The organism is Candidatus Binatia bacterium (assembly GCA_026415395.1).
Taxonomy (GTDB): Bacteria; Desulfobacterota; Binatia; order HRBIN30; family HRBIN30; genus HRBIN30.
Window position 1 is genome coordinate 287,343 of the sequence record JAOAHD010000002.1, and the last position, 230,686, is coordinate 518,028.

A 230,686-nucleotide genomic window follows, 5' to 3' on the forward strand; every position below is an offset into this window, starting at 1 on the left:
CGCCCGCGGAGACCACCGAGGCGGTGATCACGAACGAACCACGATCGCGGCCAAAGCAATCGGAGACCTCGATCTCGACATCCTCGTTGCGTCGCGCCTGAACGATGGCGGACCCAGTGCAAGTTGTTCCGCGGCCCACTTGCAGCTTGAGCAGGTCCAAGGTTCCGGAAACATCGACCGCATCGACCACCACCACGCTGTCGGCAGCTTGGGGCAAGAGAACGTAAGAGCGTTCCTTGCCGCTGTCCCGGTCCAACGTGCCGACCACGGGCTGCCCGCAGGCGAGGGGAATGGCATCGTCAGCAACCGCTGCCGAGGCCAAGGCAAACGCGGCCGTCCCGGCAGCCACGAAGCATAGAGCGACGCGTTGGCCGAGGCGCGCAATCCTCCCCTTCGGAAGTAAAGGTCGGTTTAACGAAAGGCGTCCTGTTCCACCCATCCTTCGGTGCCATCAGGCAGCGACACCCGATACCATTCTCGCTCCTCGCTTCCAACCGTAACGGCATCACCGCGTCGCAACGTGGCCACCACTTCGGCCTGTGGATGCGGCTCGCGGCGTACCAGCGCGGTGGCCGCGGATACTCTGATTGGTTGCTCGACGACCACCGCGCGGGTCCTCCGCTCGGGTGCGCGCGTCACCTGCCAGCTCCCGATTTGCACGCCCACCACCAGCAGAACGCCCGCGGCCAGCGCCCAAGACAACACTGGTCGCGGGGGGAGCGGTAGGCGGACACGCCGAGCAAGGGTTGCTGCAGGCGCGTCCGCCACCGCTGTGGCAGCCGCACGGTGGGGGGTGGCTGCCACCTGCTCCACGATGTGCGGCGGCACCGCGATGCCGCCGGCACTCTCGAGTTGCCGCAACCGCTGGCGTGCGAGGGCCAAGGCACTCAAACAGGCATCGCAGTGCTCGAGGTGATGTTCGACCGAGCCCGCGGTTTCCTCATCGGCCAAGCCCAAGCCGTAAGCCAGCAAGCTTTCTTCCTCAGGGCAGCTTTGCTCTCGTTCAAGCTCCATCGTTCACACTCCTCGCTCGCGATCTTTCGGCAGGGGTTCGAGTGCGCCGAGGTGGCGGGCCAGTTCTTTGCGCACGCGCAAAATTTGCGAGGCTACGTTGCCAATCGTCGTGCCGAGCAACCGGGCGATTTCCTTGTACGGTGTGGTCACTTTGCGGCGCTGGAGTTGTTGCACGAGACGTTGCCTTTGTTGTTCGCGCCATTTGAGTTTGCGTTCGAGCTCGCAACGCTCGGCGGCAATTTTTTGCGCGGCTGGTGAGCCCGGGGCCGCGCCTGCGGCATCGGCCTCGAGACGGGCCAAGCGACGCCGATACAAACGCATCCAGCCTTGGATCGATTCCAACTGATCGTCCAACCGGCGGAGCATGGTTTCACGTTCGCGCACGATCGCCCGCAGCCGTTCGATCTCGTCGATCACCCCGCGCAGCGTCTGGCCGCTCGCCTTCGCCAAGTAACGCAGCTCCTCCGGTACGAATTCTGCGTCCTCCACGTGCAACAGCTTCAGCACAATGGCTCTTTGCAGCGGTAGTTTGGCGAGCGCCTCTTCCCACGATGGCCGTGCACCGTCCTCAGCCGGTGCATCGGCAGCGAGTTCGGCAGCGAAACCGCGATCTTGCTCTGCCAGCGAATCCAGCGAAACCGTTTCCAGCGTGCGCTCTCGCCGCTTCCATTCCAGTACCAAGTGGTCGAGCACGAAGCCAGCCAGGTAACTGCGCAAGGGCACCTTGCCAGCATACGTGCGCAGGCGCCGGAACAAACGCCCGTCTTCAAATGCGAAGAGGTAAAAATCGCCCGCTTCTTCCGCCGGCACGCGATAGGCGCGTATGGGAAACGCATAAATGAGTTCGCCGAACAGCTCTTGGAATTGCCGCACAGCGGCGCCGTCCCCGGCGATGCAGCGTTGTACAAGCGCTCGGTCCTCCTCCCAGGTTGTTTGCCGCGGCATGTTCTCCCCACCGTGTAGCCACCGACAACTTAGTGGCAAAGAGAGGCCGCGCCGCCGCGCACCTTGGCCTGCCCGGCCCTCTTCGCGTTGCATCCGTACTGCCTGCGTGCTTAGCACTCCCACTCCCTCGCTGGCCTCTCGAGTATTGGCAAGACAGTAGGATGCGGGAAAATCTTCTTTTATTGCCCCGACCCTCACCGCCGGTGCAATTTTCTCTCGACTTTTCTCGCCTTGGAGCGTGGTTCTCTTCCTTCCTTTCCTCGTACCGATCGCGGTGCTCGGCGGGCTGCTCCGCCAGGGGCCGCGGGTGGCGGCGTGGTCGCTTGCCATTGAGCACGTTGCTGGTTTGGTTCGTTTGTCACGCATTGCCTGGCATCGGTTGGCTCCTGCTGGCTGGGGCGCAAACTCCGACCGGGGGCAGAGGGGCGCAGCTCTGGGTGCTTGCCGTTGGAGTCGGGCAATATGCACAGCCCGAGTTGCGCCTGCGATTTGCGGCGGGCGACGCGCGTGCGGTGGCGTCGGCGTTGGAAAAACAAGCCGGGGGCCCGTTGTACGAGGCGGTCCATACGCGGGTGCTCGTGGATGAGCAGGTTACGCGCGAGTCGATCCTCGAAGGCATGGTGCGCTTTCTTGGGCAAGCACGCCCGAACGATGTGGCAGTGCTGTTCCTCGCTGGCCACGGCGTCCAGGATCGCTCCACTGGCAGCTACTACTTCCTGCCCGCGCCTGCCACACCCGCGAACTATGTGAGCACGGGTTTGCGCATGACCGACCTCGACGAAATGCTCCGCCTGGTGCGGCGCAGTGCGCGTGGCGTCGTGGTTATGCTCGACACCTGCCATGCGGGCGCACTGCGCGTAGCCGCCCCGCAACTCCAAGCGCTCGACGATCCGGCCGCTCGCTTGAACGCGGGCGAGGGCTTTTTCCTGCTCGCGGCCAGCAAACCAGGCGAAGAATCCGAGGAGCGGTCCGACCTCGGCCACGGCGCGTTCACTTACGGGATTTTGCGGGGACTCGCGGGCGCCGCCGACGCTGACCACAACGGCGAAATCACGGTAACGGAGCTGTTCGGCTACGTCACCCGCACGGTGGCAGCGATCACTGCGGAACGGCAACACCCGTACTACAAAGTCGAGGGCACTGACTTCAGCTTTGTTGCCGTGCGCCCGGGCATGGCGTCGCTGCCCACACCCGCATCGGTGGGTCATGCGGATCGCCCGGCCTCTACCGGGCAAGCCGAGGCCAACTCAGTGGCAGTGATGACGTTCCAAAATTTACGGTCAGACCCGGAGCACGACTGGGTGGGAATTGCGCTGCGCACGGCGTTCAACACCGAGCTCAGCAAGGTCAAAGCGTTGCAAGTCTATGCTCCGGAGTTAGTCGATCGGGCGCTCGCTCAGCGCGGGGGGGATTTGCTGGCGGTGGCGCGTCAGCTCGGCATTGAGCGCTTGATCACCGGCTCGTTCAGCATCGTCGGCGGTGAAATCCGCATCGACGCTCACATCGTTTACAGCCGCACCGGGTTGCAAGAGGGCTCCGACAGCGTGCAGGGTTCGCTCGACGACTTTTTCACGTTGCAAAAGCACCTCGTTTACAGCTTGCTTCGCCGCATGCACGTGGCGGCACCGAGCGATACGAGTGGCGGCGAGAAAACCAGCCTCGATGCCTTGCGACTGCTGCTGGAAAGCGAAGGAGAAATCGAAGTTCCTCCGGAACGGGTCCCTCGGCCATCGCCGACGCGCCCGCGCCCCGCGCGCAAAACGAGTTGGTTCGACCTCTGGCCACCGGTGTCGCTGGTCTCTTTGGCATGGGCCGAGGAGCCAGGGTCGGCCGAGCAGGAAGCGGTGGCCCTCATCGAGCGCTACCGGCAGGCGCTCGTGAGCAAGGATGTCGAAGCCTTTGCCCGCTTGTACGTCGACTTCCCGACGCAGCGTCGCGCCACGTTGGCGCGCTACTTCGAGAACGCCGTGGACTTGCGGGTGGAGATTGACGACGTGCGTGTGGACAAGCAGGGCGAGGACGTGGTGGTTTCCTTCCTCCGGCGCGATCGTTTTGTGGACCGCGAGAGCGGCAAACCGATTACCCTGGAGGTGCGGCTCACCCGCCGGCTCGTGCGCACACCGCGCGGCTGGCTCATTGCCGGCAAGCCGTAGGAGCAGCCGATGCGGCAGCGTTGTGGCAGCCAGCCCCGCCCGCGAGCGCGGCGAGCAATCGCAGCGAGCGCTCGGCTTACGAGCGTGGTGGTCCTGGCGCTGTGCGCGGGCTTGTCCTTGAGTGCGTGGGCTCAGCCGCTCAACGAGCGCATCCCCTCGCTCTTCGGCGGCGCGTTTCGCACCTCGATTACTCCCCTCGCCTTTAACGACGTGCAACAGCCGCGCGTGGCCGATCAATTTCGCGCCCTCTCGGCTGCACTCGCCACAGCCCGTGCCCAAGTGCCCCCGCCGTCAGCCACCGGCGCCTTCCGCTTCGAGTTCGACGACGCTTCCGAAAGCTATGTGCGGCGAGCGCAAAGCTTAGGGCCGAGCTTGGCGGAGCGCGCCACCACGCTCGGTGCGCGCACCATCTCGCTGGGCTTTTCCTACACCCGCATCGACTTCGACACCCTCGAGGGATCCTCGCTCCGCCACCTGCGCAGCGTGCAACCGGCGCTGTCCGCCGGCTTTCTCGAACAATTGCCGGAAGAGGATCGCCTCCGGGCCGCGGACAACTTGTTGGAGACCAATCTCGACTTCCGGCTCGGGTTCGACTTGTGGTTTCTCACCGCTGCCTACGGACTGACGGATTCGATCGACGTCAGCATCAGCCTCTCGCTGGCGCGCGCGCGGATGAAAGCGGATGCGCGCGCCGTGATCCGCGACCCCAACGGCGACGGCGGAGTGTTTTTCACCGTCGATCAGCGTGGCGTGGTGGTGGACAACCTCGGCACTTGTCCGGGGGAATTTTTGTGCGCTGTCGACCACTTCGATGCCAACGCCTTCGGTACCGGCGACATTTACTTGCGCAGCAAATGGCATGTCGGGGAATTTCGTTGGGCCGACGTGGCGCTGGCGCAAGTGACGACCTTGCCCACCGGCCGCGCGTCCGACCTGCTCGGCTTTCGCGACCCCACTTTTACGCCCTGGTTGATTCTCTCCAAGCAAGTCGGCGATTGGGAGCCCCACCTGAACTTGGGCTACGCATTGCGCAGCCGGAAGGATGTAAGTCAGGCACAATGGATTGCCGGGGCCGACTGGCGTGCCGCCCCCTGGCTCACCTTGGCTGTGGACTTCCTCGGCTTCCACGACGACTGGCGCGATGGCGTCAATGACAACGTGTTCCAGAGCGCGCTCGGTTTCAAAGCCAATCCGTTCGGCCAGTGGGTCGTCGGGGGCAACGTGCAGCTTCCCCTCAATCGCGATGGCCTACGCGCCGATGTGATTTACTCCGTCCAGTTAGAGTACGCCTGGTAACTGCGCTTGCGCCCGCTAGGTGCCCCTCGCTAACCGTAGTGAGGATTCGTTCTGGAGGAACGGGCAGAAGTATGATCATCGTGATGAAAGCCGACGTCGACCCGGACTCGGCCGCGGTGCGGGAAGTCGTCAAAGTGGCCGAGCGTTACCCCGAAGTGCGTGCGGTGGTGCGCAAGATCCAGGGTGCAACGCGCGTGCTCACCGAAGTCTACTTGCTTGGCCCCACAACCTCGATTCCGGTCGAACCCTTCGAGGAAATGGAAGCCGTGGAAAAGGTGATCCGCATTCACGAAAAATACCGCGCCATCGGGCGGCACGAGGGCCAAGCCGAGGTGGTGGGTTTCGAATACAACGGGTTGCAGTTTACCCAGGACACATTCCATGTGTTCGCCGGCCTATGTGCGGTGGACACGCGGGAAAATGTGGAGCTCATGTTTCGGGCGCTGCGCGATGTCGGACTCACGACCACGCGGGCGGGCGCATACAAACCGCGGACGAGTCCTTATGACTTCCAAGGCCACGGCAAGAACTGCCTACCCTACGTATTCGAATTGGCGGGCAAATACGGCATCAAGATTATCGCGATGGAGGTTACGCACGAGTCGCACGTCGACGAAATCCGCAACGCCCTCGCTGCGGCTGGCAACCCCACCGGAGTGATGTTGCAAATCGGTACCCGGAATGCGCAAAACTTCGAGCTACTCAAAGCGGTGGGCCAGCAACAGGATTTCCCCATCCTGTTTAAGCGCGGCATGGGAATTACACTCGATGAATCGCTCAATGCGTGCGAATATCTGGCCACTGGCGGCAACCACCGGATCGTGTTTTGCCTGCGTGGGATGAAAACGCATCTTGGCGACCCGCACCGGAACTTTGTCGACTTCGCGCACGTGCCGGTGGTCAAACGCCTGACGCGGCTCCCCGTGTGCATCGACCCCTCGCACTCCGTAGGCAAGAAGGCCATGGCGCCGGACGGAATTTTGGACATCGCGCACGTGACCGCGCAGGGGATCATCGCTGGCGCGAATATGGTCTTGGTGGATTTCCACCCACGGCCCGAGGAGGCACTGTGCGACGGGCCGCAAGCGCTCTTGCTCTCGGAACTTGAGCCGTTTTTGCGCGACGTCGAACTGGTGCGCAAAACCTACCTCGAACGGCTGCGCATTTACGCCCACGCGGAAGTTGCCCCGCGCGCCACGGGAACCGCGTAAGCATCAACACCCAAAGGCGTTCTGCATTTGCCCGCCGGGAGCGGGAATTTCCGCACCCCCATGGGTTCCCCAACATTCACCCGACGGGTAAAGGCAGGCCTTGCACCAGCTCCGCGTGGGGTAGCGCGGGCTCACGGCCACATGAGAAGTCGCGATACTGTGTCCGGCGAAAACCGGGGATCAAGGGTTGCCCCTACAACCCGACGGGGGCGTCGCTGGCGACGTAACGCTGGGATGTCTTGGGACCATTCGTATGGCAGTGAAAGGCTGACCCGATCGATGGGAGCCCAACCGGCACCGAAACTGCGTCCGCTATTCGCCATTCCGTATTCGCCCCCGCACCGGTACACCCCTCACGGGGCAGCGCCGGAATGGCACTCGTGGCAGGGCGATTCTTTCCAATCCGAGCCGACATCGGCCGGGTGCTCGAACTCGAGGCCCGCGGCTGTGGTGGCGTACTGCTTTTTCTCGGGAGGCCCTTGTGCCCGAACGATGTGGCACAAGTTGCACTCACTGCGGATGATTCGGCCATCGTCGGCCGCGTGCTTTCCGGCATGGCAGCGAAAGCAGCCTGGCGAAAATAAATGGCTGGCGTGAGAGGGGTAGGCATCCCACCGCACCTTCATCTCCGGGAAGAAATTTTCTGCATAAATCCGCTGCAGCTCGCGGACTGCCCGACCGATAGCATCGGTCTCTCGCTCGGCGACCTCGGGAAAGTTCGCACGGTAGTACGCTGGCAAACCATCCGCGATTGCGGCCAGCGCCGTCGCTCGATCAGGGTAATCCTCGGTTAGCAGCTCGATCGCTTCTTGTTTCAGCGAGGGCAGCCGCGGATCGAGCACACCCGCGGCCAAGGCCTCGTTTACAGTATCGCGAGGCGAACGGAATACGTGGGCGGGACGGTTGTGACAGTCGATGCAGTCCATCGTACGCCACTTCGCATCCGGCGGCGGATCCCCCTCAGCCTCGGCGGAACGGTAGAGTACGCGCTCACCGGTCGAGCGGTTCGTCGCCCGCACCCACAAGATCGTCGAACGGCTTTCATCCCCGGCGACGTATTCCACCACGTTCTCAACCTGCATGTGCCAGTGAATACCACTAGCGGCCGGTGTACCCGGCCGTCCGCCGCCGACCAGCAATTCCAGGTCAGTTTCCCAGCGGCTGTTTTGCTCGTCGGCTAAGAAGTACACGTAACGGCGCCCGACGACGCCGTACGATTTTTCCGGCCAGTGGCAGGTTTGGCATGTCTCCGTAGCGGGGCGCAAGTTGTGAATCGGCACGGGAATGGGGCGCGCGTAGCGATGGGTGAGGTAGGCATACAGTTGCCGCACCCCGGAGACTTTCGACCGAATGTACCAGTCGGCCCCCGAGCCGACATGGCACTCCACGCACGCGACCCGCGCGTGCGGCGAAATCTGATAGGCAGCGTACTCCGGCCCCATTACATGGTGGCACAACGCCCCGCAAAACGTCACCGACTCAGTGGCCTCGTACGCTTGGAAGGCACCGAACGCCGACAAGAACAAAAATCCGGTGCCCGCAGCGGCTGCGCCAGCCACCGCCCGACGGGTCGCGGCGCGATTCAAGTCGATCACCGGCCACTCTAACACCCAAGGCGCCCCGGTGCGCTTCCAGCGCCGCCAGCTCCACCACCAGCCTACCGGCACCAGCGCCAAACCGAAGAGCAAAAAAGCCGGGGTTACGATGAAGATGACAATGCCCGCATACGGCGCTGAAGGACCGGGGGCTAGAGTGTCGTACAGCCACAGGAACACGAAGGCGACCAGGGCGAGAGCAGCAATGGCCCAGCCGGCCGTCGACAGGGGATTTCGCCACAAGGACGGACGCTCGCTCATGGTCGCACCGAAAACCCCAAAGCATGCGGGTGGCAAGTGAAACAAGGGAACGTGAAGTGCGGCTCTCCGCCGCCGTCGCTGCGGAAGAAACGCGTGGCTGTGTGGCACACTTCGCAAAGCCCGGATCCGGGCTCGGACACGCTGGTGAAGCCCGCATCGTCTTGTCCGCGCAGGTTTTCGAGGCGGAGCGGGCGCTCGCCGCCAGCGGGGGACACGATCCGATCACGAATCAGGAACAAGTTCGGGCTCCCGTGCGGTTGGTGGCAGTTGGCACACTCGGAGTCAGTGCCAGAAGCGGGGTCGTGGTGGGTCTTGCGCTCGCTGCCATGACACTCGACGCACGCCACGATGGACTGATGTCCCTCGCCATAGCGAGCGCCCGTGTTCGCCATGTGACACTTCTCGCACTCAATTACCAGCGTGCCATGAGTGAACTGCCAGGCGCGGTCGGCCGTGCTGCTATGACAAAACGTACAAGTCCCGAACACGCGCCGCGCACCGCTGTCGTGCGCTACACCGACAAAGCTCGGCACCAACTCCGCTGTTGGCAACGACCGATGTGCCGGACCGAAATCGCCGAGCCGCTGATCATGGCAAACGACACAGCCCAGCTCGGCCGCATTGCTGGCAGCCACGCGCTCAGACAAGTCGCGATGGCAGTACGCACACGTCCCGAAGGGCTGCCAAATCCCAAGCGCGTGGTCCGCACCGACGAACGCCGGCACCAGGGTGGCGTCAGGCATCCGTCGATGCCCCGGCCCGTAGACACCCGCCGTCACTTCTCGATGGCACACGGTGCAAGACAATTCCGCCGTCACCGGCGCGAGATTCGTCGCCAGTTGGGCGTGGCAATAGGCACAACTTCCCGAGCGCGCCACCGCAGCGCTCGGCCGATGGGGATCCGCAGGTGGATTGGGCACCAGCGCCGACGACGGCCGGCGGCGATGTCCCGGCGCGAACATGCCCGGGAGGGCATCGGCATGGCACGTGTCGCAACGAACGTCCGACGGCGGCCCAAGCACACTTTCCAGCGCGCGCGTCTGTTCGTTGTGGCACAAGGCGCAAGCGCCCCAAACCCGCTCGGGCCCCGGGGCGTGGGGGTCGGCGGCCGGCACGGGCACGAGATCCGGTCGGGGTAAATCGAAGTGTCCGGGACCGAACTGCCCGGGAATTTGCTCACGGTGGCAGGTGCTGCAAGCGAGCCCCTCTGCCGCCCCACCCAAGGCGTGCATTTGTTGTGCAACCTTGTTGTGACACAGGGCGCACGTTCCCCAGGTGCGCTCTGCATCAGGTCGATGCGGCTCGCTCGGTGGGTTCGGCACAACGGTGGCCGGGGGGAGGGTATAATGGCCGGGACCGAAGCGGCCGGGCGTTTGCTCGCTGTGGCACGTGCTGCAGGAGAGCTCGAACTGCGAGCCGAATGCCTCTTGCAGATCGCGCGCGACCTGGTTGTGGCAAAGTGAGCACGAGCCCCAGGCGCGTTCGTCACCGAGAGCGTGCGGGTGTGTTGCAGGTTCGGGTACGACCTCGTCTCCGGGCAAAGTGAAATGGCCGCGACCAAACTGACCTGGGGTTTGCTCACGATGGCAGGTGCTGCACGCGAGCTCACGGGCGACCGGGCCGAGGGCCTGCATTTGTCGCGCGACCTCGTTGTGGCACAAGGAACAAGAACCCCAGGCCCGTTCCGCCCCAGGAGCATGGGGATCCGCTGCCGCTTGCGGAACGATGCTGGTGTTCGGAAGGCTGCGGTGTCGGGGGCCGAACGCGGCGGTGATTGCAGTCGGGTGGCAGGTTTCGCAGCGCACCGTGTCGGCAAACGCGAGCATCGCTCCACCGGTGGCATTGTGGCAAAAGGCGCAGGCGCCGAACACGGCTTCTGCTCGCAGGCGGTGGCCAGCCGGGGGGAAGGAAGGAACGAGCACCGTGGAGGGAATTGCGCGGTGTCCAGGACCGGCAACCCCCGGGCGCGCATCGGCGTGACAGGTGGTACACGCGAGCACGTTGGCCACCGGTAACACGCCGTTGGCCTCGTCGGCATGGCAAAATGCGCAAGTGCCGAAAGCGGTCGCGACCGGCGGCGGGCTGCCGGAATACTGCGGAGCGCCCGGGTCGCCGCAACTCGTGGCCAGCCAGGCGATCCCGGCAATCGTGAGGGAACGCACGCGAATCACCGCCCGCCTCCCTCCTTTTCGTGGCAAGCCACGCAAAGTTCGTTGCCGCCAATCGGCAGCCGCAAAAAGCCAGTGGATTTGGGCGCGAACGACCACTCGACGTCTCCGGCTTCTGCTCGGGTGGCGAGCAATGCGTGAATCTTCTCCTCAAGCGCCTGGCGGATTTCCATTGCCAGGCCCTCGCTCGGGAGCGTGCGTGGGGCGGCCAAAGTCACCTCGTCAACGCGCGGGTCGTGAAACAAGTGACAAGTCCCACAGTACATGCGGCCGTCCTCAGCGAGCGGGAACTCCAGCCGTACCTTTTCCTTAGGTGGCAGCAAGCGCTCCACTTGCGCTGCGGTGGCACGCAAATGCTCAGCCGAGCCACTGTGCAACGTGCGGTCGTGGCAGCTCAGGCAGGTCTCTTCTTTCGAGGAGAGCAAGTTTTTGTCCTCGTCGTGGCAAATGGCGCACTTCTCCTCGTCAGCCTCCCCATCGGGCTTGAGCATCCAGTGGGGGTTGTCCTCGTTGCTCGCTGCCCGCGCGGGCGTGCTCAGCAGGAACAGCAACCATAGCCATACGACGCGTTTCATCGCCCGACTCCATTGTCGCCGTGGCACGCGCTGCAGCTTGCCTCGCCCTGGTTTGCAACGACCTGGCGGATAAACGTGAGGTCCAGGTCGGGGATGCCGGTGCGATTCACCAGGTGTAGCTTGTGTGGCGGGTGGCAAGCAAAACAGTCGGCACGGCCCCAGCCTGAGGGATGTTCCTCCGCAACCAAAATCAACCCCGCAGGCGACTCCAACAAATTTCCGTAGTTCTCGCTGGTCGGAGGCGCATCTTCCCCGCAGGCTGCCAGCCAGCAGACAAACACGACTCCCCATAGCCGTCGCATCATCCGCCCCCTCCGATGCCGCTCATGCGATGGCACTGAATACAGAAATCCGCCCGGTGACAACTGCTGCATTGCATCGGGTTGGCCCACGCTTCGATGGAGTGAAAGAAGCGAAAACCACGCTCGTGGACACGGGTATCGATGGTGTCGCGGCGCGCGTGGCAGTCCGCGCACTCTTGCTCGTGGTGGCAATCTTGGCAGCGCTGGTTGTCGGCCTGGCTTACCGTGGCGTGTGCCGTTTGCCAGCCGGCACGATGATCGTCGGGAAGCAAAGGCCACAAGTTGCCGTGACAAGCGAGACACCGCCGCGGTGCCGCCAGCATTTTGTATTCGCCCGATAAATGGCACGAATGGCAGGCCGTGCTGCCGGGGTGGAATGCGTAGGCGGACAAAGTTTTCGCCAGCTCTTCATCGTCGGTTTCGATCCGCAAGGCAAAGGAGTGGCAGTCCACGCACACCACGCCGCGCTCCTGCAGGGCACGGCGATGCGCGGCGTGATCGAAGCGCTGCCGCGCATCGCGGGTGCTCATCCGCCTCGCTGCTTCGGTTCGCGGTTGCAGATAAGCAGTCGTCGGTAGCCATTGCCGGCAACCGCTAACTAAAGGGATTGCCACGGCGGCCACGAAAGCGACCAGGACCAGCCGACGCGTCACCCAGCCCACCCTCCTGGATAACGTAACACTGGACGTTCGATCGTAGGCGTCTGCCAGCCGTTGCGGTAACGGAGATTGTACGTGAGGAACAATCCGAGCCGGAATTCCCGATCGAAGCGCGGTGAGCGGTTGCCCTCGAAATTCACTTCCATCAACAAGCCCGGGGACAGCTCGTAGCCGACGCCTAAGCGACCACTCACTACCGTGTCCTGTTCATGAGTTCGCTTATCGAAGCGAGCAATCTCGATCTTGGTGCGAAACAAAATCTTCTGGTAAACGCGGTTCTCGTAATAGGCCCGCAGCGCAGCCAAGCTTCCGCCGCGGCTGTCGGTAACCGCAAACTCAGCGCGAACGACTTCCAGCCCGTCGCCTTCTGGAAGCCAGAGCAAACCCACGCTGCCCTGGTTGCCTTCCACCCCCTGTCCCGGAGATGTTTCGAACGATTGAAAGCCATAGTCGAGCGAGCACGACAAGTTTGCACGCAGTTGATACTGCAAGCCTGCCCGCGCTTGACGCAAGGCACTTACGGAAAAGAGCGAGAATAGCGGATCCGCGAAGCGGTCGAGTCCAGGCAAAATCGCGCCCGAGCGTTGCTCTGGTTTGTAATACGTTCCCTCGAGGCGAGCGAAAACGCGCGGATGCAGCACCAGCCCCGCACCGGCTGTGGCTTGTTGGAAATTCCGTTCCGCGGTGTCGTAAGCGGCCAAAGCGTAAGTCTGCGGACGCAGTGGCAACTGCGCAAATGATTGTGCCCAAGTAAGACCGGCAAGCTGGCTCACGCGCTGCTGCTCGCGTTGGACCTGGGCGAAACTCGCGACCAACTGCCCCAGCGGGCGCGATCGCCAACGCGCCGAACCACCGAACACTTGCTCGTCTTGCGAAACCAACTCAGGTCCGCGCAGCGGCTCGAAATAGCGCGGTTGTCCCCCGAATACGGAGACAGCAAGCGGACCGCCACGGTCGATGCGCAACCTCCCGGCATCGGCAACGGTGATCGCGCCAGGCACTTCGTCAATCAGTTGTCGGCCCAAGGAAAGCTCGATGCCGCGGATTGGCACACGGGCAAAGCCAAGGTAAAAGTCGGACGCACTGTCCGCCCGGCTCCAATCGCGCGCCAAGCGGAAATAGGTCTCTCCACCGACGCCGTGGTGCAGATCAGGAGCCAAGATTGCACCGTACAAGTTGGTCGGCGCTTCTGTGGAGTCGCGGGCAAAGCCCTCGCGCAGTTGGCTGTTTCCGGTCATACCCGCCGAGAAATCCGCAGCGCTCGCTCCGGCTGCCCACAGCCCTGCTACCGCAGCCCACCCGAGCACCACCCGAAACGGCCACCGCATTGGATTACCCGGCACTGCCGATTGCTCACGCGCCCGGCGACATGGTCTGCCTCGATCCGCTGGAACCCCTGCTTCGCTCGTGCACCAGCTTGCTTAAGCCATCTTCAGAACGCCCGTGCATGCGCACCCGAAACCGGGAACGAGCGTCCCTCCGCGTGGCAGACTGCACAGGCTTCGTGTCCGGCGCTTGTCGTTTGCGTGGCAGCATGGGCTTTGGCCACTGCACCATCGTGGCACGAGGTGCATGCCGATGTGATCGGTCCTTCGCGTCCGTCGACGACCTCGTTGCCAGTAACCGGATCGAGATGGGTGAGCAGCGAGCCCTTGGCAGGTCCGGGGAACGGCGGGATCAAATACGTGCTGGCCAGGTGGCAGGTGCGGCAATTGCGCCGATCGCCAGGGAACAGAACCTCGGAGAAATCGAAGCGCGTGAAGTTAACCGGTGGCGGGCCGAAGCCATACACGATGTAAGGCTTTTGCTCCAACTCTTCGCCGGTGTGGATTTTGTGAATCAGCACTTTGAAATCGATGGTGGCCGTAGCATCGCCGGCCGCTACCGCTGCTGAATCCCGCCGGCGGCGCGCCACGTCGGTTTGATCGGGATTGTGGCACATGACGCAGTACTCCATGGAGTTGCGGAGATTCCCGTGCACGCTGAAATCGACGGAAAAGTCGCCGTGGCACTGCGCGCAAAGCTGATCATCCACGACTGCCCGACGCACCACTGGCGCAGAGCCGTCGACGCTAAAGGTCACCACCGGGTTCGATGCCGCTTCCTGAAACGTCTTCGGGCCAATCGGATCGATCCCCGCCAAGGTGACCTGCCGCCGCGCCTCAGCGCCGATCGCCCAGGTGCCGCTTGCACTCGCAGGGATGGGGAACGGGAAGCGGTAAGTAAAGAGGCCGCTCTCGTCGGGGCCGGCCAACGTGCCTGACGCCCCTGCCCCGGCGGCTACCGCCACGAGCATGCTTGCGTACTCTGTCGTGGGTCCACTCAAGGTAAAGGCCAATCGGTTAAGGCGGGAGAGATCGGTCAAAGCAGTGCCATTGCGGTCGGTCACCCGGAACGACACCGTCGGCCTTTGTCCAGCACCGTGATCGCGAAGGCCGACGATGTTCACTGCCAAGCCAGCAAGCTGGCGCGAGCGACCCGGGACCACGTGCGCACCAGCAACGGAGACATCGAATTCTCGCCCGGAGTCGGCCTCGTGGCAAAAAGCACAGTCGCCATCCTCGAACCCACGTCCTTGGAAGTGATTGGTTCCCGGCTCGCCCGCTGCAGTCGGTTGCGTGGATGGATTCACATCGTCGTGGCATGACGTGCAAGCTGCAGTGCTCGGGCGGGTAAGGTGGTATGAAGCCGTGGCGCCGTCGCTGTGGCATACAGCGCAGTACTCGATGGCACGCGGGAAGCCGACACCAGTGACCGTTCCGTCCGCATGCTTTTCGGCAAACACGATATCCTGGCGCTGAAAGCTGCTGTAGATGGCGTACTTGGTTCCCGGCGGCCCGGAAACAACCGAGGGCAGCTCCTTGCCGCGGTGAATTTTATGCACCATCACGCCCATATCCACGCTGCGCCCGCGTTCATCCACGGCCTCCTGGGTGTGGCACAGCGTGCACAGGCGGAGTTCGCGCCGATTGCCGTGGGCAACGAGAGGATCGTGGCAACTATTGCATTGTGCCGTGGTGCTGCCGGCGCGAATTTGCGGAGTGCCACCCCCCGGCACGAAGTCGAACACCGGGTTGGCGCTACGCTGCACGCCCTCGAGGAGTCGGTCGACTTGCAGTCCGACGGTGTAGGTGGCACCGGCAACCACATTTTCGAGTGTCCGCCGGAAGGTGTAGCGGTAGAGACCGCGGGTGGCGTCCACCGTTTCCAGCGTGCCGCCCGAGTCGTACGCCGGCCGCGTGCGGTTGATGTCGTTCACATACCGGTCAAAGGAGCGGTTGAACTCCCCGCCGCCGGCGTACTCTTCGATGTGCGCTAGCGTAAAACGCACCCGTGCCTGCGCCGGGTTTTGCGTCGCAGTCAAGACTGGAGTGAGAGGCGTGCCATCGTCCGCCGTCAAGGTAAACAGCACGCGCAAGCGGCGGCTGTCATCGAAACTTGCGTCGACAATCGCGGATTTCACCCCTTGGCCCACGGGTGTGGGGAGAACGATCGGGGTGGCCGTCCGCGATGCAGTGGGAGAAGGAGTTTCCGGTGGCGATGGAGTCGGCGTCGCCGTGAACGCTGCAGCCGTGGGCGTCGGTGTCGGCTCGGCCACGGTAGGACTGGGAGAAAAAGGCGCGATCGTGGGCGTGGGCGTTGGCTCCGCGGCAGTAGGGGTCGCGGTTGGCGACGCCTGCGGGCATCCCTGCAACACGGCGATCACTGCTTGCAGGATCTCCTCGATGGAGACCGTTTGATCCCCATTGCTGTCGGCTGCCGGGCAGGCGGCGATGGCAGCCGAGCCGAGCGCGATGTTCACAGCAGTCACAACTTCGTCCACCGTCACCTCGCCATCGCCATTGCAATCGCTGACGCAGATCGCCCCTGCTGGTCGAGAGGATGCACCCAGGGCAAAAGCTACCACGGCCGCAATCACGAGCCCTTCGAACCACCGCATAGCCGATCCACTCATGCACGTTCCCCCTTTCCTCAGATGAAGTGCTACCCCACGCCAGCGATGCGGCTGCGGGCAGCAAAGATCCCGCAACGCGCCCCAAATGAATCGCGAGACCTGACCCGGGAGTGCTGCCTTCATAGCATCTAGCTGCCATATCCAGGCCAAGTCGTGAAGGGGTTTTCCTATTTTTCTTGCTGGCAATTGGTTTGTGTCGAGCGGTGATTTAGTGGTACGAGAGCAGCGCTATGCCAGGGTTTGGTCGTGCGGCGTCGGCGCTGTTCTTGGGTTGCGCATTTTTCGCGGCTGGAGCGCGGGCGCTCTGTCCGGGGGATTGCAACCGCAACGGTGAGGTCACCGTGGATGAAGTGATCCTCAGCGTGCGCTTGGTCCTACAGGAAGAGAGCCTTGGAGCGTGCGCGGCGGCGGACGCCAACGGCAACGGTGAGGTTACGGTAGACGAAATTGTGCGCGCGGTGCGCGCGGTGCTGGAGGGCTGTCCCGGGTCGGTGGTCTACTACGACCGCGAAGACCTGCGCCGCACGAATCCGTTCCCGGATGACTACTGGCTCGCGGACGATGCGAATCAGCCGACGGGGGTGCGGTTGAACATTGCGCCCCCGGTTGCCACCAGCGATGTAAACGGCATCTTCCGCATTTTGCTCCGCGAGGTAAACCGCCTCGATGGCTTTAGCCCCATTGCCCATTTTGTCATCGAGCTGAGCGACGCGCCCGATCTCCAATCCCTGCCGCTTACGCCCGCGGAATCTTTGGAAAGCGGGCAGAGCATCGGCTTGTTCGATCTCACCCCTGGATCGCCCACGTTCGGCCAGCGCGTGCCGTTTCGGATCATGGTGCGCGATGAAGCCAGCGTGCTCGGCGTGCGCAGCCACAGTCTCTTGCTCTTCCCTTCCATCTCGTTAACGCCGGGGGGACGGTACGGCTTGGTGGTGGCTGCGCCGCTGCGGAATGTCGCGGGAGAGCCGTTTCGCCCCACGCCGTTTTTCCGGCGCGTGCTCGGAGCCGAGCAAGCGGGCGACAGCGCTGCGGTACGCAAGGTGCGAGCGCTCAGCCGTGAGGTGCTCAGTGTGGTCGCAGAGCGAGAACCGGCGCTTGCGAGCTCTGCCTTGCTAGCCGTTCGCTTGTCGGTGCGCAGCATGCGCAGCATTGCTGACGACTTGCTGGCCATCAAAGAGCAGGTGGACAACGCCCCGCCGCCTCGATTCGAGGTCTCTCTGGTCACGCCGGAAAGTTCACCGACGAGTGCTGTGGCTGCCATTGTGCGAGGCACCTGGGAGGCGCCGGATTGGCGCGACGGCTTGTACTTGGCGCGCGACGCCAATGGGCGCCCGCGGCAAACCAAGACCAATCGCGTCGGCTTCGTTCTGGCGTTGCCCAAAGCCAGCCTGGAGCGGCCTGCGCCCATTACCATGTACCAGCATGGCAACCCGGGAAGCGCGGAGCGTGAGGTGCCCATCGAGGCGCGCGATTATCTGGCAAGCGCGGGATTTGCGGTGGCAGGGTTTACCGACAATTTGAATCGCGAAGTCAGCGCCGGCGCAACCAACCAGGAAGAGGCCATTGTGCGGCAGGTGACCGCAGTGTTCTTCGCTCTCGTGCAAGATCGCCGCATCCCCGATTACTGGACGGAGCTCAACGCCGAACAACTGGCTTTCGTGCGCTTGCTCAAAAGCCTCGGCTCGTTGGACGTGCTGCCGGTGGGGGCGCCGGACGGAGTGCCGGATCTCGATCCTTCGCTGCCCCTTACCTACGTAGGCATCAGTCAGGGTGCAAATTATGCCCCGGGCTTGTTGCCGTACGCACCCGAAATTGGCGCGGCTGCGTTGGTAGTTGGCGGGGCGCGTCTCACGGAAACGTTGATCCACCAGCGGCCCGATGACTTCGTGCGTCTGCTCGGCCAAGTGTTCCCCAACATGACGCCGGCCGATATTTGGACCGCCATGTCGCTCTTCCAGCACGGCTTCGATCGGCAAGACGAACACAATCACGGCCGTTTTTTGTATCGCGAACCGTTGGAAGTGGCCGGCACACGCAAAAAAGCGAGCGTGTTGCTCACCGAGGGCTTGGAAGATTCGCTAGTTCCCAACCACACCACCGAAGCCTTGGCCTGGCTCATGGGACCCATTCCCCACCTTGCCCCGGTGCAACGCCCGGTGCCGTTTTTGTCAGTCGTCAGCGGACCCTTGCAGGGCAACATCGATGCCCAGACCACCGCTGCCTTTTTCCAGTTCGTCCCCACCGGAATTCCTAATCTACCCCCGACACCCGGCTGCGCGGCACTCTCGCCGGCCATCGGCAGTGAAGGCCATTACTGTGCGCAAGACGCAGCCGAAGCCCGCCGCCAACGCATCGAATTCCTGCGCTCCGCCCTAGAAGGAGCGGCCCCGCGCATCATCGACCCGTTCGCTCCGTAGGGAGTTTTGCAGCCGGCCGCTACCGAACATCCATTGAATCGAGGCGATGCATGCCGGCGCGATGCTCAATCCCGCATGCCCGGCAAACCTCCGGGCGACACGCACCGTGATCGGCCAAGGTGGCGGCAACGCAGGCGTCGCCCGAACGGTCCGATGCGCTGCATGCGGGCGGCGGGGCGAACATGTTGGAGGCGAGGGCCGTGCGCCCGGAGAGGGCCGAGGTGGCGGTTCTCAGCGGCACACTGATTTGTAGAGAGCGTCTAGGCGGGCGCGGAGCTCGTGGTCACTGAGGCCAGGCATGGCTGGCTTGAGCTCTTGTAAGCGGGCACACGCAGCTTTCGTGGCGCCATTTTCCTGATCCAAGCGGGCGAGTTGGTATTGACCTTCGTACCAGGGGGCATCCCCCGGCCGGGCCGCTTCGGTGTAGCGCTTCCACAATTGCACGGCCTCTTCGCGGCGGCCGCGCGCTTCTACCAGGCGCGCCAGTGCACGCAGCAACGGCAGCGAATTCGGTTTGGCTTCCAACGCTCGACGATAAAGCTGCTCGGCGCGTTCGAGGTCTCCAGTGTTTTCGTAAAGGCGCGTCAAGGTCAGTTCGCCGCTTTCGTTCAATGCGCCCGCTTCCGCCAGCGCACGGTACAACTGCAGCGCCACCCTCTGAGCAGCCACGTCGGCACTGGCATCGCCGGCATTGCGCAGGGCGGTGCCCTTGCGGATGAACTTGATTGCTAACTGTTCCACTTCCTCTTTTCCGTACTGCTGCAGGAGCTTGGCCCCGTTGCGGCCGGCTTCCTGTTCCGCGGCCGGGAACTGCGCCAGTTCAGCCAATGCCAACAAGCGCAGCCGCACCACCGCGGGTACAAGCTCCGCCTGCTGCGGGTAACGTTGCTCGAAGCCATCCAACATTTGGGCAATCGCCTGCCAATTGGGTTCCGGCTGCCAACTTTCCCACGCGGCTTGCAGCAACACGAGCTTCGCCCGCATGCTGCTCAGCGCCTGTTTGTCCATGGTCTTGCCTTCCTCCGCGCGTGCCAGCTCAGCACTCAAGGCCCGCAGTTCCTCGCCAACCTCTTGCATAGCCGACTCGCTCGGACGCCCTCTCGTTCCGAGCAAAGCCACGCGACACTGCAACGCACCGAAGCGAGCGCGGAGCTTGAATTCGGCATCGCCGGTAACGTTGCGGTAGTACTCGAGCGCCTCGGCGCACTGCTGCCGGCGCTGCAGGAGCTCGCCAAGGCGAAAATACGCTTCGTAAGCAAATCGGTGCTGGGGGAAGCGTTCTACGTAATCGCGCAGCGCCCGTTCGTATTCGGGCGTGTCCGCCGCTTCGGGTTTGTCGGCGGCAAGCTTCTCGCGGGCTTTAAAGCGCAAGTAGGCAGCTTCGGCCGCGTCTTCTTTCCGTTGCAGGGTGAGGGCTTGCTCGAGCTCGCGAGCCGCTGCCTCCCACGAACCGAGCTGAAAATAGGCCAAGCCCAGCAAATACCTCCGCTCGGCGTCGAGAGCAGGCGAAAGTTGCGTCCCTTTGGCCATGTCCTCCAGAGTGCGCACGGCCTGCGTGAACTCTTTTCGCTGCAACATCATCTTCACTAGCTCCAAACGCGCCCGCGGGCTGGTGGCATCTTGCGCGTACTTGGTGGGATCGTCCACCGATGCGAGCAGCAACTGCTGCGCTCGCTCTTCCCACGCCCCACCGGCACGCCGCACGCGTTCCAGCAAGGCCACGGCTTCCTTGCGCTGGCGTTCGCCGTCCGGGCCCGCGCTTTTCTTCGCCAGCTCGAGCAATGCACGAGCCCGCAAAAATAAAGCGCGGGGATCTCCGCTATCGGGTCCAGCGAGTGCGGCGGACACCTTCACCGCTTCGGCGTAGCGTCCGTTGCGCACTAAGCCATCGAGGAGCGCAAGCCGTGCCTTCAGGCGGCGGTCGGGCGGGTTTTGCGGGTCATCGGCAACTGCTTGCAAGTCCTCGATCGCAGCGTCGAACTCGCCAAGCTCGAGGGCACACAACCCGCGGCCGAGCAAGCTTTCTCGTTGTAAGTCGGTGGTCTTCTCCCCGCCGAGAAAGCTCGCGAAACCGCTCGCCGCCTTTTCGAGCAGCGCCTTGCGCTGCGCCCCGTCGAACAGGCGAGCGCCGTAAAACCGCACCCAGTTCAAGTAATACAACGCCTGCGCGCCGATCGCTTGCCCTTGGCGATACTCCGGGGAATCGTAAAGCGCCTCGAGGTCGCCATCTTCCTCGATGACCCTTTTCACCATCCGTTCGAGCTGGCCGCCGGTTTTTTCGTAAATCGCTTCCAACGGCTGGCTCACGGTACGGTACGCTTCGAGCAATGTGGCGCGATCCTTTCCTTCGGTGCCGCTTTGTATCCCGCGGTCCATCAACGCGATGAACTGGAGCGCCGCAGGGCCGAGACGTTCCACTGCGGCCTGCAAGGCTGCCGGCTCCGCCGGTGGCTGACCAGCAGGCCAGTGGGCAATCGCGCGCCGAACCTCGGCTTGGATCTCGCTCGCGCTTTGGGCGTACACCGCGGCGCCCCCGAAACCTGCAAGGAGCGCGCAGGCAAGGGCAGCCGCGCAGCGTGGGACCACGAAACTCACAGAAGCTCCTTCACGTACTTTGCCATTTCAGTTTTCCAACGAGAGCCGAACGTCAGCTCGAGGATGGTCCGCATCAGCACCTTGTTGTTTCCGAGCTGGACCATCTCCCCGCCGCCGAGTTTGCTCAGTTCGCCGAACACGCGCGCCACCTCTTTGTAATGCTCGGGCATGGGTGACGGCTTGTACGGCTCGCTGCCGTGCAAAGAGCGCCACATGAAACGATCGAAGATTTCGTGCGATGGTTGGGTCACGTCAATGGCGCTGAAGTACCCGCCTTGTTGGCGAAACTCGCGCACGATCCGTTTCACTTCGTCGACCTCCCACGAATGCGGCGGAGCATCGCCGACCAAAATGATCACCTTCTTTGCTTGCTTGCGCCACTTGAGCTCGTGCACCGCGGTATCGAGTGCATCTTTGACGGCTTCCTCCCAATCGCCCCCACCGCCGGCTTGGATGGTGGAAAGAAAGTCGACCAACTTTTGGGTGTTGAAACTCAGGTCGGTCCATTTGACCACGTAGTCGTCGCCCTTGTCCCGAAAGACGACGATGCCCACGCGTGTGGTCGGCACCAATCTTTGCAGGGTGGCAACGAACTCCTTCAAACGTCCGCGAACTTCGTCGATCACGAACTGCATGCTGTGGGTGGTATCGATGACCAAAACCACATCGAGCCCCACCTTGCGCAATCCGCCCACGTACTCGCCAAAGCGCCCGCCGAGGCCGCCAATGCCACCTCCGCCCGCGCCAAACGACACCGGCACCGCCATGTCGACTACCGGTCCACCAATTTTCGGCCCGAAGCCCCCGATGCTGGGCAGTTCCGGTGCACGCACCCCTTGCACCGCGGGGCTTCCCGCCTGCGCCTTTTGCGGGAGTGCAGTCTCGGGCTTGAGCGCCCCAGCCACATCCCGCAGGGAATCGGCACCTTCGAAGACCTCCTCACCGGGAACCGCTTCCTCCTCCACTTTTACGCGGATTTGTTCGATCTTTTGAATGACCGTCAGCGTGACCGTCGCGAATACGAACAAGAGCCCCACGTGCACCAATCCCGACACCACGAACCAACGGGCGGTGCGCCCCGGGCGCGGCGCCCACGGATCGAAAGGTTTTTGCGGCGAAGCAGGTGCAGCGGGCATAGAGAGCAGGCGAGCTTAGTTCAGACGCCGTCGCTCAGCGGCAATGGCAATTTGCGTGGCCCCGGCTTTTTGGGCAAGCGACAGGATTTTCACCGCTTGACCAAAGAGCACATCGCGATCGCCCTCGAGGACCACGGGCACGTCAGGCCGCGCTTGGATGAGCTGGCGCAGCGTGTCTTCGAGCTGCTCGTAGGGAGTGAGTTGTGCGTTCACGTAAATGTCGTTCTGAGGTGTCACCGTGATCGTGATTTCCCGCGGTTGCGCGGCGGTGGCATCCACTTCCGGTAGGCTGATCTTGGCTCCGGACTCGACCATAGCCGCGCTGGTGACCATGAAGATAATCAGCAACACGAGGAAAATATCGGTGAGCGGCGTGATGTTGATTTCCGAGACAATGCCCTTGAGGCCACGATGCCGAGTACTAAACGCCACGGGCCTTCCTCCCTAGGTGGATGGCATCGAGAACACGATTGCACGCAATCGTGAGCGCAGCTTCGATGCGTTCAATCTGGGTTTGGAAAAAGTTGTAAAACACGAGTGCAACGATGGCGACGCCTAGGCCCAAGGCCGTGGCCACGAGCGCTTCGGAAATCCCGGCGGCGACTACAGAAAAGCCGCCGCTGCCCATCACCGCCATGCTGTGAAACGCTTTGATAATGCCCACCACTGTGCCGAACAGACCAATAAACGGCGCGGAGCTGCTCACCGTGCCAAGCACCCAAAGCGGCCCCTTAAGAGCTTCGATCTCTTCAAAGCGCTTGTCCTCGGTCAAATCCGACAAGTACTCGAGCGAGTCGGTGGCGTGCCGCGCAATCACGTCGGAAAAGATTCGCCCGGCTGGCGTACTCGCTTGAGCTTGTGTCGCTTGGAGTGCGGTTTGGAAGTCGCCGCTTTCCAGCGGCGAGCGGATGGCCTCAGCCAATTGCAAGGTTTGCGGAATGATTCCGCGCAGCGACCACGCGCGTTCTAGGATAATCGTTACCGTTGCCACGGAAAACGCGAGCAAGGGGTAGGTGGCAATCCACCCTTGCTGAATCATGTCGAGTACACTTAGACCCTCCACAGTGCTTCCTCCTGACAAACGCTATCTTGTGCGAGCCATGCGAGTTTCATCGGGGCAAATTAGCGAGGGGAACTAGGTAGCGCGATACGGGCAAGGATCGGCGCAACACGATCGGGCAAGACGCCGCCATTACCTGGGCCTCGCTCCTCAGCGCAGGCCGCTACTGAAAGGCACCGCCGGTGGCAAGCATAAAGCGGCGGACCTGCTCCAACGGCCACCTGTGCGGTTTGCCGATGGGTGCCAACTGCACCGCGATCCGCGAACGGCGCCGATCGAGTCGGCCAGTGGCCAAGCCGATCGATGAACAGGTGAGGCTGGATGCTTTGGCAGAATTCGCTTGCACGGGGCCAACACTGTTGTTACGCGGCTGCATAAACGCATGGGGTCGGATGTTGAGCGGAGCGCGCAGCTCAAGCTGCGTTTTTGGGGAGTGCGGGGAAGCTATCCGACTCCGGGGGCCAGCACTGCTCGTATCGGCGGCAATTCGGTGTGCATGGAGGTCGAGGCGGGCGGGGTTTCGCTCGCGTTCGACGCTGGCACTGGCCTCATTGCCCTGGGGCAGCGGCTCGTCAAGGAGCGCACGCGTGGCACGGTGCACGTGTTTCTCAGCCACTACCATCACGATCACATCGAGGGACTGAGGTTTTTTCAACCAGCGTACCACCCCAACTGGCGCACGGTGGTTTACGGCCCGGCCTTGCCCGGTGCGCGGGTCGAGCAGGCATTGTCGTTAAGCATGGCGCCGCCATTTTTTCCTGTGGCCCTTCACGAGTTATCCGGCGTCGTCAAACTGCACTCGCTGCATCACGGGCAAGAGGTACGCCTCGGCACCAAGCCTGCGGTGAAAGTGCGCCTATTTGTGAGCCGAGCGCACCCAAAACTGGGCGTCGGCCTCTATCGCGTGGAGTGCGCGGGGAATAGAGTCGTATACGCCACCGACATCGAAAGCGCACGGGGCGGACTGGAAGACGTGGTCACGCTCGCCCGTGGTGCCGATGTTCTCGTACACGACGCCCAGTACACCGACGAGGAATACCGCGACGCCCTGCGCAGCCGTGTGGGCTGGGGTCACAGTACGGTGGCCATGGCTTGTGAGGCGGCGCGCTTAGCCGGCGTGCGGCGGCTCGTTCTGTACCATCACGACCCGAGTCACGACGATGCCACAATGCGCGCCCTCGATCGTGATGCCCGCCGTTTGTTCCGCGCTAGCGTGATTGCGCGGGAGGGCATGGAAATAGAGGTGAAGTAGCCTTGTCTGCGCTCCGGTCCGCATCGCGCGTGCAACCGTCAGCCCTCTACCGCTGCGCCGCCGGTCGGCGACGCCCGAACGCGCAGGTCTCGCTGGCAAGCGTCGCTGGCACTCGATTGGCATTTAGAAAGGTCGCCATGCATTCCTTCCGGCTCACAACGCTCTTCGCTGATCGACAGCAGGGGAACGCTGCAATCTCTGCGAGCGAATGGGGGAGTTTGCCTTCCCGTGCAATCCTGGGTCTGCAGTGGGTCTGTTTCGGAATTTGCCTGCCGGCCTTGGCCATTTTCGCCGCGAGTCCAAGGTTACTCCTGGCCGACCCTGGCCTACCTTCTGCAGCACCCGTGGTCGCTTCACCCGCACCCCCAGCGGTGCTGCTGGGTACTGGCGACGAGGACGGTGACGGCACTTGGGAGGAACGCCTGCTCCGCACCCTGGCTGAGTACTCGCTCCACGCTGGCACGGCTGCGGGCACGCTGCATCGCTGCCCAGAGGGTGGCGCGCTGCGGCCGGCGTGTCGCCCCGGTGAGCACCGCACCGTGGTGCGAACCGAGTTCCAAGGTTGCCGCGTTAAAGTGGAAGGCGGGGCGGTACTCGGTGCCACTGGGGAATTGATCCTGGCTCTTCCGGTTGAGGATGCATGCAACGGCCACGGGCGACAAGCCTGCGGTACACTCACGGTGGAGACCTTGCGTGCGGTCGGTACTGTGGCTGATGAGACTGGTCAAGTGCTCCGGGTCATCGATTTCTCGACTCTGCCGCTGCCGCGAACGGTCGTGGTGCCCTGTGCAGGCGGAAATACCGCTCGTGCTCCGTAGCGACACAGCAAGAGGACCCGACTGGATGCCGCGGCTTCGCCGTGATCCTTCGAAGTGTTCAAGCACTCCGGGGTCGACCGTCGCCCGGCCCAATTGACCAAAACGCGGACGAGGTCTTTAGCCGCGCTTGTTGCCAGGGTCGCGCCGCTGCGGAGGCGATTGCAGCGAGGGCCCGGCTGGCTTGGGCTTGAACGGCTAACCGCCGACTAGCGCAGGCGGCGGCCTAGATCGTCGAGCAAGCGCTCCGCGCCCAAGCGAGCGAGTTCCTCAGCACTGAACCAACGCGGACCAGCACGCCAAAACATCCACCAGTTGAACAAGTTCGCTGTCAGCGGCTGTTGGGTTTGATCGAAGCGGCTTTGCCACAGCACCTGGCCCGATTTCACGGAGACCAGCGCTAGTCCGAACGACACACTGGCGGGCTTCTTCGCACCGTACGGTCCGCCCTCCCGTTCGACGAAGCGCTCCACCGTGCCGTACAGCACCGCATCGGCGCCCACCGCTCGCCCTAAGGCGACGGCGCGTTGCTCGACGGGAAGTTTCCGGTCCACCTTGCGCAGCGCCTCGATCACGGCGAGGTCCGGGACAAAACGAAAGCGGGGATTTTCCGCGAGCACGGCGTAAATCTGCGCGGTGACTGTTTGCTCCGCACCTTCGGGGAGGCGCACATGGTCCGCCTCGGCGCGTTCCAACGGCAGCACGGCAATCAGCTCTACCGGCTCCTCCAGGGGCGGAGCCGAACGCAACCTCGCGCATCCCCCGAAGAAGGCTATGCACACTGCGGCGGTGCAGATGGTTCTCACAGAGCGGCGCCGGCGGCCATCCATACGCTCAAACCGTCAGTTTGATGCCCAGTTCCCGCAACTGCTTGGGCTCGACTTCGCTCGGGGCATCGGTCAGCAGGCACACGGCCTTTTGTGTCTTAGGAAAGGCAATCACATCGCGGAGTGACTGCGCACCAGAAAGCAACATCACCAGGCGGTCGAATCCCAGGGCAATGCCGCCGTGAGGCGGCGCACCGTAAGCCAACGCGTCGAGCAAGAAGCCGAACTTCTGCCGGGCTTCTTCCTCGCTGATGCCGAGCAAACGGAACACGCGTTGCTGGATGTCCGGCCGGTGAATTCGAATGCTGCCGCCCCCAAGTTCCGTACCGTTGAGCACGATGTCGTACGCCAGCGCTTTCACGCTCGCCGGGTCCGACTCCAAGCGCTCCCAGTCCTGCTCGCGGGGCGACGTAAATGGATGGTGCACGGCCACGTAACGCCTCTCCTCCTCGTCCCACTCGACGAGCGGAAAGTCGGTCACCCAAACAAACTCCCAGCGATTGGCGGGGATCAAGTCGAGCTGATGGGCAAGGTGCAAGCGCAAGTGCGCCAGAGAATCGTTGACCACTTTGGGGTGGTCGGCCACGAACAGCAGCAAATCCCCAACGCTCGCACCGCAGGCTTGCTCGATGGCTGCTTTCTCTGCGGCGGACAGGAACTTGGCGATGGGAGATTGCCAGCCGTCGCTTTGCAGGCGCACCCACGCGACGCCTTTGGCACCAAACGGGGCGACGATTTCCGGCAAGCCATAGAGTTCGCGCCGCGACAACCGGTCCCCGTCGGGCAAGCGCAGCACCTTGACGATCCCGCCCGCTTCCAACGCGGCGCGGAACACCTTGAATTCGCTGGTGCGCAGTGCCGCCGAGACATCGGTGAGCTCCAGGCCGAAGCGCAAGTCAGGGCGATCGATGCCATAGCGCGCTACAGCTTCGTCGTAAGTGAGCCGGCGCACCCTGGCAGGAAAATCCACGCCCGCCAGGCTGCACGCGGTGCCCAAAATCCCTTCGGTGATGCGCATCACATCTTCGGGCCGCACGAACGACATTTCCAAGTCGATTTGCGTAAACTCCGGCTGGCGATCGGCACGCAAGTCTTCGTCGCGAAAACAGCGGACAATCTGAAAATACCGGTCGAACCCTGAAACCATGAACAGTTGCTTGAAGAGCTGGGGAGACTGCGGCAAAGCGTAAAACTTTCCGGGGTTCACCCGGCTCGGCACCAAGTAGTCGCGCGCGCCCTCCGGCGTGCTGCGGGTGAGGAACGGCGTCTCGAGTTCGACGAAGCCTTCGCTGTCCAGGTAATCCCGTACGGCTTTCGCTAAGCGGTGGCGAAACAGGAAGCGCTGCTGCATCTCCGGCCGGCGCAAATCGAGGTAACGGTATTTGAGCCGGGTCGCCTCCGCGACCTCGCCCGCGGCATCCAACGCAAACGGCAAAGGGCGGGAGCGGTTCAACAACCGAGCTTCACTAGCTACGAGTTCCACTTCTCCTGTGGCAATGTTGGGGTTGGCGGTTTCCGCCGTGCGTTTGGCCAGCACTCCCCGCACCGCGACGACCGACTCGGTGCGCAGCGCCTCGGCAATGGCAAATGCTTGCGGGCCGCGTGCGGGGTCGAACACCACCTGCACCACGCCGGTGCGGTCGCGCAAGTCGACGAACACCAGCCCTCCATGATCGCGCCGCGCATCCACCCAGCCCATCAACGTCAGGGTTTGCCCGGCGTGCTCGGCGCGCAGGGTCCCGCAGTAGTGCGACCGGGTCCAGTCGCCCAACCCGGCCAGGCCTATCTCAGTGAGCTGTTCCTGTTCGTGCATGAGGTCACCGTACCAATTCTCGCGTTTCAGCCTTGGGCGGGCGCCGTGGGCTGCTCGCCCAGCGAAGCCAAGTAAGCACGCACCTCCGGCACCGTCCACCCGAAGCTCACGGCGTGGCGATAGTCACGTTTGCGCAACATATCGCGCACCGTGGCTGCCCCGGCTTCGAGTTCCGTTCCTCCCACGATGAGCACAAACGGCGCACCACACTTGTCCGCTTGCCGCATTTGGCTCTTCAGGCTCCGCGCCGCCGACCCCACTTCAGCCTTGAGCCCTTGCGAGCGCCAGCGATGTGCCAGTGCGAGCACGTGTTGTTCCGCCTCGGCGTCGAGCGGTGCCAAGAAAACTTCCAGCGGTGCGGCCAGTTGCTCGTCGATGGCCAAAGCCGAGGCCAGCAGCACCCGCTCGAGGCCAAGCGCAAAGCCGATGCCAGGCACGTCGGGCCCATCGAGGCTTTTGACCAAGCCATCGTACCGGCCCCCGCCGCCCACGGCATTTTGCGCACCTAGGCCCTCGGCTTTGACCTCGAAAGCTGTTCGCACGTAGTAGTCCAGCCCGCGTACGATCTGGGGGGCGAGCTCGTAAGGAATGTGCAACCGATCGAGGTAACGACGTACTGCTTCGAAGTGCTCCCGGCAGCCCGGGCACCAAAAATCCTCCATCACCGGCGCCTGCGCCATCAGCGCGGCGCAAGTGGCGACCTTACAGTCCAAGAGGCGTAGCGGGTTGCGCTCGAGGCGGCGCTGACAGTTCTCGCATAGCTCGCTGCGGTGCGCCTCGCCGAAGGCTCGCACAGCTTCGCGGTAAGCGGGCCGGCAAGCGGCGTCGCCGAGCGAGTTCACCTCGATGGTAAAGCGCCGGAGTTCGCAAGCCGCGAGCAGGTCGTGGAGCAGGGCAAGCACTTCGGCGTCGATGGCAGGATCTTCACGGCCAAGCACCTCCACGCCCACTTGGTGGAACTGTCGCAACCGGCCTTTTTGCGGCCGCTCGCGGCGGAACATCGGCCCAAAGTAGTAGAGCTTCGACACCGGCTCTTGCTGCCATAGCGCGTGCTCCACGTAAGCGCGCACCACACCGGCCGTGCCTTCCGGCCGCAAGGTCAGTGAGGTGCCGTCCCGATCCACGAACGTGTACATCTCTTTTTCAACAATGTCCGTGGTGTCGCCGATGGAACGCGTAAAGAGCTCCGTGCGCTCCAGGATCGGGATGCGGATTTCGCGAAAGTGGTAGCGGGCAAACACGTCGCGGGCACGATCTTCCACCCATGACCAGCGCGCGCTCTCTCCCGGCAGGATGTCGTGGAACCCCTTGACGGAAGCGATTTTCATTTTGGGACCTTGCGCTGCAGGGTGCCGCTCGGTAACAGAGGGTTTTCTGCAAGTCAACGAACGGTCCACGCCCGTGGAGCACAACGGCAAGCTCACACGTCGGTTTTGGCACCGCACCGTATCCGGTGCCGCGTTTCGTTGGCTGTGGATGGTGTGGATCGCGCTTCTCGTGGGAGCGCACGCGGCAGGGGCAGAGCCCGTGTGTTGCCTCTGTGTGTTCACCAACGAGAACAACGAAGTGTTTTCCTTTTGTGGAATGTCCGATCCGCAAGGGAACTGTGGGCTCGGATGCGACCCGGTGCCGAACGCCGACTGTGTGCAAGGCACCTGCGTCCTGTTCACTGCCACCCCGACGCCCACGTTTACATCGACGTCCACGCCCACGCCGACACCGAGCGCCACGCCGTCGTTTACTCCGACGAACACTCCGGTGCCGACGGCCACCCCCACGCTGACGCCTACGGCAACCGTGACCCAAACCCCTACGCGCACGCCCACGCGCACGCCCACGGCGACGAACACCCTCACACCTACACGGACGCTGACCCCGACCGTCACCCAAACACCCACGGTTACGGCCACGCCGACGATTACGCCGACGCCTACGATGACCCCCGGGGAGCGTGATTGCTGCCAGGTTGTGCTGGTGGGTCAACTCGCTTGTGCGGCACCGCAAAACAACGACTGCGGCCCGGGCGTGATTGTTTACGGCGCCACCTGCCTCGACAGTGGCGCTTGCGCCACGTTTACGCCGACGTTCACTCCTACCGAAACCCCGACCACGACCGCTACGCCGACCCTGACCCGGACGCCAACGCTGACCCCCACATCCACGCCCACGCTCGGAGCCAACGACTGCTGCCAGCTTGTTTCCTCGGGCTCGCAACTGTTTTGCGGTGTGCCCGTGAGCGCAGCCTGCCCGCCAGGCGCCACGCCGATTTACGGCGCGCAGTGTGTCGGGGGCGCGTGTGTCACCTTCACCCCCACAATTACGCCGACGCCGACGATTACGCCGACGCCCACGAACACACCGGTGGCATTCCCCACATCCGGTCCCAACTGCCTCGCCCTGGCTCCGAGTGGGCCGGCTGAAGCCCCGGCAAACTTCGCCTTCAACTGCAGCCAAAATTGGCAATGCGTGGGCGGCAATGATGGCGATGCCACGTATGTGTTCTTCAATCAGGACACGGCGGCGCTCGGCCCGCGGATCGACATGTACAACATCGAAGATGTCACGCCGCGCAGCGAACGCATTGTTTCTGTCGACGTACACGTGGTCTCCCGCTCGCTGAATGGCAGCCCTCGCAGTACCACCGCTCCTTTGTTGCGCGGTGGCACGAGCACCATCTTCGAAGGGCCGGCACGTGTGCTCACTACCCAGTACACCGACTACTCGAATCGTTTTTGTCAGCGCATCGCCCCGACGCCGGGGCCGCCCCCATGCTTGAACCCTGCCTTTGGCGCGGAGTGGACCTGGGCAGATATCAACCGCATGCAAGCAGGAGTAGCGCACCAGGTGGGTAGCAACGATGTGGTGCGCACAACCAGCGTTTGGGTGGAGGTTTGCTGGGAGGTGCCCAGCCCGACACCAACGAGTACGCCGACTCCTTCGGCCTCACCCACCTTCACACTAACCTTTACACCTTCGCCGACCCTGAGTTTTACCACCGCGCCGACATTCACGCTCACACCCACGATCACGCCGACTTGGTCGCCAACGCCCACCCCCTCGGTGACGCCGACCGAAACCCCCAGCCCGACGGCTACGGTGACGCCGACGTTTACGGTGACCTACACACCTTCGTCGTCTCCAACCCCCAGCTTCACAGCGACGGCAACGCCCAGCCGGACGGTAACCGCCACGCCTTCGCGCACGACAACGCTCACGGCCACCACCACGCCCTCGGCGACGTTTACGGCAAGCGCCACCAGCACTCCAGTTCCTTCATCGACGCCAACGTACACACGTACTGCCACTCGCACTCCCACCATCACGAGTAGCCCGCTTCCCAGCAACACGCCGACGCTCAGCGCGACACCTTCGTCCACGGCAACAAACACAGCCTCGCCGACAGTCACGGGCTCACCACCGACAGCGACGCCAACCCCGGAGCCGCGCATCCCCTTCTTGTTCGGCTCGGGGAACAATCAGTTCTCCTGCATCTTCGACCTGGCCACCGCGCTTGGTTTTGATTCTGCGGTCACGAGTCTTGCCCAAATCGAGACGATGGACCCACTCTTCCAGCGGCAGCTCTTCCAAACGATCTACGTGGCGCCCGACCTCAGCCTCGACGACTACGCCGTGCTGCAACGTTTGGTCGCACCTGGTGGAATGATCGAGCGTTTCGTTGCTGATGGCGGTGTGGCGGTTATTCACGTGGCCGGCCGCTTTAACGACCAGAACAACGTTGCCCCGGGAGGCGTTGGGTTTCAGCGCACATTCCCCCACGACGCTGAAACCATTGTTTCACCGACTCATCCGTATTTCGTCGGGCAGGGCTTCGGGGGCGTGGCCCTCAGCGAGAGCGACTTTCAAGGCTGGGGCAGCACAGACGAAGGCGTGCTGACCAACCTACCGGCAAACGCAACCGTGCTGCTGCAAAACGCTGACGGACCAAGCCTGGCCGAATACGTTTATGGGAACGGCCGAGTGATTGTCAGCAGTGTGGCGTTTTGTTGGGACGGGCGGCCACGCTCCGCCGGAGCAGCGATGACCAATTTGCTTCGTTACGCGCCGTTCTTCCAAGGTAGCGCACTCACGCCCGCACCCACGGTTACCCCCACCGGCACCCCTACACCGACCTTCACGCGCCCCGCCACGCGAACACCGACACCCACTCGCACCCGCACCCCTACGCGAACGCCAAGCTCCACGCCAACCGCGCTTTACCTCGTCGGCGACACCGATGGGAATGGCGTGGTGAATGCAGACGATCTTTTGTACCTGCTGGCGGTGTTGTTCGGCGAGGTTCCCGAAGTGCCTGAGGCTGACGTGAACCGTGACGGGCGAGTGACGGCAGCGGACGTCACCGGGCTGCTGCAACTGCTGGACGCTCTTGGCCGACGCTAAGCGCTCAGCAAATCCAGCTCAGCGCGGGCGCGTCCCGCCGCCAGAGATCGGCGCACGCGGTTTTGGCGGACCCGATTTCTCCACGAACTCCAATAAATCCCCTTCGAGCGCGCGCAGTTGCTCGAGAATCTTGAGCGCGAGCGGACGCAACTCAGGCTTCTCTTCCGCTTCGGCGAGCGAGTATTGCTTCGAGGCCAAGGTGCGAACCTTGCCGTCTTTATCCTCGGCCACCTCGGTTGCCTCGAAGGTTACCACCGTGTCCCCGGCTGCGCTGTTTTGCAGCGTGAGCGTGGTAATCAGCCGCTTTTTCTGCGCGGGCGCAGGGGTGGGTGCAGGCGTAGGCTCGAACGGCCCAAGGTTCCACACCACCGGGGGAGGGCCGAGGCGCGTGCCCGCCACTGCTGTCGCCACCACGACCACACCCGACAACCAGCCAATCGCTAGGAGAAGTTTCCGCTGCATGTCCGCCGACTCCGTGCGGGGCTTGTATCAGCACGGCATTGCCTGAACAACGCACTTGCTGTCGCTGCCACGGCCCCACCCAGCCCTAAGGGCAACGCATGCGTCGCCCCTACGCACGCGTTGGTGCCGCTTACCAAGACGGTCAGGCGCGGGGCACTGGTGGCAACAGCATCCGCCAATCGGCGTATTGTCCATTCGCTGTTCGCCATTCTCCGGCCCACATCACTCGCTACTCGCCACTTGCGCCCCCTCACCCGCGGCTAACGCCGCACCCTCTCCCCCTGCGGCGGGCGAGGGTGTCTGCTTATCGCTGCGCGAGTGCCATTTGGTGACGATGTCTGTGGCTAACAAAAATCCTTCCTCTCCCGCGGTACGGGAAAGGGAAGCGGGGTGACGGGGCGCCATCCACCCGAACGAGTACGCTCCTGCGCCGTGGCACCGTGGGCACGTGCTTGCTTCAACGGAGTGGTGGCTGCATGTAAGGGAGCAGCACGGCTGCCAAATGCCAAAGTTTCGTGTGCAAAGGAGCAACGATGGACTTCTCGTTTTCGCCCAAAGTACAGGAGCTACAGCGCAAGCTCCAACAGTTCATGGAGGACTACGTTTACCCAGCCGAGCCCATTTACCACCAGCAGTTGCAAGAGAACCGGTGGGCACAGCCGCCGATCATGGAGGAACTCAAGGCTAAGGCACGAGCGGCTGGTTTGTGGAATTTGTTTCTGTCGCATAGCCCTCGTGGGGCGGGGCTGACCAATCTCGAATACGCGCCCTTGTGTGAAATCATGGGGCGCTCACACATCGCCCCCGAGGTTTTCAACTGTGCTGCACCGGACACCGGCAACATGGAAATCCTCGACCGGTACGGTACGCCCGAGCAGCAACAGCAGTGGCTCGAGCTGCTGCTGGCGGGCGAGATCCGCTCAGCCTTTGCCATGACCGAGCCGGACGTGGCTTCGTCGGACGCCACGAACATTCAGTGCAGCATTCGGCGCGATGGTGATTTTTACGTCATCAACGGACGCAAGTGGTGGACATCGGGCATTCTCCACCCCCACTGCAAGCTCATCATCGTGATGGGAAAAACCAATCCCGATGCGCCTCGCCATCAGCAACAATCGCAAATTTTGGTGCCGCGCGACACACCGGGGGTGAAGATCGTGCGCCACTTGCCGGTGTTCGGCTACGACGATGCCCCGCACGGCCACGGGGAAGTGCTCTTCGAGGATGTGCGCGTGCCGGTGAGCAATATTTTACTCGGCGAGGGCCGCGGCTTCGAAATCGCCCAAGGGCGGTTGGGCCCCGGTCGCATCCACCACTGCATGCGGCTCATTGGCCTGGCAGAGCGGGCACTCGATGCCATGTGCAAACGAGTCAAGCGCCGGGTGGCCTTCGGCAAACCCTTAGCGGAGCAAACCGTCACGCTGGAACGGATTGCTGAAGCCCGCATTCGCATCGAGCAGGCACGTTTGTTGGTGTTCAAAGCGGCTTATATGATGGATACTGTGGGCAATAAGGCCGCACGGAAGGAAATTGCCATGATCAAAGTGGCGGCGCCGAACATGGCCTTGCGGGTAATCGACTGGGCCATTCAAGCGCACGGGGCAGCCGGTGTGTGCGACGACTTTGGTCTAGCTTACGCTTACGCGGGCGCCCGCACCTTGCGGATTGCCGACGGTCCCGACGAAGTGCACCGCAATCAAATTGCCAAGCTCGAACTGGCGGAGCACGAGTGAGTTCATGAAACAGCTCCATCGCGACGACTTGTTTTGCTGGTCCCAGTTCAACGAAGAGCGCGACCTCGACTTCCATTCCGTCCTGTGGGTGCGTGCGGGAGGGAATGTTGCCATCGATCCCTTACCGCTCAGTGCTCATGATCGAGCCCACCTCGCGCGGCTGGGTGGTGTTGCCTGGGTGGTCGTGACGAATTCCGACCATGTGCGCGCAACCGCTGAACTCGTCGCTTTGACCGGTGCGCAGGTTGCCGGCCCGCGAGCGGAGCGTGACACGTTTCCGATTTCCTGCCAGCGCTGGCTTGGCGACGGCGACGAGGTCGTACCTGGCTTGCGCGTGCTCGAGTTGCACGGCTCGAAGACGCCGGGCGAACTCGCCTTGTTACTCGACCCGGAAACCCTAATTACCGGTGACCTGTTGCGCTGCCACCGCGCTGGGTGGTTGTGCTTGCTGCCTGAGACCAAGCTTGCCGACCGAGTAGCGGCGCGCGCCTCAGTGGAGCGGCTCGTCGCGCTTCCCGGAATCGAGGCCGTGCTCGTGGGCGACGGCTGGCCCGTGTTCCGCGATGGGCACGCCCGTTTGCGAGAGCTATGGGAGAGCTTGCAGTGGTAACGTGGCAACGGATTGCGGTAGTGCGCAGGCCAGCGGATTACGCCAGGCGATAGAGCGTAGCGGCATTACCACCCCGCACCGCGCGCGCCGCTGCCGGTGGAAGCTGTGCGCACAGTTCCGCAAGCTCTTCCATGTAGTCACCGGCGTGATCGCTGTGTGGGAAATCGCTCGCCCACAAAAACCGGTCGGCACCCACGGCGGCAACTGCTGCCGGCAAAAAGCTCTCGTCAGGGTCCGCCGCAATCCAACACTGCCGCCGAACATAGTTGCTCGGTAGGTCCTGCAGCGGCATGGTGATTCGCAGCGACCCGCTGTACAGAGCGTCCATCCGCTCCATCCAATACGGTAGCCAACCGGCGCCCGACTCGAGCACGACAATCTTGAGTTGTGGAAAGCGGTCGAAGGTGGCGAACTGGAAAAACGTGGAAAATGCCTGCTGCACTGCTTGCGGGAACAGCATCTGCAAGTACCAGATTTGCGCCGGAATGGCCTCGGGCCACGACACGTGGTCGAAGCGGTGGTGCAAGCTTCGCGCTGGCGGATCCACTCCGGTGTGAATGGCAATCGGCACGTCAAGCTCCTGAGCCGCTTGCCAAAGCGGGTCGTGGTCGGGATGCCCGTGGGGAAGGCCATCCAAGGTGAACGGCAAAAGGAAACCGCCGCGAGCGCCGTTGGCCACCGCACGGCGGAGTTCCGCCGCGGCTGCATGGGCGTCGCCGAGGCTCAAATGGGCAATCGGAATCAACCGCCCGCCGGAGTCGGCGCAAAAGTCTTCGATCCAACGGTTGTACGCCCGGCAGTGCGCCAACGCGTACATGGGGTCGGCCACCTCCGCTTCCCACTGCAGACCGAGCGTGGGATAGAGAACCGCATGCGTGACCCCCTGCGCATCGAGCAAGGCAAGGCGTGCTTTGGCATCGTAAGCGGCCGCGGGGGCGTACGCGAGGTAGCGGCCCGAGGTTGCTGCTTCGGCGAGCTCGGCGAGCGAGAGTCCCATGCCGCCGATACCGCCGAGCATCTCCGGAGTCGTCAGCCGAGCCGGGCGACCGTCGATTTCGAGGAGGTCTCTGCCGTCTTCTCCGCGCCGGATACGAATTGCCCGGTCACGGAAGGGAGGATCGATATAGCGCGGCCACAGGTCAGGCGGCTCGAGCACATGGCCGTCAGCATCCACGACGAACTCCATGGCACTTCGCCTACCGCAAAGCAGAGAACCGCGTCAAACCTCGCTGACACTGGAACCGGCGAGTAGCGAGCAGCGAGTGGCGAGTGGTGGCTGGCGTGAACCGGGAATGGTGAATCCTGAATGGCCAATGAATCGTAGGGGCGACGCATGCGTCGTCGGTGCCACGACAGCGCACGAGCGTGCTCGTTTGGTGCGGCAGCGTCCCCTCCGCGGGGAAAGGTCTTGTTAGCGACCAACTCGTGGCTGGTGCGAGTTAGCGAGGAAGCGGTGGGCCTGGGCGCAGCTCGAAGCCCTGCGGCACTTCGAACTCGGTTTCTGGCGGCGCCGTGGTGTCCACCTTGGTCACTACAGCGCGAACGCCACCCATTTCGGTCTCCAAAGGAAACCCAGGAATTTCCCCGTAAGTCTCTTGCAGGTTTCGGCCACCAAACGGATTCAGTTTCCCCAGCCGCTGTTGAGCCGTCAGCCAGTCCTTCCGCAGCTCGCGAAAGGCGGGAATTTGATCGGTCGTGCAAGCCGTGAGCAACGTTTTGCCCTCCGCTTCGGCGACGTATTCGCTGCATCGGTAGCCGGCTATGGTTTTTGTTTTCCCGGTCTTGCGTACCTTGGCTTTGGTTGCGGCTGCTTGGCGTTCGCCCACCATGTGTTCGAGCAATCGGCGCTGCTCTGGCGGAAGCGACTCTAACTCCTTTTGCATGTGCTTCAGTGCCAACTGCATGTGCTCCCGCGCATTTGCGGCGGCGCGCTCCAGTTCCGTTAACTGCACTTTCTGGTAGGTGCGCTTTTTGGCATCGATGAAATACACTTCGCCACGATCGAGGCGCACGAGGTATTCCGTGCCGCCGTCACGCGGTTGGATCTTGAAGCGCTGCGGGGCAGTCAGGACGCGCACGACCTGGGGTTCGCTGCCGGCGGTCGTCATTTCCGCCTCCCAAGCCATACCCGACCCCAGCGCGATGCCAGTGATCGAACACGTTGCTGCCACACTGAGTGCAGCGATGGCGCAGGTGCGCCAAGCCTGTGCTGCCATCGGTTGGTCTCCTCTCGGTTTCACACGGTTTTGGGCAAACCCAAGATTTGGATGGAAGTGAGCGCCTTGTAGCGGCGGTTGAGATTCATGAGCAGCGTCGTGATGCTCTCCAGGTGATGGGCGTTGGCAAGCATGCCGGCGTCGACCGCGCGAAGCTCGGGGATGCGGCGTACCAATTGCGCAACCCAGGCATTCGCCTCGGGCACGTTGCCACACAACAAGATGTCGCCATGCAACACCTCGTTCAAATCCATCAGTTCCTTGGCACTCGAATTTTTAAAGCAGGCCACGACACGCGAGGCAGGCAAGAGCTCTTGAATGCGCTCCCCTGCGGAACCTGCAGGTACGCGCATTAAGTGAAACACTCCGTCGCGGAGTTCCATGGGATTGATGGTGTCCATCACGATTTTCCCCGCCAATGCTGGCTGTAACGGCGGGAGCAAGGTTTCCACGCCCTCGTAAGGGAAGGTGAGTACGGCCGCTTCGCACCAGTCCGCCACTTCGCCGTTTTCCCCGCCGGTAATCGTGCCATCGAGCTGGTGGCTGCGCAGCTTCTCTTGCAGCTTGGCAGCAACTTCTTGAGCCCGTTCCTTCTGGCGGGAACCTACGCGCACCTCTTCACCAATTGCGGCGAACCGCAGCGCGAGACCCTTTCCTTCCGGTCCTGTACCACCGAGCAACCCAATTCGTGCCATCGCAAACCCTTTCTGCCGCAAGTGCGGCCTACCACAGCGTGCTGGCAAGGCAAACCACGCTGTGCTTGCCGCCCACCGACTTCCTTTGTACACAGCTTAGTATGGATCCTGGGAAACCGATTCGACCCGCCGAGGGCAATCTCGGCGTTTTCTTAGTGGGGCTCGGTGCGGTTAGCAGCACCTTCATCGCCGGTGTGGAGCTTGTACGGCGCGGGCTTGCCAAACCGATTGGGTCGTTGACGCAAATGGGCACGATTCGGCTCGGCAAGCGCACGGAGCACCGCGTGCCGCTAATTCGGGACTTTGTGCCGCTGGCGAGTCTCGACGACTTGCGGTTTGTGGCGTGGGACATTTTCCCCGACAACGCCTACCAGGCGGCGAAGCGCGCTGGCGTGCTTGCCGAGCATCACCTTGAAGCCGTGCGCTCCACGTTAGAACAAGTCGAGCCCTTGCCCGGTGTGTTCCAGCAAGAGTACGTGCGCCGGCTGCGGGGCACGCACGTGAAATCAGGTCGCAACAAGCGGGAGTTGGCCGAGCAGGTGAAGGCGGACATCCTTGCTGCGTTTCGCCGTTGCGAGCTCAAGCGAGCGGTGATGGTGTGGTGCGGGAGCACGGAAAGCTACCTGCGTCCCGGAGCCGTACACGCTTCCTTGGCGGCATTCGAAGCAGGTCTCGAGCAAAACGATCCGGACATCTCGCCGAGCATGATCTATGCGTATGCTGCGCTCAGTTGCGGGGTTCCCTTTGCCAACGGTGCTCCCAACCTCACCGTGGACATTCCTGCGCTGGTAGAACTTGCGCAACTGAAGAAAGTGCCGATTTGCGGCAAGGACTTCAAAACCGGCCAAACGTTGATGAAGACGATCCTAGCGCCAGGCCTTAAAGCGCGCCTCCTCGGTCTGACCGGCTGGTTTTCCACCAACATCCTCGGCAACCGCGACGGGGAGGTGCTCGACGAGCCGTCGGCATTCAAGACCAAGGAAGAGAGCAAGCTTTCGGTGCTCGACGTGATTCTGCGCAAGGACCTGTATCCGGATCTCTACGGCGACTACGTGCACCAAGTGCACATCCATTACTACCCGCCGCGCGGCGACAACAAGGAGGGTTGGGACAACATCGATATCTTCGGCTGGCTCGGCTATCCGATGCAGATCAAGATCAATTTCTTGTGCCGCGACTCGATCCTCGCTGCCCCGCTCGTGCTCGACTTGGCGCTGTTCCTCGATTTGGCGCAACGTGCGGGCATGCGTGGAATTCAGGAGTGGCTCTCGTTTTACTTTAAGAGCCCGCAAACAGCCGAGGGGCTTTATCCGGAGCACGACCTGTTCATTCAGTTGATGAAGCTCAAAAACACGCTGCGCTACCTGCGCGGCGAGGAACTCATCACCCACCTTGGGCTCGAGTACTACGACTGACCTGGCAGAGCCCACACGGGTTCTGCCAGCACGCACTCGCAGCGGCTTGCACGCGCGGCGGGGTCTGGGCCAGCGCTTCCTCTGGGGTCGATCCATCTAGCGCTGCGCCGCGGGGGGAGAGAGTTTTCTGCCGAAAAAAGACAAAAAGTCGCCCCGGTTTCTTGACTTGACGCGGCTTTCCGTTGCACAAAGGCAGGCGTTATTTTGTCTCGCCGGTTGTGCGCGAGGTTCGGAAGCAGACACTTTGAACGTGGGGAGAGGAGAGTGAGAGTATGACCAAATCGCAACTGGTGCAGAAACTCGCAGATGCCGCTGGGATCACCAAGAAGCAGGCCGACACGGTGTTGCAAACGTTGGTGGATGTGACGGTGAACACAGTCAAGAAGGGCGACCCGGTCAAGATCCCAGGGCTCGGGACCTTCCGCAAGGTGCAAACCAAAGCGCGGACCGGACGGAACCCGCAAACCGGGGAGCCGATCAAAATTCCGGCTCGCAAAAAGGTTCGCTTCTCCGTCGCAAAGAGCTTCAAAGAGTCTGTTCTCGGTGCCAAGCCGAAAAAGTAAACGCCAGGATTTGGTTGTTTTTGTGCGCACAACCAGCGGGGACAAGTCGTCGAATCCCAGGGGGGCGTCGCTTCGAGCGAGAGGGGGCGCTCCCGTCTTTTAAGACAACGCGGTTTGTGGCAGAGGAGCCACGCACGACGTAACGCGGAGGGGGATCGCATTATGGAGCGAGTTCAGGGTCCTTTCGAACCAGATGCACTTGTGCCGGTGCAGTTCTACGCCAACTTCCGGCAAGGCAGCGCAGCGTACCCGGAGCGGCGACTGATGCTGGCCGTGCTACAAGATGCTCTGGAGTGTTACCGGAAGTACGCCTTTGCTCGCGACAACCGCGGTCGGCAAATGTTTTTGGAAGCGCGCGATTGGATCTTCAACCAAGATCGGCAGTGGTGGTACTCGTTCGAAAACATTTGTGAGATCCTCGGGTTCGATCCCGCTTACTTGCGCCGACAAGTGGAGGAATGGCACGCCCGGGCTCTTGCGGACCCGCAGTCTTGGGCGCAAAGCCAAAAGCTCCCTCGTCGCCGCGTGCGTGCGCGCTAGCCGGCGCGCGCCTGAGCGCTTCCACGCGCTCGTTCGTTGCACCCTTGCTCCACTCGGTCTCCACACCGGTGCAGACACGGGTGCCGTGCTTGGTCGGGCTCGGTCGCTCCTTTTAATGGCGAGCTAGTAGCATGAAGGTCATCGGTCTTACCGGCGGCATCGGGAGTGGCAAGTCCACGGCTGCGGCGATTTTGCAGCAGCTGGGCGCGGCAGTGATCGATGCCGACAAGGTTGCCCATGAGTTGTACGCTCCCGGCACCCCAGGGTGGCAGGCGGTGGTGGCTGCATTTGGTCGCGAAATCGTCGGTGCCGATGAACAGATCGACCGCAAAAAGCTCGCCGCTATTGTTTTTGCCGATCCCAATGCGCGCCAACGACTGGAGCGCATCATGCACCCGCTGGTCACGGAAGAAATCCGCCGCCGTCTTGCAGCATTGCGGGCGCGTGGAGAGAAACCACTCGTTGTGCTGGAAGCGGCGTTGCTGCTCGAGGCCGGCTGGCACGAGCTCGTAGATCAAGTCTGGCTTGTCACCGCTCCGGCAAATGTGGTTGTGGAACGGTTGCAGCAGCAGCGGGCCATGGCACCCGACGATATCGAGGCGCGTCGCCGCGCACAAATGAGCGACGACGTCCGGCGCGCATACGCCCACGTGGTCGTCGAGAACTCCGGGTCGCTCGACGAGCTGCGAAGACAGCTCGAGGTTGCCCTGGCGCGCGATTGCTGAACGCCTTAGGGGTTGCGCATGCAATGCCGAGTTACGCCGCTCGGCGTAACGACCTCGGCCCCTTGCCCCGCAACGGCCGGCGCGGTCGATTTTTCAGTGCTTGGCGTACTGCCGACGGCGACAAATTGAAGTAGCGGCACACCGAGTCGAAGCTGAAAATGCTGTAGTCCGGGTCGTAGGAAAAAATGTAGGCGTCGGCATCCGCGCGGATTGCGGGGCAAGGATGGTCGAGGTCAGCTACAGCCTGCTCCAACACCGCCAACATCAACAACTCCTCCGCAGCAAGAGCCCGCCGTTTGGGCTCGACTGGCTGCAACGGACCTCGCGCCATCGTCCACCTCCTCATCCACTCCTCGCGCAGCAACCCCGATGCCACTGCTGCGCCAACAACCAGTGCCCGCCTCCATTGCACAAGTCGACCTCGTTTGTACAGAGGTCTGGTCTTGAATTGCACAAAAATGTCCAGCGGTGGCTGGCGAGCGGCGAGTGGTGGCGGAGGGGCGACGCATGCGTCGCCCGTGGTGCCTGATCGCGGTAGTGTGCCCAGTGGAGCGGCGGCGCCCTTCACCCTGTTTCCCTGTCCCCCGGTGGCGGAGAGGGAGATTCTCTCGCTGGTCTCTGCATGCCTGCCGCACAGGCACGCGCGCCGCGACGGAACGCGCCCGCGCCCCACTGGCGGCCCCCACGCGCTTCGGGTACATCGCGCGGCCATGCATTACAGACGACGCGAGTGGAGGCAGTGCTGGTTCAATTGGATCGCTCATTGTGCGGTGGTGGCTGCAGTCGTCAGCTTCGTTGCGTCGGGTTGCGGCTCGGATGGCGAGCCCGCGGCCGCCGGCAGCGGTGACCTCGGCTTTCCCTTCACCGCACCTCCGGCGTGCAACCCGGTGGCAGCAGAGTTCGATTGCCTCCTCCCGTTCCCCTCGAACGTGTTCACTGTCCAGGACAGCTCTCTCCCCTCCGGTCGCCGAGTGGACATCCCCGACTCCGCACTGCCGCACGACATTCACGATCGCCCCTTCAACCCAGCACGAGTGCATGTGGCCGATGGCTTCTCGATGGGGACGCAAATTTTGGCCCTGTTGGGGAACGCAGTGGACACCACTGGCCTCGCCGTGTACGACCCCGCGAACCCGCAGCTGCTTTTGCGCTCGTTGGCGAGCGATAGCCCGACCTTGATTCTCGACGCGGCCACAGGGGAGCGCATTTTACACTTGGTCGACCTGGATGCTCGCGCGCACAGCGACGCGCGCCGTGCGCTTGTGTTGCGCCCCCTTGTTCGCCTCGAGCCGGAACATCGCTACGTGGTCGCGCTGCGGCGCTTGGTCGGACCGAACGGGCAGTTGCTGCCGGCACCAAACGGTTTTCGCCAAATCCGCGATCGCCGGGTGAGCGAGGCAACGCTGGCGCAGTTAGCACGCTACTATGAGCAAGCCATCTTCCCGGTTCTGGCCGCTGCCGGGATCGATCGGGGGGAGTTGCAACTGGCGTGGGATTTTACCGTCGAGTCGGAAACGCACGTGACCGCCGATCTGCTGGCCATGCGCGAGGATGCTTTGCAGCGCTTCCGCGAGCAACCGCCTGAGGTCACAGTGACGAAAGTAGGGACCTCGGAAAGGGATGAGATCTCGCGCCGCATCGAGGCCACCGTCGAAGTGCCGCTGTACATGGAAAGCTCTCGGCCGGGGGCTCGTATCCGCCGCGACCTGAGTGGGAAGCCCGTGGCGCAGGGAACCGTACGGGTGCCGTTTTTGATTCTCGTGCCGCGGCGTGCCGACGAGGCCAGTGCTCCGCTGCGTTTGTTGCAATTCGGGCACGGCTTTTTCGGCTCGGTGGCTGAGATGGAGTTTGGTTATTTGCCGCAGTTTCTTCAGGACTACGGCTTTGTGGCCATCGGCACGGAGTGGTGGGGGATGTCGCAAGCCGACCTGACCACGGTGGCGGCCGACCTGTTGAACGACCCGAGCCTGGCGATTCGCTTTACCGACCGCGTGCATCAGGCGATGGTGAATTTCCTCGCGCTGGCGGCAGCGCGCGAGCGCATCTTTGCCCTCCCAGAGTTGCAAGGCAGGGCCGGGCCGGTGGCCGATCCAGGCGCACTTTACTTTGTCGGCCTAAGCCAGGGTCATATTTTGGGATCTACGTACCTCGCGCTCTCGCCCGACATCGAGCGCGCTCTCGTGGGCGTGGGTGGGGCGGACTTTACCTTCATTATGTTCCGCTCGCGGGCTTTTGGCTTGTTCCTCGGGATCATTGAGGGCATGTTTCCGGATCCGTTGGATCAGCAGAAGATGACCACGCTCCTGCAAACCATTTTCGACCGCATCGACCCGCTCACCTACGCCCCGCATTTGGTCCGCAATCCGTACCCGCAGGCGCGACCCAAACGGGTGTTGATGCACATGGGGACGGGAGATGCGGAGGTGCCAAATCTGGCCACCGAGCTGCATGCCCGTGCCGCCGGGATCCCGCTCGCCGTGCCGAGTGCGCATACAGTGCCGCTGTTGCCTACCGTGCCCTTTCCGGTGGACGGCTCGGCGTTGGTCGTGTTCCGCTACGATGTGAAGCCATTTCCCGGAATTCTGCCGATCCCGCCCGCAGATCCCAACGAGGTCCACGAAGGACAGCGCGAGCTCCGCAGCGCTCAACAGCAGGTGGATGCCTTTTTTCGGCCCGGCGGACTCATTGAAAATTTTTGCACGGGAGCGTGCGACCCGGAGTAATGCCCACCACCGTTGTGTGGTTTCACAACGACTTGCGCGTCCGCGACCACGCGGCGTTGTCGGCCGCGTGTGAGCGCGGCGCCGTGGTGGGTTTGTTCGTGTGGGCCCCGGGGGAGCAAGGGGAACGGGCACCAGGGGCAGCGCGACGTTGGTGGCTGCACCATGCGTTGGTGAGCTTGCGCGCCGAGCTTGCGCAGTGCGGTGTGCCGCTCGTCTTGCGGCGGGCGGAGCGGGCTGCGGTGGCGGTGGAAGAGGTTGTACGGGCAAGCTCCGCGGACGCCGTGTTTTGGAATCGCCGTTACGATCCAGCGGTCGCGGAGCGGGATACAGCCGTGGCAAGCCAGCTTCGCTGCCATGGCATTTGGGTTGAGGAGCATGCCGGCGGCTGGTGGCAGGACGCGGTGGGACTCGCCGGGGGGTTGCAGCGCCGGTACCAAGTCTTTACCCCGTTCTGGCGCTGGCTCGCGAACTATGTTCCAGCATCGCCGCTGCCCGCTCCACGGGCTCGGGCGACGCCGACGAGCGTGCCCGCCAGTGATGACCTTGCTGCGTGGCACTTTTTGCCCCGCATTCCTTGGGATCGCGGTTTTTACGAGGTGTGGCAGCCCTCGGAAGCCGGGGCGCACCGAGTGCTCGAACGGTTCGTGCACGAGCAATTGGGAGAGTATGCTCTGCGCCGCGACCTCCTCGCTGCTGAAGGCACCTCGCGTCTCTCGCCATATTTGGCGCACGGCCAGCTTTCGCCCGCGCAGGTGTGGCACGCGGTGCGGCAGGCAACGGTCGACGCTGCCGCCAAAGCTGCGTTTTTGCGACAACTCGCGTGGCGGGAGTTTGCGTACCAGTTGCTCGTCGAACACCCAGATTTGCACGTCCGGCCCCTGCGGGCGCAGTTCGAGACCTTTCCCTGGCGGGAAGAGACCAATGATGAGATGGTGCAGCGTTGGCGGCAGGGCAACACCGGCATTCCTCTGGTGGATGCCGGCATGCGCGAGCTTTGGGCCACGGGTTGGATGCACAATCGCGCCCGGATGGTGGTTGCATCGTGGCTGACCAAAAACCTGCTGTGCCATTGGCGTTTGGGGGAGCGTTGGTTTTGGGACACGTTGGTCGATGCCGACCCTGCGAACAACCCGTTCGGCTGGCAGTGGGTGGCTGGTTGCGGGGCAGACGCGGCGCCTTATTGGCGGGTGTTTCAGCCAGTGCGGCAGGGCGAAACGTACGACCGCGAGGGTGCATACGTACGGCATTGGGTGCCGGAGCTTCGCCACCTTCCGGATCGTTGGATTCACCGGCCTTGGCAGGCGCCGGGGGATGTGCTCGCGCGAGCCGGGGTGGTTCTTGGGAAAACCTACCCGCAGCCGCTTGTGGACCCGGACGAAAGCCGGAAGCGCGCTCTCGCCACGTTCGAAGAGTGGCGCCGCAGCCATACCGCAGGGCACTCTACTTGAGCGGGTGGCTGAGGCTCAGCCCGCCGGGCGAGTTGCAAAAAGCTGGCGGGGAGAGTCGAACTCCCGACCTACTGATTACGAATCAGTTGCTCTGCCGACTGAGCTACGCCAGCTTGCCACGATACAGCCCAGCCCTGCTAGTGAATTTGCGCGGCTGTGTCCAGTCGCTCTTGCGCGTGTGGCGCCGAAGGTTGGTAGGCATCCAGCACCAAATACCTGCGAGTCCGGGTGGAGTGTTGCCCTGGTCTTGCCGTCCATGCGGCTAGCCATCTGGCGCGTTCGTTAGTGGTCAGCTCGGATTCAGCGCGTGAAGTGCTGGGTTTTCCCGTGAAGCACCCTTGTCGCTTTGGGTCCGTTGTGGTCTCTTGCCGGTCGGAAACGGAGGGAACGATTCATGCCTCAGGTGGACGTGGGTGACGGCATTGCCCTGTATTACGAACTGTACGACTTCACACCGCCGTGGAAACCGGGTCCACCCCCGGTGGTGTTCTTACATGGATTGGGGGGCGACCGTCGGCTGTGGCTGTTCCAAATTCCGGTTTTTAGTGCGAAGTATCCGACGGTCGTTGTGGATTTGCGCGGCCATGGCTTGTCGACGCCAGCGCGGGGTGACTTTACGACCGCCGACATGGCGCGCGACGTCATCCGTCTCACGCGCCACCTAGGCATTGAGCGGGCGCATTTTGTCGGGCTGTCCATGGGTGGGGTGGTCGCTCAACAGGTGGCCTTCGACTTCCCGTTGGTAGTTGCCTCGTTGGTACTGGCCGATACCTTCGGGAGCTTGCCCGAGCCGGCGCGTGAAATGGCAAAGGCAGCATTGCAGCGCATGGAGGAGCAATCCATGGCGGATATCGCCCGGGAGCGCATCACCGCTGCGTTTTCCGACGCCGTCGATCCGGCCATGCGTGAATATTTCATCGAACAAGTGGCCAAGAACGATCGCGAAGCGTACTTGCGTGCAGCGCGGGCAACGTTCCGCTTCGATCCTGGCGAGCGGCTGTCTACCTTGCGGAGCCCGACGCTCGTGGTGGTGGGGAAGGAGGATCGGGTGACACCGTTGCCACTGGCGGAGCTCTTGGCGAAGGCGATCCCTGGGGCAAAACTTGCGGTCATCGAGCGCGCAGGCCACATCGCCAGCGCGGAGAACCCACAGGGATTCAATCGCGCGGTCTTGGATTTTCTAGCGACCCTGTAACGCGTTCCGCCGCTCTCACACCACTCGCCATTCACCGCTGCCGCTCCCAGCCTCAGGGGCGAACCATGCGTCGCCCCCACGGTGACTCATCGCAACTCGGCATCCACTGGCCCCTTGCCGCGGTGCACGCCGCTGGTGTTGCTGGGGCGACGGCGATAGGATGGGCCGGAGGCAGGATGCGATGACGCAAGGGCAGGAAGGCATGGCGCGTGTTCCCCACTTGGTATTGCACCGCAGCAATCGGCTGGAGTGTTTAGTGGATGCCTTGTGCGAAAGCTTGCAAGCTACCGACCTGCACCCGCTACGTCCGCGCACCATCGTGATCCCCGGGGCCGGGATGGATCATTGGCTGAGTCTCGAACTCGCGCGTCGGTTCGGGATTTGGGGACACTCGCGCTTTTTGTATCCCCGAGATTTTTTTGAGCAACTATTCGTGGCCACGGGGGTGGGAACCGGCGGAGTGGTCGACCCGTACAGTGTCGAGTGTCTCACCTGGGCGATCGCTCGCTGCTTGCCGGCAGTCGTGGAGCAAAAGGAATTTGCTGAGGTGCGGCACTACCTCGAAAACTTTGGCGAGGGGCAGTTGGATTGGTCGGACCTTGCCACTGCCACCGGCCGCTTCGCGCTCGCGAGCCGGCTTGCCGAAGTGTTTGCCGATTACATCGTGTATCGCCCGCAATGGTTGCACGAATGGCAGCGTGCGTTCGGCCGGGGGCAGGCGCCGCGCGACTGGCAAGGTCATTTGTGGCGGGTTCTCGTGCAAGAATTTGGCGACACGCACTTTGCCGCCCGCGCCTACCGGTGGACGGAGCAGCTCAAAACCGGTGCTGTGGCCACCCTGCCGGAGCGCGCATTTTGGTTTGGCTTTACCCGCTTGGCGCCACTTTACCTGGAGCTTCTCGGTGCGCTCGCAGGTTGTTGCGAAGTGCATTTGTTTGTTCCCAGCCCCTCACCGGAGTATTGGGCGGAAATTCGGAGCCGGCGAGAGATTTTGCGCGAAGCTTGGGCCCGCTCCGGTGGCCTGCCGGACGTCGAGGCGGAACTCGGTGCGGCCGAGGGTCACCCTTTGCTTGCCTCGCTCGGCCAAGCGGGCCGGGAATTCCAAGCAGCCGTGGAGAGTATTCTCACGTACCGAGAAGACGATCGTTACAAGCCTCCAAAGGGCGATTCGCTGTTACACATTTTGCAGCGCGACATTTTCGAACTCGTGCAGCGCGGACACTTGCCTGGAAGTGTCCCAGCGGTGGAAGTCCCCTGCGAGGACCGCTCCATCCAAGTCCACGCCTGCCACAGCCCGATGCGGGAAATCGAGGTGCTCGCTGATGTCCTGCGCGACTTTTTGGAACGAGACCCCACCCTGGCCCCCGAGGATATTTTGGTGCTGTGCTCCGACATCGAGCTGTACGCTCCGCTCATTGCCGCAGTGTTCGAACGGGAGCTCGATCCTCAGCGGCGCATCCCGTACTGCATTGGCGACCGCCCTCAGCGCGCGCTGGACCAGGTGGTCGATGCGTTTATCGCCGCCGTCGAGGGGCTCACTGGCCGCGTCGCCTTGAGCGATGGTGTGGCGTTGCTGCACGCCGCACCGGTGCGCGCACAGCTTGGCTTGAGCGAAGCGGAGTGGGAGCTGGCTCGTTCGTGGCTGCGCGATGCTGGTGCTCGTTGGGGCATCGACGAACGCCACCGCGAGGAAGTTGGCCTGCCGCCGTTTCGCGAGTACACGTGGAGCTTTGCTCTCGATCGCATCCTGCTCGGTCTGGCGCTTCCCCCAGAGGACACCGCTCTGTTTCGGAACGTCGCTCCGTACGGGGAAATCGAAGGCGAGGCCGCCATCGTGGCGGGGAAGATTGCTTCGTTTTGCTCGCGTTGGTTTTCCTACCGTCCTCCAGAAGGGGCGCGGAAAACGCCGCTCGAGTGGATCGAGTCGCTCGACCGACTGCGAGCGGACTTGCTCTCGCAAGCCGATCCGTTCGTTGATGGCCACGCCCGCCTCGAGCGCGTGCTCAAACAAGTGCGCCAAGCCGTGGAGCAAGCCAACTTTACCGAACCGGTGCCGTTTGCCGTTGTGTGGGCGCAAGTGCAAGCGCTGCTGCAGCAAGAAGGCAGCGCATTTGGGGTGTTTCGCGGCGGAGTGAACTTCGCCGCCATGCGCCCGACGCGTTGCGTGCCGGCAAGGGTGGTGTGTTTGGTCGGCATGAGCGACGGGGTGTTCCCGCGTCCGGGCGCCGCCGACACCTTGAGCCGAGCGCACCAGCGCCGCTGCACGGGCGATCCCGATCGCCGCAGCTCGGATCGTTACCTCTTTCTCGAGGCGTTGCTCAGCGCCCGCGATGCGTTGGTCATCACCTACCAAGGGCGCGACATCCGCAACAACACCGAGCGGCCTCCTTCGGTGGTCGTCACTGAACTCCTCGATTGCTTGGACCAGACGTTCGCTCCCGCCGGTGGCCTACCCACGCGCAAGCACCTGGTTGTTCAGCACCCGTTGCAGCCGTTCAGCCCTCGTTACTTTGAGGGCGAGCCGCAGCTGTTCAGCTTCGCTGCGGACCAGTGCGAGGGCGCACGCGCTTTGACGGAGCGGCGAGATTCACCAGCGCCGCTCGTGCGGGCCCTGCTCCCCGAGCCCGAGCCGATGATGGTATCGCTCGAGCAGCTCATCGCCATGCTGGAGCGGCCGCACGTGTCGTTTTTAACGCAGCGGCTCGGAATCGTGCCGCAAAGCGACCTGGAAGTGGCCAGCGACGATGTGCCGTTGGAGCTGAGCGGGCTGGGTGCTTGGCAAGCGGGGGACCTGGCAGTGCGTTTGCTGATGCAAGGCGTGCCGCTCGAGCAGGCAGAGACCTTGTGCCGCGCGCGCGGACTCTTGCCCCCGGGGCGTCTCGGGGAACTCGCATGGCGAAGCATCGCCCCGGCGGTTGCCCAGCTCGTTGGCCAGGCTCGCGGGCTCACCCAGCGCAAGAAGCCATTTCCAGCGCCGGTGGAGTTCGTGCTGGACTTCGCACCCGACCGCTTGATCGGCTTTCTGCGCAACCTCTGGCCACACGCGCAAGTGGTGGTGACATATTCCAAACTGTCGCCACGCCTGTATTTGGCAACCTGGATTCGTCACTTGGCGTTGAACGCGTGGGCGGACAGCAGGCTGCCGCGCACAACATTTCTCGTCGCGCGGGAAGAGAAAAGTCCGCACGACCCGCGAGTGGTCACCTTCCCGCCGGAGACCCAAGCCCGCACTTACCTGGAGGGACTGATGCGTTTATATCGCTGGGGGATGCGATTCCCGCTGCCGTTCGAGCCGCGCGCGGGGGCAGCTTACGTCAAAGCTCTGCAGAAGAAACAAGCGCAGGAGGCGCTGCTCGCCGCGGCAAATGAGCTCAGACTGAATCCTTACGGTGGGCCAGCAATTCCGGAATCGTACCGGCTAGCATGGCTGCTCCTGTACCGAACGCCGGCGCCGGGAATTTCCGACTGGGAGCAGGGCATGGCAAACGCGAGCCTCAACTTCGCTGAACTTGCCGTGCGCTTGCAGCGATTCTTGCAACCTCCGGCGGAAAACAAAGTGGTGTAAGCGATGGCGCGCGCTGCCGGTGAGGAGAGGAAACGTGCGATGTTTCAACGGCTCCATCCGTTGCAGTGCCCGTTAACGGGGACCGTACTTATCGAAGCGAGTGCAGGCACCGGTAAAACGTACACGATCGCCAACCTTTATCTCCGCTTGTTGCTGGAGCGGAACTTGACTGTGGAGCAAATCCTCGTGGTGACCTTCACGAATGCCGCGACTGCGGAATTGCGCGATCGCTTGCGTGCGCGCGTGGCGGCATTGCGGGAGTGTTTGCGGGGTGGTCAGCCGCCGGACCCAGATCTCGCTGCGCTCGCCGCTCAGCGGATGGCTGCGGGAACGCAGCTCGACGATGAGCGCCGCTTGCAAGCGGCACTCTACGGCTTCGATCTCGCGGCCATCCACACCATTCACTCCTTTTGCCAGCGCATGTTGGAGCGACACGCCTTCGAAGGAGGATTGCCGTTCGAGGCCGAACTCGTGGGCACGGCCGCAAATACCGTTTCTCGGCTGGTCCGGGACTTTTGGGTGCGGCAACTCGAGAGCGCCCCTGCCGAGTTCTTGTGGGACGATGAAGGAAACCCCGGGCCTTTGCAGCGCAGTTTGCCACTTCTCGAACATGCGGTCGGCTTGGCCCTGCGGTACCCGGACTTGCGCCTGCTCCGCAGGCCGGAGGCGACGGGTGGCTGGCCAGCCTACCGTGCTGCGTTGATTGCTGACGCCATTGCGTGGGTGCGGCGAGAGCTGGCCCGTGGCAGCCGCTTGCGCCGCGAACGCCGGTTTGACGATTTGTTGCAAGAATTGCGCGATGCATTGCGCTCGCCCGTTCGAGGCTTGGAATTAGCGGCGGGCATCCGAGAGCAATTCCGTGCTGCCTTGATCGATGAATTCCAAGACACCGACTCGCTGCAGTACGACATTTTCCGCACCGTTTATGCGGGCCGCAGCGATACCGCGTTGTTCCTGATTGGCGATCCCAAGCAGGCCATTTACGCCTTTCGTGGTGCCGACGTGTTTGCCTATCTCAGCGGCAAGCAGGATGCCGACCACCACTTTACGCTGGAGCAAAACTGGCGCTCCGTGCCGCAACTCGTCGAGGCAGTGAACCTACTTTTTTCCGAAGAGCGAACCGAGCGTCCGTTTCTCCTCGCTGGGATCGAGTACCACCCCATCCAACCTGCGCTGCCAGCGATAAGCGATGCGCATGCCGGCTTGGAAATCCTCTTTGTTCCGGCTGAAGACGGCAAGGCCATCACGAAAGCTTGGGCGGAGAAGGAGCTTTGCCACATCGTGGCGCAGGACATCTGCAAGTTTGTGCGCAGGGTGCCGGCCATCGGTCCGCACACCGTGTCGTTCGCCAGTATCGCGGTGCTGTGTCGAACCAACGATCAGGCAGCAGCGATGCAACGCGCGCTCGCCAAGTTGGGCATCCCGTCGGCTCTCGAGGGTGAGCTCAGCGTATTCGAGACGTCCGAAGCGATGGAACTCGAGTGCTTGTTGCGCGCCTTGGTGGACCCGGGCGACGGTGCGGCAGTGCGGGCGGCGCTGGCAACGTCGTTTTTTGGCCTCGATGCCGCCGCCCTGGCGCATTTGCAAACCGCCGATGCGGATTGGGATTCGTGGGTGCAATTGTTTTTCGACTGGCACCGAACGTGGCGGGAGCAGGGGTTCATGTCCGCCTTGCAGCAGGTGTTTACGCACGGACAAGCGGCGCGCCGCTTCTTAAAGCTCGTCGATGGCGAGCGGCGTATGACCAACGTGCGCCATTTGGCGGAATTGCTGCACACGGCCTCCGTGGAGCAACGGCTCTCCCCGGAGCGCGTCCTCGAATGGCTGGCGCTCATGCGGCGCGACCCCAGTGCGCGCAGTTCCGATATCGGTCTTGGCGAGGCGGCACAGTTGCGTTTGGAGAGCGACGAGCATGCGGTGAAGCTGGTCACCATCCACAAGGCCAAGGGGCTGCAATACCCCGTGGTGTATTGCCCGTTTTTGTGGGACTTTCCCAAGCTGCGAGACGAGGAGGCAAAGCTCCCATGCTTTCACGATCCGAAGACCTTCGAACTGTGCTTGGATTTGCGCGAGCCACCCGACACCAACTCGCTATGGCAGGCTTGGCAGGAACGCAAGGCCGAAGATGCGCGCTTGCTTTACGTGGCGCTCACACGGGCGCAATACCGCTGCGTGGTTGTGTGGGGCCATTTTGCAGCCGCTCCGGAATCCCCCTTGGCTCGCTTGCTGCACCCCGGGCGGTTGGCGATGGAGAAAAAGGGGAGCGGAATCCCCAAGATGCAGTGGGCGCCGCAGTTCAAAGACGGAGTGGAAGATTGGATGCTCGCTGACCTCCAGAAATTAGCGCGTGCGGCGAACGGGAGCATTCGCGTTCGGCGGTGGCGTGGTTCCCGCTTACAGTCCAGCGCGAAGCCGCAAGCAAGCGCAGCAGCAGGACTCAAGCCGCGTGTAAGTCGGCGCGCCTTCACAGTGCGCTGGCAAATCGCCAGTTTCTCGGCGCTAACGGAAAAAGCAAAAGGGCAGAGCTCGGCGGCCGAAGGATTCGATTTTGATGCGGCCTTGGCACCCCGGCCGGTGCCGCTTGCCAAGGTGCCTGACGCTCCACTCTTGCTACGGCTTGCCGCCGGCGGCCGGATCGGCGAGGCCTTGCACCGGCTGTTTGAAGTGTTGGACTTTGCCAGCCCGCTCGCGGGGCAGATCGACAAGCATGCAGATCTCCTGCGTCCGCTGGGCGAAGAAGTAGAGCCGGTCACGCTGGCGCAGGCATTGGAGGAGGTGGTGCACACGCCACTGGATCCCTTGGACTTTCGCTTGTGCGACGTTGCGCGCAGAAAGCGGTTGAACGAGTTGGACTTTTGGTTGCCTGTGTGTACTTCCGGCCAGGCTACGCCGAGTTCGCAACCGGCGGTTGTGCCGCAAAAGCTCGGGGACGCGTTTGCGCAACACGCTGCCGATCCCTTGCTCCGCGCGTACGGAGAACAGCTCGCCGAGCTCGATTTCCTTCCGTGGGTGGGGTTCCTCAAGGGTTACATGGATCTCGTGTTCGAGCACGAGGGGCGCTGGTTTGTGGCAGACTACAAATCGAATTTTCTGGGTCCGACTGCTGCCGATTACTCCCGCGATGCGCTCGTTCGCGAAATGCGCGCGCAGCATTACGTGCTCCAGTACCACCTGTACGCCGTCGCCTTGCACCGGATGTTGCAAACCTCCGTGCCCAACTACAGCTACGAGCGCGACTTTGGCGGAGTGTTTTACTTATTTGTGCGCGGCATGTCGCCGGCGTATCCACGGGGGAACGGCGTGTACTTCGACCGGCCGCCGCTTCCCCTCATGGAAAGTTTGCTGCGCGTGTTCACCGGTGAGGACGGAGTGTGAATCGCCGTACGCTCCAAGAGCAAGGCTTGGTGAACGATTTCGATCTCCACTTGGCGGCCACCCTGGGGCGCGTGGGCGGGGAAGAGCGAGAGGCTGTTCTTGCGACGGTGGCGTTGCTTAGTCGCTCCTTGCGCGACGGACATGTGTGCTTGAACGTCGCCTCCGCGGGTGCGGCCCTCGGCGTCGGTGCCGGGGATGATGACAGCTTGGCTGCACTCCAGTGGCCGCCTGGTTTGCTCGATGCACTGGCAGCAAGCCCGCTGGTGGGCTCCGGCAGCGGCGACACTCCGTTGGTGCTCGACCGCGCCGGCCGTTTATATCTTCGCCGCTATTGGTGGTTCGAGCAAAATGTGATTGCGGCACTGCGGCAGCGCGCGCAGGTGCCGCCCAAGGAGGTACCGATCGAATTTCTCAAGAACACCCTGCCAGCGTTGTTCGCTGGTTCTGACACGAAGCCCCCGGCGATCGACTGGCAGCAAGTGGCCACCTTGGTCGCCTTCTTGCGCCCATTGTGCATCGTGTCGGGTGGGCCCGGTACCGGGAAAACCTTCATCGTGGCCAACATTTTGAGCTTATTGCTGGCGTGGGCAAGTGCCTGCGGGCAGCGTTTGCCGCGGATTATGTTGCTCGCGCCCACGGGCAAGGCTGCGGCACGGTTGAGTGAGTCGTTGCAGCGCGCACGCTCTCGCCTGCCTGTGGGCTCGGAGCTCCTGCAAGCCATTCCCACAGAGGCCAGCACGATTCATCGCGCGCTGGTGCCGCTCGGTGGCTCGCGCACGCGGTTTCGGTACCACCGGGACAACCCACTCGGGGCGGATGTGGTGGTCGTGGACGAGTGCTCCATGGTGGATCTTGCCCTCATGGCCCGCTTGCTGGACGCCTTGCCCGCCACCGCGCGGCTTGTGTTGTTGGGCGACGAGTATCAACTGGCGAGTGTGCAGGCAGGATCGGTACTCGGCGACCTTTGCAACCGGGGCGAGCCGGCGCGGTTTTCACGCCAGCAGTGGCAGTGGATCGAAGCGGTGCTCGGGGTGCCGCCGCCGAAACCAGGGGAGTTGCCCGCTCGAAGTGGCATTCATGATTGCCTGGTGCGGCTGACGCGCAGTTACCGCTTTCGCGAAGACGGCGGCATCGGCGCGGTGGCTGCGGCGGTGAAGCGGGGTGACGCTGAGCTTGCGTGGGAGGTGCTCATGGCGGGTAAGGACCAGGCGGCGACAGACGTGGCCAGCTTGGGCGAGGCGCCGCTGCCGTGGAGGCTGTCCGCTGCTCTCGGCCGTGCCGTGCAAAGTGGATTTCAGCAGTACTTTCGCGCGTCCGACCCGGAGGCACGTCTTGCCGCGTTCGAGCGCTTTCGCGTTTTATGCGCTAACCGCTACGGTCCGTTCGGCATCCATGCCCTGAACACCGCGATCGAGCGCCTGTTGGAGAGCTGTGGGTTAATCGAGTGCGACAGCCCCTGGTATCTAGGGCGCCCCATTTTGGTGACGGAGAACGACTACCAGATTCGACTGTTCAACGGCGATTGGGGAAGCATCGTGCGCACGGCCGGAGAGCGCGGGCACCAGCGTATGGCTGCGTTTCGCGATGGACAAGGAAAGTTGCGCTTGATCGCACCCGGGCGCTTGCCGCCGCACGAGACCGCCTTTGCCATGACCATCCACAAAAGCCAGGGATCAGAGTTCGATGAGGTGGAAGTGGTGCTGCCTCCAAGCGCCTCGCCGTTACTCACCCGAGAACTCGTGTACACGGCGCTCACCCGCGCCAGGCACCGCGTGCGTGTACACGCCACGCGCGAGGCATTTGCGCACGCGGTGCGCAGCCGCATCGAGCGGTCTTCGGGGCTCCGCGACGGCTTGTGGGGGTGAGTCCTGACGAGTCACGGGAGGCCCTCGGGAGATGAGCAAGTGCCTCCTCAATTGGCCGAACGGGCGTCGTGGCTTCGCCAGGCACCTGGCGGGGCATTTGAAAAGGTAGGTCTCTTGTGGCGAAAACTCTCTCGAAATCCTCTGGGTTACCTGGGGAGCCCTACGATAGTAGAGCAAGCATCGCGCTTTACCGTAATCGCTATGGTTTCATGGCCTTACTGGAAAAGCGCAGCCCTAGGAAAACTTGATTGCGCTCCGAAGGGGATGAGCTGGCAAGTAAGACTCGTTCGTCGTGCCTGCTGCGTGGCGCTCACAGCCCGATAACGCTGAGATAACCGCAGAAATAATCTCCTCGATGCTGACCGCTCTGTCGCGATTCTGATCTACTCCGTTGCACAGGTCTACAGAGGAGAGGCCGAGCGCGATCGTGACTGCCGTCACAATCTTATCTATCGTCACTTCGCCGTTACTGTTGCAGTCGCCGTTACAGAGAACGGAGGTGGTAGTTGGCGTGTGTGTGGCTGTAGGTCTTGGGGGCGCCCTCGGAGACGCTGTCGGTGTGGCCTCTTCGGGCGGGGGCGGGGTTGCTGTGGGCAAAGATTCCCGCGCGAGTGTCGGAGAGAACTGACGCGGTTCCGTCGGAGTAAAAAAGGGCTCGGTGTAGGAAGATTCGGCGCAACAGTTGCTGTCGGGCTCGGGCTGTTTGATGGCTTGGCGGTCGCGGTTGGACTGTGCGGCGGAGGAGAGGGAAGAGCAACCAAAAGGACCACACTGTAAGTGTCTGATGCAGCGTAGGCGCCTAGGGTGTCGACCAAACGAAATTGTAACGGTAGACTGCCGGATTGTCCGGCTGGCAGTTGTGCTTGCCAACTTGGGTGAGAGTGAAGGTTTGGTTCGGTGCCTAGAAGGGCGCGGTCTCCTGAAAGAGTGAGAATCCGACCATTAACGTTGATCGACACCCCAGGGCAGCGGAAACCAGCTCAAGGTAAACGGGGGGTCCCGGGACGAAGTGGGAACGATCCTGCAACGGCCAGATCTGCGGACAGACCGATGAAGCCCGGGCTGATGGCTGAGTACAGGCAAAGGGACGGGGTACATAGGGTACGAGAGAGGCGAATTTCGGCTTGCTGTTGGAAGTTGGCAATCTGAAGCTTTCCACCGGCAACTTCGGTCCCAGCAACGAGAAAATCCCCCTCGTGGAGCTGAGCGGAAACGATTCCAGCCACGAAAAGTAACAAAGGCATGAACGCTCGGATCGAGCGCAGAGACTATCCTCCGGTTTGTAGAAGCACGGTCCAGCGAGACAGGCAGTAAGGGGGGCACGCGAAGCCCCCTTACACACGGCGACGGTTAATGTCGCTCGGCGATGGTTCTCAGGCAAGGTGAGTACTCGGGCAGAGGGTTCCCGCCTTTACTGGGCCTCGCTTGGAATTGCTCGAGATTACACAGAATCCCTGGGAACGCGGCGCTGAGGGCGGTCTCTGCTTGACAACGGATCAACGCGATGTGGGCTTGCAGCGTTTCAGGGGTTGGGAAGTCGTTCGACGCGGAGTTTGGAATCACTCGGCCATCTAAAGTGTTCGGGCCGGGAGTGCCGCATTTTAGCTGGAGCTCTGACACCGTCTAGCGTTCCAGATCTTCGAGCCGACCGAGCATAGTCTTGCTGTCGGGGGCGCTGCCGCTGAGGTTTGTGCACATTCGCTCTGCTGTGGCCAAGGCTGACGACGCTGACGGATCACCGACGTGATCCTTGGCTTTCCACACAGCAACGCGGTCGAAACACCTGCGCAACTCGCGGCTGACTCGCGCATAGTATCGAGGCACGGTCGCGCTCAACGCGCGTTGGCAGCGCAGGCTGATGCTATCGACTCCAGAGGTGGAGCTGTAGTCCAGTTCGGGTAAGAAGGCGTTGCTCAAGCGCAGCACGTAGGGTTCTGAGGGTTGGTAACCGTTGGAGCTGGTTCCCTCGATGATGCGAAACACAACTAAACCTTCACCCAGCAGGCTTGTCGGGACCGTGCTAAGCAAGATGCGGAAAGGTGCATGCTGATGCAAATCAGACCCGGCTCCCGGTACATCGTGGGTTCCGATTAGATAAGACCCTGGTGCAGTGATAGGCACGCAGCGTAGTTCAAGGGCGACGCCCGGGCTCACGTACAACACCTCGAGCCCGACTTCCGTGTTTAATAGGAGTTCGTAAATTTCAGGCGCTTCCGTGTCGGACGGTGCGAAGCCTAGGTCGGTTGCCTCGAACAGATAAGGAAACCCAGTGTATCGTAATCCGACAACGTGACGTTCGAAGTCGAAATCAACATTGAGGACCCCGCCGTTCGAGGCAGCTGAACCGATAAGAAGGTCGCCGGTGTGGGCCTGCGCTCGACTGACGTCGATGAGAGCGAGAGCAGCGAGGCCCGCCACAGGCAGAATTTTAGCATTCCATTTCAGATGGTTATCTCCTCTGTCCATTCTTCTTGTGGAAGCCGTGGTAGGCCTTGATGCGCCAATTGGAGTTCCGCCTCAGGTCCTGGTCCGCTGGGCGGAGCTCGGCCAAAGCGCCGCTTCCGTCGGGTCGGAAGCTTGGCCCGTAGGATGCGACCCTCGACGCGTCTGCGCCTTGGGAGTAGGATGGGCACGACCATCGCGGGCTTCCCCTGAGGAGTTGCAGCGGGAAAACTCAAGCACTTCCAGCAGGCGCCGACGTGGTCGGCGATGTGCGCTGCGCGGTGGTGGATTCCTCCAACGAAAGACGCCAGTAGGGCCAGACCAGAAAGAAGCACCAGAGCCTGGATCAGACGCTTGCTGAGCCTTCAAAGTGGGTTTCGCGGTAACCCGCGCAAGTCGGTGGCCCTCCTCTACTGTAAGCGGAAGGTGAGTGTGTACGGTGGCGAAGGTTCGTGTGAAGGATTTTCTGCCAACTCGACCAACCGAAAACTGATGGTCAGGGTGGAAGCGCGCTCGGTGCCAACGAAAAACCACTCGACGTGCGCGTGGAGACTGCCCGACTCGCCGAGCGGGATTCGATCTCCCGGAGCCGCGGCGACCGCCTCGTCAGATTTAACTTGTATGCCTTGATCATTGGAGACAATTTCCAAGGCGAGAGGGACCGGCTTTGTCAGTGGCTCGTATCCCCCGCTGCGCAGTTCAAGGTCGGCGAAGCCTGGTTCGGAAGCAGTACACAAGTGGAAGTCGCCAAGTTGCTGGCACGGTAAGGAAATTTCAACGTCGAAGTTAAACCAGGCCGCGAGCTGTTTGGCGTTGACTTGGCTTGACCCAACAAGAATATCGACGTGGGGAGCGGGTTCCTTAAAGCCCGGCGGCTCTTCTGGTCCACAACCGCATATCGTCAACAGCCAGAACGACACCGCGGTGAGTGCGACCAAAGACTTTGACAAACCTTTGTGATTTTGCAGTGTTTGAACCATTGTAGCGTTCTCCCCCGTCCCCAGAGGGACGTCTCGATGTTTGAGCCCTGATCCGAACCCTTTCAGGGCAGCCGCGGCTGGAGGAACGGAGCCTCCAGCAAACCGCGTGAGCGGCATACGCGATGTTTGCTCAGCGGCGTAGGCGACGTTTGCGGGGATGCGGGTGCGCCGCTGAAAAACGGCGTACCCGCTGAGGCCGGATCGTCTCTAAACGTCGCGCGAACGCTAGATCACTGGTGGGCTCCACCCGGAGACGGACGCAACGCCACGAGCCGGAACCGGATAGGACTTGGCCGGCAGTAAGCGGTCGATCGGTACCGTAGTAGGGGCCCCGCAATCGCTACTTTGCTCCAACAAGGGAACAGCGGCGGCCACACTACAGGCAATGCACGCATCGGGGTCGGCGGAGAGTCCGGTGGAGTGATGCGCGTGCCCCCTTACGAGCCCTGCGAGCAACGCAGCGCAAATCACCACCGGCGCTACCCAGCGAACGCAACAAGGCTTTGCTCGCATAAGATGCACAGCGGTAGCTGCCACTAATGAGGGCGCGAGCACGTGTCAAGAAGCAAAGCGCAGTTCAGCACTGGAACACGCTTTTGGGGACTGAGGTGCTCGCACCCTCGACTGCCTGTCCTGCTGATAGCCAGGTAACAGCGAGGGCAGTCTACGTTCTCTTGCCGTAAGTTGATGCAGAGGAGCAGCCTCATGAACGAGAGCACAGAACAGAGGCTTGTCTGGCTTGGATGGCCTTCGGTGAGAGCGAACGAAGTCCCAGCACAAAATTTCGGGTACGAGGTGACGGAACTTTGGGCCAGAGATTAGTTGCTTGGCCCCGCCCGGTTGACACTGGCGTGCGGCCGGTGCGAGCTTGCCGGAACTTGCGTGGCAACTTGAACCACAGAAGGAGAAGCAGGATGTTGACGATTCCAGCACGGGGACGGTCGAAGGAGGAAATTTTGCGCGACCTCGAGCGGTTTCGCGCGCACGATGTGGATTGGCGAAGCGGGCGCACGTGGGCCTACGTGTACGATCCCGGCCCCGAGGCGGAAGAGGTCATCAAAGAAGCGTACATGATGTATTTGTCGGAAAACGGGCTCGACCCCACCGCCTTTCCCAGTGCATTGCAACTGGAGCGTGAGCTCATTGCCATGGCGGCGTCGCACCTGCGCGGCGACGAGAACGTGGTGGGCAACTTTACGTCCGGCGGCACCGAAAGTATCTTGCTGGCAGTGAAAACCGCGCGCGACTGGGCACGGGCGCATCGTCCCCACGTCCGCGAGCCCGAGATTGTACTGCCGGTCACAGCTCATGCGGCGTTTCAAAAGGCGGCGCATTACTTCTGCCTGAAACCGGTGCTCGTGCCCGTGGACCCGCGTACCTTCAAGGCCGATCCGGAGCTGATGGCTCGGGCAATCACCGAAAACACCATTCTCCTCGTCGGCTCGGCCGTGTCGTATGCCCATGGCGTGGTCGACCCCATTCGGGAGCTCGGTGAGTTGGCGCAGCACCATGGCCTGCTGTTGCACGTGGATGCGTGCATGGGTGGATTTTTGTTGCCGTACTTTCGCCGGCTCGGTGCGCCGGTGCCGGACTTCGAGTTTCACGTACCCGGGGTGACGTCGATCTCCATGGATTTTCACAAGTATGCCTTTGCCGCCAAAGGCGCCTCGGTAATTCTCTACCGGAGTGCAGAACTGCGGCAGTATCAGATCTTCACCTGTGCAACGTGGACGGGCTACACGATGATCAACCCCACGGTGCAGAGCACGAAGTCGGCGGGTCCGATGGCCGCCGCATGGGCGGTGCTGAATTTCTTTGGCGACGAGGGTTACCTGGAGCTCGCGCGCAAAGTCTTGGAAGCGACGCGCTATCTCGCACGCGAGATCGAGCGTATCCCCGGCTTGCGGCTTCTCGGTCAGCCGGAGATGAACCTCATCGCGTTCACCTCGGACGAGGTGAATGTTTTCCAAATCGTCGATGAAATGAAGGCGCGTGGTTGGTACGTGCAACCGCAACTGGGCTTTGGCGGTTCGAAAGAGAACATCCACCTGTCGGTGAACCCAGCGAACGTCAAATGGATGGATGCGCTGCTGGCCGACTTGCGGCAGAGCGTGGAAGCGGCACGCCAAGCGCAGTTGGAGGAGATTTCCCAATTGCGCGACATGCTTGCGGGAATCGATTGGAATCAGCTCTCTCCCGAGATGCTGCGCAACATGTTGGCGATGGCAGGGGCAGGCGGCGGGTTGCCTCAGCGTATGGCGGCGATCAGTTCGTTGCTTAACCAGTTGCCGCCGGAAGCGGCGGAGCGTCTGTTGACCGCATATTTCAACGACTTGTATCGTCCGGCGGAGGAGCGCCCTCGTGCGTGAGCGACGGCGCCGGCGCGGGTGGATCGGCCGGGCGGCAGCCACGGTGTTGGCTGCCGGGCTCGGATTGTGTGCTGTTCTGCTCGTGCGGGTGGCGACACTCCCCTCGCTGCAACCGCACGTGCAGCCAGCGCAGTCGTTGGGGATCGATGCCCACGCGGCTGCTGAGCGCCTAGCCGGTGCGGTGCGCATCGCCACGATTTCCGAAGGGGAGACGGCACCGGTTCGTGCTGCGGAGTTTGCCGAGCTGCGAGCCTACTTGGAGTCGTCGTTTCCGCGCGTGCACCGTGTTCTGCAGCGCGAGATCATCAACGGCCAGTCGCTGCTGTACACATGGACGGGCCGCAACCCTAGCGCTGCACCGGCAGTGCTGATCGGCCACTTGGATGTAGTGCCGGTGGAACCGGGAACGGAAGGGAAGTGGCAACATCCGCCTTTTTCCGGGGCTATTGCTGGCGGGTTTATCTGGGGTCGGGGTACACTCGACGACAAGTTCACCGTCATCGGCGTGCTCGAAGCCGCTGAGCGTTTGCTCGCGGAAAATTTCCAGCCTGAGCGCACCGTGTTTTTTGGTTTTGGCCACGACGAGGAGATCGGCGGCGACCAGGGGGCTGCTCAGATTGCCGCTGAGCTCGAACGCCGTGGCGTGCGCGCGGAGTTTGTACTCGATGAGGGCGGAGCGCTGATGCGCGACGTGGTGCCGGGCCTGAGGGCGCCTTTGGCGTGTGTGGGAATCGCTGAGAAAGGAAGCGTGGGGGTACGTTTGGAGGCTCGTGCAGCGGGCGGACACTCCTCCGCACCGCCCCGCCAGACAGCGATTGGAAAACTCGCCGCGGCCGTGGCCGCACTCGAACGGCAACCGATGCCGCCACGGTTTTCGCCCCCGGTCCGCGCGATGTTCCGCTACGTTGCTCCCGAACTGTCCCTGTTTCCCTACCGCTTGGTGATGGCTAATCTTTGGCTGTTCGAGCCGTTCGTAATCCGAGCCCTCACGGCCGAGCCGGCAACCAACGCTACGGTGCGGACCACGAACGCCGCCACCATGGTGGGCGGAGGGGTGAAAGAAAACGTCTTGCCGGCGTCAGCCTGGGCGGTGGTGAACTACCGCATTTTACCGGGGGACAGCGTGGCCAGCGTGCTGGAGCACGTGCGCAAGGTGGTGACCGATCCCGAAATCGAAGTCCAGGCGCTGCGTGGCAGCCGCGAACCGACCGTGGTATCGCCTACCGATACCGCGGCATTTGGCCTGCTAGCAAAAACCATCCGCAGCGTGTTTCCAGAGGCCGTGGTGGCGCCGTACTTGACCATCGGCGGAACGGATGTGCGGCATTACCAGCGGGTGAGCCGCAACCTGTATCGCTTCATGCCGCTTGTGGGCGACCGTGGGGACTTGGCCCGAATGCATGGCAGCAACGAAAGGGTCAGCGTCGAGGGCTTCGCAAAGGGTGTGGAGTTTTACGCGCGTTTGCTCGCCAGCTTGTAGCTTCAGGTAGGGCACGCCGCGGGCGCCGCAAACTGCAGGAGTCCGCGGCCACCGTCCGCTGAATGATTGCCGCGGCGACGCAATGCAGGAGGAGTGCGTGCGTAAACGCCGCCCGCGCCCTGCGAGGATGCACGTTGCCAGCCAAGCCTGGCTTACCGCGGGGCTGTTGGGTCGGCCTGGTGGTCGCCCATAAGATTGTCCCCACTCACCCGTCGCCACGGATACGCTCCCCATTCATCCGCTGGGGCGCAGGCTTGCAACTGTCCACACAATATGGATAACGGGCTGCGAGCCTGGAGGGAGGGGCTTCGGGAATGCGTTGGATCCGCTTGTGGTTGTTGAGTGGGTGGGTGTTTGCGTGCAGCGTGCCGTGGCCGAGCTTTGCGCAGGAGTGCGGCTGGGCTTGTGCCGAGGGCGACTTTTGGCGGCTGCACGGGCGCGCGCAGTATCAAACTCGCCTCGAAGGTGTGAGCACCTTTCCGATCGATCGTTATGGCACGACGCTGGAGTCGAACTTCTTCTTTCTCCCCGTGCTGCGCGTGGGGATGACGGCCGAAACTAAGGAGCGTGCACGGCGCCCGTATTCGCTGCAGTTGGATTACGAGCACGATTTGATCACGGGTGTGGAAGACGGGGCCCCTTCTGACCGCCTGGGCGCGGAGCTTCCCTTTGGCCGCAAGAGTCACGCAGAGCTGCGCCGCCTGTTCCTGCGCGCCACGGTGCCGTCCGCCTTCTTGGTCGTGGGGGGTGGGTATACGATGAGCCATTGGGGGCTCGGCTTGTTGGCGAACGACGGAGCGCATGGGTGGACGAAAAACAACGCGTACTTCGGCGACCCGCGCAGTGGCGATCGGGTGATCCGCGCCACCATCGGAACCACACCGCTGACGAGCGCCAATGTGGTCCTGCGCTTGGCCTACGATGAGGTGGAGGGCGACGATGCCCTTCTCCGCCGCGACGATGCCCAGCAGTACATCGGTAGCGTGTTGGTCGGGTCTGGCCTCAAGCACTCTGCTGGCTTGTACGTCGTCTACCGCACCCAAGATGCCAAAGTGCGGCGCGGCTTCGACGTGGTGGTGTACGACATTTTTGCCCGGACAGCGCGAGACCTCGGCTTTTTGGGGGAACTCACCTTGGCGGGTGAGGCGGCGGTGATCGATGGTAGCACCACGTTAGGGCCCACCGTCGATTTCCCTAAGCATGACATCCTGCAAGTGGGGGCCACGGTGCAGGCACGTTTGGACCGGCAGACGCACGGCCTTGCGCTGGACTTCTTGTTTGCCAGCGGTGATGAAAACTTCGATGACCGCGATCAAAACGCCTTCAAGGTCGACCCCAACTACGAGTTCGGGTTACTGCTCTACCGAGTGGTCTTGGCGGCACAAAGTGGTCGCACGGTGGTGACGGCTGCCGACCCCACGCTGGTCGGTCGCCCAGTTCCCGACCTTGAGCGCATCCCCACCCGTGGTGCACCAACGAATACCATCGCCATCTTTCCGCGCGCGTGGTGGCAGGTCATGGAACCCTTGGTCCTGTACGGCGGGCCGCTGTTTGCGTGGAGCGATGTCGACTACGCGGATGCCTTCAACACTCGGCTGTTCGGCGGCGAACCGCATAATGCCTTGGGTGGCCGGCCAAACCGATTTTACGGCACGGAGCTCGATCTCGGTTGGCGCTACGTGCGCAACGTGCGGGGATTTGATTTTCAGCTCGGTGCGGAAGGGGCGGTGCTGTTTCCTGGCCCTGCGTTCCGGAAGCTCAACGGCAGCACGATGGGTGAAGTGTTCTTGGGCAGGGCAATGCTGGAGGTCCGGTTGTGAGGAGCAAAGCCATGAATTCGCTAACCGTTGCAGGGCGAGTGCGTACTGATTGTTGGGTGTTTGCGCTGATCGTAGCCACCGCGTTCGTGGCCGGTGGTTGCTCGCTCTCCGAATCGAAAGGAGTCGCCACCTCTCAGCCGGCGCGCACCACTGTGAAAATGGATTTCTTCCACAAGCCACTGCCGGAAATTCCGTTGCCGAACGATGTGGCGACGGTGGTGGACCCGACGTCGGCAACGGGGCGGCGCATCAACGCCTCGATGGTGGCGCCGACGGGGTTTGAACGCCTGACCCGCGAAAAGATCGACGAGCTCGACGGCTGGGGTGTATTCCAACCCATCACGATTCCGTTTACCGGCCCGATCGACGTCGAATCGCTCCTCGTGGGGCACCGCGACCCGCTGTACGAGACAGACAACGATGTTATTTACCTCATCAACATCGATCGCCGGTCGCCCGAGTTTGGCCGCATTCATCATTTGGACGTCGGCAATGGCAATTACCCGATCGTGCTCGAACGGCGTGACAATTACTGGGATAACGATCCGCGCGCCGGCACGGTGTCGATTTTGTTCGAAGAGGCGGACGAAGACGTGAATGGCAACGGCCTGCTAGATCCCGGTGAGGATACCGATGCCGACGGCGTGCTTGACAGGCCTAACTATCTCCCCGGAAGCCATCCACCGGCCGACGACATCAAAGCGCGGGTCGACAACTTCATGACCTTCTACGAGCGGGAAACCAACACGGTGATCGTGCGCCCGCTCGTGCCGCTGCGCGAGCGCACGACTTACGCGGTGGTGGTCACCCGCCGTTTACGCGACATCCACGGAGAGCCCGTAGGCTCGCCGTATCCGACGATCAACCATACGTCGCAAACCGAGGCCTTGCGGGCGCTGCCCGAGGTGTTGCCTCACGGGTTGACTTTGGCCGACGTGGCCTTTGCCTTCACGTTCACCACCCAATCGGTGGAGAGCCATTGGCGCGCGGTACGCGAAGGATTGTACGGCTATGGACCGCAGCGCCACTTGGCCCACGAGTACCCCGCCAAAATCGAAGCGCTTTTGCCGCTGCGTGACGCCGAGCGCTTCCCCAACAGCAAGCGCCGCTACTTGCTTTACGGAGAAAACTGGTTGCAAGCGGCGCGCCCGTTAGTGACCACCTTTCTCGGCCTCGACGCCAACTCGGAAGAGTACCGCCAGCTCGCAACTTCGCTCGAGTACGTGGACTACTTTGTCATCGGCACTTACCGCTCGCCGCAATTGTTCCCCCGCACCGACGAGGCGGGCAATTTCCTCGATTTGAACCGCCAGGCGTGGCCCCCGGATCTCGATCGCCTTCCGGCCCCGGCGCGAGAGGAAATCGTCTATTTCACGTTGGCCGTGCCGCGCAAAGAGGTTTCGGCACGGAAAGACGGCCGCCCGGCGCCCGTGGCCATTTTGAGCCACGGGTACACCGGCAACCGTTTCCCGATCATGCAGTTCGCGGGTTACTTCGCCCGGCACGGCTTGGCCACGATCGCGATCGATGGGCCGTCGCACGGTATTGGTCTCACCCCTGAGCAGGAGGCGCTCGCGCGTCAGCTCATGGGAGCCATGGGCTATCGTGCGGCCGTTGATGCAACGTTGTCCGACCGCGCCTTCGATCAAAACGGGGACGGCATCAAAGACTCAGGAGCTGATTTTTGGACCGCGTATTTGTTCCACACCCGCGACATCGTGCGGCAATTCATGCTGGATTACTCACAGCTCGTGCGCATCTTGCGGAGTTGGAATGGGCGCCGGTTGTGGGACTTCGATCTGGGCGAAGATGGCGTGCCGGACATCGCCGGGGACTTCGATGGTGACGGCTACGTCGATGTCGGCGGCGATGCGCCGATTGTCATGACGGGGGCGTCACTTGGCGGCATCATGTCGATGGTGATGGGCGGAGCCGAGCCGCAAATCACTGCCGTCGCCCCGATTGCGGGCGGGGGCGGCTACGTCGACATCGGGATGCGAACGGTGCAAGGCGGCGCTTTGGAGGCGTTCGTGCTGCGCATGATGGGCCCACTGTACGTGGGCAACCTCGATCCAGAAACCGGGCAGATGCAACTGCAAACCGTGGTGGTCAACCTCAACGACTTGGCGCGGCGGCCGCTGGGATCTGTCGAGGGTGTGCGTGTCGGCGACACGCTGGTTGCCGAAAATCTCACCAACGGTGCGCGCGGGTGCGGCGTCGTGTTGCCTCCGGGGCGGGTGCGCGCCTCGCTCGAGAGCGACCGTGGGGATCGAATCCGCTTGGTCTTTTACGCCGGATCGGTGCTGGTGCCGGGAACGAAGTGCGAGGTGCAGCCCGGAAGCAGCGTGCGTGCGGTGCTCGATCGGTTGGGTGTTGACTTTTCATACCAGGCGCAAGAGTTCCGCGCTGGAGAACCGCTGCGGGCTTTGGAAGACGGCTTGGGCCGCCCCCGCAACACGCCGGAGGTGCGCCGCTTGGGCACCATTGGCCAACTCGTGGTGGACCCGGCTGACCCGGCCGTGTTCGCTCCTCACTTGCTGCTCGAGCCGCTGGAGTTTCCGTTTACCCGCGAGCGCACCGGCAGCCACGCGCTGGTGGTGACCTCTCAAGGCGACATGAACGTGCCGACGAGCTCCGGTGTCACCTTTGCGCGCGCCGCCGGGCTCGTTTCCTACTTGGAAATCGATCCCCGTTTTGGCCGCTCGGCAAACCAAGTGTTGATCGACACGTACACGGTAGAGGCGGTGGATAACCTAGCGCGCTTCACCGATGCCACGGGCAAAGGGGTGCACTTGGACGTGGAGAACTTCAGCGGCGGGGACGACATTTGGGGCCCACAGTATCCGCGGCTCGATCCGCCGTTGCGGCTGGGCTTCGACCGGTGGGATCGGCTTGGAGGCCGCTCGGCAGCGATTTTCCCGTTGGCCCGCGACACGGGGGAGCACGGCTTCAGTTTGCCAGGGGCCATGACCGATGACTTCCGTGCGAAGTGTGCACGTGAGTGCCCGATTGCCGGTAGTGGCGATCCGTGCGGTTGCCGCACGCGAACGACATACGACATCGGGAATTTCTTGATCAACATGATTTCGCGGTTCTTGGTAACGAACGGCATGGAGCTGAGCGCGGATTTGTGCCAGTCGCGCAACGACTGCCCTGGCTACCTCCCTCCACCCCCGCGGCGTGAGATCAGTGCATTGCCTTGAGAGGGAACCCTTCGGTGTTCCCTGCTTTTGGTCATTAGGAGGTGGGTTCGCACCGTCGGGGCGCGCGTAAGATTGTGAATGCGGGAGAGAGGTCATCGGTTGTCCAGGCACGATGCCACTCGCGCCTCGGGGAAGACCACAAAGGCCCAACTCGTAGCGGGCAGCGTTACCGTAGGTCCGTTAAGGACGAGGGGTGTCGGCTCTGGTGGTGCGCCGTCGGTTGCGACCGATAGGGGTTCTCCGTTGAGGTGGAGCTCGTGGCTGGCCAGATCCGTAGAGCTTGCCAGGTAAACGTTTGCAGGGGGCTGCAACCCGAGGTCAGCAACGCGAAGAGTTAGAGGCCCTTCTCGACTAAGGTTGAGAACGAGGAGTGTAACCCCACCGGCTGGCCCGTTGTGCTGACAGTGTGCGTAAATCCGCGCTGGAACTGCAGCAGAAATCAACGGAGGCTCCAAGACTCGTGTGCCCATTAGCCGACGCCATAAGAACGTGGCCCAGTAATCGGGTCGAGGACGAAGGGAGACATCGTCGATTAAGCCGTACGTACTACCAGAGAGCGTTTGCCGCACCACGACGAAGTGCCCTCTGCGGGCAAGCCGGGCAAGGGTGTTGAGATACCAGAAGGTGTTCGCGAAGCGATCTGCAACACCAACTTGTCCGCCGCAAGACTGCCCGCCAGTCTCGGTTAACCACACGGGCCGCCCGGGAGAGTATTGATCGCGCAAAGCATCCACCGCTGCGGCCGCCTCGTCGATGCCGTCGAGGTAATCGGGGTCCAGTGCCGACTCGATGGTTACGCGCGGTCCCGACGGGGGGCAGCGCGTGGAGACGGCGCCATAATAATGATAATTGACGCCTTCGATCGAGCCTCCAACGAGCGGTAGGATCTCAGTCATGCGCGGGCCAAAAACGAAGTTGCCGAACACGTTCTCGCCTTGCGTCCGCATATATACGTTGCCGGCTGCAAGAATGGGGATCCCAGGGGCGACGCGGTCCCGCAGCTCGCCAAAGATGGTAAGATCGCGCGCATACTCTTGGGCAGAGTAACCGGCGATTCCCGCCCTGACGGCGAATAGGTTTGGTTCGTTGCCGAACTCCAAGGCCGCGAAGGGGTATCCGCGCGAAAGAGCATAGCTCAACAGTTCTTCGGCGTTTCTGGGGTCCCATCGTCCAGTGCCGTCGCGGGGACCGGGCCCTGCGTTGATCGTGAAAATTAGCCCCAGACCGAGCTCTGTGGCGAACTGGCTGGCGGCGTCGAATTGAGCCTTTGTCAACACCAAAGAGAACCGTTGCGGAGGTTCAGCGGGCGCCTCGGAAAGATCGTAAAAAATTCGGTCGGCTGCGCTGCCTCCGAGCCGAAGGTAGGCCGGAGCGAGGGCAGCCGTGAGCGCCCGGAGCCGTGGTCGCGAAAAATCGTAGGGTTCCACAGGAACTTGCTCCGTTCCGCCCGTGGGGTCCCAAAACGTGCCGCCGACAACTTGATCGAGGTCGACAGCGAACGACAAGAATCGCTCACTCACAACGGCCACGACTGGAAATCGGTTGGGGTTCGCCGTGGGTGTGGGGGAAGGAGCGCTGGTTACCATCCGGTCGGGGGTTGAGGGTGAGTGAGCCTCGCCTGCTCCCTCGCTCCCGCATCCTGTGACGAGTGCGGTCATTAGGACGGTGAGTGCGAACGGGTATGGAGCCGGCCGGTGCGCACAGCGCAGCAGGGGATCGACGATCCTTTGAAGCAGCTTGCCCACGATGACCGCAAACGGGTGCGACATAGTTCAGCGCACGCCATGCCGAACGCGATGATGAATTACGGGAGTGTCAGGCACGTGGCAATAGCATCGCTGGGGACGCGCTGGCCGCGGAATGCCGATTCGAAGGAGTTCGCGCGGTTGGGGTCAGTGGGTGTCACCGAGAGATTGTCGGAAGAAAGCCACCAAAGCCTCCGCCACGCGGCGGTGCCCTTTTTCGGTTGGGTGTTGGTCAGGGAAAAGTTCGTCGCAGCTCCATTCCGGGCAAGTCTGCGCGAAGTCGTCAGTGACGTCGACCAACGGAGTGCCGGTCGACCGGGCGACCTTGCGCACGACGTCGTTGGCGGCCCCGTAGATGAAGGACCCCGAAGGGTAGGTCATGAGGATCAGCGGGATGTTCCACCACCGGGCTGCTGCGATAATGGCTCGGAGGTTCGCCTCCACTCTCTTCATCCAGTCTGGCACACCTGCTGGTGCCATCTTGTGGCCGAGTTCAAACTCATGCTCACCAAAGCGTGCCACGCCCGAGCCGGAAGCGACGTTGGCGGGATCCGAGACCATCGTCACCTCGAGCCGGGAGTTTTCCCGTGCACGCCAGAGCATGTAAAGCAGCCGATAGAGCCGGGAGTGCGCCCAAAGCCACCGTTGAAGGTGGCGGGAGATGGCGTGCTCTCCCGTCGCCGTAGATGTCACCGGCAGGGTCCAGGCGTCGTTGGCGCCGATCATGAGAGTGACGAAGTCGGGTTTGAATGCGGCCATGTAGTGGTCAAAGGCGGCGAGCACTTGCGACGAATTTGTTCCCGGATACCCAAGGTTGAATACTTCGATGCGCGACTGCCCTGCTCGTTCGTTCCAAAGCGTTTCCGTGAGTTTCGGGTAGGCAGCTTCCCGTTCGATCCACAGCCCGAAGGTATTCGAATCGCCGAGGGCAAGAATGCGCACCCTGCGAGTGTGCATCAGCGGTGCATGGATCGGTCGCCGGGAATTTGCTTGGAGATGCGCTCCGAGTTGCAGGACTGCTTCCGCGGCGCCGAGTCCGAGCGCCATCCCCAGCAGGAGCAGGCCGGCGCGGGTTAGCCAAGTACGATTGTTACCTTGCTGTGCTACCGCCATGTCGCGGAATCGAACTACATTTCCTCCTGCGTTTTCCCGCGCAACCGCGTGGGCCGCTCGCGCAGGGTGCTACGAGGGGCACAATCCGAGCTGTTGTGCCAGGGCTTCGAGGGCAGCCTCGGCCTCACGGTCGTGGCGCCAAGGCAAAACGACCAAGCGAGTGACGCCAACAGCAGCGAAGAGATCCGCTTCTTTCCGATCGATCGGGCCGGCACTGACCGTGATCTCAAAATTCTCAATACTGCGGCCTCGTTTTGCCAGCAGTGCGCGCAGCCGTTCGACCTGGGTGCGTGCACTTTCCGGAGTGTGCCGCACGCCGTACCAGCCGTCGCCTAGTTCGGCAGCCCGTTCGAGAGCAGCTTCCGTTTCCCCACCGAAGAGAATGGGCGGACCAGGGCGCTGCATCGGCTTCGGCTCAAACATGACCGGCCCAAAAGAAAAAAACCGGCCGGAGAACGACGGCGTTTTCTCCTGCCACAACACGCGCCAGGCGCGCACACATTCGCGCAAGCGCGCGCCGCGCGAGGCAAAGTCGACTCCCAACGCGGTGAACTCTTCCTCGAGCCATCCGGCACCGACCCCGAGTGAGAGGCGCCCGCGGGAGAGCACATCTAAAGTGACAATCATCCGTGCACTGACGATTGGGTGGCGCAACGCGGGCAAGTACACGTTGGTGCCCAGGCGAATGCGCTCGGTTTTGGCCGCCACATGGGCGAGCAATACCAGCGGATCCAACAGCGGCATGTCGGTTCGCACCGGTGCCCCAGTTTCCGAGTACGGATAGCGGCTGCGGATCTCAGGAGGAAAAACAACGTGCTCGGGCAGCCATACCGACTCGAACCCTAGCGCCTCTGCGTGCGCGGCAATGGTGGCCATTCGTTGTGGCCGCAGTAAAAAAAGCGGAACCCCAATGTGCACCGGCAATCCTCCTTCTCGTCCGCCAGCTTATGCCATAGTGCGGCTTGCGGCGCGAGGGAGTGGATCGAGTCTCCGGCTGGGCGGTTGGCAATGTGGACTTTGCCAGGGCGGGTTTTCAGTCGTTCTCAGAATGCTTAGTAAGCAAAAGTGCCGCTGTTGGCGGCGGATTGAATAAGAGGAGAGGACACGATGGGATCGACGAAGGGACTAATTCGGGCCATGAACAAGAAGGGGAGCCGGAAAACGAAGAAGCCGCCCGTGGCGGTGAAGCTTCCGCCCCCTCCGGATCCATCCTGCTGCGAGCGCTGCGGCGCGTTGTATACCAAGCAAGCCTGGCGCCGCGCTGGGGAGCGCTCGCACACTCTGTTGCAGAAAGTCAACTGGACGGTGTGTCCCGCTTGCAAACAAGCGGAGCGGGGGGAGTACTTTGGCCGGGTGGTGATTCGCGGTAAGTTTGCCGCCGAACACGAAGAGGAAATCCGCCGTCGCATCCGCAACATCGAAGAACGGGCGCGGTTTACGCAGCCGCTGCGCCGGTTGGTTTCCGCTGATCGGGAGGGCAATGTTATCGAGGTTCTGACCACCTCGCAAAAACTCGCGCACCGGATCGTGCACGAACTGAAGAAGCTGTACAAAGGAAAGGCCTCGTACCACTGGTCGCCTGACGATGGGTGCTTGTACGCGGTGTGGGAACGTAACGAATAGCCTGCATTTGATCGGCCCCCTTTGACTTTTTGCGACCGGCAAAAAATAAGAAAGACCATGGGTGAGGTCATTGACTTCCGCTCGTACCGGCAAAAGAAGCAAGGCGGTGCCAAGTTCGTGCACTGTGCTTACTGCGGGGAACGGCACCCGGTCGTGCGTTTGGTGAACGGATCGGAAACCTGTCCCACCGCCTTCTGTGACGGGGGCTTGTGGTTTTGCCGCAATCGCGGCTGCCGCTCTGCGTACTTTTCGCAAGGCAAGCCCCGCCGGTGACTGAGCGGCGTCTCTCGCAGTGCGCTGTGCGGCCCGCTTTGGCCACGAGGCGAGGAGTGCCGTCTGCGAAGCCTGCCGCGCGCGAGGATGCCCGGTATGGGGGCGGCTAAGCAGAGCAAGGCGGGCACGGCGCCTCGCTCGGCTGCGCATTGCGCCGTGTTTGCATTGGCACCCTCGTGGCCTCTGGCCCGTGCGCTTGCCAGCGCCAAAGGGGTGCCTGCGCATGTGATTGCTTGTCATCGCTTTCCGGATGGGGAAACGTTGGTGCAGGTCCCTGCTCGCGTCGCGGAACAAGCCATCGTGGTGCAGCGGCTCCACGATCCGGACGCCAAGCTGTTTCCTCTGCTGCTCGTTGCCGATGCGTTGCGCCGCGCTGGAGCGCAACGGGTGGTGTTGGTGGCTCCGTATCTACCGTACATGCGTCAGGATGCGGCGTTCCGTCCCGGCGAGCCGATCTCGCAACGGGTGCTCGGGCGGCTGCTCCGCTTGGGGTTCGATCGCGTGCTGACCGTTGAGCCACACTTGCATCGGGTGCAGGGGCTCAAGCAGGTGGTGCCAGGTGGGGAGGCAATTTCGGCGGCCCCGGCCATCAGCGAGTATTTGCTTCGCCGGGGTTGGCGCGGGGTTTTGGTGGGGCCGGATGCGGAATCTGCGCGGTGGGTCAAAGCGATCGCGTGTGCCAGTGGGTTACCCTGGATGGTCGGGGAGAAACAGCGGCTCGGCGATCGGCGGGTGCGGATTTCGTTTCGGCAAGAGTTGCCCTCTACGGCGGTGATGTTGGTGGACGACATTGCCAGCAGTGGGGCTACTTTAGCGCGGGCCGCCCGCGGGCTCCGACGCATGGGAGCGGAGCGGGTGGAGGCGATTGTCGTCCACGCCATTTTTGCCCCGGGCGCGGCGGAGCGCATGCAAGCTGCTGGGATTGCGCGCGTAGTATCCTGCGATACCGTGCCGCACCGCACCAATCGCATCGCTTGTGCTCCCTTGATTGCCCAGGCATTGTAGAGGGTGATGGCTACCCGCTCGCGGCCACGAGGTCCAAGCGTCCCGGTGTTGCGCTTTCTTGGCGCAACGGAAACCGTAACCGGTAGCCGCTTCTTGATAGACACGCCGCGGGCGCGGGTGCTGGTGGACTGCGGCTTGTATCAAGGGCTCAAACAATTGCGCTTACGCAATTGGGAGGGACTGCCCGTTCCGCCGGAAACCATTGATGCGGTGGTGCTGACTCACGCCCACCTCGACCACTCTGGGTATTTGCCGGCCATTGTTCGCGACGGTTTTCGCGGACCCATCTACTGCACCCTGGGCACGAAGACTCTTTGCGGCATCGTTTTGCCTGACAGCGGGCGCGTGCAGGAGGAGGATGCCGCGTATGCCAACCGCAAGGGGTTCTCCAAACATACCCCCGCCTTGCCGTTGTACACCGAGGAAGATGCGAACCGGGTGTTACCGCAATTGCGCTCCATGGACTTTGACTCGCTCACGGAAGTGGCTCCCGAGGTAGGGGTGATCTTCCACCGCGCGGGCCACATCTTGGGCTCCGCCTTCGTGGAATTACGGATTGGGGGCATGGTGTCGCGCGTGGTGGTGTTCAGTGGTGATCTCGGCCGTCCCCGCCACCCCATCCTTCGCCCGCCAGTGCCGCGTGCGACCTGCGATGTGCTGCTCGTCGAATCCACTTACGGCGATCGTTTGCACGAAGACGTGGCTTCGCTTGAGCGGTTCCGGGAGGCCATTCAGCGCACAGCCGCGCGACAAGGGATGGTGCTCATTCCCTCGTTTGCCGTCGATCGCACAGAAGTGATCTTGTACCACCTGCGGTCGATGATGCAGGCCGGAGAGGTGCCACAACTTCCGGTTTGGGTGGATAGTCCGATGGCGATCGAAACGCTGCGGGTCTATCGCGCGGCGTTGGCACAACAAAATGACGAGATCCAGCCAGAGCTGATCGGAAACGATCCGTTCGATCCTGGTCAGCTCATCGAGGCGCGAACCCCCGAGCAGTCGAGAGCGATTAACGTGGAGCGCGGCCCCGGCATTATCATTTCTGCCTCCGGGATGGCGACCGGTGGGCGGGTGCTGCACCATTTGCTGCAACGCTTGCCCGACCCGCGGAACACCGTGGTGCTGGTTGGGTTTCAAGCCGAGGGCACGCGCGGGCGGGCGTTACTCGAAGGAGCGCGGGAGATCAAATTGCTCGGGAGATATGTCGCCGTCCGCGCCGAAGTTGTCGATGTACCGGCGTTTTCCGTGCATGCCGATCGCAACGAGCTGCTTGCCTGGATGCGTTCGAACCGCCGCGCTCCGGAGATGACTTACATCGTGCACGGCGAGCCGGTGGCGTCGCAAGCGCTGCGCAGCGCCATAGCCGGGGAACTCGGCTGGCCCGCGGTGGTCCCTCGCTACCAGGAAACCGTCCGGCTGGATTGAATCGCTGCTCGCTTCTGGCAGCGAGCGTCGCATAGCGCGGCATTCTCTGCCCAGGAAACCTCGTCCTGCTGGGGAAAACGGGAACGACAGATCAGGGAGATGCTCTCGGTCCGCGAACCGCGAGCGAAAACGTGCAGCACTGCAGCGGGTAAGCTCCGTGGTGCCTCACGCTGCGGTGGCTTCGGGTTCAAAGCAGCGCAAGCCGCGAGCAGTGCGGAAGGCGCGAGCTTAGCGTTTGTCCGCCTTTAGAGGAGATAAGCTAAGCCGAGGCCAATGCCCCAGTCTGGCGACGCAAGGCGACCGATCATCCCCGTCGGCCGTACCAGGAGACGATCGGAGAAATGCAAATCAACTCCCGGCCATACCGTGAGGTCGACATTGCGGAAGCCGCCCTGATGGAAGACGCGAATGACGGTCTCCCCACGCAGTGTGTAAAAGTCGTTGCCCTTGAGGAACAAAGTCCAACTATTGTTGAACACGTCGGGCACGTCACCGGTGAACATCTCGTACCCAACCTGACCGCCGAGTCCGATTCGCTTCCAAGTGACCCGTCCGGCGACGAACGGATTGAGGCCCACTTCGTCCGTGCCAAACTCTTTGCGTTTGGAGCCCGACGGCACGGACACTTGCACACCGGCGGTCCAGCGGATGAGGTCACCGAGCGGCTGCGTGAACTTGCCGTACAGTTGCACGTCGCCCATGTCTTCTCGAGTTTGTTTCTCGCCGGCTACGGTGCGGCTTTCGATGTAGCCGGGCAGCAAAAAACCAATTTCCGCATTTTTCGCGAGGCCATACGACCCGATGAGGTTGAACACCCCGCCATCGCTGCCGATGGCTTCACGCCGGACTTGTGGAGGCTTGGGAATCCGAAAGCCAATGAGATTAAGGCGTGCGCCTTCCGGGTCCTCAATTTTGATTCCTTGCACCTCGAGGCGAAAGCGCCCTTCGTCCACCGTCACGGGGTCCACAATAAAGCTGCGGAACGACCGCTCCTTCCCAGAGAGCTCCATTCCGCGAGACTGCGCGCCGATCACTCCAGCCAGTAGGATTACCGCGATCCCAACCCACCGCCGAACTGCGTCACCCATCGCTTCCCCTCCTTAAAAACCAGCCGGCCCGCCACCTGGCGCCGCGCAAGGCTTCCCAGACTGTACGGCCGTGCAATTTGGTGGCCGATGCTATGCCGTTGCACGCGAAGTTGTCAAGCGTTGGCGCCGATTCGGCCGGCGGCCTTCTCGTCGCCTCACGACTCCAGTTTGGCAAGAAGTTCGCGGACGTAGCGCTCCGACTCCGCCGTTGGGCTTCCCAACATGCGCGCCAACTCACGGACTCGTTCTTCACCGGAAATGGCGCGCGCGGTCGTGAACGTGCGCCCCCCACGGACGAGTTTTTCCAGCGCGAGATGGTGGTCGGCAAAGGCGGCGATTTGCGGCAGGTGGGTGATGCAGAGTACTTGCTGTTGGCGCGCGAGGGCGCGCAGCCGCTTTCCGACGGCAGTCGCCGTCGTGCCACCGATGCCGGCATCGACTTCGTCGAAAATCCACAGCGCCCCAGGACTGCCCCCGCCACCGAGCACCTTGAGGGCCAGCATCACGCGGGAGAGTTCCCCACCAGAAGCAACCCGGGCCAGCGGCCGGGGCTCTTCGCCAGGGTTGGCCGACAAGTAAAATTCCGCTTCGTCGGCACCGCTCGCCGTGAGTTCCGCTACTTTCAGAGGGTCGGACGCGCCGCCATTGGTCGTTGCCGCTTGCCGCTGGAAGCGCACCTCGAACACGGCTTTGCCCATACCGAGCGCTTGTAGCTCTTTGCGGATTTTCTCGGCGAGCCGCCGGGCAGCTTCGGCCCGTTCACGCGAAAGCTCGCCAGCGACGCGCTCTGCCTCGGCGAGAGCACGGACAGCCTCGCGCTCGAGGGTTTCCGTGTTTTCCGTGCCCTGCTCGAGCAAAGCCGCTTCTGCTCGAATGCGCTGCAAAACCTGGGGAAGATCATCGGCCGTACAGGCGTACTTGCGCTTGAGGCGGGCAATTAGGGCGAGGCGGTCTTCGATGAATGCCAGCCGCTCGGGGTCGAATTCAAGCCGATCGAGGTAGCGGCGCACTTGAAAGGCGGCCTCGCGCAGCAGCGTCGAGGCTTGGGCCACGAGTTGTGCGCTATCGCTGAGTTGCGGATCGATTGCGCTCGCCTCTTCTAAAGCATGGGTGATGCGGGCAGCGAGGCTGAGCACGGGTTGTTCGCCGGAGTCCAGCGCAGCCTCGCTCTCGACACACAGCCGCTGCAACTTTTCCACATGGCGGAGCTTTTCCCGCTCTTGCTGCAACGCCGCCTCCTCGCCCTCGGTCACACCAGCTTGTTCGAGTTCCGCCACCTGAAACCGGAGCAGCTCGAGACGCTCGCGCCCAATGTCTGCCATGCGACGCACTTCGGCAAGGCGCTGCGCCAGAGCGCGCCACGCATGGTATGCTTGATTCATCCGCGCACGTAGCGGCGCGAGCGCACCAAAGGCGTCGAGGATGTCGAGGTGGGTTTCGTTGCGCAGCAGCGAAGTCTGCTCATGTTGCCCGTAAATGCGCACGAGTGCGCTGCCTAAGTTGGCCAATTGCGCGGCCGACACTGCCGCGCCGTTGACCCACGCACGGGTGCGACCGTTGCGGTAGAGTACCCGTCGCACGACAATGTCGGGTGCGCTTGGAAGGCCGACGGTGTCGAGGATCTCGCTGGGAACTTCCTCGAACAGGCCTTCGACACTTCCTTCCTCGGCCGCGGTGCGAACGAGGTCAGCATTGGCCCTTTCGCCGCAGAGCAACGACAAGGCACGAATGACGATGCTCTTCCCAGCCCCAGTCTCGCCGGTCAGGACGTTGAAGCCCGGCTCGAACTCCAGGGTGAGTTCGTCGACCACTGCCAATTGTCGAATCGTTAGGGATCGCAGCATGCGCCCGACTGTCGTTTACGTCTGGCCACTTAACGTTCGCCCCAGCGCAACTTACTGCGCAGCACTTCAAAGTAGCTGCGTTGCGGCGACTGCACGAGCGGCGCTCGCACCGGTGCTTTACGGATTTCGACGATATCGCCGGTAAGCAGCGGGAACGCTTCTTGCCCGTCGATGGTGAGGACCACGTCCTCACCCGGGGTTTCCACGGCCACCTGCACCACGGCGCGGTCGGGAAGCACGATCGGCCGATTTGTCAGCGTGTGCGGGCAAATGGGGCTGAGCAGGAGCACCTCGACTGCGGGGTGCACAATCGGGCCGCCAGCCGAGAGCGAGTAGGCAGTGGAGCCGGTGGGAGTCGTGACGATGAGCCCGTCGGCCTTGTACACGCACAACTCTTGGCCATCAACCAACGTGCGCAGGTCGATCATGCGAGCGAGCACGCCTTTGTTAATCACGGCGTCGTTCAACGCCAAACGCTCGGTCTGTATTTGTTCGCCGCGTTGCCAACGCACGGAGAGCATCATGCGGCGGTCGATCAGCATGTGCCCGCCTAAAAGGGCCTCCATGAAGGGGAACAGTTCGTCCACCGTGGTTGCGGTAAGGAACCCGAGTCCGCCGAGGTTGACTCCCAAAATGGGCACTTCTCGTGTCTTGAGCAGTCGCGCCACACTCAGAATGGAACCGTCGCCGCCGAGCACGACGACAAGGTCGACCATGTTGATGAGCTGCTCACGTTCGGCAGCAGCGGCGTCGGGCACGTCTGAGCGAAGAGCCCGCTCCACGACCACGTTCACTTGTCGGGTGCGCAACCACGCGCTGAGCTCTCGCGCAACGGCCGCTGCTCGGGGTTGGCCCCGCTTGGCGACGATTCCAATTGAGTTCATGGCGGCACGCTACCATAGCATGGGAGCGGCCAGCTACGGCCTGTCGGAAACGGCGCCCTTAGGGCCGGTAGCGCTTGCTCTGTCGCACAGCGTTGCTAGCAAGCGCACATCGGGTCACGGGCAACTGGCGCGAGGCGGTTGAGGGTGGATAGAAACGAGAAGGAGCGAGGCAGGAGGCGCGCCACCGCACTTTTGCTCGTTACTGCTTGCGCAGGTTTCGCAGCATTCACAGGGGGGCGTGCTCTCCACGGCCAGCCCGTGGCAGGAACAGTGGGCGCGAGCTCTGCGCAAGAGCTCTTGGAGCAATGCCCGATCGGAGAGGTGCGTACTGATGTCATCGTGCCCGCCCCGCCCGAGTTGGTGCGGGCGCCACGGAAGGAAGCCTGGGAGCGCCGCTTTCCGAGCAAAGACGCCTTACTCGTTGCGCTGCAGGAGCGGTTGGCTGGTTGGCCGGAGCGGCTGCCGGCGGCCATGCCGGAACTACCGGAGGAGCCGACGCAGTTTTTGCAGCAGGTGGCGCGCGACACGTGGCGCGGATTGCGGTCGTTGCGCGACCGGGAGCACGGGCTGCCGATTGACCACGTGCGCTGGCTGGGTTTCGACTTCGATCCTCGCCGAGCCCAAATTGGTGACTACACAAGCAGCTCGAACCTTGGCTTATTTCTTCTGGCCGCAGTGGCCGCGCGCGAGTTGGGCTTGGAAACCCACGAGAGCACCGTGGCCCTGGTCCGCGACGTGTTCGATACCATGGAGCGGCTCGAGCGCTACGAGGGGTTTTTCTTTAATTACTACGACACGACCTCGCTCGAGCGCACGAGCCATTTTGTCTCGTTTGTCGATTCCTCCTGGCTGACCGCGGCGTTGGTCGTGGTGCGCAATGCGCTACCGGAACTCGCCCCGCGCGCCACGCGGTTTTTGTCGCGCGAAGACTATGGATTCTTTTACGATCGCGCACGCGGGCAAATGCGCCACGGCTACTACGTGAAGCCGGGGCTCATTTCTCCTTTTCATTACGGGATGTTGTTCACCGAGGCTCGCTTGGGGAGCTTGCTCGCCATTGGCAAAGGCGATGTCCCGCGGGCGCACTGGTACGGGATGGTGCGCACCTATCCTCCTGGTTGCCGGTGGCAGCGGCAGTTGCCGCTCCAGCCTGCGGCCGAGCGGAAAAATGGCTTCGTCGTGTATCGGGGGTACTATCAGTGGAACGGGGTGTCTTATGTCCCTTCGTGGGGCGGTAGCATGTTCGAGGCGCTCATGCCGCTCCTTGTGATCGACGAAGCACGCCATGCTCCCCACGGTTGGGGGGCGAATGCCCGAGCACATGCCGTAGTCCAACGCCGCTGGAGCGAAGAAGAGTTGCACCAGGTGGTGTGGGGGCAATCGCCGTGTATGAATCCGCACGGGCTCGACTACCGGGAGTTTGGAGTTCCGCCGCTCGGTGCTCGTGGCTACCCAAGTGGAGCCGTAACCCCTCATGCCGCCGCGCTCGCACTCGCCGTCACCCCGGCGGACGCCATTGCGAACTTGCAGCGATTAGCTCGAGAATACCCTTTGTACGCTGACTTTGGATTTTTCGATGCCGTGGATCCTGCCACCGGGGTGGTGGCTCGTGGCTACTTGAACCTGGATCAAGCCATGATCGTCGTTGCCATTGCCAACCACCTCGTTCCGGGTGGGGTGCGCCAGTACTTTGAACGGGATCCGTGGGTCCGCCGGGCGTTACCGTTGCTGGCGGAGGAAAATCTCTTCGGCGCTCTTGACCCAGCGGTGGCCCGCCAGTAAGTGAACGATCGTTCACTTGGGAAGGAGGACCCAGTATGCGTACGCCAATCTGCGACCGCCTCAAGATCGAGCTGCCAATTTTTGCCTTTAGTCACTGTCGCGACGTGGTCGCCGAGGTCAGCAAGGCAGGCGGTTTCGGCGTTTTAGGGGCGGTCGGGTTCACACCCGAACAGCTCGAAGTCGAACTCCAGTGGATTGATGAACACGTAGGCGACCATCCGTACGGAGTCGATATTGTGATCCCGGGCAAGTACGAAGGCATGGGTGAGCTCGACCCGGTGAAGTTGGAAGAGCAACTCCGCGCGATGATTCCGCCTGAGCACATTGCGTTCGCGGAGAAGATTTTGGAAGAACACGGTGTGCCAAAGCTGCCACCGGGAGAGCGCCCTGTGGGCCAACTGTTAGGTTGGACCGCGGCCACCGCCACTCCGCAAGTGGAGGTGGCGCTTAAGCATGAGAAGGTACGTCTGATCGCCAATGCGTTGGGGACCCCGCCGAAGGACGTGATCGACGAGATCCATGCCACCGGTCGCTTGGTTGCGGCACTGTGTGGTTCGGCGAAGCACGCGCTGTCACACAAAGAAGCGGGCGTGGATATCGTGGTGGCCCAAGGTACGGAAGGCGGCGGCCACACCGGCGAAATCGGTAGCATCGTGCTGTGGCCGGAGGTGATCGATGCGGTGGCCCCATTGCCGGTGCTTGCTGCGGGAGGAATCGGCACCGGGAGGCAAATCGCCGCTGCACTCGCCATGGGTGCGCAAGGGGTGTGGACCGGTTCGTTGTGGCTCACGGTGCGCGAGGCGGATGTGCCGCCGGCACAGATGGAATGCTATTTGCGGGCCACGAGCCGTGATACCGTGCGCTCGCGTTCGTTCACGGGGAAGCCATGCCGCATGCTGCGCAACGCTTGGACCGAAGCATGGGAGCGCCCCGATGCACCGAAACCTTTGGGGATGCCGCTGCAATTCATGGTGACGGCCGATGCCGTTGCCCGCGGCCACCGCTACGCCGAAAAAGCGAAGGATGTCTTGTTCAACCCGGTAGGGCAGATTGTCGGCCGCTTGAACACCGTGCGGAGCGTGAAGGAAGTCATCTACGACTTGGTGCAAGAGTACCTCGAGGCAGTGGAGCGTTTGCAGCGCCTAACGAACCTTGAAAGCCAAGCGGCTTGATGGAGCACGGGACAAACGACTGACAGAAAAAGTCGCGCCCGGTGCGCGTCCCGCCAATCGTGCTCCGACGTGCCATCAGGCGGATGTGCAGGCGAGGCCCACTTGTTGTCGGGCTTTGGGCTGCGTAGAGCTGCAGCGAGCGAACTCCGCACATGGCCAGTGTCACGTTGAAGCACGTATCGAAGATATTTCCCAACGGCGCCGTGGCTCTGGACGGCATCGATCTCGAAGTGGGAGATGGCGAGCTGCTCGTCGTGGTGGGGCCCTCGGGCTGCGGCAAGTCGACGCTGCTCCGCATCGTGGCAGGCTTGGAAGAGGTCAGCCAGGGAGAGGTGTGGATCGGGTCGACGTTGGTCAATGGTTTGTCCCCGCAACGGCGCAATGTCGCCATGGTCTTTCAAGACTATGCGCTGTACCCCCACCTCACGGTGGCGGACAACCTAGCGTTCCCGCTGCGCATGCGGGGAATGCCGCGCGCAGAGCGCCGCGAGCGCATTCAGCGGGTGGCCCGCCTGCTGGAAATTGAGTCGTTGCTCGACCGTTATCCGGCGGAACTTTCCGGCGGGCAGCGCCAGCGCGTGGCCATGGGGCGCGCGCTGGTGCGTGAGCCCACGGTGTCGCTGTTCGACGAGCCGCTTTCCAACCTGGATGCCAAGCTGCGCGTGAGTGTGCGGGCGGAAATTGCGGCCATTCAGGAACGCACCGGGACGACGATGATTTACGTCACCCATGACCAGACGGAGGCGATGACGCTCGGTCACCGTGTTGCCGTGCTCGATCGTGGGCGCCTGCAACAAGTTGCGCCACCGCGCACGCTGTACGACGAGCCCGCAAATGCCTTTGTCGCCGGGTTTATCGGCAACCCGCCGATGAATTTGTTTGCTGCCCGAGTAGGGGCGGCGGCCGGGCGGTGGTGGTTGGAAGCTGGCGACGGCCGTTTCCCTCTGCTGGCAGAACGGATCCGTTTTCCGGTGGAGAGCAGCGACCCGGTCATAGCCGGAGTTCGTCCGGAAGCCATCGCCTGCAGCCGCACAGCCCAGGAATGCGCGCTGCCCGCGCAGGTCGAACACGTGGAGCAGCTCGGACACGAAACCCTGCTCTATCTTCGCTTGGCCGGTGCCCCGGCCATTCGCTGGGTGGCACGCCTTCCCGGCATGCAAGCGATCAAAAAGGGAGACCGCGTATTCGTGCAGGTTCCGCCTGAGCGCTGGTATGTGTTTCCCGCGTCTGCAGACGAAGGCCAACTTCAAGGGCAAGCGCCTCCGCCCCAAAGTCGCAACACAGCCAAGTAGGGCACGCAGGTGCGTCGCTCCTGCACCCAAGTTCGCGCCGCTTCCAAGCTGAGCTTGCGGCTCGCCTGCAAGTAGGCGATGGCCACAGTGGGAGCTCGGTTGATGCCGGCGTTGCAGTGCAAATACACCCGGCAGCCTTCAGCCGCACGTTGGGAGATCCATTCGACAGCCGGCGTCAGTGCTCGAAGGAGCTCTTGGTTGGCACCGTCCGCCACTGGAATGCGGTGGAACATGATGCCGTGGGATGAGAACGCCTGGGCGAGGGCGGTAAGCGAGAGATTTTTTGCCACGAGGTCGGAATCGTGCTGCAAGCTCAGGACAGCGTTGATGCGAAGGTCTCTGGCGAGCCACGGAGCGTCGCTCGGGAGTAGGTATTCTCCGATCACGAGCTCGGGAACAATTTCGTTACACGAGGGTTGAGGAGTGGGTCGCCCGGGAGGGCCCCAAGCGCGCAACCAGTAGCTCATTGGGCTCCGCTTGTATGCGAGTTGCCACCCGCGCACAAGTTGCACGCAGCCACTAATCGGTGGCGTGCGCGATTGGAGGCCAGGCCAACCGCAGCGCGCGTAGGGGTTGCTGGGACGCGCAAGCTGCGCTGCGTAAGTTGGATGCGGCGGCGAGCGAAGATGGGGATGGCTTTTGACTTTTCTCTGGTGTGCCACATAAATAGTGTGCGTTCGTGGAAGGAGGACGGATGGCAAACACTGCTCGCGTGTTGGTGGGAATCCTTGCTGGGCTGTGCTTGTGGAATGTGCTGCAGGGGCCGGGCTGGGCGCAGCGGGGCCGCGTAACCAATCCACAAGAAATTGCTGCGGTGCTGACTGTGCGCGACGTCCGCGTTGATGGTGATGTGGTGCGGGCCACGCTGGTCAACCAGTCGCCGCGCCGCTTGGCGGATGTGCGGCTGTTGATTCGCCATTCATGGCTGTGGAACAACGAGCGGAATCCGGGCTCGGACAACCCTGGGCGGACCGACACCTATACGATTCCCGATGAAATCCCGGCTGGGGGCACCTACAACCTTGTGTACAAGATTGTTCCTCCCTTGCCGCGTCGCCACGACGGGCGATTTGTGACCACGGTCGAGTTAATTGGTTTTACTGAAGTTGGCTTCTAGTCGACCCGAGCACAGAGAACACCCCCCTCCGTGGTTTACTGCCGAGCGGCCGCGGATCGGCATTTCTGCCTGCTTGCTCGGGAAGCCGGTGCGGTACGACGGTGGGCACAAGCGTGATCCGTTTCTGACGGAAACGTTTGGGCAGTTCGTGGAATGGGTGCCGGTTTGTCCGGAGGTGGAACTCGGGCTCGGCGTACCGCGGCCGACCCTTCGCCTGGAAGCCGACGAAACTGGTGTCCGCCTGCGCGTGCCTAGCACCGGCGCAGACCTTACCGCTGCGATGCAACGTTGGGCGGATAAAAAGCTCCGCGCACTCGCCGGAGAGCAGTTGAGCGGCTTCGTGGTAAAAAAAGATTCGCCGAGTTGCGGCATGGAGCGAGTACGCGTCTATCAAGGGAGTGGGGCGCCGCGGCGCGGCGGCACGGGGCTGTTTACTGCTGCATTGCGCGCGGCGTGGCCGCTGTTGCCTGTGGAAGAAGAGGGGCGGCTGCACGACCCGCGGTTGCGGGAAAATTTCGTTGAACGAGTGTTTGCCTACCAGCGGCTGCAACGGATGTTTCGCGGCCGTTGGAGCGTAGGGCAGGTGGTGGCGTTCCATACCGCTCACAAACTACAGTTGCTCGCGCACTCGCCGCGACTCTACCGTGAATTGGGCCAATTGGTCGCACATGTTCGCGAGTTCAGCCGCGAGGAGTTCCGTGCGCGCTACGCGGAGCAATTCATGCGCGCGTTGCAAACCTTGGCCACGCCTGCCCGGCACACGAACGTGTTGCAGCACATGATGGGGTATTTGCGCGAGCACATTGATGGCGAAGCGCGCGCAGAGCTTGTACAGCTGATCGGCGAATATCGGCGTGGTTTGGTTCCTCTAGTCGTGCCGCTTACCCTCCTCAATCATTTCGTTCGCCGGCATCGAATCGCTTACCTGCTCGGGCAAACGTACCTCGAGCCGCACCCACGCGAGCTGATGCTGCGCAATCACGTGTAGGCGCGGCGCCGGCCAGAGCCGCGGACGGCTCTTTGGCAATGTGGGGGATCACCCGGCTTATTTGGGAGCGTCCGTATTGACCCAGCGGATGTAGGCGATGAGCGCATCCACCTGCTCGTCGGTGAGGAAGTCGTAGGCTGGCATGTACACACGCTGCCGTTCCAAAAAGAAGCGAGCGATCGGGTGGGTGCGCAACCGCTCGATGCTGCCCTCGCGAATCCACTGGCGCAGCTCGGCATCGCTGCGCACAAGGTCGCGAAAGTCGTGACCCCACCACCCGGGGATGTAGCCTTTGAAGGAGCCAGGATTGGCGGGTCCGCCACTGCCCATGGGGCCGTGGCAGTGAAAGCAGCCGAGTTGCACTGCCAGTTCGTGGCCCTGGGCGGCAACCGGATCGGAGGGAACGACCAAGTCCGAGCGGGCGCGAATGTAGGCAACCAGGTCGTCCACTTCGCGCTCGCTCAACATGCCTCGGTACGCCGGCATAACCAGCAGCCACTTGCGCGTCTTCTCACGGTATTCGGGGTCCTGCCGCTTGCGGGCAGGGGCACCATCTAAAATGTACTCCCGCAGTTCGTGGTCGTCCTTCGCCCACATCATCGGCACGCCGCCGGCAAAACCTGGCACTTCTTCGTCTTCGCTGCCGGGGTTCTTCACGCCGCCGATGCCGTCCGGACCGTGGCAGGTAAAGCAGCCAGAGCGCAGCGCCACCTCATAGCCGCGACGAGGGGCCGTGACCTCCACATTCAGCACCAGCGCGCGCCCGTAAGGATACAAGAGCGCACCCAGGGTGAGGGAAAAGGCAATCGCCCAACCTCGTTTCCGTAACGATTCCACCAACCGCTGCACCTGCCCACCTCGTCGATTCGTTCAGAGATCCACCACCACCGTGGCAACCCACCGCCCGTCCTCTTGGTGCACCGACAGGCGGTGCAAGGTGACCGCTTTCACGTCGGCACTCAACAGATGCCGCTCGCGATCTGCCCGTTCGCCCGCGAGTTCAGCCGAGGCTCGCCGCGGGATGGCGTCAGCAGCGACGGCGCAGCGGACGACCCTCAGGAGCAACTGCTCGGCATCTTTGTAGTACAGAATCTCTTCGAGGAAGCGGACGAGCAACAAATCCAGGTCGTCGTGCTCGACGGTGAATGCGCGCGTTTCCCGAGGCTCGACCGCCTCCGGGTTTGCCACCATTAGGGCGAGTAACGCGTCAGCGGCGCTGTGGAAGCATTCGTCTAGCGTCGTACCCCACGCCTCAAAACCGGCGTCGGAGATGGGCGCGTCTTCCAGCCAACGAAAGGGCACAAACGACCTCTCAGCCCTTCACGTTGCCGACCGGCGTGAACCGCACCACGGGCAAGCTCAGCCCCGCCTCCGTTGTCGCCGCGACCACCGCATCGATGTTCTTGTACGCCGCACCCGCTTCTTCGGCTAAGCCGCCGTAAGACACACTGCGGACGTAAATGCCGCGCGCGGCTAACTGCTGTTCCAGTTCTTTGCCGCGAAACTGCTTCTTGGCGGCATGGCGGCTCATCGTACGGCCACTACCGTGCGCGGTGGTGAAAAACGCTTGCTTCCCGGTGGGCACGCCGCGCAGCAGGTAGGATCCGGTTTCCATACTGCCGCCAATGATCACTGGCTGGCCGATCTCGCGATACATTGCCGGTACGTCAGGCATGCCGGGAGCGAAGGCACGTGTGGCTCCTTTGCGGTGCACCAGGAGCTTGCGGCGCTGACCGCCGACTTCGTGTTCCTCGAGTTTGGCCGTGTTGTGACACACGTCGTACACCATCTCGAGTCCGAGTTCACGAGCGTCGCGATGCAGCACCTCGGAAAACACCTCACGCACCCGATGCAGGATCATTTGCCGGTTGGCGAAGGACATGTTGATTCCGCACTTCATCGCGGCGAAGTACGCTTGGCCCTCCGGCGAGCGGAAGGGAGCGCAGGCCAAATCGCGGTCGGGCAAGACGATGCCCCATTTCTTCTCCATGAGTGGGGCGAACTGCTGGACGTAGTCGCTCGCAATTTGGTGGCCGAAGCCGCGGCTGCCGCAGTGAAACATGATGACCACTTGGTAAGGCTTGGTGATACCCATGACTGCTGCAGCGTGTGGATCGAAGATGTGCTCGGGCTTGACAATTTGGATTTCCAGGTAGTGGTTACCCGATCCTAACGTGCCCACTTGAGTGCGGCCGCGTTCCAGCGCGCGGCGGCTCACCTTGCTCGGATCGGCGCCGGCAATCGCGCCGCCTTCTTCGGTGCGCTCGAGATCCTCTGGCCAGCCGTAACCGCGGGCAACGCACCAGCGCGCCCCTTGTACCGCGACTTCGGCGAATTCATCGTCGCTCAGCTTCAAAAAGCCGTGCGCACCGACGCCAGCGGGAACTCGCCGATACAAAGCGTCGACCAAGTCGCGAATGTGCTCGCGAATCTCGTCGTATACCAAATTGGTTCGCACCAAGCGCATCCCGCAGTTGATGTCGAAACCTATGCCACCTGGCGAAATCACCCCGTGATCGGGGTCCATCGCCGCCATGCCGCCGATGGGAAAGCCGTAACCCCAATGGCCATCGGGCATACAGAAAGCGCGATCGACGATGCCCGGGAGCATGGCGACATTCGTCACCTGTTCGAACACGCCATCATCCATTTGCGCGAGCAAGTCGGGGGTGGCGTAAATCCGTGCGGGCACGCGCATGCCCGGTTTCGCATCGGGAGGGATCTCCCAGGTTGCCGGACCAACTTGGACGCACTTCTTGCGCAGCTCGGAGCCCTTCGTCGCTGGAACGGCCATGGGTCCTAAACTACTCGCACGGGGCCTTCCTGGCAACGGTGCGCGGCGATCCACAGTGCTTGCAAGCACGGCCAGAGAGGGCGAATAGGAGGCGGCGCATGCGGTATGTCCTGGAGCAATGCGTGTCGCACGCACAGGTCGATTTTATCGGGGAGCAAAAGCTGTCCGACTTGCTCAGCTGGTTCGAGCAGGCGGCGGTGGAGGCTTCGCAGGCATGCGGGTGGGGTCCCGCGGAGTACAGCCTCGCTGGGTGCGTATGGATCATCCGGCGCACCCGAGTGTGGCGCTTTGCCCCGGTGGGCGGGTTGGATCACCTGCGGGTAGAAACCCGCGTGGCCGATGTGCGGCGGGCGCGCTCGCTGCGCGAGTACTGCGTGTGGCGCGGGACAACGAAAGTGGCTGAAGGCGTCAGCGACTGGGTGTATTACGATCTCGAGCGCCGCCGGCCGGCGCGGGTGCCAGCCGAACTCAGCAGCGCTTTGTACGGATCGGAGCCGGTGCCCAGCTTGGAGCGCAGCCCACATCCGTGGTCGGAGCGGCCGGAGCCCGCGGATCGGCTGCGAGTTGCCGTGCGGCCGTCGGATCTCGACCACTTGCAGCACGTGAACAATGCCACCTACGCAGACCTGCTCGACGACGCCGTCCTGGCCTGGTGTGCGGCGCACGGTTGGCCGCTGCCGCGCATGCTGGCCCACGGAGGAGCCCTGCGCCCTGTGGGCCTCGACGTGGAGTACCTGGACGATGCGGGCAGCGGCACCGAACTGTTGATTGACACCTGGGGCTCATGGTCCGACGGCCCCGGCAGCGCGCCCGAGCAGGCAGAGTTTGTGCAGTCCGTGCGGGCGAATTCGGGGGTGGTGGTAGCCCGCGCCGTTAGCCACTACGTATGGCGGACTTGCGCCCCAGTGCTCGGTCGGCCACCACGCTAGCCTGAGGTTGGCGGTGTCGCTGGGCTTCGCAGTTTCGACCCCTCCCAGAACTCAATCGGCCACTGCGCCCCCAAGTGAATCGCCAGTGGGCGGGGAACAGCTTGCGCTGATCCCCGCCCACGCAGCGTTACTGGGGAAGTTGGGGTTGCGCAATATACGCTTGATCGATGCGGCCAGTGAGCGAGTCAAGAAAGGCGATGATCTCGTCGACGTCTTGGTCGCTCAACGTGCGTCCGAGTTGGTATTCCGCCATGATGCGCACCATCTCGGGCAAGGTGGCTACGCTACCGTCGTGCAAGTACGGCGCTGTTTTGGTGACGTTGCGTAACGAGGGTACCTTGAAAAACCCGCGCTCCAGTTCGTTACCGGTCACTTTCGCCCTCCCGGGGTCCTGGGTGGGATACAGCTTCACGAGGCCGAGTTTTTGGAACATCGTGCCCCCCACCAGCGCACCGTTGTGGCAGGTAATGCAGCCGGTATCCATGAACTTGGCTAAGCCCTTCCGCTCTTTTTCGTTCAGGGCATTGTCGTTCCCCGCCAGGAAGTCATCGAAGCGCGACGGAGTCACGAGCTTGCGCTCGAACGCGCCGATCGCGCGCGCGATGTTATCGTAAGTGATCGGCTGATCCTGGCCTGGGAATGCCGCGCGGAACAACGGGAGATAGCCTGGAATGCTCGTGAGCTTGCGCACCACTGCCTCCTCCGAGGGCATGCCCATTTCGACAGGATTGAGGATCGGCCCTTTGGCTTGCTCCTCTACGTTCGGGGCGCGCCCGTCCCAGAACTGCGCAATCTGAAACGCGGCGTTGTATACCGTGGGCGAGTTACGATCTCCGCGACGGCCGTCGTGCCCCGGGGAGGTTTTTTCGTTGTCCACTCCGAAGCGGTCGAGCTGGTGGCAACTGTTGCAGGAGATCCGGTCGTTTACGGACAGTCGCGCATCGTAGTACAGTATGCGCCCGAGCCGCACTTTTTCTTCGGTGAGGGGATTATCTTTGCTCTCGGCTACCGGCGGTAGGGGAGCAAAAAGCGCTAAAGCACGTTGGCGCAGCTCTCCAGCCGATTGCGCTTGCGCCGCAGAGGCTCCGAGCAGGCCAAGAATGGCAAGGAAAGAACCCAGAGAACGCCTCATACGCACCAACAACCTCCTTGAACTGATGAAGTCGTGCCCGCCAGGACGATTCGCAGGCGACAACGTTTCATAACGCAGCGCGTTGTTGAGTCCAGCCCCCATTGCGTGGCTTGGTTGCAAACCTATACGTGCGGCGCATGCAGCGTTCGTGGTTCGACTTGGAGGGACGGGTCGCACTGGTCACGGGTGCCAGCCGTGGCTTGGGGCGCACCATGGCCTTGGCACTCGCGCGTGCGGGGGCGGACGTCGTTGTGGTTGCCCGGACCGAACCCGCTCTGCACGAGGTGGCCCACGAAATTCAAGCGCTAGGCCGGCGGGCGCTGCCTGTGGTGGTGGACGTGACGGCGGAGGACGATGTGCGCCGCATGGTGCGCGAGAGTGTGGCCACGTTTGGGCGCCTCGACATCCTCGTGAACAATGCGGGCGTCGGGGAGAGCCGCTCCCTTGTGGAGATGGAGGCCAGCGAGTGGGACCGCACCATGGCAGTCAATGTGCGCGGCCCCATGTTGTGCTGCAAACACGTAGGACCGGTGATGATCGAGCAGCGCCGCGGCAAAATCATCAACGTTGCTTCTGTTCTGGCCACCCGCGTCGCCCGCTACATGTCGCTCTACTGTGCGAGTAAGGCTGCCTTGGTGCAGTTCACCCGTGCTCTGGCCTTGGAATGGGTGCGGTACAACATTCAAATTAACGCCTTGTGTCCGGGCTATTTTCTTACAGACATCAATCGCGACTTCTTTGCGAGCGAGCGGGGCCAGCAGTTTATCCGCGAGCTGCCCATGAAGCGCTTGGGCGAGGCGCAGGAACTCGAGGGAGCCGTCGTATTCCTCGCCTCGGACGCGACCAGTTACATCACCGGCACCTGCCTGTACGTAGACGGTGGTCATAGCCTCCTTTGAGGCAGTGGCACGCCAGTGACGGCATGGTCAAAAGTGACCGCGCTGGATCGCCGCGCCTGTCGGCCGCGTGGGGCTGCTTGCACGTGTGCCGAGTGCGTTTCCCGGCACGGCATTTGCGGAAGCGGCTTCAATGATGCCTCGTGATGGTGTGGCCCAAGAAGCCGACGCGGCAGTCAACAGTGCCCGAGTCCGCGAGCGGTTGAGCGAATGGATCGCGCAGCGCATTGAGGTCGCAGCGCCGATTGCTGCGGTTGCCTTGTTGGTCGTCAATGGCCTGGGATTCCTCTGGGGAACCGGTAAAAGCACGGTCTTCTCGGCGGCGTCGATGGTCTGGCAGAGCGTCTTGCTTCTGATCGAAGCCTGGATCATGCGGCGCCCGAGCATCCGCCGCTATGCCCGGGAGGTTGGGCTGATCGTTGCGAGCTTGGTCTTCGCTAGCATGGTTTTGGATGGCTGGGTCCAAGGGGAGCCAACCACGAGTGCCCTGTTGCTTGCAGCTTTTGTCTTGGTCACTCCTGCCGTGCTGCCATGGGGCTGGAAGAGCCAACTCGCTTTTGCGGCTATGGGGACGGTCGCGTTCTTAGCGACGCTTGCGCTCACCGTGGGTGTCAGTACCGGCCTGAGCACTCCTTGGGGCTCGGCAATCATCGTGGCAGCGGTGGCATCGCTCGGGATCGCAATGCAACTGGAGGCGGTGCACACCGCGGCGATTGAGCATGCGCTGAGGCAAGAACGAGAACGTGCATTGTACCAGGAACTGGTCGATCGGGCGGTCGAGGCCATTTTGCGCACGGATATCAATGGATCCATCCAATTCGCAAACGACGCCGCTGCCCGGTTGTTTGCTGTAGATCGGCAGGAGCTATTAGGGCAGCGGTTCTTTGATTTTGTTGCCATCCCCACGCGGGAGGAGGTCGTGCGCTTCTTCGCGGAGCAGTACCGGGGCAATGACGATCGCGCGCTGCGGGAGACGCCAATTGTGGACGCGAAGGGCAACCGGAAATGGGCTAGCTTGACCGTTCGGACTCTTCGTCGTGGCAGCCAGCGCGACGGCTTCCACATCGTTGCCCGAGACATTACCGAGCGTGTACGGATCGTGGAGCAACTGCGGCAAAGCGAAGTGCGCTTCCGGAGCACCTTCGAGCGGGCGCCGATTGGCATCGCACTGGTGGCCACCGATGGGCGATTCCTCCAGGTGAACGGCGCCCTTTGCCAGATGTTGGGCTATTCGGCGCAGGAGTTGTGCCAGCGGGATTTCCAATCGATCACCTTTCCCGCGGATTTGGCCGCCGACCTGGCTCTGGTGGGCGAATGTCTGCAAGGGTTGCGGGACACGTATGAGATGGAAAAGCGTTATGTCCGGCGCGACGGCAAGCTTGTGACGGCACGTTTGCTGGTAGGGCTCGTGCGCGACTCGCACGGGATTCCCGTGTACTTTGTGTCCCTGATCGAAGACATCACCGAGCGTCGCCGGCTAGAACGCGAATTGGCACAGGCAAAAGAGGCCGCCGAGGCGGCAAACCGGGCAAAAACCATGTTCCTCGCACGCATGAGCCATGAGATCCGCACTCCGCTGACCGGGGTGCTCGGCATGTTGGATCTCTTGCGCTCTAGTGCGCTCACGGCGGAACAGTTGGAGTATGTGGAAACCGCCAAAAGCTCCGGGGAAACCTTGCTGGCGTTGCTGAACGACTTGTTGGAACTCTCGCGTATCGAGTCAGGCAGGATCGACTTTCAGGTGGACACGGTGGACAGCCACCGGCTGATTCACGATGTTTGTCGAGCGTTCCGAGCACAAGCCGAAACGAAGGGGCTCGGCTTCGAGCTGGCAGTTGCCGCCAATGTGCCGCAATTTGTCCGCATCGATCCCAAAGTGCTCCGCCAAATCCTCGTCAATCTCGTTGGCAACGCGGTGAAATTCACCACGCAGGGATGTGTGGGTGTGGAAGTCCAATGGCAGGCCAGCGACGACGAACATGCGGGCACGCTCTGCCTTGTGGTCAGGGACACCGGCCCAGGAATCGCGCCTGGGGAGTTCGAGCATCTGTTTGAACCATTCGCGCAAGGCAGCGCCGGGCGTCGCACTGGGGGCAGCGGGCTCGGGCTCGCGATTGTCCGCCGTTTTGCGGAAGCGTGCGGCGGTGGAGCCTGGGTGGAAAGCGAGTGGGGAGTGGGGAGTACCTTTCACGTTCGGCTGCCGTTGGAAGTCGCGGCTCCCAGGCAACCGAGCCAGCAGACGTCAGCAGCCGTGGCTGAAGAGCCCGTACCAGCAGGGGCGCGGAAACGCAGGAGTCGGCGCGTGCTGGTGGCGGAAGATCATCCCGTGAACCAAATGCTCCTGCGCCGGCTCTTGGAGAAAGGAGGTTATGAGGTGCGCCTCGCCGGCGACGGGAATGCCGCGTTGGCGTGCTTGGAGGTTGAGCGTTTCGATGCGCTGCTGCTCGACGTGCAAATGCCCGGCGTGGACGGACTGGAGCTGACAAAAATCGTGCGAGAGCGTGAGGCCCGTGGGGAGTGCTTTTCGCGCAGCGGCGGTACGGTGCCCATCGTCGTGCTCACCGCGCACGCTTGGGCGGAAGATCGCGAGCGCTGCCTGCAAGCGGGGGCCAATGCTTACCTGGCCAAGCCCGTGCATGCCGCCGTGCTGTATGCCAGCTTGAATCAGTGCTTGCCTGCCGAACAAGAGATGGAAGGGGAGCCGGCACGAGTGGCGTAGGGATGCTGATGGGAAGGCCGTTAGGGCGGCGCGCGCTCGATGCCGCGCCAGAGTCTCGACCGCGTTTGCCCCTGCGGTCGCGATACACAACGGATAATGGTCTGCGCTTGCAACCGGTGTGACCACCGTGGCAAGGTGACTTCATGGCGCATCCTGGCGACGGCGCGCTCGACCTAGCCGCCCCCGCAGCAGGGCGGCGGCTGCGCGTCGTGCTTCTAACCTTTTACAACTACGAGTCGCACGCGCTGCGGATTTTTCACCCGTTGCTCCAACAGCGCGGGCACGACGTGCATTCCATCTTCTTTAAGAACTACTTCACGTACGTGCGGCCCACCCCTGAGGAAGAAGACATGGTGGTGGATCTGGTGGCTCGCCTCCGCCCCGACTTAGTCGCCGTTAGTGTTTGGTCAACGTACTACCGGCTCGCTGCGCGTTTGAGCGAGCGCATTAAGGCTCAAGTCAACCCAGTGATCATTTGGGGCGGGATTCACGCGCAAACTCGCAGCGAGGAGTGCTTGCAGCATGCGGACATCGTTTGCCGGGGTGAAGGCGAGTATGTGCTTGCCGAGCTGACGGACCGCTTGGGGCTCGGTGAAGACTACACCGACCTTGCGGGATGCTGGGTACGGCGTGGAAACACGATTGTCCGCAACCCGCCGCGGCCGCTGATTGCCGATCTCGATGTACTACCGCTGCCCGATTTGTCGCCGGAGAATAAGTACTATCTCGGCAACGGTCGCTGGCGTGACGTCGCACGTTGGGACCGTGCGGCAGTCAGTTACGATGTCATGGCCGTGCGCGGCTGTCCGTTTCAGTGCACGTTTTGCATCCATAATTTCACGCGCCCGGCCACGCGTGGGTTGGGAACCTACATTCGGCGCCGCAGCGTGGAGCATGTGCTTGCCGAGCTGCGCATGGTGAAGGCGAGTCGCCCGCGCCTGGAGGCGATTGCCTTCAGCGACGACATCTTTGCTCCGCCGCGGCCGTGGCTGGAAGAATTTTGTGCTCGTTACAAACAAGAAATTGGTCTTCCCTTTGTGATCTTTTCCTTCCCGGGGATGGTGGACGAGGCGAAGGTACGCCTCATGCGCGACGCCGGTTTGTGGTGCACGACGATCGGAGTGCAGTCTGGCTCCGAGCGGATCCGGCGGGAATGCTACGAGCGTGCGACCCCGAACGAGACTATCATCGAAGCCTGTCGCATTTTGGCTAAGCACGGGGTGGTACGAAATCTCGATTTCATCCTCGATAACCCGTACGAAACGGACGAGGATCGGCGCGAGACCATCGATTTGCTGTGCCGCTTGCCGAAGCCCTTCTACGCGAACTTCTTCTCGCTCACTTACTTCCCTGGTGTGGATTTGACCGAACGCGCTTTGCATGACGGCTTCATCACTCCGGATGACGTCGAGGACCGTGCGGAGAAGGGATACCACTTGTGGGGCGGTGCCTTGATGGAAGCGCGCGGGCCGGAAGCTTTGTATTGGGACGTGTTATACGCCATGGCAGTGCACGGGGTGCCGCGGTGGGTGATCCTTCGCTTGATGAAAGGAAGCTTGATCCGCCGCCATCTCCGTCAGTTTGTCCGCTTGGCGCGCTGGGCGGGCTCCCTCGCACAGTGGAAGAAACGGCACGTGGATCGCTGGGTCGGTAGGCCCAATCTCCTCGATCATTTCTTCATCAACACAAACCGTGAGGATGTCCCAGCGGAGCCCGTGGTGCATCCGAACTTTGGGCAGACGCCGTTCAGTGTTCCGCAGCAAGTAACCCCGGCGGCGAAGATGCCTCTCCACCCGGTGTCGTCTGCGCGCGACGTTGCCGCGGTGGATTCGCCCTAGCCACCTGAGCTCGGGCTTCTCCCTGCAGTGTCTGGCAAGAAGGAGCCACTCCGAGAGTTGCCGGGAGAAACGGCGAGGGCACGGTTTCCCGCCGGCCGCAGGCAGAAGCGTTCTGCCGACAGTTACGTGCGCGCGACGGTAGGACTCGCACCTGGCTCCGGCAAACGGAGAGGGAGGGATTCGAACCCTCGGTAGAGTTTTAGCCCTACACACGCTTAGCAGGCGTGCGCCTTCGACCTCTCGGCCACCTCTCCAAGCGTCGGATTCCGGCTTTGCTTACCTTTCCTCGGCTTTATCTGCAACACTGCGCGTCCGCAGCACCAGTTTCCGCAGGTACAGTGCATCGAAAACCGCAGCAGCTTCCACGTCGTTGTTGAAGTACGCAAAGCAGCGCTTGCCGCGCCGCGCTTGGCTGCGGAGCCACCGCGCCCAACGCCGCAGCCGCACTCGGCTGTAGCGACCGGCGTAGCCGGTGAGCGGGCCGTGGAAGCGCAGATATACCGCAGGACCGACACTCACGCGTGGCACCCGAAGCCCCGGGAAGTCGTGCACTACAAAGGTTGCTCCAACTTCCGCGAGCAGCTGTTGCACCGCAGGGATGAACCAACTGGGATGGCGGAATTCGAAAGCGTGAATATAGCCTGCGGGCAACTCGGCCAAGAAAGCGGAGAGACGCTCTAGGTCGCAGCTCCAGCGTGGTGGTAGTTGGTACAAAATCGGCCCGAGATGGTCGCCCAATTCCGCGAGCGTGTGGCAAAACTGCTCTAGGGTGCGGCTGACTTCACGCAGCTTCTTCCGATGGGTGAAAAAACGGTTGGCCTTGACGGCAAACAAGAAACCTGGCGGCGCCATTTCTCGCCAGCGGGCCACGACCTCGGGAGTGGGCATTCGGTAAAAAGTGTTGTTGATCTCGACGGTGTCGAAGGTGCGCGCATAAAAGGAGAACCATTCCGTGGTGGGTAGGGTCTGAGGATAAAAAATCCCTCGCCAACCCGTATACTGCCAACCCGAACAACCGATTCGTATCGGAGCTAGGGCGCCGGTTGCCATATCCCTGGAATGGCCGTGCCACAATCAGGGCAGCGCCCGGCAGCGATCCGATTGACGAGCAGGGTGAAGCCGTATCGCCCCACGAGGAGTGCTTTGCACTGGTGGCAGTAAGTGTTTTCGCCTCCTTCCCCTGGCACGTTGCCTTCGTACACGTAATTGAGGCCTGCCGCGAGGCCGATTTCCCGTGCCCGGCGGAGTGTGGCCACTGGAGTGCGCGGGCGATCGAGCAGCCGATAGGTGGGGTAAAACTGCGTGACGTGCCAGGGCATGTTCGGATCGATGCTCGCCAAAAACTCGGCAATCTCGCGCAGCTCGTCATCGCTATCGTTGTGCTGCGGGATCACCAGGGTGGTCACTTCCACCCAGACGCCGAGCTCTTTGTAGCGGCGAATGTTATCGAGCACGGGAGTAAGCCGGGCACCGGTCATTTGCTTGTGCGCGCTGTCGCGGAAGCTTTTCAGGTCGATGTTGGCGGCATCGAGATAAGGGGCGATCGTTTGTAACGCTTCCTTGCCGATGTACCCATTGGTGACGAAGATGTTGCGGAGCCCGCGGCTGCGCGCGAGCCGGGCGGTATCCAGAGCAAATTCGTAGAAAATCGTCGGCTCGGTGTAGGTGTAAGCGATGCTCGTGCAGCCGCTACGCAAGGCGGCGGTGGCGACCTCTTCTGGACTGACGTCTTCCCCTGGAATCCGCGCGCCAGCTTCGCGCAAACTCAGGCAAAGCACCTCGGGGTCATGCCCATCGCCGTTGCCATGATTGGGGACGATCACTCCCTTCTCCTTTGGCTGTTGCGAGATTTCGTAATTCTGGCAGTGCAAACAGCGGAAATTGCATCCGACTGTGGCGATAGAATACGAGAGCGAGCCCGGCAGAAAATGGAATAACGGCTTCTTCTCGATGGGATCGATGTGCCGCGCCACCAATCGGCCGTACACCAGCGTGAACAGCTTGCCCTCGACGTTGACACGCACCCCGCAAGCGCCGCGCCGGCCGCCGGAGATTTTGCAATTCAAGGCGCACAAGGTGCATTCGACTTTGCCGTCCGGAAGGGGGTGCCAAAACAACGCTTCGCGCACCGAGCTCATCGTGACTGCATTATACGGCGCATTCGCGGCACTCGGCTAGAGCGGCGTCGTCGACTAGCGAAAGCACCTGGCCGGGGCGGCTACCGTATCGGTAAACGGTGATGCCTTTGAGGCGGTATTCGCGGGCCATGAGGTAGATGTCCCGCACCTGCTCCGCCGTGGCATCGGCTGGGAGGTTGATCGTTTTCGATACCGCCGCATCGATGTAAGCTTGGAACTGGGACTGCATCCGCAAGTGCCATTCGGGCGCGATGTCGAGCGCGGTGGGAAAACGCTGGCGAATTTCTTCCGGCAAGGTGGCGAGGTCACGGATGGTTCCGTGCTGCAAAATGTGTTCGCGCACCGCTGCCACTTGGTCTCCCAAGGTTGCCAGCACTTGCTCCACTGCGGGGTGGATTTCCGTGAAGTGGCGGCCATCGAGCAGGCGGCGGCAAACTGCCAGAGCAAACAGCGGTTCGATACCGCTGGACACGCCGGCAATCAGGCTGATCGTGCCTGTTGGGGCAATGCAGGTGACAGTAGCGTTGCGCAGCGTTTTGTATCCGATTCCGGGCCAGATGCTCTCCGGAAAAGCAGGAAAGGAGCCGCGGCGTTTGCCGAGCTCGAGCGAGGCAATCCGGGCTTCAATGCTGAGGAAGGTGACGATGTCTCCGGCCAGGGACACAGCCTCGATGGAGTCGTAGGGGATGCCGAGCGCAATCAAGAGGTCGGCAAAGCCCATCACTCCGAGTCCGATTTTCCGCGTGCGCCGAGTTGCTGCGGCAATTTCTGGCGATGGATGGGTGGTCGCTTCAATCACGTTATCGAGAAAGACCACAGCGTCTTGAATTGCTTCGCGCAGTGCCGGCCAGTCGATATCGTTCGCCCGCAGGAAGCGGGGCAGGCTCAAGGAGCCGAGCACGCACGACTCGTTGGGCAGCAGTGGCTGCTCCCCACACGGGTTGGTGGCCTCGATGTTGCCAAGGCTCGGCACCGTGTGGTGGCGATTGATTTCGTCGAGAAAGATGAGACCGGGGTCGCCGGACTTGCAGGCAGCATCGGCAATGCGGTCGAGCAGCTCACGTGGGTCGACGTGCCGAACGATTTGGCCGTTGCGCGGGTTCACCAGCGGAAACGGTTCGCGGCGATCGTAGGCATCGAAGAATCTCTCCGTCATGCCCACACTAATGTTGAAGTTCTCCAATCGACCGGGAGCGAGTTTCGCTTGGATGAAATCCTCGATGTCCGGATGAGACACCCGCAGCACCCCCATGTTTGCACCGCGTCGACGTCCGCCTTCGCGAATCACAGCCGTGGTGTGGTCGAAAAGCTCCATGAACGAGACTGGTCCCGACGTGACCCCGCCAGTGGAACGCACCCGGTCGCCCCGCGGGCGCAGCGCGCTAAACGAGAAGCCCGTACCGCCGCCGGTCTGATGGATGCGGGCCATGCGCCACAAGGCGGTAAAAATGGAATCGAGGTTGTCCTCAATCGGCAAGACAAAGCAGGCGGCCAATTGCGCTTGAGGTAAGCCGGCGTTCATTAACGTGGGTGAGTTCGGCAAGAACTCAAGTTCGATTAACCGGTGGTAAAAACGTTCTTCCCACTCTTCTGGGGATTCGCCGAAGTCCTTTGCCGGAGCAGCCACCGCGCGGGCGACCCGCCGGAGCATGGCTGGGGGGTCTTCGATCAAGTTGCCCTGCTCGTCGCGCAAGAGATAGCGTTCCTCCAATACGGCCAGTGCGGCAGGGGAGAGATGCAGTGCCATCGTGTGCGCCTCGCGACGAACGACCTTGCCACCGTGAGCTACGGGATTTGTGCGCCCTCTGCAAGACGCCGAAAGGTGCTCGGGCCGTAAGTGTAACCGCCGCGAATGGTGAGGGTCGCTGGCGACCGCAAGTCGGCGTCGCGGGCCACGCGCAGAGAAGCCGTTGAAGCCGACGGTGTCGATCAAAGAGGCGAGGAGACGGGTTGGCGGAATCGCCGATGCACACCCCATGCGGGCATGGGCCCGGACCACTGCGAACCACCGTTATGGAGCTGGGGGCAACGGGGGATCGGGACGGTGCAGCAGCCGACACTCAGGCGCTTCTGGAACGGTGCTGATGATCGGGCTCGAGGACCGCAGAGAATTGCATCGTGGATCACTCCGGCGTACTGTCGCTGGCGTCATGGTTGCTGCTGCGAGGGCGAGCCGCTCGGTTGTGGCCATCCGACACGTGCCGTTCGAGGATCTGGGAATTTGCGAGGCGATTCTCCGGCAGCGCGGTTATGCCGTTTCCTACCGGGATGCGGGGGTGGACGCGCTCACGGACGAAACGGTACGCAAGGCCGACCTCCTCGTCGTGTTGGGCGGACCCATCGGCGCTTACGAGGAAGATCGTTATCCCTTCCTTCGTGACGAGCTACGCTTATTGGAAGAGCGTTGTGCACGCGACCGGCCAACGTTGGGGGTGTGTCTCGGCGCACAGTTGCTCGCGCGGAGTTTGGGCGGCCGCGTGTTTCCCCTGGGAGCAAAAGAGATCGGTTTTGGGGCGCTGGAACTGACAAGCGAGGGTGAGCGTTCGCCACTGCGTTACTTGAAAGATCAGCCAGTTCTGCACTGGCATGGCGACACCTACACGTTACCCACCGGTGCCCGACGGCTGGCGTCGACCCGGCTCTGCCGCGAACAAGCCTTCGACTGGGGCAAGAACCTCCTTGCCCTCCAATTTCATCTGGAGTGGGATTGGCCGCGTTTCGAACAATGGCTCATCGGGCATGCGGTGGAACTGGCCGCCGCGCAACTGGATTTGCGCGGGCTGCGTGCGCAAGCCCGCGACTACGCTGCCTCCACCATTGCCGCGCGCCGGCGTTGCGTCGAAGGGTGGCTCCACTCGGTCGAAGAGGCTATGGGGCATGGGAGTAAGGAAGATGGCCGGCACGCTTCGGGTGAAGAGAGTGTATGACCCCGTGGAACAAAGCGACGGCTTTCGCGTGCTCGTGGATCGGCTGTGGCCCCGCGGGCTGAAGAAGGAGACGGCTCGCATCGATTTGTGGCTCAAGGATATCGGCCCGAGCGACGCCCTGCGGAAGTGGTTTGGACACAACCCGGAGCGGTTTGCAACATTTAACGAGCGCTACCGAAAGGAGTTAAAGGTGAACCCTGCCACGTTGGGGCAGTTGCTCGAGGTGGTGCGTCAGCATTCGGTGGTCACGCTGGTGTACGGCGCTCGGGATCGAGAGTGCAATCACGCTGTGGTGTTGCGAGAGTTTGTGGAAGCACTGCTGCGCGCGCAGATGCCTACCACCCGTCGAAAACACTTGCATCCATAGTGTGGGCTTCGGCGATCGCTGTTGTGGCGTCGATTCGGGTGCCTGGGGCATACCCTTCAGGCAAAAAAAATGACCGTTTGCGCGGCGACCGTGTGCCCTGGCGGTAAAATTTTCACGCCCCCACTTCCTTGTTTGAAAAGCCAGTGCGATGCAGGTAAGACAAATTGTCGCTGCTCGAAGCAGCCGTGAGAGGGACAGGAGACGCTATGCGGAGGGAAGGAGTCGGTCGATTAGGCATCGCTCTCGTTGTCTGCTCCCTTCTTGTGTTGGGAGCAAGGCAAATCCGCGCCGAGGAGTGCTCGAATAGCTTTTCGAGCACGTTTGAGCTGATTCAGCGGGCGATCTTCGAAAACAAGGGATGCACGAATCAGGTTTGTCACGGAGAGGCTCGCGCCGGCGGATTGGACTTACGAGCCGAGGCGGCGTACCAGAATTTGATCGACGTATCCTCGCCTATCTTGCCAGGGTGGAAACGGGTGGTCCCCGGGCGGCGGGATTTGAGCCTGCTCTTTATCAACCTCGCCGCGAAAACGTTGCCGGGACAGTACCAGGCGCCACTGCGTGCCATGCCGCTCGACCCACTTCCTGCGCTGAGCCGGGATGAGTTGGAGGCCATTCGCCGTTGGGTGGAAGCGGGGGCACCGAAGGATGGCGTGGTGGCAGGCACGGGGGAGCTCCTCGACGCTTGCTTGCCGCCGCCGGAGCCTATTGCCATCAAGCCGCTCGATCCGCCGCCGCCTGGCACGGGTGTACAGATTCGCATGCCCCCATACACCCTGGCCCCACATTCTGAGCGCGAAACTTGTTTCGTGAGTTACTACGATGTCAGTGATCAGGTTCCCGAGGAATTCCGCGGGCCGGACGGGAAGACGTTCCGCTACAAGCGCAATGAAATTCGGCAAGATCCGCTGAGCCACCACTTGATCGTTAGCTTGTACACGGGCAACACGCCGCCCAACGATCCTGCTTGGGGGGAATTTTCTTGCCACGGTGGGGACAAAGAGGGTACGCCCTGCGACCCCACGGATTTGACGTTTTGCGGTGAGGGGCTTTGCTCGACGACTCCGGTGAACAGCATCGCCTGTATTGGGTTTGGCCCGCAGGACTTGAATTTGGGGTTGGCCTCCTCGGGTTTCACGGGAACTCAGGAGACCGCTTCGGAATTTAACTTTCCACCGGGGGTTTATCGCGAGGTGCCCATCCGGGGCATGATCATTTGGAACTCACACGCCTTTAATTTGACAGACAAGCCGGGCTTACTGCGTGCCTGGCTCAATTTCGAGTTTGCCCCGCGCGAAGAGCAGATCACCCCCTCGCTGCAGATCTTCGATACGCGGACGATCTTCAAGATGACCCCAGTTCCCCCCTTCCAAACCAAGGAAGTGTGCAGCCACTACACGATCCCGCGCTTTGCTCGTCTCTTTGAGTTGAGCTCGCACGCGCACAAGCGTATGAAACGATGGCGCACGTTCGAAGGCGAATTCGCTTGTCAAGGTGGCCCGGCAAGCGGGCAAGCCTGCAGCCCCCTGGGCTACGACTTCTCTAGCCCCGACGTTTGCCAAGGCTACCCATGCAAGGCATTCAAGCGCCAACGGGCGGGTGACTGCGATGAAGATGGTCAGGTGGTTGTAAGCGAGCTGGTCAAAGCAGTGCGGATTGCTCTGGGGGACGACAGCGTGCGCGCCTGCGTGGATGCTGACGTGAACGACGATGCGCAAATCACCGTAGAGGAAATCTTGCGCGGCGTGAACTCCGTGCTTACGGGCGTTCCCGCGCCAGTGGAGCGCGACCCCAACGAAAGTCTCCTGTATGTGAGCCTGATTTACAACGACCCCGTTGTCCTACCCTTCAATCCGCCGCGGAAGTACGACGCGGTCTCCGACAGCGAGCGTACGTTTACCTATTGCGCACTGTACGACAACGGATTCATCGATCCTGAGGAGGTCAAGCGGAAGTCGACCTCCCCTGTGCCGCCCGTCCCCATTCCCGGGGTTGGCGGCCCCTGTCAGCAGCCGACCCACTGTGTGGCGGGTAAAGTTGGGGCGCCCTGCTCTGGGAACAATCAGCGGCAGCGGAACGCCTCCTGCGACAGTTCGCCGGGAGCGGGCGACGGGCTTTGTGATGCCTGCCCCCTCACTGGCGGTGTCACCACCGAAGACGAGATGTTCATCTTGATGGGTCAGTACTACATCGCCCCGTAGCCCAAAAGGTACAGGCACCAGGTTCAGCAATGGGGAGCCGCGATCCCGCCGGATCGTGGCTCCCTTTACTTTAAGCGGGCGCTCGCGCCAATTGTTGGCGGCAATGTTGCCCCGGTTCGGTAGCTTCCGTCAACCCCTTGCTTCCAAGCGCGGCTCCGGGATAGCCTTGCGACGATGACAATGGTAAGGCGGAAAGCGTTTCGAGTGAAACGGCGTAAGGACCTGAAGGTGTGTCGCCTTTGTGGTCAACGCGCGGCAAAGTATCGGTACCGTGGTCGGGTGCGGTGGGATTCGCGCCACGACCTGTGCTGGGCATGCTGGCGGGCTTGGCAAGACCGGTGCCGACCCTTGGCGCCGCGGCGTGATCGCGAGATCGCCGTCAGTGCCTTAGTCGTCGCGTAAAGGGCTCGGGGAGGATCTGTTTTCGCCTGAGATAACGCCGGGTAAGCTCGACGAGCGCGGTGCCACGGAGGTGAACGCGTGGCACCGCGCGTTTTTTTGCTCGAACGCGAACGACAGGCGGGGCCGCAACCCAGTGCGGACCGGGCTTACATGTGGTCGATGACCGCTTGCCCAAACTCAGAGCACTTGACCAGCTTGGCGCCCTCCATCAGGCGGTGGAAGTCGTACGTCACTGTTTTAGCCGCAATCGCTCCCTCCATTCCTCGAATGATAAGGTCGGCCGCTTCGTTCCACCCTAAATGGCGGAACATCATTTCACCGGAGAGAATCACGGAACCGGGGTTGACCTTATCGAGATTCGCGTACTTGGGAGCGGTGCCGTGGGTAGCCTCGAAGATGGCGTGACCGGTGACATAGTTGATGTTGCCTCCGGGCGCGATGCCAATGCCTCCGACCTGCGCGGCCAGAGCATCCGACAGGTAATCGCCGTTGAGGTTGAGGGTGGCGATGATGTCGAAGTCGCGCGGCCGGGTGAGCACCTGTTGCAGGGTAATGTCCGCAATCGTGTCGCGAATTAGGAGCTTCTTCTTCCACTGGCCGTTTCCGTGCGTATCCCATAGGGCCAAGCCGGCTTCCACCTCGGCGCGAATCTTGGCTTGTTGTTCGGCCGTCATCATGTCATATCCGGGCTCAATCAAGCGCGCGTTTTCCTCCACCGAGAGGGCGGGGTTCTCTTCTTTGTTCCCTAGGATCCAGCTTTCGCGCTCAGTGACCACCTGTTGGCGGAACTCCCGCTTTGCCAGCGCGTAGCCCCAGTCGCGGAAGCCGCCCTCGGTGAACTTCATAATGTTGCCTTTGTGCACCAAGGTGACGCTACGCCGCCGGTAACGGAGTGCATACTCGATGGCCGCACGGACGAGCCGCTCTGTCCCTTGGACGGACACGGGCTTCACCCCGATAGCGCTCGTTTCCGGGAAGCGGATCTTTTTGACCCCCATTTCGTTTTGCAGAAAGGCGATGACCTTGCGCACCTCGGGGGAGCCAGCCGGCCACTCAATGCCCGCGTAGATGTCCTCGGTGTTTTCGCGGAAGATGACCATGTCCACGAGTTCGGGTTGCTTCACCGGGCTGGGCACTCCGGGGAAGTAACGAACAGGTCGAAGGCAGACGTACAAGTCGAGCAACTGGCGGAGCGCCACGTTCAGGGAGCGGATCCCACCCCCCACGGGCGTGGTGAGCGGCCCTTTGATGCCGACGATGTACTCTTGAAACGCCCCCACAGTTTCATCCGGCAGCCACGTGCCGAGCCGGTTGAAAGATTTCTCCCCGGCCAGCACCTCCATCCATGCAATTCTTCGTTTGCCTCCGTAAGCCTTTGCGACGGCTGCATCGAACACCCGTTGGGCCGCCCGCCAGATGTCGGGGCCAGTGCCGTCGCCCTCGATGAAGGGGATAATGGGCTGATCAGGAACTTCGAGCTTGCCGTCGACACAGCGAATCTTTTCTCCGGGCGGAACTACGAGCCAGCTAGCCATGCACAATCACCTCTCCGAGTTCGAAATGGTTGAGCGTGCGGCCGGTATATCAACGGTCACCGTAGCTGTCGACCGATTGCTTGGTCCCCCGGACACCTCAGCGCCCAGCCACCACGAAGTCGTCCCTCCGGGCACGAGCACTGAGCGCGTGCCATACTCGATCAGCGGCTTGATGGCCGGAGTGGATGCAATCCGGGAGGCCAACGCCGCGGTACGAGTTGCCCGCCAGTGCGAGCGTGGGCTCGCGGGCAATCAACTCCTCGATCGCTCGAACCTTTTCCAGATGGCCCACCTCGTACAACGGCATCGTTTCCGGGTACCGGTGGATTCTCGCCAGCAGCGGCGGCGCGTCGATGCCCAACAGCGGTTCAAGTTCTTGCCGCACGCAACGCACGAGCTGCTCATCTTCCCAATCCATGAGCGGGCGCTCCTCGCTACCACCCAAGAATGCGCGGATGAGGATCGTGCCGTCCGGCGCACGATACGGGTACTTGAGGTGACTCAACGTGCACGCCCAGGTGTGCAACCTTTCGGTGCGCGGAATCACGACGCCAAAACCGCTGACAGCCGTTTGCAACGCTCCCGCAGGGTAGGCCAGGTTCACGGTGAGGGAGGGAATGGTTTCGATGCGGGAGAGCCGCTGCGCCAAGGCGGGAGCGGCTGTGTCGAGAAGGGCCGCCGCCCGGGGCGCAGGCACGGCGAGAATGACGGCGTCCGCCTCGAGCACTTCACCGTCGCGAGTAAGGACACGCCACAGCTCTCGTTGGCGCTCAATGCGCGCCACTGTGGTGGAGCACCGCACCTCCGCCTTGCTCAGGCGCTGCGCCAGGGTGTCGACGAAAAGCTGCAGCCCTTGATCAAAGGAGGCAAACAAACTCCATCGAGCACCGGAACCCGTGGTGCGCCCCGCGCGTGCTTGGGCGCGCATGGCGAGAATGACACTCCGCTGCTGTTCCTCCATGGCGAGAAACCGGGGCATGGTTGCCCGCAAACTGAGCCGGCGAGCATCGGCGAGGTAAATGCCTCCAACCAGCGGTTGGGCAATCCGCTCCACTGCTTCGCGCCCAAAACGCCGCTCAACAAACGAAGCCAAGCTCTCGTCCGCACCAGATCCTCCGCGTGGCAACAACACCTCTGCCGCCATTCGCAACTTGCCCCACCAGGAGAACAACCCTGAGGTCGCAAATGGCCAGAACTTGGTGGGGGCGAGAAGCAAAAATCCGTCGGGCAGCGGGTGAAGCTTGCCTCCCCGAGCCACGTAGGTGCGGCGGAATGCGTCGTTGGTTCCCACGAGGTGCCGCTCGAGTCCCAGGGCGCGCGCGAGCTCCAACGCCCACGGCTTCTCGGTCAGAAAAGAGTCCGGCCCACCTTCGAGGAGAAACCCCTGCACATGTTCGGTGCGAATCGCACCGCCGAGCCGCGGCGTAGCCTCTAACAAGGTCACACCCGGACGTACGCCTCCCTTCTCTGCGCAAACAAGCAGGCGGTGCGCGGCGGCCAGCCCTGCAATGCCTCCCCCGATCACGACAATCCGGGGTGTCATGTCGATCCTGCCTCCACGTGCTCGCAGACGATATCCGCGAGCATCCGGATGAATGCTGAATGCTCGCCTACCGTGCGCGCACGGATAAAGCGCAGCCCGCTAGATTCGGCAGTTTTCCGGGCCACCATGTCTAGGTCATACAGGACCTCGACATGGTCGCATACAAAGCCCAGGGGCGCAACCACAACGGCCTGGGTGCCCTCACGGGCAAGACGCAGCAGGCATTCAGAAATATCCGGCTCGAGCCAAGGTTCCGTCGGCGGCCCACTGCGGCTTTGGAAAGCAAGCTCCCATCTGTCGTGCGCCAGCCGTCGACAAACCGCTGCGGCGGTCTCCTCGAGCTGGGCAACGTAAGGGGAACCGGCTGCCATCCGTTGCGGCAGGCTGTGAGCGGTAAACACCACGGGTACCGTCGGCCGTTGCGGTTCGGGAAACTCTCCGAGTGCTTGGGCGACATTACACGCCACTGCTTCCCGGAAGCCAGGGCGATCATACCAGCAGGGGCCGATGTCCACTTGCGGTGCCGTCTCGCCAAGTTCGGCACGGGCATCGGCGACGTCGGCGACGTAACGATCCCATCCTGCCTCGGACCTTTGCGGCGACAAGATGATGCCTACGGCACGTTTGTGCCCCCGCTTGTACATCGCAGCCAAAGTTTCGCTCAGAAATGGATGCCAATTCCGCATGCCGATGTAGACCGGCAACTCCAAGCCGCGGAACCACAACTCGGCCTGCAAGCGTTTGGCTTGGCGCTCGGTGATTTCCGGTAGCGGCGAGCGCCCGCCCACCGCGAGGTAGTTGTTGCGGACCTCGGCGAGCCGATGCGCGGGCACGTTGCGGCCGCGGACGACGCGGGCAAGAAACGGGTCGATTTCTTCCGGGGCACGAGGGCCGCCAAACGCGATCAACAGGACTGCATCGTACATAGTGCCGAGCGTACCTGTGTTTGTGTGGGAGTCTAGGCGTGGCTGCGTGTTGCGCGGCTGTACTCGTGCACGAAGTCCACCAGCGCCCGCACGTTGTCCACTGGGGTTGGCGGCAAGACGCCGTGACCAAGGTTGAAGATGTGTCCCGGCCGGGTGCCCACGCGATCGAGGATGTGGCGGGCTTGGCTGAGCAACGCCTCCCGTGGCCCCAGCAAAGCGACCGGGTCGAGGTTGCCCTGCACCGCCCGATCGAAGCCCACGCGCTGCCACCCGTCGGCAAGGTCGACGCGCCAGTCGAGCCCGATCACGGTGCCCCCCGCCTCGCGGAGGAGCTCGAGGAGGCCCGCGGTGCCCGTGCCGAAATGAATGACAGGAACTTCCGCAGGCAGTGCCGCAAATAGTCTTTGCATGTGCGGTAGAACGAAGCGGCGATAATCCTGCGGCGACAGGCAGCCCACCCAACTGTCGAACACCTGCACAGCATCTGCTCCGGCAGCGATTTGCCGCCGCAAGTACGAAGCCACATTGTCCACCAGCAACTCCATTAACGTCTGCCACGCCTTGGGTGCCCGGTACATCAGAGTTTTCGTGTGCGCGTAGTGTCGCGAGCCACCACCCTCGATGAGATACGATGCGAGTGTGAACGGTGCGCCGGAGAAGCCAATCAACGGTACCCGAAGGCTGGCCCGCGCTAGTCGCACCGCTTCGTACACGTAAGGGAGTTCCGCTGCCGCATCGATGCGGGGAAGCCTTTGGACATCTTCTGGGCTGCGCACCGGGCGGTGGATGATCGGCCCATCGTTGCGGGAGTATTCCAAACTGATTCCGAGCGGATCTAACAGCAGCAGGATGTCGGCAAAGAGGATGGCTGCATCCACCCCGAGCTGGTGGACGGCGGTAACCGTCACTTCAGCCGCAGCAGCGGGAGTTCGGCAGAGTTCCAGAAAGCTGTAGCGCCCACGTATCTGCCGGTACTCCGGCATGTAACGGCCGGCTTGCCGCATAAGCCAAATTGGGGTGTAGGCTACGGGCAAACGCCGGCAGGCGGCGAGGAATGTCGAATTGCTCACAGTGCGGGTTGTGTAGAGCGAAATGCTGCCTAGGTAAAGCAAGCCGCGCGCGTTGCTGTCGGGGATGGCCGCAAGCTGGTAGACTGCAGGTTTGCGTGTAGCGCCGCCGCCTTACGCCGCCCGTTTGTGGGCGAGGCAGGCCCGCGCCCGGCGCGCCAGTAGATGCGCGAGCACGCCCATTTTCGGCGGTGCAGCCTCTAAATCAGGCTCGACGCCATGATGCCGCAAAGCTTGCGAGCAAACCGGACCGACAGATGCCACCACCATGCGCCGCAATTGCTCCTGCCAGCGTTGGAGCTCGGGTTCGAACTCGCCTTCTACGAACGCCCACACGTTGTGCACTTGGTTCGCGCTGGTGAACACCGCCACCGCGGCCTTGCCCTCGAGGATCGTGCGAATGCCTTGGCGGAGCGGCAATAGATCTTGCGGGTACTCCCAGCGGTAAATGGCAATGCTGTGTACTGCGGCGCCGCGTCGTCCCAGCTCCCGAAGCAGCTCGTCGTTCGGCAACCCGTATTCGTGCACGGCCACCGTTTTGCCGGCAACGGGCAGCTCGCGGTCAACCAGCGCCAAGATTTCGCGCCAGGTGTACGGTTCCGGCACGACCTTGTCCGGTAGAAGGCCGAGCTCGCGCAGCGCAGCCACGGGCTTCGGCCCGCGGGCGAGCAGCGTGGCTCGGCGCAGGGCCTCAGCCACCTCTGGCGCAGAAAGCTGGTCGCTCACTTGTCGCACCAGCGTTCGCAACCCCACCCCCGTGAGTAAGATGACAACGTCGAAATGGCCTTGCCGGAGCTGCTCCACGTAAGCAATCAATTCGTCGCGATTGTCCCGAGGGAGCTCGCGCATCGCCGGAGCCGAAACGGGGATGCCGCCGTGGCGGCGAATCATCTCAGCCAGTTCTGCCGCACGGCGGCTCTCGAATGCGACCACCACGAGCTCGTGCAAACCGCCAGTGCTTGGATTGCCGTCGTGCAAATTTTCAACGGACATCGACTTAACCGTTACTCCGCAAGTGTTTCCATCACCCGGCCGCTGTCGCTGTCCACCACATCAAAGCGCACCGCTCGGGCGATTTGAAACCGCCCCTTTTGCTCGCGTATGCGGCTGAGCATGCGCTCGCGGAAGAGGTTGCGCATTTCGGAACCCATTTGCTCCATGGGGAAGTCACGCACGTAAACTTTGGCCGCCCCGTCACTCACCCACTCAATACGGTCCACTTTCGGGCCCATGACGGGATTTTGCCGAAAGAGATTCTCTGCCGCGGTGCGAAACGTGGTCTCTCCCTCGGCGCCTGCGGGCCCTTGCGTTGCGGAAGTACCGGGTGCCTCTTCGCCACTCAGCCGAGCGATGAGCTGATCGACCTGCGCGCGAATGCCCTCGTCCGGGGCGGTCTCGCGGGCGCGCGCAAAAGCAGCTTTGGCCTCTTCTTCCTTGCCGAGGCCGTGGTATGCGACTCCAAGATTAAAGTGCGCCTGAAAGAAGTTCGGGTTCTCGCGGAGCACGGCGCGGTACGTTTCCAGCGCCTTCTCCGATTGGCCGAGGGCGAGCAACATCGTGCCCAGATCGGTACGAACTTCGAGATCGTCGGGTTTTTTGGCGAGGTATTGTTCGTAGTAATTCACCGCCACGCTGGGTTGGCGTTGCTCGTACGCAATATTGCCGAGGGCGCGGAGAGCCTCGAGATCGCCGGGGACTCGCTCGGCGATGTGTTCATACGCGTTGCGGGCTTCCGGCAAGTAGGTGGGGTCGAACATGGCGGCTCGATACTGCGCTTGTGCCGCTTGTCGCCACAATTCCAGGTCGTCCGGTGCAGCCTTGGCGCGTTCTACCAATTCGCGGATTGCGTCTTTGACTTGCTGTGGAAGCTCGATCGGCGGATGGTCGGCGGGAAGATCCGCCTTAGCGCTCGCCTCCCCGCGTTTGATCCCTCCTTTTGGGGCGGGAAACAGGAGCCCGTGCACAATGCCCACGGAAGAAATGGCCAGTACCGAACCGAGTACGAACAGCGGTGCCCAGCGTGCCGGGATCTTGAAGCGGAGCCGTTTTGACTCGTGGAACGGCCGCCCGCAGTGGGTACAATAACGGCCGCCAGGATGCCGAGCGGCCCCGCAAAATGCGCAGAAGCGAGCTTCCATGCGGGAAAACGCTAACGACTCTGAGTAACTGCCGCAATGACGCGCGGCTCATGGTCAGGGTTACGCGGCGGCGAGGCTCCGCTATATTGGCCGCCGCCAACGACGACGAGGAGGAGTGCCGCGATGAGACGGATGCAGCGATGGGTGGTGTTTGGATTGGCGCTAGGGATGGCGATGTCGTCGTGTACTTGCGAGAGGGCCCTACCCCCGGCTCCGCAGCCCCCAGCGGCAGGCTTCTCCGAGCGCGCGGCGAGCCTTTCGACGCCGAGTCCTTCTCCTCAACTCGCTAAGGCAACCCCGACCCCCAAAGCCGAGCAAGCAGCCGAGCTCCCCACCCCCGCGGCGGTGAGCCTCCCTGAGGACTTTCCTGCCGACGTGCCGATTTACGCCGGCGCACAGCTCGAACAAGTGCACGACCTTCCGAACAATGCCCACAACGTGATCTTTCGGGCGGAGGGAAGTGTGGAGGACATCAACCGCTTTTACCACGAAAAGCTCGCCGCGGCCGGTTGGAACGTGACCCAACAGTTTGCGCGTCCGAACCACGCGTTCATGACCTACAAGAAGGGCAACTTGATCGCCAACGTCACGATTGCTGAGGATGCGAGGGATCCGAGCAAGCGCGTCATTGCGATTATGTACGAAGAAGAACAGCCGCTACCGTTCGAGGAGTTCTAGGGCACGGAAGCGCGTGCCCGATTACCTCGCTCCTGGTTCGGCTGCGCAGACTTCGGGAGAGGGCTGGTCCGCTGGCTGATCACGCACAGGGCCACTGAGGCAGTAGAGGTGGGCGGGTTCTTGGGTGTGGCGAGCGTGTCGCTGCGACCGGCCTGGGCGCCATGGAGCGCCCGGTTTGGCACAGGTCAGTGAATTGCATTTCCGGTCGTGTTAGCCGGCGACCGTTGGCACCTAGCTCGCGGCATTGGTCTTGGGTGACGAGGCTCTCGGTTGTTTTTCGGTTGCGCACGAGACAGGCAACTTGGTTGCAGGTCTCGCCGTAGGAGCGCTGTCTGGATTGCGAGGTGGCTAGGTTACCGTGGGCGGCGAAAACGCGGGCACCGGCTGTGGCGTCTCCGCGGGCAAGGTCAGCGCACTCTTACATTGCCCGTGCGCGGTTTGGCCCGTATAATCGAGGGAACCACTGCAAGTGGTGGCCGGAGCAAAGGCATTTTTATGGAGAACATTCGAACCTTAGGGGAACTGCGCGCGAGTGGCTACGAGGTCGTATCGGTGCGCGAGGAGATGCGCCGCAACCTGGTGGCGATTTTGGAACGTGGCGAGCCGCTATTGCCGGGAATAATCGGTTTCAAAGACACAGTGATCCCGGAGATCGAAAACGCGATTCTCGCTGGGCACCACATGGTGTTTCTTGGCGAGCGTGGCCAGGCAAAATCGCGCATTATTCGCTCGCTGGTGCGCCTTCTCGATCCACTCGTGCCAGCAGTGGCCGGGTGCCCCATCCACGACAACCCTTACGCTCCGATTTGTAAGCGTTGCCGCGAGGCGTACGCCGAGTTGGGCGATGCCCTGCCGATTGTGTGGATTGCGCGAGAACAGCGTTACGGCGAGAAGCTGGCAACGCCCGATGTTTCCATTGCGGACCTCATTGGAGAAATCGATCCGGTCAAGGTGGCGGAGGGACGTTATCTCGCGGATGAGGACACTATCCACTTCGGCATCATTCCGCGCACCAACCGGGGAATCTTTGCGATTAACGAGCTTCCCGACCTGACCGAGAAGGTCCAGGTGGGGTTGTTCAATTTGATGGAGGAAAAAGACGTACAGATCAAAGGCTACAAAATCCGCCTCCCGCTCGACATCGTCATTGTCGCCAGCGCGAACCCGGAGGACTACACCAATCGCGGCCGGATCATCACGCCGTTGAAAGATCGCTTTGACGTGCAAATTCGCACCCACTATCCGCGGCGGCTGGAGGACGAAATTGCCATTATGGAGCAAGAAGCCACGCTGCCCCGCTCGGTAAGTCGGCCACTCCTGGTGCCACAGTTCATGAAAGAAATCGTAGCGCAGTTCACGTTCGAGGCGCGTGCCAGCAACGAAATCAACCAAGCTTCCGGGGTGAGCGTGCGCACCACCATCAACAACTACGAGAGTTTGCTGAGCAACGCGGAAAAGCGTGCGATTCGCAATCAAGAACCGGAAATCGTTCCTCGCATTAGCGACCTGCACGCCATGCTCGCATCGACGGCGGGCAAGCTCGAAATCGAGTATTTGGGCGAGGAAAAGACGCCGGTCGATCTCTTCGATCGGTTACTCGATCGGGCGGTACTCAAGGTGTTCGACCGTTGGTGCAAGCTGGAAGATTTGCGCCCTATTTTGACCTACTTCGAAGGTGGTGGCGGTGTGGAGGTGTCGGATATGATGCCCTCGGAGGAGTATCTCGAGGGCGTGCACGCCATCCCTGGGCTCGAGCGTGCGGTACGCAGTTTCGGCAGCATCGAGAGCCCAGCGTTCATTGCCTCGGTCACTGAGTTCCTTTTCGAAGGCCTCCACCAGCACCAAAAGCTGAATAAGGAGCGGCAAGGCGGCCGGCTGACCTACCGACAGTAGGAGGGCACGCTCAGAGATCGTGGCCAGGTAGAGGGTGCAATGTTGGTCACTCGGTACACCGCTTGGGATGGTCGCCAGCGCAAGCCACTGGAGCCGGACCGAGTGTTTCAAGAGTTGCGCCGGTATCTCGAACACACAGACAACTTAGTTCAAGCACTCGACTGGCTTTTGCGTCACGGCATCGAATGGGAAGACGTGCGCGTGATGGGGGTGGACGAGCTTCTCGAGGAGGCCCGTCGCAAGATCCAAGAGCAGTTCGAGCGCTACAACCTCGATCGCGCCCTCGATCGCTTGCGCGAGCGCCTGGAGGAAATCCTCGAACTCGAGCGCGACACCCTGCGCGATCGGCTTTCCGGAAACCCCGCCTTACAACAGAAGTTGGACTTTCTCGACCAGCTCCCGCCCAGCCCAGGGCGCCGCATGCGCGCGTTGCGAGACTATGAGTTTGCCGATCCTGACGCGGCTCGCGAGTTTGCGCACGCGGCCGATGAATTCGAAGATGCCGAGGAACTCGACGCCTTTATCGCTCAGTACGGGCGGCTGTTTCGCGGGCAGGAATCGCTGGATTACGAAGATGCCGTCGAGGTGATGCATTTGCTCGAGCGGCTCAAGCGGTTGGAACGAGCGCTCGCCGAACAAGACCTCGACGACATCGATCTCGACGACCTCGAGGAACTGTTGGGCGTCGAGGCCGTGGTTTCCGTCGAGCAACTGCGTGCAATCACGACGATGCTGGAAGATGCAGGTTATCTCGTGCGGAGCGGTGATCGCCTACGGCTTTCGCCCAAAGGGGTGCGTCGTCTGGGCCAACTTGCCTTGCAAGACATTTATCGCGGGTTGCTGCGCGACCGGTTTGGCGGACACGCCACGGACCATCGTGGCCTGACGCAAGTGCGCTTTGAAGGAAGTAAACCGCTGCGCTTTGGCGAGCCCATCCATCTGGACCTGGTGCAAACCCTGAAAAATGCGCTGTGGCGAGGCAGCGGTACCCCCATCGAGTTGGAGCCTAGCGACTTTGTCGTATACGAGACCGATCACTCCACCACGACCTCGACGGTCTTGCTCCTGGACATGAGTTGGTCGATGAGTTGGGAGGGGCGCTTCCCAGCAGCAAAGCGGGTTGCGCTCGCATTGGAAACGCTCATTCGGAGCCGTTTTCCCCGCGACTACTTTGGTCTGGTGGGCTTTTACACCCGGGCGCGCGAACTGCGGGTGCAAGACTTGCCAGAGGTGACCTGGAACATGGGTGATCCGTTTACGAACTTGCAAGAGGGACTGCGCTTGGCCAGCGAGCTGCTCGATCGCCACCCGGCCAGCAACCGGCACATCATCGTGATTACCGATGGTCAACCCACAGCGTACTTCTCTCGCGGCCGCTTGTACTGTGAGTGGCCCCTCTCGTTTGGCGGCATCAGTATGCGCGCAGCGCAAGAGACCTTGCGCGAGGTCGAGCGCATCACCCGTAAAGGCATCGTGATCAATACCTTCATGCTCGACGATAGCCCTGCCTTGCGTGCGTTCGTGGAAAAGATGACGCGCATCAACAAAGGCCGCGCCTTGTACACCGACCCGCAAGATCTCGGCCGCTACTTGCTGGTCGACTATTTGGGCCGAAAGCGCACGGTGCGCGCTCGCCGATGAGCGGCGTGCTCCGTGCACAGGTCTGGACGACTCTTGGGACAGAGCCGCCTTCGCGGCGGATTTGGTACCGGGGGCTACGTGCGCGGGCGGCAAGAAAACTCGCGACGCGGCTCGCTACCCACATTGCCGCGTCGTAGAGAAGGGGAACGCCCGCACCGGTGCCCATGCGTTGGCTCTGATCTGCGTCGGCCAACACCCGGTGTCTACTGGGCAGGGCGGTCGACGTACAGCGATAGCAGCTTGTTTGCAGACTGATGGAGCAGCTGAGGGCGCGCAGCGTCTCTCGGCCCAGTGAGGCTGTGGGCACACAGCCGGAAGGAGTGTTGTCTGTGATTGCGAACCCGGAGTCCGGCACCAACGTCGAGGAAATTGCTGTAGGAATCTACCGAATCAGCACGCCAGTTGCTCTAAGCGGCGTACCGCAAGGCTTTTCGTTCAATCAGTTTTTGATTGTCGACGAGCGATCGTTGTTGTTTCATTCCGGACCACGCGGTTTGTTTCCGTTGGTGTACGAGGCCGTAGCGGCGGTCCTGCCGCCGCAGCGGCTGCGCTTCGTTGGACTTTCCCACGTAGAAGCGGACGAGTGCGGTGCGCTCAACCACTGGCTCGCTGCCGCGCCTGAGGCCGTCCCTTTGTGCGGAGTGGTTGCGGCTGAGGTTTCCATTCTGGACCTGGCCGATCGGCCTCCGCGCGCTCTTGCTGATGGTGAAAGCTTGACTCTCGGCGCCCATACGGTCCGGTGGCTCGACGCGCCCCATCTGCCTCACGCTTGGGAGTGTGGTTTTTGTTCGAGGAGCAGACACGAACGTTACTCTGTGGCGATTTGTTTACGCAGGCGGGACCGGGGCTTCCAGCGCTGACACAAGCCGACATTTTGGCTCCGAGCGAGAGCTTTCGTGCGGCGTTTGACTACTTTTCTCACACGCGGCGGGCACGGGCGCTCCTCGATCGGCTGGCGGCCGTGAACCCTACCACACTAGCCTGTGTGCACGGGAGTGCGTGGTCGGGAAACGGCGCCGAGCTTTTGCGTAGCTTGGCGGATCTTTTGGAGGCCGGCTGAGCGCGCCGCCCGTACTGTGAGCGGAGATTGACGGCACACTCATCCCACGAGGACACTCTTGGTGAACGCGCGAGAAGCCACATTGCGCACACGCCGCCTCCTGTTGCAGCCAATGACGGCTTCCGACGCGACTGTCGTTCATTGCATCTGGACGACGCCGGGTGTTCGGCGGTTCTTGTTCGATGGAGAAGTGCTGACCTGGGCGAAGACCACGGCCATGCTCGAGCTCAGCATGGACCTGTTTTGCCGCGAAGGGACGGGTTTGTGGCTCGGGCGCGGCAACGATGGCGAGGCGATTGCGTTTTGCGGCTACTGGTATTTCCACCAGCCCCCTCAATTGGAGCTGGTGTACGGGGTGGCCGAGGAGTACTGGGGTAATGGCTATGCCACCGAGGCAGCGCGGGCTTTGGCGGAATACGGCCAGCGGCGGCTCGGGTTACGCACCATCCGCGCAAGCACCGACGCCGCAAATGCGCCCTCGCTGTGGGTCATGGACAAGCTCGGGATGCGCTTGGCTAGGGCCGGCCCGAAGGGGAAACAAATCGTTTGCGCGGTACTCGCACCGTCTTGTGACTCTTTCCACGCGAAAGGGCGTCGTCCCGATTCCGTTCCGTTGACGCAATTTCGTTCAGCGACGGTGGCACTAGACGCGGCTTCAGGGAGGCGGCGCACGGTCTGCCGTTGGCACGGCGCACGGGTCCATGCGGCTCGAACGGTGGCAAAGCGCTGACGGGGTGGACCGAGGTGATCCGCGACTCCACCCGACACAATTCGCTGAGGCGAAGACCTGCCATGCGTAAGTGTGCCCACAAGGCCTCTTGATAACGTCTGCCGGAGGGGGGTGTAGGCGTAAGAAACGCTTAGTGGAGTATTAGCCATGATACCCACAGGCTGCCGGCGCAAGGAAGCTTGCTCTGTCCCACCATGCTCGCTTGTGCGAGCCCTTTCGGCGCGCGGTGTCCGACAAAGCCGAGCGGCGCTCTGGCATTCAGGACGTGTTTCTGCAGAACAAGCGGCGCATCCCGCCTTGCGGCCAGGGAAAAGTCGCCTAACGTGGAAAGAGTGCGCGCGTTCGCGGCCCGTGGAATTTTGCTCGTACGGACACTCGACGGGAGAGCGACGTGGGCTTCCGACCCACATGCCGCGGTCCGGAGTTGTCCTCGTCGCGTTCTTCATTAGGGGCGCGTCGGCCATTGGCCGCAGGCGGCCGCCTCCACGAAACCACGGTCCGCCGTGGGCTGGGGGTGTCATCCTTCTTGGCTTGGAGCACACCGTCCCGTTTCAGCGGGGCGGACATGACTCTCTAAGCGGGGTTTTTGGGGGCGGGAGAGGTGGCAAAGATGAAGTGACACAAAGAGGCGAACTTTAGGAGGCGTTCATGAAAGCAGACAGCGAGGGAATCAAGCGTGAGAGTACGAGCGTTGAGTCGAGGGAGGCACGTGGTGTGATGCTTGGGGGGTAGACACGTTCTACTTCTGCGACTAGGAGTGCGAATTCTGCTGGCGGCTGCGCTTGTGTCCAACGGGCGGGGGCTTACGTTGCGCTGCTCGGGCGAACCCGGGGAAGGCAGCTGGGGTAAGGGAACCTAGGAGGGCACCTTCGAAGTAGACGTAGGCGCGCGGCGGTGGCACGGCAACGTTCTGCTGAAGGAGGGACGCACCGATGGGCTGGCAGAGCTTAGCATGGAAGGTGCATTGCACGGCCCGCAACTCAGTGGGACTGTCAAGAGCGGTTCTGGGGATCAGCCGCCACTCGAGGTTGCCGCTTGGTGGAGCGGGGACCGAATGCGGGGCACGCTTGCCACGCCTGGCGGCAAGCAGCCACTGTGGGCGAAGTGTGAAGCTGCGGGAGATAGCACCACGGGGGCATTGGGTACCTTCTCGGGCGAGCTGCCACCCGAGGAGCCATGGCCGGAGAAGTATCGGCAACCGAGCGCAAAGGCGCCCTCGGATGACAGCGTGAAAGATCCGCGGGCGTTTTACTGCGCCCTGCGTCACTCGCGAGCCGCAGAGGTTGGGAGCTTGGGTCTGCTGCAAGCCATCGAGGCGAATTGCCCGAACGATTTCTCGGTGGCGGGTGGGGGCGGCAGCGGCGCATGCCATGTCGGGCCTCCAGAATTCAACCCCCCGGGTACCGGCTACGGTGGCGGGCGCTTTGGTCAATGTCGTTTCGCGAACCTTGCAGCACTGGCCGCACATAACGTAGAGTGAACCCAGCGTTGCCGTGCGGCCCGCGACGGGCGGGGACTCGGGGGTCGTGGTCCTGGGATTCAACGATCTCACAACTTTTTTTCTCCACTCCTGCCGGGGGAACTCCGAGGTGGTGTGGGCTTTGGCTGGTCCACGGAGGGCGCGCAAAGTTTCCAGCAAAATCCTGAACAGCTTGCGCTGACCCTTCCGCAAGTTAGTGCACCACCCCCTATAGTGGTGGCGGAAACCTGGAGGCTTGCCGACGTCAGTTTCGACCGAAACGCGCAACCGGACCGTTCCGAAGGAGCAGCGATGAACCTGACGGCCTTCGTTATTCCCCCTGGCGTCGTGTTCTTCGGCCACGGATTAATGGTTGCCAGGGAGGAGCAGCGGCCCGGGGCCCCCGGTGTTCTTCCAGGGTGGAGGGATCGCGCGCAGCGCTCGTTACGACAAACCGTGGTTCGCGGCTCGCAAATTTGCGCGCGTGCCGGGAGAGGATCGGGCATTTGTTTGCGCCACGCAAATTCAGTGTGACCCACCGGCAACTTATGAGATACAGCTCCTCGAGGTGCGCACGGACTGGGTCCAGCAAGAGGAAATTTCTACGCTGACTCGCGTTGTGGCGTCGGGTACGTTGACGGACCTCGACATTGTGCAGGGTTGCCAAGTGAAGCAGGCGCCCGACGGTGGGGTGTGGGTGAGTTGGTGGGAAGGAGTCGGTGGGGTGAGTCGGATCAAGGCAAGGCGCTACGACCTCACCAGCAGAGACTTCGGGCCGGTGACCGACGCCAGCGGACCTTTTGTCGCCCCGAAGGACGCCGTCGCTTCGGCCGACTGTGGCCGCAGAGCGCTGAAGGGGCACATCCGATACTCGCCATTCCCCAGTATGGACCTCGATCCTGTCGACGGGCGCATTTACATCGCTTACGCAGCGGCCGACACCGTCTCTCCATATCGGTCGCGATCGGTCGCGCATTTACGTTGCCCGCTCCACGGATGGCGGAGCGACCTGAACCCGATGGCTGGTAGACGATTAAGGCCCGGGCGACCGTTTCATGCCGGCACTGGCCGTCAGCGCTTTCCGCACCGTGCGGGTGATGTGGTACGATCGGCGTAACGACCCGAACAACTTGAACATCGACGTGTACTACGACACGGGAGTAGGCTGGAGTACCGATCAAAGGTTGACCACGGCGCCGTTCGGCGTTCCCAGAACACTGCCAAACTTTGATTGTTCGAGCAGGTCTATCTTCGCCGTGCCGAACTGCTAGATGGGCGATTACAACGCGATGAGCGCGGGCCCCTTCGATTCGACGTCCGCGCATGATTTCGTTCAGGCCTGGGGTGACAACTCGCTCAAGTTCTATGATCCGGACATGCAGTTAGATGTCCCGGATCCGGACGTTCGGGCGACGCGAACTGCTGGGTGTCAAATACACGCGGGCCCCGCCGGGCGCCTGAGCTTGCTTCCACTCATCGCAGGGGTTGTTCTGGTACGGTTGGCCAGGAGGGGGTTACGGAAGAGCCGGCCAAGGCTCGCATGGCGCGGAGGGCGGCTGTGGGCTGCCGCCGCACTGGCCACTCGGTCTGCCATCGACCATCTTCGCCAGTGAGGTTTCACATGGTCTCGAACGCGCGGGGACTTCGTGGTTCTTTGGTCGTGTGCTTTGCGCTTTGCTTTGTTTTCTGGGCTAGCCTGGTGCGGCCAGCGACCGCTGGCCGCACCAGGGCTTTCCCTTACACAGCAGGGATTCTGGTTCCCGTAGCTGAGCATCGAAGAGACGCCGTGGATTTGGGTGACTTTGATGGAGATGGCAACCTCGATATGGCTTTTGGTGAGGTAGCCGTGGGTCTGGTCTGGCGCCCTGGGCTCGGCGATGGCAACTCGGGCCTCTACGGTACGTCGAAAGGGGTGTACATCCGGCGTGGCTTCAGACGATTGACTGGGCCGCGATGGAAACATGGACCCGCTGGCTAGTTACTACGAGGTAGGTAAGGTGGCGGTTTTCGCAGGCGATGGAAGATGGGGGTTTTCGAAACTTGAAGAATACTCGCCTGGCGGTGGGGTTCATGGAATGGCCGTGGCGGACTTCGACCACGATGGGGGATTGGATATTGCCGTACTTTATCAGCGCGGGGTTCGCTACTTTGCGAGGGTTCTTTGGTCCCGCGGTGCCGGTGCCGAGCGTGAGGTGGGCAGCGAGTTCGAGGGGCTCGGAGCAGTCGGGGGCATATCGGCAGGGGATTTCGACGGCGACGGCTGGTTCGACTTAGCCGTGAGCCACTCGTTCGATCCCTCCGGCAACCCCTGGTCCACCGTGTCTTTTTATTGCAATGACGGGGGTGTCCTAAAAATTGACGAGCCTTACAACCTCGTGGCGGATTATCCTGGGAACCCGCTGTGGTTCAGTGATGGTTTCGCGCAAATCCTACCGCGCGCTAACGGCGACTTCGACGGCGACGGGATTGACGACCTCGCGGTCGGCGCGACTTGCTTTTTTCCCCGCGCGACCGCGACTTGGATCCCATGCAATTGGGAGCGGATCATGCAGGTGCCCGAAGGCCTCGGATGCGGATAGAGGGAGCGGCCGTTGACGAGGCGGGCTTGAATTTAGCCGCATTACCGCCTGCTCTCGTTTGGTCCGAGAGAAGTTCGATTGATATATGCGGTTATGTCATGATCGTCCGACGAGCGCGCGACCGGATCTTGGCGGAGAAGTACCGGGTGCCAAGCGGTCAGTACCCCCGCTCTGTGCACGTGTGCGACCTGGACGGAGATGGGCGACTGGACATTGCGGTGGGAGGGATTAACGCGTTGGGTGTTCTCTATGGGCAGGGCGGTTTTCTGTTTGAACCGCACTTTTATCCACGCGTGGGGAACTTGCCCAACGCTCCGGTGGTGAACGGCGACGTGAACCGTGACGGGTTGATCGACCTAGTTCAAGGGGCGACCACGTAATGCTGGTGTTACCCGCCATTGCACCGCGCCGGTATCCTTCCCGTTCGAACCTACGAGTGGTTTCGGGGGCCCGGGAAACGTCTACATTTCAACATTTGGTTTGCGACGTGGATCGGGATGGCAATAACGATGTGATAGTGACCGACGGTTTCGACCGTGTCTTCACGTTTTTCAATCGGCCATCGCAGAGGAATTTTGTCGGCCCGGTCGTTTCGCAGTTGGCTCTTCCCGCGTGGCATACCGGTTTTCAGGCTCTTCTGGCGATGGATGCGGATCGCGATGGCGATTGCGACATCGTGGTTCAGTCGGACTTTCCTGATGAATCCGGATATAACTTTTCACCGGGGCCGCTGGGGGGTATTCTTCGGTGACACCACCGGCTCGTTTACGCAGCGTGAGCCCGTTTGCGGCGAGGTTCCGGAGGACAGTGAAGGCGAGCGCCCGGTGCCACTCAGGCAGTCGACTTTGATCCCAATCGCGTTGGGGAACGAGAACGTGTTCCTCAGTACTGTGGACACCATCCGCGCGAATTGGCGGTTTGGCGAGGACTTTTCTCCTCAGCTTGCTCAGATTTTTGATATATCGGCGTCGGATGATTCCGGCCCTTGGTTTCGCGGGGTCGGGCTGAGGGACAATACCCTTTGGGATATTGATCATGATGGCGACTTAGACATCGTTTCCTTTTTTGCCCAGTATACTCAGCAATTCGGCCCCGCGGCCTTCCGTGTGGGCGTTTACCTTCGTGAGGGTGATAGCTTTGACTTCAAGCCGCTCCTCACCCCCACACAGATAGCGAGCAATATAACGGTCGATGGGAACACAAGGGCGAAACTTGTGCCTCTCGGATTGGCCGATGTCGACGAGGATGGGCTGCTGGATATCGTTTGGAGTATGAGCGGCCGGTCCGACGAGGGCTGTATTGGGTGGTCGCGCGGTCTACCTGGCTTGCACTTTGGCGAGCCAGTTGCGTTTGCACCGCCCTGGTCGGCCGGTCTGTCCCAGAATCCTTTTACCTAGGTGCAGGTTCGCGATATGACTGGGGATGGAGTCGCTGACTTGGTTCTTTTTCGCCAGACGACCGGACTTGCGGTCATGGAGGGTCTCGGAAACGCGCAATTCGGTTATCGAACCCTCTATACTCTGGTCGATGCCGACGCCGACGTCATCTGCTGCTCAGAATTGCTTGACCTTGACTCCGATGGCCGGCCAGACGCGTTGACCTCGTATGACCTGGAAGCCTTTGATACAGCGGCTGCGATCTTTGATGACAAAGGAAACGTCGTGCAAGGGACTGCAACTGGAGGGGTCGTTATCTTGTACAACCAGGCGGAGGCGCCACCGTTGTTCACCCCCACGCCCACTCGCACCCCGGGGGTAACCTCTACATGGACTCCATACCGGATCGTAGCGCCCACCCCACGCCTCATTGCCGCGGTGACTGCAACGGTGATGGCCCCGTGACCGTGGACGAGGTGGTGGTAGCGGTTCGTCTCCTGCTGGGAACCAAGCGGCCCGGCTACGAGTTGACGCAGGACTACTGTGGCCTAGACCGCAATCTGGACAAGCGTGTCACGGTGGACGAGGTGGTGGAAGCAGTGAACTCGTTGATCTCGGGCTGCAGGTAAGTTCGATGGTTGGTGGTCGGTCACGCAGCGAGGCGCCTGCCAACCTGGTTCGGGGCGGCTACCTTGCTCGACACTGTGCCTGGTCGAGGGTACGCACATGGGCGGCAGTCCCCCAGTTGTCGCTCAGCGAGATCGAAGCAGCGAGAGCGGCGTCGTAGCATCGTTGGATGCGAGGGGAGTTCCGTCACCTTACTTGGAAGGGCGCCATGTACGCAGGTGCTGCATCTGATGCTGGGGCTCGGGGGAATGCGGACCGGTGCTTGGCGAACCCAGGGGCCCAAGTTGCGAGGGTGGATATCGCCTCGTTCGTCGCAGGGGCGCCTAGTGTTATCGAGGGCGGTTTTCCACCTCTCGACCTCTCGAGCTTGTGTCACTCGGAGCGAGCTGCGCTTGCGGTTAGCCCCGTATTTTCTGCTTCGCGCTTGAGCGTCCTCGCTGCCGAGGAGCCGCATCCCTGTCGGAGAATCTCCAACCCGCCGTATGCCTCGGGCGCAATGAACGCCGTGAGCCGCATCCCTGCCGCGAGGCGGGTATCCGCCCGAGGTACCCACTCATGTTTGCCATCGACGCAACGCACAAGAATGCAACCCGTCGGAAGCCCCAGGTTGCGCACCTGTTGGCCGACGAATGGCTCATTGGGTTCGACGACGAACTCGACAATTGGGTTCTCGGGAGCGCGCGCCGGCGCGTCCAGTCGAAGATCGCGCTCGAGTAAAGCTTCGTAAATTGGGAGATCTTGGAAGAACTCCATGACAACGTACGCGCAAAAGCAGCTTACCAGCAGCGGGAGCTTTTGGTCGTAGTTGCCCGTCATCTCCACAATCAGCATGATGCCCGTGAGCGGTGCCCGGACAATAGCGGAAAGGTACGCAGCCATTCCTACCACGGCAAAGGCCTCCGCAGTCGGCACCGCAGCCGGGAAGACAATTCGGAAACACTCCTCGTGTGTCCGCCCCAGTAGGGCTCCGAGAACGAGCAAAGGGGCGAAAATGCCCCCGGGAACCCCCTTTCCATAGCTGGCCATGGTGAGTGCAAAGCGGAGGGCAAACAGCCCGACGAGGCTGGGCAGCGAAAAGCCCCCGCGCAGCACCGCTTCGGCAAGCGCATGCCCGTTACCTGGGACGTGTGGGAGATGATAGCCAATGAGGCCAACGGCGGATCCCACTAGGGCTGCGGCCAGTATTGCAAACGAAGGGGGAACGCGCCCGAAGAGCTCGAGCGTTTTCAGAAGCCCGCGGTTGAAGGCTCTTCCAAGCAAGCCGGCGGCAAGTCCGAGCACTGCAAAAAGAGGAAGTGACGCCAGCGGTGGCGTTGCATATGCGGGAATCTCGAACACTGGGTGCGACCCGAACGCAATCCGGGCATAACGTCGGCGATTACGCACGCGATAAAGGCTGCACCGAACACGATGGGTTGAAAGTCGCGACGCACCTCTTCGAGCACAAAAACAAGACCAGCCAGCCGCGCATTGAATGCTGCAGCCAGCCTTGCACCGGCTCCGGCCGTAATCAGAGTAAGACGCTTTGTCTCGGACACCTTCAGCCAATGCGCTACGGCAGCTCCCGTTGCCCCTCCCATTTGCACCGTTGGCCCCTCGCGTCCGAGCACCAAGCCGCTTCCGATTGCCAGCACACCGCCAAAAAACTTCACCGGCAGCAGTCGCTGCCAGCAAAGGTTACGATAGCGGCGCAAGACAGCCTCGAGGTGAGGAATGCCACTGCCCGCGGCCTCGGGCGCAAAGCGGCGGGTGAGGTCTGCCGTAAGGGCCGCGCCGCAAGTAGACCCGAACACGGGTGCCATCCATCCCCACGTCGGAACCGAGTGGCTCCATGCAGTAAGTGCCAGGCGCACCGTGTCCGCTCCCATCAGCACGCTACGGAAAAGCACGGCGACGGCCCCGGCCAAAAGGCCAACAAGTGCAGCGCGCGGAAAAATCCAGCGGCGCTGTTGCCGCACAGAGAGGTACGCTTCGAGCTCCGACTCGGCTGAGACCGCTTGCGCGGCAGCGCTGGAGGAGTTGAGCGGCAGACCCATATGCGTGCCGTATCGATTCTCTTCCGTCGAGACCAGGGGATCGCCAGGAGCCAAGCAGCTCGCGACGGACTGATTTGAACGCTGACAGCTCAACGAGCAAGGCAGGAAAAACACTGGCCAACAGACGGCCCATTGATCCAGAGGAAGAGTGCACCTGGTTCCAGCCGGCTTCGAACTTGCACAGGAAGGAACGTTGGGCAAACGCGCGGGCTCGATCTGCCGGGGTCGTCGGGGAAGCGGCGCAACCAGCGCCGGAGCGGCTGTGTTTTCACGCCTCGCAATCCACGATCGGCTCCGCATGCGCTCCTGCGCATTCTCATGTGGGAGGAAAGACAACAGGCGTGCTATGCAACGCCAACATGAACGCTCCAGCACCGGAAATCCGGATCCGCCGAGCACGTTGGCGTGATTTCCAAGCCGTGGCCGACTTGGTTGCGCAGTGTGCAGCTGGGGAGCTCCAGGCCGAGCGGCGGACCATTCGGCGGTTTCGTCACATTGTGCATGACCTCGGAAACGACCTTTACCTCGCGTTTGTCGAGGACGTGCTGGCCGGGTTAATTCACCTCGTCTATGTGCGCGAGCTCGTCGCGCCGCGAAGGGCAGAGATCTGCACGATCCTGGTGTCGCCCATCGTCGAAGCCGGTGGCATCGCCGACTCCTTGCTCGCACTCGCCTGCAAACGGGCGCAAAAACGGGATTGCGGTTTGATTGTCATTCGTAGCAGTGCAGCACCCCCAAACCTTTCCCCTTCGCTGGCTGCCGCTGGATTCCGCTCTGCCGGGGAGTGGTATAAAGCCGCCGTACCGCCCCTACACGCTGGCAGCGCGAAACAGGAGGATTGAGCCGTGGCGGAACTGTCCAAAGCCATCGCACGGTTGATGGCTGAGCGGGTCCAACAGCAAAAAGAAGTGCAGGCACCGGCTGGTGAGCCCCAGTCCCCGGTGGATACCGAGTCTTCCAAACTCAAGCGGGTGATCGAGTTATTGCGCAACCGCGTCGCGCCCGGAGAACGGATATTAGTGGAAGGGTTGGCGCGACAGTGGCTGGAACGCGCGGGCGCTGATTTGCTGATGGAAGGCGAGGCGGAGGAGCTGGCCGAGCTGGTGCACGATGTTTTCCGCTTTCTTCACGGACCAGCCAAGGCAGAACCGCGTGTGGAGGCACGTCCGGATCCGCAGCGGTTACGTGCCTTCGTGGTGTACACCTGGCTACGGGATCGACCGTTTATTGTCGATACCGTGCAGGAGACCCTGCGCGCGACCGGGGTACGCATCCGCCGGCTGCTGCACCCGATCTTCGTTGTCGAGCGGGATGAATCGGGGGACCTCCGCGCGATCACTGCCCGCGGTGAATTTGGCCAGCGAGAGTCGGTTTTGCGGATCGAAATCGATAACGTGGCCGATCCCGTGCAATTGGTTGCCGTACTGCGCGAGCGACTGACTGCAGTTGTGTGGGCTACAGGAGACTATCCTGCCATGCGCAATAAGGCCGCTGAAATTGCCGACGAGCTGCGCACACATACCCTGCCGCGCCCGTGGTCGGCCGATACTGACGAGTTCGCAGCCTTTTTAGACTGGCTTGCCGAGAAAAACTTTGTATTCCTCGGTTACCGGGAGTACGAATTTCAGGGTCACGGACGCGAGCGTTTCGCCCAGGTGCGGCGCGGGTCAGGGCTGGGCATTTTGCGCGACGAGCAACGCTCGCAGTACTTCCAGGCGCAACCTCTGCCCGATGGGTTGCGCCGCCGACTGAACGAGCCGCCCTTGTGGCTGATCTCCAAAACGAACGCGCAAAGTCCTGTCCATCGCTCCGGGCACATGGACTACATCGGCGTGAAACAAGTAGATGCCGCGGGCGTGGTGGTGGGCGAACGCCGCTTTCTCGGTTTGTTTACCGCAAGGGCCTACGCCGAGGAGCCGATGCGCGTGCCGCTCCTGCGCCTAAAGCTCGCTTACATTCTCGAAGCCGAGGGGGCAGAGGAGGGCACGCACTCGTACAAGGAAATTGTCGCTTTGTTCAACAGCCTCTCGCGTACGCAGTTGTTAGCATTATCGCCCGAACAGCTTCGCGAAACGATCAAAGCGCTGCGAGCTGCTGAAGAAACAGACGACGTTGACATGATTGCCCACTTGGACCCGATCGAGCGGGGTGTGTTCGTCACGGTGTCGATTCCGCAGAATCGGTTTTCGCACGATTTAGAGCAGCGAGTGGAGGAGGGGTTGCTCACGCAGTTCGAGAACAGCGCAATTTTGGAAAGCCGGGTGGCGTTGGACGAACGGCGGCACGTGCGTTTGCACTTCTACATCGCCCCGCGAACGGGAACTGTGAAAAGAGTCCCCGTTGAGGAACTCAAGCGCAGTGTCCGCTCGCTTCTGCAAACTTGGGAGGATCGCTTTCGCGCCGCGCTGGAGGAACAGTACTCGCGCGAGATTGCCCACACCCTCGCGCAACGATACGCGTCGATTTTCGACGACGCATATCGTGCGGTTACCGATGTGCGCACTGCCGTCGTCGACGTGGCCAACTTGGAGACCGTGTTGGCGTCCAAAGCGCCGCAGGTGGATTTGTTACCGGCCGGACTCGTGCGGGCTTACCCCGGTGAGGTGGTCCTTAAGTTGTACCTTCCCGGCGCACCGCTGGTGCTGAGTGATTTTCTGCCTTTCCTCGAAGACCTTGGCTTTCAAGTCATCGCTCAAGACGTCCACGAGCTGCAAATCGCGGGTCTTGGCCGCGTGGGCATTCACTCGTTTCCCGTGCGCGATCGGCGCGGGTTGCCCATCGACACCGAGCAGGTGGGAAGGGCGGTGTGCGAGGCGCTAGGCTTGCTGCAAGCGGGTAAGCTCGAAAGCGATCCTTTGAACAGTCTGATCCTCCGTGCGGGCTTGAGGTGGCGCGAAGTGCAATTGCTGCGGGCGTATGCCCACTACGCGCTGCAACTGCGCTTGGCGCCAAGCCGCGAAACCGTGGTGCGTACGCTCGCCGAGTCCCCAGCCTGCGCACGGGCGCTGTGGAATTACTTTGCCGCAAAGTTCGACCCTGAGCGCAAGGAGTCTGCTCGAGACCGCGAGGAGCGGGTTTTGCCAACCTTACAGCGCGAGTTCGAAGCTGCCCTCGAGGGAGTGGGCTCGATCGAAGAGGATCGGCTGCTCCGCGCCCTGTTTGCACTGGTGCAAGCGACGGTACGCACCTCGTATTTTTGCCCAGGGGAGGATCCGCGCGAGCCAGTGACGATGGCGTTGAAGTTCGATGGCACAGCCTTACCAGGCTCGGGTCCCAAGCCTCTGCTCGAAACTTACGTTCACGGCCCCTCGGTAGAAGGTGTGCACTTGCGCGCCGCGCGGGTGGCGCGGGGAGGCGTGCGACAAACTGATCGCTCGGATTTCCGCAGCGAGGTGCTGGCACTGATGCTCACGCAAGACGTGAAGAACGTGGTCATCGTGCCTGGTGGGGCCAAGGGTGGCTTCGTGGTGCGCCGGGCGAGAACCTACCCGGTGCCCGTGACAGAAGCGGCCGCCGCGTACCGGGCGTACATCAGCGCGCTGCTCGACGTGACAGACAATGTGGTCCGGGGGCGCGTCGACACGCCGCCTCGAGTGCTCGCCTACGATCAGCCGGACCCGTATCTGGTCGTGGCCGCCGACAAGGGCACGGCGACGTTCTCCGACCTGGCGAATGACATCTCCGTGCAACGGGGCTTTTGGCTCGGCGATGCGTTCGCTTCTGGCGGAAAACACGGGTACGACCACAAAAAGCAAGGCATTACCGCCAAGGGCGTGTGGGAGTGCGTGCGGCGACATTTTTACGATCGCGGACGCAACATCGATGAGGAAATCCTCGACGTCGTCGGCATCGGCGACATGAGCGGCGATGTGTTTGGCAATGGGATGTTGTGGTCGCGCCGGTTACGCTTGCGGGCTGCCTTTGACCACCGGCACGTCTTCATTGATCCAGAGCCGGACCCGCTGCGCTCTTACAACGAGCGGGAGCGCCTGTTTCGGCTGCCGCAATCGAGCTGGGCGGACTACAACCCAGAGCTCCTGAGCAAGGGCGGAGGGGTGTACCCGCGCCAGGCCAAGCGCGTGCAATTAACGCCCGAGGCCAGGGCATTACTCAGGCTCGAGCCGGGCGAATATTCGGGCGAGGAACTGGTGCGCGCAGTGTTGCGCATGCCAGCGGACTTGTTGTGGAACGGTGGCGTGGGCACCTACGTGAAAGCGAGCGACGAGTCGCATGCCGAGGCGAATGACCCGCCGAATGATCCTGTGCGGGTGGATGCACGCGAGCTGCGCGTGCAGGTTGTGGCCGAGGGGGGCAATCTCGGGTTTACCCAGCGGGCGAGGGTGGAATATGCCGTTCATGGCGGTAGCATTGACACGGACGCCATCGACAACTCCGCGGGTGTCGACATGTCCGACCACGAAGTGAACCTCAAAATTTGCTTGGCGGCAGCGATGGAAGCTGGGCAACTCACGTGGGAGGAGCGCAATCGTTTGTTGGCCGCCGTGGAGCCGGAAGTCATCCAACGCGTGCTCGATCATAACCGCCGACAGGCCCGTGTGCTGACGCTCGATCATTGGCGCAGCCGCACCCGTTTGCACGAGTTTCGCGAGCTCATGACGGAATTGGAAGGGCAAGGCCTGCTCGATCGCCGTGCGGAGCACTTGCCCGACCGTGATCAATTGCGCGCGCGGCGACCAGTATTTTTGGGGCTGACGCGGCCGGAGTTGGCGCTCGTTTTGGCTCATACGAAGCGCTGGTTGCAACGCGAATTGTTGGCGAGCGGCTTGCCGGACGACGGCTTTTTTGAATCGTTCCTCCGTGGCTACTTTCCTCAAGAAATTTGTCAACGCTTCGGGTTGGCGGTGCGCAGCCATCCGCTGCGGCGCGAGATCATTGCAGTGGAGGTAGCCAACCTGGTCATCGATCGCCTCGGTATGGGCTTTGTGGCTCGTTTATGTCGCGACACCGGTGCAAAGCCTGCCGAGGTCGTGCGCGCCACCTGCCTCATTGGGGCGGTGTTCCAGTGGGATGGCATTTGGAGTGACCTTGATGCCCTTGGCACTGCGCTTTCGCCCGAAGGGGAGCGGGAGGCGTTGCTACTGATCGAGCGTGGGCTCGGGCGAGCAGTGGCGTGGTACTTGGAAACGCAGCCGCGGGAGGTCTCGGCGGCGGCCATGTACGAGGCCCTACAGCGTGCTACCCATGACCTGTGGGGTGCAATTCCTGAGGCCTTGGAGGGTGAAGTACGTCGTGAGTGGGACGGCGTGGTGGAACGCCTTGCCGGTTTCGGCTTCCCCAGGGAACTTGCGGGACGCATCGCATTGCTTCTGCAAGCGGCCGAGTTGTTGGAAGTGGCGGAAATCGCGGCCGGAATCGAGAAAAGTCCCGCTCAGGTCCTGCATGTTTACTTTGGGCTTGCCGACTTGCTGTCGTTGGCTTGGTTGCGGCGCAGTGTGGAGGAGATGGATAGTGACGACCGCTGGGAGCAGCGGGCCTTGAACGAGGTCGTCCACGATCTCACGACGGCACACCGCAAGTTGACCGAGCGGGTGTTGGCCTGCGGGCAACGCGGGAAGGACCTTGAACAGTGCTTGTTGCACGAGGCGAAGTGGCAAGAGGGGCAACTCGAAGCGCTTCGAGCCTTGGTACGCGACGCTCAGTCAGGGCGGCAGTTAACTTTGGCCCAAGCATTGGTGGTTGCCCGCGAGCTCCTGCGGTTTGCAGAGCGGCCCCAGGGATCGTAGCCGTAGCTTTTGAGAGGCGGATGAACATGGGCGTCGTGGAAGTCTTGTTTCTCGGGGCCGGTGATGCCTTTTGTTCGGGCGGCCAACATCAGGCCGGCTACTTGGTGACCAGTCGCAGGGGCGTGCTCCTGCTCGACTGTGGCGCCACCACCCTTGCGTCCTTGAAGCGCCACGAGGCGAACATTGCCGCAATTGATGACGTGTTCCTTAGTCATTTGCACGGCGATCACTTTGGTGGCCTCCCGTTTCTCTTCTTGGAGTGGATTTACCAGAGCCCTCGCCAGCGGCCATTGAACGTGGTTGGGCCGCCAGGAACGGCCGAGCGCGTTACCACGTTGTTTCGAATGCTCTACCGCGATGTCGGGAGCCGCCCTCTTCCCTTTGAACTGTGCTTCCGCGAGGTGCAACCTGGAGAAGAGGTCACGCTAAGTAGCGGCACGCTCCTGCCGTTCCGCGTGCCGCACCAGCAGGAAGAAGTTTCGTTAGGGGTACAGGTCACTGTCGAGGGAAGACGCGTTGTCTACTCGGGCGACACGGGTTGGACGGACGACCTCATCCACCACTCCAGCGGTGCTGACCTCTTTATTTGCGAGTGTTCGTTTTTCGATACGCTGGTGTCGAATCACTTGGCTTATCGTACGCTGGAGCAGGCGCGAGGGCGCTTTCGTTGCCAGCGATTGGTTCTCACGCACCTCGGACGCGAGGTGCTGGCACGGCGCAACGAGGTGACGCTCGAGTTGGCCTACGACGGTCTCCTTGTGCAAATGTGAGGGCGCGCAGCTGGCAGCCTTGGTTCCAGCCGGGCCTAACCGCGCGCCCATGGAGATTTGCCTTTCGCCACGCTCAAGGTACGCAAGGAAAGTCGGCGGTTGGATTGATGCCGGCTTTTATAAGCCATTCCTTGAGTCGCGGGTCACGCGTGCCACTGGCGATCTCTGCAAGACACCGCAGGTCCGGAAGCGCGCAGTAGGCCAGAGTGTTGAGGTCGGAAGCGAAGTGGCAACCGCCAAACGCGTTACTGAACCCGAGCCCGCCAACAAAAGAGCGCACCTGGTTAAAGTCGAGCAGCGTGCACGGCGTCAGTGGAGTGGTGATTTTCGTCACCCCAGTGGCGACCTTATTGTCGATTGCAGCATCGATGGTAGAGCAGGGAGTTGAGTACGAAGGAGTGCAAGTCCCGGCGCCGTCGATTTCGTTCGCAAGCTCGCACTTGGCGACTTTGCCTCCGCAGGCGTCCAACTTGTTCGGAGCGAATACCGCCAGCGCCTTACCCGCTCCGGTGATCCGCTTGCTGCACGCGAGCACTTTGCTCACCGGTTGCACCGTGGGCGGCGGGGTACCGTCGGGGGTTACATCGATGTTGCCGAACACCGAGGAACCTTGGCCGGTCGTACACCCCCCGCCGCCTGGATCTTTCCAGGTGATGCAGTATTGCAGGTCCTGATCGAACGGACCGAGGGCACTGAAGTCGAGGTATTGCTCGTTTAGCGTGAGCGTTTGGCTGGCGATCAAGTCATTGCAACTGGTTCCGGTACCGACCCGGATGTCCACCTTCCCGTTGTTGGGGTTGGACCCGCAGGCCAGCGCCGACGCATCGAAGTGGAGACGGTTTTGGAGCGGCAGCGTAATCGTGCCGGGGTTGGCCAAAACGCCGGGCGACGCCTGGGTTAACGTGACGGTTGTGTGGCTCGGTCGCGGCAATGCGCCGAAGAATGTTCCTAATGGCTGCGCGTTATCGAACAACGTCCCTACGCGGGGAGCAACGCGGACGATGTCGGTGTCAACGACGTTCTCGATCACGCCGCGGATGCATACGACCAAGTCTTGTAAGTTCGTGCCGCCACAACCGTTGGGATTCCACGTACCGCAAGCTCCGGAGCTGCCGAAGTTCAAACCTCCGGGGGGGTTGGAGCACATGGCGGTGATCCCCATTGGTGTACAGGCGGTGACCACGTCCGTCACAAACTTGTCCTGCGCTTTTTTGAGCCCTTTGCCCACGGTAATGAGTTTAGCGGTGCAAGACGCGATGGCAGTGTCGCGACAGGTCTTCACGTCCTGCTGCTGGAGTTCTTCTAGCAAGGCGCACTTCAGCAACTTGTTGTAGCAAGAGAGAATGAGGTTCCTGCGCGTCTTCGCATACGCTTTTCCCTTGGCTGTAAGCTTCGTGTGGCAAAGGCGCGCGGCCTCCGCCTGCGGCGACAATGCATACGCCCCCGGGGTCGCGACCAGTGCGATTCCGAGAGCAAGTGCAACACTGAGCTTGAGCTGACGCACGGTACACCTCCCACTCACGAACTTCGAGATAATTTTCTTCCTGAGACAGCCGCTGCAGTCAAGATAAAGTGAGTTAGACGGTGCTTCGGCCGTGAATCGCTGAGTTGACGAGCTCGCGTTGTCGTTGAGAGGCGTCGCTCGGGTCAGCGACGAAAGAGGTACAGGATCAAGGTTAGGATGATGCTGATAAGCAGGCTCGTCATGATGGGGAAGTAGATCGTTACATGGTCCGTCTTGTAAAAGATGTCGCCTGGGAGCCGGCCGAGCCACGGTACCTTCCCGGCCAGGGTGAGCACAAGCCCCAAAAGCACGAGCATCACACCAACGAGAATGAAAAATCGACCAAGTTCCGGCACGGTTCCACCTCTGGTCTCGACTACCGCTTCGGTAATTTAGCGAACAGATCCGCTTGGCGTGTGTGCGAGGGTGGGGTGCGGCCTAGGGCTTCGTAAGCGAGGCGTGTCGCCACACGGCCACGCGGGGTGCGAGCCAGGTAGCCCTGTTGGATGAGGAACGGCTCGTACACGTCTTCGATGGTCCCCTGCTCTTCACCGACTGCTGCGGAAAGCGTGCCCAAGCCGACTGGGCCGCCATCGAACTTGTCGATGATCGTGGCGAGCAGGGTGCGATCCATGGCGTCAAAGCCGAACTCGTCAACCCCCAGGAGCCGCAAGGCTTCGTCGGCCACCGTGCCCGTGATCTTGCCGCCGGCCCGCACCTGGGCGAAGTCGCGCACGCGGCGAAGCAAGCGGTTGGCGATGCGCGGCGTACCGCGGGAGCGGCGTGCGATTTCCTCTGCTCCCGATGGATCGATGGGAACGGCGAGAATGTGGGCGGCACGGTAAACGATTTCGCAAAGCTCCTGGGGGGTGTAAAAGTCGAGGCGTAAGCTCACGCCAAAGCGGTCGCGCAGCGGTGAGGTGAGCAAGCCTGCGCGCGTGGTAGCGCCAATGAGCGTGAAGCGTTGCAAGTCGAGGCGGAGGGAGCGCGCGCTCGGCCCCTGTCCGATCAGCACATCGATTTTGTAGTCCTCCATTGCCGGGTACAAAATTTCCTCGACCACTCGACTCAGACGGTGGATCTCGTCGATGAACAACACGTCGCCCGCTTGCAAGTTCGTCAGGATGGCCGCGAGATCTCCGGGGCGTTCGATCACCGGGCCTGAGGTTGTGTGGATGTTCACCCCCATCTCGCGGGCAACAATATGGGCAAGGGAAGTTTTCCCTAACCCCGGGGGCCCCGAAAGCAGCACATGTTCTAGGCTCTCGCCTCGTTGCTTGGCCGCCTCGATCGCGACCCGCAGATTTGCCTTCACCGCCTCTTGGCCAATGTATTCGCTAAGCCGCTGGGGACGCAGGTTGGCCTCGAGGAGCAAGTCATCATCGCCCGGAGTAGCTTGCAAAACCGGCGCGCGAGTGCCGGGAGCCGTGTCTTTCGGCACGGTCGGGCGTGCGGAGGCGTGAAACTCGCTCATGCCGCCGCCCTCCGCAGGGCGTCACGAATGAGCGCTTCGAGCTCATGGTTGCCTGCCGAGCGAGCCTGCCGCACCGCTTCCGCCGCAACCGCCGGTTTGAAACCAAAGTTGACCAGCGCTGAGATCGCTTGCTCTTCAATTGGTGCGGGGAGTTCAGGGGCGGAGTTCGTCGTAGCGAAGTCGGCGTCCGGGGGAGTGACGCGCTCCCGCAACTCGACCACGAGCCGGGCAGCCATTTTCTTTCCCACACCCGGGATTGCCACCAGGCGGGCGACGTCCCCACTCGCGAGCGCGGCGCGTAGCTCGCTCAACGAGCAGCCCGACAAAATCGTCAGCGCCAAACGTGGACCGATGCCCGACACATTCAGCAGCTCGAGAAACAAATCGCGCTCCTCGGCGTCGACAAAGCCATACAGTTGTAGAGAATCTGCACGGACGTGGGTATGTATGTGGAGTCGCACGGGTGCGCCGACGTCGGGAAGAGCGCAAAAGCCATTCAACGAGAGGAACACTTGGTAGCCGACGCCGTGGACGTCGACGATGCACTGTGCAGGCGATTTGAATGCTAACCTACCCGCCAACCACGCGATCATGACGCCCGCCTTTTACCGTAGCCTCGGCTGCAGGGGAAGATCGCAGCCGCCAAGTCGCGGTAATGCTCGCTCCACTCGAGCAGCAATTTTATCGGCGGGAGGAGCACAGTCCTTGTTACGGGCCCCCTTATGCGGCCGCCGCGCTTACCTCTTGTGTCGGGTACGCACGAGGCTGCGGCTTGGCTGGATTTGCAAATGGCACACAGCGGCAGCGAGGGCATCGGCGGCGTCTTCCGCCGGCGGTTCTGGCAAGCCGAGAAGGCGCTGGATCATAAACTGCACTTGCGCCTTCGTTGCCCGGCCGTCGCCCGTGACTGCCAGCTTAATCGTGGCAGGCGCATATTCGGCGACAGGAATTCCGAAGCCACCGGCCGCCGCCAGTACCACGCCCCGTGCTTCTCCGAGACGAAGCGCCGCCTGCACGTTATTGCCAGCGAAGCCTTGTTCAAGACTCAGCTCTTGCGGGCGATACTTGCGCAAAAGCCGTACGAGTTCGGCGTGCAGTTTGGCCAGCCGCGTGCCCATCCCACCGCGGCACCGCACGACACCGCTGGCCACCCACAGTGGACGGCGTGGGTCACCGTCGACCACCCCCCAGCCGGTTGCCACCGTGCTGGGATCCACACCAAAGACACGCATACACGCCCGCGGGAAGCGCCGCATCTTAGCGGTCAGGCGCTCAGGCGTTGGAGTTCATCCTCGTCGAAGTCGGCGTTCGAGGCGACGCTTTGCACGTCATCATGGTCTTCCAAAGCCTCGAGCAGTTTCATCGCTTGCAAAGCGTCTTGCCCAGTGACCCGTACGGTGTTCTCCGCCACCATCGACACCTCGGCGTTAGCAATCGGTATGTTGGCCTGTTGCAATGCTGCCTTCACCGTCTCGAAGTTTTCTGGCGAGGTGAGGATTTCGAAGGTACCGTCCGTGTCGCTTACATCATCGGCGCCGGCTTCGAGAGCAATTTCCATGAGCCGTTCTTCGTCAACGGCGCCCTTGGCCACCGTGATCACCCCACGCTTCTTGAACATCCAAGCCACACACCCACTAGCGCCTAAGTTGCCGCCGGCCTTTTCGAACAAACGCCGAATTTCCGCCACGGTGCGGTTGCGATTGTCGGTCATCGCTTGCACCAAAATGGCCACGCCGCCGGGACCGTAGCCTTCGTACTGAACTTCCTCGTAAGTTGCGCCCTCGATTTCGCCGGTACCCCGTTTGATTGCCCGCTCGATGTTTTCCATCGGCATGCTGTGCTCCCGCGCAGTTTGCACCGCAGTCCGCAAGCGTGGATTGGCGTTGACGTCCCCGCCCCCGAGGCGGGCGGCCACCGTGATCTCCTTGATCAATTTGGTAAACAGCTTGCCCCGCTTAGCGTCCTTCGCTGCCTTCTTGTGGCGAATGGAATGCCATTTGGAATGCCCGGACATGACTCTGTGACCCTCCTCTGTGGGCGCGAACTCGAGGCGTTGCGCACCTCTGCCGCTAGCACACGCGACCGGCGGAGTAAACGGAAGCGGCAGTTCCAGAACTAGTCGCTCAGAACCAAATCCACCCAGTCCTCGGGGGCTTCCATTTGTGGATAGTGGCCGACGTTGGGCATGAGCGTGCAGCGCGTGCGCGCTAGCTGCGCCAATTTCTCCCCGATGGCGAGCACAGCGATGGGATCGAAGTCGCCCCAGACGACCCGGAATGGAACTCGGCTGCGCGCGAAGATGTCACGCCAGCGCTTAGCGTAGGTGCGCCGCTCTACGTTGTAGCGGGCAATCCGCCCGATGACGTCCAAGCCATGGTTCCACGGGATCCAGTAAGCGATTGCGCGGATGTCCACTTCGGGAGTTCGGCTCGGATCCGCCCACAGAAATTTGAAGCCTTGAGCAAACCGTTCAGGGTCGTAGGTGCGGGCGAACTCGGCAGCGCCCTCGTCCGTCATGAGCGCATATTGGATGGGGGTGAGGCGGGCGAGCTCGATGAGATGGCTCCCGTTACACATGACCAATGCGTCGATCTCGAAGGGGAGCTTGCCCTCCTCTTGCAGGCACAGCATTTCTACCGCCACCGTCAGGCCCATGTCGTGGCCGATCACCCGCGCGCGTCGCACGCCGTGTGCCGCGACAATCTCGCCTGCTCGACGAGCCTGGTCGAGCAGCGAGTAAGAAACCTCTGGCGCAGAGGGCTTGTCGGAGAACCCGAAGCCAAGGTGATCCCACGCGAGCACTCTGTGCCCGCGGGCCAAAATTTCGGGCAGGGCGGCAGCAAAGTCGTGGCTGCTCGAGGGGAAGCCGTGTACAAGCACGACATCCGGCCCTGATCCCTCCTGAACAACGAAAATATTATGGCCCTCGGGAAGCTGGAAGAAATGGCCGCGTTTTTGCCACTGCTCGAACACCAGGCTTACGTCGGGCGGCAGGTTCATAGTCGCTCTCTCTTTCGGCGCTTTTGGTCGGAGCTTAGCACTGCTCCGTCGAAGTCGAGTGAGCGGCTGCTGGGGGTTGGCTGCTCCCGTCTGCGTGGGAGCGCCGCCGTGAGGCGAAGCGCCGACTCATGACCCAAAGGAAGCGAGCGGGGCCAAAGAGTGCATATCCGTAAAAACTAACGAACAAAAATACTTGCGGCTCGGCAATCAGCAGCTTGATTAGCAGGATGGCAACCAGCAGGGTCCAGAATGGTTGTCGGCGCAGCAAGTCTGTTTCCTTGAAGCTGAAGTACGGCAGCGTGCTAACCATCAAGGCCGCCAGCCCGTACGTTACGAGCAACAGCAGCAGGTGTTTGTCCGTAGGACCGTAAGCCCCGAATCGGTAGAAGAGCAGGACAGTGGCGGCGATCGCCTCCGCTGCGGCGGGGCTTGGCAGCCCGAGGAAGTGACGCTTCTCGACCGAATCGAACTGCACGTTAAAGCGGGCGAGGCGAAGCGCCGCGCAGGTGAGATACAGTGCTGCAGCAAGCCAGCCCCAGCTACCCCACGGTTCCAAAGCCCAGCAATAAATGAGCATGGCCGGGGCAACGCCAAAGGCTACAAGATCGGCCAGCGAATCGTATTCGATCCCGAAGCGGGTCGAGGTTCGGGTCAGTCGCGCCACCCGGCCGTCGAGGGCATCAAAGATGTTGGCAATGAGGATGGCAACCGCGGCCACTTGGAACTCCCCATGAAGGCTGGCCACGATGGAATAGAACCCCGCAAACAAGCCACCGGTGGTGAGCAAGTTGGGGAGGAGGTAGACGCCTTTCCGCAGCGGTGAGCCGTTTTCCAGCGCGTGCAGCAGCGTGGTGCGGGAGCGCTCTATCGCCATTGCGCGACCACCGTTTCTCCCGCCCGCGTGCGATCGCCGGCTCGCACCGTGATCTCTGCGGTGCCTGCAGGGAAGTACAGGTCAGCGCGAGAGCCGAACAAAATCATCCCGTAGCGTTGGCCACGCACGACCTCATCGCCGGGCTCGACCCGGCACACGATTCGCCGCGCGATGAAGCCAGCAATCTGCACGAACCAGAGCTCATGGCCATCGGTATCCACCACATGCACAGCTGTCTGTTCGTTGTCTAGGGAAGCCTTGTCCGCAAAAGCGCGAAAGAATTTCCCAGGATTGTAATGAACGTCCACCACGCGGCCACCCCAGGGAATCCGGTTGACGTGCACGTCGAGCGGGGACATGAAGATGCTCACCCGCGTGGCTGGGGCGCGTAAGAAACGTTGATCTTCGATGTCCGCCACTTGAATTACCTTGCCATCGGCTGGTGCAACCACGGCGGTCGGGTCGTCCGGCGGCGTTCGTTCCGGATCGCGAAAAAAATTCACCACTCCAGCAAGCAGGAGGAGACCGAAAAGCGTGCCGAGGGTCCCAAAGAAGAGGCCGAGCACGATGGTCAACAACGTCGTGGCGAGAATATGAGGGATGCCCTCGCGCGCGAGCGGCAATCCTAAGATGCGCAACGGTTTCCAGGGGGCGGTATCGTTTGCGAAAACTTGGCCCACGTTGCGCCCCGTTAGCTCCGGGCGAGTTAGTTTTTGCTCTTATCGACGAGTCGGTTGCTCGCCAACCACGGCATGAGCGCCCTAAGCCGTGCACCGACCTCTTCGATGGGGTGTTTTGCCGCCGCCTTCCGCAGCTCGTTGAAATGCGGCATCCCGCATTCGTACTCGGTAATCCACTCTTTGGCGAAGGCTCCGCTTTGAATGTCGGCGAGGATTTGCTTCATCGCCGCTCGGCTCTCAGCGGTAATCACCCGTGGTCCCCGGGTCATGTCCCCATATTCTGCGGTGTTTGAAATCGAGTAGCGCATATTGGCAATGCCACCCTCGTAAATCAGGTCGACGATCAGTTTGACTTCATGCACGCACTCGAAATAGGCCATCTCCTCCGGGTAGCCCGCTTCCACGAGGGTTTCGTAGCCAGCGCGGATGAGCTCCGTCAGCCCTCCGCACAGCACGGCTTGCTCCCCAAAGAGGTCGGTTTCCGTTTCGTCCTTGAAGGTCGTCTCCAACACCCCAGCCCGCGTGCCCCCAATGGCTTGGGCATAAGCAAGGCCGACTTGTTTGGTGTCTCCACCGGGGTCTTGGTGCACCGCGAGCAAGCACGGCACTCCACGTCCCTTTTGGAATTCGCTCCGCACCAGGTGACCGGGCCCTTTAGGCGCCACCATAAACACGTTGATCGTCGGTTCGGGCACGATCCGCTTGAAGTGGATATTGAAGCCGTGCCCGAAGGCTAGATACTTTCCAGGCGTTAGGCCCGGCGCAATTTCGTTGGCATAAAGGGTCCCGGCAACTTCATCGGGAACCAGCACCATCACGATATCGCCCCAGCGCGCCGCTTCTGCGGTTTCCATGACCGGGAAGCCGGCCGCTTCCGCCTTGGGCCATGAACTACCACCGCGATGAAGCCCTACGGCGACTTCAATGCCGCTGTCCCGCAGGTTCTGAGCGTGGGCGTGGCCTTGGCTTCCGTAGCCGATAACGGCGACTTTTTTCCCTTTGAGGAATTCCGGGTTGGCGTCTGAGTCTTTGTAAACCTTCATCATGCGATGCTTTCTTCCTTTTCTCGTTGACTGTTCTCCGCAGGAGGGTGCAGTAAGCGTGCCCCGCGATGCATTGCGACTTTGCCGGTGCGGACAATTTCCAAAATCCCTAACGGGCGCAAGAGATTGATAAATGCGCTGAGCTTTTCCTCGTCGCCAGTGACTTCAACAATAAATGACTTGGGCCCCACATCGATCACTTTTCCCCGGAAAATGTCGACGATATTCATCACTTCGGCGCGTGTACTTTCATCTGCCCGGACTTTAATCAGCGCCATCTCCCGCTCAACATGTGCCGTCCCTGTGAAGTCACTGACGTAAATGACGCCAATGAGCTTGTTCAGTTGCTTTTCGATTTGCTCGACCACTCGGTCATCGCCGCGCGTGACTAACGTGATGCGGGACACGGTAGGGTCGAGGGTTTCGGCTACCGTCAGGCTTTCGATGTTGAAAGCCCGCGCGCTAAAGAGTCCAGCAACTCGGGAAAGCACCCCAAATTCGTTTTCGACGAGAACAGAAATCGTATGCCTCACGCTAAACCTACCCTTCGCGGCTACCCTGCAGGTGCAGCCGCGAACAATCGCCACCGCAGTGGGTCACGGGACGTTGACCGTAGCGGTGAAAACTACGCGCTCAAGGGTCGCGCACTTTGGCGGTAGCGCGCAAGGATTTCCATGATTTTATCCTTGCCCGCTAGCTTGAGCTTTTGCAGGCGCTTTTTTTCCACCTCTTGCTGCGGGGTCAGGTACAGCCGGCGGTTCAGCTCTGCCAGTTGGCGCTCGAGCTCCAGGTGCTCCTCGTAATAGCGCCGAAGTTCCTCGTCCTGGCCGATGAGCTGCTGGATCAACTCTTCGTCTTTCCGTTCCATGACAAGCTCCCCTTTCCAGCCAGCGAACGCCGCGCGTTCGATAGCCCAGACCGTGGAGACTGTCAAACCAACGGCGGGGATTGTTTGCTGGAGAGCAAGCGCCGCACACCTACGCGGTACGGCCTTGTTTCACTTGCGCTTCGGCCGGCCGCAGGTAGTGCGGCTCTTCGGGTGGGTCGCCGAGCGCGTGCCCCTGGCGTAACCGTTCTCCGGCCAGGCTGGCAACGATCCGGGCGCGCGGGGCCCATTCGGGAAAGGGGAGCACGCGGACCTGGTCTCCGAGTCGTTCTCGAAAGAGGGCTCCGTAAGCCTCTACGGCATCACCGATCACAACGCACGGATGAGTAACCTTGCTCACCAGCTCTTCGAAGGGCAGGAGTACTTCCGGCAACCAGGGTTGCAAAACCTTGCCTGCTGGGTGGTAGCCAGCCGCGTACACTTCCCCTTTGCGTGCATCGAGCACCGTCAAAATCGGTTCCTCTGCTGGCAGGGCAGCATAGGCTAGGGCCTCGAGCGTGGGAACTGCAACGACCGGGATTTTGCGGGCGAAAGCCAAACCCTTGGCCACGCTGAGCCCCACGCGCAAACCCGTGAAGGAGCCGGGTCCAACGGAAACCGCCACGGCATCGATGTCTGCGAGCGTGACGCTCGCATCTTTCAGAAGCGCGCGGATTGCCGGTAACAACACAGCCGCGTGCTGGCCTCGCGTCAGGCTCTCCCACTCAGCGATAACGCTTTCGTCTTTGCTCAGCGCCACGCTGGCAAGCCAGGTGGCTGTCTCCATTGCGAGGATGCGCACTTCTAACCCCAGCGTTGCAGCACGCGCGCGATATCGTTGTAGAACGCAAACACCATGAGGGCGAGCAACAAGATTAAGCCAACCTGTTGGGCAAGCTCGCGGTAGCGTGTGTCTAGCGGGCGACGGCGCACCGCTTCAATGAGGAAAAAGAGCAAGTGGCCGCCATCCAGAATCGGGACGGGCAGCAAGTTCAACACGCCCAAATTCACGCTGATTACGGCCATGAAGTTCAGCAAATACTCTAGGCCGAGCCGCGCTTGTTCCCCGGCAGCCTGAGCGATGAGGATCGGGCCGCCAATCTCGCTAGCCGGAATTTTGCCTTGGACCATCTTCGCCAAGCTCGCGAAGATGGTTGCCACCCACCAAGCTGTCTGCTGCGCACCCATGCGAATTGCACCGAGCGGACTGACTTCGATTTGGTCGAGGCCGCGTTCGATGCCGATCAAGTACGCTTTTCCCGTGACCTCACCGAACAAGTTCTTCTCTTCGCGTTCTTTCGGGGTGACGACGATTTCGAACGTCTCACGGTTCCGTTCAATGAGTAAGGTCAGCGCCTTGGCCCCGCTCTCCCGAATGGTTCGGGAAAGTTCTTCCCAGGTGGCGATGGGCTTACCATCAACCGCTTTGACCAAGTCTCCCGGGCGAATCCCGGCGGTTGCCGCGGGCATGTCCGGAACCACGTTCCCAACCTTAGGCGCCTCGGTGGGTACACGAGCTCCATAAACGGAGAACACGACGCTGAAGGCAACAAAAGCAAACAACAAGTTGGCAAATGGCCCGGCGAACACGATCGCGAAGCGCTTCCACAGGGGCTGGTGTTGGAAGGCAATGGAGCGCTCCGCCGCCGCAAGCTCCTCGTCAGGGTCCTCGCCCACCATTTTCACGAAGCCGCCGAGCGGGATGGCGCTGATTGCGTATTCGGTAGACCCAATTCGCTTGCCGATCAGAACCGGCCCAAAACCGATGGAAAATTTCACCACCCCCACCCCGCACCACTTGGCAACCAGGAAGTGCCCGAGTTCGTGAAACAGGATCAGTAAGCCCAACACAACGATGGCAGCAACAATGGTAGTGAGCATCGGCAAACTCTTTTAGCGTCTACGCCCCGCGTAACAAAACCTGATAGTAGTATACCAAGGCGGCGGGAAAAAGCAGGCTATCGATGCGATCCAGCACGCCGCCGTGCCCGGGGAAAATCCAACCCGAATCTTTGACGCCAAAGGCGCGTTTGAACAACGATTCGCAAAGGTCGCCGATCTGGCCGATCACGCCAATCGTCGTGGAGAGAAAGAGAATGTGGTTGAGGGGGACGTCACGCAAAATCAGGTAGTGGCAGGCGATCCCGGTAAGAATACTGGCTGCAACGATTCCCACGGCGCCTTCGATGGTTTTCTTCGGGCTCACCAGGGGAGCGAGCTGATGGCGGCCTAGGTACTTGCCGACAAAGTAACCGGCGGTGTCGCCGACCATGCCGAGCGCAAGGACGAAGACCACCCAATACGCGCCGTTTCCGGGCAGCCGGTGCAGCCAAAGGAAATGCGGAAGCAAAAGGCCGACGTAGAGAGCGCCCAAAATCGCCAAACCCAGATCCCGTAGGCCGGGCTCGAAATCGGAACGGCGAAACAGCACCCAGGTGAGTCCACTGCATAAAGCAGTGGTCACTGCGAGCGCGAGCCATGGGCTGGCCGGACCGCCCAACGCGCCGGCAAGAATGAGGCCGGTTAGGGCCACCACGAGGATTTGTTCCGCAGGCTGCCGAGCAAAGGCCATGTTGGCGATTTCCGCTGCCCCTAAGAGGCCGGCCACGAACACCAGCGTGGCCATCGGCCACGACACGGGAGCAAAGATCACTAGCAGCAGTAGTGGAATCGCGACGGCGGCGGTTGCCAGCCTAGCGCGCAGCACGCAAGCGCTCCCGTTGGGGTTCTGCGGGCACCCGGCCGAACCGGCGCTCGCGTTGCTGGTAGGCGATGAGCGCTTGGTAAAAATCGGCTTCGCGGAAGTCGGGCCAAAGTGTTTCCGTGACGTAAATTTCGCTGTACGCGAGAGGCCAGAGAAAGAAGTTGGAGATTCGCAGCTCACCACTGGTGCGGATGAGAAGATCTGGGTCGGGGATTCCCGAAGTGCTTAGGTAGTTCGCAAACGTCCCCGCATCGATTTGTTCTGGGTCGATCTCTCCCGCACGTGCAGCGCGAGCGATGGCGCGTGCCGCCTGCACGATATCCTCGCGACCTCCGTAGCTAACAGCGAGGACCACAGTCATGTCGCGGTTGTTGCGGGTAGCATCGACGGTCGCGCGCAGGTCGGCCTGCAAGCCTTCTGGAAGTCGCTGCAAATCGCCTACGGCCAAAAGCCGAATGCCGTTCTTCATCATGCGGTGCAGCTCGGTGCGCAAGTACCGGCGCAAGAGCCGCATCAACGCATCTACCTCTCGGCGAGGTCGTTCCCAATTCTCGGTCGAGAACGCAAACAAACTGAGGTACTCAATGCCGATCCGGCGGCTGGCCTCGACCACTGCGCGGACCGAATCTTTCCCCCGTTTGTGGCCTTCGATCCGGCTCAAGCCGCGCCGCTGAGCCCAGCGGCCGTTCCCATCCATGATGATGGCCACATGACGCGGTAAACGGTTGAGATCGAGGTTTTCAGGGAGCGGCCGAGAAGGCACCGAAATTACACCTCCATGATTTCGGCTTCCTTGTGTTTGAGCGCCTGGTCGATCCGCTCGATGTACGACTTGGTGAGCGCCTCTACCTTTTCAAGGGCCTTACGCTCATCGTCTTCCGCAATCTCCTTGTTCTTCAGCATCGACCGTAACCGCTCCACTGCGTCGCGGCGGTGATTTCGGGCGGAGACACGATACTCCTCGCATACCTTGCGCACGTGCCGCACAAGCTCTTTGCGCCGCTCTTCAGTGAGCTCGGGAATGGGAACACGGATAAGCTTTCCATCATTGACGGGATTCAAGCCCAGGTCCGATTGCTGGATGGCCCGTTCGATCTCGGAAAGGAGAGAGCGATCGAAAGGCTGGATAACCAACAAGCGCGGTTCGGGTGCCGAGAGGGTGGCAACCTGATTGAGCGGAGTGCGGGCGCCGTAGTAGTCAACACTGATACCGTCCAACAACGCTGTGGTCGCCCTCCCAGTGCGCAAACGTGCCAACTCTCGCCGCAGGGCTTGGACCGTTCCTTCTAACTCTTGTTTCAACTTGTCGAGAACCGCTTCGACTTCCGGCATGACCCCACCTCACCCATGGACAATGGTCCCAATGCGTTCTCCCATCACGGCCCGCTTGATGTTTCCCGGTTTGCGCAGGTCAAATACCAGGATTGGTAACCGGTTGTCCATGCACAGCGAAATGGCAGTGGAGTCCATGACTTTCAAGTTACGGTTCAGGCACTCGATATAGCTAATCTCCGGAAACTTCTTGGCATCCGGGAACTGCTTCGGGTCGCGATCGTACACGCCATCCACCGTCGTTGCCTTGAGGATGATTTGGGCACCGATTTCCACGGCGCGCAAACTTGCGGCGGTGTCGGTGGTGAAGAACGGATTGCCGGTGCCGGCAGCGAAAATCACAATACGCCCTTTTTCCAGATGCCGCACCGCCCGGCGTCGAATGTACGGCTCTGCCACTTGTTGCATGGCAATGGCGGTCATCACCCGCGTCTTAACCCCCAGCCGTTCCAGGGCGTCCTGAAGAGCGAGGGCGTTGATGACGGTCGCCAGCATACCCATGTAGTCGGCGGTGGCGCGGTCCATGCCTTTGCCTGCACCTGCCATCCCGCGGAAGATGTTCCCGCCGCCGATGACGATTGCCAGTTCGCAACCGAGATCGTGAACGTCCTTAGCCTCGGCGGCGATGCGCTCGAGGACTTTGGTGTCGATGCCGTACGATGCGCGGCCGAGGAGCGCCTCACCGCTAAGCTTGAGCAATACGCGGCGGTAGCGAAGCTGTGGACCTTGGTCAGATGGTGCGGCAGAGTCCACGGCGTTCACGCCAATCGCTCACCCTGCCGCCGGCGACGACTCCGAAAGCTCGCCTAACTGGAAGCGAGCAAAACGGCGCACAACAATGTTCTCGCCAATGCGGGCGATGGCATCCGTCACCAGTTGGCCAACGGTTCGATCGGGATCCTTGATGAATGGCTGCTCGAGAAGGCAGGTGTCGGCAAAGAATTTCTCCAACTTTCCTTCGACAATTTTCTCGATTACCTGTGGAGGCTTTCCCGATCCAGTAGCTTGTGCGCGGTAAATGTTTCGCTCCGCCTCTATGACCTCGCCCGGCACCTCCTCGCGCCGCACCCAACGTGGGTTTGCGGCCGCCACTTGCATGGCCAAGTCGCGCACGAGATCCTGAAACTCGCTCGTGCGAGCGACAAAATCCGTCTCACAGTTGACCTCGATCAACACGCCGATTTTGCCTCCGGCGTGAATGTAGGAGCCCACCATCCCTTGGCTGGCGGTTCGCCCTGCCTTCTTTTGGGCAGTGGCCAAACCTTTTTCCCGCAGGATTTGAATGGCCTTATCCATGTCGCCGCCTGCTTCGGTGAGCGCTTTTTTGCAATCCAGCATGCCGGCGCCGGTGCGCTCGCGTAATTCGCGCACCTGTGCAGCACTGATTTCGCTCATCCCACCACCCCCTCGGATGCGGCTTCCTCTGCTGGGCCGCTTTCTTCCTCGCCGCTTGCCGTCGGCGTTTCCATCTCGCTTGCCTTGGCTTGCTCTTCGCGAATTTGCTTGCCCTCGATTACCGCATCCGCAATTGCGGCACAGAAAAGCCGGATGGCTCGAATCGCATCGTCGTTCCCTGGGATCTTGTAGTCCACCATGTCGGGGTCGCAGTTGGTGTCGATCACCGCCACCACGGGGATGCGCAGCTTGTTTGCCTCGCGTACGGCAATCTCTTCCTTTTTCGGATCGATGACAAACAACGCATCGGGCAGTTTACGCATGTTTTTGATCCCGCCCAAAGCAGCGAGCAACTTATCGCGCTCGCGCTGGATGCGCAGCATTTCGCGTTTGGTCAGAGCTTGCACCATGTTCTCGTCGGCGAGAATTTCCTCACACTTTTTTAACCGGTCTATGCTCTGCTTGATGGTTTGGAAGTTGGTCAACGTCCCCCCGAGCCAGCGGTTGTTGACGTAGAACATGCCACAGCGCTCGGCTTCTTCGCGCACTGCGTCCTGCGCTTGCTTTTTCGTGCCGACGAACAGAATCGTACCGCCGCGCGCTGCCACGTCGCGCACAAAGGCATAGGCTTGTTGGAAGAGCTGCACGGTTTTCTGCAAATCGATGATGTGGATGCCATTGCGCGCTCCGAAAATGTACGGTTTCATTTTCGGGTTCCAGCGACTGGTTTGATGGCCAAAGTGCACTCCGGCCTCGAGCAAGCTTTTCATGCTGACGTCCGCCATACCCTCAAGTCTCCATTCGTTCCGTGAACCGAGCATGCGTATCAGAAACGGCTCCTAGCGTGCAACCCGAGCCGCGCGTTTCTGCCCCTGCCGGTCGTGTTCGCGATAGACCGGGCATTGCCAGATCGGTGACGCGCCTAAGTGGGGAATCGAGCAACGTCCTACTCGTGCTGGAGCGAGCGGTCGCTGCTTTGCAATCGGGCTCGGCGTACCTTCCAGGGCATTGCGCGGCGTCCTGCTCTCTCGCGGGCCGTTTTCTTGTGTCCGGGTGCTCGAGCGGAGCAAGCGCCGCGGGAGCGCTGGGAAACTTTTGTATTGCTTAACGTATCTGGTAGATATATGGAGCGATTCGATTTATGGCCGCACGTTCCAATAAGACCCGTCTGGCTGTTCTCGGCTTCCTCACCTGGGGGCCGATGAGCGGGTATGACATACGGAAGGCGATCAGTCAAAGTACCCGGTTCTTTTGGTCGGAAAGCTACGGCCAAATTTATCCGGTTCTGCAGCAGCTTGCCCGCGAAGGGTTAGCGCGGGCACGGGTGGCCAGGCAGGGCCGGCGCCAGCGGGTGGTATACGAGATCACGCCAACGGGCCGTGCGTTTTTGCAGTCGTGGCTCGCGGAGGCTCCGGAGGAAGCCCCGGTACGTAACGAGCTCTTGCTGAAAACCTTTTTTGGTCGCCATGGCATTCAGGCTCGGCTCCGCCAACACGTCGAGGCGCTACTGCATCGCATGGCAGCCGTAGAGCAGGAGCTGGCAGGAATTCGCAGCCGTATCGAGGCGGTCGATCACCCTGACGCGCCCTATTGGCTCCTCACGCTGCGCTTCGGGGAGTTACAGCTGGACGCGCAACTTGCCTGGTGCCGGGAAGCGTTGCGAATGCTCGATTCAGTGGTCCCGAAGGAGGCAAACGCCACGGGTCGCCGGGGCCGCTCCTCTGCACATGTTCCGGGGGATCAAAGCCCGAGTGAGCCCGTAAGAAAAATCAAGTTGGGAGGGCAGAGATGAAGAAACTTTGGGGAGCCCTGCACGCTGAAGTGACACGGCGGAGCTTCTTGCGCCTTTCGGCAGCAACAGCGGCGGTGGTCACCGCCGGGGGATTCGGTTGCGGGAACGATGGCGAGGGGGCGGTTGAAGGACCGCCACTCGTTGTGGATCCCAACCAGCCGTGGTGGTTGCAGAATAACTTCGCGCCGGTGTTCGACGAGCGCGACGCGTACGATCTCCCGGTGCGCGGCGCTTTGCCTCCAGAGTTGAACGGAACCTACATCCGCAATGGCTCGAACCCTCAGAAAGCGGACTCTCCCCATTGGTTTTTCGGCGATGGGATGCTGCACGGCGTGCGTATCGAGAACGGCCGAGCCGTTTGGTACCGCAATCGTTGGGTGCGCACCCCGTTGTTCGAGAAGGGAATCTCGTTTGGCGACCCCTCCGTTCCCCCAATCGGGCCAAATAACCAAAGCAACGTGAGTTGCGTGTACCATGCAGGAAAGCTGCTCACCTCGGGGGAGGTCGGCTATCCGTTCCTCATCGATCCCAACGATTTGTCGACCTTGGGCAGTTACAACTTCGGAGGCCGCCTGCCCACTTCGTTTACTGCGCACCCGAAAATCGATCCAGCAACCGGGTGGATGCACTTCTTCGGGTATTGGTTCTTGCCCCCGTACCTGACTTATCTGGTGGCGGACGAGAACGGGCAGGTCGTCCATAGCCGCGAAATTCCCGTGAGGCGCACGACCATGATCCACTCCTTTGCGATCACCGAGCGGGATGTGGTGTTTTGGGAGCTCCCGGTCGTCTTCAGTTTGGAGGCGGCCCTCGCCGGGGCGAAAAATCCGTTTTCTTGGGACCCGAGTTACGGCGCGCGCATTGGCATCATGCCGCTGGGCGGTGAGCCGTCAGAGCTTCGCTGGGTGGAGATCGAGCCGTGTTACGTGTTCCACGAGGTCAACGCTTACCGTGATGGTGATGACGTGGTCGTCGACCTATGCCGGCACGACCGCATGTTCGACGGCGGCGACATCGACGACACTAAGCTGGACATTCGTCGCTGGCGCATCAACACCGCTGGCCCGCAATTGTCCTTCCGCGAGGAGATCATTGTCGATCGGGAGTTCGAATTGCCGAGTCACGACCGCCGCTTCACCGGTCGACCGCATCGATACGGTTGGTTCGTTTACACCCGCGAGCACCCGCACACGGTGGATCTCGCCGGGATCGGGATGATCGATTACCGGACTGGGCGGGTGCGCGTGTGGGATCCGGGCCGCACCCGCCATGCTGGCGAAGCCTTCTTCGTGCCCGGTGGTGCCGGCGAAGGCGAAGGTTGGCTGCTCTCCTTCGTGCACGACCATTGGAAGGAGGAAACCGTGCTTGCGGTGTTCGATGCCCAACGGGTCGATGCCGGGCCGATCGCCGAGATCGTTATGCCGCGACGGGTTCCCTACGGATTCCACGGAGTGTGGATTCCGCGTCCGGCTTGAGCCGCCGATGGATCTGGGGGCACCTGCTAACTCCAGGTGCTGCCTTTCCCCTCCGCCCTCCGTCGCGCCGAACTCACGGCGGCCGGGAGGGCGGTTGTCGGATTGCGGTGCGGCCAAGGGTTAGCCTGCAAGGAGGGTGGCACAAGGAGAAGCGTTGTCCCTTAGACCGCGGATGTCGAGGTTTTGGGACTGATAGGATCGAACAGCGGCAGCAACGTGCGTTTGCTGTGGTTCGAGACTAAAAATCCGCCACTTTTAGCGAGTAGACGGGTCAGATATGCGCGTGTGGCGACATCTCGAGCGGCTTGGACGGCGGTTCCGCAACCCCGTGGTCACGCTCGGCAACTTCGACGGGGTGCACCTCGGCCACCAGGCGATTGTTCGGCGCACGGTCGAGCGCGCACGAGAGCTCGGCGGCACAGCACTGGCGCTGACCTTCGAACCCCATCCAGTCGCCGTCTTAATGCCCGCGCACGCCCCAGCGCGCTTAATGGATTTGCACACCCGCGTAGCCTGTTTGCTCGAGCTTGGCTTGGACTATGTGGTGGTTCAGCGCTTCACTCCTGCGTTTGCGGAGATCGAGCCGGAACCCTTCGTTCGGCAGTGGCTGATCGAGAACTTGGGCGTGCGCGGAATTGTCGTTGGCCACCGCGTGCGCTTTGGTCACTTTCGCCGCGGTGATGCGGCACTACTGCAGCGCGTCTGTGCCGAGTGCGGGGTCGCTGTGGAAATTATTGGCAAGGTCGAAGTGTGTGGCCGATTGGTCAGTAGCAGCGCCGTCCGCAGCGCCTTGCGAGAAGGCAAACTCGAACTTGCCAGAGAGATGCTCGGCCGACCGCACACCTTTGCCGCACGTGTGGTGCGCGGCCACAACCGGGGGAAGACGCTTGGCTTTCCCACCGCCAACCTAGACATTCGCGGTTTGGTATTGCCGCCTGACGGAGTTTACGCAGTGGAGGTGTGCTTCGACGGTGAATGGCGGCCGGCCGTGGCGAACATAGGGAACAACCCGACTTTTGGCGACCAAGACCGCAGCCTCGAAGTGCATGTGCTGGACTTTGCGGGCGACCTTTACGGCCGCCGCCTGTGGGTTCGCTTCCTTCGTTTTCTCCGCGGGGAGATTCGGTTTGCCAGCGTCGATCTGCTAGTAGAGCAGATCAAACGCGACATCGCCGACGCTCGTCGGGTCTTTTCTGCTCAGGCATGAGTTTCTTGCAAGAACGCTTTGTCGTCGAAGAACAGGCACAAAAGCAGCGGCTTGATCGTTATCTGGCTTCTCTTGGCCGCTGGGGGTCGCGCGCGCGGGTGCAGAAGTTGATTGACGCTGGCCAAGTGCTGCTCGATGGGCAGCCCGCTCGTGCCCGCTACCTGGTCCGGGCAGGACAGATGATCGAGGTGCGATGGCAGCCGCTTGAAGAGAACCTACAGGTGGTGCCGCAGCCCATGAGCCTGAACGTGGTGTACGAAGACCAGTGGATCCTGGTCATCGATAAGCCGGCAGGCTTGGTGGTCCATCCGACCCCCACGCATCATGAGAGCACGCTCGTGCACGGGCTGCTGTACCGTTGGCAGGGACGCCCCGAAGGGCTCGACCCCCTGCGGCCAGGAATCGTGCATCGGTTGGACAAAGACACGTCCGGACTGATCGTGGTGGCAAAGGACCCGGAGACGTTAACCTCTCTTGGCCGTCAGTTTCAGCAACGCCAGGTGGAGAAGGAGTATTTGGCAGCCGTGTGGGGGATCCCCCATAGGGCGCAAGGGACGGTCGATGCGCCGATTGCTCGCGACCCTGTGCACCGCAAACGCATGAAAGCCGTGCGCCAGGGAGGACGAACAGCGCGTTCAGCCTACCGGGTGCTTGCCTCTCGTTCCCCGGTGAGTTTGCTTGCGGTTTTTCCCGAAACCGGACGAACGCACCAGATTCGCGTGCATTTGGCTCACATTGGCCACCCTATCGTGGGCGATACCTTGTACGGACGCGCGCGCAAATTACCTCCGGGGATCGTGTTGGAGCGACACGCGCTCCATGCAACTCGGCTCCGGTTTGCGCATCCAGTGACCGGTGAACCTTTGTCCTTTCACTCGCCGCTGCCGCCAGACTTGCAACCGCTTTGGAATTACTGCGTGGGGCCGGCGGACGCACCTTAGGGGTCTTCCAAGCGGAAACGTCGCGGTTGGTTGGCATCCTCAGCGGCCAGCTTCGCGGACTGCTCGGCGCAAGAGTTCATCCAGCCTTGGCCGGTCGAGGTGGCAAGCATCGAGAAGTATCAGCCGCAGATTCTCCGCAATGTATGCGGGCTCTAGAGAGAGGCGCTCCAACGGGGTGAGCGTTTCGATCTCGAAGTTCGGTGGGTTCCCTTGCGCTGTAAAGGTCGCGAGTTCCACCCACGAGCCCCCGGGGCCACTTACGAATTCGATTGCCAGCCGCTGCGGGGGATTGGGCCCGCGCGTGTTGCGGGTACGCTGGCGCCAGAGCCGCTGTTGCACGCGTTCGAGCGCACTGACGTAGTGGCGAGCCGAATTCGCACCCGGGCGCTCGGCCGGCCAATTCGACTCTTCCTTCTTGCGGATTTCCGCCACCACCCGTTTCATGAGGACGGTTTGCAGGAGCGTTTGCACCACCGTACTCCCGTTTCGTAGGAGCAAACGCACTTCTCCGATGGTTGCGTCCGCAGCCACGATCGGGCACCGATGCACGATACGCTCCGTTGTTGTGGTGGCATCGGCGATCACCGCCACCGCAGCAGAAGCACAAATCAACAACCAGGATCGTAGGGCGTTTATCATCGGCGCAGGAGAACCAACAAACACGCTGGCGTGACCAACAAATCGTACATCAGGGCGAGAAGCAGCGACACGCCGGTGAAGAGAGAAAAGTAAATGGTCGGCAGGAAGCTGCCAGCCACGCCTACCCAGAATCCGGCAACTACGACGAGATTGTTGGCAACGAGCGCGGGCCCGGTCTCCAACGTCGTTCGCTGAGTGGCACTCCGTGGCTCTGTGTCCGACAGGTTTACTCCGAAGGCGCCGATGTAGTGCACCGTGTCGTCGACCACGAGGCCCATCGCGGCTGCGGCAATCATTGCTGTGCCGGTGCTGAGGTCGATGTTCAGAAGCCCGAGCAAGCCCGCGGTGGCTAAGATCGGGAGGATGTTGGGAACGAGCGCGACTACGCCCATTTGCACGGAGCCCAACGCTATGGCCATCAATAGACCGACGAGGACAAAGCTGAGTGCGAAGCTTTGCACCTGTTGGCGCACAAGCCGGTTCGAGTCGCGCGCCATGTGATAGAGCGGCCCAGTAACGCGAACCTCGTACTGAGGACCGAGAACACGTTGAGCCGAGGCGAGTAATCGCTCGGCTGTTTCACTGGTCGGCGCCGTGCCCAGGGCGCTCAATCGCACCTGCACTCGCGTGGCGGTTTGGTCGGTGGAGATCAGCCGACGAACGAATCCCTGATCTGGAACGGCGCTCAAAAAGTCGAGGAGCTCCTCCACCGCGTCGTCATCGTGGGGCAGAAGCGGATGGGGCAAGCGATACTCCGCAGCATAAACGTGGCGCAGCAGCGTGGCTAAGCTCAGCGCTCCCGTGACGCCAGGCTCTTGCATCGCCGTTTGAGCCCAAGCGGCGATGCGTTGCCAGTCGGCCGCGTGCGCCAAGCGGGTGCCGTCGCGGCGCTCGATCCAGAACTCCAGGGGATAGGGCCCGCCGAGATGGCGTTCGATCCAAAAGGTGTCCTCGCGCAGCGGGGCCCCAGGCTTGAGGAAGCGAACAAGATCGGTGTTGTTCCTCAGCCGAAAAACGCCCAAGCCAACGGCTACGCCGAAAGCCACCCCTACAACCAGCACGGCACCTGGCCAGCTTCCCGCAACACGCCCGCACAGCGCGAGGAAGGGGCGAACCGCGCGCGCCTCCAAGTCGATTCTTGGGCGTGTCCTCGCAGGGGGTGCGAGCACCACGCTGGCACCGAACGGAACGAGCCACATCGCCAGAGCGAAGCCGATCAGCGTCCCGCCAGCGGCAGCGAGGCCGAACTCGCGCACTGCCGGCATAGCGCTGGTTGCCAGTGCGGTGAAACCCGATGCGGTGGTGGCCGCACACAGAAAGCAGCGCCAGAGCAAATGGTCGAGCATCGCCCGCACGCGGGTGGCCGGTTGGTGGGGAGCATCATCGCGATAAAGCCAGAAGTGCAAGAGGTGAATGCTGGGAGTCAGGGCAAGCACCAGCAACACCGGGGGCAGGAGAGCGGTAATGGCATTGACGCGAACGCCAAGGAGCGCCATCGCCGCTTGGATCAAAAGCACGGTGCTGCCCGCGATTGCGAGCGGCAAGAGCACCGCAACCGGGTGGCGGAAGTAGACCCAAAGCATGGCCGCGAGCACGAACACGGCAATGGGCAAGAGGATGCGCTCGTCACGCTGGATGTATGCGGTCACGTCGTGCTTTTGCACCGGCACCCCGGTGAGGTGGGCGGTGACCCCTTCCGCACGAAGACTGTCCAGAACCTTCCGCACCCCGCCGATGATGGCTTCAGCCTGCTGCGGGTGGCTTGCTTCTTCGCCGAGGGAAACCCATGCGCCGGTGGTCTTGAGGTCTGCCGAGACGAGGTAGCCCACAAGTTCGGGCATGCGCTGCACGGTTGCTGCAAGCTCCTCCTTCACGCCCGGCCGTTCGTAAGGCGGGGGGATCAGCGGTTGCACGACCGCACCAGTCTCGCCAGCCACCACCTGCAAGGCGTTGGTTAGGGAGAACACTGCCCGGACTCCGGGCACCTCCCGCAAGCGTTGGGTGACGAGGGACACCCTGCGGAGGCCAGCCGCCGTCGCTAGTTCTGCATCCTGCCAAGCGACGACGAGATCCTCGTCGCTACCGAAGAGGGAACGGAATCGTTGTAACGTGGCCAGGCGCTCGGCATCCGGGATGTTGAGCGATTCGTTGGCGTGGTCGACCTCGAGAAACTGGACCGACCAGACCGCGACCCCGAGCACAGCCGCGAGGCCTGCGATCGGGATCCAACGCCACCGTGCAAAGCAGAGATTGAGAACACAGCGAACGAAGTACCTCCGCATAAGCGCCACGGGTGCCGCAGGCCCTCAGGGCGTGAGTCCTTTGCGCTCCCACTCGCGTTGGCGCAATTCGACGCGACGAATTTTGCCACTCACTGTTTTTGGCAACTCGGCCACAAACTCGATCTCCCGTGGATACTTGTACGGCGCGGTTGTGCGCTTGACGTGTTCTTGCAGCTCGCGCACAAGTTCAGCGCTGGGCGCGACCCCGGCGCGCAGCTTAACGAAGGCCTTGACGATGGCGCCACGCTCGGGGTGGGGGCTGGCAACTACGGCCGACTCCAGCACCGCAGGATGCTCGAGCAACGCGCTTTCCACTTCGAACGGGCCGATCCGGTACCCAGCGCTAATGATGACATCGTCGGCCCGGCCGACAAACCAGAAATAACCGTCCTCGTCGACTCGAGCACGATCCCCGGTGATGTACCAAGGGCCACGCCAACAGGAGCGCGATTCCTCCGGGTTCTTCCAGTACTCCTCGAATAGCGACGGTGTTCGACCGTGTAACGCGACGTCACCAACCTCGCCGGGTCCGACCTCGTTGCCATCGTCGTCGATCACGCGGACGTCATGTCCCGGAAACGGCCTGCCCATCGAGCCTGGCCGAATTTCCATGCCAGGGAGGTTGGCGACGAGCAGCGTTGTTTCGGTTTGCCCGTAGCCATCGTGAATTGTAAGGCCGAAATGTTCGCGCCAGATGGCAATGACCTCGGGATTCAACGGCTCACCGGCGCCCGTGCAGTGGCGCAGGGCCGGAAGACGATACTGCCGCAAATCTTCTTTAACCAGCAACCGGTATTCGGTCGGTGGGGCACAAAACACGCTGATGGCGTAATCCTGCAGGAGGCGCAGCTCGCGTTGCGGCTCGAAGCGACCTCCGTACTGGAATACCGCCGCACCGGTACTCCATGGTCCGAAAAGCACTCCGTACGCGGCCTTCGCCCAGCCAGTGTCGGCGGTGGTCCAGTGCAGATCGCGGGGCGTCAAATCAAGCCAGTAGAGACCGGTGTAGCGGTGGGCCCAAGTGTACGCGTGCGCGTGCAACACGGCTTTTGGGTCCTTCGTGGTACCAGAAGTGTAGAAACAAAGCGCGGGTGCGTCGGCGCGTGTGGTTGGCAAGCTTCCGTGGTCTTGCGCGGCCGCAAGCAAATCCGCCCACGAATGCCAACCTGGTGCCGTGCCGTCGATCAACACAAAGTGCTGCAAGGAGTCGCATTCAGCGCGGACCGCTTCCACCTGCTCCACGCACGCCAGTTCGCTGACCAGTACGCGTGCGCCACTGTGCTGGGCCCGGTACCGAATGTCTTTAGCGCGCAGGCTCGTGGTGCACGGGATCGCCAGCGCACCAGCGCGCAAGGTGCCGAGAACGGCGAAGAACCACTCGGGGCGTTTCCCCACAAGAACCATGACGGCGTCGCCTTGGCCTACCCCGAGGCCCTGTAAGGCGCGGGCAAAACGGCAGCTTTGCCGGTAGACATCCCAGTAGGTGAAGCGCCGTTCCTCACCGCTCTCGGAAACCCAGTACAGTGCGAGCCGGCCGCGATCTCGTGCCCAAAGCCCAACCACATCTTCTGTGAAGTTAAAAAAGCTCGGCGGGGTCCAGCGGAAGCTCCGGTAGAGCTGTTCATATGTCATCGACGGGTGTCCTCCTTCTTTGCGCCACAGGCAGATAGGTCGTGTGCTCCGCCTTTTGTCGCGGAGAACCCTGGGATACAAGGGGCGGCGTTATGTCCAAGATGGAAGGCGGAGCCGAGCTTCGGGAACCTCGGGAGTGGGGAGCCCTGGCGATAATCCTATTGCTAAGTTTCCTGGTTGTCGGGGCCATTGCGTGGCTGCTGGGGCGTGCCCCTGGAAGCGGAGGTGCCCATGCGCCGTTGTTGCCCTCACTGAATGCCAGTTTGAATGCAGCGACCACCGTGTGCTTGCTGTTCGGCTGGCGTGCCATTCGGCGGCGGGAGATCGACCGGCACCGCGGTTGGATGTTGACGGCGGTCGTGCTTGCGGCAGCCTTTCTTACGTCTTACGTCGTCCATCACCTGCAAGTGGGATCGGTTCGCTTCGAGGGCCCTGGATGGCTGCGGCTGGTTTATCTTGGGGTCCTTCTCGTCCACGTTGTACTCTCGGCAGCAATTGTGCCGTTGGTCATGCTCACCCTGTGGCGGGCGTGGCGCGGTAATTTCGCTCGGCACCGCGAAGTCGCACGGTGGACGCTACCCCTGTGGCTCGTGGTCTCGGTGACCGGCGTGGTTGTATACGCGATGGTCTACCACCTTAGCCCGATCGTGCGGTGATCCGGGCGATCGCGATGAACCCGCGGTTGGCGAAAGCATTTCCCGGAGTGCCTGTTGGCCCGAGCGCAGGCTGCCTTCCGGAGATACCTAGTCGCCCTCGGCAGCGACGGGGAGTCGCGGCGATTTCTGATTCGTTCCCACCGATTCCAACGATTGCCATGAATTTCGTCGCCTCGGCTATTACCAGGGTCGGCCGGCGAAACGAGGTCGCGGGTGGGCGCAGTGGGTGAGTCGCTGCGCATTTTCGGTCCGTGACGCGTGGCCATTACACCGGCCGGTCTGGGTGCGAAGCGGCGCGACCACACCTGCCACAGTTCGTCGTGACGGCGGGATTCACCGGTGCCAGCTTAATGCTTGGGCTTGGGGTCGCGATGCCGCTTCGAGCTTAGCCGACTCGGGTCGATCCCGAGCGAGCGGACCAAGCGACGGAAGTTACTCGTGGTCACTCCCATGATCCGCGCTGCGGTCGTGATATCGCCATGGCTAGCGTGCAATGCCGCGGTCACGTGGGCGAGTTTGTACGCGCGCACCGCCTGCGAGAGCGGCTGTGCCAGGTTGACGCGAAAACCCTCGGGGTCACCCGAGCCGGATGCAGAAAGCAAGGGCAACGCGGAGCGTTCGCGCAGCACCGCGTCGACCGCGGCGGCGTCCACACTTCCGCCGACACAAAGTGCCGAAAGCGAAAAGATCACGCTGCGGAGCTCGCGGACGTTGCCTGGCCAAGGGTATTCGAGGAGTCGAGCCGTCGCCTCTGGGGACCATCGCGGTGCGTCGTGTTCCGAGAGAACCTGTTGCCGAAAATGGTCGACTAACAGCGGGATGTCTTCTACGCGTTGACGCAGCGGCGGTAAGGTGATCACGACACCCTGCAGCCGATGGAAAAGATCCTCCCGAAAAAGTTGCTGCCGGACAAGATCCGTTAGCGAACGGTTTGTGGCTGCGACGATGCGAATGTCCACATAGCGCACGTCGGTACTTCCCAGGCGCGTGATTTCTCGCTGCTCCAGGATGCGTAAAAATTTGGCCTGTAAGCTGGGTGACAGCTCAGCCACTTCGTCAAGAAACAGTGTGCCCCCGGAGAGACGTTCGAGCCAACCTGTATGTGTGCTGATGGCACCTGTGTACGCTCCCCGTTCGTGTCCAAACAGCTCGTTTTCCGCCAGGTGCTCGGGGATCGTAGCGCAATTGAACGCGTGGAAGGGCTCGTCTTTCCGCGGACTCAAGGCGTGCAATGCACGTGCGAACAGTTCTTTGCCCGTTCCAGTCTCGCCCAGCAAAAGCACGGGTACGGACAGCCTTGCCGCCTTGGTCAGCAGTTCGATTGCTTCGAGGAGTGCCGGGCTCCGGCCCACGATGGCTCGAAGCGCAGGATGGTCATCAGCCCTTGGCCATTCACGACGCGCACGCGAACTGACTGCGCGAAGGAACTTGCCGGCACCCATTGGTGAATCCTCAGCCGGCTTGCCGTCCACCACCCCCTCGGCAGCCGAAGCCTTCGACAGCGAGGCCAGGTGAAGGCCGCGGCTTTGCAAATCTACATTGTGCCAGAGTGTTGCGAGCAACAAGGGAAGGGGTTGCAGGAGGGCAACCGTGCCCGCCGGCGGATCGTCGTCAGCCAGACCGAGAACGAGGAAGCCCCCAAACACCCCAAGGCGCGGAACCGGTAGGGAAACGAATGTGAGAGGGCGAGCGCCCGCGGCCTTTTGCCCGCTGAGTTCCAGGCGCGCCGGTGGATGGCGGAAAGGGCTCTCTTCGTTCGCAACCGCACCTGCTACGGTAAGTTCGGCGACCGTGGTGCTCCCCTCCGACCGAAAGTTCGATGCCAGCTCGGCGCGGCTGGCGTAGAAGGAAAATAACCGGGGACCGTGAGTGGCATCCAAGCGGAACAGTTTGGCGCCCAAGGCGCGCCGGTAAATAGCTGCCGCGTGCACGAACGGGAGTTGGCCCACAGCCTCGACCAGGAGCTGGGACACCTCTTCCGGAGTTGTTGCAGCCCGCAATTTTTGTGTGTTGAGAAACTCAGGCCAAGGCGAACTCAGCTCATCCAGCTCCGCCGAGTTGTGTCCGTTTTCCACTGGGTTGCGGAAACGCAGGAATGCGCCATAGCCCACAAGCACAAATCCACCGACAGTGGCGGCCGCCAGCTCCACGGTAACCCATCGCGCACTCAGCAACGGTGGGCTGGCGAGAGCAATCACGATGCTGGCGGCGATCCACACGCACAGCACGCCGCCGCATACAGCCCCAGCCAGTCGGCGGACTTCCCGGTGGACGTGCAAAAATTCGTGCCGAGCCGCAAAGAAGGCCAGCACACACAAAAACAAAACGTTTCCTAGGGAGCCGGCGGGAACAACCGGAAAGCCGAAAGCCACCAGGTAGTTCGACAGCGCAGCAGTGGAGAACAACACGGCGCTCAGGAGCCACACCCGAGCCCCTAGCTTCTGTTCGTCTGGCGTTGTGGAGCCCAGCCGTACCCAACACCAGTACCCGGCTATGCCTAGACAAAGAGCTGTGAGTAACCCGTGGAGGGCAAAGAGGACCGATGCCGCGGGACCACTCCGCATCACTCCCCAGCCATGGTCTACGGGAGTGCCCAGGGAAATCAGCCCGCCGAGTTGAGCGAGGAAACCGGCACCGCCTAGAACGTAAGCGGCAAGCAGCAGTCGCTTAGATATGTTGCAGTCCTGGTGATGGGTCCAACGACAAGCCACATGAAGCGCCGTGGGCGGTATCCAAAACAACACCAGCGTGGAGAGCTCCAGAAGCGGCTCCCACGCGAGCCCTACCTCAGGAACGCTCTGCAAGCCCACACAAAGGCTCCACGGCAGGATCGTGGCGAGCAGCAGCAGAGTGACCAACGCTGCCGCGCGATCCTGCGCCCCCACCAACAATGTTCCCATGGCAATCAGATTGCCCGCGGCTGCTGCCAAGCCGAGTTGCACCAAGGCGATGCGAAGCCCAGCCATCGCTCCGTGCCCTCCAACGTTGCTCCCCTTCGTTGTGCAAACTAGCCGTTCGGAACTTGCCTTAATGCCCACCACGCCTGGTCCGTGTTACTCCTTGCGACCAGGCACAATCATGACTGCGAATCCACTTGGCCTCCGCCCAGTGCGCCCATCACAAGCCGGCAGGCTTATCCCGCAGTTGGCGTGTTCAAGTCAAGTCGCGCCGCTACCCGCGCTTTCGTGAGATCAAATTCTCGTTCGGCGCAATGCGTTCGCAGCCTGGGTGTGCTATGGCGGCTCGCGCCATGAAAGTGCGAGTGGAAGATGTACGCCGGTTGCCCCCGCAAAACATCGAAGCGGAGCAATCAGTCCTCGGCGGAATCTTACTCGACCCGCGCGCTCTCGATCGCGCCGTGGAAATTTTGGGGGTGCAGGATTTTTACCGGGAGACGCACCGCAAAATCTTCCGCGCCATGCTCTCCTTGAGTCAGCGTGGCGAGCCCGTTGACGTTGTCACGCTAGCCAACGAACTGGCGGTGGAAGGGGCGCTCGATGAGGTTGGTGGCGCCGCGTACTTGGCGGAGCTGGCGGACAAGGTTCCGACGGCCGCGAACCTGGCGTACTACGCTCGCATCGTTCGCGAAAAAGCCATCCTCCGGCAGATCATCGAAGCAACTACCGAGCTGGCGGCGCGCGCCTACGAGATGCGATCAGGGGAGGTGGACGACTTTCTGGACCAAGTGGAGCACCGGATCTTTGAGATTTCCGAAAGCCGGGTGCGGCCGCAATTCGTTACGATGAACGACCTCATGTTCACTGCGGTCCACACGGTGGAAAGCCTCTACGAACGAAAGGGCCTGATTACCGGTGTGCCCACGGGGTTTCTCGACTTGGACCGCCTCACAGCTGGTCTACAGCCATCCGACCTCATCATCGTGGCGGCCCGCCCCTCGATGGGAAAGACGGCGTTTGCACTCAATGTGGCGGTCAACGCCGCGCAGCAGGGTGACGTAGGAGTGGCGATTTTTTCCTTGGAGATGTCGAAGCAGCAACTTGGATTGCGGATGCTCTGCGCCGAGGCGAGTGTGGACAGCCAGCTCCTGCGCACGGGGTTCTTGTCGGCACAGGACTTTCCGAAGATCATTGCGGCTGCAGATCGGCTGAGCCGCCTGCCCATTTACATCGACGACACCCCCGGGCTTACGGTACTCGAGTTGCGCGCCAAGGCACGCCGACTGAAGCGGGAGCAAGACGCCAAGCTGGGCTTGGTCATTGTGGACTATCTCCAGTTGATGCGCTCGCACGAGCGGATGGATAACCGCGAGCAGGAAATTTCCAATATTTCTCGCTCCTTGAAAGCGCTGGCCAAAGAGCTGGAAGTACCGGTGATGGCCCTCTCGCAGCTCAACCGCCAAGTGGAGTCGCGCTCGGATCGGCGGCCCATCATGGCAGACTTGCGCGAGTCCGGCGCAATCGAGCAGGACGCCGACGTGATCCTCTTCCTTTTCCGCCCGTACGTTTATGACAAAGAGGCCGACGAACACGAGGCCGAAGTGATCATCGGGAAGCAGCGCAATGGCCCGGTAGATGTTGTGAAGCTAACCTACCTTCCGCAGTACACGCGCTTTGAAAACCGGACGGAAATGGAAGTCGTTGTGCCGGTCGAAGACGAGCTGTGAGGGAATGCGTGCCGCACTTGCTGGTCACCAATGACGATGGAGCGGATTCCCCGACGTTGGGGCCCTTCGTGGAAGCCCTGTCGCACTGGGCCGATGTGGCTGTGGTCGTGCCCGCGCGGGAAAAGAGCTGGATTGGCAAAGCGATCACACGTTTCGCCCCCGTGGCTGTTGAGTTAACAAGCCGCAACGGGATTGCTTGGGCGGTAGTCGATGGCTCTCCCGCCGATTGCGTGAATCTCGCCGTTCATTCCTTGGGTTGGCAGCGTCCGGACGTGGTTGTGTCGGGCATCAACCTCGGGCTAAATTTTGGCTCTGCTTTTGTGCTGTCGAGCGGCACGGTTGGCGCCGTGCTCGAGGGATGGATTGCCGGGCTTCCGGCCATCGCATTTTCCATGGCCATTCCCAACGACGCATTTGGCGTCCAAGGCGAAGCGCGCAACGCGGTCGTCGGCCAGTGCGCGGAACGAGTTGCGCACGTCGCGAGCGAGATTGCTCGAACTTTGTGGGAAACAGGTTTTCCTGACTCCGTCGACGTATTCTCGGTGAATCTTCCCGCGGAGGCGACATTGAACACCCCACGGCGGGTCACGACCGTCACCCGCACTCGCTACGGCCCGCTGTTTATCGCCGACGGGTCCGGCCGCTTTCGCCATCGCTTTAGCTACCTAGAGCCGCTCGAAGACAATGGTGACGTGGCCGTGGTATCCCGGGGTTATGTGGCGATTACACCGCTGCGAATCGATTTTTCCGCCACGGTGCCGCCGGGTTTACGCGCGCGGTTGGAACGCTGAGCAACGCGAGAGCGTCTGGATGCACACACGTTGGTTGCTGTGCCTCATCACGCTTGTTGGCCTCGCCGGGCGGGCGTTTGCCGAACCAGGAAAGCCAATTCTCACCGTGTATTCGTCGCTCGGTGCCGATCCACGCGGCGGATTCGCATGGGTGGAGGAACGCCGCGTCGTCAGCATACAGCCCGGCTACAACCGCCTTTGGTTGGAGCCTTTGCCCGGCGGCGTCGATGCCGGATCCCTGCGTTTGCTCATCGAGGGTGAGACTGGCTGGTTGCGCTCGCTGGCGCAGACCTTTCGCTCCGGTGTTGGTGGAGGACAGCCCCTCGTGGCCCTTTATGTGGGTAAACCAGTCCGGGTGCTCGCAGGGGGCAGGAGGGAGCGCTGGATCAGTGGCACCCTGGTGCAGGTGAGTCCACAACTAGCCGTTCGCGACGAGCAGGGAAGGCTGCATGTGCTTGCCCACGTAAGCGCGGTCGAGATCGATCCCTCGGTCGCAGCGCCGGTCCGAGCCGGTGTTGTATGGGAAGTCGAGTCTGAGCGCGACGGTCAGGCGCCCGTGCTGCTCCGCTATGAAACATCAGGCCTCAGTTGGCGCGCTGAGTATACGGTGACCCTCGAAGCCGGAGACAGCGAAAACCGTGGCCGAATGGAACTGGCAGGCGCTTTCGTGGTGGAAAACCACACGGAGGTGTCGTGGAGCGAAGCACAGTTGTACTTGGTTGCTGGGGAGGTTCACCGCGCTGCCCAGGGAGCGCAGCCCATGCTCTGGCAGCGCGAGGCGACTGCGATGATGAAGAGCGAGGAGGCGGTCAGGGCCCAGCCCGCGGGCGAGTATTACGAGTACGCTGTTCCGCGACCGGTGTCGCTTGTGGCGGGATCGCTCGTTCGACTCGAGTCACTGGGTACTGCTCGTGGCGTCCCGTACCAGCAGGAGTTCGTTTGCCGCAACCGTGGTGTGGAAAGTCTCGCCGGCCGTGCTGCCCCGATTCTGGAGCGGGAACCGGGCGGGGGAACCGTTTTGCCGGTCGAGGTATTCCTGCGGTTCCGCAATGTGCAAGAAGACCGTTTGGGTATACCCTTGCCCGCAGGCGTCGTGCGCATAGGCGAGTGGCGTGCCACCGGGGCGCACAATTGGCGCTTTCTTGGGGAGGCGGAGCTGCAACACGTGCCCGTGGGGGAAGAAGCGGTGGTGCCAGTGGGCAATGCGTTTGATGTGGTTGCAGAGCGGAAGCAGAAAGATTTTCTCGTAAACAGCGAGCTGCGCCGCTTGGAGGAGGAAGTCGCGGTGGAGATCCGCAACCAAAAGCAAAAACCCGTGCAGGTGCGGGTGTTGGAGAGCTTGTATCGCGCGCAGCAATGGGAGATTACTGCCAGCGATGTGAAGTATGCGAAGAAGGACGCCCGCACGATTGAATTCGTTTTGGATGTGCCTGCCGCTGCCCGCAAGAGCGTAACGTACCGAGTACGGTACAGTTGGTAGGACGCGGACAGGTGGAGATGACTCGCCAAATGAGGGCCGAGGTGTCGTGGAGCGCGAACGCTTCTATATCAATGGTCAATGGGTAGAACCCAGCACGCGGGATCGCATCGCAGTGATCCACGCAGCCACAGAGCAGACCATGGCCACCGTCCCCGCGGGGTCTTTGGTCGACGTCGACCGCGCCGTCGAGGCGGCGATGCGTGCCTTTCCGGCATGGGCGGCAACAGCCCCACAAGAGCGGGCGCAGTTGTTGGAAGCGTTGGCGGAACAACTGGCGGCGCGCAGCGAGACGATTGCACAGACGATTACCGCTGAAGTGGGCATGCCCCTGAAGCTTTCGCGAGCGATTCAAGCTGGTCTCCCGCAGGTCGTGTTGCGCTCCTACGCTGAGCTGGCTCGAAGCCATGTTTGGGAAGAGCGCGTGGGCAACTCCATTGTTTTGCGGCAGCCCGTTGGTGTGGTGGCAGCAATTACGCCGTGGAACTACCCGTTGCACCAGGCAGTGTGCAAAGTTGCGGCGGCGCTGGCCGCTGGTTGCACGGTGGTGCTCAAGCCCAGCGAACTCGCTCCGTTGACGGCATTTTCATTGGCTGAGGCGTGTGAAGCAGTGGGGCTCCCCCCAGGGGTGCTTAACGTGGTCACGGGCTACGGCCCGGTGGTTGGCGAGGCGCTCGCGCAGCATCCTGGCGTGGATTTAGTGTCGTTCACGGGATCGACGCGGGCGGGGAAACGGGTGGCGGAGTTGGCAGTGCGCAGCGTGAAGCGCCTCACTCTAGAGTTGGGCGGCAAAAGCCCGTGCGTCGTGCTGGAAGACGCCGATCTTGGGAGGGCCGTGCAGTCTTGTGTGAACGAGTGCTTTTTGAACTCCGGCCAAAGTTGCAACGCCTTGAGCCGTTTGTTGGTGCCCGCGGATCGTTACCAGGAAGCGGTGGAACTGGCGCGGGCGGCAGCGGAGCGTTTTGTGGTTGGGGATCCGTTCGACGACCGCACCAAGCTTGGCCCGCTGGTTTCGGCTGCGCAGCGGGAGCGGGTGCGGAATTACATCCGGTCAGGGATTGCAGAAGGGGCTCGACTGGTGACGGGTGGCGTGGAGCCTCCTGAGGAATGTCCACGCGGCTATTTCGTGCGGCCCACGGTGTTTGCCGACGTAACCCCACAAATGACCATTGCGCGCGAGGAAATTTTCGGCCCCGTGTTATGTGTTTTGTCATTTAAGGATGAGGAAGACGCCGTCCGGCTGGCGAACGATACGATCTATGGGCTGGCAGCGGCGGTTTGGTCGCGGGACGCAGAACGCGCGCAGCGAGTAGCGGGGAGAATTCGCGCTGGTCAGGTCTCTGTCAATGGTGGACGTTACAACCCATTGGCACCGTTTGGCGGTTTCAAACAGTCCGGATTGGGTCGCGAGTTGGGCAAGTACGGATTGGAAGAGTTTGTCGAGTTGCAAGCGCTGCAGTTGTGAAGCAAGCGCTGCCGCTCCCTGGCTTAACAGAGAGCGCGGCTAGTGGCGCCCCTGGATTCCCTCGTGTAACATTTGTGGTTCCAGTAAGTCATGGCGGACTCCTTCATTCGCGTTGTCGGTGCGTTTCAAAACAACCTGCAACACATCGACATCGACATACCTGTGAACGCCCTGACGGTGATTACCGGGCCGTCGGGTTCTGGCAAATCGTCGCTTGCTTTCGATGTGCTTTACGCGGAAGGCCAGCGCCGCTACGTGGAGACCTTTTCCGCCTACACGCGGCAGTTCTTGGAGCGCATGGACAAGCCCTGCGCCGAGCGCGTGGAAGGGATTTTGCCGGCAATCGCCATCACCCAAGGCAACACGGTCAAAACCACCCGCTCCACGGTAGGGACCATGACCGAGTTGCACGATCACCTGAAACTCTTCTGGGCTAAGCTAGCGGTACCCTATTGCCCCGAGTGCGGGGTCTCGATGCAACCGATCACGGCTGACGAGGTGGTGGCCGAAATTTTGAAGAACCCCGATGGCACACGGTTCCTGGTTGGGTTCGAAACTCCCCTGGCACCCGATTTACCTTGGGAGGAAGCCAGGGCTGGCCTGCAAGCCTCGGGCTTTCATCGGGTGCTGGTAAACGATGCCGTGCGTTTGCTCGAAGAGGTAGAGGAGCCAGTGGCTTCTTCACTTTTTGTCATCGTAGACCGCTTGAGCCTGCCTCTGCGCGACAATTCGCGACTGGCGGATTCGGTGGAGCAGGCGTTTCGCTGGGGCAGGGGGCGCATGTGCGTGGCGTACCTGGAAAATTCGCTCCGCGTGGTTCGCTATTCGAGTGAACGGGAGTGCCCGCAATGTCAGCGGAAAGTTCGGGAACCGGTGCCCAATTTGTTTTCGTTCAATAGCCCGTTGGGTGCTTGCGAACAGTGCCGCGGGTTTGGGCGGATTATCGATGTCGACTTGGACTTGGTCATTCCGAACGACAGCCTGTCGATCGAGGAGGGGGCGATTAAGCCGTGGACGACCAAGTCGACCGAATGGGAGCGCAGCGAGTTGGAAGCCTTTTGTGTGCGGCGCAAGATTCCCTTGCACCGACCGTGGCGAGAGCTCACCCCCGAGCAGCGCAACTTAGTCATCGAAGGTGACGACCAATTCTTCGGCGTCAAAGGCTGGTTCCGTTGGCTCGAGGGACGCACCTACAAGATGCACGTGCGTGTGTTCCTGTCGCGCTACCGCAGTTATCGGTTGTGTCCAGCGTGTCGCGGCGGTCGACTGAAGCCTGAGGCAACGTGGTATCGCATCGCCGGACGAACCCTCGTGGATGTGCAACGGATGAGCGTAGACGAGGCGCACGGGTTCTTCGGCTCATTGGAGTTCTCCGGTTCGGGCGACGAAGTGGCGCGGATGGTTCTCCGCGAAATCCAACAGCGGCTGCGTTATCTCCGCGAGGTCGGATTGGGCTATCTGACCTTGGATCGGCCGTCGCGCACGCTCTCAGGCGGGGAGCTCGCGCGGGTGGACTTGACCACCGCTGTCGGCTCCTCGCTGGTGAACACCTTGTACATCCTTGACGAACCCTCGGTAGGACTGCATCCGCGCGACAGCCGCCGACTGGTGCAGATTCTGAAGGAGCTGGTGGCCAAGGAGAATACCGTAGTCGTGGTGGAGCACGACCCGGAGATTATCCGGTCGGCCGACCACGTGATCGACTTGGGGCCGGGTGCAGGCCGGCAGGGCGGACGCGTTGTGTACACGGGCCCGGTGGCAGGATTGCTGCGCTCGCAGCGCTCGAGCACGGGCGCCTTTCTGGCTGGTCGGCGTTCGATTCCGATTCCCCCCAAACGCCGGAAGATCTTGCCGGATTTGTCGCTCACCGTGCGCGGGGCTCGAGAGCACAATTTGAAGAACATCACCGTGCGGATTCCCCTTGCACGCTTCGTGTGTGTCACAGGGGTGTCCGGTTCGGGAAAGTCGACCTTGGTTGAGGACATCTTGTATCGCGCCTTGATGCGGCACTTGGGGAAGTCAGGAGAGCGCCCGGGTGCGCACGATGGCATCGATGGCGTCGAGCGGATTCGGGCGGTGGTGTTGGTGGATCAAGCGCCGGTGGGGACGACCCCGCGATCCGTGGTGGCCTCGTACGTGGGGGCCTTCGAAAGCTTTCGGAATCTCTTTGCCGCAACGCCGTTGGCCGCTTTACGCGGTTACGATGCCAGGGCGTTTGCTTTGAGTACCGGCGTCGGTGCATGCCGCACTTGCAAAGGGGAGGGATTCGAGAAGGTCGAGATGCAGTTCCTGTCCGACGTCTACCTGCCGTGCAGCGAGTGCGGTGGCAAGCGCTTCGTCCCGGAAGTGCTTGAGATCCAATATCGTGGCAAGAACATCTCTGAGGTCTTACAGCTCACCGCTGCCGAGGCGCTGCAGTTCTTTGCCGACGAGCCCACCGTGCAAGCGCGGTTGCAACCATTGTGCGATGTCGGTCTCGATTATCTGCCCTTAGGGCAGCCGTTGAACACGCTCTCCGGAGGAGAGGCGCAGCGCCTGAAGTTGGCCGCCGCCCTTAGTCAACGGAGTGCTCCGCACACGCTGTACATCCTCGATGAACCGACGATCGGATTGCACTTGGGCGACGTGGACCGGCTGTTGGCAGCGCTGCAGCGCTTGGTGGATGCGGGTCATTCGTTGCTGGTCGTGGAACACAACATGGAGGTCGTGAAGTGTGCTGACTGGGTGATCGACCTCGGGCCCGCGGGGGGCGAAGCGGGCGGTTACGTGCTTGCGGAAGGTACGCCAGAAGACGTTGCTCGGACCGAGGGTTCACCGACTGCACCTTTTTTGCGGCAGGCGCTGCAAGGGTTATCCTCCGCGGTTGCGGAGGCACCTTCTTCCTACGCGCTGGTGCGCAAAGAAAGTGCCGCGGTGCCACAGCGGCGCGGACAGATTTGCGTTGTCGGAGCGCGGGAGCACAACTTGAAAAACATTCACCTCGAGCTGCCCCGCGATCAATGGATCGTCATCACTGGCCTGAGTGGATCGGGAAAGTCGACCCTGGCCTTCGACATTCTCTATGCAGAGGGCCAACATCGGTACGTGGACAGCCTCTCCACGTACGCGCGCCAGTTTGTCGGCGTACTGCCGCGGCCCAATGTCGATCTTGTTACCGGCATTCCTCCAACCGTCGCCATCGAGCAGCGGCTCAGCCGGGGCGGGAAGTGGTCGACGGTGGCGACGATGACCGAAGTCTACCATTACCTGCGCCTCCTTTATGCCAAGCTGGGCGTGCAACATTGCGTGCAGTGCGAACGGCCTCTGTCGACCTTGAGCCGATCGCAAATCGAGTCACGTGTGCGCCAGTGGTTACGCTCTGGGCCTCTGACCTTGCTGGCCCCAGTGGTGCGGGGACGCAAGGGATCCTATCGCGCGTTGTTCACGAAAGCGCACCGCGCGGGCTTCTCACGCTATCGGGTGGACGGGCAGTGGATCGACTTTCGGCAGGTTCAGCCGCTCGAACGCTTTAAGGATCACGACATCGACATTGTGATTGCCGAGCTCGCTGGCAACGCCGTCCGGCAGGTGCACGACGCTGTGGAAACTGCCCTTCGGTACGGGGCAGGCACGTTGATTGCCGTGCGCGATGGCGCGGAGCATGTGCTCAGCGAGCACCTTTATTGTTCGGAATGTGGGCTGGGGTATGAGCCGCTCGACCCGCGCATGTTTTCCTTCAACAGCAAGCGGGGGGCTTGTCCGAAATGTTTTGGAGCAGGCAGCCTCGTGGACTTCGATCTGGAGCACGCCCTCCCCAGCGCGACGGCAGTGGGTGTGGCGTTGAAAAATCTGTTTCAGGAAACGGACGAGGCGTTATGGCGTGCCTGTCAGCGGTGGGGGCAGAAACATCGCGAGATTTGGCGGGCACCTGCGGGGCAACTGACGCGAGCGCAGTGGCGGGAGATTATGGGAGAGGGCGACGGTAGTTTGCTGGCGGTGTTGCGAACCTTCGCGGTCGCGAAGGGGGAGGAAAGCGATGTTCTGGCCGGCCTTTTGCGCGAGCGTCCGTGCAGCGAGTGTGGTGGGAGTCGCCTTCATGCGCGTGCCCGAGCGGTGCGCTGGCACGGGCAGGCGATCTGGGAATGGACAGCGCTGTCGGTGTCGGCCGCTCGTTCTGCGCTCGCGAGAATTCCGGTCGGTGCCCGCGAGCAGCAAATTGCGAGCGCCGCATTGAAGGAAATCTTCCCGCGTCTCGAGTTCCTGGCTGCGGTTGGCCTCGGCTACCTCACGTTGGACCGCAGTGCGGATACGCTTTCTGGGGGTGAAGCGCAGCGGATTCGACTGGCGGCGCAGTTGGGCTCAAATCTTCGTGGTGTCTGTTACATCCTCGACGAGCCCACCATTGGCTTGCATCCGGCGGACAACGACCGTTTGCTTGGTGCCTTGCGGCAGTTGCGGGACCGCGGCAACACCGTCATCGTGGTGGAGCACGACGAGGCGACCATCGAGGCCGCGGACTTGGTCGTGGATTTAGGCCCTGGCGCCGGGACCCACGGTGGGGAAGTGGTGGCCGTAGCACCGCCGACGCAACTGCGACGGATTCCCCAATCTCTGACAGGAAGATTCCTCGGCATGTCGCGCCGCCGCATCGGACCGGTCCGCGACGTCAGCGCTCTCCCGCGCATCCAAGTCCGCGGCGCGTCCGAGCACAACTTGCGGAACATCGATGTCGACATTCCGGTGGGTGCCTGGACTTGCGTGACAGGGGTATCCGGTTCCGGGAAGTCGACGCTGGTCCGTGACGTGTTGTACCGTGGGCTGCGGCGCCAGCTCGGCTTGGTTGCGGCACCGCCGGGTCGCTACCGGAAAATTGTCTGCGAGGGAATCACGCGCGTGGTCGAGGTCGACCAGACACCGATTGGCCGCACTCCACGGTCGATCCCCGCCTCGTACGTGGGCGTTTTCGATGCCATCCGCAAGTTGTTTGCCGGTACCCCCGACGCGCGTGTGCGTGGCTACACCGCAAGCCGCTTTAGCTTCAACGTGCCGGGCGGCCGGTGCGAGCAATGTGGCGGCCAAGGTCGCATCCGCATGCAAATGGCCTTCTTGCCCGATGTGTTTGTGACCTGCGACGGATGTGGCGGACAGCGGTACAACGAGGAAACGCTCGCCGTACGCTATCACGGCAAGACCATCGCCGATGTCTTGGCAATGACGATCGAGGACGCGGCGCAATTTTTCGCTGCGGTGCCAGGGATCAGTTCAACGTTGGCGCTCATGCGCGACTTGGGTCTCGGTTACCTGACCCTTGGCCAGGGCAGCAATACGGTTTCGGGAGGAGAGGCGCAGCGACTGAAGTTGGCTTATGAGCTGGCGAAGTCGAGCGTGGCGCCCACGCTCTACGTACTCGACGAGCCCACCACTGGGCTCCATTTTGCCGACATTGAACGCCTCATCGAGCTGCTGCACCGGCTGGTGGACCGGGGGCACACAGTGGTCACGATTGAGCACAACTTGGACATCGTGAAGGAAGCCGATTGGATCATCGACCTTGGCCCTGGTGGCGGCGATGCCGGCGGAGAGGTGGTTGCGATGGGAACAATTGCTGAGGTGTTGGACGTCGAACGTTCGGCGACCGCTCGTTACCTGCGCAACTTGTTGGCAAACGAACAGGCGCCAGTTGCGCGCGTTGCCTCCGAGTGATCCCATTCGGGTCGTTGCCTACCGGGGAGCACACCTAGCTTCGCGTGCCCGGGGGCTGGCCGATCGGCTCTCCCCGCGCGTTTTTCTCTTCCAGGAGTTGGATGAGTTTTTCCGGCCCGTCACGGCTCACGATTTCCTGGAACTGTGAGCGAAAGTTGGCCACCAAGCTCGTCCCCTCGATGATCACATCGATGACTTTCCACTGGTTGCCAAGCTTTCGCAGCCGGTAGTCTACGGCGATCGGTTCGCCTCCTTGCGGTCGGAGGATGCGGGTTTTGACGGTCCAATCGCCGTCTGGCTCCTGTCGTTCCCCGACGACCTCCGCGCGCTCGTTGTTGTATTGATCCACGTTGCGCCCATAGGTGAGCGAGAGGTGTTTACGGAACTCCTTGACAAAGCGGCTTTGCTGTTCAGGCGACAGCCGCTTCCAGTTGCGCGCCAAGACCAGCTTGGAAACGGTATCGAAATCGAAGCGCGCTGAGGCGATCTCTTCGATCTGCTGGCGCTTTTGCTCGCTGGTCCGGGACGAATCGCGAAGCACGGCGAGCACTGCGTCGGCCGTTTGTTCGATCACTTGCCGCGGCGTTTCCTGGGCAAGAGCAGAGGTTGCTGGGAAGGTGCTCAGAACCGTAACGGCAGACACGGTTAGGCCGGCCACGAACCACAAGCGCCTTCGCACAACGTTCATCGCTCACTCCTCGATCCGGTAGAAATCTTCGCCTGGCCCCGAATCTTCCCGCTCGTTTCGAATTTGGCGGGCGCGCCGCTGCAAGTAGGCATTCCGTACTGCAGCATAGTAGTCCAGCGAAGCTTCTTTCAGCTCCCTCACCGCATCCAGAACCTGGGCGCGGCTGTTCACCACTTGCACGGTTTGCGGACCAATCGTGAAGCGGATGTCGGCAAAGAACCAGTACACCGTCGCAATCGAATCCACCCCGTAACCAAGCGCATCGCGCGGCGTAGAAGGCCCGATGAAAGGGAGAACCAGGTACGGTCCGGCCGGAACCCCCCACACGGCGAGAGTTTGCCCGAAGTCTTCGTCGTGCTTATCGAGACCCCATTGGCTGGCCACGTCGAACACGCCGACAACGCCGAAGGTTGTGTTTGCGATGAAGCGAGCAACATCGACGGCTGCGTCGTGCGGCTTCGCTTGCAGAAGATTGTTCGCCGCCACAATCGGCGTGTAGGCATTCTGAAACACGTTGGCGATCGATTGCTCGACGCGATCAGGAATCGCCCGATGCCAGGCCTTAGCGATTGGCTCGAGCACGTAGCTGTCGAGCGTATCGTTAAAAGTGAAAATCGCCCGATTGAACCCTTGCCATGGGTCGGCTTCCTGTCCCCAGGCAGCGCCGCGGGGCGCGAGAATACAAAAAATGACCAGTCCGCAAATAAAACGAGCTTGAAGGCTCATCTCATTCACCACTTGCGCCTTGGCGCGAGTTCGCGTTGTTTCCCCCGCCGCGATCCAAAGAGTAAATGAACTTGCCGATCAAACGTTCCAGGCTCAGCGCCGACTCGGTGATCGTAATTACGCCCCCGTTTTCCAAGTAACGATCCTCGCCACCGACCTGTAGAGAGATGTACTGGTCGCCGAGCAGACCGGCAGTCACGATCGAAGCACTCGTGTCAACGGGCAGCTTAAGCTCTCGGCGTAGGTCCATTCGGACCCGCGCCCGATAATCGTTATCCAAAATGATGTCGACGACTTGCCCGACTTTGACGCCGGCGATGACCACCGGAGCTCGCGGTTTCAGGCCACCAATTTCGTCGAACGATGCATACAGGGTCAGGCCGCCTTGGTTATGGAAGGTCAGCCCACCGACGTTCATTGACAGGTACGCTAACGCCGCAAGCCCGGCGAGTACAAACAAACCGACAATGAGGTCTCGGCGAGGTGATCGATTCATGGCAGCCCCTTACACGCCCCACAATGCAGTGATGATATAGTCGAACAACAGCACCGATACCGATCCAACCACCACCGTGGAAGTTGTTGCGGCACTCACGCCTGCCGAAGTGGGATGGCAGGTGTAGCCGCGGAATGTGGAAATCAAACCGACGAGAATACCGAAGATGAACGCTTTCAGGATGCTTCCGAGTACGTCGTCGCGGAAATCCACCGCGTTCTGCAAACTGGAAATATAGTTCCCCGCGTCCACACCCATGAGTGCTACGCCCACGAAGTAGCCGCCGGCGAGCCCGCAAACGATGAACAGGGCAGAGAGCAGCGGCATGGCAGCGATCATGGCGAGTGTCTTCGGTGCAACGACCAGGTGAACGGGGTCGATTGCCAGCATGCGCAAGCCATCCAGTTGCTCGGTAGCGACCATTGTGCCGATTTCTGCCGTTGTCGCTGAGCCGGCGCGGCCAGTCGTCAGAAGTGCGGTCAGTACTGGGCCAAGCTCGCGAATCAGGCTCAGGCCGACAACAGCCCCGAGCGATTCCTCTGCGCCGAAGCGAACGAGGGTGTTGTAACCTTGCAAGCCCAGCACCATGCCGACGGCAGCACCGCTCACGCAAATAATTAGCAACGACAGCACACCGATGTTGAACAGCTCCGCCATAAACGCGGACACACGCGGCGGTGGCGTGACCACGGCACGGGTGACATCGATGGCAAACCACGTGATCCGCCCCAGTTCCGCAACAAAACGAACTGTGGCAAAGCCAATGTCCTGGATTACCCTGGTCATGGTTCGTTACCACCGTTGGACTGGCGTATGTTGGGGTTCACGGACCCCTTCTTCATGAATCTCCTCGTTGAAGAAGTCGGCAATTTGTGGATCGGGGTTGTTGGCCAGTTCTTGTGGAGGCCCTTGCACGGCTTGATGGTCCCACAGCAGGACCACATGGTGCGCCATGCGCATCGTGGACGGGATATGGTGTGAGGAAACGATCATCGTGATGCCCCGTTCTTGGTTGATGCGGCGCAGCAGCGCCTCGATGCGCTTGACGGAAATCGGATCGAGCCCGGAGAAGGGCTCGTCGCAAAGGAGAATTTGCGGGTCGCGCAAAATCGCGCGGGCGAGCGCAACGCGTTTGACCATTCCGCCAGACAGTTCGCCGGGCAGGAGATGATCGACGTCGCGCAAGCCGACGGCCGCCAGAGTGGAGTGCACACGATCGGCGATCTCTTCCTCGCTGAGTTTCGTGTGTTCGCGCAGAGGAAGGGCAAGGTTCTCGTATACGCTGAGCGAGTTCAACAAAGCACCGCCTTGAAACATCATCCCCAGGTATTGTCGCACTCTGTACAGCTCGCGCTCGGACAAACCCACCACGTTGGTGCCGGCCACCCAAATGCGCCCGGCTTGGGGCTGAATAAGTCCGCCGATCAGTCGGAGAATCGTGGTCTTGCCCGCTCCACTGCCTCCGAGAACGACGGAGATGCGACCGCCAGGGAACTCGCAGGAAAAGTCGACGAGCACAGCGCGGGTTCCGAAACGCATGTGGACATGCTCGAACGACACTGGTGCCTGGTTCTCTGGCAGCGTGTTCGCAACCATGGTCGATGCAGGGTATCCAGGCGTTCACCGAGCGGCAAGTTTTATGGATTTGAATACGTCGCCTGCGGACGCAGCTTGGCCTTTGCTGCCGATCGGGTGTGGACCCCGCTTAGTCAGGCCGTCGCCCTCGACGAGGAGCCCACGCTGGAAGAGGGCGTGCATGGATGTGGTAGTGGTCGGGAATCTGACGCATGTGATCGTCAAAAAACCAGCCTTGCGGGAACAGCTCGTCGGCCACCTTGCGCAACGCTGCTTCGATGATCGCTCGCTCCCAGGGCTCCACCGTGGCTTTGTGCTCGCGCAAGACCGCCATAGGCACATCGCAGGAGTCACAGTCGAGGATCGCAAAGGGCACGGGACCGTCATACTCCCGGTACCAGCGGGTGGTTGGCACGAGAATGCAGAGCTCGCACGCTTGTCGTGGCCCGTGGAACCCTCTCGGGGACATCACGCTCCGGTGCGTTCGTACACGACTCGTCCCCCAATAATCGTGTAAGCGACTTCGTAATTCTGATCGAGAACGACTAGATCGGCCTGGTAACCAGCTTCGATACGGCCGTAGGCATGATCGATACCGAGAATCCGGCAAGGGTTTACCGCTGCAGCCTCGAACACGCGCTCAGGGGCGATCGTGGGAAGCCAGCGAAACAGATTGCGCACAGCTTGGTCGAGCGATAGGGCGCTACCCGCTAAGGCACCGCCGCCGGCTGTCCTTACAGCGCCGTTCTGTACGACGCAGCGCTTGCCCAGGAGTTCGTATTCACCCTGCGGCAAGCCCAGGGCGACAGCATCGCTCACGAGCACCATGCCTGCACCTCCGCGTGCGCGCCAGGCCAGTTCGAGAGCTCGCGGCCGTACATGGTGACCGTCGGCAATCAGCTCGACCGTGAGCGATGGCTCACTCAATGCCACCCCGACCAGACCGGGCTCGCGGTGGTGAAACGGGGCCATGGCATTGTACAAGTGTGTCACGTGCGTAGCGCCCGCATCGACCGCTACTAGCGTCAGTTCTTCGCTTGCTTCGCTGTGGCCGAGCGCAACGGTAATCCCGCGCTCGGCGGCCGCGGCGATCAACGGCAATGCGCCGGGAAGTTCCGGCGCCACGGTGATCATTTTCACCAACCCGCTACTCCGACCGACGAGGTCATCGAACTCCGCCAAGTCCGGTGGTCGCATCCAGCGGCGATTCTGCGCGCCCGCGCAGTGGCGATTGAGGAAAGGCCCTTCGAGGTGGATGCCGAGGATGCGGGCTCCTGGTTCACCGCCGGCCGCCATGGCGATCGCTTCGACGGCAGCTTGCAAGCGGCGCCGAGGCAAGGTGGCGACCGTGGGTAAGAAGCCGGTCACGCCGAATTGAGGGAGTTTGCTCGACAGGTCGAGAATTTGCTCTGACCGTCCGCTCTCGCAAAAAAGGCCAAAGGCACCGTGCAGGTGTAAATCTACAAATCCAGGAACCACGAGGTAGCCTTGTGCCTCAATCACCCGGGCGCCAGGGGCTGCCACGTCTTGGTCGACACGATCGATCACGCCTTCCTCGATGCGCACATCTGTCTGGTCGCGCCAACCGTGGGGAAGCAACACCCGCCCTCGACGAATCAATACCTTGTGCATTCCCGTTTCCTCCCATGCGCGTTGCCCGAACCTATGCTCGGCCCACTGTGGTGGACAATGGGTTCCTGAGCAAGGGGAGCTTGCGATTGGTCGCGATGGTCAAGCAGTAAAGTGTGGAAATTTCTCATCATAGTCGGCAGTCCAACGGGAGGTCGGCCTGGGAAGGCTCGGACCGTTCCCGAACGAGACAACGAGCTCAAGCAGTGGTTGGAATTGATTAAGGCGCTCGGGGAAGAATCGGAAGATGAAGAAAAGAAAATTGTGGTTAAGTGTTACAACTCTGGCAGCGATTTTTGTCGTAGGGCCACCAGCAGCGTTTGGGCATGGCAAAGGGAAGGGTGGAGTGAGGGGGGACGACGACGGAATGGGGCACCTTGGCGGGCCTCCGCGTTGTCTGTTGCTCGGCCTGCAGATTGACCCCACCTGTCGGCGTCAGTGCGATGCCGCCGAGCGAACCTGCAAGGCGCAAGCGCGGGAGGCACTGCGTGCGTGCTTAAGCTCGAGCTGTGCGGATGCTTTGGCGGCGGTACGCACCGCGTGCGTGGATCCGCGGTCGCAGGCATGTGCCGATGCTTGGGCAGCCTACGTGCAATGTGCGCAGCCGTGTACTTCGGCATACCGCTCCGCCGCGGCTGAATGTCGTTCTGCGGAAGACGCGTGTAAGGCGGCATGTCCGGAAATCCCGCCAGAAACCGAATGTCCGCCGCCCGTGGATCCCGCGTGCAAACTCAGTTGCAAAGCAACGGAAACGGCTTGCCGAGCCACTGCACAACAGGCGGCGGCCACCTGCTTGCAGGGGTGCAGTGACGAGATTGCCGCTGCTCGCCAGGCTTGCGCGAGCGGCGTCAGCTCGGCGGAATGTCAGGCGGCGTTGCAAGCGGCGCGGGCCTGTACAACCCCGTGCGGTACACAGCTCCGCAACGACGTCGAGGCTTGCAAGGCAGCAAAAAAGACGTGTGAAGCCTCTTGCATCAGTACTGGAAGTAATCCATAAGGGTGTTGCCCCTGTACAAACACGCGGCTGCCTGCCCCCGCAGCCGCGGCGCAAGCAGCAACGGCGGCTTGCGTGAGGAGTGACGGGCCCGGCAGCCCCTGCCCCCAAACCGCTTCCGGGTCCGGCGCCCCTTTTTTGCTCAGGATGAGCGCAGCTCCCTCGGTGTCCGGGTCTGGGCTCGCCTATGGCGACATCCCGCCACGGGCTGCTGATGGCTCAGGCATTGCCACCGAACTAGGGTGAACTTCGGACCGAGGGTTTCCCTAGAGAGGCTTGATCGGTCGGGGGAGTTTTCCGGCGGGTTCGTTAGGACGCCCTCGACGCCATCGCAGCCGGTTTTATTCATCCACTCCCTTTGCCTCAGCACTTGGAGGAGCTTCCGCTTGCGGCTTCGGTTGAGGTGGAGGTGGGAGGTTTTGTTGGAGAGCCGCGAAAATTTGCTCCGCCAAGCTGCGCGAGATGCCGGGAACTTGGGCGAGTTCTTCCACGGAGGCTTGGCGCACGCGGCGCACGCTGCCGAAGTGGCGGAGCAACCGGCGGCGTCGCACAGCCCCGACACCGGGGATGGCGTCAAGCACAGAGCGCAGCCGCTCCTTAGCGCGCAGCTTCCGGTGATATGTAATTGCAAAGCGGTGCGCTTCGTCGCGTAGCCGCTGGAGCAGGAACAATGCGTTACTGTTGCGGCGGAGAATGATGGGGTTTTTGCGTCCTGGCAGGAACACGCGCTCTTCGCTGTGCCGCACCTGCTGTTCGCGCGGGGCACGTTCGACCCGGTCCTTGGCTAATGCGATGGCTTCCACCTCTGCCACTTCGAGTTCCCGCAAGACCTCCAAGGCGATATTCAGTTGCCCCTTGCCGCCATCGATCACAATCAGGTCAGGGTACATGCCCTCCTCGCGGGCGCGGGCGAAGCGGCGCGATAGCACCTCGGCCATCATGGCGAAGTCGTCCTGTTGGGGCACGGTCTTGACTCGGTACCGCCGATACAGGTTCTTGTCCGGTTCCCCGTCGATGAACGTGACTTGCGAACCCACCGCCCCACCGCCCTGCAAGTTCGAGATGTCGAAGCACTCGATGCGGTGGGGGTAGCGGCGCAAATGGAGAGCCTGCTGGAGCTCTGTACACATCCGTTGCCGCTGCTGCGCACTATCTTGGTGCTGGCGAAACGCTTGTGCGGCGTTCTCCTTCGCTAACTCCAAGAGGCGCACCTTGTCTCCGCGCTGGGGGCGGTGGATGGTGACCCGTTGTCCCTTGCGCTCGGAAAGCCACTCTTCGAGGGTTTCCGCGTCATCCAAGTCACACGGAACCAACACCTCGTCGGGGACGTAGCGCTCTCCCTGATAAAACTGCTGGAGCAGCATAGAGAGGATTTCTTCGTTCGAGAACTCCAGGTCCGCCAAGCTGTAGCGCTGATGGCTGGTGAGCTTGCCCTGTCGCAGAAATAGGACCTCAACTTGGAGAAACCCGCCTTCGCGATAAAAGCCCCACACATCCGTGTCGCCACGGTGGTGGGCAAAGACTTGCTGGCGTTCTTGCGTTCGCTCGATGGCACGAATACGGTCGCGAATGCGCGCCGCCTCCTCGAAGCGGAGCTCTTCGGCGGCCTTTTCCATTTCCGCCGTGAGTTGGCGGATGAGTTGCTGGCTCTTGCCCTCGAGCAGTAGAATTGCCTCGCGCAAATGCCGCTCGTACTCCGCGCGGTCTACCGGGAGGCAACATGGAGCCAGGCAGCGTTTAATTTGGTACTCCAGGCACGGGCGGGAGCGGTTGCGAAAGACGGCATCGGGGCAAGTTCGCAGCGGGATGATCTTACGAATTGTGTCTAGTGTCTCCCGCACGCTCGCCGCCGAGTCGTAGGGTCCGAAGTAGCGGCTGCCGTCCTTGACGATGCGGCGGGTGACCAAGATGCGCGGCCAAGGGTCTTGGAGGGTGACTTTGACACTGACGTACGACTTGTCGTCCTTGAGGCGAATGTTGTAACGGGGCTTGTACTGCTTGATGAGGTTGTTCTCGAGGATCAGCGCCTCTTTGTCGTTAGCCGTCACCAAGGTTTCCACGTCAGCAATCTTGGACAACAGGAAACGGATTTGGGAGCGATCGTCCCCACCGCGAACGTATTGCCGGACGCGGCTGCGCAAGTTTTTTGCCTTTCCGACATAAATGACCTTTCCTGCGCTGTCCTTCAGCAAATACACCCCTGGACGGGCAGGAATCGAATCCAGCTTTTCCGCCCATGCGGGATCCTTGTCTGCTGGGGTCTCAGGGACAGGGAGGTCGGTCACGAAGTGCGAGTATAACTGTGGCCGAGCAGGCGAGAAGCGGGTGCCGAAACTTCCTCATAGCGTCGCCGTGCCGCGCTGGCCGCTCGCCTGCCTCCGTGGTAACGGTGGCGTGTCGCTGGCCTAAGTTGTCTGCGCTGGAAGCGGCGAAGCAGGGGTTACGGGTAGTACGCTGAGCGGAGCGGCGACGAGGGAAAGGGCATCAACGTGGGTGGAGCAGGATTGGAAGCCGGCGAACGGGAGGTGCTCGCTGCTTTACGCCGCCGCGGGGTGGTATGCCGGGTGCGTCGGCGCAGCGGAGCATTGGTTCCCGTCACGCGGCGCAGCCAAGACGCACTGTATTCGCTCCTGAGCCACTACTCGTTTCGGCTGTTCTTGCGCGACCTGATCCGCCTGCGTGCGGGAGCAGAACCCCAGGAGCTCACCCACTACTGTTCGCTGGACGTGGTGCACCGTTACTTGCGGGACCTGGAAAAACTCGATCTCGTGCAATGGAGGAAAGGAAAGGCACTGCTCGCGTCGCAGGACGTGCGTTCCCTCGGGCCCACGTTGGAGTGGTACGTGGCTGAGGTTTTGCGCCGCGAGTTCGGCATGGCAGCGACGTGGAACCTGCGGCCCAGCAAGGTGCAGGGCGGGGGTGACTACGACGTCGTGGCTCTTGCCGATGGGGTACTCATATACGTGGAAACGAAGGCGGCGGCGCCGCGTAACATCGAAGCAGGGCAAATGGCGGCGTTTGTACAGCGAGTGGCCGTCCTGGGTCCCGACATGGCTGTGCTGGTGAACGATACGCAGCTTCGCATGCTGGATAAACTCGTTCCGGCAATTCAGCGCGCCGCGCGGACGGAACTCCGCCGAATTGGGCGTTTCCGGCGCCTGCGCGGGGAGGTTTTTGTTGCTGGCGACTGTTTGTTTGTAACCAATAGCGAGCCGGACTTGGTAGGCAATCTTGGCCTGTGCGTCAGTCACTTTTTGCGCTCGCGCTCGCCCCTGGCACGCCCGCTGGGCTGAGCCATGTGGTGCCAGCTTGTCTTTCGCGAATTCGCGGGAACGCACGCCAAGTATTCTCCGTTGCCCGTTCCACAACTCGCTCCAAGCTGACGGCGCGCAAGCGGGCAATGCATTCCGCAGTGTAGAGCACAAAGGCGGGTTCATTGCGGCGGCCACGTCGTGGCACAGGAGCGAGATAGGGGGCATCGGTCTCCAACAAAAAGCGATCTTCAGGAACCTTACGGGCCACTTCGCGCACGCCTTCCGCATTCTTGAACGTGACGACACCACTAAACGACAGGAAAAACCCGAGGTCGAGAAAACGCTTGGCGGTCTCCCAACTGCCCGTGAAGCAGTGAATGACGCCTCCCACCTCCTGAGCCCGCTCCAGGCGAAAGATTTCGAGCAGGTCGTCTTCTGCTTCGCGCAAGTGGACCGTGAGCGGCAACTGATTGCGGCGCGCGAGATCGATGAAGTACCGTAACAGCTCGCGCTGCTGCGGTCGGGGAGAATGATCGTAGTGGTAATCCAAGCCAGTTTCGCCGACGGCAATCACGCGCGGGTGTGCCACGAGGCTTTCGAGCGTCGCCAGCGCTTCCGGAGTGGCCTCCTTTGCATCGTGAGGGTGGATGCCGACCGTGGCGTACACACCTTCGTGGTGAGCGGCAAAACTCAGAGCGCGACGGTTGCCATCCAAGCCATCTGAAGCCCCGATTTCCACGAGCATACGTACTCCTGCCCGCAGTGCGCGTTGATAGACTTGATCGCGGTCCTGATCGAACGCCTGGTCGTGAAGGTGGCAGTGAGAGTCAATGGCAAGGAGCCCGGTGGGCAGTTTCGGAAGCTCAGCGGCGTTTGTCGTCGCGGATGGCATGACTTCGTCGTTGCGTTTCGTGAGCCGTGAACTCACGGAAGAGCGCTGGCGCCGGCTGGATCCTTGCGCAGGTCGACGCGGGGGAACAGGGTAACCGGGCCAGCAACCAAGTGGTTTTCCGGGAAGGCCTCGCCCCAGCGAATTTCAGACGGTAAAGCAGTCGGCTGCGGTAAGCCTAAAAGTGAGAAGAGTTTTTGGCTGGTTTCCGGAAGGAACCACGCGAGCAAGATCGCCGTCGTGTGCAAGCACTGCAGGAGGCGATGGAGAATGCCCCCGACTCGGGGAAGCTGTTGGGGATCTTTAGCCAGGGTAAACGGCGCTGTCTCCACGACGTACTTGTTTGCGTGGTCCAAAGCTCGCCAGAGCGCCTCCAAGGCGCGGTGGAACGCAAGCTGCGCGGTCCATTGCGGCACCTCAGTAAGGGCCTGAGAAAATGCTGCGTACAGCTCCTGATCCCTCGGAGTGTCGGGATCGAGTGGCTGGAGCCGGCCCCCAAAGTAGCGCTGCTGCATGGAGAGGACGCGGCTCACCAGGTTCCCCAGACCATTGGCCAAGTCGGCATTAATACGGGCAACGAACGCATCTTCGTTGAACGAGGCATCTTGCCCAAAGGCCATTTCACGAAGCAAAAAGTAACGCAGCGTATCGATGCCGAATTGCTGCTTGATGTCTAGAGGCCGAATCACGTTGCCGAGGCTCTTTGACATTTTGGCTTCGCCGCGAACCCAGTACCCGTGAATAAGTAGGCGGCGGAACAAAGGCAGTTCAAGCGCGAGTAACATCGAAGGCCAGAAGATCGCGTGCGGCTTGAGGATATCCTTGGCCATCACGTGGTTTGCGGTTGGCCAGAAGACCCGGAACGTTTCCTCTCCGCGGATTTTGAGGCCGCTGATGTAACTAATGAGGGCGTCGAACCACACGTAGCACACGTAATTCCGATCGAAGGGCAACTCGATCCCCCATTCGAGGCGGGCTTTTGGACGCGAGATGCACAAATCACCGATGCTGCCGCTAGCAAGCATGGCCAAGACTTCATTCCTGTAGTGCTCGGGGAAGATTGCATCCGGGTAAGTTTCAAAGTGGCGTTGGACCGCTGGTAAGTACCGGGTCATGCGGAAGAAGTAATTTTCTTCCTCGATCCGCTCGGGTGGCCGTTGGTGGTCTGGGCACTTGCCGTCGACGAGTTCCTTCTCAGTCAAGAAGCGCTCGCAACCGGTGCAATAAAGGCCGGCGTAACGGCTAAAGTAAATGTCCCCTTTGTCGTACAAACGCTGGAGAAATTCTTGTACGAGCGCTTCGTGTCGGGGATCGGTGGTCCGAACGAACTGGTCGACCAAAAAACCGCACTCATGCCACGCTCGCTCGAACAAGGGGCTCATGCGGTCCGCATAAACTTTCGGGTGTTGCCCATGCGCGGCGGCAATGGTGGCAATCTTGTCGCCGTGCTCGTCAGTCCCGGTAACCAAAAAGGTCTCGACTCCCCGTGCGCGCTGAAAGCGTGCGAGGGTGTCGGCAACGATCATAGTGTAGGTATGCCCGAGGTGGGGCTCGGCATTGATGTAGTAAATCGGGGTTGTCACGTAAAAGCGTTCCATTGGCGTTCTTCCCATAGACCAGGAGTCGAGACCTGGCACGGGGGCGCTGGGGGCGATCCTGGGGGCTGCTCAGGAGGGTTTTGGGGGAGTTTCCGATCCGTTCGGGTCAGAGCTAGAAGGCGGCGATGATTCACCCTCGCCAGTTTTGGCGACGATAAGATCCTCGAGGCTTGCTTCCACGAGGGCTCCACCGTCTTCGAGTTGAATCAGCACCGTCTGTTTCAGGATATTCTGCCGCTGCACGATTCCCGCCCCGTGCAGGGACATCACCTTTTTCCCCACTGCAGGTAGACCGCGGCCTAGTTCTAAGTACGTTTCGTACTCATAGCGCAGGCAGCATTTCAGGCGGCCGCACATTCCCGCAAGTTTGGCTGGGTTGAGGGAGAGCCCCTGGGTCTTGGCCATTTTTACGGAGACACCGCCGGGGTTGCGCAAGAATGTGGAGCAGCACAGCTCGCGGCCACAAGGCCCCATGGCGCCAATCATCTTGGCCTCTTCCCGGGAGCCGATTTGTTTCATCTCGATCCGAGTGTGGAGGGCTTGCGCCAATTCTCGCACCAGGTCGCGAAAATCCACCCGACCTTCCGAGTAAAAGTAGAAAACGATTCGCCCTCCGTCCGGTGTTTGTTCGACCCGAACTAACTTCATGGGCAAGTCCCGTTCGAGAATTCGGGTGAGGCACAAGCGAAAGGCCCGCTGCTGCTGCTCGTGGAGGCGGTCATCTCGGTCCAGGTCCGCTTCCGTAGCCTTGCGTAACACGCGGCGGATTGGCTCGGCTGGGAGTTCGTAATTGGAGGGAAGAGCGGTGACGACTCCGAGGCGCTGACCGTCGTCGGTCGCCACTACAACTGCGTCACCCCACCTTAGCTCGAGCGCTCCTGGGTCGTATGCGTGGATCGGCCCGACGGGATGGAACTTCACTCCCACGAGGCGGGGGAGTGTCTCCTCATCAGCGGTCGCTGGTGGGGTGAGGGGTTCGCTCATGGCTGCACCTGTGCCATTTCCAGCAGCATTGCTTCGAGCAAAAGCGTGCGGTTGGGATAGCCCTCGCGCAGGGTGCGCCACGCTCGCAAAACCACTTGAGCGCGCGCCGAGGCAATCCGGGCTCCTGGGAGGTTTTCGGTAGAGAACTCGGTTGCTTGCTCGCGAAGCATGGCCAACACCATTTGCAATCGAGGCTCGAGCGCGGATTCTGGGCGACTCAGTTCCTCGACAAATTGCGCGATCGCCGCATAGCGTGCCTGCCCGAGCGTGGCAAGAAAATTGGCCGCCTTGCGCGCGAAGTCAACGGAGACGGATTCGCGCAGTTCCAACGCCCGCCCCACGCTCCCTTCAGCAAGCGGAACGAGTGGGTCGATTTCCGCAGAGCTCAAGCCGTGACGCACCAATGCTTCGCGGAGAAGATGCGGGGGGAGGGGCGGTACGGCGATGCGCTGGCAACGTGAACGCACGGTGGGAAGCAGACCCTCGGGCGTGCTGGAAATAAGAAGAATCCAGGAGTTCGGCGGGGGCTCCTCGAGAACTTTCAGAAGCGCGTTTTGTGCAGCGGTAGTGAGCGCTTCAGCTCGTTCCACCACTGCAACCCGTGGCTTTGCCTCCGGCGACGCGAGCGCGAGAAACTTTTTGAGCTCTCGCGCTCGCTCGATGCTGATTTCTCGCTTGCCTGCGGGCACCGCAATCCACAGGAGCTCGGGATAAGTGCCGGCGGCAAGTTGCACGCAAGTGGAACAGCTTCCGCACGCCTCGGGGTTGTCGCGGGCATTGGGGCAGCTCAACCACGCTGTCCATGCGCGCGCAAGGCTGCGCTTGCCCACACCTGGCGGTCCAATGAAGAGCATCGTTTGTGCGGCCCGTCCACTGCGCACCCGCTCTTGCAGGTTCTCCCTGAGCGCATCGAGACCAAGCAAGTCGGCGAAGCGAATCAATTTTGGGCGAGACATTGGTCGATTGCTTGAAGGACCTGTGCGTGAACCTCATCCGGAGATGCGCCGGTGTCGATCACAACAAAGTTGCTGCCTGGCTCGCGGGCCAGGGCCAGGAAGCCCGCACGCACCCGCTCATGGAAAGCGAGCGACTCGCGGTGGAAGCGATCGTCACGGCCGGCGCGTCGAAGACCGACATCGACTGAGCAGTCGAGTAAGATGACTAAGTCGGGTGTCACCCCTTGGCGCGCAACTGCATCGAGTTGGCGAACGAGCTGCAAATCGAGACCTCTGCCGTAACCCTGATACGCGAGGGTGGAAGCCGAAAAACGATCACACAGAACGATCTTCCGCGCGAGAATTGCCGGGCGAACCACGGTGGTCACGTGCTCGGCACGGTCGGCGAGATAGAGGAAAAGCTCCGTCCAAGCCGTGGGGGGCTGCCCTTGACTGTTCATCAAGAGCTCGCGGATCCGCTGGCCAATCTCCGTTCCGCCGGGTTCCGCCGTCTGCAGGACTGCTTGTCCCCGAGCTTCCAACGCTTGCGCAGCTCGTTTGAGATGCGTGGACTTTCCGGACCCTTCCACTCCCTCGAAAACAATCAGGCGGCCGCGGCTAGTCACTCGACGTCTCTCGCCCGAGAACCAACTCGATGCCGTACAAGAGTTGCGTTCCGGTAAACGGCTTGGTGATGTAGTAGTCCGCCCCGAACTGGTATCCCTGCACGACATCTTCGTCCGCCGTTTTGGCTGTGACGAGGATCACCGGGATGCGCGCTGTTTCGTACCGCTCTTTGAGCTGTTGCAAAACTTCGAGGCCGCTCATCCCCGGCATCATGATGTCGAGCAGGATGAGATCTGGCGGCATTTGCAGGACCAGCTCCAGAGCCTCGGGGCCGCTTGTTGCTTCCACGACCTCGTAACCCTTGGGTTCCAAGATGCCGCGCGTGATGACGAGGCTGTCAGGGTTATCGTCAACCACGAGGATGCGAGTTGCCATACGCTGAATCGTGCTGCGATGCTGTTGGTTGTCTTCTCGAGCCCCAGGAAGCGCCGAACCTTGAGGCCATATACCTTGTCGCGCTGGTGTATGAAAGACGGATCTCTTGAAAAGTTAGCCAAGTTACGTCACTTCACGGCTGCTTTTGGCGGGGGAGCGGATCCGCAGCAATGCCCGAGGCAAGGATTAGGCGCGCATCTCGTTTGCGGGAGCCCACCATCTCACGCGCCTCAATTGGCCCAGGTGGAGCCGGTTCGTTGAAGCGGATCCCGTCAACTTAAGAGTCTAGTGCCTGGTTCCAATACACGTGCACTGAGCCATCGCCTTGCCAGCGCACGAGGGCTTCGACCTCAGCGCTGCCGCCGCCCCAGCCTCGCCCGTTCGAGCGGATACGGACGGTAGTAGCGTCTACCGTCGCGAGGCGAACCAGGAAGGCGCGCCCCTCAGTGCCGAAAGGCATCCACTCGTGAGGACTACGCAGGAGGCTGCCGTCATCCGCCGTGCCGCTGATCCCGTCCGGCCCGCGTGTCGCACAGGCGGCGGATGCACAGCTCTGGATGGCCGCTAAGGCGTAGTGCAGCCCAGCTTCGGCGACGTAAAAGGCATCTAACTCCCTGCGGAGGTTTTGCGCCAACACTTGGTCGGTATACGCTTGCAAATAGAGCCACGACACGAGGGGAAGCAGCAGACCGACCCAGCCGAGCACCACGACCAGGGCGGCCCCGTGCTGCGCCCGGATGAGGGGCGCGGTTCCTATTCCTATCGGTTGCGCCGCGCCGTGGCAATGCATGTTGCGACAGTTCCGCGCAGCGTGGGTTCGGGTAACTGCGCGGCCCATTCGGTAGTTAACTGCAACCGCATGAAGCCGATCGAGCTGTTAGAGGTTCCCTCCGAAGGCACAGGCGTGCCGGTGGGATCAAAGTATGTGAGCACGAAACCATCGGACGGAACATTGGAGAGCCACGGTTGCGGGCTGGCGTTCTGCGTGGCACGCGTCACGGCGGAGCGCCCGCTGTCCCACCGGTATGCGATTCGTTCGTGGAGACCGGCCGTAGTCCCGTCCCCATCTAGGTCGGCGCGGAGCTCGACTGACTGTACGGCGGCATTTGCCACTCCATCGATGGGTTCCCCTGCCGCACTGTACCCCGCGATTCGCCACTCCCGCGCCAGCATGTCGAGTGCGAGAAAATTTGTTTGCATCGCCTCGCGCTTCACCTCTTGAAGACGCAGCAATCCCAGAACACTCCGAGTGAAGCTTATTGCGCTTGTGCACACCACGTGGATCAGCAGCAATGCCAGAAGCACTTCAATGATCGACATGGCTTACCCTCCGCCCGACCTCGGCCGATAGATCAGCGTGCGGAGCTCTAGCCGCTGCTCGCTATGCCCTGACCATTGGATCGTGGCGACCACTTCGTCCAGGTCCGGACGATCTTCAAAAGGCCGGATGTCGACGCTTTGCTGGTAGCCGTCCTCCCGCGGGCACACGGTGAAAGTCGGGCCCACGTGGGCTTGCTCGATTGCGTTGACCGCCAGGACGAGGGCCCGCGACAGCCTCTCGGCCATGGTGGAGAGTTCACGCACGCGTAACAGGGTTAAACATAGAAGAGCGGCCGTGGCCCCCAAGATGGCGGTGGCCACCGCGACTTCAATGAGCGAAATACCGAGTTCTGAGCGAAGTTTCATTGCAAACGCACCCGGCCAGCAATGTCCACGATGATGTGCTTTTCCTCTCCGAAGCCGTTGCGCAGCACCACGGTACCAAAAGTGGCTGCATTGCCCCGCGGCTTAAAGGCAATGGCTTGGCCGCTGGCATTGCAACTGACAACTCTGACTCCCGCGGGGAGGGCCACCGCGCCGCCCAGGTTCGTGTATGTCGATAGCGGCCGCCACTGCTTTTGGTACGTGGTGGAACCGGGCGAAAACACAATGCGGTGACTACGGTTTGTAGCAGCAGCGCGGAGGCGGATAGAAAACAAATCCAGCATCACCTGACGCGCCGCCGTTCGCAGCGCCATGCGTTCGCGCCACTGCGCCCAGTGGGAAAGGGCGAAACTCCCAGTAACGCCAAGCAGAGCCAGCGTCGCTACAAATTCCATTAAGGTGAAGCCCAGGAGCCCTTTCTTAGTGATCACGCTCCAGCTATACGCCAACAGCATGCCACATGGTCGGTCTCGCAACCGGCTTCTCCGCACGCCTTAAACGATTTGGTTGTCCCTCACTGTGAGCCCATTGGCGTTCTCCCAGTGAGTCAACCGGTGCATTGTTGATCTCCATGGCCCGTGTGGGATCGCGAGTCGTAGGCTGCGGATTAGGTGAGCGGCCACGTGACCGAATTTGGCGCGCTGCGCGGGGTGCGCGGGGCTAGGCGAGAAGGCTTACAAAGACACGGATTGCCATAGCTGCAAGCGGGTCCGCCGAGCCGATCGCGCGAATCACGTGACTGGGATCCGAGCCCAGGGACAGTACCAAGCGCCTGACTGGCTAGCTGCCCACTCCGGTCACCGGCTCAAACGGGCCTGGTCGGGGCGAAATCAATAGCGTCGCATCAGAGAAGGCCCCCCTGGGTTCGTCTGCGTCCTTGTTGTGCCTCGCTGGACCCCGGTCGGTGCCAAATGGGGCGCCACGCTGTTGGCCGCCTTCTCAGCCCATAAGCAATCCGTTCACGAATCCAACATCGTTTTCATGTTGCAGGGGCTTTATTCGCAGAATTCAGAGGTTAACATTGCAGTACCAAAGGAGAATAAAGATGGCATGGACCTCATGGTTATGGACTGCAGTGATTCCCACGCTACCCCTCGTTGTCCCAATGTTGAACTGGGTGTTGTGGGGAAGTGGTATAGCCTTGGTGCTCTCTGCGGCCGCCTTGGCGCTGGAGTGGGATCGCTCCGCTACTGATGTGGAGAACGCCGCCGCGCTCGATGATGGTGCGGTTGGCTGTGCCGCTTGAGAACAGTTGAGGCAGGAAGACGCAGGGCGCCGCGGTGTGAGGCCTGCGGCGCCCTACTTTTTTATTCGGCCTTCGCTGAAGATGGCGACTGCTGGAGGCCAATCCAGAGCTCGCCGCCCTCGAACATTTCCTTCTTCCAGATCGGGACTTTATTCTTCAGTTCGTCAATAGTGTAGCGGGCTGCGGCAAAGGCTTCGTTGCGGTGGGGTGCAGATACCGCGACGGCCACGCTCGCTTCTCCTAGGGGCACGGGGCCGAGGCGATGAACGGCGGCAATTTTGCCCAGGCGCCACTGCGCGAGTGCGGCGCGCACGATTTTTTCCATCTCCCGTTCTGCCATTTCTTCATAGGCCTCGTATTCGAGTCTGAGCACGCGTCGCCCCTCGTTATGATCCCGCGTCGAGCCAACAAACAGCACGGTGGCGCCGCAGCTCGGATCGGCGACTGCTGCTAGCAACCGGGCGGTATCGATCGGCTCGCGCAGCACCTGCACCTGGAAATTCGTATCGCGGGTCATTGAACCTCCCGACCGCTGCCCCCGCTGACGGGTGGAATGAGGGCCAGTTCATCCCCGGGTGCGAGCTCGTGCTCCAGGTGCACGTACTCACGATTGACGGCAAAGGTGACGCAGTTGGCGAAGGGAGAAAGTTCTGGGAACTTCCGTTGCAGCGCCTCCCACGCTGCGCGAACCGAAGTAGGCCCCGGCAATTCGAGATCCGTGATCTCCGTCCCGGTCCGTTCCCGGAGCACAGCGAAGAAGCGCACCCGGACTTCCACGCTTACCCTCCGTGGCTACTGAATCCGGCGCACCAGGCCAACAACATGCCCGAGCTCGGGCAAGATGAGACGCTTCATGGCAAGTTCCACCGCTCGCGGAGCACCGGGCATGGAAAATAGCACGCGCCGGCCGATAACACCGGCCGTGGCTCGGCTGAGCATGGCGGCTGCCCCGATTTCTTCGAAGCTCAGTACCCGAAAGAGCTCCCCAAAGCCGGTAATTTCCTTGTCGAACAAACGGCTGACGGTTTCGTACGTGGTGTCGCGTCGCGCTAGGCCAGTGCCGCCGTTGATCAACACTGCGGCGGCGGCTTCCGGCAGCGTTTGCAGTGCGCCTAGGATGAGCGCGGGCTCATCCTGGAGGATGCGATATTGCTCCACACGATGGCCCGCTTCGCGGAGCAACTTGCAAATAAGCTGGCCACTGTCATCGTTGGCGGCCGTGCGGCTGTCGCTCACCGTGATCACCGCACAGCCCACCGACGCGGCATCGGTGCGGTGGTGCTGCGTATGTGTAGCTTGCTTTGCCATGGCCGCGCATTGTAGCAAGGAGACGAAGTTGCGGAAGGGAACCGCGTAGGAAGAAGGTTATTGCGGATGGCATTGCGGAGGCTGGTGACTGGGGCGTATGTTGCAGTGATTCTTGGCGCCACTCCCTTGGCCTCTCCCCTGGGGAAATGGGTTGCCTGGGCACAGCCCAAACAGCTCCCTACAATCCGGTTTGTCATTCCCAACGTAGAGCAAACGAGGGCTGCGGCTACCGGAACACCGAGCCGGCCGACGCCGGCACATGCCGCCGCTCCGGCTGATTACTGGTGGAACCAGCCGGATTACATCGAAGCTTTCGGGCTTTCACCGGAACAGCGCCAGCGGATGGACGCGGCCATGGTCCACACGCAGGAAGAGACGGAGCAGGCCATCCGGAAGCAAAACCAAGCGCGCGACCGTTTTCACGAATCGGTCAAGAAGCGAGATTGGAACAGTGCCCGCCAAGCAGTGGAAGAGTGGGAGCGCGCATTCGCGGCGCAGTGGAGTGTCGGGAATCGCGCGAAACTTGCTGTACTCGAGCTCCTCACGCCAGGGCAGCACGAGAAGCTGCTCAAAGAGCATGCGTATTTGCTCGATCGCCCCTGGACCTTGGGGCGCCGCTTTCAGATCCATAGAGGTCCCCAGGGCGCACCAGCATTGGTAGGAACTCCTTCACCGCCTCCGTCAGGCGCCACGCAGTAGGAGTTTTTCTCGCGGGCGCCGCCTCTTTGTTTCGCTTGGGGCAGCGCTTCAGCGCTTCGGCAGTCGTTGGATGTCGCGACCGACGGGCGGCGGTCCAGGTGCCCCGAAGGGAGGTGGGCCGGCGGCGCCACTGGGTGGCCTTCCTGCGGCACCTCCCGGAGGAGGGCCGACGGCGCCCGCGGGCGGAACACCAGCAGGTCCAGCCGGCAACGGCCGGGAGAGTTCTCGTCGGCAGGACTCGACAACCGCAAACGGCAAGCGAGTTTGCGCGGCAATCTCGGCATCGGACAGCCCCTGCTGAAACAGCGGGAGCAAGATCACGCAGTCATTGGCTAGCAGCGGTGCCGCAAGGACCGAGAGCAGCATTGCAGAGCCGAGGAGCTGGACGAGTACGCCCAGAACCTTGAGCGGCGAGCCGAACGCGTTGCGGAGTTCCATTGTTCCTCCTTGGTGCCGGGAGTGGCAGGACCATGCATTCCCGCATATACCAGCGCTGCGGAGGACACTAGTGGTCACTTCTGGGGCACCGACAACGCCAGCACTCAGCATCGCGCACCGCCCAATGCTCTTGGGTTTAGTGGGCGGGACAGTCGCTGGCATCACTACCCACGCCCTGTGGCACGGCCAGCCGTGGTTAAACACCTTTGTGAACGGGGTTACCGAGCCAATCGGCCGGTTGTTCCTGAGACTCATTTTTCTCATCGTCCTGCCGCTCGTGTTTTCGGCGCTTACGCTTGGCGTCAGTGGCTTGGGAGATTTGGCAAGTGTGGGCCGCGTGGGGTTGAAAACCCTTGTCGTGACCGTGGTCATTTCCACGGCCTCCGTGGGCATCGGCGTACTCCTTGTCGACCTGCTGCAGCCTGGGGCGCTGCTTTCGGAAGATGCGCGGGTGGGGTTGCTACAGACCACGCAAAAAGTTGACAGTGCATTGGCCGCGAGTCGCGCACCTGTTGGCCTCGAGGCACTCACCCAAATGGTTCCAGACAATCCCGTGCGGGCGGCCGCACAGGGCGAAATGCTTGCTGTGATGGTCTTTGCTTTGATTTTCGGCTTGGGCTTGGCGCGGGCCGATCGTAGCACCGTAGGACCGCTCACGGCTTGGTTAGAGGGCGTGTACGAAGTCTCGATGCAGGTCGTTGGCCTGGCCATGAAGCTTGCCCCACTGGGCGTGGCGTGCCTCATGTTCACCCTTACCGCTCGGCTCGGCTACGACGTGCTCCGCCCATTGGGAGCTTATGTGGCGGTGGTGCTCTTGGGGCTGACGGTTCACCTTTTTGTGACTTACTCACTGGTTCTTCGCTTGGGAGCCCGGCGCTCGCTGCGAGACTTCCTCGCCGCCGTTCAACCCGTTGCCGTCACCGCCTTCGCCACGAGTTCGTCGAATGCCACGCTGCCGACCACATTGGCTGTGGCGCGGGAGCGATTAGGCGTTCCCCACGACATTGCGGGGTTCGTGTTGACGCTGGGCTCCACGGCGAACCAAAACGGCACTGCGCTGTTCGAAGGAATTACGGTGCTCTTCCTGGCGCAATTTTTTGCAGTCGAGTTGACACTGAGCCAACAGCTCCTCGTTGTGGGGATGGCCATTTTGGCGGGAGTTGGTACCGCAGGGGTCCCTGGCGGTTCGTTGCCGCTGATCGTGCCCGTGCTCGTGGCCGTGGGTGTGCCTGCAGAAGGGATCGGAATCATTCTCGGCGTGGATCGTTTCCTCGACATGTGCCGAACCGTCCTGAACGTGTTGGGCGATTTGGTTGTCGCCGTGGTGGTCGCCGCCTGGGAAGGTGGCCAGCCAGCTCCGGTGGGTCACCAACCGCACGTTCCATCGGCTGAGGTGGCGGGGCAACATCCGAGCGCAGATTGACTTTCGTAGTCGTCTGCGGGACAAACCGGCTACTGGCTTGTCTACGGAGGATTTCCACATGAGGAACGCGTGGGGCCTGTTCGCTTTGGTCGGCGTAATTGTCTCTGTGTGCAATGTCCCTACTGCAGCCGAGGACCCGAAGAGTTGGGTCTTGAGCGCCAACAACTGGCAGCAGGGCGAAGGCTTGTTGCCGGAACCGGTACTGAAACGGGTGCGTAACGGGGAGTACTACTTCAAGGTGGTCGAGGTCGATCCCGAGCGGCTGCGCCAGAACTATTCGGCAAAGTTTTGGCAGGCAAGCGAGGCCAACGCGGGCAAGTACGATGTCGATCCAAAAACTTGCGGTCTAAAGGATGTAACCACGGGCAAGATGCCGAGTTTTTACTTTGGTTTCCCCTTTCCGCGGATCGACACGGCGAACGATCCGTACGCTGCCTGCAAAATGGCGTGGAACTTCGAGGCAGCGAACGCGGTTGCCGGCGGTGGGGGAGCGACGTTTACCCTCAACGGAATCGATGGCGGTGGCGAGTACAAACGCATCAAGCTGTGGCTTCATGGCCATGGCTTTCTTGGCCGCCACTTTGGACCGATCGACAACCCGGAGAATTTGCGCGGTGCGAGCCTCACCGGGGTCATGGAACCGCAAGACGTCGACGGCGTGGCCGGTCTGGGGAAACGCTTCAACGACTGGGAATCGCAAGATCAGGCTTGGTTTTACGTTCCTGCGACCCGTCGGGTCAGACGAGTCAACTCGGCGACACGCTCGGATCCGGTGGCAGGCCTCGACATCTACGCGGACGACGTGAACTGCTACGCGGGCAAGGTGGAGTATTACAAGTGGAAGCTGTTGGGCGAGGGGAAAGTGCTTGCCCCCGTGTTATCGCCGGAACCGGTGAAACAGCGCTGGGTGTCGCCCACCCGGGCAGAAGTGGCCATTCCCTATTTTACCGCCGCTTACGAAACCCCTGGAGCAAAAGGTGCCCCGTGGTTGGTGGTGGAGAACCTGGTGATGATTCCCCGGCCGGTGTGGATTATCCAGGGTGAGTCGGAAGATCCCTTCTACAACTTCGGGAAGGTGATCATGTACATGGATAAGGAGCTCTACCGCATTTGGTGGAAACTCGTTCACAATCGGGCTGGCGAGTACTTCTACAATGCAATGTGCGCCTTTCACTGGTCGAGCAACGAGGACGGCAGCTTCAAAACGGTAACGCCGAACATGGTCGTGGGCGTCAACGACAAGACAAACCGCGCCGCAATTGGCGGCCGGTACAGCACGCAGTTTATTGAGCTCGCCTTTCCAGAGGGCCATTTCAGCCTGCAAACCCTCACCCACATGGCTGACTGATTGTGCTGCGCTCGTGTGCGTGCGACGTTGGGCACCAGGACATTGGGCACCAAAAGGAGGCTGAACATGGCTGAGTGCTTTTACCACCCGCAGGAAAGCAAGCGCCTGCGGCGCTTGCGCGAGCTTAAGCCCGAGATGTTCCGCGGCTTTGTGGAATTCGAGCGCTCCGTGTTTCAAGGCGGCGAGCTGCCGTTGAAAGTGAAGGAGCTCATTGCCATCGCCACTGCCCACATCACGCAATGCCCATATTGTATCGATGTGCACGTCAAGCGGGCAAAGAAGGCGGGGGCTTCGGATAGCGAGATCGCTGAGGCAATTTTTGTGGCGATGACACTCCGTGCCGGAGGCTCGTTTGCGCACGCGGCCATCGCGATGCGAGCTGCGGAGGAGGCGGACTCGAAATCGGATGCGAGCCGCTGAGCCCGTTCGAAACGAGCCGCAGCCGGTTTTGGTCGGGGCCTGTGAGGTTCGCTGAGCCGCAACCGCGGATCGCACCGCCCGCACTCTTGCCTGGCGGCTGTGTTGGCGTTGTCGCCCCAGCGGGGGCCGTGAAGCGCGACGAAGTGGAAAGCGGTGTCGCGCTTTTAGAGGGGGCCGGGTACCGGGTGCGCCTGGGAGCCTCGGTGTGGAAGAGGTTTGGCTATTTTGCCGGGACGGACGAGGAACGCCTGCGTGACTTGATGGATATGTTCGGCAATCCGGAGATCGACGCGATTTTTGCGGCTCGCGGCGGTTATGGCTGTGCACGCTTGTTGCCGTTCATCGACCCTGACTTCATCCGCTCTCACGCGAAAGTTTTTGTTGGAAGCAGCGATTGCACGGCGTTGCTGCAGTTTTTTGTGGATCGCTGCGGTGTGGTGGCATTTCACGGACCCGTGGTGGCGGCGTTTTCTTCTCGCCCGGAGTCGATGAACGGTTTGCTCCGGATGCTAACCGGGAAAACCGAAGCGGCGATCGCTCTGCCTCCGCCGCTGCGTGGCGGCAAAGCCGAAGGAGCGTTGCGCGGTGGTTGCTTGAGCATCTTGGCGAGCCTTCTCGGTACGCCCTTCGCGCCAACGGTTGAGCCCACGGTGTGGTTTTTCGAGGACGTGAACGAGAAGCCATATCGGATCGACCGCATGCTCACGCAATGGTCGCAAGCCGGCTTGTGGCAGAGCACGGAAGCTGTGCTGTGGGGCGAGATGGTCGGATGCACGGCTCCGAGCGGCAGTTGGGATGTCTGGCAAGTGATCGAGCGACACATGCAGGAGCTGTCTGTGCCGGTCGTGACCGGAATCGCCAGTGGTCACGGCAGCAGCCGGCTGACTTTGCCCATGGGTGTACGCGTGCGCGTAGCCAACGATCGACTCGAATTTTTGCAGCCGTGGGTTACTCGGCTCGACACGGACTAGGTGGGTGGCGGTGGCGTTCGAGCTGGTCGAAGACGCGATGCAGGAAGCGGTCGCCGCGGGGGTATTTCCCGGAGCCGTCTTGCTCGTACGGCGGGGGGATTCGTTTTTTTACCTGCGCGCCTTCGGCAACCGCTCGCTCGTCCCGCAGCCGGCGCCGATGCGCGAGGATACGATCTTCGATGTGGCTTCGCTCACGAAGCCGCTGGCGACTTCGGTCGCGGTGATGCTTCTGGTCAAAGAAGGCAAGATTCGGCTGGATGATCGCGTGGCGCGCTTTCTTCCTAACTTTAGCGTGCATGGCAAAGCACATGTGACCTTTCGGCACCTGCTTGCACACTGCTCGGGGCTCCCGGCGTGGAGACCATACTACAAGGAGGTGCTGGCGGAGGAGCGGCGCGGTGGTCGGGTGAATTTTTTGGGCACGAGTGCGGCGAAAGCGTTCGTTTACCAGTCCATCGAGCGAGAGCGCATCGAGGCGGAGCCAGGCACGCGCGCGCTATACAGCGATCTGGGCTTTATCTTGCTCGGCGCGGTCATCGAGCAACTCAGCGGCGTGAGCCTGGATCGCTTTTGCCATGAGCGGATCTTTCGCCCACTCGGGTTGCGCTCCACAGGATTTGTCGACTTGGCCTTGCTCCGTGCCCGTCGGCTCGAGCCAATCACGGAAATGATCGCACCGACGGAACAGTGCCCGTGGCGACAAAAACTGTTGTGGGGCGAGGTGCACGACGACAACGCGTACGCCATGGGCGGTGTTGCGGGCCACGCTGGTCTATTTTCGTCGGCGCGCGATATCGACACGTTATTGTGCTGCTTGGAAGATTGTTACCAAACGGTCGGCGGAATGATTCCCCAGCGGCTCATTCGTGAGTTTTGGACCAAGGACCCTTCGGTTCCGGAATCCACGTGGGCTCTCGGCTGGGATACGCCCTCACCGGAAGGGTCGAGCGCCGGCCGTCACTTTGGACCACAGTCCGTGGGCCACTTGGGATTCACGGGTTGCTCCATATGGATCGACTTGGTGGAACGCTGCCATGTGGTGCTGTTGTCCAATCGCGTGCACCCGCGGCGAGACAATGACAAGATCAAAGAGTTCCGCCCGCGGCTACACGACTTGATCCGAGAGAATTTACCCTAATGCCTGGGATGTGAAGAGATGTGGTACCAAACTGACGATCCAAACAACCGTGTGCCTGCGAATCTCCAACCAGGGGCGCGCGTTCATCTGGCTGCCATTGGTGGTGTGGCGATGTCGGCTCTGGCCGTGCTGCTGAGGGAACGCGGTTACGACGTCACCGGTTCCGACGATGTGTTGTACCCGCCCATCAGTACGCTGCTGGAGCAAATGCAAATTCCTGTGCGTCGCGGTTTTTCTCCTGATAATCTCGAGCCCGCTCCTGATCTCGTGGTGATTGGCAACAAAATCACGAGGAACAACCCAGAAGGTCAAGCCGTGCTGGAGCGCGGCCTTCCGTACGCCTCCTTGCCGCAGACTTTGTACGAGCTGTTTCTGCGTACCCGCTCGCCGCTGGTGGTGGCGGGTACCCACGGCAAGACCACCACGACTGCCATGTTGGCCTGGATATTTCACGCCACCGGCAGGGAGCCGAGTTTTCTTGTCGGTGGGCAAGTGAAAGGCTGGAACTGCAACGCGCGGCTGGGTAGTGGCGCCTACTTTATTGTGGAGGGCGACGAGTACGACAGCGCCTTTTTCGACAAGCGGCCCAAGTTCTTGCACTATCAGCCACAGGCACTGGTGCTGAATGCACTCGAATTCGATCACGCCGACATTTACCGTGATCTCGATCACGTGAAATATGCCTTTCGTAGGTTGGTGGAGATGCTGGCTGCCGACGCTGTCGTGCTTGCCTGCCGGGACTTTCCCCATGCGTGGGATGTCGCTCGCGTGCACCCGCGCACTACCAGCTTTGGATTTGCCGCGGATGCGGTCTGGCGGGCCAGCGAGGTGCGGGATGAGGGTCGGCTTTCGTTCACGTGCCTGTACAAGAATCGGCCGGTAGCGAGAGCGAGTTTGGCGGTGATGGGGGCGATGAATGCACGGAATGCACTCGCGGCGATGGCAATGGCATCGGAGCTCGGAATCCCTATGGGGGAAGCTGTGCAGGCCTTGGAAAGCTTTCCGGGGGTGGCCCGCCGGCAGGAGGTTGTCGGTGAATTTGGAGGAGTGCTCTTGATCGACGACTTCGCCCACCATCCGACCGCAGTGGCCGCGACGTTGGATGCCGTCCACCAGCGCTATCCACACCGGCGATTGTGGGCGCTTTTCGAACCTCGTTCGAACACCTCTCGGCGCAAGGTGTTTCAAACGGAATACGTGCACGCGCTGTCCCGGGCGGAGCGGGTCATCGTCGGTGGGGTCTTGCGCAAGGCCTCGGATGCGGTGCCGGAGGACGAGCTGTTTTCCCCGCAGCAACTTGTCATGGATCTCGAGGTCGCGGGTGTGAGCGCGCGGCATTTTGATGACCCAGAGGTGATCGTCGTTGCCGTCGAGCGGAATGTGCGCCCTGGGGACGTGGTCGTTCTCATGTCCAACGGCGACTTTGGTGGCTTGCGCGGAAAGCTTGCACACGCTCTTGTCGCTCGGACCACGCACCGCGCTCGGTGGGCCTCACGCTAGACAGCCAGGCTAAGCCCTTGTTAGGTACGCAGGTATGCGGTCGTATCGAAAAGAGCTCGTGCTCCACGTGCCGTCGCGCATGGGCTTTGTCAACATTACGCCCGAGGTGGAAGCCGCAGTTCGGGAAAGCGGCGTGCAAGAGGGGCTGTGCTTGGTCAACTCGATGCACATCACGTCGAGCGTGTTCATTAACGACGACGAACCGGGGTTGCTGGAAGATTACGCACGCTGGCTCGAACAATTGGCGCCATATGATCCGAGCCCAGAGCGCTATCACCACAATCGCACTGGAGAGGACAACGGGGACGCCCACCATAAGCGGCAGGTGATGGGCCGCGAGGTGGTGGTGGCCATTACTAAGGGGAAACTCGACTTCGGCCCTTGGGAACAGATTTTCTACGGTGAGTTCGATGGGCGTCGAAGAAAGCGCGTTCTCATCAAGATCATTGGCGAGTGAGCCCCCAAGTTCGCACGTAGCCACCCCTGTTCTGGCCGGGGGCGAACTGGAGTGCACCGGATCATGCAGCCCGAGCCAGCAGAATTCCGCCGCCGAGATCTTCCTCAGCGCAGATCGCCAAAGGAGACGGATTTCTCTTCGACGTCGATGATTGCGTAGTCTCCGTTTGCGAGCTGCCCCGGGGAGACCACGAGAGTCGAGCCGACCGTAGCCTTTCCCTTGGCACCGTCTGGCCGCGAGCACACCGCAAGATAAGGATTGTAGGTTTTCAGAATGTGGCTGATCGCCTCGTGGCCGTTGGCCTTGTGCTCGCCTTCAAAGGGTGTGGCCGGTGCCGTGTGGCCAACGAAAATTTTCACCTGCTCGAGGTGACGCAAAAAGTCGAGCGAAAACTGTGCTTCCCAGCCTGGATACATGAGAAAAAACTCATGATCCCGCTCGTTGCCGGTGACTTCTCCACCAAAGCCGGCAACTACGTACCCCCGACCTAACGGAGCAAAGCTGCGGTGCACTAAGTGGATGTGTTTGTCCACTACCTCGGAGTTGAAGGCGGCCTGGAGAAAGAACCGTTCGGGGGCGTCGTTGCGGCCGGGAACGAAAAATACCGGAACGCCGAGCCTATCGAGCTGGCCGAAGAAACGGGTGATCGACTCTGCGTCGTCCCGCCGTTCGCGGACAACTTCGGGCTGATCCAACCGCGGTAGGCGGCCTTCCGCTTTTGCCCGCTCCCACTCCGCTTGGCGGGCTTCTGCACGCAACACGTTGCCCGTAAAAAGTACCGCGTGCACACGTGCGTTCTTTACCACTTCGCTCAACCGATCGAGGTACGCAAACTCTTCCCGCAGGTCGCCAATGGCCAAAAGTTTCATTTCACATCCTCCCTCGCGTTGTGTGTTTGTGCCTGATGAACCGCCCAACGGCGAGCGCCACGCAATATGTGTCGCCTTGGCGCGGTTGTAAACGGTTGCTTTGCAAACTTCGTGACCAATGGGGTGGTTCAAACGTGGCCGATGCAGAGGGCAGGGAAAATCTTGCGTTTGGGAAGGGACGGGCCGCCCTAAGCTGCGTGCTCTGGGTGTAGGATCTTCCTGCTGTCGGATTGCCTCGAGCGTGTGCTAGAGCCGGCGCATGGAACGCGAAGTTGCACACGTCATGCTTTACGCCGGCTCCGCTTGGCTGGCTGGGAGCTTGATTGGACTGGAGCGGACGTTTCACGGCCGGCCGGCTGGTTTTCGAACTCACGCCTTGGTGTGCTTGGCGTCGGCCCTGCTCATGTTGGTTACCACCCACCAATGGGAGTGGCTGGCCGGCGCCCCGCTGGAGACCGTACGGACAGATCCCACGCGCATGGCGGCGGGCATTATGACCGGCATCGGTTTTCTTGGTGCAGGGGTGATTTTTAAGGAACGCCTGGCAGTCCGAGGCCTTACCACCGCAGCTTCGATTTGGATCACGGCAGTGCTCGGGATTTTGTATGGTGTCGGACTATTCGTACCCGCTGCTCTCGGCACGGTGGCGGTTTTGGGTACGCTCGCTGTGTTTCGTTGGATGGAGGACCGCATGCCCACACAGCTCTTCGCGCACTGTACAGTGCGCTTCGATCGACAGCACGTCCCGAGCGAGCACGCATTGCGAGGCATGGTTGCCGAGCAAAAGGCCGGCGTTGCCAGCCTGAGTTACCATCTCGTCGACCACGGCCGCGCCTTCGAGTACGCCATGGTCATTCGGTCCTACCGGCGCGCTAGCTTCGAAAAGCTCGCAGAGCGTTGGCGCCAGGAGCCTAACGTCGTGGAGTTCAGCATCACTCCGACCGGGGAGTGACCCTTGGCTATACAGCGGCAACGCGGGGCCCTTTAGAGCAGTAACAAAACCGGAACCGCTGCACTCCCGATCACAACCAAAAGGAAGAGAACCGCGGTTGCCGCGGTCTCCCAGCGGTTTGGCTCGTCTTGCTGTTTGTCTCCCACGGTCGCCCGCTCTTCGAGAGAAGCAAAGCCAACACGCTGTTCAGCCGGTACGGGCTTTTGCTGCGAGTGTGTCGCGGCACAGCCGAGCTCAAAGACGAGGAAGCAAGCCAGCAACACGGCGGCGAGCCGCGACGTAAGGATGGAGGCGCGTAAGGGAACCATGAGTAAGCCGGCTATCACAGGCGCGATTCCGGCGCGATGGGAAAATGCTCCCGCCCCTGCCCGCCGCTTACGCTCATGATCTCTGGCAATGTTGCCTGACAAGCGGAGCGCTTGCAGTGCGCGGCGAGTTGGAACAAGTGAAGGGCTAACTTGCGTTTGCAACTGATGGCTGCAGCACACCAGCAGGGGAAAAAAGGGGGCTAGCGCGCGGGGTCGGGCCGCGGCCGTGCACAGTCCCCGCCACTGACGAAAGGGGAGATCGATGCCGAGCTGTGCAGCTTGTGGAGGTCGTAGGTGGCTGTATTGTACGACGTGCCTTGGCACCGGGATGATCCGTTGTCGGAGTTGTCGTGGAGCGGGTGTGAGAAGATGTCGGTGGTGCCGGGGCGAGACGGTTGTCCCTTGCGGCGAGTGCAGCGGTTACGGATTTGGCTGGGACGGGGAAGAATGCACGAGGTGCTATGGTACGGGCCAACGCCCGTGTAGAGGCTGCCGAGCCGCGGGTGGTGACGAGGATGATGGAGGCCTTGGGCAATGCCGTAGATGCTGGGGGCGTGGGTTCGTAAGATGCGAAGATTGCCGCGGTTCCACGCATCAACGCTGTGCAGATTGCCGAGGAACGAGGTGGAGTGAAGAGGCTCCGAGGCCGACTTCCTCTCGCGACGCCAATCCCTCCGAACAGGCTAACGCGGATTGGGAAGACGAAGAACCAGGGGAAGAGGATTGGGAAGAGGAGGAGTCGGAAGGGGAAGATTGGGACGAGGAAGAAGAGTGGGAGGAAGAAGAGGAGTGGGAGGAAGAGGAAGATTGGGAGCAGGGGGAAGACTCGGAAGATGGGGAAGACGAGGCGGGTAGTACGCGCAGCGGGGAAGAGCAGGAGAGGGCGTCGAGCGCCGTTCCTGAAGATGAAACGCGTGACGAAGGCCCGCTGCTCGATGGTGACGAAGAGTGCGCCACGGAAGCGAGCAACCAAGGTGCTGCCGCTGGCGCGGCCGACGACCTCTTCGAATACAAACCGCGCATGCAGGGTTTTTGGCCGGTTGGCGACGATGCTGGGAAACGGGAAGAGGACGACGAGTGGGATGACGCCCCCGAGCCGTCGAAGGATCAGACGCCCCCACCGGGCCCCGAGGCTTGCGGACATTGTGAACCGCGGTTGCGGAAGTTTCTCCTCAGTGGACCAGGACAAGAACCGGCAGACTGTCCACGGTGTCGAATGGCTCCCGAAGCCTCACGGGACGGAGGCGACGCAGAGGCGCGGGGAGAGTGCGAAGAAACAGAAACTATAGCCCAGTGCGAGAAGGACACCGGCAGAGGTTAGAGCTACTGAGTGAGCCTCGCTCGCCTTGGCAGTACGCTCTCCACGGCGGCACATCCGGGGGCGCCGGTGCCTGGCCCGCCTGACCACCCGCACCCGCCGATCATGCCTAGCTCGTCTCGGGATGACGATGAAAAGATTAAACGTGCCTAGCTCGTCGCTGCACTCCTCGCTGTCGGCAACAATGCGAAGCCGGAGTGCAGAGAAGTCCCGTGAGGTCGTGCAAGGCAAGCCGGTAGCTCGCTAACGGTGAACGAAGAGTGGAGCTGAGCGGAGTCGAACCGCCGACCTCCTGAATGCCATTCAGGCGCTCTCCCAACTGAGCTACAGCCCCAATCGTCAACGTTCTTGTCAGCTGCCCACGCATAGCTGAGCGCAACCCTCAGGGCAACAGCAACTCCATGTTGGTCTAGAGGCCTTCGGCTTAACGTGCTTCTTGGGTGAGAAATGCGGGGACGGCACAGGCCGTACATGGAGTTTATGCTGCTCGCGCTCCAGCCGGTTGCACCCGCCCCGTTACTTGCCGGACCTGTTCACGGCCGCCTTTGGCCGTTTCCACACCATGACTCGTCGGTTGATTTCGGTCACGCCCTTGAGGGCCTCGCCCATGCCCACGGCTACGTTTTCGATTACACTGGGCTTGAAGCGCCGTCCGAGTGCGGCACCGCCGCTGCTTTTCCCCGAGCGCAATTTCCCTACGCAGGTAGAAGAACACAAGGCACAAGCCTGCGGCCACAAGACCCATAAAAAAGCCCACTTTGACCACTCGATACGGATGGGAAAAGGCCGAAGAGGGCCAAGGCACCGGGAAGAATCAATCGAAGCCGCTTCGCCCGTTGCGGCGAGGACCGAAGGCTTTGCCCGGCCTTCCTGGGCGAAAGAATCGCGCTCCGAGCAGTGCATCTTCGGCTGGTGCAAACCCGCGAGGCCCGGTTCCAAGAAAAAGTTGACAACCGGTGGGGGCACGTAGTGTCTGTGGGCCGCCGCTCAGGGATGAGGCTCAGCGCGGGCGTAGAGGTGGGCGTACCCGCAGCCTGTGCTTCAGAAGGGAGGGTGTGGAGGGCCTCCAAGACAGTAGAAGACACGAGCTGGGTACGTGTGCTCGCTCGCTTTGCGTGGTTCGGTGTTGCGCTGCTCACGAGCGCTGCCAGCCAGCCCTTCATGCGCTCTACCGCAGTGGCAGTACCTGTCTCGCTGCCAGTGAGTGTGTCGACGGGCTTGGGCTCCACCGTGTGGGTAGCAACGAACGATAGCAGCACTTCTGGCGGTGCTTTCGGTGGATTTTGTGGCTACTCTCCAGCCTTGGGTTTGACCGATGCAGGGTCCGCTGCAGGGTCCGCCTCCGGGGCTTTCGATGCCTACGACGAGGCTTGGAGTGTGTGGATCGATGGCGTGCCGTTCGTGGCTCCGGCCACCGTGGATTTGACCGGGACCACGCTTCTTGCCGGACCGGTCCCGATGTCGGGACTCAACGTTTGGGTGCAATACTTCTTTTCTATCAACACACAAGCGATGAGGATGTTGGTGTTCTTGCAAAACTCCACCGCGTCCACGATCACCGCTGTGGTAGAGGTGCCCGTCAATTTTGGTTCGGATTCTTATACGCAGGTCGACGACACCTCCTCGGGCGACACCTCGGTAACCGTGGCCGATCGGTGGGTGGTGACCTCCGACGGCGGCCGGGGCGACCCCGTCAACACCAGCGTGTTTTATGGCCCAGGAGCTCCGGCCGTAGCGCCCTTTAATTATACGCAGACGGTTTTCGAGTGTTCCGGCTCTGAAGGCTTGGGAGCAACCTTCAATATCTCGGTGCCGGCCAACAGTGCGCGGGCGTTGATGTTTTTTGCCGCTCTCGGCGATATTCTGGGCACGGGGAATCCATTTCAGGGGCCACGACGAATGCGGCGCTATTCGATTCGGTGACGGCCTTGGCAAGCCAAACCGATCTTCTGACCGGGGTTTCCGTCGACACTTCGCAGAGTGCTCTCATCCTGAATTGGGAGGGTTTGTCCGTTCCCTTGCCGCAGCAGTTTGTGCCCCGCGCTCCGGTTCCGGCAATGGCAGCGCCGTTTTTCGCAGCGTTGGTGCTCGTTCTCAGCATGCTCGGCCTGGCACGCCTCCGTGGGAGAAACGTGAGGGGCAGTTAGTCGCGCCGAACTGAGATCCCGCCTGCGCAAGCTTGCGGCCCCGTCCGTAAGCTTCGCTGAAGACCTAGCGAGCCTCGGTTGAGGCCCTCAGGCTGCAGCTGGGCGCCAGAGGCGCCAGATGGGTACGCCCACGGCGAAGAAAGTACCAAGGCAACGAAAGCCGTGGCGGCTGTAAAAGTGCAAGTTTTCTTCCCGCGCGGTTTCCAAATACGCAGGCAAGGGATGCTCCGTCGCTTGCAAGGCGTGTGTGAGGAGCCGACTCCCGAGCCCGCGATGTTGGACTGCTGGATCCACGCCGAGTGTGCGCACGTAGAGAAACGGTGGGCGCGGCATATGGCGCGCGATCGTGCGCGCCGCTTCCACCGCACGTTGGGCGGCGCTCCATCCGATATGCCAGAGGCTTCGCAGCGAAAATAGCGTGTCGCTTGCGGCTGTAACTGCACCGCCGGGAAACGACACCGAGATCAGACCGCAAATCGCCCCGGCGGATCCCCGCACAATCCACGCCGGGTGCCGCGACAAGCAATGGGCGCGTAGCGAAAGGCGAAAACTCCACCACATCTTTTCTGTCCGCTTGCTGGAAGGCTCGCCACAAATGGCCTGCACAAGCGGGTCGTGAAAAAAGGCACGCACCAACATGCTTGCCGCTTCACGCTCGTGTTGCCAAGCGAACTGTTCGATTGGCCATAAGGGTGGCAGAGCGCGTGTGCTTGGTTCCGTCACGACGATCTCCTTGCCGACACGGCGCGGCGTGCGCCGCAGGCTAGCCCGCACTTGGCGCCAGCGGCAAGCGGGCTCGAACAGCTTGTACACACAAATCTCGGGGGTTGCGTTCGGAAGTGTCTTAGGAAAACTCGATCGCGTTTTGCCATAGCGTTAGTGATTCGGCATCCAGCACCGCTCTCTTGGCCATACGGCTGAGCAGGCTCCTACGGTGCCCGGTCGGGTATGATCGATGCTGCATTTGGATCACTAACCAGAATGAAGGCGACCGGAGAACATTGATGCCCATCCGTTTGTTGCTTCTGCGCTGGGTTTTAGTTTTGGCCACTGTTTATCTAGTATGGTTCAGCGGCGGTCGCGCGCAGAACTTGTGGCTCGTGACGGTGTATGTGCTGGCGTACGTGGGGTCGACGCCCGTCATCCATCGTGCCGTGCGACGCCGGCCTGTGAGTCAGCGTCTTTTGGTTGGCCTCGTCGTGTTCGACATCGCATTCGTAAGTGTCGGGCTGATTCTGGCCCATCCGACGCAATTGGACTTTTACCCCGTGGTTTTTCTCGTCCTATTCGTCGCTGCAGTGGCCCTCGATTTTCGGGCGGCAGTGGTCACGGCGGTGTTACTCGGCGTAGTGCACTTGGCAGCTACGGCCAGTACATCGCCCGATCCGATTTGGACCCACACCGACGAGTTGTTGCGGATTCCCTTTCTTTTGGCTGTGGCGGGTTTCTTTGGCTACCTGTGTCAACAACAACGACGCCGCGCGCGACGCCGCTTATGGAGCCAACGCCAACGAGACCGCATGCAGGCGTTGGCGGCGGCCGCACACGACATTCGTAGTCCACTCGCGAACGTGGTCAGCCTCACCGAGATGCTCCTCGCTGGGGATGCGGGCGAGCTAAACCCGGACCAGCGCGACCTCCTCGAGCGGGCCCACGTGGATCTTTGGCGCATCGTACGACGAGCTACAAACCTGATGGACGCTGCGCGCTTGGACCAGCAGGCGTTACCCTTGGAGCTGGAGTGCACGGATCTAGCCAAACTGTGCGCCGAAGTTGTGCAATCGATGGAGACAGCAGCGCGAATTCGCAAGCTCCGATTGATTCTGGAGAACGAGTCAGTCGGGAGCGAGGTGTTGGCCGATCGCGTCCAAATAGAGCGTGCGGTAAGCAACCTGGTGGACAACGCGCTCAAGTACTCGCCAACAAACGGCAGTGTGTGGCTGCGGGTACGCAATCCCTCGCCGGGTTGGGTGAGCGTGGAAGTGATCGATCAGGGACCGGGAATTCCGGTGGAGCAACAGGAAGCAGTGTTTCGCCCATATGCACGGATCCATAGTGGACCACCTTTGTCAGGCAGCGGTCTTGGCTTGTTTATCGTGCGGAAGATTGTCGTGGCGCATGGTGGTTCGGTGACGCTGGAACGTGACCCGCATGGGGGAACATGTGCGCGCATCCTGCTCCCGCTGATCATTGGAGAGCGGCCACATCCACGAGAGGGCAAAAATCCGCCAGGCACACAGACCCGCGGGTGGTCCTCCAACGGGCAGTGGCTTAGGTGAGGGAATACGTTAGTCGCTGCGCGTTGCTTCCACCTGCAATGCTTCGAGGAAGCGATCGATGTCGTTCGTGGTATTGTAAAAATGCGGAGCTACCCGGATGCCGCCGTTGCGTACCCGGACGATGAAGCCGCGCTTGTCCAGGCGCTGGGTCAAGCCCTCGGAGGACCGACCGGGCAGGCGAAATACGATGATGCCAGAGCGCTGGTGTTCTCCGAGGGGGCTGAGAATCTCAGCTCCAAGTGGATGCAATCCATCAACCAAGCGATCCGTTACCGCGCGGATGCGTCGCCAGACTTCTTCCCTGCCGACCTCGAGAAGAAGCTCGACGGCGGAGCCGAGGGCGTGAATGCCCATATGGGGTGGGCTGCCAGGTTCGAACTTCAGGGCATCGCGGCGTGGCTCGAAGTGGTAAGGGAGGAACTTATTTTCGTCGTACACGCTCTTCCAACCGTGCAGTACGGAATCGAGGCGATCGATGACCCGGCGCGACACGTACAAGAAACCACAGCCTTCTGGAGCGAGGAGCCACTTGTGGCCGCCGACGGCGAGGCAGTCGATCCCCAAGCTTTCCACCTGGAGCGGCACGGCGCCGACGCCTTGAATTCCGTCGACGCAGAATAACCAGCCGCGCTCCCGGCAAAGTTGCCCCAAAGCTGCCAGGTCGTTGCGTGCACCCGTGAGCCAATCGACAAAGCTGACTGACAACAGGCGTGTGCGCCGATCGGCAACGGCGACGACATCGTCAGGGCTCACAAGCCCATTCCGCCGCGCCACCAAGCGGGTCTCGACCCCCCGGGCACGCAAGGCAAACCAAGGGTAGATGTTCGATGGATATTCTTGATCGACAGCGATCACGTTGTCGCCCGCCTGCCACGGAAAGCCGCTAGCGACAAGGGAAAGGCCTTCGGAGGTGTTTTTGACGAAGGCGATCTCATCGGTCTGCGCACCCACGAGCTTGGCGCAGGCTGCCCTCGCGGCTTCGCTACGCAACTCCCACCACTGGTTTGCTGGCCCATCTGCTCGTAGGGCTTGCTCCAAAAACGCCTCGACTGCTTGGCGCACTCGCAGAGACACCGGTGCGACACCTGCGTGATTGAGATGCACCAGTTTGTCGGTTACCGGAAACAATCTGCGCCACGGATTTGCAGACATGTGGCGCTAACTAGAACGAGAATCGGGCGAGACCAAGACCATGACCCACGTGTTGCCACCCGATGAGTTGCAACAAATCCAAGTAGACGCCGCTCATGGCGGGATGCGGCTGGACGCTTTCGTTCGCAACATGGTTCCAGCGTTATCTCGACGTGCCGTGCAGGAAGCGATCGATGAGGGCAGGGTGTTCGTCAATGGTCGGCGGGCCAGCAAAGGCACTCGCCTGCAACCTGGTGCCATGGTGACGATCGTTGCCGAGCTAGTGCGCGAGCTCGAGCCGAACTCCGAGCTGCCGGTGACAGTGGTCCACGAGGACGATCACTTGGTTGCCGTGAATAAGCCGGCGGGTCTGCCGAGTCATGCGCTGCGGCCGTTCGAGCGCAACACGGTAGCGAACTTCCTCCTCGCGCACTACCCGGAGATGCGAGCCCTTTCGCGGGCAGGGTTGGAAGCCGGGCTGGTGCACCGGCTGGACACAGATACGTCTGGAGTTCTGCTCGCCGCGCGCACGCCGGAGGCGCATCGCCATTTGCGTGAGCAGTTTGCGGCGAGAGAGGTTCGTAAAGAGTACCTGGCGCTAGTGAGCGGCACGATATCGGAGCCAGGGGCGATTCGAAGCCCGTTGGAAAACGACCCAAGCCAAGTGGGGAAAATGCGCCTCGCCCGCAGCGGCAGCGGTCGAGCCGCCGAGACCCATTACCGGCCTCTGGAGTGTTATTCCGGGCACACGCTGCTGCGGGTGGACATCTATAGCGGCCTCCGGCACCAGATCCGTGCGCATCTTGCCGCCATTGGGCATCCGATTGTCGGCGACGCTTTGTACGGCGGCGACCCCAGCCTCGGCTTGAAGCGGCAGTTCCTACACGCCACGCGTATCTCGTTCCGTCACCCCGTCACGGTACAACTCTTCGCCGTGGAAGCCCCGGTGCCGGAGGAGCTGTCCGCCGTGTTGGGCGAACTGAGAAAGCGAGAGCGGCAAATCTACAAGGCTTCGCGTCCGCGCCGGCGGTGACGGCCTACCGCGCCTTCGGGCGCGAGCAGACCAGCATTAGGCTGCCACTTGCTTCCCTTTACTCTTTGCTTTCGCACAAGCGGCGCAGAGGTTGCGCTGATTGTGCGGGTCCTCGACCAAACCCTCGTCCAGATTGTGGCAGATCTTCTTGCACTCGAAGCAAATGAAGTAGATTCCTTCAATCGTCTTGTTGATGCGTTCGCGATTTAAGATCCGACCCTTAAGCTTCTCGATTCGGATCCCCAAGAGTTCTTCGTATTGGCGCTTGATTCTGCGGCGCCCGGCTTCGTCCTTTGGTAGTCCCTCTTCTTCACCTTCAGGAGCTAAGTCCGGGTCGAGCAGGCGTAAATTCTTTTTATTCTTCGCCTTGGTGCTTTTGCTCTTCTTAGAAGTCCGTGCCATGGACACCTCCGCTTACGCAGGCGTTAACGCGTGCGCCTGGTGTAACCACAATTCTTTTCGCAGACCCAAAAGAAGCCGTGGGGGCCGAAGCCGGTAAACTTCACGACACGGACCTCAGCACCGCAACTCGGGCACAAACGTTTTTCTTGAACACCGCCTTTTTCCGCCGTCTTGGCTTTTTTCTCCGCCACTGAGCTACCTCCTTAAGCTGGATCACGAGGTGGAAGACCGTTGCTGACAATCCGGAGGGTGGTCAGCGATCCGCCATTGAGAGCTCCGTGCCCAGCACGCCGACACAAGCGCCACGCGTAGCCAAGGGCAATACACCTGTCAATGCAGGATCGCGAACCGGAGCTGCTACTGTGCCGTCGCTGCACGTCCCCGCATACCGCGACACCTGTCCTCTGTGTGTTTGTCGGGCGAGAGAGGCGGCCGGGGCTCAGGCGCAGACGGCGGGCCAGCATTGGAGAGTTAACGAGTCCGAGTCCACTAAGCCGCTGGGTGCTACGCGCAACAGGCGAATCCGTCGTGTTCACGGCCGCCAACCTTGCGCGGTCATTCGCAGCGGGATCGCGAACGTGATCTCCCCACTGCACTGATTGTGCGCGAACACAGGAGCGCCAGATTCCGCCAACACTCCACCCAGATACAAGATGAGGCTGAGGCCAGTCGGCCCTGAACCCAGTGCAGCCGCCAAGGCGCTTGCGTTGGTGATGTCGGTGGCGTCGCCGGTCCGCGGTGACGGTCGCCGCACATCGACCACGGAGACTCCCGAAGCCGTACAAGTGGGCAGCCGCGGGTCTCGGTTGTTCAGGCTCAGTCGCATAGGGATGAGGCAGGCGCCGTTATGGGAGTCCCCGTCGAGATCGCAGGCAGAGTCGCCATCCGTGCATCGACGCGCGGCCGAGGAACACCGAGCCGATTGCGGAAAGCAGGCTCGGGCAAAAAGAATTCCAGCAAACAGTCCGGCCTCCCTGCTCCGCCGCCAGGAGCACAAGAGTTTGCCGGGGCGGTTTCGGCGCACAGAGCGGGGACGTTTGTAGGGGTAACAGTCGCTGATGGCGTCGGTGATTGGGAAGTAGGGAGGGTAGGCGAGAGCGTTGGCGTTCGCGTTGCCGTGGGGGTCCGGGTAGGCGTTGTTGACCGGCTCGGAGTAGGTGTGGGCGATGTCGTGGGGCTCAGTGTTGGCGTCCGGGTCGGAGTCAGGCCTGGCGTCAGCGTTGCAGAGGAGGTGGCGGTGACGGTGAGAGTAAACGAGGGTGGCGGGGTGGCTGAAGGAGACGGGGAATGGGACGGCGACGCTGTCGGTGCGGCAGACGCAGTCTCCGTGGCAGTCGGAGACGCGGTCATGGTTGCGGAGGCCGTCGCAGTGGCGGAAACCGTTGGGGTTGCGGAAGCTGTCACCGTAATCTTGGGCGTTGCCATCGAGCTCGCGGTCGGCGTTCGTGTTGCGGTTTCCGTTGGCGGGAGCGTGGAGGATGCAGTCGGTGTCGGCGTTGGCTGAAGAACCGGTGTGAATGTAGCGGTTGGTGTCGCTGTCGGTGTGGCGGTGGAATCGGGCTTGACAATGACCATCGTGTCGAAGACAAGGTTGTTCCGATCGACAGCCTGCACGGTCAGCGTCCTGTTGCCGGCAATCCGTACTGCGGTGTGCTGGTAACGTGCGAAACTACAGTAGTTCGAAGGTCCCGCCGGGCCGTTTTGGCCGCGGGCCAAGGGCAGTAGGTTTTGCTGCCGAACAAGGGCTATCGGCTTGGTCCGTTGGCGTCGACATTGGCAGCGGAATCCAGAGTCGCTCCGCCCCTCCGGTCATGATGTAGATCGCCCCCCGTCCATCGTGGCCAGGCGAGCCATCGGGAAGAAATTCGTCCCAATACTTGCTTCGTTCGTAAGTGTCGTCGTGACCGGTGAACACCACATCCACACCATAGCTTTCGAATAAGGGGCCCCACTGACTCCGCACAGTGAGATCGCTTCCGAGGGAGGCTAAGCCGTTGGCGCAAGAACACGGGGTATGATGCAGGAACACGAATTTTCACTTGCGCGTGGTCGTGGCGAGTTGCGTTTCAAGCCAAGAACGTTGCGTCGCTGTCATCGCAGGCGAGTTGGAGTCTAATCCCAGAACCAGCACTTCACTACTTTCAAAGGCCCAGTGGTGCGTTACGCGGACGCTGGAGCATCCGAAATTCTGCTCACGAAGCCCAATTGCTTGCGCCCATGGGATTCAGGTCGTGGTTCCCGGGCACGGGAAAAATATTGCTCGTTGAAGCAACGTCGAGTAAGCGAGGAGTCCATTATTGTCCCAGTCAGACTGCACGCCGTTCTGATACGCGTTGTCGCCCGCTGTGAAGACCAAGGGTGGGTCCGATGCATTTTGGTTGTTGGCCACATCGTAGTATGCCTTGGTGCCTGCCCCCGATCGCCGACGACGGTGAAAAAGACGTCATTTGAGTCCGTCCGCGCGCGCAGCGTGGTAAAGTACGAGGAGAGGGATACCGGCTGCAGCACCACGCCGTTGGTGGTGAGCTGATAGTAGTACCGAGTGCCGGTTTGGAGACCGGTTAAGCGCACGCTGTGGCAGATACCTGCACTACCCACATCGCACGCAGACGCAGGCGGAGCTGTCGCAACTTGGCCGAGCGCCGTCGTAGTGCCATACTCTACCGTGTTGTCACCCGCGGTGTCGGTCCACCGCAGGATGGTCAACGTTGTGGGGTCATTATCGGGATTCTGCAGCAGCGGTCCACGCGTGAGCACCAGCGCGATTACCGGGCTTATCGAGGCAAACGCGACGAACCCGGCGACAACGATTGCCGCGGCTTGCCTCCTGCGCACCGCCCACCACCCACCACCAACTCGCCATCCTCCTGCAGCGCATCGGTACTAGCTACGCCGAGGGCCCCGATTTTGTCAAGCCAATTTCTGGCAATGGAGAGTACACGCACGGGACCTGGAAAACGGGCGGCTTTTATACGATTTTGGCCTACTCTTGGCCCCTTGCGACCAGCGCATGCCTTTTGTACTCAAGTGCGCCGTTGTCCGCGGAGGCCGTGGGCAGGTAGCTCAGTCGGTAGAGCAGAGGACTGAAAATCCTCGTGTCGAGTGTTCGATTCACTCCCTGCCCATCGCTGGCGGTTGGGCGCTCGCGATTGGCACGATCAAGCTTTGCTGGGGCGTATTGCCTAGATTTTGTAGCTCAGCGCCGGCACAGGCACCGTGCATTGCTCGGCAGCGGAACGATAGCACGCTTCCACAATCGCCACTGCTCGCAACCCCTCTTCCAGCGGGATCGGCACCAGTGCTCCGGAGCGCACGGCCCGCACGAAATCGCGCAGGACTTCGCGCACGGTCGGTACCGGCGGGGGGAGTTCGAGGTTGCGGGTTTCCGTTCCTCGCACTAGCACTGCCGAGTGTAACACGTGGTCACCGATGAGTTGGCCGTGTTCGCCAGCAAGTTCGATCCCCCCCGAGCGGCTGCCTGTGGCGCGGGAACCGGCGATCGTGGCGAGTGTTCGATCGTCCTGCAGGCGGAGTACAGCGGCAAAGTTGTCTTCTGTGCGGCGCACGTTCACTCGGCTCCACTCGCAAGCCACGCGCGCCACCTCTTGTTTCAAGAGATAACGGACTAGATCGAAACAATGTACCCCGGTGTGGAGCAACATTCCTCCCCCGGCTACGGCTGGGTCGTCGATCCACCCAGGCCGCGATGGTTCGAACCGTTGGCCAAGGCGCATGCTGTGCACGGGACCAATCTCCGGTAGGTGCTCCAGGATGCACCGCACCACGCCATTGTACCGCAAGGTTTGCGCGACCATTACGGTGATTCCGGCTCGGCGCGCCGTGGTCAGTATCTCCATTCCTTCTGCCACGTTCGGCGCAGCCGGTTTTTCCAAAAGGAGCGGTTTGCGCTCTGCCGCGGCCGCCTCCACGATTGCTTTGTGCACAGTCGGGGGAACAACAGCAACGACCGCATCCACATCTCGAGCGGCGACGAGTTCCCGGAAATCTGTGTAGGCGCGGCAGTTGTACTCTTGTGCTTGCCGTTCGGCTTCGGCAGGGTTGCGGCGAGCGATGGCAGCAAGTTCAACTTCTGGGAGGTCACGGATGATGTGGTTTGCATACCGCCCGCCGTGTCGACCGGTCCCAATCAGTCCAAGGCGAAATTTGCCAGCCACGCGCTCACAATACTTGCACAGATGGTCCGAGACAATCCAACATTGCGACTCGGTCACGCTGTCGAAGGCAAATCGCGTGTCGGCTTTCGCTCTGTGTCCGAGAAAGCTAGCTAGGTCCTTGTGCTTTAACGTCGTGCGCGAGCGGAGCAGCGTGGGTACAACGAGATCGATCTTGTGGCAGGAGCAAGCGAAGAAATAGAGAAACTCAGAGCCCCTACGAAGAGACACGCGGCACGCACGCGGCGGATCCGGCACGCGGATGAGCACCGCAAGCAAGCTCCACCCTGCAATGAGGAATTCCCCATCGATGAAGTGATGCGGCGGTTGCGGGCCGCGGCGCCAAGCTGGAATGCGCCGGTGGTGACTCTCATGGCCGAGCAAAACCTGGGACCCTTCCGAGTCCTCCTGGGATGCTTGTTAAGCTTGCGTACGAAAGATGAAACCACAGTAGGTGCGGTGCAGCGCCTTTTTGCCTTGGGAAAAACACCGCAGGACTTTCTGCGGGTTCCGGTCCGGAAGATCGAGCGTGCGATTTACCCCGTCGGTTTCTACCGCACGAAAGCACGCCGCATCCGGGAGATCTGCCAGATTTTGGTAGAGCGGTACGGCGGGCAGGTGCCGGCAGATCTCGACGAGCTCTTGCAATTGCCTGGTGTCGGACGGAAAACCGCCAATTTGGTGGTCGCGAAAGGCTTCGGATTGCCAGGAATTTGTGTGGACACTCATGTCCACCGCATTACCAACCGGTGGGGATATGTCCGCACGAAATCGCCACATGAAACGGAAATGGCGCTGCGCGCCTGCTTACCGCGCCCCTATTGGAGCGAGATCAACGATCTGCTGGTGGCCTTGGGGCAGACCATTTGCAAGCCGCTGTCGCCTCTGTGCAGCGTGTGTCCGGTCGCGCACTTTTGTGCTCGCCAGGGCGTGCGCCGCTCGCGCTAGCAGCGCGCGGGACGACAGCCGGAGGTGATTGTGAGTGAAGCGAGGCAACCGCGGCGCGGGCGAGGGATTTTCTTGACTCCCTCGGACCGCGCCGTTACAAGCCCCGGCAATTTTCTCCGGTGAGGAGTACACATGCGGCAGCGCTTGTCGTGGAAGTTGGTGGTTGTCGGCTTGTTCGTGAGCTGCTCTCTGTTCGGTTGTGCGGCAAGAAAGCAGCCGCAAGCGGTTCCGACGGCGGTGCCCATTGTGGAAACGCCCCTCCCAACGGTGCCGCCCGTCACTTCCACTCCAACGGTGGCACCGACGCCGTTACCCACGCGGCCCGTAGGGCGTGAGGACGTGAAACCGAAAAAGGGGCAAGCTATCGGCCCGGTGATTACGCACTTCGGCGTGGCACGAGCTGACGGCTACCCAGTGTCGCCGATTGGTACCGAAAAAGGAATTCCGACATACCTGACGAGCGCGGGAGCAGGGTTTATGCTGGTCGTCGAGGCAAAGCCCGGACTGGCGGGGCACGAGGTGGGCCGGAGGGTGTTTGTCCACGTGCCCGATGATCCAAGCGTTCGGCCCGACTTGGAAATTATCAGCAATCGGCCGCTCGGCAACGGAGATCCCCGCGTTTGTGACAGCAGGCGGCCCAACATTGGCGGGATCCCAGCAGCGCCGAGTTTCGCCGAGACGCAACCGATCACCGATGCGATCAATGACTTCGCCTGCCGGTTTGAAACGCATAACGACAATGAATCCGCATGCACCGTCAACGCCAACGGCGACTTCGCGTTCGTCAACCCGGAAACCACGCAGCAGTTCTGCATGGCTGTGGCACGGGCCTGGGATTTCCCGGTGGGCGACACAATCCTGACCGTGCGGGTGCGAGACGTAAAAGGCAACGCTGGCCCTCCGAAGCAAATTCGTATTCGTAGACCCGTGGCGCCCCCCACTCCGAAGGTGAAGGCGATGCCGTCGCCGACGCCTGCGGGACCGAAGCCACTGCCGACTCGGCCTGAATGAGCGTCACCCCTTGTGAAAGGGGCCGTTGCTCTGGCAAGTGGTAACGCCTGGTGGAGGAGGAAGTATGAGAGCACGAACCATCGTGTTGTTAGCGTTGCCGCTGATCCTTGTGGGCTGCACCAAAGGCTGTGAGAGATCTTCAGAGGCACCCACGGCCACCGCGCCGGTGCCCATGGCTGGCCAGCCAGTTGCCGGCACACCACAGGAAATGCCTGCTGAAGAAGACTGCGTAGTGCTGATTGACGCGGATCCGGACTTTGGTGCGCCCCCTCTATCCGTGCAGTTCACTTCGGAGGTGGAATGCACGGCCGGCGATGTTCAGTACAAGTGGGACTTTGGAGACGGCAGCACTTCGTCCGAACCTAACCCCGTGCATACATACACGAAAGCGGGCGAGTACACGGCCACGCTGACGGTGACCGCGGGCAAGGTCAGCGCTTCGGACGAAATGGACATCACGGTGGAGGAAGAGTCCGAAGAGCCGCAGCCCTCCGAGTAAGAGTCGGTTGTCCCGAAGTCGGCCGCGCCCGGCTGCAGGGGCAGCTCTTGCTCACGGCATGGGTGGTCGGAGCTGCAACCGTTGCTGTGGGCGCTTCTGCCTGATTTTTGATCCCTATAGTCATGTATGCGTAGTGACGGATCCCAAAAGCCCGATCCTGTTGGTCAGCCCCGGACGAGAAAGCGCCTCGTTCGCGCGGGTTTAGGAATCGGAATCGCCGCGCTCTTCGTGGGTTTGGTCGTCTACGGCAGCCTCCACGCCGCGGGATACAGATGCGAGGTGTGCATCACCTTTCGGGGTCAGCAAGCCTGCCGGGAGGTCGAAGGGCCGAGTGAGTCTGAGGCGCGTGCGAGTGCGGTGAACAATGCTTGCGCGGTCCTCGCCTCGGGAGTGACAGAAACACTGGCCTGCGAGCGGACTGTGCCAGATCGCGAGCAGTGTAGGCCGATTCCTTAGTCTCCGTGTGTCGGGCGATGGCCTAGCTATGGCTGTCTTCGGAGGATCCGCAAAAGCTAGCGAGCGTGCACATGCCGGGGCTAACCCTGTGGAAACTCGGCCTCGATTACACAAACTCTGCCGTGCGCCTCAAGCAACGCCGCCGCGGCTTTCCCTTAAGCGAGTCGGTAAGGCAAGCTAGCGGCATTCCAAAAACAAAGGGCCCATGCTTACGCACAGGCCCTTTCAGCTCGTTCGATGAAAACGGCTGTTGACAGTATTGGCTTACGCGCCGGGACGCTTGAAGAGGCTTTGCATCTTCATCGCTAAGCCCATGTCGCCGGCGATTTTCAACTTGCCGCTCATGAAGGCCATCTGGCCGTTGAGCTTACCGGTAATCATGTCGACGTAGTCTTGCGCCGCCATGGTCATCGTCATGTTGGGCGATTGGTGTGTGCCCTCGGTGACCGTGCACGTGCCGTCCTTAATCGTCACGTAGTAGTTGCCACCACCGTCGCCCGTAAGGTTGAACTGGATGACGGCATTCATCCCTTTCGCGGCATCGGCATTCAGGTTGGCCGGCATTTGGTTGAAGATCTCTTTCACTTGATCTGCGACTGACATGGTTCCCTCCTCCTTTTCTACACATGGGCCTTCCTGGGAGCCCTGTTTTTCACCAATCCCTTAATACCTTGCTGAAGCGACGACGCTTGTACGCGAGGCACTCGGTTTTGTCAACACGGGTGGGGTGCAGATCGAGGGTCCGGCTTGCTGACCTCCTCGGGTAACAAGGTTGGTGACGAGAAGCTCGCGGTGCAGGGCAAGCATATCGTGGCTTACGCTGAAGAGAGCGGCAACTCCCAAGCGGGAGTCGCCTCCAGGAGCACCGAGGGTAAGTTCAGCGTTCCGCCAATATTCGAGTATGGATAGTGCCGGGAATTCACGTGAGCGTGCAACGGCACTCCAGGGCCATCGTGCACCTCGTAGTCGAGCGGCAGTGGTCCGAGAATTTGCAACACCCGATGCAGCGTGCGCGCGAACAACCGCCAGACCCGTTCCGGCACTTCGGTGAGCCGTTCCCAGTGGTCGAGGCATACGACGTCGTAGCTTCGAGGGAATGTGCCGAAGGGGCAGAAGTAACTGATGCAGGGACCAGCGTCGCTGAGGAGAAATCCGAATCGGCGCGCAAACTGAATCATCTCCTCCCAAATTGCGGGCTCGCGGGCGGTGAGCTCGCATTCGCGCTCGATCGCGGGGAAATTTCGATCGCTGCCAATCACTTGGTTGTGGACATGCGGCTGGGAAGCGCCCGACTCATGCCCTTGGTTTTTTCGGATCAGAACTTTGCGTACCATAGGATTGCGATAAGCCACTTCCGCCACGCGGCGGTCGACCGCCAGCAAGGCCTCGAACTGCTCAGGTGGGAGCATGGCGGAATAGATCAAATCCTCGTGACCGCGGGCGCCGTCGGCAAAGTGGCGAGGGTCCTCGACCACCACGTACGATTCGTTCTGTCCGCCGGTGCAGCATTCCGGAATCCGCGGCACCAAGTTGCGCACTGCTCGGATGAGCCACGGGAAGTCAGAGGGCCGGCCGTGGACCTGCTCGCTCGTCAGGCGACAGATCTCGTCAGGCGACCGATCTTCGTTGCCTGGGCAAAACGGACACTCCTGTCGTGATCGTTCCAGATCCTCGCGCAGGGCGGCTTCGTAACGTTCTCGGTCGACGTGAGCCTCCGCGAGCAGCCGTTGCTGCGCTTGACGCAAGAAACCACTACGCTTGCGGTGCACGTGGGTGAAGTAGGTGATGTCACCCGTGAAGGGATTGCGCACCCAAACGAGCTTGCCCTCGTCACAACGAAACTCGATTGGCATCGTAAGACTCGTTTGTGCCTGCTGCCAAGGTCCGACCCACGCAACGCCCTGATTGGTGCGCAAACTTAACCGGTCGCTGCCTTCTGCACCCTACTCCCAACGCACAGCCAGCTCGACCGGCGGTTCGCCGTAAAGGCAGGGGTCAGTAATTTCCGCCTCGAAGCCCGTGCTTCCCTCAGGTGCAAGCGTATCTTGGGCGGGTGAAATTTCCCTTTCCAGACAGGGATTTCCTTGCACGGCATCCGTTGCTTTCACCACCAGGACGACCCTGCGGGCCTCGCTACCGCCGGTGTTGCGCAGTTCTCCGGAAACTCGTATGGAGTTCGGAGTGAGTCGCTCCACTTCTTGCTTGGCGATGACCACGCGGGCAGCGCCAGATTGCGCTCGTTGCGGCGTTGCGGCCGCGGCTGCTTCCGCGGGCGGCTGAGTCGGGGCGTCTGTCGCCGCCGGGCGTGGCGGCAGGACCCTTTCTTCCGCTGCTTGCCGACCTGCCGGTGGGTGGTCGGAGAAATGCACCACGCCGCGTTCATCCGTCCACTTGTAGTAACGCTGAGCCAGCGCGACTGAGGCAGACGCTAGGAGGACAACGCAAAGGGCTGGGCGCAAGAAGCGTTGGCAGTGATTCATAGTGAATCTTTAGGGCGTTGATCCGTGGCGAGTCAACAGCAAGCCTGACGACGATAAAGCCCCGCAGTGGATTGGCACATTGGCCGAATAGTGCTGACTCGAGTTGGAGCTCTTCGACCAGCGGGACTTCGGGAATGCTCTGAACCGCTGTCTGCGTTGTTGCACAAGTTCGGCGTCCCCGATGCGCTTTTTGGCAAGTACGCTTAGGCCTCTCGGCGGTGCGCAGGATGCACTTCCTTGTTAGAGGATTCCCACGAATTTCGTGTTGGCAGCGTTTGCTCGTTTACCGATTGGTGATCCAGATAGCGTTTGAGCGCGGGTCGCTTCAGCTTTGGTGTTTATGCTACCCGCCGGGCCAAGGGCTTTCTCCGTTTCTGGAGCAATTGCCCTGCTGTAGGGGCGCTGCTTGACTGGTCTGCAGACGAGCGATATGGACGATCGTCCATGGATGCCCTTCAGCGGCCGCTTTCCAACCGAGTAGCTGAAAGTGGCTCTGGGGAACGCGCTCCTTCAACGCAGGCTTTTGCCCAGCGGCTCGCCGAGCAGGCAGTGAGGTCCCCTCATAAGATTGCTTTGTCCAGGTGGGTACCGGGTAAAGGCTTCGCCCTTTTGACCTACCGAGATTTGCTCGGATTGAGTGAAGACATTGAAAAATCGTTAGCAGTCTTTTCGCATGTCGTACCGATTTTAGGGGGCAAGTCGTTTCAAGCTGTCGCCGCAATGGTGGCCGCCTCAAGGTCTCGTCTACCGTTTTGTTTCCTAAACCCAAAATGGCGACGGCCGCAGCTTGAGTTCGCGTTACGCCAACTTCGCGCAAAGGCATGCTTTCTCGATTCAGCTGGCTTGCTTGCTCTACAAGGCCTCTCGGATAGGGACCTTTGGACTCGTAACATAGAGTGGATTGTAATCGAGCCGGAACTCGCTGGGCTGGCGAGCGAGATGGCCAATCGTTTGGCCAGTTTTGCCACTTTGCGCTCGATGCCCCTCTCCAGCGATACGCGTGGAGAGGCCGCCTGTCCGGACTCACCTCTGGGTACCTCCGTTGGTGCTTGTTTATTTACGTCGGGTTCGACAGGCCGACCGAAGGGGGTGCTCGTTTCGGCTGAAGATCTCGACGCGAGGATCGATGCAGAAATTGCGTGGTTCGGCCTTACTGAAGCGGACGTCCTGTTGAACGTGCTGCCATTCTCGTTCGATGTGGGCTTGGCTCAACTGATGACCGGATTGGCGTTGGGAGCTGAGGTGGCCATGCTGGAATCGTGGCTACCTCGAGATATCTTGTTGGCGGTTGAGCAGCGATCGGTAACCTGCATTGCGGGGGTTCCGTCAGTATGGTCTGAGTTCGTGAGGCAGGGTGTGAGGTTGGACTCCGCGGGGCGCCATCGTTCCCTTCGATATGTGACCGTGTCTGGCGGTAGTTTGCCCCTGAACGCGCTCGAGCAGCTCATGAAAGCGTTCGAAGGGGTCGGGATCTATAAAACGTATGGACAGACTGAGGCGTTTCGCGCCACCTCACTGAGGCCTGAAGATTTGCACAGAAAACTTGGTAGTGTTGGAAAACCCTTTCCCGGAGTGCATGTGCGGGTTGTGAGAGATGATGGAACCCTTTGTGCACCGGGGGAGGTCGGGGAAGTGATTCACTGCGGTCTGGGGACCATGGTTGGTTACCTCGATGATGACAATGAAGTAGACGTTCAGGAAAAGCGCAAACTCCGCGCCAACCCGTTTTTCGGGCACGGGGATGAACACCCGCAGGTTGTCTTTACCGGGGATCTGGGGTTTCTCGACGAGGATGGCTTTTTGTTCCTCAAGGGGCGACGGGATGCATTGATTAAGGTGTTTGGCAATCGAGTGTACCCATTAGAGGTTGCAGAGCAGATAGCGTCCTTACCTGGCATTGAGGATGTATACGTGGCGCCAGTGTCCGGGACGTCAGGGGAAGCAGAACTGGCTGCTTTCATCTTGGCTCGGGAACCGGCACTTAGCCGTGCGGAAGTGCGAAAAGCACTGGCTTTGCGACTACCCAGTTACATGGTGCCGAAACACTTCGTGTTTGTGGATGGGCTGCCAAAAGGCGCAACGGGGAAGATCGATGGCTTGGAATTGATTTCGCGGCACGGGTTCGCTCCCTATCGGGCAGAGGGCCCTACGCTTACGATGGACTCTGGGCCCCTAAGAGCCGAAAACGGGGCTTGTGAGTAATGACTCGGGTTGGTGGTTGCATGCTGGACGCGGACGCGATTTTGAAATTTCTCGAAGAGACAGTTGGCATAGATACCCGTGAACTCGATGTCGGTACGCCTCTATTCTCCTCGGGGCTGATCGACTCGGGCGCGATGGTGGAGTTGATTACGTTCGTGGAGGCGCAAACTGGAGTACGTTTCACCCCAGACGACCTAACACTCGAGAACTTAGATACGATTGCCAACATTCTGGGGTTCGTTGCTAGAGCTGAGAATCGCTGTGACGACTGAGCACCTCGCAATTCTTCAATCGGTCGCTCAACGCTTCGGGACGCCCTGTTACGTTTATTTCTTGGATTCGATTAGGGAGCGCGTTGCTCTGTTGAAGACTGCCTTCGAGGGGCTCTTCAGCATTAGTTACGCAGTCAAGAGTAACCCGAACTTGGGACTTCTGCGGCGAATCGGGGGAATGGTCGAGTACCTCGACGTATCTTCGGCAGGGGAGATTGCCCGCGCTCTCCGGGCCGGCTGGCCTGCTGCGATGTTGACCTTCACCGGCCCCGGTAAGACGGAGTCTGAACTCGCATTTGCAGTAGAGGTGGGCGTGGGGGAGATTGTACTGGAGTCAGCAGACGAAGCCCGCGTCCTTAAGGAGCTAGTACGACGCACCGGGCGCCGGCAGCGGGTGTTGCTGCGCATCGCGCCTGAACGGGTTCCTCGCGGGTTTGGGTTGGTCATGGGGGGCAGGGCGACCCCATTTGGTATCGACCAGGAGCAGCTCGATGAAACCGTGGCGTTTGTGGTTTCGTCTCCCGAGCTCGAGTTGGACGGCTTTCATGTTTTTGCGGCTTCCCAGTGTTTAAGGGTGGAACCACTGGTTGAGTACTACGAAATCGTAACTCGGCTCTTCCGCCAAACCTGCGAACGTTTGCACCTGAGCCCCCGAACGTTTGTCTTCGGGTCAGGCCTAGGAATTCCCTACCATCCGGAGGAGTCGCCTTTGGACCTTTCCGCGCTAGCCCTAAGGGCATTGCCGATGCTCCGACAGTTTGCTCAATGGGCATGTGCCCGAAGGAAAGATGCGACCCTCGTTTTGGAAACCGGACGTTATTTAGTTGGCGAAGCTGGGGTCTACCTCGCCGGTGTGACTCGGATTAAGCGTTCGCACGGCCAAACAATCGCGATTTGCGATGGAGGTATGCATCAGCACTTGACGGCGGCCGGCCATTTGGGTGGGGTGATCCCTAGGAATTTTAAAATCACGAAAGTCTATTCCACCGCAAAGAGCGATGGCGAACAGGTCTATACTTTAGTCGGGCCATTGTGCACCACACTCGACACCCTCGCTCGCAGTATCTCTTTACCGCGCCTCTCTCCCGGGGACGTGATTGCAGTCTGGGCCAGCGGTGCCTATGGGCTCACGGCAAGCCCCTGGCACTTCATTAGTCATCCCCCCCCGAAGGAAATTGTAGTAGAGTCTGTCTCAGGCGAGTCTCTGGCAATAGACGAGAGTGACTTCGGCCCGCTTTGGTGGCCAGCGGAGGCCAGTGTCGCCGTGGCGAACCACAACGGAACTAATGAGCAGCAAGGCTAAGGATTTAGAGGGCATACTTATTTTAGGGGTCCCGCGCTCGGGTACGACGCTTGTCCGACGCCTGATTAACGTTCTCCCGAACATCGCGTGTCCAGGTGAAACCAACGTCTTCACGGGGTGCGGTCGGCTCCTGCGGAGCGAGGAAATCTCTGGAGGTGTACGCATTGGGATATTGGATGGGCTCGCATATGCCGGATTTTCGCAAGAGGAGGTTATTCGTCGTCTTCGTGACTTCGCCTTTGGTTTTCACCGTGAATATGCACATCGTCTTGGCAAAAAACGTTGGGCTGCAAAAACGGCATTCGACATTTTCTACTTGGAAGAAATCGAACAGCTGTGCTCGGATGAGGTCGCGTACGTCTGCGTCGTAAGGCACGCGCTGGACGTCGTGGTCAGCCTTCGAGAATTGTGCGATAGAAATGGTAGGTACTTGCGTGAGCTGCACGATTACGTGATCCGGAACCCGGACTATTTTCAAGCGTTCGTGCAGCTTTGGGTGGACTTGAATGAGCGTCTTTTGGAATTTGTTGGTCGCCACCCAGGTAACTCCTTCTTGCTGCGTTACGAGGACTTGGTGAGGGATCCAAACGCGACAATGCATGAGGTTGCAGAATTTCTGGGAGAGCCCTGGGAAGAAGGGTTGATAAGTGCGGCACTTGCGGACCGAAGCGCAGTCGGCCTCGGGGATTGGAAAACCTACGGAAAGCCGCTGGTTGATAGTAACAGCGTGGGACGTTGGCGATCGCTCCCCCGCCGCACGGTCGCTCTCTTGGCGTCGACATGTAACCCCCTTTTGCAGAGGTTTGGCTACGAGCCCGTTTCTGTGGCATTGGAACCCATGTCGCGTTCCGAGTCGCAACGGCGCTACCAGCTTGGACTGTGGTTGCAGGCTCTTAAGTCAGGTTCGGGAGCAGCCGGACTCCTCGGTGAATCGAGTAAGAAAGGGTCGCCAGAGGAATAGTTGGTGATTCACAAGGCCCGTTGGTTTCGCCTGGCGGCGGAGGCGCTTGTCTTCTTTTTGCGGGAGAACGGATTGCGCAAGACAACCCGCATGGCCCTCCACCGGTGTTTCGGAGAAGAGGAGTGGCTTGGACTCATACGCTACCTGGAAGCGCCGAAGACTCCTCTCTCTTTGCCGAAACAAGTGAATGGGGTGACCATTCGGCTGCTCGATAGAGAATCCTTGGATACTGCGGTGCGGTTACCGGAAAGCAGGGTTTGGCTTTTGCCACCACACCGCCGGCGGCAAATGATGGAAGAGTGGGTGGAGCGGGCTCTCATTGCCGAGAAGGACGGGCGTCTGGTGGGGATTGTGTGCTACGTTGACTGCCCTGGGCAAAGCCAACCTTGGTACTCGGTTGTGGAACCGTGGTTGCGACAGCCTGCGAGGCTAACCAAGCTACTGTACGCAAAACCTGGAGAGCGCGGCGTCGCCTGGGCGTTGGCAACCTGTGGAACGGAGTGGTGCGCTAGCCAAGGAGTCCGTTCAATCTTGTCATGGATCCAAGCGACAAATCGGAGCTCCTTGTTGGTGAATCGCTTGCAAGGAGGAAAGATCGTTGGCCGCATGAGGAAGCGTTTCCGTTTGGGACGGGAAACCGTGACGTGTTGGCCCGAGGGAGTGAGCGATACCGCGAAGAGTGCCTTGGGTGGCTAGCCGCTTTTGAGGGGATGCTTCGTGTTATGGTTTGGACTCGAAATAGATCCCTGGCCTCTCATCCGGAGCTAACAGGGGCGAGGCTAAGGGGCTGCCCAATAGAACCGTCGGTAATCCTGTGATCCGACGTCGAGGGACCGACAAGGACGTTGGGGACCCTTGCGCTCAGGAGCCGAATGCTTAGGTTTCGCGACCGTCACCATGCAGAACTCCAAACACAATCATCAGGAAATTGTCTTGCGCGCGTTTGACCGGTTGTTTGACCGTGCCGCCGCCAAGCTACGCGTGCAAGTTTCGGAAGAAGAAAAACAAGAAGCCCGCAGGGATTTCGCCGAACGGGCCGCACAAGCCATCGATCTTTTTGCCCAAATGGGCGTGCTCGAAATTCCCGAAGAAGTCATGCAGCACATGGAAGCGTCTTTGGACAAACTATCTCCGGGGCAGCTCATCGGATACATCGCCGCGCTTCCTTTGGTTCATCAAGCACAAGAGGTCATGCGGCAACTCGCCTATCAGGCCGCGCAGCAAAAGCTGCTAGAACGCATGATCGAACAGGCGGACGATACGTACGGCGGCAACTGACGTAGCATCGCTACTGTGGCGCCAGCCTCATCGTCGTCTGGGTAGTGGGGAGCCGGAGGTTCTCACTTCGCACCCCCGGCGAAATGCTAGGCCCTGGCCCCGAACAAGCGCTCCCTTGCTGAGGGCAAAAGGGGGCGCCCATTCAACAGCAGGTGACGGGGGTTGTATTCGGGGTGGCGTATGGAGAGAGCGATTTCGTCCGCCGTGCGGTCGGCGGGAATGGCAAATCCTGCGACCCCGGCAGCGTTAGTCCGTAACTGGGCAATCAGTCGGTCGGCCCCGGCAATCACGCGTACCTCGGCGCCTTCAACCGGCGGTTGCTCTCCCGAGAGGTCCGCATCGTTGTCGAGTACGAACACCCGTGCGGTTCGCCCGTCTGCGGCACGCTCCACGCGCACGGCGAGGTCGCGCAACCAAATCATCGGCTCGCCAGTGATTGTCCGCATGCCGATTCGCTCCGGGTGACGCGCGGCGTTGGCACGCAGCTCCACGCGTTGTGGCGCCATGCCGTGGTCAGCCGTGAACACGAACAGCGTGGATTCGATGAGGCCGTTGCGCTGGAGAGCATCGAGAACCAGTCCCAGGCGGCGGTCGGTTTCCGCAATTGCAGCCCGCAACCCTTCACCGTGTGGGCCATACTCGTGCCCAGCTCCGTCCGTGAGTGCAAACTCATGCGCAACGAACACCGGGGGTGGCAGACTCGGGTCGTCGAGTAACGTGAGGATTTGCGCCAACCCGCGGGCATCGAGGATGGCTTCCCGATGCACGCTATCTTTGCCATCCGCCTGATACCGCGGGTCAATGTGCTGGAGGAATTCGGCCGTGTACGAACGTAAACGGTCGCGCGCCCCGAGCACCCGTTGCTCCAGCGCGGCATGCTGGGCACCCCGGCTCTGCGGCTCGTGAATGCTGACGGTGAGCGCCTCTGCGCCGTAAACCCGCCGAAATGCCTCATAGAGCGTTTCGACACCGGTGCCGAGAAAACCCTCGGTCAGCATCCCTTGCGCCTGAGGGGCGAGGGGCTCCCGCCGAGCACGGTCGTAATAAGTCGGATTGACAATGTCATGATGGCCGCACCATGCACCGGTCAAAATCGTGCTGTGGCTCGGCCACGTAATACTCGGGAAATTCACCACCGAGCCGAAGGAAAACCAAGCACTGCGATCGAGCACGCGACGGAGGTTGCGAATTGCCGGATCGCTGGTTTGCCACAAGTAGACGAGCTCGGGGTGGCTGAGCCCGTCGAAGACGATCAAGTAGACACGTTGTGGACGTCTCTGGCCCTCGGCGATGATCTCGGTGATCACACGCCCGTCCTGCCGCTCCAAGTACACATCGGGCGCCACGCCGCGTTCAGAGGCGCGGCGCCCGCTCCAGTCGCGCCCGTCGATGAGCGGGAAGCCCATGATGTGGCAAATTGTGGGTGCAATATCGACGTGGCGAACCGCCAGCGGATAGTTGCCGGGACGCACGGCAGGGCCGGCAAACGCGAGCGGTGCGCGCGACTGAACGACGTCCAGAGCCCCATGCTGCCCGAGCTGGGTGCCGAACGCGTAGCACTTCGGGCTGATGACGAGATCCCCCGTGTACGGACTATCGAAGAGTTGAGCGATCCGCTCCAAAGCAAAAGGGTACGAAAGGTGCTCGGGCTCGATGAACGCCAGGTTGGGGTCCGAGCCATCGTAACCGGAGCGCACGGCCGCGGCACGCTCCTCTTCCACGGTGCTTACCAAATCCGCATCGGTGCGCGCTATCGGGTTGTCGCCGATGAGTTCGACAACACGAAATGCTTGCTCGCCATCGCAACACAAGCGCTGGAAACGCAAAAGGCCGCGGCGTGACCACACTTCGTACGTGCTATCGCGACAAGTGAGGACGAGATCGACGTGGTCCCGCACCTCCGGGTCGTCGAGCAAGGCGAGCAGTGCCCGCTCTGCTGATTCGTACTGTTGCGGATCCAAGCCTTGTCCACCTTGTCGTTCGGGCCGCCAAACTTGGCCATGAGAAACGTCTTTCATCGTCAATCCCTCGCCGCTAGGGAACGCGGCACTCCCAGCGCGTAGAAGGGCTGGGTAGAATTTGCTACGCGTTGCCGTTCATATGCCGCCGCTCTTACGCGTTTTACGCACACACCTGACTCTCGCTGTCGTTGCGGGCAACTCCTTGATCCTCGCCGGGTGCGCAGTGTTTCGCAAACCTCCGGACCCTTGGCAACAATTTCCCTGGACGGTGGAACTGGGACCCTCGCAGGTAGAAGCAAAGGTGGAGATCCCGCCCGAGGCACCGGCTCTCGGTCACTTTCTCAAAGCCCAACTGGCATTGCACGATGGCGAGTTGGAGCGGGCGGCGCGGGAGCTGGCGAGTGCGGTGGCAGCCGATCCCGCTTCTCCGTTTTTGCGACGCCGGCTGGGGCTGCTGTACGTGCGGCTTGGCCGCCTCGACGAAGCTCGCGAGCAACTGCAGGCGGCGGTCGATCTCGACCCGCGAGATGTCCATTCCCGCATGCTGCTCGCAGGGCTGGCATCCGCGATGGGCGATGAAGCGACCGCGGAGCGTGAGTACGAAGCAGTACTGGCTCAAGAGCCAGCGAACCAGGAGGCCCACCTGTTCCTCGGGGCGCTGCGCGCCAAGCAGGGGAAGTATGATCAGGCGATCGAGGTTCTCGAGAAATTGGTTCGGCTCAATCCTTCGTCGTTGCTCGCTTACGCCTATCTTGGTCGTGTCTATGCCGCCAAGCAGGACTTTGCCGCAGCCGAACGTGCGTTTAAAGAGGCGCTGCGTTTAAGCCCGGGGACGGAAAATCTGCTCCTCGATCTTGCCGAGCTTTACCAGATGCAGAACAAACCGCAGGAGGCCATCGAAATTTATCAGCGCATGCTGCAGGCGGACCCGCACAGCGCCGTCGTCCGCCGCCGCTTGGGTGGCCTGTTTGTCGGTCAGAACCGCTTGGACGAGGCTCTGAACGAATTCAAGGAGCTCGAAAAAATCGAAACGGATCCGCAGGACACGCGCACTAAGATCGGCCTCATTTATTACGAGAAGGGTGAGCTGGAGAAGGCCGTTACCGAATTTTCTCTCGTGCTCGCTGCCGACCCGCAAAACTACCGGGTGCGGTACTACTTAGGGGCCGTGTTTGCCGACTTGCGCGACTACGACCGTGCAGTGGCCGAGTTCGAGCAAATCCCGCGCGAGGCCGAATTTTACGCTGACGCTCAGGCACAAATCGGTGCGATTCGCCAGCGGCAAGGGCGGCTCGACGAGGCAATCGCTGCTGTGCTGCGCGCAATCGAGTCCAAGCCGGACAATGACGATCTGCGCACCTTTTTGGCGTCGTTGTATCGCGAAAAGGGCCAACTGCGAAAGGCCATCGAAATTCTGGAGCAGCTCGTTGCTAAGGCTCCAGACAACGACCGGTATCATTTTACCCTGGGAGCATTGTACGACGAAGCCAAAGACAAAGAGGCGTGTATCCGCCACATGCGCAAGGCCATTGAGCTCAATCCGGAGAACGCCCCTGCATTGAACTACTTGGGGTACACCTTTGCGGAGCAAGGGGTGAACCTTGACGAGGCGGAAGACTTGATTCGCCGTGCCCTGAAGATCGAGCCCAACGACGGTTACTACGTGGATAGCCTGGCTTGGGTGTACTACCAGCGGGGCGATTATCGCAAAGCGATCGAGCTACTCGAACGCGCGATGGAGCTGGTGAGCGACGACCCCACGATCACCGAGCACCTCGCCGATGCCTACCTAAAGGTTGGCCGCACGCAGGAAGCACTGAATCTCTTTCAGCAGGCTCTCAAGCGCGCCAAAGATCGCGACCAGATTCGCCGCTTGCAGGCAAAAATCGAGGCACTCGGCGGTAAGCCGGAAACCGCTGAGCAGCCGCCGGAAAAGGGGAGCGAACGGTGACGGTCATGTGGCGCCGCGCCTCCGTAGTGGTTGTGTTGGCCGCGTTCGTGTGGTGCGGGTGCGCCGGCCCGGCGCGACGCGGCACGGAGCAGGCGCTACCAGTCCCGGATTCGACCGAGGTGATGGCCGCGTTTGCCGAACGAGCAAGCTTTCTGCGTAGCCTGAGGGCAGTGGCGAAACTACGCTACACCGATCCTCACGAACGGCATTCCGCCCGCCAGGCCATCGCGGTTGCGCGACCCGATAAAGTTCGCGTGGAAGTTGCGTCCATGTTCGGCACGGCCTTCGTGCTCGCCGCGCACGACCATCGGTTGCTTGCGTACTTGCCGGAGGAAAACACCGTGTACCAAGGAACGGCAAGTGCAGAAAACGTTTGGCGTTACACGCGTGTGTGGATGCCCGTGAGCACGCTCGTCGAGGTGCTGCTCGGAGTGCCCGCGGGTGGTCAGGCGGAGGCAGCACCGTGCAACGGGCAAAGCGCGCAGTTTGTATGCCTGCGTCAAGGCGCCGGCCAAGGTGGCCTGCTGGTGGCCCTAGATGCGCGCGGGCTGCCGGCGGAAGTGGAGGAACTCGGGTCAGTTGATGGCGCCGTGCTGTGGCGTGCACGCTACCTCGAGTACTCCGATGAGACGACGCCCCCAGCTCCGAAGCATTTGGTGATCGAGGTGCCCCGCTACCGGCGTTCGGTGTCCTTACAATTGAGCGATATCGAAGTGAACCCGCCGATTGGCGACGACGTGTTTCGCCTAGACATCCCGCGCGGTGTGCGTGTGGTCGATCTTGACGAACAGGAGGCGGCCGAGTGACCTACTGGTTCAGTGGGTTGTTTGCCATCCTCCTGTTGGCGGGGTGCACCCGCGAGACTCCCAACAACCCGAGTGCGGAGAAGAACCGCCCGCGTTTGCTCACGAATGCAACAATTAGCGATCCGAAGACCTTCAACCCGATTCTATCTGTCGACGCCGCCTCGACGGCCGCGACCGCAGATCTATTCGAAGGATTGGTGCGTACCAACCCGCTGACAACTGAACAGGAGCCCCTGCTCGCCGAGCGATGGGAGGTCGACGAAACGGGTACGAGATGGACCTTTTTCTTGCGCCGCAACGTTCGTTGGTTTGACGGCCAGCCATTCACCGCCGCCGATGTTGCATTCACGTTTCGTGTGGTATTTGACGACCGTGTCCCGAATAGCCTCCGACACGTGTTGTTGGTCGATGGCCAAGCGCCGAAAGTTGAGGTGGTTGACGATTTCACCGTGCTCTTTACCCTGCCGCGACCGTTTGCCCCGTTCCTCAATGCAGTGGGCATCCCCATCGTTCCCAAGCATGTGCTCGAGCCCGCACTGAACAGTGGAACCTTTGCCCAGCAGTGGGCCATCGACACGCCGCCGGAGAAGCTGATTGGAACGGGCCCTTATAAAATCACGCGTTTTATCCCCGCCCAGTTCATCGAATTCCAGCGTAATCCCGATTATTGGATGCGTGACGAGAACGGGGCCGCCTTGCCGTATTTGCCCGGTCGGGTGCAGTTGATCGTGCCGGATCAGGACACCATGTATCTGAAGTTCGTGGCCGGCCAAACGGATCTCCACTACCCCCGACCGGAAGAGGTTCCCGAACTGCGGCAAAAGACGGAGACCATGCAAATTTCCGTTCAGGAGGTTGGGCTGGATCCAGGCTCCACTTTCGTCGCATTCAACCGCAATCCCGCTCACTACATCCGCGACGGTAAGCGGGATCCCCGTTTGGATTGGTTTACGGATCGCAATTTCCTTCGCGCCATTGCCCATGCGATCGACAAACAGTCGATGATTGTGAACTGCCTCAATGGTTACGGAAAGCCCGCCGTTGCGGAGATCTCCCCCGAAAACAAGTTGTACCACAACCCGAATTTGAAGGAGTACGAGTACGACCTGGATTTGGCACGGAAGTATTTGGAAGAAGGTGGTTACCGGGATCGCGACGGTGATGGCTGGCGGGAGGACGGGCGTGGCAACGTGCTGGAATTCTCCCTGACGACAAACGCCGGCAACCAGGTCCGCGAGAAGATGTGCTCGATTTTGAAAGAGGATTGGACCAAGCTCGGAATCAAAGTGAACTACCGCCCGCTCGACTTCCAGGCCTTGGTGGAGAAGCTCAGCACCAGTTACGATTGGGATGCGGTGCTCATCGGTTTTACCGGAACGATCGAACCCAACAACAGCGCAAACTTTCTGCGCTCCAGTGGCAATTTGCACTTCTGGCACCCGAATCAGCCAGAGCCGGCAACACCGTGGGAGGCGGAGATTGACCGGCTTCTCGATCAGGGTTCGCGCGAGCTCGACCCGCAAAAGCGCCGCCAATATTACTGGCGCATTCAAGAAATCTTGCACGAAGAACTGCCGATCATCATGACGGTGCGGGACTTGCGGTTCGTTGCGTACCGGAAGGC

198 protein-coding genes, 4 tRNA genes and 1 pseudogene (2 of these 203 only partly in view) are annotated in these 230,686 nt (G+C 61.6%); 94 read left to right on the plus strand and 109 right to left on the minus strand.

What is annotated here, in order from left to right; genetic code table 11:
• The 3 genes from N3C12_01775 to N3C12_01785 all read right to left on the minus strand — a co-directional run.
• Positions 1-349, minus strand: partial view of a hypothetical protein gene (locus N3C12_01775; protein MCX8071169.1) — the 5' end (the start) only. The gene continues 1,118 nt to the left of window position 1, outside the view; 349 of the gene's 1,467 nt are visible here — the first part of the coding sequence; its start codon is at positions 347-349; its stop codon lies beyond the left edge, outside the window.
• A gap of 62 nt (positions 350-411) precedes the next feature.
• The gene (locus N3C12_01780) at positions 412-1,014 is read right to left on the minus strand and encodes an SH3 domain-containing protein (protein MCX8071170.1); all 603 of its coding nucleotides are present in this window, start codon (positions 1,012-1,014) and stop codon (positions 412-414) included.
• A gap of 3 nt (positions 1,015-1,017) precedes the next feature.
• Positions 1,018-1,959 (minus strand): hypothetical protein, encoded by a 942-nt coding sequence (locus N3C12_01785; protein MCX8071171.1) that lies wholly within the window; start codon positions 1,957-1,959, stop codon positions 1,018-1,020.
• 323 nt (positions 1,960-2,282) lie between these two features.
• Between N3C12_01785 and N3C12_01790 the strand changes: the two genes are divergently transcribed.
• From N3C12_01790 to N3C12_01800, 3 genes are all read left to right on the plus strand, one after another.
• Positions 2,283-4,112, plus strand: a complete 1,830-nt coding sequence (locus N3C12_01790) for a caspase family protein (GenBank protein ID MCX8071172.1) — start codon at positions 2,283-2,285, stop codon at positions 4,110-4,112.
• A gap of 9 nt (positions 4,113-4,121) precedes the next feature.
• A complete protein-coding gene (locus tag N3C12_01795) occupies positions 4,122-5,408 on the plus strand; it encodes a hypothetical protein (GenBank protein ID MCX8071173.1) in 1,287 nt (428 codons plus the stop codon).
• Positions 5,409-5,479: 71 nt separating this feature from the next.
• Positions 5,480-6,619, plus strand: a complete 1,140-nt coding sequence (locus N3C12_01800) for a 3-deoxy-7-phosphoheptulonate synthase (GenBank protein ID MCX8071174.1) — start codon at positions 5,480-5,482, stop codon at positions 6,617-6,619.
• A gap of 353 nt (positions 6,620-6,972) precedes the next feature.
• Here the strand turns inward: N3C12_01800 and N3C12_01805 are convergent, their stop codons facing one another.
• The 7 genes from N3C12_01805 to N3C12_01835 all read right to left on the minus strand — a co-directional run bounded on the left by N3C12_01805 (position 6,973) and on the right by N3C12_01835 (position 16,134).
• Positions 6,973-8,475, minus strand: coding sequence for a NapC/NirT family cytochrome c (locus tag N3C12_01805; protein ID MCX8071175.1), 1,503 nt, complete (start codon positions 8,473-8,475; stop codon positions 6,973-6,975).
• Complete coding sequence (locus tag N3C12_01810; GenBank protein MCX8071176.1) at positions 8,472-10,646, minus strand: hypothetical protein; 2,175 nt, start codon at positions 10,644-10,646, stop codon at positions 8,472-8,474. The genes N3C12_01805 and N3C12_01810 overlap by 4 nt, the downstream gene beginning before the upstream one ends.
• Complete coding sequence (locus N3C12_01815) at positions 10,643-11,218, minus strand: hypothetical protein (protein ID MCX8071177.1); 576 nt, start codon at positions 11,216-11,218, stop codon at positions 10,643-10,645. The genes N3C12_01810 and N3C12_01815 overlap by 4 nt, the downstream gene beginning before the upstream one ends.
• On the minus strand, positions 11,215-11,523 hold the full coding sequence (locus N3C12_01820; protein MCX8071178.1) for a hypothetical protein: 309 nt from the start codon (positions 11,521-11,523) through the stop codon (positions 11,215-11,217). The genes N3C12_01815 and N3C12_01820 overlap by 4 nt, the downstream gene beginning before the upstream one ends.
• Positions 11,520-12,050 carry a hypothetical protein gene (locus N3C12_01825; GenBank protein MCX8071179.1) on the minus strand — a complete coding sequence of 177 codons (531 nt, stop codon included), beginning with the start codon at positions 12,048-12,050 and terminating at the stop codon, positions 11,520-11,522. Before N3C12_01825 ends, N3C12_01820 begins: the two co-directional genes overlap by 4 nt.
• 119 nt (positions 12,051-12,169) lie before the next feature.
• Positions 12,170-13,507 (minus strand): hypothetical protein, encoded by a 1,338-nt coding sequence (locus N3C12_01830; GenBank protein ID MCX8071180.1) that lies wholly within the window; start codon positions 13,505-13,507, stop codon positions 12,170-12,172.
• A gap of 104 nt (positions 13,508-13,611) precedes the next feature.
• A complete protein-coding gene (locus N3C12_01835; GenBank protein ID MCX8071181.1) occupies positions 13,612-16,134 on the minus strand; it encodes an OmcA/MtrC family decaheme c-type cytochrome in 2,523 nt (840 codons plus the stop codon).
• Positions 16,135-16,364: 230 nt separating this feature from the next.
• Between N3C12_01835 and N3C12_01840 the strand changes: the two genes are divergently transcribed.
• The gene (locus N3C12_01840) at positions 16,365-18,551 is read left to right on the plus strand and encodes a hypothetical protein (protein MCX8071182.1); all 2,187 of its coding nucleotides are present in this window, start codon (positions 16,365-16,367) and stop codon (positions 18,549-18,551) included.
• A gap of 231 nt (positions 18,552-18,782) precedes the next feature.
• Here the strand turns inward: N3C12_01840 and N3C12_01845 are convergent, their stop codons facing one another.
• The 4 genes from N3C12_01845 to N3C12_01860 are packed head-to-tail and all read right to left on the minus strand — an operon-like array spanning position 18,783 to position 23,321.
• Entirely contained in the window at positions 18,783-21,146 is a 2,364-nt protein-coding gene (locus tag N3C12_01845; GenBank protein ID MCX8071183.1) for a tetratricopeptide repeat protein, read from the minus strand.
• Positions 21,143-22,282, minus strand: a complete 1,140-nt coding sequence (locus N3C12_01850) for a VWA domain-containing protein (GenBank protein ID MCX8071184.1) — start codon at positions 22,280-22,282, stop codon at positions 21,143-21,145. The genes N3C12_01845 and N3C12_01850 overlap by 4 nt, the downstream gene beginning before the upstream one ends.
• 15 nt (positions 22,283-22,297) lie before the next feature.
• Positions 22,298-22,714, minus strand: a complete 417-nt coding sequence (locus N3C12_01855; protein MCX8071185.1) for a biopolymer transporter ExbD — start codon at positions 22,712-22,714, stop codon at positions 22,298-22,300.
• Positions 22,704-23,321, minus strand: coding sequence for a MotA/TolQ/ExbB proton channel family protein (locus N3C12_01860; GenBank protein MCX8071186.1), 618 nt, complete (start codon positions 23,319-23,321; stop codon positions 22,704-22,706). The genes N3C12_01855 and N3C12_01860 overlap by 11 nt, the downstream gene beginning before the upstream one ends.
• Positions 23,322-23,724: 403 nt before the next feature.
• On the opposite strand from N3C12_01860, the gene N3C12_01865 reads away from it, so the two are divergent.
• Together N3C12_01865 and N3C12_01870 are read left to right on the plus strand one after the other, a co-directional pair.
• Positions 23,725-24,594 carry an MBL fold metallo-hydrolase gene (locus N3C12_01865; protein ID MCX8071187.1) on the plus strand — a complete coding sequence of 290 codons (870 nt, stop codon included), beginning with the start codon at positions 23,725-23,727 and terminating at the stop codon, positions 24,592-24,594.
• A gap of 137 nt (positions 24,595-24,731) precedes the next feature.
• The gene (locus N3C12_01870) at positions 24,732-25,412 is read left to right on the plus strand and encodes a hypothetical protein (GenBank protein ID MCX8071188.1); all 681 of its coding nucleotides are present in this window, start codon (positions 24,732-24,734) and stop codon (positions 25,410-25,412) included.
• Between the two features lie 206 nt (positions 25,413-25,618).
• On the opposite strand, the gene N3C12_01875 is transcribed toward N3C12_01870, so the two are convergent.
• From N3C12_01875 to hisS, 3 genes are all read right to left on the minus strand, one after another.
• On the minus strand, positions 25,619-26,158 hold the full coding sequence (locus N3C12_01875) for a penicillin-binding protein activator LpoB (GenBank protein MCX8071189.1): 540 nt from the start codon (positions 26,156-26,158) through the stop codon (positions 25,619-25,621).
• 85 nt (positions 26,159-26,243) lie between these two features.
• Complete coding sequence (gene aspS, locus N3C12_01880) at positions 26,244-28,049, minus strand: aspartate--tRNA ligase (GenBank protein ID MCX8071190.1); 1,806 nt, start codon at positions 28,047-28,049, stop codon at positions 26,244-26,246.
• A gap of 26 nt (positions 28,050-28,075) precedes the next feature.
• Positions 28,076-29,377 (minus strand): histidine--tRNA ligase, encoded by a 1,302-nt coding sequence (gene hisS / locus N3C12_01885; protein ID MCX8071191.1) that lies wholly within the window; start codon positions 29,375-29,377, stop codon positions 28,076-28,078.
• On the opposite strand from hisS, the gene N3C12_01890 reads away from it, so the two are divergent.
• On the plus strand, positions 29,358-32,447 hold the full coding sequence (locus tag N3C12_01890) for a dockerin type I domain-containing protein (protein ID MCX8071192.1): 3,090 nt from the start codon (positions 29,358-29,360) through the stop codon (positions 32,445-32,447). The two genes, hisS and N3C12_01890, sit on opposite strands and share 20 nt — an antisense overlap.
• A gap of 18 nt (positions 32,448-32,465) precedes the next feature.
• Here the strand turns inward: N3C12_01890 and N3C12_01895 are convergent, their stop codons facing one another.
• Complete coding sequence (locus N3C12_01895) at positions 32,466-32,909, minus strand: hypothetical protein (GenBank protein ID MCX8071193.1); 444 nt, start codon at positions 32,907-32,909, stop codon at positions 32,466-32,468.
• A 533-nt stretch (positions 32,910-33,442) separates the two neighbouring features.
• Between N3C12_01895 and N3C12_01900 the strand changes: the two genes are divergently transcribed.
• Both N3C12_01900 and N3C12_01905 read left to right on the plus strand, forming a co-directional pair.
• Entirely contained in the window at positions 33,443-34,642 is a 1,200-nt protein-coding gene (locus N3C12_01900) for an acyl-CoA dehydrogenase family protein (protein ID MCX8071194.1), read from the plus strand.
• A 4-nt stretch (positions 34,643-34,646) separates the two neighbouring features.
• Positions 34,647-35,252 (plus strand): MBL fold metallo-hydrolase, encoded by a 606-nt coding sequence (locus N3C12_01905; protein MCX8071195.1) that lies wholly within the window; start codon positions 34,647-34,649, stop codon positions 35,250-35,252.
• A 37-nt stretch (positions 35,253-35,289) separates the two neighbouring features.
• Here N3C12_01905 and N3C12_01910 read toward each other — a convergent pair whose 3' ends face one another.
• The 3 genes from N3C12_01910 to npdG form a co-directional block, all read right to left on the minus strand.
• The gene (locus N3C12_01910; GenBank protein ID MCX8071196.1) at positions 35,290-36,438 is read right to left on the minus strand and encodes an amidohydrolase family protein; all 1,149 of its coding nucleotides are present in this window, start codon (positions 36,436-36,438) and stop codon (positions 35,290-35,292) included.
• Between the two features lie 253 nt (positions 36,439-36,691).
• A complete protein-coding gene (locus tag N3C12_01915) occupies positions 36,692-37,468 on the minus strand; it encodes a DUF4412 domain-containing protein (GenBank protein ID MCX8071197.1) in 777 nt (258 codons plus the stop codon).
• A gap of 20 nt (positions 37,469-37,488) precedes the next feature.
• On the minus strand, positions 37,489-38,163 hold the full coding sequence (gene npdG, locus N3C12_01920; GenBank protein MCX8071198.1) for an NADPH-dependent F420 reductase: 675 nt from the start codon (positions 38,161-38,163) through the stop codon (positions 37,489-37,491).
• Positions 38,164-38,264: 101 nt separating this feature from the next.
• Between npdG and N3C12_01925 the strand changes: the two genes are divergently transcribed.
• The 4 genes from N3C12_01925 (at position 38,265) to coaE (ending at position 41,406) form a co-directional block, all read left to right on the plus strand.
• A complete protein-coding gene (locus N3C12_01925; protein MCX8071199.1) occupies positions 38,265-39,578 on the plus strand; it encodes an inositol-3-phosphate synthase in 1,314 nt (437 codons plus the stop codon).
• A 272-nt stretch (positions 39,579-39,850) separates the two neighbouring features.
• A complete protein-coding gene (locus tag N3C12_01930; GenBank protein ID MCX8071200.1) occupies positions 39,851-40,141 on the plus strand; it encodes an HU family DNA-binding protein in 291 nt (96 codons plus the stop codon).
• A gap of 162 nt (positions 40,142-40,303) precedes the next feature.
• Entirely contained in the window at positions 40,304-40,681 is a 378-nt protein-coding gene (locus tag N3C12_01935) for a hypothetical protein (GenBank protein MCX8071201.1), read from the plus strand.
• 131 nt (positions 40,682-40,812) lie between these two features.
• Positions 40,813-41,406 carry a dephospho-CoA kinase gene (gene coaE, locus N3C12_01940; protein MCX8071202.1) on the plus strand — a complete coding sequence of 198 codons (594 nt, stop codon included), beginning with the start codon at positions 40,813-40,815 and terminating at the stop codon, positions 41,404-41,406.
• Between the two features lie 31 nt (positions 41,407-41,437).
• Here coaE and N3C12_01945 read toward each other — a convergent pair whose 3' ends face one another.
• Complete coding sequence (locus N3C12_01945) at positions 41,438-41,737, minus strand: hypothetical protein (GenBank protein ID MCX8071203.1); 300 nt, start codon at positions 41,735-41,737, stop codon at positions 41,438-41,440.
• A 379-nt stretch (positions 41,738-42,116) separates the two neighbouring features.
• Here N3C12_01945 and N3C12_01950 point away from each other — a divergent pair, with 379 nt between their 5' ends.
• Positions 42,117-44,129: a hypothetical protein gene (locus N3C12_01950; GenBank protein MCX8071204.1), complete on the plus strand. Its 2,013-nt coding sequence runs from the start codon at positions 42,117-42,119 to the stop codon at positions 44,127-44,129.
• Positions 44,129-45,577 carry a DNA photolyase family protein gene (locus N3C12_01955; protein ID MCX8071205.1) on the plus strand — a complete coding sequence of 483 codons (1,449 nt, stop codon included), beginning with the start codon at positions 44,129-44,131 and terminating at the stop codon, positions 45,575-45,577. The genes N3C12_01950 and N3C12_01955 overlap by 1 nt, the downstream gene beginning before the upstream one ends.
• Before the next feature lie 40 nt (positions 45,578-45,617).
• Here the strand turns inward: N3C12_01955 and N3C12_01960 are convergent.
• Positions 45,618-45,690: transfer RNA gene (locus tag N3C12_01960), tRNA-Thr, on the minus strand.
• Positions 45,691-45,971: 281 nt separating this feature from the next.
• Here N3C12_01960 and N3C12_01965 point away from each other — a divergent pair.
• The 4 genes from N3C12_01965 (at position 45,972) to recD (ending at position 55,577) form a co-directional block, all read left to right on the plus strand.
• Entirely contained in the window at positions 45,972-46,772 is an 801-nt protein-coding gene (locus N3C12_01965; GenBank protein MCX8071206.1) for an alpha/beta fold hydrolase, read from the plus strand.
• 181 nt (positions 46,773-46,953) lie between these two features.
• Positions 46,954-50,337: an exodeoxyribonuclease V subunit gamma gene (gene recC, locus N3C12_01970; protein MCX8071207.1), complete on the plus strand. Its 3,384-nt coding sequence runs from the start codon at positions 46,954-46,956 to the stop codon at positions 50,335-50,337.
• Positions 50,338-50,376: 39 nt separating this feature from the next.
• Positions 50,377-53,712: a UvrD-helicase domain-containing protein gene (locus N3C12_01975; protein MCX8071208.1), complete on the plus strand. Its 3,336-nt coding sequence runs from the start codon at positions 50,377-50,379 to the stop codon at positions 53,710-53,712.
• Complete coding sequence (gene recD, locus N3C12_01980) at positions 53,709-55,577, plus strand: exodeoxyribonuclease V subunit alpha (protein MCX8071209.1); 1,869 nt, start codon at positions 53,709-53,711, stop codon at positions 55,575-55,577. The genes N3C12_01975 and recD overlap by 4 nt, the downstream gene beginning before the upstream one ends.
• A gap of 234 nt (positions 55,578-55,811) precedes the next feature.
• Here recD and N3C12_01985 read toward each other — a convergent pair whose 3' ends face one another.
• The 4 genes from N3C12_01985 to N3C12_02000 form a co-directional block, all read right to left on the minus strand.
• Complete coding sequence (locus N3C12_01985; GenBank protein ID MCX8071210.1) at positions 55,812-56,036, minus strand: hypothetical protein; 225 nt, start codon at positions 56,034-56,036, stop codon at positions 55,812-55,814.
• Between the two features lie 521 nt (positions 56,037-56,557).
• Positions 56,558-56,821 carry a hypothetical protein gene (locus tag N3C12_01990; GenBank protein ID MCX8071211.1) on the minus strand — a complete coding sequence of 88 codons (264 nt, stop codon included), beginning with the start codon at positions 56,819-56,821 and terminating at the stop codon, positions 56,558-56,560.
• Between the two features lie 379 nt (positions 56,822-57,200).
• Positions 57,201-58,043, minus strand: a complete 843-nt coding sequence (locus tag N3C12_01995) for a hypothetical protein (protein MCX8071212.1) — start codon at positions 58,041-58,043, stop codon at positions 57,201-57,203.
• Between the two features lie 386 nt (positions 58,044-58,429).
• Positions 58,430-58,999 (minus strand): hypothetical protein, encoded by a 570-nt coding sequence (locus tag N3C12_02000; protein MCX8071213.1) that lies wholly within the window; start codon positions 58,997-58,999, stop codon positions 58,430-58,432.
• Between the two features lie 917 nt (positions 59,000-59,916).
• Here N3C12_02000 and N3C12_02005 point away from each other — a divergent pair.
• The 4 genes from N3C12_02005 to N3C12_02020 all read left to right on the plus strand — a co-directional run bounded on the left by N3C12_02005 (position 59,917) and on the right by N3C12_02020 (position 67,871).
• Entirely contained in the window at positions 59,917-61,368 is a 1,452-nt protein-coding gene (locus N3C12_02005; protein ID MCX8071214.1) for an aspartate aminotransferase family protein, read from the plus strand.
• On the plus strand, positions 61,361-62,848 hold the full coding sequence (locus N3C12_02010) for a M20 family peptidase (GenBank protein MCX8071215.1): 1,488 nt from the start codon (positions 61,361-61,363) through the stop codon (positions 62,846-62,848). The genes N3C12_02005 and N3C12_02010 overlap by 8 nt, the downstream gene beginning before the upstream one ends.
• Before the next feature lie 314 nt (positions 62,849-63,162).
• On the plus strand, positions 63,163-64,668 hold the full coding sequence (locus tag N3C12_02015; protein MCX8071216.1) for a hypothetical protein: 1,506 nt from the start codon (positions 63,163-63,165) through the stop codon (positions 64,666-64,668).
• An 11-nt stretch (positions 64,669-64,679) separates the two neighbouring features.
• On the plus strand, positions 64,680-67,871 hold the full coding sequence (locus N3C12_02020) for a hypothetical protein (GenBank protein MCX8071217.1): 3,192 nt from the start codon (positions 64,680-64,682) through the stop codon (positions 67,869-67,871).
• Positions 67,872-67,963: 92 nt separating this feature from the next.
• On the opposite strand, the gene N3C12_02025 is transcribed toward N3C12_02020, so the two are convergent.
• The 3 genes from N3C12_02025 to N3C12_02035 all read right to left on the minus strand — a co-directional run bounded on the left by N3C12_02025 (position 67,964) and on the right by N3C12_02035 (position 71,647).
• Entirely contained in the window at positions 67,964-69,400 is a 1,437-nt protein-coding gene (locus N3C12_02025) for a hypothetical protein (protein ID MCX8071218.1), read from the minus strand.
• A gap of 363 nt (positions 69,401-69,763) precedes the next feature.
• Positions 69,764-70,729 (minus strand): SGNH/GDSL hydrolase family protein, encoded by a 966-nt coding sequence (locus N3C12_02030; GenBank protein ID MCX8071219.1) that lies wholly within the window; start codon positions 70,727-70,729, stop codon positions 69,764-69,766.
• Between the two features lie 69 nt (positions 70,730-70,798).
• The gene (locus N3C12_02035; GenBank protein MCX8071220.1) at positions 70,799-71,647 is read right to left on the minus strand and encodes an LLM class F420-dependent oxidoreductase; all 849 of its coding nucleotides are present in this window, start codon (positions 71,645-71,647) and stop codon (positions 70,799-70,801) included.
• Between the two features lie 189 nt (positions 71,648-71,836).
• Here N3C12_02035 and N3C12_02040 point away from each other — a divergent pair, with 189 nt between their 5' ends.
• The 4 genes from N3C12_02040 to N3C12_02055 all read left to right on the plus strand — a co-directional run bounded on the left by N3C12_02040 (position 71,837) and on the right by N3C12_02055 (position 75,055).
• Positions 71,837-72,352, plus strand: a complete 516-nt coding sequence (locus N3C12_02040) for a BCAM0308 family protein (protein MCX8071221.1) — start codon at positions 71,837-71,839, stop codon at positions 72,350-72,352.
• A 57-nt stretch (positions 72,353-72,409) separates the two neighbouring features.
• A complete protein-coding gene (locus N3C12_02045) occupies positions 72,410-72,625 on the plus strand; it encodes a hypothetical protein (protein ID MCX8071222.1) in 216 nt (71 codons plus the stop codon).
• A gap of 96 nt (positions 72,626-72,721) precedes the next feature.
• Positions 72,722-73,630, plus strand: coding sequence for a ribose-phosphate diphosphokinase (locus tag N3C12_02050; GenBank protein MCX8071223.1), 909 nt, complete (start codon positions 72,722-72,724; stop codon positions 73,628-73,630).
• Between the two features lie 45 nt (positions 73,631-73,675).
• Positions 73,676-75,055, plus strand: coding sequence for an MBL fold metallo-hydrolase (locus N3C12_02055; GenBank protein ID MCX8071224.1), 1,380 nt, complete (start codon positions 73,676-73,678; stop codon positions 75,053-75,055).
• Between the two features lie 245 nt (positions 75,056-75,300).
• Here N3C12_02055 and N3C12_02060 read toward each other — a convergent pair whose 3' ends face one another.
• From N3C12_02060 to N3C12_02070, 3 genes are all read right to left on the minus strand, one after another.
• Positions 75,301-76,143 carry a hypothetical protein gene (locus N3C12_02060; protein ID MCX8071225.1) on the minus strand — a complete coding sequence of 281 codons (843 nt, stop codon included), beginning with the start codon at positions 76,141-76,143 and terminating at the stop codon, positions 75,301-75,303.
• Positions 76,144-76,298: 155 nt separating this feature from the next.
• On the minus strand, positions 76,299-77,987 hold the full coding sequence (recN, locus tag N3C12_02065; GenBank protein MCX8071226.1) for a DNA repair protein RecN: 1,689 nt from the start codon (positions 77,985-77,987) through the stop codon (positions 76,299-76,301).
• 29 nt (positions 77,988-78,016) lie between these two features.
• Complete coding sequence (locus N3C12_02070; GenBank protein MCX8071227.1) at positions 78,017-78,871, minus strand: NAD(+)/NADH kinase; 855 nt, start codon at positions 78,869-78,871, stop codon at positions 78,017-78,019.
• A gap of 270 nt (positions 78,872-79,141) precedes the next feature.
• Here N3C12_02070 and N3C12_02075 point away from each other — a divergent pair, with 270 nt between their 5' ends.
• The 3 genes from N3C12_02075 to N3C12_02085 all read left to right on the plus strand — a co-directional run bounded on the left by N3C12_02075 (position 79,142) and on the right by N3C12_02085 (position 83,117).
• Positions 79,142-80,653 carry a hypothetical protein gene (locus tag N3C12_02075; GenBank protein ID MCX8071228.1) on the plus strand — a complete coding sequence of 504 codons (1,512 nt, stop codon included), beginning with the start codon at positions 79,142-79,144 and terminating at the stop codon, positions 80,651-80,653.
• A gap of 35 nt (positions 80,654-80,688) precedes the next feature.
• On the plus strand, positions 80,689-81,825 hold the full coding sequence (locus N3C12_02080; protein ID MCX8071229.1) for a nitronate monooxygenase family protein: 1,137 nt from the start codon (positions 80,689-80,691) through the stop codon (positions 81,823-81,825).
• 152 nt (positions 81,826-81,977) lie between these two features.
• On the plus strand, positions 81,978-83,117 hold the full coding sequence (locus N3C12_02085) for an ABC transporter ATP-binding protein (protein ID MCX8071230.1): 1,140 nt from the start codon (positions 81,978-81,980) through the stop codon (positions 83,115-83,117).
• Here the strand turns inward: N3C12_02085 and N3C12_02090 are convergent.
• Positions 83,072-83,584 (minus strand): dual specificity protein phosphatase family protein, encoded by a 513-nt coding sequence (locus N3C12_02090; protein ID MCX8071231.1) that lies wholly within the window; start codon positions 83,582-83,584, stop codon positions 83,072-83,074. The genes N3C12_02085 and N3C12_02090 overlap by 46 nt on opposite strands.
• Before the next feature lie 227 nt (positions 83,585-83,811).
• Here N3C12_02090 and N3C12_02095 point away from each other — a divergent pair, with 227 nt between their 5' ends.
• Together N3C12_02095 and N3C12_02100 are read left to right on the plus strand one after the other, a co-directional pair.
• Positions 83,812-84,234 (plus strand): hypothetical protein, encoded by a 423-nt coding sequence (locus tag N3C12_02095; GenBank protein MCX8071232.1) that lies wholly within the window; start codon positions 83,812-83,814, stop codon positions 84,232-84,234.
• On the plus strand, positions 84,224-85,222 hold the full coding sequence (locus N3C12_02100) for a DUF523 and DUF1722 domain-containing protein (protein MCX8071233.1): 999 nt from the start codon (positions 84,224-84,226) through the stop codon (positions 85,220-85,222). Before N3C12_02095 ends, N3C12_02100 begins: the two co-directional genes overlap by 11 nt.
• Before the next feature lie 57 nt (positions 85,223-85,279).
• On the opposite strand, the gene N3C12_02105 is transcribed toward N3C12_02100, so the two are convergent.
• The 3 genes from N3C12_02105 to N3C12_02115 are packed head-to-tail and all read right to left on the minus strand — an operon-like array spanning position 85,280 to position 87,920.
• Positions 85,280-86,071 carry a c-type cytochrome gene (locus N3C12_02105; GenBank protein ID MCX8071234.1) on the minus strand — a complete coding sequence of 264 codons (792 nt, stop codon included), beginning with the start codon at positions 86,069-86,071 and terminating at the stop codon, positions 85,280-85,282.
• Between the two features lie 21 nt (positions 86,072-86,092).
• Entirely contained in the window at positions 86,093-86,524 is a 432-nt protein-coding gene (locus tag N3C12_02110) for an archease (GenBank protein ID MCX8071235.1), read from the minus strand.
• A gap of 10 nt (positions 86,525-86,534) precedes the next feature.
• Positions 86,535-87,920, minus strand: a complete 1,386-nt coding sequence (locus tag N3C12_02115) for an RtcB family protein (GenBank protein ID MCX8071236.1) — start codon at positions 87,918-87,920, stop codon at positions 86,535-86,537.
• Between the two features lie 194 nt (positions 87,921-88,114).
• Between N3C12_02115 and N3C12_02120 the strand changes: the two genes are divergently transcribed.
• Positions 88,115-88,945, plus strand: a complete 831-nt coding sequence (locus N3C12_02120) for a thioesterase (GenBank protein ID MCX8071237.1) — start codon at positions 88,115-88,117, stop codon at positions 88,943-88,945.
• A 127-nt stretch (positions 88,946-89,072) separates the two neighbouring features.
• Here N3C12_02120 and N3C12_02125 read toward each other — a convergent pair whose 3' ends face one another.
• Positions 89,073-90,077, minus strand: coding sequence for a cytochrome-c peroxidase (locus N3C12_02125; GenBank protein ID MCX8071238.1), 1,005 nt, complete (start codon positions 90,075-90,077; stop codon positions 89,073-89,075).
• A 137-nt stretch (positions 90,078-90,214) separates the two neighbouring features.
• Here N3C12_02125 and N3C12_02130 point away from each other — a divergent pair, with 137 nt between their 5' ends.
• From N3C12_02130 to N3C12_02140, 3 genes are all read left to right on the plus strand, one after another.
• Entirely contained in the window at positions 90,215-90,976 is a 762-nt protein-coding gene (locus N3C12_02130) for an SDR family oxidoreductase (GenBank protein MCX8071239.1), read from the plus strand.
• A gap of 130 nt (positions 90,977-91,106) precedes the next feature.
• Positions 91,107-93,692, plus strand: coding sequence for a PAS domain S-box protein (locus tag N3C12_02135; protein ID MCX8071240.1), 2,586 nt, complete (start codon positions 91,107-91,109; stop codon positions 93,690-93,692).
• 143 nt (positions 93,693-93,835) lie between these two features.
• On the plus strand, positions 93,836-95,530 hold the full coding sequence (locus N3C12_02140) for a B12-binding domain-containing radical SAM protein (protein MCX8071241.1): 1,695 nt from the start codon (positions 93,836-93,838) through the stop codon (positions 95,528-95,530).
• Positions 95,531-95,695: 165 nt separating this feature from the next.
• On the opposite strand, the gene N3C12_02145 is transcribed toward N3C12_02140, so the two are convergent.
• The 4 genes from N3C12_02145 to N3C12_02160 all read right to left on the minus strand — a co-directional run bounded on the left by N3C12_02145 (position 95,696) and on the right by N3C12_02160 (position 99,415).
• Positions 95,696-95,784, minus strand: a tRNA-Ser gene (locus N3C12_02145).
• A 22-nt stretch (positions 95,785-95,806) separates the two neighbouring features.
• On the minus strand, positions 95,807-96,580 hold the full coding sequence (locus N3C12_02150) for a DUF72 domain-containing protein (GenBank protein ID MCX8071242.1): 774 nt from the start codon (positions 96,578-96,580) through the stop codon (positions 95,807-95,809).
• Positions 96,562-97,659 carry an AmmeMemoRadiSam system radical SAM enzyme gene (amrS, locus tag N3C12_02155; GenBank protein ID MCX8071243.1) on the minus strand — a complete coding sequence of 366 codons (1,098 nt, stop codon included), beginning with the start codon at positions 97,657-97,659 and terminating at the stop codon, positions 96,562-96,564. The genes N3C12_02150 and amrS overlap by 19 nt, the downstream gene beginning before the upstream one ends.
• 19 nt (positions 97,660-97,678) lie before the next feature.
• Positions 97,679-99,415, minus strand: a complete 1,737-nt coding sequence (locus N3C12_02160) for an adenosylcobalamin-dependent ribonucleoside-diphosphate reductase (protein MCX8071244.1) — start codon at positions 99,413-99,415, stop codon at positions 97,679-97,681.
• A gap of 337 nt (positions 99,416-99,752) precedes the next feature.
• Between N3C12_02160 and N3C12_02165 the strand changes: the two genes are divergently transcribed.
• The 3 genes from N3C12_02165 to N3C12_02175 all read left to right on the plus strand — a co-directional run bounded on the left by N3C12_02165 (position 99,753) and on the right by N3C12_02175 (position 103,163).
• A complete protein-coding gene (locus tag N3C12_02165) occupies positions 99,753-100,595 on the plus strand; it encodes a glutamine amidotransferase (GenBank protein MCX8071245.1) in 843 nt (280 codons plus the stop codon).
• Positions 100,561-100,962 carry a DUF488 domain-containing protein gene (locus N3C12_02170; protein MCX8071246.1) on the plus strand — a complete coding sequence of 134 codons (402 nt, stop codon included), beginning with the start codon at positions 100,561-100,563 and terminating at the stop codon, positions 100,960-100,962. The genes N3C12_02165 and N3C12_02170 overlap by 35 nt, the downstream gene beginning before the upstream one ends.
• Before the next feature lie 206 nt (positions 100,963-101,168).
• On the plus strand, positions 101,169-103,163 hold the full coding sequence (locus N3C12_02175; protein ID MCX8071247.1) for a hypothetical protein: 1,995 nt from the start codon (positions 101,169-101,171) through the stop codon (positions 103,161-103,163).
• Positions 103,164-103,711: 548 nt separating this feature from the next.
• Here N3C12_02175 and icd read toward each other — a convergent pair.
• The 6 genes from icd to N3C12_02205 all read right to left on the minus strand — a co-directional run bounded on the left by icd (position 103,712) and on the right by N3C12_02205 (position 110,774).
• Positions 103,712-105,100, minus strand: a complete 1,389-nt coding sequence (gene icd / locus N3C12_02180; protein MCX8071248.1) for an NADP-dependent isocitrate dehydrogenase — start codon at positions 105,098-105,100, stop codon at positions 103,712-103,714.
• Positions 105,101-105,197: 97 nt separating this feature from the next.
• Positions 105,198-106,643: a protoporphyrinogen oxidase gene (gene hemG / locus N3C12_02185; GenBank protein MCX8071249.1), complete on the minus strand. Its 1,446-nt coding sequence runs from the start codon at positions 106,641-106,643 to the stop codon at positions 105,198-105,200.
• A complete protein-coding gene (hemH, locus tag N3C12_02190) occupies positions 106,640-107,569 on the minus strand; it encodes a ferrochelatase (protein MCX8071250.1) in 930 nt (309 codons plus the stop codon). Before hemH ends, hemG begins: the two co-directional genes overlap by 4 nt.
• Before the next feature lie 32 nt (positions 107,570-107,601).
• A complete protein-coding gene (gene hemE / locus N3C12_02195) occupies positions 107,602-108,639 on the minus strand; it encodes a uroporphyrinogen decarboxylase (protein ID MCX8071251.1) in 1,038 nt (345 codons plus the stop codon).
• A 111-nt stretch (positions 108,640-108,750) separates the two neighbouring features.
• Positions 108,751-109,629, minus strand: coding sequence for a uroporphyrinogen-III synthase (locus N3C12_02200; protein ID MCX8071252.1), 879 nt, complete (start codon positions 109,627-109,629; stop codon positions 108,751-108,753).
• Between the two features lie 11 nt (positions 109,630-109,640).
• The gene (locus tag N3C12_02205; GenBank protein ID MCX8071253.1) at positions 109,641-110,774 is read right to left on the minus strand and encodes a tetratricopeptide repeat protein; all 1,134 of its coding nucleotides are present in this window, start codon (positions 110,772-110,774) and stop codon (positions 109,641-109,643) included.
• Positions 110,775-110,897: 123 nt separating this feature from the next.
• On the opposite strand from N3C12_02205, the gene N3C12_02210 reads away from it, so the two are divergent.
• The 13 genes and pseudogenes from N3C12_02210 (at position 110,898) to N3C12_02270 (ending at position 122,819) form a co-directional block, all read left to right on the plus strand.
• Positions 110,898-111,452, plus strand: coding sequence for a hypothetical protein (locus tag N3C12_02210; GenBank protein ID MCX8071254.1), 555 nt, complete (start codon positions 110,898-110,900; stop codon positions 111,450-111,452).
• Positions 111,453-111,947: 495 nt separating this feature from the next.
• Complete coding sequence (locus N3C12_02215; protein MCX8071255.1) at positions 111,948-113,345, plus strand: magnesium chelatase; 1,398 nt, start codon at positions 111,948-111,950, stop codon at positions 113,343-113,345.
• A gap of 39 nt (positions 113,346-113,384) precedes the next feature.
• Complete coding sequence (locus tag N3C12_02220) at positions 113,385-114,986, plus strand: VWA domain-containing protein (GenBank protein ID MCX8071256.1); 1,602 nt, start codon at positions 113,385-113,387, stop codon at positions 114,984-114,986.
• 329 nt (positions 114,987-115,315) lie between these two features.
• Positions 115,316-116,046: pseudogene (locus tag N3C12_02225) on the plus strand (MBL fold metallo-hydrolase).
• Positions 116,047-116,107: 61 nt separating this feature from the next.
• Positions 116,108-116,776 carry a GNAT family N-acetyltransferase gene (locus N3C12_02230; protein MCX8071257.1) on the plus strand — a complete coding sequence of 223 codons (669 nt, stop codon included), beginning with the start codon at positions 116,108-116,110 and terminating at the stop codon, positions 116,774-116,776.
• A gap of 952 nt (positions 116,777-117,728) precedes the next feature.
• Positions 117,729-118,256, plus strand: coding sequence for a hypothetical protein (locus tag N3C12_02235; GenBank protein ID MCX8071258.1), 528 nt, complete (start codon positions 117,729-117,731; stop codon positions 118,254-118,256).
• Positions 118,257-118,608: 352 nt separating this feature from the next.
• Positions 118,609-119,352 (plus strand): hypothetical protein, encoded by a 744-nt coding sequence (locus tag N3C12_02240; GenBank protein MCX8071259.1) that lies wholly within the window; start codon positions 118,609-118,611, stop codon positions 119,350-119,352.
• Positions 119,353-120,196: 844 nt separating this feature from the next.
• On the plus strand, positions 120,197-120,814 hold the full coding sequence (locus tag N3C12_02245) for a VCBS repeat-containing protein (GenBank protein MCX8071260.1): 618 nt from the start codon (positions 120,197-120,199) through the stop codon (positions 120,812-120,814).
• A 98-nt stretch (positions 120,815-120,912) separates the two neighbouring features.
• A complete protein-coding gene (locus N3C12_02250; GenBank protein ID MCX8071261.1) occupies positions 120,913-121,194 on the plus strand; it encodes a VCBS repeat-containing protein in 282 nt (93 codons plus the stop codon).
• 107 nt (positions 121,195-121,301) lie between these two features.
• Entirely contained in the window at positions 121,302-121,565 is a 264-nt protein-coding gene (locus N3C12_02255; GenBank protein ID MCX8071262.1) for a hypothetical protein, read from the plus strand.
• Positions 121,513-122,211, plus strand: a complete 699-nt coding sequence (locus N3C12_02260; protein MCX8071263.1) for a hypothetical protein — start codon at positions 121,513-121,515, stop codon at positions 122,209-122,211. The genes N3C12_02255 and N3C12_02260 overlap by 53 nt, the downstream gene beginning before the upstream one ends.
• 15 nt (positions 122,212-122,226) lie before the next feature.
• Positions 122,227-122,655 (plus strand): hypothetical protein, encoded by a 429-nt coding sequence (locus N3C12_02265; protein ID MCX8071264.1) that lies wholly within the window; start codon positions 122,227-122,229, stop codon positions 122,653-122,655.
• Positions 122,652-122,819, plus strand: coding sequence for a hypothetical protein (locus N3C12_02270; GenBank protein MCX8071265.1), 168 nt, complete (start codon positions 122,652-122,654; stop codon positions 122,817-122,819). Before N3C12_02265 ends, N3C12_02270 begins: the two co-directional genes overlap by 4 nt.
• A 370-nt stretch (positions 122,820-123,189) precedes the next feature.
• Here the strand turns inward: N3C12_02270 and N3C12_02275 are convergent, their stop codons facing one another.
• Together N3C12_02275 and N3C12_02280 are read right to left on the minus strand one after the other, a co-directional pair.
• Entirely contained in the window at positions 123,190-124,155 is a 966-nt protein-coding gene (locus N3C12_02275; protein ID MCX8071266.1) for a chloride channel protein, read from the minus strand.
• Complete coding sequence (locus N3C12_02280; GenBank protein ID MCX8071267.1) at positions 124,044-124,853, minus strand: chloride channel protein; 810 nt, start codon at positions 124,851-124,853, stop codon at positions 124,044-124,046. The genes N3C12_02275 and N3C12_02280 overlap by 112 nt, the downstream gene beginning before the upstream one ends.
• A gap of 359 nt (positions 124,854-125,212) precedes the next feature.
• On the opposite strand from N3C12_02280, the gene N3C12_02285 reads away from it, so the two are divergent.
• From N3C12_02285 to N3C12_02295, 3 genes are read left to right on the plus strand one after another with little or no spacing between them, the layout of a single operon-like run.
• Entirely contained in the window at positions 125,213-125,695 is a 483-nt protein-coding gene (locus tag N3C12_02285; GenBank protein MCX8071268.1) for a GNAT family N-acetyltransferase, read from the plus strand.
• A 3-nt stretch (positions 125,696-125,698) separates the two neighbouring features.
• Entirely contained in the window at positions 125,699-130,597 is a 4,899-nt protein-coding gene (locus N3C12_02290; protein MCX8071269.1) for an NAD-glutamate dehydrogenase, read from the plus strand.
• Between the two features lie 26 nt (positions 130,598-130,623).
• Complete coding sequence (locus N3C12_02295) at positions 130,624-131,367, plus strand: MBL fold metallo-hydrolase (protein ID MCX8071270.1); 744 nt, start codon at positions 130,624-130,626, stop codon at positions 131,365-131,367.
• A gap of 73 nt (positions 131,368-131,440) precedes the next feature.
• Here the strand turns inward: N3C12_02295 and N3C12_02300 are convergent, their stop codons facing one another.
• The 20 genes from N3C12_02300 to rpsB form a co-directional block, all read right to left on the minus strand.
• Complete coding sequence (locus N3C12_02300) at positions 131,441-132,871, minus strand: hypothetical protein (GenBank protein ID MCX8071271.1); 1,431 nt, start codon at positions 132,869-132,871, stop codon at positions 131,441-131,443.
• A 143-nt stretch (positions 132,872-133,014) separates the two neighbouring features.
• Positions 133,015-133,227 (minus strand): DUF2905 domain-containing protein, encoded by a 213-nt coding sequence (locus tag N3C12_02305; protein MCX8071272.1) that lies wholly within the window; start codon positions 133,225-133,227, stop codon positions 133,015-133,017.
• Positions 133,228-133,247: 20 nt separating this feature from the next.
• Complete coding sequence (ruvB, locus tag N3C12_02310) at positions 133,248-134,345, minus strand: Holliday junction branch migration DNA helicase RuvB (GenBank protein ID MCX8071273.1); 1,098 nt, start codon at positions 134,343-134,345, stop codon at positions 133,248-133,250.
• Positions 134,342-134,938: a Holliday junction branch migration protein RuvA gene (ruvA, locus tag N3C12_02315; GenBank protein ID MCX8071274.1), complete on the minus strand. Its 597-nt coding sequence runs from the start codon at positions 134,936-134,938 to the stop codon at positions 134,342-134,344. The genes ruvB and ruvA overlap by 4 nt, the downstream gene beginning before the upstream one ends.
• 144 nt (positions 134,939-135,082) lie before the next feature.
• The gene (gene ruvC, locus N3C12_02320; GenBank protein MCX8071275.1) at positions 135,083-135,577 is read right to left on the minus strand and encodes a crossover junction endodeoxyribonuclease RuvC; all 495 of its coding nucleotides are present in this window, start codon (positions 135,575-135,577) and stop codon (positions 135,083-135,085) included.
• Positions 135,578-135,609: 32 nt separating this feature from the next.
• Positions 135,610-136,359: a YebC/PmpR family DNA-binding transcriptional regulator gene (locus N3C12_02325; GenBank protein MCX8071276.1), complete on the minus strand. Its 750-nt coding sequence runs from the start codon at positions 136,357-136,359 to the stop codon at positions 135,610-135,612.
• 101 nt (positions 136,360-136,460) lie between these two features.
• The gene (locus tag N3C12_02330; protein ID MCX8071277.1) at positions 136,461-137,345 is read right to left on the minus strand and encodes an alpha/beta hydrolase; all 885 of its coding nucleotides are present in this window, start codon (positions 137,343-137,345) and stop codon (positions 136,461-136,463) included.
• A 34-nt stretch (positions 137,346-137,379) separates the two neighbouring features.
• Entirely contained in the window at positions 137,380-138,219 is an 840-nt protein-coding gene (gene pssA, locus N3C12_02335) for a CDP-diacylglycerol--serine O-phosphatidyltransferase (protein MCX8071278.1), read from the minus strand.
• Complete coding sequence (locus N3C12_02340; protein MCX8071279.1) at positions 138,210-138,899, minus strand: phosphatidylserine decarboxylase family protein; 690 nt, start codon at positions 138,897-138,899, stop codon at positions 138,210-138,212. The genes pssA and N3C12_02340 overlap by 10 nt, the downstream gene beginning before the upstream one ends.
• 26 nt (positions 138,900-138,925) lie before the next feature.
• Positions 138,926-139,942: a ketol-acid reductoisomerase gene (ilvC, locus tag N3C12_02345; GenBank protein MCX8071280.1), complete on the minus strand. Its 1,017-nt coding sequence runs from the start codon at positions 139,940-139,942 to the stop codon at positions 138,926-138,928.
• The gene (gene ilvN / locus N3C12_02350; GenBank protein MCX8071281.1) at positions 139,942-140,475 is read right to left on the minus strand and encodes an acetolactate synthase small subunit; all 534 of its coding nucleotides are present in this window, start codon (positions 140,473-140,475) and stop codon (positions 139,942-139,944) included. Before ilvN ends, ilvC begins: the two co-directional genes overlap by 1 nt.
• Positions 140,476-140,567: 92 nt before the next feature.
• Positions 140,568-140,810: a DUF465 domain-containing protein gene (locus tag N3C12_02355; protein ID MCX8071282.1), complete on the minus strand. Its 243-nt coding sequence runs from the start codon at positions 140,808-140,810 to the stop codon at positions 140,568-140,570.
• Positions 140,811-140,919: 109 nt separating this feature from the next.
• A complete protein-coding gene (gene tsaB / locus N3C12_02360; GenBank protein ID MCX8071283.1) occupies positions 140,920-141,594 on the minus strand; it encodes a tRNA (adenosine(37)-N6)-threonylcarbamoyltransferase complex dimerization subunit type 1 TsaB in 675 nt (224 codons plus the stop codon).
• A 17-nt stretch (positions 141,595-141,611) separates the two neighbouring features.
• On the minus strand, positions 141,612-142,688 hold the full coding sequence (rseP, locus tag N3C12_02365; protein MCX8071284.1) for an RIP metalloprotease RseP: 1,077 nt from the start codon (positions 142,686-142,688) through the stop codon (positions 141,612-141,614).
• Between the two features lie 19 nt (positions 142,689-142,707).
• Positions 142,708-143,514, minus strand: coding sequence for a phosphatidate cytidylyltransferase (locus N3C12_02370; GenBank protein MCX8071285.1), 807 nt, complete (start codon positions 143,512-143,514; stop codon positions 142,708-142,710).
• On the minus strand, positions 143,501-144,274 hold the full coding sequence (locus N3C12_02375; protein MCX8071286.1) for an isoprenyl transferase: 774 nt from the start codon (positions 144,272-144,274) through the stop codon (positions 143,501-143,503). The genes N3C12_02370 and N3C12_02375 overlap by 14 nt, the downstream gene beginning before the upstream one ends.
• A gap of 5 nt (positions 144,275-144,279) precedes the next feature.
• Positions 144,280-144,843: a ribosome recycling factor gene (frr, locus tag N3C12_02380; GenBank protein ID MCX8071287.1), complete on the minus strand. Its 564-nt coding sequence runs from the start codon at positions 144,841-144,843 to the stop codon at positions 144,280-144,282.
• 9 nt (positions 144,844-144,852) lie between these two features.
• Complete coding sequence (pyrH, locus tag N3C12_02385; GenBank protein MCX8071288.1) at positions 144,853-145,596, minus strand: UMP kinase; 744 nt, start codon at positions 145,594-145,596, stop codon at positions 144,853-144,855.
• An 18-nt stretch (positions 145,597-145,614) separates the two neighbouring features.
• Positions 145,615-146,238, minus strand: coding sequence for a translation elongation factor Ts (tsf, locus tag N3C12_02390; GenBank protein MCX8071289.1), 624 nt, complete (start codon positions 146,236-146,238; stop codon positions 145,615-145,617).
• Positions 146,235-147,023 carry a 30S ribosomal protein S2 gene (rpsB, locus tag N3C12_02395; GenBank protein MCX8071290.1) on the minus strand — a complete coding sequence of 263 codons (789 nt, stop codon included), beginning with the start codon at positions 147,021-147,023 and terminating at the stop codon, positions 146,235-146,237. Before rpsB ends, tsf begins: the two co-directional genes overlap by 4 nt.
• Before the next feature lie 356 nt (positions 147,024-147,379).
• Between rpsB and N3C12_02400 the strand changes: the two genes are divergently transcribed.
• The 4 genes from N3C12_02400 to N3C12_02415 all read left to right on the plus strand — a co-directional run bounded on the left by N3C12_02400 (position 147,380) and on the right by N3C12_02415 (position 151,653).
• The gene (locus tag N3C12_02400; protein MCX8071291.1) at positions 147,380-148,030 is read left to right on the plus strand and encodes a PadR family transcriptional regulator; all 651 of its coding nucleotides are present in this window, start codon (positions 147,380-147,382) and stop codon (positions 148,028-148,030) included.
• Positions 148,027-149,505, plus strand: a complete 1,479-nt coding sequence (locus tag N3C12_02405; protein MCX8071292.1) for a carotenoid oxygenase family protein — start codon at positions 148,027-148,029, stop codon at positions 149,503-149,505. Before N3C12_02400 ends, N3C12_02405 begins: the two co-directional genes overlap by 4 nt.
• A gap of 277 nt (positions 149,506-149,782) precedes the next feature.
• Entirely contained in the window at positions 149,783-150,712 is a 930-nt protein-coding gene (locus N3C12_02410) for a bifunctional riboflavin kinase/FAD synthetase (GenBank protein MCX8071293.1), read from the plus strand.
• Positions 150,709-151,653 carry an RluA family pseudouridine synthase gene (locus N3C12_02415; protein ID MCX8071294.1) on the plus strand — a complete coding sequence of 315 codons (945 nt, stop codon included), beginning with the start codon at positions 150,709-150,711 and terminating at the stop codon, positions 151,651-151,653. Before N3C12_02410 ends, N3C12_02415 begins: the two co-directional genes overlap by 4 nt.
• A 39-nt stretch (positions 151,654-151,692) precedes the next feature.
• On the opposite strand, the gene N3C12_02420 is transcribed toward N3C12_02415, so the two are convergent.
• From N3C12_02420 to N3C12_02430, 3 genes are read right to left on the minus strand one after another with little or no spacing between them, the layout of a single operon-like run.
• Positions 151,693-152,292 (minus strand): hypothetical protein, encoded by a 600-nt coding sequence (locus N3C12_02420; protein ID MCX8071295.1) that lies wholly within the window; start codon positions 152,290-152,292, stop codon positions 151,693-151,695.
• Entirely contained in the window at positions 152,289-154,574 is a 2,286-nt protein-coding gene (locus N3C12_02425) for an MMPL family transporter (protein MCX8071296.1), read from the minus strand. Before N3C12_02425 ends, N3C12_02420 begins: the two co-directional genes overlap by 4 nt.
• Positions 154,575-154,598: 24 nt before the next feature.
• Positions 154,599-156,206 carry an acyl--CoA ligase gene (locus N3C12_02430; GenBank protein MCX8071297.1) on the minus strand — a complete coding sequence of 536 codons (1,608 nt, stop codon included), beginning with the start codon at positions 156,204-156,206 and terminating at the stop codon, positions 154,599-154,601.
• A 92-nt stretch (positions 156,207-156,298) separates the two neighbouring features.
• Here N3C12_02430 and N3C12_02435 point away from each other — a divergent pair, with 92 nt between their 5' ends.
• On the plus strand, positions 156,299-156,862 hold the full coding sequence (locus tag N3C12_02435; GenBank protein MCX8071298.1) for a DUF420 domain-containing protein: 564 nt from the start codon (positions 156,299-156,301) through the stop codon (positions 156,860-156,862).
• Positions 156,863-157,209: 347 nt separating this feature from the next.
• Here N3C12_02435 and N3C12_02440 read toward each other — a convergent pair whose 3' ends face one another.
• Positions 157,210-159,828 (minus strand): sigma-54 dependent transcriptional regulator, encoded by a 2,619-nt coding sequence (locus N3C12_02440; protein ID MCX8071299.1) that lies wholly within the window; start codon positions 159,826-159,828, stop codon positions 157,210-157,212.
• 284 nt (positions 159,829-160,112) lie between these two features.
• Between N3C12_02440 and dnaB the strand changes: the two genes are divergently transcribed.
• The 5 genes from dnaB (at position 160,113) to uvrA (ending at position 170,901) form a co-directional block, all read left to right on the plus strand.
• The gene (gene dnaB / locus N3C12_02445) at positions 160,113-161,486 is read left to right on the plus strand and encodes a replicative DNA helicase (protein MCX8071300.1); all 1,374 of its coding nucleotides are present in this window, start codon (positions 160,113-160,115) and stop codon (positions 161,484-161,486) included.
• A gap of 8 nt (positions 161,487-161,494) precedes the next feature.
• Positions 161,495-162,277 (plus strand): 5'/3'-nucleotidase SurE, encoded by a 783-nt coding sequence (gene surE, locus N3C12_02450; protein MCX8071301.1) that lies wholly within the window; start codon positions 161,495-161,497, stop codon positions 162,275-162,277.
• 19 nt (positions 162,278-162,296) lie between these two features.
• Positions 162,297-163,757, plus strand: coding sequence for a DUF4139 domain-containing protein (locus N3C12_02455; protein MCX8071302.1), 1,461 nt, complete (start codon positions 162,297-162,299; stop codon positions 163,755-163,757).
• A 46-nt stretch (positions 163,758-163,803) separates the two neighbouring features.
• Positions 163,804-165,219 carry an aldehyde dehydrogenase family protein gene (locus N3C12_02460; protein MCX8071303.1) on the plus strand — a complete coding sequence of 472 codons (1,416 nt, stop codon included), beginning with the start codon at positions 163,804-163,806 and terminating at the stop codon, positions 165,217-165,219.
• A gap of 90 nt (positions 165,220-165,309) precedes the next feature.
• The gene (uvrA, locus tag N3C12_02465; GenBank protein MCX8071304.1) at positions 165,310-170,901 is read left to right on the plus strand and encodes an excinuclease ABC subunit UvrA; all 5,592 of its coding nucleotides are present in this window, start codon (positions 165,310-165,312) and stop codon (positions 170,899-170,901) included.
• Between the two features lie 34 nt (positions 170,902-170,935).
• On the opposite strand, the gene N3C12_02470 is transcribed toward uvrA, so the two are convergent.
• The 8 genes from N3C12_02470 to uvrC form a co-directional block, all read right to left on the minus strand.
• A complete protein-coding gene (locus N3C12_02470; GenBank protein ID MCX8071305.1) occupies positions 170,936-171,589 on the minus strand; it encodes an ABC transporter substrate-binding protein in 654 nt (217 codons plus the stop codon).
• A gap of 3 nt (positions 171,590-171,592) precedes the next feature.
• Positions 171,593-172,315, minus strand: coding sequence for a VacJ family lipoprotein (locus N3C12_02475; protein ID MCX8071306.1), 723 nt, complete (start codon positions 172,313-172,315; stop codon positions 171,593-171,595).
• 1 nt (position 172,316) lies between these two features.
• Positions 172,317-172,811, minus strand: coding sequence for an outer membrane lipid asymmetry maintenance protein MlaD (gene mlaD / locus N3C12_02480; GenBank protein MCX8071307.1), 495 nt, complete (start codon positions 172,809-172,811; stop codon positions 172,317-172,319).
• 9 nt (positions 172,812-172,820) lie between these two features.
• Complete coding sequence (locus N3C12_02485) at positions 172,821-173,597, minus strand: MlaE family lipid ABC transporter permease subunit (GenBank protein ID MCX8071308.1); 777 nt, start codon at positions 173,595-173,597, stop codon at positions 172,821-172,823.
• Positions 173,598-173,603: 6 nt separating this feature from the next.
• Positions 173,604-174,350 carry an ATP-binding cassette domain-containing protein gene (locus N3C12_02490; protein MCX8071309.1) on the minus strand — a complete coding sequence of 249 codons (747 nt, stop codon included), beginning with the start codon at positions 174,348-174,350 and terminating at the stop codon, positions 173,604-173,606.
• A 166-nt stretch (positions 174,351-174,516) separates the two neighbouring features.
• On the minus strand, positions 174,517-174,855 hold the full coding sequence (locus N3C12_02495) for a hypothetical protein (GenBank protein ID MCX8071310.1): 339 nt from the start codon (positions 174,853-174,855) through the stop codon (positions 174,517-174,519).
• Positions 174,855-176,018, minus strand: coding sequence for an N-acetylglucosamine-6-phosphate deacetylase (nagA, locus tag N3C12_02500; GenBank protein ID MCX8071311.1), 1,164 nt, complete (start codon positions 176,016-176,018; stop codon positions 174,855-174,857). The genes N3C12_02495 and nagA overlap by 1 nt, the downstream gene beginning before the upstream one ends.
• A 1,332-nt stretch (positions 176,019-177,350) precedes the next feature.
• Positions 177,351-179,294: an excinuclease ABC subunit UvrC gene (uvrC, locus tag N3C12_02505; protein MCX8071312.1), complete on the minus strand. Its 1,944-nt coding sequence runs from the start codon at positions 179,292-179,294 to the stop codon at positions 177,351-177,353.
• Positions 179,295-179,498: 204 nt separating this feature from the next.
• On the opposite strand from uvrC, the gene N3C12_02510 reads away from it, so the two are divergent.
• Positions 179,499-180,302, plus strand: coding sequence for a hypothetical protein (locus tag N3C12_02510; GenBank protein ID MCX8071313.1), 804 nt, complete (start codon positions 179,499-179,501; stop codon positions 180,300-180,302).
• Here the strand turns inward: N3C12_02510 and N3C12_02515 are convergent.
• From N3C12_02515 to N3C12_02560, 10 genes are all read right to left on the minus strand, one after another.
• Positions 180,253-181,191 (minus strand): TatD family hydrolase, encoded by a 939-nt coding sequence (locus N3C12_02515; GenBank protein MCX8071314.1) that lies wholly within the window; start codon positions 181,189-181,191, stop codon positions 180,253-180,255. The two genes, N3C12_02510 and N3C12_02515, sit on opposite strands and share 50 nt — an antisense overlap.
• Complete coding sequence (gene metG, locus N3C12_02520; protein MCX8071315.1) at positions 181,188-182,750, minus strand: methionine--tRNA ligase; 1,563 nt, start codon at positions 182,748-182,750, stop codon at positions 181,188-181,190. The genes N3C12_02515 and metG overlap by 4 nt, the downstream gene beginning before the upstream one ends.
• Before the next feature lie 69 nt (positions 182,751-182,819).
• Positions 182,820-183,734 carry a stage 0 sporulation protein gene (locus N3C12_02525; GenBank protein MCX8071316.1) on the minus strand — a complete coding sequence of 305 codons (915 nt, stop codon included), beginning with the start codon at positions 183,732-183,734 and terminating at the stop codon, positions 182,820-182,822.
• A complete protein-coding gene (locus N3C12_02530; GenBank protein MCX8071317.1) occupies positions 183,731-184,690 on the minus strand; it encodes a DNA polymerase III subunit in 960 nt (319 codons plus the stop codon). The genes N3C12_02525 and N3C12_02530 overlap by 4 nt, the downstream gene beginning before the upstream one ends.
• Positions 184,672-185,295 carry a dTMP kinase gene (gene tmk, locus N3C12_02535; GenBank protein MCX8071318.1) on the minus strand — a complete coding sequence of 208 codons (624 nt, stop codon included), beginning with the start codon at positions 185,293-185,295 and terminating at the stop codon, positions 184,672-184,674. The genes N3C12_02530 and tmk overlap by 19 nt, the downstream gene beginning before the upstream one ends.
• Entirely contained in the window at positions 185,288-185,671 is a 384-nt protein-coding gene (locus tag N3C12_02540) for a response regulator (protein ID MCX8071319.1), read from the minus strand. Before N3C12_02540 ends, tmk begins: the two co-directional genes overlap by 8 nt.
• 277 nt (positions 185,672-185,948) lie before the next feature.
• Positions 185,949-186,380: a hypothetical protein gene (locus N3C12_02545; GenBank protein ID MCX8071320.1), complete on the minus strand. Its 432-nt coding sequence runs from the start codon at positions 186,378-186,380 to the stop codon at positions 185,949-185,951.
• A gap of 50 nt (positions 186,381-186,430) precedes the next feature.
• The gene (locus N3C12_02550) at positions 186,431-186,991 is read right to left on the minus strand and encodes a hypothetical protein (GenBank protein MCX8071321.1); all 561 of its coding nucleotides are present in this window, start codon (positions 186,989-186,991) and stop codon (positions 186,431-186,433) included.
• Positions 186,992-186,994: 3 nt separating this feature from the next.
• Complete coding sequence (locus tag N3C12_02555) at positions 186,995-187,357, minus strand: hypothetical protein (GenBank protein MCX8071322.1); 363 nt, start codon at positions 187,355-187,357, stop codon at positions 186,995-186,997.
• The gene (locus N3C12_02560) at positions 187,354-187,830 is read right to left on the minus strand and encodes a GspH/FimT family pseudopilin (protein MCX8071323.1); all 477 of its coding nucleotides are present in this window, start codon (positions 187,828-187,830) and stop codon (positions 187,354-187,356) included. Before N3C12_02560 ends, N3C12_02555 begins: the two co-directional genes overlap by 4 nt.
• Before the next feature lie 590 nt (positions 187,831-188,420).
• Here N3C12_02560 and N3C12_02565 point away from each other — a divergent pair.
• On the plus strand, positions 188,421-188,621 hold the full coding sequence (locus N3C12_02565) for a hypothetical protein (protein ID MCX8071324.1): 201 nt from the start codon (positions 188,421-188,423) through the stop codon (positions 188,619-188,621).
• A gap of 61 nt (positions 188,622-188,682) precedes the next feature.
• On the opposite strand, the gene N3C12_02570 is transcribed toward N3C12_02565, so the two are convergent.
• The 3 genes from N3C12_02570 to N3C12_02580 are packed head-to-tail and all read right to left on the minus strand — an operon-like array spanning position 188,683 to position 189,929.
• Positions 188,683-189,138 (minus strand): molybdenum cofactor biosynthesis protein MoaE, encoded by a 456-nt coding sequence (locus N3C12_02570; GenBank protein MCX8071325.1) that lies wholly within the window; start codon positions 189,136-189,138, stop codon positions 188,683-188,685.
• A complete protein-coding gene (moaD, locus tag N3C12_02575) occupies positions 189,135-189,398 on the minus strand; it encodes a molybdopterin converting factor subunit 1 (protein MCX8071326.1) in 264 nt (87 codons plus the stop codon). Before moaD ends, N3C12_02570 begins: the two co-directional genes overlap by 4 nt.
• A 15-nt stretch (positions 189,399-189,413) precedes the next feature.
• Complete coding sequence (locus N3C12_02580) at positions 189,414-189,929, minus strand: molybdenum cofactor biosynthesis protein MoaB (protein ID MCX8071327.1); 516 nt, start codon at positions 189,927-189,929, stop codon at positions 189,414-189,416.
• Positions 189,930-189,995: 66 nt separating this feature from the next.
• Here N3C12_02580 and N3C12_02585 point away from each other — a divergent pair, with 66 nt between their 5' ends.
• Positions 189,996-190,628: a hypothetical protein gene (locus N3C12_02585; GenBank protein MCX8071328.1), complete on the plus strand. Its 633-nt coding sequence runs from the start codon at positions 189,996-189,998 to the stop codon at positions 190,626-190,628.
• 48 nt (positions 190,629-190,676) lie between these two features.
• On the opposite strand, the gene N3C12_02590 is transcribed toward N3C12_02585, so the two are convergent.
• The gene (locus N3C12_02590) at positions 190,677-191,066 is read right to left on the minus strand and encodes a hypothetical protein (protein ID MCX8071329.1); all 390 of its coding nucleotides are present in this window, start codon (positions 191,064-191,066) and stop codon (positions 190,677-190,679) included.
• A 70-nt stretch (positions 191,067-191,136) separates the two neighbouring features.
• On the opposite strand from N3C12_02590, the gene N3C12_02595 reads away from it, so the two are divergent.
• From N3C12_02595 to N3C12_02625, 7 genes are all read left to right on the plus strand, one after another.
• Positions 191,137-192,489 (plus strand): dicarboxylate/amino acid:cation symporter, encoded by a 1,353-nt coding sequence (locus tag N3C12_02595; GenBank protein ID MCX8071330.1) that lies wholly within the window; start codon positions 191,137-191,139, stop codon positions 192,487-192,489.
• Positions 192,490-192,547: 58 nt separating this feature from the next.
• Entirely contained in the window at positions 192,548-193,837 is a 1,290-nt protein-coding gene (locus N3C12_02600; GenBank protein ID MCX8071331.1) for a DUF1329 domain-containing protein, read from the plus strand.
• A gap of 66 nt (positions 193,838-193,903) precedes the next feature.
• Positions 193,904-194,257: a carboxymuconolactone decarboxylase family protein gene (locus N3C12_02605; protein MCX8071332.1), complete on the plus strand. Its 354-nt coding sequence runs from the start codon at positions 193,904-193,906 to the stop codon at positions 194,255-194,257.
• Positions 194,258-194,298: 41 nt separating this feature from the next.
• On the plus strand, positions 194,299-195,228 hold the full coding sequence (locus N3C12_02610; GenBank protein MCX8071333.1) for an LD-carboxypeptidase: 930 nt from the start codon (positions 194,299-194,301) through the stop codon (positions 195,226-195,228).
• Between the two features lie 10 nt (positions 195,229-195,238).
• The gene (locus tag N3C12_02615) at positions 195,239-196,366 is read left to right on the plus strand and encodes a beta-lactamase family protein (GenBank protein MCX8071334.1); all 1,128 of its coding nucleotides are present in this window, start codon (positions 195,239-195,241) and stop codon (positions 196,364-196,366) included.
• A gap of 18 nt (positions 196,367-196,384) precedes the next feature.
• A complete protein-coding gene (locus N3C12_02620; protein ID MCX8071335.1) occupies positions 196,385-197,866 on the plus strand; it encodes a Mur ligase family protein in 1,482 nt (493 codons plus the stop codon).
• Positions 197,867-197,900: 34 nt separating this feature from the next.
• Complete coding sequence (locus N3C12_02625) at positions 197,901-198,323, plus strand: secondary thiamine-phosphate synthase enzyme YjbQ (protein ID MCX8071336.1); 423 nt, start codon at positions 197,901-197,903, stop codon at positions 198,321-198,323.
• A gap of 104 nt (positions 198,324-198,427) precedes the next feature.
• On the opposite strand, the gene N3C12_02630 is transcribed toward N3C12_02625, so the two are convergent.
• Positions 198,428-199,192, minus strand: coding sequence for a metallophosphoesterase (locus N3C12_02630; protein ID MCX8071337.1), 765 nt, complete (start codon positions 199,190-199,192; stop codon positions 198,428-198,430).
• Between the two features lie 259 nt (positions 199,193-199,451).
• Between N3C12_02630 and N3C12_02635 the strand changes: the two genes are divergently transcribed.
• A complete protein-coding gene (locus N3C12_02635; protein MCX8071338.1) occupies positions 199,452-200,144 on the plus strand; it encodes an MgtC/SapB family protein in 693 nt (230 codons plus the stop codon).
• 32 nt (positions 200,145-200,176) lie between these two features.
• Here N3C12_02635 and N3C12_02640 read toward each other — a convergent pair whose 3' ends face one another.
• A complete protein-coding gene (locus N3C12_02640; protein ID MCX8071339.1) occupies positions 200,177-200,452 on the minus strand; it encodes a hypothetical protein in 276 nt (91 codons plus the stop codon).
• Positions 200,453-200,813: 361 nt separating this feature from the next.
• Between N3C12_02640 and N3C12_02645 the strand changes: the two genes are divergently transcribed.
• Entirely contained in the window at positions 200,814-201,773 is a 960-nt protein-coding gene (locus N3C12_02645; GenBank protein ID MCX8071340.1) for a hypothetical protein, read from the plus strand.
• 258 nt (positions 201,774-202,031) lie between these two features.
• On the opposite strand, the gene N3C12_02650 is transcribed toward N3C12_02645, so the two are convergent.
• A tRNA-Ala gene (locus N3C12_02650) sits at positions 202,032-202,104 on the minus strand.
• Between the two features lie 719 nt (positions 202,105-202,823).
• Here N3C12_02650 and N3C12_02655 point away from each other — a divergent pair.
• The gene (locus N3C12_02655; GenBank protein ID MCX8071341.1) at positions 202,824-203,693 is read left to right on the plus strand and encodes a hypothetical protein; all 870 of its coding nucleotides are present in this window, start codon (positions 202,824-202,826) and stop codon (positions 203,691-203,693) included.
• Positions 203,694-204,004: 311 nt separating this feature from the next.
• Here N3C12_02655 and N3C12_02660 read toward each other — a convergent pair whose 3' ends face one another.
• A complete protein-coding gene (locus N3C12_02660) occupies positions 204,005-204,640 on the minus strand; it encodes a GNAT family N-acetyltransferase (protein MCX8071342.1) in 636 nt (211 codons plus the stop codon).
• A 281-nt stretch (positions 204,641-204,921) separates the two neighbouring features.
• Here N3C12_02660 and N3C12_02665 point away from each other — a divergent pair, with 281 nt between their 5' ends.
• On the plus strand, positions 204,922-206,196 hold the full coding sequence (locus N3C12_02665) for a HAMP domain-containing histidine kinase (protein MCX8071343.1): 1,275 nt from the start codon (positions 204,922-204,924) through the stop codon (positions 206,194-206,196).
• A gap of 9 nt (positions 206,197-206,205) precedes the next feature.
• Here the strand turns inward: N3C12_02665 and N3C12_02670 are convergent, their stop codons facing one another.
• On the minus strand, positions 206,206-207,270 hold the full coding sequence (locus N3C12_02670; protein MCX8071344.1) for an aminotransferase class V-fold PLP-dependent enzyme: 1,065 nt from the start codon (positions 207,268-207,270) through the stop codon (positions 206,206-206,208).
• A gap of 118 nt (positions 207,271-207,388) precedes the next feature.
• Here N3C12_02670 and N3C12_02675 point away from each other — a divergent pair, with 118 nt between their 5' ends.
• Entirely contained in the window at positions 207,389-208,360 is a 972-nt protein-coding gene (locus N3C12_02675; protein ID MCX8071345.1) for an RluA family pseudouridine synthase, read from the plus strand.
• Positions 208,361-208,396: 36 nt separating this feature from the next.
• Here N3C12_02675 and N3C12_02680 read toward each other — a convergent pair whose 3' ends face one another.
• Both N3C12_02680 and N3C12_02685 read right to left on the minus strand, forming a co-directional pair.
• The gene (locus N3C12_02680) at positions 208,397-208,762 is read right to left on the minus strand and encodes a hypothetical protein (GenBank protein MCX8071346.1); all 366 of its coding nucleotides are present in this window, start codon (positions 208,760-208,762) and stop codon (positions 208,397-208,399) included.
• A gap of 532 nt (positions 208,763-209,294) precedes the next feature.
• Positions 209,295-209,588 carry a hypothetical protein gene (locus N3C12_02685; protein MCX8071347.1) on the minus strand — a complete coding sequence of 98 codons (294 nt, stop codon included), beginning with the start codon at positions 209,586-209,588 and terminating at the stop codon, positions 209,295-209,297.
• Positions 209,589-209,999: 411 nt separating this feature from the next.
• Between N3C12_02685 and N3C12_02690 the strand changes: the two genes are divergently transcribed.
• A complete protein-coding gene (locus N3C12_02690) occupies positions 210,000-210,266 on the plus strand; it encodes a hypothetical protein (GenBank protein MCX8071348.1) in 267 nt (88 codons plus the stop codon).
• Positions 210,267-210,431: 165 nt separating this feature from the next.
• On the opposite strand, the gene N3C12_02695 is transcribed toward N3C12_02690, so the two are convergent.
• Positions 210,432-210,725 (minus strand): hypothetical protein, encoded by a 294-nt coding sequence (locus N3C12_02695; protein MCX8071349.1) that lies wholly within the window; start codon positions 210,723-210,725, stop codon positions 210,432-210,434.
• Between the two features lie 1,089 nt (positions 210,726-211,814).
• Between N3C12_02695 and N3C12_02700 the strand changes: the two genes are divergently transcribed.
• Positions 211,815-211,887: transfer RNA gene (locus N3C12_02700), tRNA-Phe, on the plus strand.
• Between the two features lie 57 nt (positions 211,888-211,944).
• Here N3C12_02700 and N3C12_02705 read toward each other — a convergent pair.
• Entirely contained in the window at positions 211,945-213,318 is a 1,374-nt protein-coding gene (locus tag N3C12_02705; protein MCX8071350.1) for a Gfo/Idh/MocA family oxidoreductase, read from the minus strand.
• Between N3C12_02705 and N3C12_02710 the strand changes: the two genes are divergently transcribed.
• The 3 genes from N3C12_02710 (at position 213,253) to N3C12_02720 (ending at position 215,392) form a co-directional block, all read left to right on the plus strand.
• On the plus strand, positions 213,253-213,882 hold the full coding sequence (locus N3C12_02710; GenBank protein ID MCX8071351.1) for an endonuclease III: 630 nt from the start codon (positions 213,253-213,255) through the stop codon (positions 213,880-213,882). The two genes, N3C12_02705 and N3C12_02710, sit on opposite strands and share 66 nt — an antisense overlap.
• A 132-nt stretch (positions 213,883-214,014) precedes the next feature.
• Positions 214,015-214,893: a hypothetical protein gene (locus tag N3C12_02715; protein ID MCX8071352.1), complete on the plus strand. Its 879-nt coding sequence runs from the start codon at positions 214,015-214,017 to the stop codon at positions 214,891-214,893.
• 172 nt (positions 214,894-215,065) lie between these two features.
• A complete protein-coding gene (locus N3C12_02720; protein ID MCX8071353.1) occupies positions 215,066-215,392 on the plus strand; it encodes a PKD domain-containing protein in 327 nt (108 codons plus the stop codon).
• A gap of 720 nt (positions 215,393-216,112) precedes the next feature.
• On the opposite strand, the gene N3C12_02725 is transcribed toward N3C12_02720, so the two are convergent.
• From N3C12_02725 to N3C12_02735, 3 genes are all read right to left on the minus strand, one after another.
• Complete coding sequence (locus N3C12_02725; protein MCX8071354.1) at positions 216,113-216,451, minus strand: SCP2 sterol-binding domain-containing protein; 339 nt, start codon at positions 216,449-216,451, stop codon at positions 216,113-216,115.
• Positions 216,452-216,663: 212 nt separating this feature from the next.
• On the minus strand, positions 216,664-217,701 hold the full coding sequence (locus N3C12_02730) for a DUF4921 family protein (GenBank protein MCX8071355.1): 1,038 nt from the start codon (positions 217,699-217,701) through the stop codon (positions 216,664-216,666).
• Positions 217,702-217,791: 90 nt separating this feature from the next.
• Positions 217,792-218,328: a DUF4124 domain-containing protein gene (locus N3C12_02735; GenBank protein ID MCX8071356.1), complete on the minus strand. Its 537-nt coding sequence runs from the start codon at positions 218,326-218,328 to the stop codon at positions 217,792-217,794.
• Positions 218,329-218,772: 444 nt separating this feature from the next.
• On the opposite strand from N3C12_02735, the gene N3C12_02740 reads away from it, so the two are divergent.
• From N3C12_02740 to N3C12_02765, 6 genes are all read left to right on the plus strand, one after another.
• Entirely contained in the window at positions 218,773-220,530 is a 1,758-nt protein-coding gene (locus N3C12_02740) for an acyl--CoA ligase (GenBank protein ID MCX8071357.1), read from the plus strand.
• Entirely contained in the window at positions 220,530-220,802 is a 273-nt protein-coding gene (locus tag N3C12_02745) for an acyl carrier protein (protein MCX8071358.1), read from the plus strand. The genes N3C12_02740 and N3C12_02745 overlap by 1 nt, the downstream gene beginning before the upstream one ends.
• Entirely contained in the window at positions 220,792-222,105 is a 1,314-nt protein-coding gene (locus tag N3C12_02750; protein MCX8071359.1) for a type III PLP-dependent enzyme, read from the plus strand. The genes N3C12_02745 and N3C12_02750 overlap by 11 nt, the downstream gene beginning before the upstream one ends.
• Positions 222,089-223,066 carry a sulfotransferase gene (locus tag N3C12_02755; protein MCX8071360.1) on the plus strand — a complete coding sequence of 326 codons (978 nt, stop codon included), beginning with the start codon at positions 222,089-222,091 and terminating at the stop codon, positions 223,064-223,066. The genes N3C12_02750 and N3C12_02755 overlap by 17 nt, the downstream gene beginning before the upstream one ends.
• A gap of 3 nt (positions 223,067-223,069) precedes the next feature.
• The gene (locus tag N3C12_02760; protein ID MCX8071361.1) at positions 223,070-223,762 is read left to right on the plus strand and encodes a hypothetical protein; all 693 of its coding nucleotides are present in this window, start codon (positions 223,070-223,072) and stop codon (positions 223,760-223,762) included.
• 159 nt (positions 223,763-223,921) lie between these two features.
• Positions 223,922-224,344, plus strand: a complete 423-nt coding sequence (locus tag N3C12_02765; protein ID MCX8071362.1) for a hypothetical protein — start codon at positions 223,922-223,924, stop codon at positions 224,342-224,344.
• 86 nt (positions 224,345-224,430) lie between these two features.
• Here N3C12_02765 and N3C12_02770 read toward each other — a convergent pair whose 3' ends face one another.
• Entirely contained in the window at positions 224,431-226,362 is a 1,932-nt protein-coding gene (locus tag N3C12_02770) for an alkaline phosphatase family protein (protein MCX8071363.1), read from the minus strand.
• Between the two features lie 82 nt (positions 226,363-226,444).
• Here N3C12_02770 and N3C12_02775 point away from each other — a divergent pair, with 82 nt between their 5' ends.
• The 3 genes in view from N3C12_02775 to N3C12_02785 are tightly spaced (at most 5 nt apart) and all read left to right on the plus strand, a layout consistent with a single transcriptional unit that may run on beyond the window.
• Positions 226,445-228,256: a tetratricopeptide repeat protein gene (locus N3C12_02775; protein ID MCX8071364.1), complete on the plus strand. Its 1,812-nt coding sequence runs from the start codon at positions 226,445-226,447 to the stop codon at positions 228,254-228,256.
• A gap of 5 nt (positions 228,257-228,261) precedes the next feature.
• Positions 228,262-229,062 (plus strand): hypothetical protein, encoded by an 801-nt coding sequence (locus N3C12_02780; GenBank protein ID MCX8071365.1) that lies wholly within the window; start codon positions 228,262-228,264, stop codon positions 229,060-229,062.
• A protein-coding gene (locus tag N3C12_02785; GenBank protein ID MCX8071366.1) for an ABC transporter substrate-binding protein crosses the window boundary here: on the plus strand, positions 229,059-230,686 show its 5' portion. It continues 67 nt past the right edge of the window; the window shows 1,628 of its 1,695 coding nt (coding positions 1-1,628); it begins with the start codon at positions 229,059-229,061; its stop codon lies beyond the right edge, outside the window. The genes N3C12_02780 and N3C12_02785 overlap by 4 nt, the downstream gene beginning before the upstream one ends.

Excerpts from the sequence above, each read along its gene's own strand:
- N3C12_02250 (MCX8071261.1), top strand. The coding sequence starts at position 120,913 with ATGATCGTCCGACGAGCGCGCGACCGGATCTTGGCGGAGAAGTACCGG.
- N3C12_02775 (MCX8071364.1), top strand. The coding sequence starts at position 226,445 with ATGCCGCCGCTCTTACGCGTTTTACGCACACACCTGACTCTCGCTGTC.
- N3C12_01780 (MCX8071170.1), bottom strand. The coding sequence starts at position 1,014 with ATGGAGCTTGAACGAGAGCAAAGCTGCCCTGAGGAAGAAAGCTTGCTG.
- rseP (MCX8071284.1), bottom strand. The coding sequence starts at position 142,688 with ATGCTCACTACCATTGTTGCTGCCATCGTTGTGTTGGGCTTACTGATC.
- N3C12_02400 (MCX8071291.1), top strand. The coding sequence starts at position 147,380 with ATGGCCGCACGTTCCAATAAGACCCGTCTGGCTGTTCTCGGCTTCCTC.
- icd (MCX8071248.1), bottom strand. The coding sequence starts at position 105,100 with ATGGCTAGCTGGCTCGTAGTTCCGCCCGGAGAAAAGATTCGCTGTGTC.
- N3C12_02770 (MCX8071363.1), bottom strand. The coding sequence starts at position 226,362 with ATGAAAGACGTTTCTCATGGCCAAGTTTGGCGGCCCGAACGACAAGGT.
- N3C12_01800 (MCX8071174.1), top strand. The coding sequence starts at position 5,480 with ATGATCATCGTGATGAAAGCCGACGTCGACCCGGACTCGGCCGCGGTG.
- N3C12_02740 (MCX8071357.1), top strand. The coding sequence starts at position 218,773 with ATGGATGCCCTTCAGCGGCCGCTTTCCAACCGAGTAGCTGAAAGTGGC.
- N3C12_01870 (MCX8071188.1), top strand. The coding sequence starts at position 24,732 with ATGCATTCCTTCCGGCTCACAACGCTCTTCGCTGATCGACAGCAGGGG.
- N3C12_02205 (MCX8071253.1), bottom strand. The coding sequence starts at position 110,774 with ATGGAAGCTCGCTTCTGCGCATTTTGCGGGGCCGCTCGGCATCCTGGC.
- N3C12_01805 (MCX8071175.1), bottom strand. The coding sequence starts at position 8,475 with ATGAGCGAGCGTCCGTCCTTGTGGCGAAATCCCCTGTCGACGGCCGGC.
- N3C12_01825 (MCX8071179.1), bottom strand. The coding sequence starts at position 12,050 with ATGAGCACCCGCGATGCGCGGCAGCGCTTCGATCACGCCGCGCATCGC.
- N3C12_02565 (MCX8071324.1), top strand. The coding sequence starts at position 188,421 with ATGGCATGGACCTCATGGTTATGGACTGCAGTGATTCCCACGCTACCC.
- N3C12_02620 (MCX8071335.1), top strand. The coding sequence starts at position 196,385 with ATGTGGTACCAAACTGACGATCCAAACAACCGTGTGCCTGCGAATCTC.
- N3C12_02585 (MCX8071328.1), top strand. The coding sequence starts at position 189,996 with ATGGCATTGCGGAGGCTGGTGACTGGGGCGTATGTTGCAGTGATTCTT.
- N3C12_02525 (MCX8071316.1), bottom strand. The coding sequence starts at position 183,734 with ATGAGCGAACCCCTCACCCCACCAGCGACCGCTGATGAGGAGACACTC.
- N3C12_01910 (MCX8071196.1), bottom strand. The coding sequence starts at position 36,438 with ATGGAGTTCGTCGTGGATGCTGACGGCCATGTGCTCGAGCCGCCTGAC.
- N3C12_01865 (MCX8071187.1), top strand. The coding sequence starts at position 23,725 with ATGGGGTCGGATGTTGAGCGGAGCGCGCAGCTCAAGCTGCGTTTTTGG.
- recC (MCX8071207.1), top strand. The coding sequence starts at position 46,954 with ATGACGCAAGGGCAGGAAGGCATGGCGCGTGTTCCCCACTTGGTATTG.
- N3C12_02420 (MCX8071295.1), bottom strand. The coding sequence starts at position 152,292 with ATGATAAACGCCCTACGATCCTGGTTGTTGATTTGTGCTTCTGCTGCG.
- N3C12_01995 (MCX8071212.1), bottom strand. The coding sequence starts at position 58,043 with ATGGACAGAGGAGATAACCATCTGAAATGGAATGCTAAAATTCTGCCT.
- N3C12_02160 (MCX8071244.1), bottom strand. The coding sequence starts at position 99,415 with ATGGCACTGCATCTCTCCCCTGCCGCACTGGCCGTATTGGAGGAACGC.
- N3C12_02120 (MCX8071237.1), top strand. The coding sequence starts at position 88,115 with ATGCGGTATGTCCTGGAGCAATGCGTGTCGCACGCACAGGTCGATTTT.
- dnaB (MCX8071300.1), top strand. The coding sequence starts at position 160,113 with ATGAAAGTGCGAGTGGAAGATGTACGCCGGTTGCCCCCGCAAAACATC.
- hemG (MCX8071249.1), bottom strand. The coding sequence starts at position 106,643 with ATGACACCCCGGATTGTCGTGATCGGGGGAGGCATTGCAGGGCTGGCC.
- N3C12_02440 (MCX8071299.1), bottom strand. The coding sequence starts at position 159,828 with ATGGCTGGGCTTCGCATCGCCTTGGTGCAACTCGGCTTGGCAGCAGCC.
- ruvB (MCX8071273.1), bottom strand. The coding sequence starts at position 134,345 with ATGAGCGAGTTTCACGCCTCCGCACGCCCGACCGTGCCGAAAGACACG.
- N3C12_02000 (MCX8071213.1), bottom strand. The coding sequence starts at position 58,999 with ATGGTTCAAACACTGCAAAATCACAAAGGTTTGTCAAAGTCTTTGGTC.
- N3C12_02745 (MCX8071358.1), top strand. The coding sequence starts at position 220,530 with ATGACTCGGGTTGGTGGTTGCATGCTGGACGCGGACGCGATTTTGAAA.
- N3C12_02780 (MCX8071365.1), top strand. The coding sequence starts at position 228,262 with ATGTGGCGCCGCGCCTCCGTAGTGGTTGTGTTGGCCGCGTTCGTGTGG.
- N3C12_02085 (MCX8071230.1), top strand. The coding sequence starts at position 81,978 with ATGGCCAGTGTCACGTTGAAGCACGTATCGAAGATATTTCCCAACGGC.
- N3C12_01900 (MCX8071194.1), top strand. The coding sequence starts at position 33,443 with ATGGACTTCTCGTTTTCGCCCAAAGTACAGGAGCTACAGCGCAAGCTC.
- N3C12_02425 (MCX8071296.1), bottom strand. The coding sequence starts at position 154,574 with ATGCGGAGGTACTTCGTTCGCTGTGTTCTCAATCTCTGCTTTGCACGG.
- N3C12_02405 (MCX8071292.1), top strand. The coding sequence starts at position 148,027 with ATGAAGAAACTTTGGGGAGCCCTGCACGCTGAAGTGACACGGCGGAGC.
- tsaB (MCX8071283.1), bottom strand. The coding sequence starts at position 141,594 with ATGGAGACAGCCACCTGGCTTGCCAGCGTGGCGCTGAGCAAAGACGAA.
- ruvC (MCX8071275.1), bottom strand. The coding sequence starts at position 135,577 with ATGCGTGTCTTTGGTGTGGATCCCAGCACGGTGGCAACCGGCTGGGGG.
- N3C12_02215 (MCX8071255.1), top strand. The coding sequence starts at position 111,948 with ATGGAGAACATTCGAACCTTAGGGGAACTGCGCGCGAGTGGCTACGAG.
- N3C12_02555 (MCX8071322.1), bottom strand. The coding sequence starts at position 187,357 with ATGAAACTTCGCTCAGAACTCGGTATTTCGCTCATTGAAGTCGCGGTG.
- N3C12_02325 (MCX8071276.1), bottom strand. The coding sequence starts at position 136,359 with ATGTCCGGGCATTCCAAATGGCATTCCATTCGCCACAAGAAGGCAGCG.
- N3C12_02280 (MCX8071267.1), bottom strand. The coding sequence starts at position 124,853 with ATGGGTCTGCCGCTCAACTCCTCCAGCGCTGCCGCGCAAGCGGTCTCA.
- N3C12_02560 (MCX8071323.1), bottom strand. The coding sequence starts at position 187,830 with ATGCTGTTGGCGTATAGCTGGAGCGTGATCACTAAGAAAGGGCTCCTG.
- N3C12_02125 (MCX8071238.1), bottom strand. The coding sequence starts at position 90,077 with ATGAGGCGTTCTCTGGGTTCTTTCCTTGCCATTCTTGGCCTGCTCGGA.
- N3C12_02455 (MCX8071302.1), top strand. The coding sequence starts at position 162,297 with ATGCACACACGTTGGTTGCTGTGCCTCATCACGCTTGTTGGCCTCGCC.
- N3C12_02060 (MCX8071225.1), bottom strand. The coding sequence starts at position 76,143 with ATGGGTGACGCAGTTCGGCGGTGGGTTGGGATCGCGGTAATCCTACTG.
- N3C12_02285 (MCX8071268.1), top strand. The coding sequence starts at position 125,213 with ATGAACGCTCCAGCACCGGAAATCCGGATCCGCCGAGCACGTTGGCGT.
- N3C12_02735 (MCX8071356.1), bottom strand. The coding sequence starts at position 218,328 with ATGAATCACTGCCAACGCTTCTTGCGCCCAGCCCTTTGCGTTGTCCTC.
- N3C12_02640 (MCX8071339.1), bottom strand. The coding sequence starts at position 200,452 with ATGGTTCCCTTACGCGCCTCCATCCTTACGTCGCGGCTCGCCGCCGTG.
- ilvC (MCX8071280.1), bottom strand. The coding sequence starts at position 139,942 with ATGAAGGTTTACAAAGACTCAGACGCCAACCCGGAATTCCTCAAAGGG.
- N3C12_02030 (MCX8071219.1), bottom strand. The coding sequence starts at position 70,729 with ATGGCGGTAGCACAGCAAGGTAACAATCGTACTTGGCTAACCCGCGCC.
- N3C12_02165 (MCX8071245.1), top strand. The coding sequence starts at position 99,753 with ATGATCGGGCTCGAGGACCGCAGAGAATTGCATCGTGGATCACTCCGG.
- N3C12_01935 (MCX8071201.1), top strand. The coding sequence starts at position 40,304 with ATGGAGCGAGTTCAGGGTCCTTTCGAACCAGATGCACTTGTGCCGGTG.
- coaE (MCX8071202.1), top strand. The coding sequence starts at position 40,813 with ATGAAGGTCATCGGTCTTACCGGCGGCATCGGGAGTGGCAAGTCCACG.
- N3C12_01895 (MCX8071193.1), bottom strand. The coding sequence starts at position 32,909 with ATGCAGCGGAAACTTCTCCTAGCGATTGGCTGGTTGTCGGGTGTGGTC.
- N3C12_02330 (MCX8071277.1), bottom strand. The coding sequence starts at position 137,345 with ATGAACCTGCCGCCCGACGTAAGCCTGGTGTTCGAGCAGTGGCAAAAA.
- N3C12_02095 (MCX8071232.1), top strand. The coding sequence starts at position 83,812 with ATGGCAAACACTGCTCGCGTGTTGGTGGGAATCCTTGCTGGGCTGTGC.
- npdG (MCX8071198.1), bottom strand. The coding sequence starts at position 38,163 with ATGGCACGAATTGGGTTGCTCGGTGGTACAGGACCGGAAGGAAAGGGT.
- N3C12_01815 (MCX8071177.1), bottom strand. The coding sequence starts at position 11,218 with ATGAAACGCGTCGTATGGCTATGGTTGCTGTTCCTGCTGAGCACGCCC.
- N3C12_01975 (MCX8071208.1), top strand. The coding sequence starts at position 50,377 with ATGTTTCAACGGCTCCATCCGTTGCAGTGCCCGTTAACGGGGACCGTA.
- N3C12_02530 (MCX8071317.1), bottom strand. The coding sequence starts at position 184,690 with ATGTCTCGCCCAAAATTGATTCGCTTCGCCGACTTGCTTGGTCTCGAT.
- N3C12_02045 (MCX8071222.1), top strand. The coding sequence starts at position 72,410 with ATGGGTGAGGTCATTGACTTCCGCTCGTACCGGCAAAAGAAGCAAGGC.
- N3C12_02605 (MCX8071332.1), top strand. The coding sequence starts at position 193,904 with ATGGCTGAGTGCTTTTACCACCCGCAGGAAAGCAAGCGCCTGCGGCGC.
- N3C12_01915 (MCX8071197.1), bottom strand. The coding sequence starts at position 37,468 with ATGGCAGCACAGGCTTGGCGCACCTGCGCCATCGCTGCACTCAGTGTG.
- N3C12_02170 (MCX8071246.1), top strand. The coding sequence starts at position 100,561 with ATGGCCGGCACGCTTCGGGTGAAGAGAGTGTATGACCCCGTGGAACAA.
- N3C12_02245 (MCX8071260.1), top strand. The coding sequence starts at position 120,197 with ATGGACCCGCTGGCTAGTTACTACGAGGTAGGTAAGGTGGCGGTTTTC.
- N3C12_02015 (MCX8071216.1), top strand. The coding sequence starts at position 63,163 with ATGCGTTGGATCCGCTTGTGGTTGTTGAGTGGGTGGGTGTTTGCGTGC.
- uvrA (MCX8071304.1), top strand. The coding sequence starts at position 165,310 with ATGGCGGACTCCTTCATTCGCGTTGTCGGTGCGTTTCAAAACAACCTG.
- N3C12_02150 (MCX8071242.1), bottom strand. The coding sequence starts at position 96,580 with ATGGCAACCGGCGCCCTAGCTCCGATACGAATCGGTTGTTCGGGTTGG.
- N3C12_02430 (MCX8071297.1), bottom strand. The coding sequence starts at position 156,206 with ATGACATATGAACAGCTCTACCGGAGCTTCCGCTGGACCCCGCCGAGC.
- N3C12_01840 (MCX8071182.1), top strand. The coding sequence starts at position 16,365 with ATGCCAGGGTTTGGTCGTGCGGCGTCGGCGCTGTTCTTGGGTTGCGCA.
- N3C12_02080 (MCX8071229.1), top strand. The coding sequence starts at position 80,689 with ATGCGTACGCCAATCTGCGACCGCCTCAAGATCGAGCTGCCAATTTTT.
- N3C12_02355 (MCX8071282.1), bottom strand. The coding sequence starts at position 140,810 with ATGGAACGGAAAGACGAAGAGTTGATCCAGCAGCTCATCGGCCAGGAC.
- N3C12_02600 (MCX8071331.1), top strand. The coding sequence starts at position 192,548 with ATGAGGAACGCGTGGGGCCTGTTCGCTTTGGTCGGCGTAATTGTCTCT.
- mlaD (MCX8071307.1), bottom strand. The coding sequence starts at position 172,811 with ATGAATCGATCACCTCGCCGAGACCTCATTGTCGGTTTGTTTGTACTC.
- N3C12_02235 (MCX8071258.1), top strand. The coding sequence starts at position 117,729 with ATGGAAGGTGCATTGCACGGCCCGCAACTCAGTGGGACTGTCAAGAGC.
- N3C12_02210 (MCX8071254.1), top strand. The coding sequence starts at position 110,898 with ATGAGACGGATGCAGCGATGGGTGGTGTTTGGATTGGCGCTAGGGATG.
- N3C12_02720 (MCX8071353.1), top strand. The coding sequence starts at position 215,066 with ATGGCTGGCCAGCCAGTTGCCGGCACACCACAGGAAATGCCTGCTGAA.
- N3C12_01945 (MCX8071203.1), bottom strand. The coding sequence starts at position 41,737 with ATGGCGCGAGGTCCGTTGCAGCCAGTCGAGCCCAAACGGCGGGCTCTT.
- N3C12_01850 (MCX8071184.1), bottom strand. The coding sequence starts at position 22,282 with ATGCCCGCTGCACCTGCTTCGCCGCAAAAACCTTTCGATCCGTGGGCG.
- N3C12_02675 (MCX8071345.1), top strand. The coding sequence starts at position 207,389 with ATGACCCACGTGTTGCCACCCGATGAGTTGCAACAAATCCAAGTAGAC.
- N3C12_01905 (MCX8071195.1), top strand. The coding sequence starts at position 34,647 with ATGAAACAGCTCCATCGCGACGACTTGTTTTGCTGGTCCCAGTTCAAC.
- N3C12_02265 (MCX8071264.1), top strand. The coding sequence starts at position 122,227 with ATGACTGGGGATGGAGTCGCTGACTTGGTTCTTTTTCGCCAGACGACC.
- N3C12_01925 (MCX8071199.1), top strand. The coding sequence starts at position 38,265 with ATGGATCCTGGGAAACCGATTCGACCCGCCGAGGGCAATCTCGGCGTT.
- recN (MCX8071226.1), bottom strand. The coding sequence starts at position 77,987 with ATGCTGCGATCCCTAACGATTCGACAATTGGCAGTGGTCGACGAACTC.
- N3C12_02070 (MCX8071227.1), bottom strand. The coding sequence starts at position 78,871 with ATGAACTCAATTGGAATCGTCGCCAAGCGGGGCCAACCCCGAGCAGCG.
- N3C12_02175 (MCX8071247.1), top strand. The coding sequence starts at position 101,169 with ATGCGGAGGGAAGGAGTCGGTCGATTAGGCATCGCTCTCGTTGTCTGC.
- N3C12_02540 (MCX8071319.1), bottom strand. The coding sequence starts at position 185,671 with ATGGCAACTCGCATCCTCGTGGTTGACGATAACCCTGACAGCCTCGTC.
- N3C12_01930 (MCX8071200.1), top strand. The coding sequence starts at position 39,851 with ATGACCAAATCGCAACTGGTGCAGAAACTCGCAGATGCCGCTGGGATC.
- frr (MCX8071287.1), bottom strand. The coding sequence starts at position 144,843 with ATGCCGGAAGTCGAAGCGGTTCTCGACAAGTTGAAACAAGAGTTAGAA.
- N3C12_02635 (MCX8071338.1), top strand. The coding sequence starts at position 199,452 with ATGGAACGCGAAGTTGCACACGTCATGCTTTACGCCGGCTCCGCTTGG.
- N3C12_02570 (MCX8071325.1), bottom strand. The coding sequence starts at position 189,138 with ATGACCCGCGATACGAATTTCCAGGTGCAGGTGCTGCGCGAGCCGATC.
- N3C12_01820 (MCX8071178.1), bottom strand. The coding sequence starts at position 11,523 with ATGATGCGACGGCTATGGGGAGTCGTGTTTGTCTGCTGGCTGGCAGCC.
- N3C12_02475 (MCX8071306.1), bottom strand. The coding sequence starts at position 172,315 with ATGAGCCTTCAAGCTCGTTTTATTTGCGGACTGGTCATTTTTTGTATT.
- metG (MCX8071315.1), bottom strand. The coding sequence starts at position 182,750 with ATGGAACGCTTTTACGTGACAACCCCGATTTACTACATCAATGCCGAG.
- N3C12_02580 (MCX8071327.1), bottom strand. The coding sequence starts at position 189,929 with ATGGCAAAGCAAGCTACACATACGCAGCACCACCGCACCGATGCCGCG.
- N3C12_02135 (MCX8071240.1), top strand. The coding sequence starts at position 91,107 with ATGATGCCTCGTGATGGTGTGGCCCAAGAAGCCGACGCGGCAGTCAAC.
- N3C12_02490 (MCX8071309.1), bottom strand. The coding sequence starts at position 174,350 with ATGCGTTTCGGAACCCGCGCTGTGCTCGTCGACTTTTCCTGCGAGTTC.
- rpsB (MCX8071290.1), bottom strand. The coding sequence starts at position 147,023 with ATGGCGGACGTCAGCATGAAAAGCTTGCTCGAGGCCGGAGTGCACTTT.
- N3C12_01860 (MCX8071186.1), bottom strand. The coding sequence starts at position 23,321 with ATGATTCAGCAAGGGTGGATTGCCACCTACCCCTTGCTCGCGTTTTCC.
- N3C12_01795 (MCX8071173.1), top strand. The coding sequence starts at position 4,122 with ATGCGGCAGCGTTGTGGCAGCCAGCCCCGCCCGCGAGCGCGGCGAGCA.
- N3C12_02470 (MCX8071305.1), bottom strand. The coding sequence starts at position 171,589 with ATGAACGTTGTGCGAAGGCGCTTGTGGTTCGTGGCCGGCCTAACCGTG.
- N3C12_02115 (MCX8071236.1), bottom strand. The coding sequence starts at position 87,920 with ATGCGCGTGCCCGCACGGATTTACGCCACCCCCGACTTGCTCGCGCAA.
- N3C12_02630 (MCX8071337.1), bottom strand. The coding sequence starts at position 199,192 with ATGAAACTTTTGGCCATTGGCGACCTGCGGGAAGAGTTTGCGTACCTC.
- N3C12_02725 (MCX8071354.1), bottom strand. The coding sequence starts at position 216,451 with ATGTCAGTCGCAGATCAAGTGAAAGAGATCTTCAACCAAATGCCGGCC.
- N3C12_01965 (MCX8071206.1), top strand. The coding sequence starts at position 45,972 with ATGCCTCAGGTGGACGTGGGTGACGGCATTGCCCTGTATTACGAACTG.
- N3C12_02495 (MCX8071310.1), bottom strand. The coding sequence starts at position 174,855 with ATGTCCCCGAGAGGGTTCCACGGGCCACGACAAGCGTGCGAGCTCTGC.
- N3C12_02020 (MCX8071217.1), top strand. The coding sequence starts at position 64,680 with ATGAATTCGCTAACCGTTGCAGGGCGAGTGCGTACTGATTGTTGGGTG.
- N3C12_01950 (MCX8071204.1), top strand. The coding sequence starts at position 42,117 with ATGCATTACAGACGACGCGAGTGGAGGCAGTGCTGGTTCAATTGGATC.
- N3C12_02665 (MCX8071343.1), top strand. The coding sequence starts at position 204,922 with ATGCCCATCCGTTTGTTGCTTCTGCGCTGGGTTTTAGTTTTGGCCACT.
- N3C12_02710 (MCX8071351.1), top strand. The coding sequence starts at position 213,253 with ATGCGGCGGTTGCGGGCCGCGGCGCCAAGCTGGAATGCGCCGGTGGTG.
- N3C12_02410 (MCX8071293.1), top strand. The coding sequence starts at position 149,783 with ATGCGCGTGTGGCGACATCTCGAGCGGCTTGGACGGCGGTTCCGCAAC.
- N3C12_02590 (MCX8071329.1), bottom strand. The coding sequence starts at position 191,066 with ATGGAACTCCGCAACGCGTTCGGCTCGCCGCTCAAGGTTCTGGGCGTA.
- N3C12_02200 (MCX8071252.1), bottom strand. The coding sequence starts at position 109,629 with ATGTCCGTTGAAAATTTGCACGACGGCAATCCAAGCACTGGCGGTTTG.
- hemH (MCX8071250.1), bottom strand. The coding sequence starts at position 107,569 with ATGTACGATGCAGTCCTGTTGATCGCGTTTGGCGGCCCTCGTGCCCCG.
- N3C12_02550 (MCX8071321.1), bottom strand. The coding sequence starts at position 186,991 with ATGTCGATCATTGAAGTGCTTCTGGCATTGCTGCTGATCCACGTGGTG.
- N3C12_02260 (MCX8071263.1), top strand. The coding sequence starts at position 121,513 with ATGAATCCGGATATAACTTTTCACCGGGGCCGCTGGGGGGTATTCTTC.
- N3C12_02685 (MCX8071347.1), bottom strand. The coding sequence starts at position 209,588 with ATGCGACTGAGCCTGAACAACCGAGACCCGCGGCTGCCCACTTGTACG.
- aspS (MCX8071190.1), bottom strand. The coding sequence starts at position 28,049 with ATGCACGAACAGGAACAGCTCACTGAGATAGGCCTGGCCGGGTTGGGC.
- N3C12_01835 (MCX8071181.1), bottom strand. The coding sequence starts at position 16,134 with ATGAGTGGATCGGCTATGCGGTGGTTCGAAGGGCTCGTGATTGCGGCC.
- N3C12_01990 (MCX8071211.1), bottom strand. The coding sequence starts at position 56,821 with ATGCCTTTGTTACTTTTCGTGGCTGGAATCGTTTCCGCTCAGCTCCAC.
- N3C12_02090 (MCX8071231.1), bottom strand. The coding sequence starts at position 83,584 with ATGAGCTACTGGTTGCGCGCTTGGGGCCCTCCCGGGCGACCCACTCCT.
- N3C12_02485 (MCX8071308.1), bottom strand. The coding sequence starts at position 173,597 with ATGACCAGGGTAATCCAGGACATTGGCTTTGCCACAGTTCGTTTTGTT.
- N3C12_02050 (MCX8071223.1), top strand. The coding sequence starts at position 72,722 with ATGGGGGCGGCTAAGCAGAGCAAGGCGGGCACGGCGCCTCGCTCGGCT.
- N3C12_02715 (MCX8071352.1), top strand. The coding sequence starts at position 214,015 with ATGCGGCAGCGCTTGTCGTGGAAGTTGGTGGTTGTCGGCTTGTTCGTG.
- N3C12_01830 (MCX8071180.1), bottom strand. The coding sequence starts at position 13,507 with ATGCGGTGGCCGTTTCGGGTGGTGCTCGGGTGGGCTGCGGTAGCAGGG.
- N3C12_02625 (MCX8071336.1), top strand. The coding sequence starts at position 197,901 with ATGCGGTCGTATCGAAAAGAGCTCGTGCTCCACGTGCCGTCGCGCATG.
- hisS (MCX8071191.1), bottom strand. The coding sequence starts at position 29,377 with ATGAAAATCGCTTCCGTCAAGGGGTTCCACGACATCCTGCCGGGAGAG.
- N3C12_01955 (MCX8071205.1), top strand. The coding sequence starts at position 44,129 with ATGCCCACCACCGTTGTGTGGTTTCACAACGACTTGCGCGTCCGCGAC.
- tsf (MCX8071289.1), bottom strand. The coding sequence starts at position 146,238 with ATGAGCGAAATCAGTGCTGCACAGGTGCGCGAATTACGCGAGCGCACC.
- N3C12_02130 (MCX8071239.1), top strand. The coding sequence starts at position 90,215 with ATGCAGCGTTCGTGGTTCGACTTGGAGGGACGGGTCGCACTGGTCACG.
- N3C12_02220 (MCX8071256.1), top strand. The coding sequence starts at position 113,385 with ATGTTGGTCACTCGGTACACCGCTTGGGATGGTCGCCAGCGCAAGCCA.
- N3C12_02415 (MCX8071294.1), top strand. The coding sequence starts at position 150,709 with ATGAGTTTCTTGCAAGAACGCTTTGTCGTCGAAGAACAGGCACAAAAG.
- N3C12_02435 (MCX8071298.1), top strand. The coding sequence starts at position 156,299 with ATGTCCAAGATGGAAGGCGGAGCCGAGCTTCGGGAACCTCGGGAGTGG.
- N3C12_01785 (MCX8071171.1), bottom strand. The coding sequence starts at position 1,959 with ATGCCGCGGCAAACAACCTGGGAGGAGGACCGAGCGCTTGTACAACGC.
- N3C12_02755 (MCX8071360.1), top strand. The coding sequence starts at position 222,089 with ATGAGCAGCAAGGCTAAGGATTTAGAGGGCATACTTATTTTAGGGGTC.
- N3C12_02680 (MCX8071346.1), bottom strand. The coding sequence starts at position 208,762 with ATGGCACGGACTTCTAAGAAGAGCAAAAGCACCAAGGCGAAGAATAAA.
- N3C12_02040 (MCX8071221.1), top strand. The coding sequence starts at position 71,837 with ATGGGATCGACGAAGGGACTAATTCGGGCCATGAACAAGAAGGGGAGC.
- nagA (MCX8071311.1), bottom strand. The coding sequence starts at position 176,018 with ATGCACAAGGTATTGATTCGTCGAGGGCGGGTGTTGCTTCCCCACGGT.
- N3C12_02730 (MCX8071355.1), bottom strand. The coding sequence starts at position 217,701 with ATGCCAATCGAGTTTCGTTGTGACGAGGGCAAGCTCGTTTGGGTGCGC.
- ruvA (MCX8071274.1), bottom strand. The coding sequence starts at position 134,938 with ATGATCGCGTGGTTGGCGGGTAGGTTAGCATTCAAATCGCCTGCACAG.
- N3C12_02140 (MCX8071241.1), top strand. The coding sequence starts at position 93,836 with ATGGCGCATCCTGGCGACGGCGCGCTCGACCTAGCCGCCCCCGCAGCA.
- N3C12_02295 (MCX8071270.1), top strand. The coding sequence starts at position 130,624 with ATGGGCGTCGTGGAAGTCTTGTTTCTCGGGGCCGGTGATGCCTTTTGT.
- pssA (MCX8071278.1), bottom strand. The coding sequence starts at position 138,219 with ATGGCGATAGAGCGCTCCCGCACCACGCTGCTGCACGCGCTGGAAAAC.